General features: G+C 49.4%; 203 protein-coding genes, 5 tRNA genes and 6 pseudogenes (2 of these 214 running past the window's edge). 125 read left to right on the top strand and 89 right to left on the bottom strand.

Annotated elements, in window-relative coordinates; translation table 11 throughout:
• Positions 1 to 808, bottom strand: the 5' portion of a protein-coding gene (secD, locus tag EL645_RS06670) for a protein translocase subunit SecD (RefSeq protein WP_126549300.1). The gene continues 584 nt to the left of window position 1, outside the view; only the first 808 of its 1,392 coding nucleotides appear in the window; the start codon lies at positions 806 to 808; its stop codon lies off the left edge, out of view.
• 301 nt (positions 809 to 1,109) lie between these two features.
• On the opposite strand from secD, the gene EL645_RS06665 reads away from it, so the two are divergent.
• The 6 genes from EL645_RS06665 (at position 1,110) to EL645_RS06635 (ending at position 8,530) form a co-directional block, all read left to right on the top strand.
• Positions 1,110 to 1,676 carry an RNA polymerase sigma factor gene (locus EL645_RS06665; protein WP_126549299.1) on the top strand — a complete coding sequence of 189 codons (567 nt, stop codon included), beginning with the start codon at positions 1,110 to 1,112 and terminating at the stop codon, positions 1,674 to 1,676.
• 103 nt (positions 1,677 to 1,779) lie between these two features.
• Positions 1,780 to 2,547, top strand: coding sequence for a hypothetical protein (locus EL645_RS06660; protein ID WP_126549298.1), 768 nt, complete (start codon positions 1,780 to 1,782; stop codon positions 2,545 to 2,547).
• A gap of 123 nt (positions 2,548 to 2,670) precedes the next feature.
• Positions 2,671 to 3,627 (top strand): ABC transporter permease, encoded by a 957-nt coding sequence (locus tag EL645_RS06655; RefSeq protein WP_126549297.1) that lies wholly within the window; start codon positions 2,671 to 2,673, stop codon positions 3,625 to 3,627.
• Positions 3,628 to 3,692: 65 nt separating this feature from the next.
• Positions 3,693 to 4,580, top strand: a complete 888-nt coding sequence (locus tag EL645_RS06650) for an ABC transporter ATP-binding protein (RefSeq protein WP_126549296.1) — start codon at positions 3,693 to 3,695, stop codon at positions 4,578 to 4,580.
• 522 nt (positions 4,581 to 5,102) lie between these two features.
• Positions 5,103 to 5,792, top strand: a complete 690-nt coding sequence (locus EL645_RS06640; protein WP_371865725.1) for an ABC transporter ATP-binding protein — start codon at positions 5,103 to 5,105, stop codon at positions 5,790 to 5,792.
• Complete coding sequence (locus tag EL645_RS06635) at positions 5,792 to 8,530, top strand: ABC transporter permease (protein ID WP_126549293.1); 2,739 nt, start codon at positions 5,792 to 5,794, stop codon at positions 8,528 to 8,530. The genes EL645_RS06640 and EL645_RS06635 overlap by 1 nt, the downstream gene beginning before the upstream one ends.
• 93 nt (positions 8,531 to 8,623) lie before the next feature.
• On the opposite strand, the gene EL645_RS06630 is transcribed toward EL645_RS06635, so the two are convergent.
• Positions 8,624 to 9,457 carry an alkaline phosphatase family protein gene (locus tag EL645_RS06630; RefSeq protein WP_161977179.1) on the bottom strand — a complete coding sequence of 278 codons (834 nt, stop codon included), beginning with the start codon at positions 9,455 to 9,457 and terminating at the stop codon, positions 8,624 to 8,626.
• On the bottom strand, positions 9,375 to 9,911 hold the full coding sequence (locus EL645_RS06625) for an alkaline phosphatase family protein (protein ID WP_126549291.1): 537 nt from the start codon (positions 9,909 to 9,911) through the stop codon (positions 9,375 to 9,377). Before EL645_RS06625 ends, EL645_RS06630 begins: the two co-directional genes overlap by 83 nt.
• A 481-nt stretch (positions 9,912 to 10,392) precedes the next feature.
• On the opposite strand from EL645_RS06625, the gene EL645_RS06620 reads away from it, so the two are divergent.
• Positions 10,393 to 11,721 (top strand): winged helix-turn-helix domain-containing protein, encoded by a 1,329-nt coding sequence (locus tag EL645_RS06620; protein WP_126549290.1) that lies wholly within the window; start codon positions 10,393 to 10,395, stop codon positions 11,719 to 11,721.
• On the top strand, positions 11,694 to 13,145 hold the full coding sequence (locus EL645_RS06615; RefSeq protein WP_161977178.1) for a LuxR C-terminal-related transcriptional regulator: 1,452 nt from the start codon (positions 11,694 to 11,696) through the stop codon (positions 13,143 to 13,145). The genes EL645_RS06620 and EL645_RS06615 overlap by 28 nt, the downstream gene beginning before the upstream one ends.
• Positions 13,146 to 13,174: 29 nt before the next feature.
• On the opposite strand, the gene EL645_RS06610 is transcribed toward EL645_RS06615, so the two are convergent.
• A complete protein-coding gene (locus EL645_RS06610) occupies positions 13,175 to 13,609 on the bottom strand; it encodes a hypothetical protein (protein ID WP_126549288.1) in 435 nt (144 codons plus the stop codon).
• A gap of 239 nt (positions 13,610 to 13,848) precedes the next feature.
• On the opposite strand from EL645_RS06610, the gene EL645_RS06605 reads away from it, so the two are divergent.
• The 3 genes from EL645_RS06605 (at position 13,849) to EL645_RS06595 (ending at position 16,101) form a co-directional block, all read left to right on the top strand.
• Complete coding sequence (locus tag EL645_RS06605; protein ID WP_126549287.1) at positions 13,849 to 14,226, top strand: hypothetical protein; 378 nt, start codon at positions 13,849 to 13,851, stop codon at positions 14,224 to 14,226.
• A 318-nt stretch (positions 14,227 to 14,544) separates the two neighbouring features.
• Positions 14,545 to 15,102 (top strand): hypothetical protein, encoded by a 558-nt coding sequence (locus EL645_RS06600; RefSeq protein WP_126549286.1) that lies wholly within the window; start codon positions 14,545 to 14,547, stop codon positions 15,100 to 15,102.
• Positions 15,103 to 15,273: 171 nt separating this feature from the next.
• Positions 15,274 to 16,101 (top strand): hypothetical protein, encoded by an 828-nt coding sequence (locus EL645_RS06595; protein WP_126549285.1) that lies wholly within the window; start codon positions 15,274 to 15,276, stop codon positions 16,099 to 16,101.
• A gap of 69 nt (positions 16,102 to 16,170) precedes the next feature.
• Here EL645_RS06595 and EL645_RS39975 read toward each other — a convergent pair whose 3' ends face one another.
• Positions 16,171 to 16,341, bottom strand: coding sequence for a hypothetical protein (locus EL645_RS39975; protein WP_170207712.1), 171 nt, complete (start codon positions 16,339 to 16,341; stop codon positions 16,171 to 16,173).
• A gap of 234 nt (positions 16,342 to 16,575) precedes the next feature.
• On the opposite strand from EL645_RS39975, the gene EL645_RS06590 reads away from it, so the two are divergent.
• Genes EL645_RS06590 through EL645_RS06580 form a run of 3 tightly spaced genes read left to right on the top strand, consistent with a single transcriptional unit; the run spans position 16,576 to position 18,421 of the window.
• The gene (locus tag EL645_RS06590) at positions 16,576 to 17,445 is read left to right on the top strand and encodes a GNAT family N-acetyltransferase (RefSeq protein WP_126549284.1); all 870 of its coding nucleotides are present in this window, start codon (positions 16,576 to 16,578) and stop codon (positions 17,443 to 17,445) included.
• Between the two features lie 53 nt (positions 17,446 to 17,498).
• A complete protein-coding gene (locus EL645_RS06585) occupies positions 17,499 to 18,287 on the top strand; it encodes a protein DA1 (RefSeq protein ID WP_126549283.1) in 789 nt (262 codons plus the stop codon).
• The gene (locus EL645_RS06580; RefSeq protein WP_126549282.1) at positions 18,227 to 18,421 is read left to right on the top strand and encodes a hypothetical protein; all 195 of its coding nucleotides are present in this window, start codon (positions 18,227 to 18,229) and stop codon (positions 18,419 to 18,421) included. The genes EL645_RS06585 and EL645_RS06580 overlap by 61 nt, the downstream gene beginning before the upstream one ends.
• A gap of 42 nt (positions 18,422 to 18,463) precedes the next feature.
• Here EL645_RS06580 and EL645_RS06575 read toward each other — a convergent pair whose 3' ends face one another.
• From EL645_RS06575 to EL645_RS06525, 11 genes are all read right to left on the bottom strand, one after another.
• The gene (locus tag EL645_RS06575) at positions 18,464 to 19,396 is read right to left on the bottom strand and encodes an ABC transporter permease (protein WP_126549281.1); all 933 of its coding nucleotides are present in this window, start codon (positions 19,394 to 19,396) and stop codon (positions 18,464 to 18,466) included.
• Between the two features lie 13 nt (positions 19,397 to 19,409).
• On the bottom strand, positions 19,410 to 20,372 hold the full coding sequence (locus tag EL645_RS06570) for an ABC transporter permease (RefSeq protein ID WP_161977177.1): 963 nt from the start codon (positions 20,370 to 20,372) through the stop codon (positions 19,410 to 19,412).
• Positions 20,373 to 20,435: 63 nt separating this feature from the next.
• Positions 20,436 to 22,142, bottom strand: a complete 1,707-nt coding sequence (locus tag EL645_RS06565) for an ABC transporter substrate-binding protein (RefSeq protein WP_126549279.1) — start codon at positions 22,140 to 22,142, stop codon at positions 20,436 to 20,438.
• 87 nt (positions 22,143 to 22,229) lie between these two features.
• On the bottom strand, positions 22,230 to 23,414 hold the full coding sequence (locus EL645_RS06560; protein WP_246035295.1) for an AAA family ATPase: 1,185 nt from the start codon (positions 23,412 to 23,414) through the stop codon (positions 22,230 to 22,232).
• Between the two features lie 233 nt (positions 23,415 to 23,647).
• Positions 23,648 to 24,433 carry an RNA ligase family protein gene (locus EL645_RS06555; protein ID WP_126549278.1) on the bottom strand — a complete coding sequence of 262 codons (786 nt, stop codon included), beginning with the start codon at positions 24,431 to 24,433 and terminating at the stop codon, positions 23,648 to 23,650.
• Positions 24,434 to 24,584: 151 nt separating this feature from the next.
• Positions 24,585 to 25,031: a TIGR03668 family PPOX class F420-dependent oxidoreductase gene (locus EL645_RS06550; RefSeq protein ID WP_126549277.1), complete on the bottom strand. Its 447-nt coding sequence runs from the start codon at positions 25,029 to 25,031 to the stop codon at positions 24,585 to 24,587.
• 27 nt (positions 25,032 to 25,058) lie between these two features.
• Positions 25,059 to 25,967, bottom strand: coding sequence for an LLM class F420-dependent oxidoreductase (locus EL645_RS06545; RefSeq protein WP_126549276.1), 909 nt, complete (start codon positions 25,965 to 25,967; stop codon positions 25,059 to 25,061).
• A gap of 216 nt (positions 25,968 to 26,183) precedes the next feature.
• Positions 26,184 to 27,161, bottom strand: a complete 978-nt coding sequence (locus tag EL645_RS06540) for a glycine betaine ABC transporter substrate-binding protein (RefSeq protein ID WP_126549275.1) — start codon at positions 27,159 to 27,161, stop codon at positions 26,184 to 26,186.
• Between the two features lie 88 nt (positions 27,162 to 27,249).
• The gene (locus EL645_RS06535; protein WP_126549274.1) at positions 27,250 to 27,903 is read right to left on the bottom strand and encodes an ABC transporter permease; all 654 of its coding nucleotides are present in this window, start codon (positions 27,901 to 27,903) and stop codon (positions 27,250 to 27,252) included.
• A 10-nt stretch (positions 27,904 to 27,913) separates the two neighbouring features.
• Positions 27,914 to 28,576, bottom strand: coding sequence for an ABC transporter permease (locus tag EL645_RS06530; protein ID WP_126549273.1), 663 nt, complete (start codon positions 28,574 to 28,576; stop codon positions 27,914 to 27,916).
• 34 nt (positions 28,577 to 28,610) lie between these two features.
• Positions 28,611 to 29,621: an ABC transporter ATP-binding protein gene (locus tag EL645_RS06525; RefSeq protein ID WP_126549272.1), complete on the bottom strand. Its 1,011-nt coding sequence runs from the start codon at positions 29,619 to 29,621 to the stop codon at positions 28,611 to 28,613.
• A gap of 409 nt (positions 29,622 to 30,030) precedes the next feature.
• On the opposite strand from EL645_RS06525, the gene EL645_RS06520 reads away from it, so the two are divergent.
• The gene (locus tag EL645_RS06520) at positions 30,031 to 31,851 is read left to right on the top strand and encodes a S53 family peptidase (protein WP_126549271.1); all 1,821 of its coding nucleotides are present in this window, start codon (positions 30,031 to 30,033) and stop codon (positions 31,849 to 31,851) included.
• 109 nt (positions 31,852 to 31,960) lie between these two features.
• Here the strand turns inward: EL645_RS06520 and EL645_RS06515 are convergent, their stop codons facing one another.
• Complete coding sequence (locus tag EL645_RS06515) at positions 31,961 to 32,338, bottom strand: cupredoxin domain-containing protein (protein ID WP_126549270.1); 378 nt, start codon at positions 32,336 to 32,338, stop codon at positions 31,961 to 31,963.
• A gap of 651 nt (positions 32,339 to 32,989) precedes the next feature.
• Here EL645_RS06515 and proS point away from each other — a divergent pair.
• The 11 genes from proS to EL645_RS06480 all read left to right on the top strand — a co-directional run bounded on the left by proS (position 32,990) and on the right by EL645_RS06480 (position 41,561).
• The gene (gene proS / locus EL645_RS06510; RefSeq protein ID WP_126549269.1) at positions 32,990 to 34,441 is read left to right on the top strand and encodes a proline--tRNA ligase; all 1,452 of its coding nucleotides are present in this window, start codon (positions 32,990 to 32,992) and stop codon (positions 34,439 to 34,441) included.
• 18 nt (positions 34,442 to 34,459) lie between these two features.
• Positions 34,460 to 34,666, top strand: a complete 207-nt coding sequence (locus EL645_RS40795) for a hypothetical protein (RefSeq protein ID WP_218031770.1) — start codon at positions 34,460 to 34,462, stop codon at positions 34,664 to 34,666.
• Complete coding sequence (locus tag EL645_RS43990; RefSeq protein ID WP_218031769.1) at positions 34,639 to 34,941, top strand: aminoacyl--tRNA ligase-related protein; 303 nt, start codon at positions 34,639 to 34,641, stop codon at positions 34,939 to 34,941. The genes EL645_RS40795 and EL645_RS43990 overlap by 28 nt, the downstream gene beginning before the upstream one ends.
• Positions 34,941 to 35,111, top strand: a complete 171-nt coding sequence (locus EL645_RS43985) for a hypothetical protein (protein WP_218031768.1) — start codon at positions 34,941 to 34,943, stop codon at positions 35,109 to 35,111. Before EL645_RS43990 ends, EL645_RS43985 begins: the two co-directional genes overlap by 1 nt.
• Before the next feature lie 74 nt (positions 35,112 to 35,185).
• Positions 35,186 to 35,581 (top strand): YbaK/EbsC family protein, encoded by a 396-nt coding sequence (locus tag EL645_RS40780; protein ID WP_218031767.1) that lies wholly within the window; start codon positions 35,186 to 35,188, stop codon positions 35,579 to 35,581.
• 208 nt (positions 35,582 to 35,789) lie between these two features.
• Complete coding sequence (locus EL645_RS40775; RefSeq protein WP_218031766.1) at positions 35,790 to 36,200, top strand: His/Gly/Thr/Pro-type tRNA ligase C-terminal domain-containing protein; 411 nt, start codon at positions 35,790 to 35,792, stop codon at positions 36,198 to 36,200.
• Between the two features lie 42 nt (positions 36,201 to 36,242).
• Positions 36,243 to 36,719 (top strand): GNAT family N-acetyltransferase, encoded by a 477-nt coding sequence (locus tag EL645_RS06500; RefSeq protein WP_126549268.1) that lies wholly within the window; start codon positions 36,243 to 36,245, stop codon positions 36,717 to 36,719.
• Positions 36,720 to 36,746: 27 nt separating this feature from the next.
• Positions 36,747 to 37,910: a bifunctional glutamate N-acetyltransferase/amino-acid acetyltransferase ArgJ gene (gene argJ, locus EL645_RS06495; protein WP_126549267.1), complete on the top strand. Its 1,164-nt coding sequence runs from the start codon at positions 36,747 to 36,749 to the stop codon at positions 37,908 to 37,910.
• Between the two features lie 174 nt (positions 37,911 to 38,084).
• A complete protein-coding gene (locus EL645_RS06490) occupies positions 38,085 to 38,432 on the top strand; it encodes a hypothetical protein (protein ID WP_126549266.1) in 348 nt (115 codons plus the stop codon).
• Entirely contained in the window at positions 38,380 to 39,609 is a 1,230-nt protein-coding gene (locus tag EL645_RS06485) for an ISKra4 family transposase (RefSeq protein WP_126549265.1), read from the top strand. Before EL645_RS06490 ends, EL645_RS06485 begins: the two co-directional genes overlap by 53 nt.
• A 530-nt stretch (positions 39,610 to 40,139) precedes the next feature.
• Positions 40,140 to 41,561: a putrescine aminotransferase gene (locus EL645_RS06480; RefSeq protein WP_126549264.1), complete on the top strand. Its 1,422-nt coding sequence runs from the start codon at positions 40,140 to 40,142 to the stop codon at positions 41,559 to 41,561.
• 97 nt (positions 41,562 to 41,658) lie between these two features.
• Here the strand turns inward: EL645_RS06480 and EL645_RS06475 are convergent, their stop codons facing one another.
• Positions 41,659 to 42,453 (bottom strand): uroporphyrinogen decarboxylase family protein, encoded by a 795-nt coding sequence (locus tag EL645_RS06475; protein WP_126549263.1) that lies wholly within the window; start codon positions 42,451 to 42,453, stop codon positions 41,659 to 41,661.
• A gap of 179 nt (positions 42,454 to 42,632) precedes the next feature.
• The gene (locus EL645_RS06470; protein ID WP_126549262.1) at positions 42,633 to 42,905 is read right to left on the bottom strand and encodes a hypothetical protein; all 273 of its coding nucleotides are present in this window, start codon (positions 42,903 to 42,905) and stop codon (positions 42,633 to 42,635) included.
• Between the two features lie 448 nt (positions 42,906 to 43,353).
• Between EL645_RS06470 and ade the strand changes: the two genes are divergently transcribed.
• From ade to EL645_RS06450, 4 genes are read left to right on the top strand one after another with little or no spacing between them, the layout of a single operon-like run.
• Positions 43,354 to 45,099, top strand: coding sequence for an adenine deaminase (gene ade, locus EL645_RS06465; protein WP_126549261.1), 1,746 nt, complete (start codon positions 43,354 to 43,356; stop codon positions 45,097 to 45,099).
• Positions 45,100 to 45,104: 5 nt separating this feature from the next.
• The gene (locus EL645_RS06460) at positions 45,105 to 45,881 is read left to right on the top strand and encodes an FAD binding domain-containing protein (RefSeq protein WP_161977176.1); all 777 of its coding nucleotides are present in this window, start codon (positions 45,105 to 45,107) and stop codon (positions 45,879 to 45,881) included.
• The gene (locus tag EL645_RS06455; RefSeq protein ID WP_126549259.1) at positions 45,824 to 46,072 is read left to right on the top strand and encodes an FAD binding domain-containing protein; all 249 of its coding nucleotides are present in this window, start codon (positions 45,824 to 45,826) and stop codon (positions 46,070 to 46,072) included. Before EL645_RS06460 ends, EL645_RS06455 begins: the two co-directional genes overlap by 58 nt.
• The gene (locus tag EL645_RS06450) at positions 46,073 to 49,036 is read left to right on the top strand and encodes a molybdopterin-dependent oxidoreductase (RefSeq protein ID WP_126549258.1); all 2,964 of its coding nucleotides are present in this window, start codon (positions 46,073 to 46,075) and stop codon (positions 49,034 to 49,036) included.
• 92 nt (positions 49,037 to 49,128) lie between these two features.
• Here the strand turns inward: EL645_RS06450 and EL645_RS06445 are convergent, their stop codons facing one another.
• Genes EL645_RS06445 through EL645_RS06435 form a run of 4 tightly spaced genes read right to left on the bottom strand, consistent with a single transcriptional unit; the run spans position 49,129 to position 51,416 of the window.
• Positions 49,129 to 50,340 (bottom strand): outer membrane protein assembly factor BamB family protein, encoded by a 1,212-nt coding sequence (locus EL645_RS06445; protein ID WP_126549257.1) that lies wholly within the window; start codon positions 50,338 to 50,340, stop codon positions 49,129 to 49,131.
• Complete coding sequence (locus EL645_RS06440; protein ID WP_126549256.1) at positions 50,331 to 50,867, bottom strand: hypothetical protein; 537 nt, start codon at positions 50,865 to 50,867, stop codon at positions 50,331 to 50,333. Before EL645_RS06440 ends, EL645_RS06445 begins: the two co-directional genes overlap by 10 nt.
• Positions 50,868 to 50,889: 22 nt before the next feature.
• A complete protein-coding gene (locus EL645_RS46320; RefSeq protein WP_503827011.1) occupies positions 50,890 to 50,979 on the bottom strand; it encodes a hypothetical protein in 90 nt (29 codons plus the stop codon).
• Between the two features lie 11 nt (positions 50,980 to 50,990).
• Positions 50,991 to 51,416, bottom strand: a complete 426-nt coding sequence (locus tag EL645_RS06435; RefSeq protein WP_246035294.1) for an RNA polymerase sigma factor — start codon at positions 51,414 to 51,416, stop codon at positions 50,991 to 50,993.
• A gap of 771 nt (positions 51,417 to 52,187) precedes the next feature.
• Here EL645_RS06435 and EL645_RS06425 point away from each other — a divergent pair.
• Both EL645_RS06425 and EL645_RS06420 read left to right on the top strand, forming a co-directional pair.
• Positions 52,188 to 53,129 carry a hypothetical protein gene (locus tag EL645_RS06425; RefSeq protein ID WP_126549254.1) on the top strand — a complete coding sequence of 314 codons (942 nt, stop codon included), beginning with the start codon at positions 52,188 to 52,190 and terminating at the stop codon, positions 53,127 to 53,129.
• Between the two features lie 392 nt (positions 53,130 to 53,521).
• Positions 53,522 to 55,498 carry a serine/threonine-protein kinase gene (locus EL645_RS06420; RefSeq protein WP_126549253.1) on the top strand — a complete coding sequence of 659 codons (1,977 nt, stop codon included), beginning with the start codon at positions 53,522 to 53,524 and terminating at the stop codon, positions 55,496 to 55,498.
• A gap of 17 nt (positions 55,499 to 55,515) precedes the next feature.
• Here EL645_RS06420 and EL645_RS06415 read toward each other — a convergent pair whose 3' ends face one another.
• Complete coding sequence (locus tag EL645_RS06415) at positions 55,516 to 56,175, bottom strand: response regulator transcription factor (protein WP_161977174.1); 660 nt, start codon at positions 56,173 to 56,175, stop codon at positions 55,516 to 55,518.
• A gap of 18 nt (positions 56,176 to 56,193) precedes the next feature.
• On the bottom strand, positions 56,194 to 58,134 hold the full coding sequence (locus EL645_RS06410) for a sensor histidine kinase (RefSeq protein WP_126549252.1): 1,941 nt from the start codon (positions 58,132 to 58,134) through the stop codon (positions 56,194 to 56,196).
• Between the two features lie 597 nt (positions 58,135 to 58,731).
• Here EL645_RS06410 and EL645_RS06405 point away from each other — a divergent pair.
• A complete protein-coding gene (locus EL645_RS06405; protein WP_126549251.1) occupies positions 58,732 to 59,157 on the top strand; it encodes a hypothetical protein in 426 nt (141 codons plus the stop codon).
• Between the two features lie 531 nt (positions 59,158 to 59,688).
• Positions 59,689 to 60,684 (top strand): tyrosine-type recombinase/integrase, encoded by a 996-nt coding sequence (locus EL645_RS06400; protein WP_161977173.1) that lies wholly within the window; start codon positions 59,689 to 59,691, stop codon positions 60,682 to 60,684.
• A 67-nt stretch (positions 60,685 to 60,751) separates the two neighbouring features.
• On the opposite strand, the gene EL645_RS06395 is transcribed toward EL645_RS06400, so the two are convergent.
• The 4 genes from EL645_RS06395 to EL645_RS06380 all read right to left on the bottom strand — a co-directional run bounded on the left by EL645_RS06395 (position 60,752) and on the right by EL645_RS06380 (position 65,264).
• Positions 60,752 to 61,342 (bottom strand): hypothetical protein, encoded by a 591-nt coding sequence (locus EL645_RS06395; RefSeq protein WP_126549249.1) that lies wholly within the window; start codon positions 61,340 to 61,342, stop codon positions 60,752 to 60,754.
• 329 nt (positions 61,343 to 61,671) lie between these two features.
• Complete coding sequence (locus EL645_RS06390; protein WP_246035523.1) at positions 61,672 to 64,188, bottom strand: ComEC/Rec2 family competence protein; 2,517 nt, start codon at positions 64,186 to 64,188, stop codon at positions 61,672 to 61,674.
• 36 nt (positions 64,189 to 64,224) lie between these two features.
• Positions 64,225 to 64,500, bottom strand: a complete 276-nt coding sequence (locus tag EL645_RS06385; RefSeq protein ID WP_126549247.1) for a hypothetical protein — start codon at positions 64,498 to 64,500, stop codon at positions 64,225 to 64,227.
• On the bottom strand, positions 64,500 to 65,264 hold the full coding sequence (locus tag EL645_RS06380; RefSeq protein WP_126549246.1) for a ComEA family DNA-binding protein: 765 nt from the start codon (positions 65,262 to 65,264) through the stop codon (positions 64,500 to 64,502). Before EL645_RS06380 ends, EL645_RS06385 begins: the two co-directional genes overlap by 1 nt.
• Positions 65,265 to 65,476: 212 nt before the next feature.
• Between EL645_RS06380 and EL645_RS06375 the strand changes: the two genes are divergently transcribed.
• The 3 genes and pseudogenes from EL645_RS06375 to EL645_RS06360 all read left to right on the top strand — a co-directional run bounded on the left by EL645_RS06375 (position 65,477) and on the right by EL645_RS06360 (position 70,243).
• Positions 65,477 to 65,548: transfer RNA gene (locus EL645_RS06375), tRNA-Arg, on the top strand.
• Positions 65,549 to 65,912: 364 nt separating this feature from the next.
• A pseudogene (fxsT, locus tag EL645_RS06370) lies at positions 65,913 to 68,624 on the top strand (FxSxx-COOH system tetratricopeptide repeat protein).
• Positions 68,625 to 69,235: 611 nt separating this feature from the next.
• Positions 69,236 to 70,243, top strand: coding sequence for an NADAR family protein (locus tag EL645_RS06360; RefSeq protein WP_161977171.1), 1,008 nt, complete (start codon positions 69,236 to 69,238; stop codon positions 70,241 to 70,243).
• A 595-nt stretch (positions 70,244 to 70,838) separates the two neighbouring features.
• Here the strand turns inward: EL645_RS06360 and EL645_RS06355 are convergent.
• Both EL645_RS06355 and EL645_RS06350 read right to left on the bottom strand, forming a co-directional pair.
• Positions 70,839 to 72,173, bottom strand: a complete 1,335-nt coding sequence (locus EL645_RS06355; RefSeq protein WP_136625177.1) for an outer membrane protein assembly factor BamB family protein — start codon at positions 72,171 to 72,173, stop codon at positions 70,839 to 70,841.
• Positions 72,174 to 73,026: 853 nt separating this feature from the next.
• Positions 73,027 to 73,290 (bottom strand): annotated as a pseudogene (locus tag EL645_RS06350) (HigA family addiction module antitoxin); the annotation flags it as partial.
• 301 nt (positions 73,291 to 73,591) lie between these two features.
• Here EL645_RS06350 and EL645_RS06340 point away from each other — a divergent pair.
• From EL645_RS06340 to EL645_RS06305, 8 genes are all read left to right on the top strand, one after another.
• Entirely contained in the window at positions 73,592 to 75,190 is a 1,599-nt protein-coding gene (locus EL645_RS06340) for a type I restriction-modification system subunit M (RefSeq protein ID WP_126549239.1), read from the top strand.
• Positions 75,174 to 76,496: a restriction endonuclease subunit S gene (locus tag EL645_RS40770; RefSeq protein ID WP_218031765.1), complete on the top strand. Its 1,323-nt coding sequence runs from the start codon at positions 75,174 to 75,176 to the stop codon at positions 76,494 to 76,496. Before EL645_RS06340 ends, EL645_RS40770 begins: the two co-directional genes overlap by 17 nt.
• 4,143 nt (positions 76,497 to 80,639) lie before the next feature.
• A complete protein-coding gene (locus EL645_RS06330; RefSeq protein WP_126549238.1) occupies positions 80,640 to 81,401 on the top strand; it encodes a DEAD/DEAH box helicase family protein in 762 nt (253 codons plus the stop codon).
• Positions 81,332 to 82,768, top strand: a complete 1,437-nt coding sequence (locus EL645_RS06325) for a type I restriction enzyme endonuclease domain-containing protein (protein ID WP_126549237.1) — start codon at positions 81,332 to 81,334, stop codon at positions 82,766 to 82,768. The genes EL645_RS06330 and EL645_RS06325 overlap by 70 nt, the downstream gene beginning before the upstream one ends.
• Positions 82,769 to 83,511: 743 nt before the next feature.
• A complete protein-coding gene (locus EL645_RS43980) occupies positions 83,512 to 83,985 on the top strand; it encodes a RusA family crossover junction endodeoxyribonuclease (protein ID WP_126549236.1) in 474 nt (157 codons plus the stop codon).
• Between the two features lie 15 nt (positions 83,986 to 84,000).
• Positions 84,001 to 85,695, top strand: coding sequence for a DUF3987 domain-containing protein (locus EL645_RS06315; RefSeq protein ID WP_126549235.1), 1,695 nt, complete (start codon positions 84,001 to 84,003; stop codon positions 85,693 to 85,695).
• Positions 85,696 to 85,837: 142 nt separating this feature from the next.
• Positions 85,838 to 87,571, top strand: coding sequence for a DNA primase (locus EL645_RS06310; protein ID WP_126549234.1), 1,734 nt, complete (start codon positions 85,838 to 85,840; stop codon positions 87,569 to 87,571).
• A 194-nt stretch (positions 87,572 to 87,765) separates the two neighbouring features.
• Positions 87,766 to 88,011, top strand: a complete 246-nt coding sequence (locus EL645_RS06305) for a hypothetical protein (RefSeq protein WP_126549233.1) — start codon at positions 87,766 to 87,768, stop codon at positions 88,009 to 88,011.
• Between the two features lie 85 nt (positions 88,012 to 88,096).
• On the opposite strand, the gene EL645_RS06300 is transcribed toward EL645_RS06305, so the two are convergent.
• Positions 88,097 to 88,402: a hypothetical protein gene (locus tag EL645_RS06300; RefSeq protein ID WP_126549232.1), complete on the bottom strand. Its 306-nt coding sequence runs from the start codon at positions 88,400 to 88,402 to the stop codon at positions 88,097 to 88,099.
• 459 nt (positions 88,403 to 88,861) lie between these two features.
• Between EL645_RS06300 and EL645_RS06295 the strand changes: the two genes are divergently transcribed.
• The 3 genes from EL645_RS06295 to EL645_RS06285 all read left to right on the top strand — a co-directional run bounded on the left by EL645_RS06295 (position 88,862) and on the right by EL645_RS06285 (position 90,773).
• Positions 88,862 to 89,605 (top strand): hypothetical protein, encoded by a 744-nt coding sequence (locus EL645_RS06295; protein WP_126549231.1) that lies wholly within the window; start codon positions 88,862 to 88,864, stop codon positions 89,603 to 89,605.
• Between the two features lie 106 nt (positions 89,606 to 89,711).
• Positions 89,712 to 90,467 (top strand): PD-(D/E)XK nuclease family protein, encoded by a 756-nt coding sequence (locus EL645_RS06290; protein ID WP_126549230.1) that lies wholly within the window; start codon positions 89,712 to 89,714, stop codon positions 90,465 to 90,467.
• Between the two features lie 30 nt (positions 90,468 to 90,497).
• On the top strand, positions 90,498 to 90,773 hold the full coding sequence (locus EL645_RS06285) for a MerR family transcriptional regulator (protein ID WP_126549229.1): 276 nt from the start codon (positions 90,498 to 90,500) through the stop codon (positions 90,771 to 90,773).
• Between the two features lie 92 nt (positions 90,774 to 90,865).
• On the opposite strand, the gene EL645_RS06280 is transcribed toward EL645_RS06285, so the two are convergent.
• Both EL645_RS06280 and EL645_RS06275 read right to left on the bottom strand, forming a co-directional pair.
• Complete coding sequence (locus EL645_RS06280) at positions 90,866 to 91,552, bottom strand: hypothetical protein (RefSeq protein ID WP_126549228.1); 687 nt, start codon at positions 91,550 to 91,552, stop codon at positions 90,866 to 90,868.
• 72 nt (positions 91,553 to 91,624) lie between these two features.
• Positions 91,625 to 92,146: a hypothetical protein gene (locus EL645_RS06275; protein ID WP_126549227.1), complete on the bottom strand. Its 522-nt coding sequence runs from the start codon at positions 92,144 to 92,146 to the stop codon at positions 91,625 to 91,627.
• Positions 92,147 to 92,294: 148 nt separating this feature from the next.
• Between EL645_RS06275 and EL645_RS06270 the strand changes: the two genes are divergently transcribed.
• Positions 92,295 to 92,618, top strand: a complete 324-nt coding sequence (locus tag EL645_RS06270; protein WP_126549226.1) for a hypothetical protein — start codon at positions 92,295 to 92,297, stop codon at positions 92,616 to 92,618.
• A 195-nt stretch (positions 92,619 to 92,813) separates the two neighbouring features.
• Here EL645_RS06270 and EL645_RS06265 read toward each other — a convergent pair whose 3' ends face one another.
• The 3 genes from EL645_RS06265 to EL645_RS06255 all read right to left on the bottom strand — a co-directional run bounded on the left by EL645_RS06265 (position 92,814) and on the right by EL645_RS06255 (position 94,982).
• Complete coding sequence (locus EL645_RS06265) at positions 92,814 to 93,620, bottom strand: hypothetical protein (RefSeq protein ID WP_126549225.1); 807 nt, start codon at positions 93,618 to 93,620, stop codon at positions 92,814 to 92,816.
• A gap of 752 nt (positions 93,621 to 94,372) precedes the next feature.
• Positions 94,373 to 94,663 (bottom strand): hypothetical protein, encoded by a 291-nt coding sequence (locus tag EL645_RS06260; protein WP_126549224.1) that lies wholly within the window; start codon positions 94,661 to 94,663, stop codon positions 94,373 to 94,375.
• A gap of 46 nt (positions 94,664 to 94,709) precedes the next feature.
• Positions 94,710 to 94,982, bottom strand: coding sequence for a hypothetical protein (locus EL645_RS06255; RefSeq protein ID WP_126549223.1), 273 nt, complete (start codon positions 94,980 to 94,982; stop codon positions 94,710 to 94,712).
• 216 nt (positions 94,983 to 95,198) lie between these two features.
• Here EL645_RS06255 and EL645_RS06250 point away from each other — a divergent pair, with 216 nt between their 5' ends.
• The 6 genes from EL645_RS06250 (at position 95,199) to EL645_RS06230 (ending at position 103,013) form a co-directional block, all read left to right on the top strand.
• The gene (locus EL645_RS06250) at positions 95,199 to 95,423 is read left to right on the top strand and encodes a hypothetical protein (protein WP_126549222.1); all 225 of its coding nucleotides are present in this window, start codon (positions 95,199 to 95,201) and stop codon (positions 95,421 to 95,423) included.
• A 649-nt stretch (positions 95,424 to 96,072) separates the two neighbouring features.
• Entirely contained in the window at positions 96,073 to 97,863 is a 1,791-nt protein-coding gene (locus EL645_RS06245) for a PLL family lectin (protein WP_126549221.1), read from the top strand.
• A 431-nt stretch (positions 97,864 to 98,294) separates the two neighbouring features.
• On the top strand, positions 98,295 to 98,789 hold the full coding sequence (locus EL645_RS06240) for a hypothetical protein (protein WP_126549220.1): 495 nt from the start codon (positions 98,295 to 98,297) through the stop codon (positions 98,787 to 98,789).
• A gap of 743 nt (positions 98,790 to 99,532) precedes the next feature.
• On the top strand, positions 99,533 to 100,690 hold the full coding sequence (locus EL645_RS06235) for an AAA family ATPase (RefSeq protein WP_126549219.1): 1,158 nt from the start codon (positions 99,533 to 99,535) through the stop codon (positions 100,688 to 100,690).
• Positions 100,687 to 100,959 carry a hypothetical protein gene (locus EL645_RS39125; protein ID WP_161977169.1) on the top strand — a complete coding sequence of 91 codons (273 nt, stop codon included), beginning with the start codon at positions 100,687 to 100,689 and terminating at the stop codon, positions 100,957 to 100,959. The genes EL645_RS06235 and EL645_RS39125 overlap by 4 nt, the downstream gene beginning before the upstream one ends.
• Before the next feature lie 413 nt (positions 100,960 to 101,372).
• The gene (locus EL645_RS06230; RefSeq protein ID WP_161977168.1) at positions 101,373 to 103,013 is read left to right on the top strand and encodes an ATP-binding protein; all 1,641 of its coding nucleotides are present in this window, start codon (positions 101,373 to 101,375) and stop codon (positions 103,011 to 103,013) included.
• Positions 103,014 to 103,046: 33 nt separating this feature from the next.
• Here the strand turns inward: EL645_RS06230 and EL645_RS06225 are convergent, their stop codons facing one another.
• From EL645_RS06225 to EL645_RS06210, 4 genes are all read right to left on the bottom strand, one after another.
• Positions 103,047 to 104,399: a tyrosine-type recombinase/integrase gene (locus EL645_RS06225; RefSeq protein ID WP_136625176.1), complete on the bottom strand. Its 1,353-nt coding sequence runs from the start codon at positions 104,397 to 104,399 to the stop codon at positions 103,047 to 103,049.
• Between the two features lie 129 nt (positions 104,400 to 104,528).
• The gene (locus tag EL645_RS06220) at positions 104,529 to 105,497 is read right to left on the bottom strand and encodes a tyrosine-type recombinase/integrase (protein WP_126549216.1); all 969 of its coding nucleotides are present in this window, start codon (positions 105,495 to 105,497) and stop codon (positions 104,529 to 104,531) included.
• 12 nt (positions 105,498 to 105,509) lie between these two features.
• Complete coding sequence (locus tag EL645_RS06215; RefSeq protein ID WP_136625175.1) at positions 105,510 to 107,426, bottom strand: hypothetical protein; 1,917 nt, start codon at positions 107,424 to 107,426, stop codon at positions 105,510 to 105,512.
• 198 nt (positions 107,427 to 107,624) lie between these two features.
• Positions 107,625 to 107,900 carry a hypothetical protein gene (locus EL645_RS06210; protein ID WP_126549214.1) on the bottom strand — a complete coding sequence of 92 codons (276 nt, stop codon included), beginning with the start codon at positions 107,898 to 107,900 and terminating at the stop codon, positions 107,625 to 107,627.
• A 77-nt stretch (positions 107,901 to 107,977) separates the two neighbouring features.
• On the opposite strand from EL645_RS06210, the gene EL645_RS06205 reads away from it, so the two are divergent.
• Entirely contained in the window at positions 107,978 to 109,099 is a 1,122-nt protein-coding gene (locus EL645_RS06205; RefSeq protein ID WP_126549213.1) for a toll/interleukin-1 receptor domain-containing protein, read from the top strand.
• Between the two features lie 821 nt (positions 109,100 to 109,920).
• Here the strand turns inward: EL645_RS06205 and EL645_RS06200 are convergent.
• The 4 genes from EL645_RS06200 to EL645_RS06180 all read right to left on the bottom strand — a co-directional run bounded on the left by EL645_RS06200 (position 109,921) and on the right by EL645_RS06180 (position 114,084).
• Positions 109,921 to 111,024 carry an ATP synthase subunit B family protein gene (locus tag EL645_RS06200; RefSeq protein WP_126549212.1) on the bottom strand — a complete coding sequence of 368 codons (1,104 nt, stop codon included), beginning with the start codon at positions 111,022 to 111,024 and terminating at the stop codon, positions 109,921 to 109,923.
• A 73-nt stretch (positions 111,025 to 111,097) separates the two neighbouring features.
• Positions 111,098 to 111,499 (bottom strand): hypothetical protein, encoded by a 402-nt coding sequence (locus EL645_RS06195; RefSeq protein WP_126549211.1) that lies wholly within the window; start codon positions 111,497 to 111,499, stop codon positions 111,098 to 111,100.
• A gap of 30 nt (positions 111,500 to 111,529) precedes the next feature.
• Positions 111,530 to 112,027 (bottom strand): lytic transglycosylase domain-containing protein, encoded by a 498-nt coding sequence (locus tag EL645_RS06190; RefSeq protein ID WP_126549210.1) that lies wholly within the window; start codon positions 112,025 to 112,027, stop codon positions 111,530 to 111,532.
• A 1,307-nt stretch (positions 112,028 to 113,334) separates the two neighbouring features.
• Positions 113,335 to 114,084: a GntR family transcriptional regulator gene (locus EL645_RS06180; RefSeq protein WP_126549208.1), complete on the bottom strand. Its 750-nt coding sequence runs from the start codon at positions 114,082 to 114,084 to the stop codon at positions 113,335 to 113,337.
• A gap of 1,091 nt (positions 114,085 to 115,175) precedes the next feature.
• On the opposite strand from EL645_RS06180, the gene EL645_RS06175 reads away from it, so the two are divergent.
• The 5 genes from EL645_RS06175 to EL645_RS06155 all read left to right on the top strand — a co-directional run bounded on the left by EL645_RS06175 (position 115,176) and on the right by EL645_RS06155 (position 122,113).
• On the top strand, positions 115,176 to 116,600 hold the full coding sequence (locus tag EL645_RS06175) for an NACHT domain-containing protein (RefSeq protein ID WP_126549207.1): 1,425 nt from the start codon (positions 115,176 to 115,178) through the stop codon (positions 116,598 to 116,600).
• Positions 116,585 to 117,943: an NACHT domain-containing protein gene (locus EL645_RS06170; RefSeq protein ID WP_126549206.1), complete on the top strand. Its 1,359-nt coding sequence runs from the start codon at positions 116,585 to 116,587 to the stop codon at positions 117,941 to 117,943. The genes EL645_RS06175 and EL645_RS06170 overlap by 16 nt, the downstream gene beginning before the upstream one ends.
• An 826-nt stretch (positions 117,944 to 118,769) precedes the next feature.
• Entirely contained in the window at positions 118,770 to 119,918 is a 1,149-nt protein-coding gene (locus EL645_RS06165) for a restriction endonuclease (RefSeq protein WP_126549205.1), read from the top strand.
• Between the two features lie 182 nt (positions 119,919 to 120,100).
• Positions 120,101 to 121,081 (top strand): HNH endonuclease, encoded by a 981-nt coding sequence (locus tag EL645_RS06160; protein ID WP_161977167.1) that lies wholly within the window; start codon positions 120,101 to 120,103, stop codon positions 121,079 to 121,081.
• Between the two features lie 21 nt (positions 121,082 to 121,102).
• Positions 121,103 to 122,113: a zinc-dependent alcohol dehydrogenase family protein gene (locus tag EL645_RS06155; protein ID WP_126549203.1), complete on the top strand. Its 1,011-nt coding sequence runs from the start codon at positions 121,103 to 121,105 to the stop codon at positions 122,111 to 122,113.
• Between the two features lie 78 nt (positions 122,114 to 122,191).
• Here the strand turns inward: EL645_RS06155 and EL645_RS06150 are convergent, their stop codons facing one another.
• Together EL645_RS06150 and EL645_RS06145 are read right to left on the bottom strand one after the other, a co-directional pair.
• Positions 122,192 to 122,575 (bottom strand): hypothetical protein, encoded by a 384-nt coding sequence (locus EL645_RS06150; RefSeq protein ID WP_126549202.1) that lies wholly within the window; start codon positions 122,573 to 122,575, stop codon positions 122,192 to 122,194.
• A gap of 563 nt (positions 122,576 to 123,138) precedes the next feature.
• Positions 123,139 to 124,257 carry an ABC transporter ATP-binding protein gene (locus EL645_RS06145; protein ID WP_126549201.1) on the bottom strand — a complete coding sequence of 373 codons (1,119 nt, stop codon included), beginning with the start codon at positions 124,255 to 124,257 and terminating at the stop codon, positions 123,139 to 123,141.
• 348 nt (positions 124,258 to 124,605) lie between these two features.
• On the opposite strand from EL645_RS06145, the gene EL645_RS06140 reads away from it, so the two are divergent.
• The 5 genes and pseudogenes from EL645_RS06140 (at position 124,606) to EL645_RS06120 (ending at position 130,880) form a co-directional block, all read left to right on the top strand.
• Positions 124,606 to 126,066 (top strand): response regulator, encoded by a 1,461-nt coding sequence (locus EL645_RS06140; RefSeq protein ID WP_161977166.1) that lies wholly within the window; start codon positions 124,606 to 124,608, stop codon positions 126,064 to 126,066.
• Positions 126,067 to 126,257: 191 nt separating this feature from the next.
• Positions 126,258 to 127,904 (top strand): RecQ family ATP-dependent DNA helicase, encoded by a 1,647-nt coding sequence (locus tag EL645_RS06135; RefSeq protein ID WP_126549199.1) that lies wholly within the window; start codon positions 126,258 to 126,260, stop codon positions 127,902 to 127,904.
• Positions 127,905 to 128,044: 140 nt separating this feature from the next.
• A pseudogene (locus EL645_RS06130) lies at positions 128,045 to 129,125 on the top strand (ABC transporter ATP-binding protein).
• A gap of 30 nt (positions 129,126 to 129,155) precedes the next feature.
• Positions 129,156 to 130,181, top strand: a complete 1,026-nt coding sequence (locus tag EL645_RS06125; protein WP_126549198.1) for an ABC transporter ATP-binding protein — start codon at positions 129,156 to 129,158, stop codon at positions 130,179 to 130,181.
• A gap of 174 nt (positions 130,182 to 130,355) precedes the next feature.
• The gene (locus tag EL645_RS06120; RefSeq protein ID WP_126549197.1) at positions 130,356 to 130,880 is read left to right on the top strand and encodes a vitamin K epoxide reductase family protein; all 525 of its coding nucleotides are present in this window, start codon (positions 130,356 to 130,358) and stop codon (positions 130,878 to 130,880) included.
• Between the two features lie 109 nt (positions 130,881 to 130,989).
• Here the strand turns inward: EL645_RS06120 and EL645_RS06115 are convergent, their stop codons facing one another.
• The 3 genes from EL645_RS06115 to EL645_RS06105 are packed head-to-tail and all read right to left on the bottom strand — an operon-like array spanning position 130,990 to position 133,215.
• A complete protein-coding gene (locus tag EL645_RS06115; protein ID WP_126549196.1) occupies positions 130,990 to 131,436 on the bottom strand; it encodes an MOSC domain-containing protein in 447 nt (148 codons plus the stop codon).
• A gap of 11 nt (positions 131,437 to 131,447) precedes the next feature.
• On the bottom strand, positions 131,448 to 132,245 hold the full coding sequence (locus EL645_RS06110) for an ABC transporter permease (RefSeq protein WP_126549195.1): 798 nt from the start codon (positions 132,243 to 132,245) through the stop codon (positions 131,448 to 131,450).
• Position 132,246: 1 nt separating this feature from the next.
• Positions 132,247 to 133,215, bottom strand: coding sequence for an ABC transporter ATP-binding protein (locus tag EL645_RS06105; RefSeq protein WP_126549194.1), 969 nt, complete (start codon positions 133,213 to 133,215; stop codon positions 132,247 to 132,249).
• Between the two features lie 310 nt (positions 133,216 to 133,525).
• On the opposite strand from EL645_RS06105, the gene EL645_RS06100 reads away from it, so the two are divergent.
• The 4 genes from EL645_RS06100 to guaB all read left to right on the top strand — a co-directional run bounded on the left by EL645_RS06100 (position 133,526) and on the right by guaB (position 139,177).
• Complete coding sequence (locus EL645_RS06100) at positions 133,526 to 134,674, top strand: AAA family ATPase (protein ID WP_126549193.1); 1,149 nt, start codon at positions 133,526 to 133,528, stop codon at positions 134,672 to 134,674.
• A gap of 666 nt (positions 134,675 to 135,340) precedes the next feature.
• Entirely contained in the window at positions 135,341 to 136,999 is a 1,659-nt protein-coding gene (locus tag EL645_RS06095; RefSeq protein WP_161977165.1) for an AAA family ATPase, read from the top strand.
• A 204-nt stretch (positions 137,000 to 137,203) separates the two neighbouring features.
• A complete protein-coding gene (locus tag EL645_RS06090; RefSeq protein WP_218031764.1) occupies positions 137,204 to 137,371 on the top strand; it encodes a lmo0937 family membrane protein in 168 nt (55 codons plus the stop codon).
• A gap of 303 nt (positions 137,372 to 137,674) precedes the next feature.
• A complete protein-coding gene (gene guaB, locus EL645_RS06085; RefSeq protein WP_126549191.1) occupies positions 137,675 to 139,177 on the top strand; it encodes an IMP dehydrogenase in 1,503 nt (500 codons plus the stop codon).
• A gap of 148 nt (positions 139,178 to 139,325) precedes the next feature.
• On the opposite strand, the gene EL645_RS06080 is transcribed toward guaB, so the two are convergent.
• Together EL645_RS06080 and EL645_RS39120 are read right to left on the bottom strand one after the other, a co-directional pair.
• Entirely contained in the window at positions 139,326 to 139,850 is a 525-nt protein-coding gene (locus EL645_RS06080) for an N-acetylmuramoyl-L-alanine amidase (RefSeq protein ID WP_161977164.1), read from the bottom strand.
• Position 139,851: 1 nt separating this feature from the next.
• Positions 139,852 to 140,034: a hypothetical protein gene (locus tag EL645_RS39120; protein WP_161977163.1), complete on the bottom strand. Its 183-nt coding sequence runs from the start codon at positions 140,032 to 140,034 to the stop codon at positions 139,852 to 139,854.
• Between the two features lie 111 nt (positions 140,035 to 140,145).
• On the opposite strand from EL645_RS39120, the gene EL645_RS06075 reads away from it, so the two are divergent.
• From EL645_RS06075 to EL645_RS06060, 4 genes are all read left to right on the top strand, one after another.
• Positions 140,146 to 140,511, top strand: a complete 366-nt coding sequence (locus EL645_RS06075; protein ID WP_126549189.1) for a roadblock/LC7 domain-containing protein — start codon at positions 140,146 to 140,148, stop codon at positions 140,509 to 140,511.
• Positions 140,512 to 140,572: 61 nt separating this feature from the next.
• Positions 140,573 to 141,067, top strand: a complete 495-nt coding sequence (locus EL645_RS06070) for a roadblock/LC7 domain-containing protein (protein ID WP_126549188.1) — start codon at positions 140,573 to 140,575, stop codon at positions 141,065 to 141,067.
• Positions 141,068 to 141,082: 15 nt separating this feature from the next.
• Complete coding sequence (locus tag EL645_RS06065; RefSeq protein WP_126549187.1) at positions 141,083 to 141,658, top strand: GTP-binding protein; 576 nt, start codon at positions 141,083 to 141,085, stop codon at positions 141,656 to 141,658.
• 95 nt (positions 141,659 to 141,753) lie between these two features.
• Positions 141,754 to 142,608 carry a DUF429 domain-containing protein gene (locus EL645_RS06060; RefSeq protein ID WP_246035521.1) on the top strand — a complete coding sequence of 285 codons (855 nt, stop codon included), beginning with the start codon at positions 141,754 to 141,756 and terminating at the stop codon, positions 142,606 to 142,608.
• Here the strand turns inward: EL645_RS06060 and EL645_RS06055 are convergent.
• The 7 genes from EL645_RS06055 to EL645_RS06025 all read right to left on the bottom strand — a co-directional run bounded on the left by EL645_RS06055 (position 142,592) and on the right by EL645_RS06025 (position 149,467).
• Positions 142,592 to 143,530 (bottom strand): DMT family transporter, encoded by a 939-nt coding sequence (locus EL645_RS06055; RefSeq protein WP_126549185.1) that lies wholly within the window; start codon positions 143,528 to 143,530, stop codon positions 142,592 to 142,594. The genes EL645_RS06060 and EL645_RS06055 overlap by 17 nt on opposite strands.
• Before the next feature lie 14 nt (positions 143,531 to 143,544).
• Complete coding sequence (locus EL645_RS06050; protein WP_218031763.1) at positions 143,545 to 144,009, bottom strand: HAD family hydrolase; 465 nt, start codon at positions 144,007 to 144,009, stop codon at positions 143,545 to 143,547.
• A 295-nt stretch (positions 144,010 to 144,304) separates the two neighbouring features.
• Complete coding sequence (locus tag EL645_RS06045; RefSeq protein WP_126549184.1) at positions 144,305 to 144,658, bottom strand: GlsB/YeaQ/YmgE family stress response membrane protein; 354 nt, start codon at positions 144,656 to 144,658, stop codon at positions 144,305 to 144,307.
• Positions 144,659 to 144,839: 181 nt separating this feature from the next.
• The gene (locus EL645_RS06040) at positions 144,840 to 145,277 is read right to left on the bottom strand and encodes a HEAT repeat domain-containing protein (protein ID WP_126549183.1); all 438 of its coding nucleotides are present in this window, start codon (positions 145,275 to 145,277) and stop codon (positions 144,840 to 144,842) included.
• A 59-nt stretch (positions 145,278 to 145,336) separates the two neighbouring features.
• Complete coding sequence (locus EL645_RS06035; protein ID WP_126549182.1) at positions 145,337 to 145,810, bottom strand: ribonuclease FAU-1 family protein; 474 nt, start codon at positions 145,808 to 145,810, stop codon at positions 145,337 to 145,339.
• 393 nt (positions 145,811 to 146,203) lie between these two features.
• Positions 146,204 to 147,841: a ribosomal protection-like ABC-F family protein gene (gene abc-f / locus EL645_RS06030; protein WP_161977161.1), complete on the bottom strand. Its 1,638-nt coding sequence runs from the start codon at positions 147,839 to 147,841 to the stop codon at positions 146,204 to 146,206.
• Between the two features lie 801 nt (positions 147,842 to 148,642).
• Entirely contained in the window at positions 148,643 to 149,467 is an 825-nt protein-coding gene (locus EL645_RS06025) for a sugar phosphate isomerase/epimerase family protein (protein WP_126549180.1), read from the bottom strand.
• A gap of 150 nt (positions 149,468 to 149,617) precedes the next feature.
• Here EL645_RS06025 and serS point away from each other — a divergent pair, with 150 nt between their 5' ends.
• The 8 genes and pseudogenes from serS (at position 149,618) to EL645_RS05995 (ending at position 154,297) form a co-directional block, all read left to right on the top strand.
• Positions 149,618 to 150,898, top strand: coding sequence for a serine--tRNA ligase (gene serS / locus EL645_RS06020; protein ID WP_126549179.1), 1,281 nt, complete (start codon positions 149,618 to 149,620; stop codon positions 150,896 to 150,898).
• 395 nt (positions 150,899 to 151,293) lie between these two features.
• Positions 151,294 to 151,376 (top strand) — tRNA-Ser (locus EL645_RS06015).
• Positions 151,377 to 151,672: 296 nt separating this feature from the next.
• Entirely contained in the window at positions 151,673 to 152,320 is a 648-nt protein-coding gene (locus EL645_RS06010) for a DUF4388 domain-containing protein (RefSeq protein WP_161977160.1), read from the top strand.
• Complete coding sequence (locus EL645_RS39115) at positions 152,320 to 152,694, top strand: hypothetical protein (RefSeq protein ID WP_161977159.1); 375 nt, start codon at positions 152,320 to 152,322, stop codon at positions 152,692 to 152,694. Before EL645_RS06010 ends, EL645_RS39115 begins: the two co-directional genes overlap by 1 nt.
• A complete protein-coding gene (locus tag EL645_RS06005; RefSeq protein ID WP_136625171.1) occupies positions 152,634 to 153,176 on the top strand; it encodes a hypothetical protein in 543 nt (180 codons plus the stop codon). Before EL645_RS39115 ends, EL645_RS06005 begins: the two co-directional genes overlap by 61 nt.
• Before the next feature lie 148 nt (positions 153,177 to 153,324).
• Positions 153,325 to 153,776, top strand: a pseudogene (locus EL645_RS45295) (sigma-54 factor interaction domain-containing protein); the annotation flags it as partial.
• A 63-nt stretch (positions 153,777 to 153,839) separates the two neighbouring features.
• Positions 153,840 to 154,103, top strand: coding sequence for an AAA-type ATPase lid domain-containing protein (locus tag EL645_RS46215; protein WP_443090040.1), 264 nt, complete (start codon positions 153,840 to 153,842; stop codon positions 154,101 to 154,103).
• Positions 154,104 to 154,108: 5 nt separating this feature from the next.
• Positions 154,109 to 154,297 (top strand): helix-turn-helix domain-containing protein, encoded by a 189-nt coding sequence (locus EL645_RS05995; RefSeq protein ID WP_161977158.1) that lies wholly within the window; start codon positions 154,109 to 154,111, stop codon positions 154,295 to 154,297.
• Positions 154,298 to 154,302: 5 nt separating this feature from the next.
• On the opposite strand, the gene EL645_RS05990 is transcribed toward EL645_RS05995, so the two are convergent.
• The 3 genes from EL645_RS05990 to EL645_RS05980 all read right to left on the bottom strand — a co-directional run bounded on the left by EL645_RS05990 (position 154,303) and on the right by EL645_RS05980 (position 156,178).
• Positions 154,303 to 155,529, bottom strand: coding sequence for a molybdopterin molybdotransferase MoeA (locus EL645_RS05990; protein WP_126549175.1), 1,227 nt, complete (start codon positions 155,527 to 155,529; stop codon positions 154,303 to 154,305).
• A 95-nt stretch (positions 155,530 to 155,624) separates the two neighbouring features.
• Positions 155,625 to 155,698, bottom strand: a tRNA-Glu gene (locus EL645_RS05985).
• Positions 155,699 to 155,920: 222 nt separating this feature from the next.
• The gene (locus EL645_RS05980) at positions 155,921 to 156,178 is read right to left on the bottom strand and encodes a VOC family protein (protein ID WP_371865724.1); all 258 of its coding nucleotides are present in this window, start codon (positions 156,176 to 156,178) and stop codon (positions 155,921 to 155,923) included.
• Between the two features lie 460 nt (positions 156,179 to 156,638).
• Here EL645_RS05980 and EL645_RS05975 point away from each other — a divergent pair, with 460 nt between their 5' ends.
• The 6 genes and pseudogenes from EL645_RS05975 to EL645_RS05955 all read left to right on the top strand — a co-directional run.
• Entirely contained in the window at positions 156,639 to 157,640 is a 1,002-nt protein-coding gene (locus EL645_RS05975) for a DUF929 family protein (protein ID WP_126549173.1), read from the top strand.
• Positions 157,641 to 158,048: 408 nt separating this feature from the next.
• Positions 158,049 to 158,447 carry a histidine phosphatase family protein gene (locus tag EL645_RS43975; RefSeq protein WP_126549172.1) on the top strand — a complete coding sequence of 133 codons (399 nt, stop codon included), beginning with the start codon at positions 158,049 to 158,051 and terminating at the stop codon, positions 158,445 to 158,447.
• Positions 158,447 to 158,599, top strand: a complete 153-nt coding sequence (locus EL645_RS43970) for a hypothetical protein (protein ID WP_161977157.1) — start codon at positions 158,447 to 158,449, stop codon at positions 158,597 to 158,599. The genes EL645_RS43975 and EL645_RS43970 overlap by 1 nt, the downstream gene beginning before the upstream one ends.
• Positions 158,584 to 158,892, top strand: a complete 309-nt coding sequence (locus EL645_RS43965) for a histidine phosphatase family protein (protein ID WP_281276265.1) — start codon at positions 158,584 to 158,586, stop codon at positions 158,890 to 158,892. Before EL645_RS43970 ends, EL645_RS43965 begins: the two co-directional genes overlap by 16 nt.
• Positions 158,893 to 158,965: 73 nt before the next feature.
• A complete protein-coding gene (locus EL645_RS05960; protein WP_126549170.1) occupies positions 158,966 to 159,802 on the top strand; it encodes a hypothetical protein in 837 nt (278 codons plus the stop codon).
• Between the two features lie 103 nt (positions 159,803 to 159,905).
• Positions 159,906 to 161,138 (top strand): annotated as a pseudogene (locus EL645_RS05955) (glycosyltransferase); the annotation flags it as partial.
• A gap of 181 nt (positions 161,139 to 161,319) precedes the next feature.
• On the opposite strand, the gene EL645_RS05945 reads toward EL645_RS05955, so the two are convergent.
• Entirely contained in the window at positions 161,320 to 162,426 is a 1,107-nt protein-coding gene (locus tag EL645_RS05945; protein WP_126549167.1) for a hypothetical protein, read from the bottom strand.
• A gap of 1,063 nt (positions 162,427 to 163,489) precedes the next feature.
• Between EL645_RS05945 and EL645_RS05940 the strand changes: the two genes are divergently transcribed.
• Positions 163,490 to 163,771 (top strand): hypothetical protein, encoded by a 282-nt coding sequence (locus tag EL645_RS05940; protein ID WP_126549166.1) that lies wholly within the window; start codon positions 163,490 to 163,492, stop codon positions 163,769 to 163,771.
• A 176-nt stretch (positions 163,772 to 163,947) separates the two neighbouring features.
• Here the strand turns inward: EL645_RS05940 and EL645_RS05935 are convergent, their stop codons facing one another.
• Entirely contained in the window at positions 163,948 to 164,364 is a 417-nt protein-coding gene (locus EL645_RS05935; protein WP_126549165.1) for a hypothetical protein, read from the bottom strand.
• 408 nt (positions 164,365 to 164,772) lie between these two features.
• On the opposite strand from EL645_RS05935, the gene mnmA reads away from it, so the two are divergent.
• Positions 164,773 to 165,957, top strand: coding sequence for a tRNA 2-thiouridine(34) synthase MnmA (mnmA, locus tag EL645_RS05930; protein WP_126549164.1), 1,185 nt, complete (start codon positions 164,773 to 164,775; stop codon positions 165,955 to 165,957).
• A complete protein-coding gene (lepA, locus tag EL645_RS05925; protein ID WP_126549163.1) occupies positions 165,954 to 167,762 on the top strand; it encodes a translation elongation factor 4 in 1,809 nt (602 codons plus the stop codon). Before mnmA ends, lepA begins: the two co-directional genes overlap by 4 nt.
• A 1,020-nt stretch (positions 167,763 to 168,782) precedes the next feature.
• On the opposite strand, the gene EL645_RS05920 is transcribed toward lepA, so the two are convergent.
• Both EL645_RS05920 and EL645_RS05915 read right to left on the bottom strand, forming a co-directional pair.
• The gene (locus EL645_RS05920) at positions 168,783 to 169,385 is read right to left on the bottom strand and encodes a DUF1003 domain-containing protein (RefSeq protein WP_126549162.1); all 603 of its coding nucleotides are present in this window, start codon (positions 169,383 to 169,385) and stop codon (positions 168,783 to 168,785) included.
• Between the two features lie 167 nt (positions 169,386 to 169,552).
• Positions 169,553 to 170,263, bottom strand: a complete 711-nt coding sequence (locus EL645_RS05915) for an SRPBCC family protein (RefSeq protein WP_161977154.1) — start codon at positions 170,261 to 170,263, stop codon at positions 169,553 to 169,555.
• A 697-nt stretch (positions 170,264 to 170,960) separates the two neighbouring features.
• On the opposite strand from EL645_RS05915, the gene EL645_RS05910 reads away from it, so the two are divergent.
• Positions 170,961 to 171,161: a hypothetical protein gene (locus EL645_RS05910; RefSeq protein WP_126549160.1), complete on the top strand. Its 201-nt coding sequence runs from the start codon at positions 170,961 to 170,963 to the stop codon at positions 171,159 to 171,161.
• A 265-nt stretch (positions 171,162 to 171,426) separates the two neighbouring features.
• Here EL645_RS05910 and EL645_RS05905 read toward each other — a convergent pair whose 3' ends face one another.
• Complete coding sequence (locus EL645_RS05905; RefSeq protein WP_126549159.1) at positions 171,427 to 172,632, bottom strand: tRNA dihydrouridine synthase; 1,206 nt, start codon at positions 172,630 to 172,632, stop codon at positions 171,427 to 171,429.
• A gap of 540 nt (positions 172,633 to 173,172) precedes the next feature.
• On the opposite strand from EL645_RS05905, the gene EL645_RS05900 reads away from it, so the two are divergent.
• Positions 173,173 to 174,051, top strand: a complete 879-nt coding sequence (locus EL645_RS05900; RefSeq protein WP_126549158.1) for a CHRD domain-containing protein — start codon at positions 173,173 to 173,175, stop codon at positions 174,049 to 174,051.
• A 70-nt stretch (positions 174,052 to 174,121) separates the two neighbouring features.
• On the opposite strand, the gene EL645_RS05895 is transcribed toward EL645_RS05900, so the two are convergent.
• Complete coding sequence (locus EL645_RS05895; RefSeq protein ID WP_126549157.1) at positions 174,122 to 174,769, bottom strand: glucosaminidase domain-containing protein; 648 nt, start codon at positions 174,767 to 174,769, stop codon at positions 174,122 to 174,124.
• A 241-nt stretch (positions 174,770 to 175,010) separates the two neighbouring features.
• Here EL645_RS05895 and EL645_RS05890 point away from each other — a divergent pair, with 241 nt between their 5' ends.
• Complete coding sequence (locus tag EL645_RS05890; RefSeq protein WP_126549156.1) at positions 175,011 to 176,222, top strand: acyl-CoA dehydrogenase family protein; 1,212 nt, start codon at positions 175,011 to 175,013, stop codon at positions 176,220 to 176,222.
• 78 nt (positions 176,223 to 176,300) lie between these two features.
• Here the strand turns inward: EL645_RS05890 and EL645_RS05885 are convergent, their stop codons facing one another.
• The 5 genes from EL645_RS05885 to EL645_RS05865 form a co-directional block, all read right to left on the bottom strand.
• The gene (locus EL645_RS05885; protein WP_126549155.1) at positions 176,301 to 177,041 is read right to left on the bottom strand and encodes a hypothetical protein; all 741 of its coding nucleotides are present in this window, start codon (positions 177,039 to 177,041) and stop codon (positions 176,301 to 176,303) included.
• 709 nt (positions 177,042 to 177,750) lie between these two features.
• Positions 177,751 to 178,884 (bottom strand): glycosyltransferase, encoded by a 1,134-nt coding sequence (locus EL645_RS05880; RefSeq protein WP_126549154.1) that lies wholly within the window; start codon positions 178,882 to 178,884, stop codon positions 177,751 to 177,753.
• 3 nt (positions 178,885 to 178,887) lie between these two features.
• Positions 178,888 to 180,507: a sugar transferase gene (locus EL645_RS05875; RefSeq protein WP_126549153.1), complete on the bottom strand. Its 1,620-nt coding sequence runs from the start codon at positions 180,505 to 180,507 to the stop codon at positions 178,888 to 178,890.
• A 20-nt stretch (positions 180,508 to 180,527) separates the two neighbouring features.
• Positions 180,528 to 181,706, bottom strand: a complete 1,179-nt coding sequence (locus tag EL645_RS05870) for a glycosyltransferase family 4 protein (RefSeq protein WP_126549152.1) — start codon at positions 181,704 to 181,706, stop codon at positions 180,528 to 180,530.
• Positions 181,707 to 182,090: 384 nt separating this feature from the next.
• Positions 182,091 to 183,419: a zinc-binding metallopeptidase family protein gene (locus tag EL645_RS05865; protein WP_126549151.1), complete on the bottom strand. Its 1,329-nt coding sequence runs from the start codon at positions 183,417 to 183,419 to the stop codon at positions 182,091 to 182,093.
• A 252-nt stretch (positions 183,420 to 183,671) separates the two neighbouring features.
• Between EL645_RS05865 and EL645_RS05860 the strand changes: the two genes are divergently transcribed.
• The 8 genes from EL645_RS05860 to EL645_RS05825 all read left to right on the top strand — a co-directional run bounded on the left by EL645_RS05860 (position 183,672) and on the right by EL645_RS05825 (position 192,519).
• Positions 183,672 to 184,535: a Stp1/IreP family PP2C-type Ser/Thr phosphatase gene (locus EL645_RS05860; RefSeq protein ID WP_126549150.1), complete on the top strand. Its 864-nt coding sequence runs from the start codon at positions 183,672 to 183,674 to the stop codon at positions 184,533 to 184,535.
• Complete coding sequence (locus tag EL645_RS05855; protein ID WP_126549149.1) at positions 184,517 to 184,993, top strand: hypothetical protein; 477 nt, start codon at positions 184,517 to 184,519, stop codon at positions 184,991 to 184,993. Before EL645_RS05860 ends, EL645_RS05855 begins: the two co-directional genes overlap by 19 nt.
• 530 nt (positions 184,994 to 185,523) lie before the next feature.
• A complete protein-coding gene (locus EL645_RS05850; protein ID WP_126549148.1) occupies positions 185,524 to 186,186 on the top strand; it encodes a hypothetical protein in 663 nt (220 codons plus the stop codon).
• 221 nt (positions 186,187 to 186,407) lie between these two features.
• A complete protein-coding gene (gene aspS, locus EL645_RS05845; RefSeq protein ID WP_126549147.1) occupies positions 186,408 to 188,201 on the top strand; it encodes an aspartate--tRNA ligase in 1,794 nt (597 codons plus the stop codon).
• A 309-nt stretch (positions 188,202 to 188,510) separates the two neighbouring features.
• Positions 188,511 to 188,930, top strand: coding sequence for an ArsR/SmtB family transcription factor (locus EL645_RS05840; protein WP_218031760.1), 420 nt, complete (start codon positions 188,511 to 188,513; stop codon positions 188,928 to 188,930).
• A 564-nt stretch (positions 188,931 to 189,494) separates the two neighbouring features.
• A tRNA-Arg gene (locus EL645_RS05835) sits at positions 189,495 to 189,570 on the top strand.
• Positions 189,571 to 189,702: 132 nt separating this feature from the next.
• Positions 189,703 to 189,778 (top strand) — tRNA-Arg (locus EL645_RS05830).
• Between the two features lie 239 nt (positions 189,779 to 190,017).
• Positions 190,018 to 192,519, top strand: a complete 2,502-nt coding sequence (locus tag EL645_RS05825) for an ATP-dependent Clp protease ATP-binding subunit (RefSeq protein ID WP_126549146.1) — start codon at positions 190,018 to 190,020, stop codon at positions 192,517 to 192,519.
• A gap of 49 nt (positions 192,520 to 192,568) precedes the next feature.
• Here EL645_RS05825 and EL645_RS05820 read toward each other — a convergent pair whose 3' ends face one another.
• Positions 192,569 to 193,054, bottom strand: a complete 486-nt coding sequence (locus tag EL645_RS05820; protein WP_126549145.1) for a BsuBI/PstI family type II restriction endonuclease — start codon at positions 193,052 to 193,054, stop codon at positions 192,569 to 192,571.
• 571 nt (positions 193,055 to 193,625) lie between these two features.
• Here EL645_RS05820 and EL645_RS05815 point away from each other — a divergent pair.
• From EL645_RS05815 to EL645_RS05800, 4 genes are all read left to right on the top strand, one after another.
• Positions 193,626 to 195,122 carry an ArnT family glycosyltransferase gene (locus tag EL645_RS05815; protein WP_126549144.1) on the top strand — a complete coding sequence of 499 codons (1,497 nt, stop codon included), beginning with the start codon at positions 193,626 to 193,628 and terminating at the stop codon, positions 195,120 to 195,122.
• A 393-nt stretch (positions 195,123 to 195,515) separates the two neighbouring features.
• Positions 195,516 to 198,098: a DUF2298 domain-containing protein gene (locus EL645_RS05810; RefSeq protein WP_126549143.1), complete on the top strand. Its 2,583-nt coding sequence runs from the start codon at positions 195,516 to 195,518 to the stop codon at positions 198,096 to 198,098.
• 193 nt (positions 198,099 to 198,291) lie between these two features.
• Entirely contained in the window at positions 198,292 to 200,580 is a 2,289-nt protein-coding gene (locus EL645_RS05805; RefSeq protein ID WP_161977152.1) for a flippase activity-associated protein Agl23, read from the top strand.
• Between the two features lie 21 nt (positions 200,581 to 200,601).
• Entirely contained in the window at positions 200,602 to 203,025 is a 2,424-nt protein-coding gene (locus tag EL645_RS05800; RefSeq protein ID WP_161977151.1) for a flippase activity-associated protein Agl23, read from the top strand.
• 230 nt (positions 203,026 to 203,255) lie between these two features.
• Here the strand turns inward: EL645_RS05800 and EL645_RS05795 are convergent, their stop codons facing one another.
• The 4 genes from EL645_RS05795 to EL645_RS05780 form a co-directional block, all read right to left on the bottom strand.
• The gene (locus EL645_RS05795) at positions 203,256 to 203,807 is read right to left on the bottom strand and encodes a flavin reductase family protein (RefSeq protein ID WP_126549140.1); all 552 of its coding nucleotides are present in this window, start codon (positions 203,805 to 203,807) and stop codon (positions 203,256 to 203,258) included.
• A 267-nt stretch (positions 203,808 to 204,074) separates the two neighbouring features.
• Positions 204,075 to 205,193 (bottom strand): aminotransferase-like domain-containing protein, encoded by a 1,119-nt coding sequence (locus EL645_RS05790; RefSeq protein ID WP_126549139.1) that lies wholly within the window; start codon positions 205,191 to 205,193, stop codon positions 204,075 to 204,077.
• A 135-nt stretch (positions 205,194 to 205,328) separates the two neighbouring features.
• Positions 205,329 to 206,276 (bottom strand): quinone oxidoreductase family protein, encoded by a 948-nt coding sequence (locus EL645_RS05785; RefSeq protein ID WP_126549138.1) that lies wholly within the window; start codon positions 206,274 to 206,276, stop codon positions 205,329 to 205,331.
• Between the two features lie 204 nt (positions 206,277 to 206,480).
• Complete coding sequence (locus EL645_RS05780; protein WP_161977150.1) at positions 206,481 to 207,140, bottom strand: HAD family hydrolase; 660 nt, start codon at positions 207,138 to 207,140, stop codon at positions 206,481 to 206,483.
• A 325-nt stretch (positions 207,141 to 207,465) separates the two neighbouring features.
• Between EL645_RS05780 and EL645_RS05775 the strand changes: the two genes are divergently transcribed.
• The 3 genes from EL645_RS05775 to EL645_RS05770 all read left to right on the top strand — a co-directional run bounded on the left by EL645_RS05775 (position 207,466) and on the right by EL645_RS05770 (position 209,328).
• Positions 207,466 to 207,921 (top strand): VOC family protein, encoded by a 456-nt coding sequence (locus tag EL645_RS05775; RefSeq protein ID WP_126549136.1) that lies wholly within the window; start codon positions 207,466 to 207,468, stop codon positions 207,919 to 207,921.
• A gap of 104 nt (positions 207,922 to 208,025) precedes the next feature.
• On the top strand, positions 208,026 to 208,196 hold the full coding sequence (locus EL645_RS39105) for a hypothetical protein (protein WP_161977149.1): 171 nt from the start codon (positions 208,026 to 208,028) through the stop codon (positions 208,194 to 208,196).
• A 487-nt stretch (positions 208,197 to 208,683) separates the two neighbouring features.
• Positions 208,684 to 209,328, top strand: a complete 645-nt coding sequence (locus EL645_RS05770; protein WP_126549135.1) for a GtrA family protein — start codon at positions 208,684 to 208,686, stop codon at positions 209,326 to 209,328.
• Positions 209,329 to 209,417: 89 nt separating this feature from the next.
• Here the strand turns inward: EL645_RS05770 and EL645_RS39970 are convergent, their stop codons facing one another.
• The gene (locus EL645_RS39970) at positions 209,418 to 209,681 is read right to left on the bottom strand and encodes a hypothetical protein (protein WP_170207703.1); all 264 of its coding nucleotides are present in this window, start codon (positions 209,679 to 209,681) and stop codon (positions 209,418 to 209,420) included.
• Between the two features lie 110 nt (positions 209,682 to 209,791).
• On the opposite strand from EL645_RS39970, the gene EL645_RS40760 reads away from it, so the two are divergent.
• Positions 209,792 to 210,175, top strand: a complete 384-nt coding sequence (locus EL645_RS40760) for a hypothetical protein (protein WP_218031759.1) — start codon at positions 209,792 to 209,794, stop codon at positions 210,173 to 210,175.
• Here the strand turns inward: EL645_RS40760 and glgP (EL645_RS43960) are convergent.
• On the bottom strand, positions 210,117 to 210,893 hold the full coding sequence (glgP, locus tag EL645_RS43960; RefSeq protein ID WP_218031758.1) for an alpha-glucan family phosphorylase: 777 nt from the start codon (positions 210,891 to 210,893) through the stop codon (positions 210,117 to 210,119). The genes EL645_RS40760 and glgP (EL645_RS43960) overlap by 59 nt on opposite strands.
• Positions 210,872 to 211,930, bottom strand: a complete 1,059-nt coding sequence (gene glgP, locus EL645_RS43955; protein WP_218031757.1) for an alpha-glucan family phosphorylase — start codon at positions 211,928 to 211,930, stop codon at positions 210,872 to 210,874. The genes glgP (EL645_RS43960) and glgP (EL645_RS43955) overlap by 22 nt, the downstream gene beginning before the upstream one ends.
• 238 nt (positions 211,931 to 212,168) lie before the next feature.
• Between glgP (EL645_RS43955) and EL645_RS05760 the strand changes: the two genes are divergently transcribed.
• Positions 212,169 to 212,438 (top strand): hypothetical protein, encoded by a 270-nt coding sequence (locus EL645_RS05760; RefSeq protein ID WP_126549134.1) that lies wholly within the window; start codon positions 212,169 to 212,171, stop codon positions 212,436 to 212,438.
• 104 nt (positions 212,439 to 212,542) lie between these two features.
• Positions 212,543 to 212,692 carry a hypothetical protein gene (locus EL645_RS39095; RefSeq protein ID WP_161977147.1) on the top strand — a complete coding sequence of 50 codons (150 nt, stop codon included), beginning with the start codon at positions 212,543 to 212,545 and terminating at the stop codon, positions 212,690 to 212,692.
• A gap of 174 nt (positions 212,693 to 212,866) precedes the next feature.
• On the opposite strand, the gene EL645_RS40745 is transcribed toward EL645_RS39095, so the two are convergent.
• The 3 genes from EL645_RS40745 to EL645_RS05750 form a co-directional block, all read right to left on the bottom strand.
• Complete coding sequence (locus EL645_RS40745; RefSeq protein ID WP_218031756.1) at positions 212,867 to 213,217, bottom strand: response regulator transcription factor; 351 nt, start codon at positions 213,215 to 213,217, stop codon at positions 212,867 to 212,869.
• Positions 213,217 to 213,555, bottom strand: coding sequence for a response regulator transcription factor (locus tag EL645_RS40740; protein ID WP_218031755.1), 339 nt, complete (start codon positions 213,553 to 213,555; stop codon positions 213,217 to 213,219). Before EL645_RS40740 ends, EL645_RS40745 begins: the two co-directional genes overlap by 1 nt.
• Positions 213,556 to 213,942: 387 nt before the next feature.
• Complete coding sequence (locus EL645_RS05750; protein ID WP_126549133.1) at positions 213,943 to 214,527, bottom strand: GTP-binding protein; 585 nt, start codon at positions 214,525 to 214,527, stop codon at positions 213,943 to 213,945.
• Between the two features lie 575 nt (positions 214,528 to 215,102).
• Between EL645_RS05750 and gatB the strand changes: the two genes are divergently transcribed.
• Both gatB and EL645_RS05740 read left to right on the top strand, forming a co-directional pair.
• Positions 215,103 to 216,590 (top strand): Asp-tRNA(Asn)/Glu-tRNA(Gln) amidotransferase subunit GatB, encoded by a 1,488-nt coding sequence (gene gatB / locus EL645_RS05745; RefSeq protein WP_126549132.1) that lies wholly within the window; start codon positions 215,103 to 215,105, stop codon positions 216,588 to 216,590.
• Positions 216,591 to 216,671: 81 nt separating this feature from the next.
• On the top strand, positions 216,672 to 217,919 hold the full coding sequence (locus tag EL645_RS05740) for a Glu/Leu/Phe/Val family dehydrogenase (RefSeq protein ID WP_126549131.1): 1,248 nt from the start codon (positions 216,672 to 216,674) through the stop codon (positions 217,917 to 217,919).
• Between the two features lie 97 nt (positions 217,920 to 218,016).
• Here the strand turns inward: EL645_RS05740 and EL645_RS05735 are convergent, their stop codons facing one another.
• Positions 218,017 to 218,343, bottom strand: coding sequence for a hypothetical protein (locus EL645_RS05735; RefSeq protein ID WP_126549130.1), 327 nt, complete (start codon positions 218,341 to 218,343; stop codon positions 218,017 to 218,019).
• Between EL645_RS05735 and EL645_RS39090 the strand changes: the two genes are divergently transcribed.
• From EL645_RS39090 to EL645_RS40730, 3 genes are all read left to right on the top strand, one after another.
• On the top strand, positions 218,323 to 218,484 hold the full coding sequence (locus tag EL645_RS39090) for a hypothetical protein (RefSeq protein WP_161977146.1): 162 nt from the start codon (positions 218,323 to 218,325) through the stop codon (positions 218,482 to 218,484). The genes EL645_RS05735 and EL645_RS39090 overlap by 21 nt on opposite strands.
• A gap of 461 nt (positions 218,485 to 218,945) precedes the next feature.
• Positions 218,946 to 219,947 (top strand): 1-deoxy-D-xylulose-5-phosphate synthase N-terminal domain-containing protein, encoded by a 1,002-nt coding sequence (locus EL645_RS40735; protein ID WP_218031753.1) that lies wholly within the window; start codon positions 218,946 to 218,948, stop codon positions 219,945 to 219,947.
• A gap of 23 nt (positions 219,948 to 219,970) precedes the next feature.
• A complete protein-coding gene (locus tag EL645_RS40730) occupies positions 219,971 to 220,882 on the top strand; it encodes a transketolase C-terminal domain-containing protein (protein WP_218031752.1) in 912 nt (303 codons plus the stop codon).
• A gap of 64 nt (positions 220,883 to 220,946) precedes the next feature.
• On the opposite strand, the gene EL645_RS05725 is transcribed toward EL645_RS40730, so the two are convergent.
• From EL645_RS05725 to EL645_RS05710, 4 genes are all read right to left on the bottom strand, one after another.
• The gene (locus EL645_RS05725; RefSeq protein WP_126549129.1) at positions 220,947 to 221,612 is read right to left on the bottom strand and encodes an ABC transporter ATP-binding protein; all 666 of its coding nucleotides are present in this window, start codon (positions 221,610 to 221,612) and stop codon (positions 220,947 to 220,949) included.
• Positions 221,612 to 222,379, bottom strand: a complete 768-nt coding sequence (locus EL645_RS05720; protein ID WP_161977145.1) for a Crp/Fnr family transcriptional regulator — start codon at positions 222,377 to 222,379, stop codon at positions 221,612 to 221,614. Before EL645_RS05720 ends, EL645_RS05725 begins: the two co-directional genes overlap by 1 nt.
• Before the next feature lie 75 nt (positions 222,380 to 222,454).
• Positions 222,455 to 222,892, bottom strand: a complete 438-nt coding sequence (locus tag EL645_RS05715; RefSeq protein ID WP_126549127.1) for a response regulator transcription factor — start codon at positions 222,890 to 222,892, stop codon at positions 222,455 to 222,457.
• Positions 222,868 to 223,206, bottom strand: a complete 339-nt coding sequence (locus EL645_RS05710) for a response regulator (RefSeq protein ID WP_126549126.1) — start codon at positions 223,204 to 223,206, stop codon at positions 222,868 to 222,870. The genes EL645_RS05715 and EL645_RS05710 overlap by 25 nt, the downstream gene beginning before the upstream one ends.
• Before the next feature lie 648 nt (positions 223,207 to 223,854).
• On the opposite strand from EL645_RS05710, the gene rpsB reads away from it, so the two are divergent.
• From rpsB to EL645_RS05670, 8 genes and pseudogenes are all read left to right on the top strand, one after another.
• Complete coding sequence (rpsB, locus tag EL645_RS05705) at positions 223,855 to 224,733, top strand: 30S ribosomal protein S2 (RefSeq protein WP_126554047.1); 879 nt, start codon at positions 223,855 to 223,857, stop codon at positions 224,731 to 224,733.
• Between the two features lie 221 nt (positions 224,734 to 224,954).
• A complete protein-coding gene (gene tsf, locus EL645_RS05700; RefSeq protein ID WP_126549125.1) occupies positions 224,955 to 225,551 on the top strand; it encodes an elongation factor Ts in 597 nt (198 codons plus the stop codon).
• A 143-nt stretch (positions 225,552 to 225,694) separates the two neighbouring features.
• A pseudogene (gene pyrH / locus EL645_RS05695) lies at positions 225,695 to 226,428 on the top strand (UMP kinase).
• An 86-nt stretch (positions 226,429 to 226,514) separates the two neighbouring features.
• Positions 226,515 to 227,072 carry a ribosome recycling factor gene (frr, locus tag EL645_RS05690; protein WP_126549124.1) on the top strand — a complete coding sequence of 186 codons (558 nt, stop codon included), beginning with the start codon at positions 226,515 to 226,517 and terminating at the stop codon, positions 227,070 to 227,072.
• A 2-nt stretch (positions 227,073 to 227,074) separates the two neighbouring features.
• Positions 227,075 to 227,863 carry a polyprenyl diphosphate synthase gene (gene uppS, locus EL645_RS05685; RefSeq protein WP_218031750.1) on the top strand — a complete coding sequence of 263 codons (789 nt, stop codon included), beginning with the start codon at positions 227,075 to 227,077 and terminating at the stop codon, positions 227,861 to 227,863.
• A 270-nt stretch (positions 227,864 to 228,133) separates the two neighbouring features.
• A complete protein-coding gene (locus EL645_RS05680) occupies positions 228,134 to 229,039 on the top strand; it encodes a phosphatidate cytidylyltransferase (RefSeq protein ID WP_126549122.1) in 906 nt (301 codons plus the stop codon).
• A 113-nt stretch (positions 229,040 to 229,152) separates the two neighbouring features.
• Entirely contained in the window at positions 229,153 to 230,328 is a 1,176-nt protein-coding gene (locus EL645_RS05675; protein ID WP_126549121.1) for a 1-deoxy-D-xylulose-5-phosphate reductoisomerase, read from the top strand.
• A gap of 94 nt (positions 230,329 to 230,422) precedes the next feature.
• Positions 230,423 to 230,686 carry the start of a M50 family metallopeptidase gene (locus EL645_RS05670; RefSeq protein WP_126549120.1) on the top strand. Its footprint extends 936 nt past the window's final position, so 264 of the gene's 1,200 nt are visible here — the first part of the coding sequence; its start codon is at positions 230,423 to 230,425; its stop codon lies beyond the right edge, outside the window.

Genomic DNA, 230,686 nt, shown 5'->3' with positions numbered 1-230,686 from the left:
CCAGTGTACCGCTGATCTGCTGCTCGCTTGTCTGCTGCAGGGTTATCGGCAGGGCACCAACCTTCAGATTGTTAACGGTCTGCTGCGCCTGTGTCTGGGTAAAGTTACCCTGAATGGTGCCAGGGCCAGTGATGGCGCTATTGATCACCGGGGATGTTATCACCTGGCGGTCTAGCGTCACGGTCAGGTAGTGACCAACATTATTGGCCGTAAACGAGCCAAAGCGAGCTGATGCACCATTGTTTTTCATCTGGAAGTTAATCAAGAAGGCACCAGTCGTAGGATCCTGTCCAACGCTCAGGCTATTGGGGTCCAGATCAGTACCGCTGAAGAGTGGTTTGCCACCGGGATTGTACTGAGCATATTGTGCTGGGTTAAGTGGCGCACCCTCTTGCAGGCCACCAGTGGTACCTGTATCCCAGAACTCCAGTTTACCGGTTTGCAGCAAAGTATTGAGGGTATCTTGCTGGTTGCCGCTGAAATTGGGCAGTTCAACCACAATGCTAGTGTTACTTGTACCTTCTTGCAAGCGCACACTGGGCTCTTTAAGGCCAAGACCATCGATACGCTGTTGTAGCAACTGCCGTGTGGTCTCCATATTGTCGTGGTTAACGTTATCCTGGCCTGGTTTGGGTTCAAGTTGTACACTCACACCACCCTGCAGGTCCAGTCCGAGCGTTGTCGTAAATGGATTGTTAACGCCATACAGGGGCTTACCACTGTCGGTATGGGGCCAGAAGACGACAAATGACGCGCCCGCGGCTAACAAAATAATAAAGAAGAGGAGTAGTAATGTTCCTCGCCGCATAAATATTTTCCTCTCAACTGGGTTGGTACGAAATCTTTCCTAGGAGCGCTTTGGGGGCGCCCCCATCTTCTTCCCATCAGGCGCATCAATAGAGCGTTTCTGGGTAGGAACACAGTATGCGCCACACTATTTCAGTGCAGTATAGCATAGTTGACCACTGTTGCATATCCTGTTCAGTTCTTTATACAGCAGATGCCGGTGTATAAACAGGATTTTGTGGCATTGGCGAACCTTTAGAGTGCCTGTGTCGTAGTCACTATGTGTATGAACTCTATTTGCATTATACAGAAGAAAGAGTATTGTGGAAGCGCTACGTGATGAGCAGCTAATGTCAGGTGTCCTTACAGGCGATGAAAGTGCCTTGAACGCGCTTGTTGAGCGCCATTATGGGCCACTGCTCGGATATGTCTATCGCCTGCTCCATGGAGATCGACAATTAGCTGAAGACGCCGTACAAGAAACATTTTTACGCATGATGCAACGCGGTGGGTATCAATCCGGTCGTCCTTTTAAGCCGTGGCTCTATACTATTGCTACAAACATTATACGCGATTACTTTAAGTCTGCGGTAGTCAAACATGGGGCCGATGCCACAGATGATATTCTACTCGCAGTCTATGATCCCGCGCCTGGACCCGAAGATATAGCACTTTCTGACGAGCAGGGAAAGATTATTTCTGTCGCTCTAGGAAAAATAGGAGAAGAGTACCGGAGTACTATTTTATTACGATTTTATGCTGGCTTGAGCCTACAGGAAATTGCGGAGACGTTGCATATTCCGGTCGGGACGGTGAAATCTCGACTCTCGGTTGGTACCCGCCGTTTACGCGCTGCGCTGCATTCGATGAAAGAGTACGAAGTAAAATGAAGAATTTGTTTGATGGCTGGCCGCTGGATAGTCGCCAACATATCGAGGATGCTCTGCGAGAACAGGGTGAGGGGCAGAAGATATTGCTGAATTAGCGCCGGTCATGGAGCGCTTGCAGGCCTGGACCGCTCCCCAACCTACGCTGACTGAGAGGCAAGCGTTGCTCGCAAAGCTGTTGCCCGCCCTACCTGTGTATTCTCCTATTCGCCAGAGTATTCAGGAGAACTATGCCTCGTTCTGGCACAGGCTGCGCATGTTCTTCCATATGGCACTGGTGCAGGTATCGATGTTGCAACCCTCGTTCTGGCTGTTGAGCTTCCTGATCGTCTGTGCAGGCCTGGCGTCCGGATCTATCCCTTTTTCAAATTCGGCGCTGTCGGCACGCGTTGTTCTATGGGCGCTTGGACCCCTGGTTGCCTATGTAGGAACGATGAGCATTTTTCGCGGTGCGCGTTATAACATGCTGGAATGTGAACTGGCCTGCCCACCCTCGGTTCAGCAGATTACGCTGGCCCGCCTGATCGTTGTACTTGGCTATGATATCTTGCTTGGTATGTTCTTAAGTACCTATCTCTGGAGAATCGATGGAGGGAGTCTCTCTCTGCTGATCCTGCACTGGTTAGCACCGATGTTGCTGGTCTCGGCTATCGCGCTCTTCTTTTCTTTGCGTGTCTCAGCCAACCTGGCGGCCGGGCTGGCTTATAGTGTCTGGCTCTGCCTGCTCATTTTCTTTGCCCTGCCCTTTGGTAGCAAAATTATCTCCAGCGTCATCACCGAGGTCGAGCTGCTAGTTGCCGGGCTGGGAATAATTTTATTAATTGTTGTCGTCCTGAGCCAGCCAGCACGCGTGCACCGGGCGTATCCTCTCTAAGAGTATATTATGGAAATTATTCGTGCTTTCATGATATGCATATGAGTGTACGAACCTTTTAAGCTTTTATCTCGTAAAAAGGCAGAAGATAAATTATAACTAAAAAAGGAGCTCTGAAAAGCTATGGAAACCCAGCTATCGCTCACCACAACTAAAGACACGTCCGGTGAGCGTAACCATCCCTTGTGGTCGGTGTTCCAATGGGAGCTACGCCGCCGTTTGAAAGGGCCCGCCTTCTGGTTGATGTCAGCCTTTCTGTTCCTGTTTACGTTGATTCTCATGTGGTTGGGCCAATATAAAGATTTTATCGATCAGAAATCCGGCGTGGCTGTGGCTGATATTACCGCATTCGGTTTGATGTACGAGTTGCCAGGCGTCCTGCTTTTATGGTTTGGTATACTTCTTCCCTTTTTAACGGTTGACCTGGCCTCCTCCGATGTGCGGCGCAAGACGCATGAGCTGGTTATGACCTGCGCGATCTCTAATCGGGCCTTTCTGTGGGGACGTTACCTGGTTGGTCTCTGCCAATGTCTCTTTCTGACGCTTCTGATGCTGGTGGCTATGGTAGTCATGGCTTTTGCCCTGCATTCATTTCTCTGGTTGGGATTAGATGGGCCGTCGGACCTGATTGGTTATCCTGAGCCCAATGTGGGCATTATTGTCTTCTTCTGGGCACTCATGGTCTTGCCTATAGCCGTCTGGTTTAGCGCCATCTGTTTTCGTTTGGGCTCATTTAATGCGCAGTCTATCGGCATGAATCAGGCATTGATGGCGGGGCTCTGGTTTCTCATCTGGACCTTTGAATTCATTTTCAATGGCAATCCAATTGCCTCGGCTTTTGATCCCACCAGCGATTCAATGTCTTTTGCCTTTAGATCATTTTATATGAACCGCTACTGGACGCTGGTCCAGCATGTTACCAATCCTGATCAGCGCCAGGCGATTGGCAATGCCGTACAGCAGCTTATGCCGGATACGCTCTGGCTCTTTGTACTGACACACATCATTTATGCTCTGCTGGGCCTGGTCTTTGTGGCCTTATCAATCAAGAAATTTCCGCGTTTTGCTAATGCATTGTGATCATCTGCCGGCTGAGATTGCTTTGTAGTAATGTGCTGGTGAATATTTAAGAAGGACGTATGGTTATGGAACTGGTATGTGAGCAGGTTGGCAAAAAGTATGGGGACTCTCTCTGGGCTGTACGCAATGTCTCGCTGCAGTGTGGCCCTGGGATGATCGGGCTGGTTGGCCCTAATGGTTCTGGCAAAACAACCTTGCTGCGGATGCTGGCGACCCTCTTGCCGCCTGGCGAGGGCCGTATCCTGTGGAATGGACGTGATATCCGTACAACCGGTAGCGAGCTGCGGCAGGTCCTGGGCTATATGCCGCAGGAGTTTGGCCTCTATCCAGAATTCACGGCCCGCCAATTCTTGCGCTACCTGGCGGCTATGAAAGGACTGCCAAAGAGTATGGCGCGGCGGCGCGTGGATGAGGTGTTGGAGATTGTGGCAATGGAGCGCTTTGCCGAGCGCAAGCTGGGTACATATTCTGGTGGTATGAAGCAGCGTATCGGCATCGCCCAGGCCCTGTTGAATGATCCAGAGCTACTGATTGTCGATGAGCCTACCGTTGGCCTGGACCCCCAGGAACGTGTGCGCTTCCGCCTCCTGCTGGGTAGCTTTACCAGGAGTCGCCTGGTTATTCTTTCAACGCATATTATTCATGATGTCGAAGCCATGGCCGGACGCCTGTTGATTATGCATGAAGGACAGGTGCAGGCGGATACCACTTCTGAAGCGCTCTTGAAGGAAGCGATAGGCCGTGTCTGGACCGTTACTACTGATGCTGATACCGCCAACCGTCTCCAACACGCTTACCAGGTCAGTGGTATCATCTCCCAAAGTTCGGGTATTACCCTGCGTATCCTCAGTTCTCAACGTCCACACGAAGATGCCCTCAATGTTGAACCTGTGTTGGAAGATGCCTATCTGCTCGTTGCAGGCGTCAAGACGGCCCCCGGCGCTACTCTATAGCAAGCTCCTCTTTATCGTACAAGGCGGTGCCAGCTCAAACACGCGTGATTGATATAGAACTCAACACGAAGTTGTTCGTATTTCTTTAAAAGAGCAACAGCTCCAGAGAACGCAGGGAGATCACGAGCCAGCGATACGATGAACATTCTTTCATGTGTGTGGAGTATGTGTGCCAGGCGGGCGCAGCCCGCCTGGCACACATACTCCACCCTCCCAACCCGGCGCGATAGGCGCCAAAGAGGAACATGAAAAAGCCCTGGCGGCGTTTACGATTGCTTTTAAATAGCATATGATACGTGCTATGCTACGTAGCGGTACTCAGAGTTGACTGCCTCGAAACAAGTGTATATTCCTTGACCCGAATCTGCGGGTTCTAATGTCACTTGTATAGAAAAGATATATCGCTTTAATTCATATTGCCTTGTTATGTATAAAGGAGCGGATGCTTCCATGGATGAAACAGTGACGCAACGTGCAGCGGATGCTACCAGGGCAGCCGTTTCCGAGCCACGTAAAGTTGTAATGGATGTGCGTAATATTACGAAAAGTTTACCTTTAGGGCGTGAGCGCATAGATATTCTTAAGGGCATTAGTTTTCAAATTCTCAGTGGTGAATTTGTCTCTATTGTTGGACCCTCTGGCTCGGGTAAAAGCACTTTGCTGGGCATTATCGCTGGTCTGGATAATCCCAGTAGTGGGCAGGTATTGGTGGATGGGATTGATATTGCGCGTATGAGTGAGGGGAAACTGGCGGCGGTGCGCAATCAGAAGATTGGCATGGTCTTTCAGGCCTTTAATTTGATCCCGACTTTGACGGCTCAGGAAAATGTTGAGGTCCCTCTATATGTGGGCAAACATAAGGGTTCGCCCTCGGCTCGCGCTAAAGAATTGCTGGAACTGGTTGGCCTCTCACACCGGCTAGGTCATCGTCCCAGTCAGTTGTCCGGTGGTGAGCAACAGCGTGTGGCCATTGCCCGCGCCCTCTCGACCGATCCCGCGATTGTCATTGCTGATGAGCCTACCGGTAACCTGGATGCGCGCAATGGCGAGAACGTTTTGAGTTTGATCGCCGATCTGCGCGAGAAGACGGGTAAGACCTTTATCATTGCCACCCACGATCCAAATGTGGCTGGCCATGCCGATCATGCGATCCGTATTGTGGATGGCTTGATCAGCGAACTGGATACCACGGGCGGGAGAATCACTCAATAATGAAAGCCTCGATGTATTTTAACTATACTTCGCGCTCTCTCTTCCGTGGTGGCCAACGTACCTTACTGGCGATCTTTTGTGTCGCCGTAGGTGTGATGGCGATTGTGGCGTTGCAACTGGTTGGTTTGATGATCAACAACGCCTTCACTGGAAATGTGCGCGATGCCAATGGCGGTGATATCGCCATTCGTTCTCAGCAGCCGTTTACCAAAGACGATCTGAAGCACTTTGATGCCTGGAAGAAGGATGGTTCGATTACCGATTATACGCCGGTGATTACCTCCCAGGCCTCTACGGGTGCTCAGGCCTCACAACGGCAAACCTTTAGTATGCGTATCATCGATGCGGCGCATTATCCAGCCGCGACCGTTACCCCGCCGACCTTTAGCAGTCCCGCCCATGGCAGCTTGAGCGCGCTGGTCAAGAATGATGGTGTGGTGGTGACGCAGCCGTTTATCGATCAGTATAAAAAGAAGCTGGGCGATAGCCTGGATATTACGATCAGTGGTGGGACGCGTGGACAGAGTGGGCGCGTCATCCATACTAAAATCGCTGGTATCGTTACTGAGACAGGTGTGCTGGCCCAGTCGGGTAGCGTGGTATTGCTCTCGGTGAATGATTATATCGCCTCCGCGCCGAAGGCGGCCGTTACCTATGATACCGTCGATGTAACGGCTGAAAAGTCCAAAATCGACGCTGCTGTTAAAGAGATTCAACAACAGTTTCCGATCGCTACTACGCAGACTGCGGCCGATGTGTTGAAACAGCAGCAGTCGGTTATCGATAATATTCGTAAGTTCCTGGAAATTGCTGGCCTGCTGGCTTTGTTGATTGGTGGTGTCGGTATCGTCAATACGATGCAGGTACTGCTCTCGCGTCGCCGTACCGAGATTGCTATGCTTAAGACCACTGGTTACCGGCGCTTTGATCTCTATTTGCTGTTTGGTCTGGAAGCTGGCCTGCTGGGTCTGGCTGGCGGCTTGCTGGGAGCTGCTGCCGCCACCGGCATTAGTTACCTGGTGCGCAACCTGGTCGAGCAGAATTTCGGCTTGAATGTGCCCTTTGTGTTGGACTGGTTTACGATCATTGGGGGCATGGTTATTGGCGTCTCTACCGCGCTGATCTTTGGCCTCTTGCCAATCGTACAGGCGGCCAATATCCGTCCGTTGAATGTGATCCGTGAACTACCCGAGGGGCGTGGTATTAGTAGTATCGCCTTGACCACCATTCTCATGATCGTACTCTCGATCCTGTTCTGTGTGCTCTCGATTGTGATCCTGAACGGCGATATTCGCCTGGGTACGATCTCGGTCTATGGGATCTTTATCTTTCTGGGCCTGCTGAGCCTGGTGTTGAGCCTGTTGATCGTGCTGGTCAGCAAATTACCGGTGCCCGAGCGCTTCAGTTTCTGGCAGATCTTACTGGTTGTAGTCGTGGCGGGCATTGCATATGCCCTCTATCGCGTAGCGCCACCCTATGGTCTGCTCTTTATGGGCTTTGCTCTCCTGGGACTCTTCGTGATGTTTGTCCCTCGTACGCTGAAAGCCTCGACCAAGATGGCCTTGCGTAACCTGGCCCGACAGCGAGCTCGTACCACTACTACGATGCTGGCCCTGTTCGTTGGTATCTTTACCATCGGCCTGATCCTGGCGTTGGGACAGAATTTGCGCACCCAGGTCAATGAGGTGATTTCCCATACGTTAAACTATAATGTCTACTCGATTACCTCGAATGACGATACCAAAAAGCTTAATAATCTGTTGCCGCGCCTTGCGGGTCTGAGTACCTATCAGGAGCACACGCTTGCCTCTACGGTACCGGCGGCTGTCAAGGGCAAGCCATTTGCGACCTATGTCAATGGCTCTAAGAGTGCCCAGGTGCGCCGACAACTGCTCTCGCTGACCAATGGTGTTGAAGGTTATGATGTTGGTAATAACCAGTTCCCTTCGCTCAACTTTATTGCGATCACGCAGGGGCGCAACCTGAATCTAGATGATGCCGGTACCAATAATGTGCTGGTGCGCTCTTCGCTGGCGCAGCTGAACGGTGTACAGCTCAAGGTTGGTGATAAGATTACCCTGGTGGGAATCGATCAGGTCAGCATCAAAACTGTAACGGTGGTGGGCTTCTATGATCAGAAGACGCTGGGCGCCAATTTTGAGCCGATCCTGGGCACCACCGATACGGTCAAAGCGCTCACGCCAGCTGGACTTGATCAGACTGTCTTCTACATGAAGATTGATCCCAATAAGTTGAATGGTGCTGTGGATCAGATCGGGCAGACGGTGCCAAAGGCCTTTCTGCTGAACCTGGCCAGCCTGACCGATTTTATCAACCAGCTACTCAACGATATCCTGTTGACGTTGACCACGATCGCTTCGCTGACCTTGTTGGCTGGTATCATCATCATCGCCAACGCGGTTGCCCTGGCCATGTTAGAGCGGCGGCGCGAGCTGGGTATCCTCAAGTCAGTTGGCTATACCAGCCGCACCATATTGGGTGAAGTCATGCTTGAGAATGGCCTTGTCGGTGGCCTGGGAGCCCTGGTGGCCATGGTCCTGGCCTCCTTGATCACCTGGCTACTCGGCAAATTCGCCTTTAATGCCAGCTTTAGCGTCGACACCCCCATTGTCCTGGGACTGGTCCTGGGCTCAGTGGTCCTATCCATGTTTATCGCCGTCTGCGTGGCCTGGAGCGCCGTACGTGTACGCCCTCTGGAAGTCCTGCGCTACGAGTAGAGTAGAAATCAGCATAAAAGCGAGCACCAGGAACGCTCTTCTGGTGCTCGCTTTTATTTGGGATTGCATAAGGGGGCGTCAATATTTGGGCGCTTAGAGGGCCATGAGTAGCAGTGGTATCTCCATTTCTTCGGGAGTCAGGCCGCCGTGATGGCCCTGGAAATGCATGCTAAATTTGTTTTCTTCATACCACCAGGCGGTTTCGCGTTTGTAGGGCAGGATAACGACATTGCCCACGCGCTCCATGAAAGTGCGTGAAGGTGGCTGCATACCAAAGAAATTCTGGGCCACCAGCTCCTGGGTCAAATAGACTTCGGCCTGTTGGTCAGGCCCGTTGGTCAGGCGTTGCCGTAGTTCATTGACCGCTGTCTCCAGATACTCTTCTTTGATATGTAAGAACATATCGCGCGCCGAGCCCGCCGGTGCCAGCACATGACCACGGCTATTGGTTTTGAGGTAGCGATTGATAATGGGCATCTGCTGATTGACATAATAGGTATTGTAAGGACTGACCTCGACCTGTCCATGATCTGCGGTCATCATAAATAATGTTTTGCCTGTACTGTGGCGCGTGGTTTGCAGAAAGAGCTGGTTCATCTGATTCAAACAGAGATCAACAGCTTCGTCCAGTTGTTTGGATGAAGGACCGTAATTATGACAGGTCGTATCGATGCGATCAAAATAGAGAAAATAGTAGGTAGGTCGTTTTTGTGGACGGTTGAGCATTGTGCTCAGGTTGGTAAAAGCCTCAGAGATCACGTTATAAGGATGGACCTCGGCCCCACGGAAGACGATATCCGAGTAGGTAGAGGGGGTGTAGGCCTGATACTGCAGGATATGTGAATCAATGCCAGCTTGTAAGGTCTGGTAGAAGGTCTGGCGCGGGAAAAAGCTGTGGGGCAATGCCAGAGTTTTTGATGGTATCACGCGTAAACTTCTCGCCCGCAAAGGAAAAGGTCAGGGGCGAGATGATATCATTGACCAGCGGCTCATAATAATTCCATTCGTAGACCCCACTCTGGCCTACATTGAGTCCGGTATGGATGCAGGTGACATGGGCTGCCGTGGTTGACGGAAACTGGGAAGTCATCTTCGAGACCACCCCTTCCGCCATAAAGGTTTTCAGTAATTCATATTTGTCCGCGTACTTTTCAAAGAAGCGCCAGCCAAAGGCATCAATAAAGAAGAGCACCACCGTATCATACTGAGTTGGTAAATCTCCAAATACATCGAGGGGTAGGGCGCTTTGTCCATTGCCGGTAAGCAGAAACTGAATCGTTGCAGGAAGATTAGAGAAGCAATAAGAATCGTAACGTGGACGGATGAATCGTTGAGCAAAGCGCGAGCTATTGACTAGCTTTATTGACGCCGAATTGAGCATGCTTGTTCCTGCTTCCTGAATAGGAGGTCATCTTTTGGCTATAAATGCCATAATATTTTATACTGGATATCTCTCCAACAGTATATCACGGAACCTCCAGGATGCAGCTATATTTTTACCTTGATAGTGAAATTCCCGTTAGCTGAGGTTGATCTCAGGGTGCCGCTAATTTGAAAGAAGCTTATTCTAAATACAAACTAATGCTTATTAAGAATGATTTATATGTTTATGCAAACTAAATAATGCAAAATTATAAATTTATTTTAAACTTCAAGAAACTTAAGTACTTGACAAATATCTTTTCCTTGTAGTATACACATCCTTATAGAAGAAAAAGGTTACACAAGCAACTAATCAGCCCTGTAAAGTAAAATATTTGTCTGTGAAAGTTTTACCCGAATAGAAATAGTTAGATATGCTGGAAATATCCAGGATTAGCGGAGATTATTCATTCATAATTTAAAGAGAAGGCTCTTATAGTATGTTACAGTTGAATACACTCCTTATAACCAAATTACTCATACCATCAACACGTCCTCATGTCGTGTTTCGTTCAAAGCTTATTAATCAGCTGCAGGAAGTGTTACAGCGGAAAATCACCTTTATTTCAACCCCTGCCGGTTTTGGTAAGACAACATTATTGAGCGAATGGGCGCAGCAGAAGCACTGCCCTGTCGCATGGGTTTCTCTCGATAAAGGAGACAACGATTTGATACGCTTCTGGAGCTATCTTATTAATGCTCTGGAAACATTATATCCAGGTATAGGTGAACATACTCTGGCGCTGCTACATACTCCGCAAAGTTCGTCTTTCGAGGCTGTAATCACGATGTTGATCAATGCTCTAATGACAATTGAAGAGCATTTCGTTCTTGTACTGGACGATTACCACGTTATTGAAACCACCCCTATTCACGATAGCGTTTCACTGCTTTTAGAGCACATGCCTCCCTACATGCATATTGTGATCGCTAGCCGGACTATGTCTCCATTACCTTTGCCGCGTTTACGCGCACGTGGACAACTGCTTGCCTTAGATGCTACAGATCTCTATTTTACGACTGAAGAGACATTGGAGTTTTTTAACCAAACGATGCAGCTAGATATCACTTTGGATGTTGCTACCAAAATACAGGCTCGTACAGAAGGATGGATTGCAGGGCTACAACTTGCTGCGCTCTCATTACAACGTGGGACTGACATCTCTCATTTCCTTACGGTGTTTAATGGAGGCCATCGTTACATCCTGGACTATCTTACGGCTGAGGTGTTTTCTCAACAGTCCGAAGAGGTGCAGCATTTTTTACTGCATACGGCCATCCTTAATCAGCTCAGCGAACCATTATGCAATGTGCTGACGGGGCGTGAAAATGGACAGATAATGCTGGAACTCTTAGAACAGGGAAACTTGTTTATTATCCCATTTGATGAGAAGCGGCACTGGTATCGCTATAGTCAGCTTTTTGGTGACTTTCTATACAATAGGTTACAGTACTTGTACCCTCAACTAGTGTTGGTTCTCCATCGGCGCGCTTCAGCCTGGTATGAGCAGAACAATTTTATGGCTGAAGCCGTGGATCACTCTCTAGCAGCAACAGATTTTGAGCGGGCTGTTCGACTGATTAGGCGGGTTGGAAAAATATTTGAACAAAATGGAGAGATAACGACATTACTACGTTGGCTAAATACCCTGCCAGAGCATCTGGTATGCAAAGAACCGCAGCTGTGCTTGCTACGTGGCTGGGGACTGGCAACAACCGGACAACTCAGCGAAGCACAACTATGGTTACGTTATGCCAAAAAGGGATAAATCACTATCTTTCATACCAAATAGGTGGAAATGTTTCTGAACAAGATCAAGAAGCAAATAGTGTTATAACGGATCATGATGAATTACAGGATATTCAGGGAGAGATTACAGCTTTAGATGTCTATGTCAATATATCTCAGGGAAATGTACCCCATAGTATAGCCCTGGCTCATAAAGCTTTAGAGCAACTGTCTGCGAACAATCTCTTTATGCGTAGTACCGTCACCTTAAACCTCGGGCTTATTTACGCATTTAGCCGCAATGTAATTGAAGCTGTTCAGGCTTTTACTGAGGCGAGTATCCTCAGCCAAAAAATGGGCAATGTTTACTTGGCTTATCTTACTCTCTGCAGCTTGGCGACGATGAAAGGGATGCAAGGTCAACTCTATGCAGCCGCAAAAATATACCAGCAAGTGTTAGTGTTTAATAAAAGGAAGAAGCAGCCGTTGCCTTATGCTGGGATGGCATATGTTGGGATGGGCAGCCTGCTCTATGAGTGGAATGAACTCGAGACGGCGGAACGGCATCTCGTAGATGGTATCTCTCTTAGCAAACAATGGGGCAACAGGGAGTATGTTGTCTATGGCTACGCTATGCTGGCGGCAATAAAACATGTACAGGGAGATAAGGATGGAACACTCGACATGCTTCAACAGGCGGAAGAACAGGCACTAGGGCAACAATTGCCGATTTGGGTTACCCCTCTGGTTTCTACCTATAAGGTACGCTTGCTCTTGATGCAGCAAGAGGTTGATGCGGCGAACGATCTTGCCCAGAGGAGCTTTCTGGGAGAGTTTGAAAATGTTACGCTCGCACGCATACATATAGCTTTGAAACATTCCAAAAAAGCATTGGATCTTTTGGACTCACAGTTATCCCTGCTGGAGTCAACCGGGCAGACGCGCATGCTGCTAGAGAGCCGAATGTTGATGTCACTTGCTTATTTCAAGCAAGGTCTTGTTAGCCAGAGCTTACAGATGCTACAAGATACACTCTTATCTACGCAAGAGGAGGGCTACATTCGCCTCTTTGTAGACGAAGGTCAGCCCATGCAGTGCTTGCTATTAAAGTTGTTTAACTCTCAACAAAAAGGACGTACTATCCCGCACGGCAATATGATATGGCAGTATATTGAGAAATTATTATGCGCTTTCGGAAAACCGTTCGAGAAAAATAGTATATCCGAACAAAGTAATGCGCTAAGAACTTCTTTCTCCGATGTCGGTATTGAACCTTTGAGCAGGCGTGAGATAGAGGTCATACGTTACGTTGCCTCCGGCTTATCGAATGATGAGATAGCCCAATCTATGGTGGTTGCGAAAAGTACTGTTCAGTGGCACATTAAGAATATCTACGGGAAACTCCACATTCATAATCGCGCACTGATAGTGGTACGAGCTAGAGAGCTTGGTTTGTACCCCTGATATTGCTTCAGCCTCTGCGTAACACCATGCTAGCTCAATCTGGTCGCTGGGCTGTTTCTACTCAATAAGGTTATTATACTGGCAATTGCAGCAAACAGAAACGCTGGTAGAAAAAATATTCCTACACTGAGAATAGATATCAATATAAAAATTGTAATAATAGCTGTCGATAACCAGAGGATTGTACGCCAGCCATTGTTTCCTGTACGGCCGTGTAACTGCGCCGCGATGGCGACACCAATCAGTGCAAGCAATAGTATACAGAATATGACCAGTGTTATCGGCTGTATTCCCATCTGCAATAAATTGGCGGTTCCACTTGCTGTACCACTCTTTCCGCTGGGATCTGTTGTACTACTTGTGTACTGATAGAGTGGTCCAAATATGGCGTAGGCCAGACCGAGGATGCCAAATGTTAGGGAGAGTAATCCACTCCAGGTCTCAATGCGTTGGCGTGTAGTCATAAAAACTTCCTTTCGTATTGCCGTATGAACCAATTTCGATATCTGTCATGAGTATAGTTGCTCAATCTTTGTTTGTCCCCCTTAAATAAGGGGGTATTTCGAGAAGAAGAGGGGGGCTGTAATATCATGAGTTAGTACATCACTGATGCCATGAGCAAACTCACTGCAATAAAATGATTTATTCTTCTATAATTTGCATTAAAAGATAATGCAGTCAATTACGGGTAAAGGAGAGAGGCATGCAAGCTCGATATACTTTCTATTGGTTGCTAACCGGCTCACTGCTCGGTTTGGGACTTTTGAGTCTACTCAGTCTGGGCGCTCCCCTTGTGCTGCTCAGCCTTTTTATGCTGATCTATGGCATTATACGTTGGCGATTTCATAACCTATGGGCGCTTTTTATAGGATTTGGTGCTGTGCCTGCGTTCATTCTGTTCATTGCTATTCTAATTGCTTATCCTGCCTGCAATGGAAAAGATCTTGTCTCACCTTCTGATTCGGTGCATTTTTCTTGTTCATCTATCCCCCCCTCGTATTACCTTATGGCAATTGCTTTCTCGTTAATAGCTGTTGTGGGTATTTTTTGGCCTCTGGTACGAAAGGTATTGACCCATTAATAACTATTCTGACGTGTCAGCTCGTTTCTATCTACCCCTCATTGTTTATCGTTTCCCCCAGCCCCTCCCAAAATAAGGGGCTATTTTTCTTTCCCTGGCTGATTTCCCCTGTCACGAAATCCCCCTTTCTAAGGGGTGACTTTTACTGATTTAAATTTACAATCAAAGAGAGTGATAGCTTCGCTACGTGAAAATATTTCATGTCCTGCAACTGATATCAAGAAAAGGATGTACGTCATGATATTCCAAAGACGTATATAGCGAGCCTTCTAAAAAGTATTTGTCGAATCGCTAGTACGAAAAAGAAAGGATGTACAAATGGTACTCTCTTCGACTGCTCGCAAACTAGTCCTGCTTCTGCTAGCAGCAATGCTTGTTAACCTTCTCTTTGTCGCAAGCACGCTTAGTGCATCGGCGCATGCCAGCCCTCATGACGCTGTGGTATCTCAAACTGTCCCTTTAAAACTAGATTGTGTCCATCTCTCGGTTGCTGCCAGGAAGTATGCCATGAATCATGGATTCTGTACGACGAATGGAACTACTCCCAATAATACTGTTTCAGGTGATTGTGGCACATCTAGTCTCTCTCTTCAATCGCTGGGTAGAGGTAATGCTGCGTTTAACGAGTCAGCCAACTCCTCTCTTGGCATCATCGTTCACGTTGACTATACGGTGAGTTGGCAGAATCAGACAAGAAATACCTTCAATAGCTTTAGTGGTTCACCAGCGACATTTACCGCTAGCTGGTCCAATAGAGATACCCGTTTCACCAATACTGGTACCGTCTATGCCTATGTCGCCGATCTGACGGTCCTTCTGGTTTGGGGAGGCACCTGCTCTGGTCTTCAGCCCTGGGATCGCATTTCCGTGTTGTAACTATTCTTCCTCATTTGATCACATCTAGTAATTCGATTTCATTAAGGTTTTTGTATCAAACATTCTTGTAACAGGACAACATATTCTTAGGAGGCAACAGATATGTGGAGAAAGACCTCTGCTAAAACAATCACGCGTTGTTTCATTTATATAATCGTGGCTTTACTGAGTATGCTGACGTTGGGATTTGGCCTTCTCCCTGCACATTTAGTCCTGGCAGCAAGTGCCGCGCAAGAATTTAATGTAGCAGGCGGTAAAATTCAGGGAAATGTGATACCCGTTGTATCTCAGCAAGCATTTCAAGCGTCGGCTACACATTCGCCCAATATACAATCATTCAAGGTGCCTTCGGGATTGCTCCAGCCGTCAAGTATAAGCTACTTTAGCGTTCTTGGACAAGCTATTAGTGGGTCCTATATTTACTCGTATGACTTGACGGCTCCTAAGGGAATAAAACTAGGTGCGGTTGAACTAGCTCTCAATACTCAAGCGCACACCCAACTTATCGCTGTTGGCACTCCGACCTCAGCTCTAACCAATCCATCAACAAAAAATGGCATCTCCGCCAGCCAATCTATCTCTTCTAGCGGCACTGTCAGTCCGTTGGTCTCTAACCGGGCTGGTAATTTTCACACCGATTGGTGGGATCCCGTTGGCATCCATGTCAATGAAGTACTGGATGACATCAATTTCAATTATGATGGTAGGTCGGTGACTTATTATAGTGGCTCGGATTATCGTTGGTGGCTTTCTAATGATGGTTGGTTTGAGGCCGCTCATAACATTGGCTCTTCTTATCAGAATAATAACACTCAAGCTGTCGTCTGGACATACGATCATATGCAAAACAATCCGTTTTGTGTAGCCAATGCTACCCACGTTTATTACCAAAATAACAACGTATATGCTCATGGCAATGGTAGCGTGACTGGTAACGTCAGTACTTCGGATAGTGGCCCCTGCGCTTTCCTGCTTCATTACACTACGTCTGTAGGTTAGTGGTTTTCAACCTCTCACCACACAAAAAAGAAGGGGCACATATCATAGATGTGCCCCTTCTTTTTTGTACTACTGACCTTTTTTATGGTGCTCTTCTTTGTGATGTTTCATGACGGTACGAGCAGCTACTTCCTCGGCACGATCACCGTATCGGCCACTTTTTTGTGCCGATTCTTTGATCTTCTCATACTGGCGTTCTTCTTTTGCACCAACGCCCTTGAGTGGTTTTTTATTCGGCATCGTCGTGTCCTCCTTGGAATCAAGTACTGAGATGATGGATTTGCTACACATTATCTACATGGTGTGTACCCTTATTACGGGCTAAAATCGATCCCGGCTTCAGGCGGCTAAAAATTTGCATGTTCTTCTTTATTCTATACTTTTTTACACTTTCATTGTATGATGAACTATATAGACGAGATTGTGTCGATGACGATAATTATTATGGCAATAGAAGGACATAGATACAACTGAATGAGTAGACATGGTTTGTATATCGCGCAAGGTTTGAGCCAGGAAGAACTGGCCGCCATTGGGATGCTGGCTGAGGAATGTAATGCCTATGAGCAGTTAGATCTCAAGTTGAATTGGGTCAGCCTGCAGGCCCGCCCGAAGAACGAGATAAATGACTTTTTGTACTATGAGCAGGGAAAGTTGGTTGGCTATCTGCCCATCTTTTGCTTTAACGCGCAGGAGGCTGAGGTTAGTGGCATGGTCGCGCCCGACTGGCGCCGGCGTGGCATTTTTACAACCTTGCTGGAGGCAGCACGTAAAGAATGTCAGAGACGACAATTGCCCTCCTTGTTGTTCATCGTTGAAAATCAATCTGCCTCTGGACAGGCCTTTGTAGCAGCCCTAAAGCCACAGTATGATCATTCTGAGTATAAAATGGCCTTCCGATCACCACAACCGCCGGCACTATCAGCCTCTTCTCCGCTACAATTCCGCCAGGCTGGTGTGGATGATCGAGCTATTCTGCAATCTATTACCGCGGCCGCATTTGCTATACCTGAAGAAGAAGTAGATTGGTATTCGACCAGAATGCTGAACGATGACCGGCGTACTTTCTATGTGGCCAGTATTGATGACGTCGCCGTCGGTAAGATTGATGTGTTCAATAGCACACACGATGCCTATATCGCGGGTGTTGGCGTGTTGCCCCAGTATCAGAAACGTGGCTATGGGCGGCAGATACTGATCTATGCGTTGCACGAGATTTTGAAGAGCGGACAGAAAAACATCGTCTTAGAGGTCGCAGTTGAGAATGAGCACGCACTGGGACTCTATACCTCCTGCGGCTTTACACAGCTCAGTCGCTACGATTATTATCGATTGACAATTTGATAAGCAAATAAGTCGCATCAAGTTGGCATTACTAGCGGTAGGAAGCAAACACTATGGGTGCCATACAACCTATCTGTAAAGGCTGTGGACAGCCTATCTGGGGTAATTATCTCAGGGCTCTAGGTGCCACCTGGCATCCAGAGCACTTCCTCTGTGCTGGCTGTGGGCAAATGATTCAGGGGAGCAGTTTTCAAGTCCACCAGGGTTTCCCCTACCATATCGAATGTTATAACCGGCAGATTGCCCCCCATTGTATTTATTGCGGCAAGCCGTTGATCGGCGAATTTCTGGTTGATTATTGGGGCCAGAAATTTTGTCGGGAGCATGAAAAACAATTTCCCCACTGCTCCTATTGTGGCCGCCTGGTCCTGCCCCAGCAGCAGGAACAGGATGCTGAGACTATTCGCTGCCCCGTCTGTCGTAGTAGCGCCATCGATACGTCTGCTGAGGCCAAACCGCTCTTTTCACGCGTCATTCGCTGGATGAATAGCCAGGGCTTGATGTACAACAACCTTAAATTGAGCCTGGATTTATGCGGGCGCGCCCATTTAAATGATTTATTGCGTGAAGGCAATGTCGGACATTCCCTGGGTGCGACTACCAGTGCGATGTATACCCAGAATGGACGCTTTGTGCGGGCCGAGATCAATGGTATCGCCGTATTGTTGGGTTTGCCCGCCATCCTGTTTCAAGGCGTCACAGTTCATGAACTGGGTCACGTCTGGCTGATCGTGACCGGTGTCCATCAGCTCCCGCCCTGGGCTGAAGAGGGTTCTGTGAATTGCTCTCCTATCGCTACTACCAGGAAGCCAATACCCCTGAGAGTCGCTATCACAGCCTGAGCAAAGAGCAGAATGCCGATCCGATCTATGGGGAAGGCTTTCGACGCATGCGCGCCCTGGTTGACAGCGTTGGCTTCCCCACCTTAATCGAAACGCTGCGTACCACTAAACGCCTGCCCGCTTCTAAAGGCTAATAAGGGTACGTTACAGACAAAGCAACAAAATGGGCATTTAGCTTAGCGCTCAGTCATATGTGGATCGAGTGCGTCGCGCAGTCCATCTCCAACCAGGTTACAGCTCAGTACAGTCAGGAAGATCAGGATGCCCGGGATCAGGATCAGGCGTGGCGATGAGTCAAAGTAGTCGCGGCCTTGATTGATCATGCTGCCCCAGCTGGCCACCGGGATACTGACGCCAAAGCCAAAAAAGCTGAGCACCGATTCCAGGATAATGTTGCTTCCCACTAGTAAGGTAGCATTAACGATAATGGGTCCAGCCGCGTTGGGGAGGATATGGTAAAACATCAGCCTGGGGCCGCGCGCGCCGATGGTAGTGGCGGCCTGCACAAATTCACGCTGCTTCAGGGACAGAAACTCACCGCGCACCAGGCGGGCCGAGGTTGTCCAACCAAAGACGGCAATCAATAAGATTACGCTGGTTGGGGTACCATCGGCAAAGGTGGCCGACAACACAAAGAGTAGCAGATAGAGTGGGATGGTGAGTATGGTATCGGTCAGGCGCATCAGGATATTATCGATCCAGCCACCGTAGTAGCCGGCCAGTGCCCCGATCAGTGTGCCCAGTAAAATAGAGATCAGCATAGAGCTCAAGGCGACCAGTAGCGAGATACGACCGCCGATCATGGCACGCGCAAAGGTATCACGACCCAGATTATCCGCCCCAAAGGGATATTGCCAGGAGATGCCCGCGAACGGGGTCGTCTGCCCAACCGCATCGGGCGTGGTATGTCCCGGTATAAAAGGGATGATCAGGCAGCAGAGAACCATGATGACCAGGAAGACCGCTCCTACCGTTGCCGCGCGGTTACGCACAAAGCGATCAAAAATGATGCGACCCTGGCTGCGCCGCTTCTGGGTCAGTTCTGTAGTCAATTCTTGTGGTAGCTCAAAATCTTCTTCTGGCGATTGAACTTGCTCGGATGTATCCATGGCGATTCTCCTATTATGAATAGCGGATGCGTGGGTCCATCACGCCATAGAGAATATCTGCAATCAGGTTAAAGATAATGACAAAGATCGCGCTTAACAGTAGTGAGGCCAGCAGGACCGGATAGTCGCGCCGATCGAGTGAATCGATAAAGAGTTGTCCCATGCCTGGCCAGGCAAAGACGCCCTCGGTGATGGCGGCGCCACCCGCTACCGAGCCAAAGTCAATGGCCACGATCGTAATCAAAGGAATCACCGCATTGCGTAGCGCGTGCTGTAGTAACAGTCTGGATGGGGATACACCCTTGGCTCGCCCGGTACGCATATAGTCCTGCCGTGATACATCGATCATACTGGTGCGCAGATAGCGGCTCCAACGTGCCGTGAAGGTCACAGCCAGCACCACCATCGGCATTAACAGGTGCATCAAATGATCCAGCAAGGCATTGAATGGACTAAAAGTATAGCCCAGGGTCGCCGTTCCTGAGGGAGGGAGCCAGTTCAGGGTGGAGGCAAAGACATTCTGCATGATGAGTCCGAGTAAAAAGATCGGCATCGAGATACCAAAATATGCCAGCGAAGTAATGGTATAGTCCAGTGATTTACCCTGATAGGCCGCCGAAACGGTGCCTAGAATCACCGTCATCAGGAGAGAGAGTATAAAGGCACTGACAAACAACTCTAGCGTGGCTGGAAAGCGTTGGGCCAGTACATCACTGACCGGCTGGCTGGTATAGAGCGAATTGCCAAAATTGCCATGCAGCACGTTCCCAATCCATTTCGCGTATTGTACCGGTAATGGATCATTCAGGCCAAAGCTGGCGCGCAACGCCTGGCGACCAGCAGCGTCCAGATTAGGATTATCATAGACGGCATCCGGGCCTCCAGGGATCGCATGGATCAACAAAAACATCAAAATCGAAGTCAAAATTAACAGTGGGATTGCCTGTAAAAGCCGCCGTATTAAATATTGCCCCATAGACATCATCCTTCCAACTGAGATACAAAGGTTGGGGCACAGAGACCCCAACCTTCTACTCTTTTAGCCTTTAGCGGGACACGTCCCGTTATCGCACCACCAATCCATGATATCGACGGTTTCGGAAGCCACAAACGGCCCCGGTTTGTAGTTGTGTGTGCCATTGATCGCAATGGAAAGATCATTGGGACTGAACAGGGTTGCTGTCGGGAAATCCTTCAGCAGGATATCGTGGATCTGGTTGAATACTTGCTGGCGTGCATTGGGATCGGTGTTCTGCTGTTCTTTACCAAACAGGGTATCCAGGGCCGGATTGCAGTACCAGTTAAAGTTGGATTTGCCGATTTGATCACAGGCATAGTTAGCGGCATCATTGGCGTCATAATTATAGCTACTCGACCATTCTGCCAGGTCATAATTCCCTGGTTTACCACCTTGTAAAAAGGTACTGAAAAAGGTTGAGGCCGGATAATTGTGGATATCGATTTTGACCCCAATCTTCTGGAATGTTGATTGGTTGATGGTCTCGTCCTCTTCGCGCCAGGCATTATTGGCGGTAGTGGAATATTGGAATTCCAGGCGCAGACCATTTTTCTGTCGTACCTTATCTGGTCCAAGCTTCCAGCCAGCGCTATCCAGCAACTGATTTGCCGCCTCAATATTAAATGCGGGACATGCGGCATCTTGCTGATAGCCAGGTTTGTAGGCTGAACTATGGTCGGTACAGATCGGTTGGGCCGCCCCCTGGCGCGCAACCTGGATCAACTGTTGGCGGTCCACAGCCAGAGCAATGGCTTTACGAACATTGACATCCTTCAAAGCTGGATTATTCTCGTTGAAATGGATCGCCTCATAGCCTGCTGAAGTTGTCTGGATCAACTGGTAATTACTGAGCTTCTTATAGGCAGGAATCTTAGAAGCATCCAGGAACCAGGCAGAATCGATCGCGCCTGACTTCAGATCCTCAAGGATAGTGGCCTGGTTGCCGACCGCGCGGAAAATAATCTTATCCAGGTGCGGTAGATGTTCAGCGGCGCGATAATATTTCGGATTACGCACAAGCGTATAATGATCGCCGGGCTTGCTTTCCGACATCATAAAGGGGCCGCTGACCACGCTGGGCGAGCGATTATCACTGGACTTCTTGATCTGGTCAGGCGGAATGCTTTCAAAGTGGTGTTTAGGTAATGGTGCATAGCCCCCATCGGTCCAGGCGGTCAAAAATGGAGCAAAGGCATCTTTTAGATGAAAGGTGATGGATAGCTTGTCGGATGAGACCTCAGCTGACTGAATATGATTGATAATGTTTGTATTTGAGGCGGCAAACAAAGGATTCTTCCACAGTTGCCAGGTAAAGTAAACATCATCGGCATTCAGTGGTTGGCCATCGGACCAGACCAGATTTGGACGCAGGTGGAAGGTCCAGGTCTTCTGGTCCTGGCTGATATCGCCATTGGCAACGGTTGGCATACGCGTTGTCAGGCCCGGGTGGATCTGACCCTCTGCGTCACCAATAAATAGTGGCGAATATAATGCCTGCATTACCATCTGCGCAAATGTCTGTACCGTCCCATTTGGGATAAACGAATCTGGCTCATTGACCAGGTCATCGATCCAGACTCCCCCATTTGTAATCTTGCCAGTTGTGTTCTGAGATGGTTTATTCGCTGTCCCGGCCGGGGTACAGGCACTTAAGATGAGCGTCAATATTGTCACGCAAGAAAGGATAAGTGTCGTAAACCGATAGCGGTGTTTGATGTTCGCGAACATGTTTTACTCCTCGAAGATGCGGATTGCCATACAAATAGATAAGCCGCGAGCTAGCGAGTGTTAACTGATCGTGCACCTCCTTTCTATTTAGCCATTGTTAATCCAATCGACCTGGTGTGCCTCCGTTATATCGGGTATCTCCAGCTTATTTAAAAGCTTATCAATAACGGCTACAGGCACGCTGGCACTCCTTTCATGGTTTCTCTTTATAATGACGTCATAAGGTGCTTCTAAATATACGATATGAACGCGAGCTTTATAAGAGATAAAAAAATCAATCAATTGACGCCGTAATAAGTGGGTGGTATTGGTAGCGTTCCAGACAAATGATTGGCCCTGCCGCATATATTCCCGTGCGCGTTCACGGGCTAGCTGCACCACATGTCCCTGGTTATCCAGTGCGGTGATCTTTAGCTCCTTGCGGATGCCATCCAATGAGACCACAGGCCATGATGGATAGTGGCGCTGAATCCAACTATCTTTACCTGCTCCGGGTAGTCCTGCTAACATTACGACTTCAAAAATGGTATCATCATAGGCTTCGTAATCGGCATAGCCCTGTTCGCTGTGTAGATATATAAAGCGGCTATAGTCCGAGGCAAAGGCTCGGGGCGCTGTATAGCACTGCTGTTCCTGACTGAGCACCCTGAAGAGTTCAACCCGCTCCAGTAATTCTGCTTGATCAGTGCAAATGCGGCCCAGCACGTCAGCCTCGGCTAGCAGTGCCAGGTGGTCCAGGCGCACATTCTGACTGGCCTCGGTAATAGATTTCTCTGGATTGGCGCGATTAAGAAATTGTAGTGGTAAGCCATGCAGGCGTACCAGGCGAGCGAGATATTCGCGCTGGGCGAAAGGCACTGGTTTATCTAGTTCGACAGCGGTCCAGAGAAGGCGCCGCGCTATGAACTCTCCCCGGCGCGCATGTCCGCGTGAACTGATCATGCCGTCTGGCTCGATTTTTGTGCAGGCTGGTTTGCCAACATCGTGCAGGAGCGCGGCGGCAAACAAGAGCTGCCGTTCATCCGCTGGCAGCGAGCGCCATTGTTCATGCTGGACCAACGCAGCCGTAACCATGTGAGTGTGAATCAATACATCCCCTTCAGCATGATAGGCTGGATACTGTGGTACCCCGGCCATCGCCCGAAGCCAGGAGAATTGCCGCTGTAGCGCCTCCCAATCCAGGCTCCACTGTTGGGTTGGCTGCGGACAAAGCGGGAAGAAATCCGTGCTTGTTCCTGGCTGTTGTTGCATATAGGGTGTCTGTAGTAACATTGGGCACCTCGCGCTTTTCCATTTAATCTTAAAGATATATATCTTCGCTCTTCACGCCTGAGTTTGCGCGCCTTTGGCGCTCAAGAAGTATTCTTCTGCGGTGCTCAGAAAGCCGTTTCTATGTTGGTGCAACAGGGGCGCGGATGTGCCCCTATTGCACCAACATAGAAAACCAGCGCGGACGCCCGTGTGGGAGTGCTCGCGCGTCCCGGTAAGATGAGAGTCTGACACTCTCAAAACAGAGATGCATCCTGGCGTAAGAGATTGGGGATGATTGGACGATTCATCCAATGACTTTCAGAGCTCTGCATGGTTTGCTTAAAGCTGGCTCGTACATATTTCCAACGCTCTTGTACACAATCTTTGTCTTCAACTTTAATATATAGACCTTCCATCCTGTTGCTGGGATCGGTCTCTTTGAGTACTTGCTCGCTACGCAAATTTCTTTCCTCGCATAGGGCGCGCAGTTGTTCTAGGTGATTATCACCGATATAGGGGGAGCGTACCAGCAACTCTTGTAGCTGCTGTAACTTTTGCAGTGGACCCTGATAGAGTACCCTGGCTGAAACCACAAAAGGGAGTTGTGCCAGCAAGGTCTGTCGCTGTTCGGTACTTAAAAATGTCGCTGTGCTTTTATCATAAATGTCAAACTCCAGGAAGTAGTGGGGGAGTTCGGTATAGAAAACGGTATGTTTGGCGTAGAGCCATTCACCATACAGAATATAGCGATCAGCAAGGATATCCATAAAATCTGTAGTGTGGCTATAGGCCCAGCTTTTAAACAATTGAAATTGTGCCTCGCGTGGCCCACCGGTTAAATAGTGGCCACGGCTCTGTAATTGTAATTGCCCGCTTTCATCAAAGCTCAGGGCGCAATTGGCGCCATCGACCTTTTCTTCTACCACCAGGTATTTTCCGAGTAGCTCGCGAAATGGTAGCACCGATAGATCTTCGTCGCCTGCCTGGATGCCAGAACCTTCAATATGAGGTGTGCGGGGATATTTGAAAATTGTAGACATAGCAGCTTCTCCTCCAAATCATCGGTTCTGACCAATAAGCTTTATTATCATGCATCAATACATTTAAACTGTCAATAGGCAAAAATCCTCCTGTGAGGTAGTTGTGAGGATAGATGGAAAGAGTTATGAGTAGATGCCAGTTTGAAGCAGGCTATGGTTGGAGCGCGGGCCCCCAGGAGCGAATACGTTGTGGCGTAAGTAGGATAAAAGGCGCCTGTTCAAGGGCCATCTGGCGATACTGATTGTATCGTTCGCGTAACAGGAGCAGGGCTGACTGATGGAGAGGGTGTGTGGGATAGATCAGCTCGGCATAGCCATAGATCTGGACATAGCCGAGCTGACTCCAATCATCACTATATTGATCAATGAGCAGACTGGCTTCGTGACGCGCCTCAATATTGTGTACCCGACGCAATTGCAAGCCGGGCACACGTTTGGGCTTTTCATCCAGGGGCGTGAAAAAATGGGTTCCATCGAAGGCATAGCAAACGGGAATCAGCGTTGGGCTTCCCTGCGCATCCGCTGTAGCCAGGCGCGCTACCCGCAGGCGCAGCACGAAATCTCGCTCGGCCGTGGTTAACTGTGTCCGCTGTGCCATCGATCTCCCTTTCTTTCTGTATTGTGACTAGCGGCCAGCTACTTTGATTTTTTCTACTTCTGGAATGATGCGGGTCGCCAGCAGATCAAATGGCTCCAGATCGGCCACGTTTGGCATGCTGAAGATCGCCTGGTCGATGCCCTGCTCTGCCAGGCTACCAAAGAGATCAATCGCAGCGTTTGGCGAAAGCGTATTATTGCGACCATCTTTGGTGATATGGATCACATCCAGCGTGGTCTTTTCGATATCTGTATAAGGACGGCCCACGGTCTGGCAATGGTCCTGCAAGATATTGAGCTTGCGTTGCAGCTCTTCTTTACCCACGCGGGCGAAGAGATTGCAGGCATCACCATATTGAGCTACCATGCGCAGGGTCTTTTTCTCACCACTGCCGCCGATCAGGATGGGAGGATGCGGTTTATGTACCGGCAGGGGCGAGTTGAGTGGCCGTTCCAGGCTATAGTGAGTACCATTGAAAGGCTTATCATCACCGGCCCACATCTGGTGGGCGAGCTGCAGGGTCTCTTCCAGGCGCTCAAAGCGCTCGGCCAGAGGTGGGAAGGGCACGCCCAATCCTTTGTGCTCTTCTTCGTTCCAGGCGGCCCCGATGCCAAAATACGCGCGGCCATGTGAAAGCACGTCCAGTGTCGTGGCGGTTTTGATCAGCACGCCGGGATGACGATATGTAATACCGGTTACCATCGTGCCCAGCTTAATGTGATTGGTGCGCCCGGCGGCAAAGGCCAGCGCACTCCAGCCCTCTAACATCTCATTTTCAGCGGGCCCGACCATACGAATCTGGAAGAAATGGTCCATCACCCACAGACTATAAAGTCCGGCGCGCTCAGCACGCTCAGCGATCGTTGCAAACGTATCCCCAATCAATCCCTGATCCTGTGACCAGGTAAAACTGGGAACCTGTAATCCTAAACGCATACCATACTCCTCTGTTATGCTAATTTTATAGACAAGTTGGTTGTTTCTTGTACGTCACTCACAATAAGTATACAACTTACGCACCTGATACGCCTGTCCACATATATGGATAGATCATCACCCAAAAATGGGTAACCTTTCCAGACAAGAGGAAGACCGCCTCCCGGATCTCACCAGGGGCGGTCTTCCTTTTCGCCAGCAAGCTGGCCCTAAGCTTTATTGGCAGCCATTCTTCTTACAGAAGCCCTGATCTTTCAGGAATTTGGTGGCCGCTTCAGTAATAGCCCTGGACTGGGACATACCGGCATTGACATTGGCCTCAACCGCCTTCTGCAATTGCAGGCTGACATCCGTGGTGATTTTTGGTGCCAGCGCGTTCAGAGCGGTTGCGATGTCTGGCGACTTTTGCAGCACACTATCACGCACGATAGGAGCCGGATGGTAGGCCGGGAAGGCATGTTTGTCGTCGTTCAGCGCGACCAGGTTGTTGGTGTTGATACCATTATCGCTAGAATAGCAGAAGTTGGCATCCGACTGGCCACCGCCGACCTCTTTAAAACCAATGGTGTAGTCAACTTTGTGGACCGCTTTGAAGCTGTCCAGTGTCAAACCATATTTGGGTTTCAGATAGTCGAACACATAGGAGCTATCACTGGGCAGATCAAAGGTGATCTGTTTGGCTTTAGCGACCAGGTCCGAGATGCTTGTCAGGCCCAGGGAATTACCCGATTTGGCACATACAGCATAGGTGTCATTGAGAGGCGAATAATCCAGCCAATCAATCTGGAACTGTTGCTTGAAGCCATCTTTAACTGTCTGGTAATCCTGCTGATCATTCAGAGAGGAAGTCTTTTTCAAGGCATCCAGACCGGTGGCGGTAAATTCGGGATACAGGTCGATAGCACCGCTTTTGATGCCCTGGAAAACAATGGTGTTGTTACCAAAGGCTGGTTTCTCATTTACCTTAAAGCCTGCATCTCTCAGGACCAGGGTATATAGTTTTGTCAGCAGTTTTGACTCTGTATCGAGCTTACCACCGACGGTAATCGAAATATTGGCATTGCTATTGCTACTGCCACCACTTGTGGTGCCACTACCACTGCCAGCATTGCCACAGGCAGTTAACAGCAACAGGGGCACGCATGCCAGTACGAACAACGATTTGGCTCGTAATGAGCGGAATAATGAAGGCATCTTTCCTCCTGAAAAAATTAGGTACACAATAAAATCAATACAGACATATTGTACATGCCAGGCAGTACAGGCTGCATTGCGGAGAATGTTAGTTTGTCTGGGCAATCGCACGCAGACCTTTAGGAGTCAAGGCGCGCTGCAGCCAGCTCATGAATAGTTCTACCAGAATGGCCAGGACCGCTACCGGAATAGCGCCAGCCAGGATCGAGACATTATTCAATCTATTTAAGCCATCAATGATGTATTCTCCATATCCACCGGCACCAATGATGGCAGCCAACGTCGCTGTGGCTACAATTTGCACGGCCGCTGTGCGTACACCGGCAGCAATGATCGGCAGCACAAGCGGGGTCTGAATGCGGCTGATAATCTGCCATTGAGTCATACCCATGCCTCGTGCCGCGTCGATGATCGCGGGATCAACGCCACGAATACCTGTATAGGTATTGAGTAGGATTGGCGGAATGCCCAGTACAATCAAGGCCACCACCGTTGGTTTAAAGCCTACTCCCAGATAGGGGAGCGCCGCGATCAAAAAAGCGATGACTGGAATAGCACGCATCAAGCCGCTTAGATTTACAGCCACAAATGCAAGAATGGCGCTACGCGAAACGGCGACGCCCAGTACTACCCCGATGAGAATCGCGAAAAAGATAGAAAATGCGCATATTTGCAAATATGCAATTGAATGGCTGGCAAAGGCATTACTTGGATCCTGGATAAAGCTCAATAGATCGCTCATGATTCCCCTCCTATGCGACCGAGGTCGCGCTACGTCCACGGCTCAAGAGCATCTGGATGCCCAGTAGCAGGACATCTGCTACAACGGCGAACAAACTCATGAGGATCGCGCCTGCGATAATGGCTTCTTGATCGCCACTGGTCAGATTCTTGAAGATCAGGTCGCCCAGACCGCCCTGGTCAACCAATGAGGCCAGTGAAGCCGTGCCAACCGTGGTTACGGTGGCGATGCGGATGCCTGCGATGATGACCGGGAGCGCCAGTGGCAATGTTACCCGCCACAAGAGTTGCCAGCGATTCATGCCCATCGCCCGCCCTACTTCTAAGAGCAGTGGATCGATGCCATTGATCGCCGCTGCCGTATTGCGGATCAATACCAGCTGCGTATAGGCGACTAGCGGAATCATGATGGTAGCCAGACTCAATCCAATGGCTGGAATTGTGATCAACAGGGCTAATAGTGCAATACCAGGAATGCTATAGAGCACACCAGTAAACGTAATTACCGGTGTATAGAGCCAGCGATTGCGCGCCACATAGATCCCGACTGGAATGGCAATGATCAATGAAATCAACATAGTCAGCCCAACCAGGTATAGATGCTGCAACAGCAGGTAGGGAATGCTTGTTGGATCAGTTAAATCATAATTATAACCACTCAGTAAGTACTTCATAGAACTCCTTTAATTCATTGAAACCAGGCAAGCGCTAGATCCTAGATTCTGTGCGCGATGCTTCATCTTTACGTAATTGGGAGATGGCCTGGTTAATGTCAGGAAGTGTCACATATCCGGTACGTTCCTGGTTCTGGGGATCTTCAGCGGCGAGGGCAGATGCATTAGTTTCGAGGAGTTTCAAGAGGGCTTCGAATAACGTTGCCTGATTTGAAATTGTCGGAACATCTCCCCAATGTGCTGAAGATACAGTTTCTGGTCTGTTGTCTAACGTACCATCAATAGGCAGGTACTGCAGTTGGCGCAAAATATTGTCTGCTCCAACCAGCTGTCCCACGAATTCATTGGCTGGCCTGGCCAGCAGCTCGACAGGAGTTCCCATCTGTACAAGTTTGCCCTGTGACATTACAACAACCTGGTCGCCCAGTTTAAATGCTTCTTCGATATCATGCGAGACAAACAAAATGGTCTTATGCACATCCCGCTGGATGCGCAGTAGCTCATCCTGCATGCGAGCACGAGTGATGGCATCCAGGGCTCCAAATGGCTCGTCCATCAGCAGAATGGCGGGATCTGTAGCCAGCGCACGTGCCAGTCCTACACGTTGTTGCTGTCCACCGGAGAGCTGGCGTGGGAAGCGATTGCGATACTCAGCAGGGGTCAGGCCAACCAGTTCCAGCAGTTCATCAACCCGCTGATTGAGTTTCTGCTTGTTCCAGCCGCCCGCGATATCTGCGGTAATGCGAATATTTTCCGCAATCGTCATATGCGGGAAAAGACCCACTTGCTGAATCACATAACCGATGCGACGCCGCAACTCGATGGGATTTTCTTGTAGCACATTCTTACCATTCAGCAGAATCTCTCCTGAGGTTGGTTCTATCAAGCGATTGACCATGCGCAACAATGTGGTTTTTCCCGAACCAGAGGTGCCTACCAGCATGCACGTGCTTCCCTCGGGTACCTCAAAGGTAACCTCGTCGACAGCAGGAGCATCCGTGCCTTTATAGCGTTTGGTAATCTTGTTAAATGCGATGGTAGTCATGCAGTGGCTTTTCCTCTCGCAAAATAAAATAATGAGCTTTAATTATACGCTATTGTCATCTTTTTTGCTTAGACGATCAATGTTTTCTCATCCATTTCTGGGTATTACTTATAACACGATAAGCTAGACAAATTCGTCTCGTTTATATGTATATATCGACCAGCTAGCTAGCTATCCCATCATCCTCTCTACTAAATTATGTAACAACGGTTACTTGTTATTCTACTTTAAAACTCAGCAGAATACTAGCCCTTTTGGCTGGCTTTTCCATAAAACCTCTAAGCCTTGATAATCTCACGTTTACTCTGACAAGTAGCCATGAATACACCATTTTCTCTAGTGGCTCATACTCATAGACGTCATTTGTAGCCATTTAGTGTAGTGTTTGTTTTTTTTTCAGGAGAACTAAATGAAACATCGTCTGATGCAAGCACTCTGGTTGTGGGTGGTAGCTGCCGTGGTTCTGGGAGCTGCTATTGCCGGAGTATCTATTATGGCCCATGCCCAGTCTGATCAGCGGGTCCCGATGGTGGGACAGACTGTGCCACTATTGAAACAGGCTAAAAAAGTTGGGGAGGTCAATGCGGGGCAGACCCTTAATCTCTCAATCGGGTTACGCCTACAAAATGAGGATGTATTGTTACAACTGTTACAAAATGTCTATAATCCCCATTCTGCCCAGTATCATCATTTTTTAACTCCCCAACAATTTGCGGACCAGTTTAGTCCAACATTAGAGCAGCGCCAGCAGGTAGTTGATTATTTGCATAATCAGAGTCTGGCTGTTGATGGTGTGGCCTCCAATGGATTGCTGGTCAATGCTCATGGTACAGCGGCTCAGGTCGAAGCGGCCTTTCAGGTCCAGGTTCATCAATATCAGCTTGGCTCGCATGCTTTCTATGCCAATGCCAATGCGCCGACCATACCTGCCTTCTTATCTACGGTCATCCTATCAGTAGGAGGACTGGATAACAGCGTCCAATTGCATCCTTTAACACGCCAGGTGCCGACTCCGCGCGCAGGTTTTGCCCAGCCTGAGTTGGCGGGAGCTTACGACATCAATCCTTTGTACCAGGCAGGTGTACAGGGAAAAGGCCAGACTGTGGCTGTGTTTGAATTAGATGGTTATCAGCCAGCCGATATCAGCCAGTTTGCTACTGAGCATCATATCAGCCAGCCCAGCCTGAGTAATGTGCTGGTAGATGGTTATGATGGCTCGGCCAATGCGGGGGCAATTGAAGCTGAACTTGATATTGAAGTGCTCAATGAGATTGCGCCTCAGGCTCAACAACTGGTTTATGAGGGTCCAAATTCAACCCAGGGGGTCAATGATACTTATAACCGTATCGTCACAGATAATCAGGCCCAGGTTGTCTCTGTCAGTTGGGGAGAATGCGAAACACAGTCCGGGGCGGCTGAATTACAGACCCTGGATGGCATTTTCAAGCAGGCAGCCGCTCAAGGCATCTCGATCTTTTCGGCCTCCGGTGATTCTGGAGCTTATGACTGTAATGATCAGAACCTGGCTGTTGACTCGCCCGCCAGTGATCCCTACGTAACCGGCGTGGGTGGTACCAATCTGCAGCTGGGTAATGGTGGTACCTATGGGAGCGAATCCGCCTGGAGCAGTCCGACCGATACCCAGCGCAGTCCCAATGGTGCTGGTGGTGGAGGTGGCCTCAGTAATACCTTTAGCAAGCCAACCTGGCAGGTAGCGCCTGGTGTTGACAACCAGTACAGCAATGGTATGCGTGAGGTACCAGATGTCTCGGCCGATGCTGATCCAGCTTCAGGTTATGCCGTCTATTGTACCGTCGCGGCCTCAGGTTGTCCTTCATCGGGCGATGTCACTGTCGGTGGTACCAGTGCTGCGGCTCCCCTATGGGCCGGTAGTGCTGTCCTGATCAATGATTTCTTGCAACAACATGGCCAGCAACGTGTTGGCTGGGTCAATCCTCTACTCTATCAACTCGCCAATAGTCAGCAAACCTATGCCCCATTCCATGATGTGACCAGTGGTAATAACCTTTATTATTCAGCCGACGCCAACTACGATCTGGCCACTGGCCTGGGCTCGCCTGATGTTTATAATATTGCCCGTGATGGCATCAATGGCGCTCCGACTGGTAATGCGCCAGATCCCACGCCAACCGTAGTCGTAGCGCCTACTGACACGCCAGTAGTAACCACGACGCCAGTGCAATCACCGGCCACTAACGCTCAACCCTGAGGTAAGCCTGGAGCTTGCCTTTCTACAAACAAGCCTCCCCGACCTCTTAAGAAGTCGGGGACGCTGCTATTTATGTTGAGTATGAGCTAGCGGTTTGGGGATTTATTATCTACTTCACGATGACCGTCATTTTCATGCCGGGGTGGATTGTACAGTAGAGCTTAAAGGTGCCAGCAGTATTAAAAGGTCCAACCTTACCACTGCTAAAGCCGCCTACAGTAATGTTGGTCTTTGGTGCACCTGGCTCGGCGGCTGGTTTAGGCGTACTGTCATCCCAGGTACCATTAGCAATGATGTGGGACTGGACATCATCACTAATTAAGGTGATGCTCTCACCCTTTTTAATAGTGATGGAGAGCGTTGTAAAGCTATTGCTATCCATGTGGACCGGATTAGGGCCGGTTGCAGTATTGCCACCGACCGCACAGGCAGAGATGAGCACTGTAAAGAGGCTAAGAAATATAAATGCGCCAAACAATTTTTTCATTGCTGGTAATCTGCTCCTGAAAGTGGTAATGATATATTGATATCTCCGCCCCTATTATAGGCTCGACCACATGAAAAAGCTACCTGATTTTAAACTAGGGTAAATTACTGACTCTACAACAGCAAACCACGTAATTCCTGGTAGATATAAGGTCCAAATTCCCTAAGCATAAGCTCTTTGCCCGTTCTTTGTTCGAGCACAAAAGGAAAAACGGAGAAAATCTCCAATAAACGTAATGCCCGTCGGATATCAGCTTTATTGTTGCTTTACTTGTTCTTACATGAAATGTGTTGTCAAGCGAAATTGCTTGCTTGACACACCCTGGGGGATGGTGTATGCTTTGCTTAACTAAAAAGAAAACTTTAACGCGCTGATCAGGACCAGTAAATGATCAGGGGATCAAACAGCGAGCCGAGATAGTGCAAGTCGGTAGATGAACCTGCATTGAACCCACCTGAGAGCGTCAGTATAAACCTGACCGGGACCCCTTCGCCGTTATCTGAAGGCGCGGTTCTCTGTTGACCGCATGAGTGGAGCTGTTTTGTGTTATCCAGACGACAGCTCAAAAGAGGTGGTACCACGGGTTATATGCTCGTCCTTGTGAGGACGGGTTTTTTTTATGCTCGTTTGTAGAGAGAGAAAGGGACTTGTATGGTCAACGATGAAAAATTTGTAGAGGATATTGTCGATCAAGACGATAATTTTTCAATGTGGTACAACCAGGTGGTGCGTAAGGCTGAGCTGGCCGATTACGCGCCGGTCCGGGGTTGTATGATTATTCGCCCGTATGGCTATGCGCTGTGGGAGAATTTGCAGCAGCGGGTGGATGCGCGCTTTAAAGAGAATGATGTGCAGAATGCCTACTTTCCACTGCTGATCCCGCAAAGCTTTTTGCAGAAAGAGGCCGAGCACGTCGAGGGCTTTGCGCCTGAGGTAGCCTGGGTTACACGCGGTGGTGGCGAAGAATTGGAAGAGCCCCTGGCTATCCGCCCGACCAGCGAGACCATTATCGGCAATAGCTTCTCCAAATGGATTCAGAGCTATCGCGACCTGCCATTGATTATTAATCAGTGGGCCAATGTTATGCGTTGGGAGAAGCGTACCGCCCTGTTCCTGCGTACTTCAGAGTTCCTGTGGCAGGAGGGCCATACCGCCCATCGTACGCCGGAAGAGGCTGAAGAGCGTACCAGATTGATGCTTGAGGTCTATCGCGCCATCGCTGAAGAAGACGCCGCTATCCCGGTCATTGCTGGCCGCAAGAGTGAGAACGAGAAATTCGCCGGCGCATTGCGTACCTATTCGATTGAGGCCATGATGGGCGATGGCAAAGCCTTGCAGTCCGCCACCAGTCACAATCTGGGTGACAACTTTGCCCGTGGCTTTGATATCCAGTTCCTGGATGCTGATAGCCAGCGCAAATATTGTCATACCACCAGCTGGGGCATGAGCACCCGTATGATTGGCGGCCTGATCATGGTTCATGGCGATAAGTCAGGCTTGATCCTGCCACCGCGCCTGGCTCCATACCAGGTCGTGATCGTGCCGATCTGGCGCAAAGAGAAAGAGAAAGACGCCGTCAACGAGCTGGTCAACCGGGTAGAGAAGATGCTCAAAGGGAAGGTGCGCGTCAAAGTTGATCGCAGCGAGAACACGCCGGGCTGGAAATACAACGAATGGGAAATGCGTGGCGTACCGCTGCGTATGGAGATCGGCCCACGTGACGTTCAGAATAACAATGTGATGCTGGTACGGCGCGATAATCGCGTCAAAGAGCCTGTCTCGGTTGAGGCCTTAGAGACCCGGTTGCCAGAGCTGCTAGACGAGATTCAGAAAGCCCTCTACCAGCGTGCCCTGGAGTTCCGCGAGCAGAACACCTATAGCACCGAGAGCTACGACGAGTTTAAGCAGATCATCGCTGAGAAGCGCGGTTTTGTACGTGTGAAATGGGCTGAGGACACAGCGGCCGAGCTGGCGATCAAGGAAGAGACCAAGGCAACCCTGCGTGTGATTCCGTTTGATCAGCCAGAAGGTGGCGTGCAGGGCAAGTGTATCTACACTGGCAAACCGGCCACCTGCGAAGCCATTTTCGCGCGTGCCTACTAGTCTCATTCAGGAGTAATTATGCGGATATCGCAGCTATTAACCACGACCCTACGTGAAGTTCCACGTGAGTCCGAGGGAGTGAATCAGGAGCTATTGGTGCGAGCTGGCTTTGTGCGCCAGCTCACCTCTGGTGTCTATAGCTTCTTGCCCTTGGGAACCGGGTCGTACAGAAGATCTCGACCATTATACGCGAAGAGATGGATCGTGCTGGTGGCCAGGAAGTGACGATGCCAGTGATCCAGCCCCGGGATATCTGGGAGGTCAAACCCGCCGATGGTGGCCCCTCACGTGCCGAGAGCGTGGATATACTCTTCCATCTCAAGGACCGTAGAGGTCGCGACATGGTACTGGGTCCCACCCATGAAGAGGTCGTAACCCTGCTGGCCAAAGAGTTCGTTCGCAGCTACCGCGACCTGCCGCAACTGATCTACCAGATCCAGGTCAAACTGCGTGATGAACCACGGCCCGTGGTGGTCTGCTGCGTACCCGCGAGTTCTTGATGAAAGATCTCTACAGCTTTGATGCCGACGAGGCAGGTATGGATAAAAGCTATCGCGCGATGAGTGAGGCCTACCAGGCTATCTTCAAGCGCTGTGGCCTGCGCTTCATCGTGATCCAGGCCGATAGCGGTGCCATCGGGGCAAAGACTCGCAGGAGTTTATTGCCCTGACCGAGGCGGGCGAGGATGACGCGGTCCAATGTGCCAATTGTGGCTACGCGGCTAATACCGAGAAGGCTGAATTCGTGCGCAGCGAGCTGGCACGCGAACCTGAGGCTGAACTGGAAGAGGTCTTCACACCTGGGTGTACCACCATTGATGACCTGGCTGCTTTCCTGCACATTCCGACCTCAAAAACCATGAAAGCGGTATTATATGCCGCTGGCGGCAAACTGATTCTGGCCTCTGTGCGCGGTGATCTCGAAGTAAACGAGGTCAAACTCATCAATGCCCTGCGCCGGTCTGGCATCAACACTGGTGACCTGCATATGGCGACACCGGAAGAGTTGCAGCAAGCGGGTATCGTCGCTGGCTTTACCTCGCCGATTGGTAAGAGCGCGGACATCTTCATTCTGGCGGACACCTCGCTTAAAACTGGCAACAATTTTGTTGGCGGTGCAACCGGGTTGATTATCATATAAAGAATGTCAACTATCCACGCGATTTTCGCGTTGATGCCTGGGAAGATATTGCCTCTGCCTATGAGGGGCGCAATGCGTCCACTGTGGCGGTAGCCTGCATGTTGTCCGTGGCAGCGAGCTGGGACATATCTTCAAACTGGGGACCAGGTACAGTGTCCCGTTTGGGGCCACATTCCTGGATGCCCAGGGTAACGAGCAGCCTTTATTAATGGGCTGCTACGGTATCGGTGTAGGGCGTGTCATGGCCATTGCCGTTGAGCAGAGCCACGACGAGAAAGGCATTATCTGGCCCTTCGGCATTGCTCCTTACCATCTCTCTCTACTTGGACTGGACCTTGACAAGGGTGAAAACAGGCAGCTCGCTGAACAACTCTACCGGGACCTGCAGGCCGCCGGCATCGAGGTGCTCTTTGATGATCGCGCCGAGAGCGCGGGCGTCAAATTCAATGATGCTGATCTGCTTGGCCTGCCCTTACGAGCAGTACTTAGCAAGCGCTCATTGAAGAATGGTGGTATCGAACTTAAATTGCGCACCCAGAAAGAGAGCCGTATTGTCCCATTGGCCGAGGCAGTCCAGGTCATCCAACAGGAGGTTGCAGCCGGGCTGAAGGGTTTGTAGGTTGTTTAACGCATTCACATTGGTATTAAGGAACGATCACAAATGGAAATTACCATTCGTGAAGCCCGCCTGGAGGATAGTAGTGCCATCACTGCTATCCTCCGCTCATTAGGTTGGTCAGAACACATCCAGCAAGAAGCTTTTACTGAAACACAGGCACAGATCGCAGAGCGGCTTGCCCGCTTAGAACGCGAACAGACACACACCATTCTGGTGGCGGAACAGCAAGGCCAGGTTGTGGGCTATGTCGCAGTCCACTGGTACTTCCATCTGATGCGTGGCAGTGACGGCTACGTCTCAGAACTGTTCGTCCATCCCGACCAGACCGGGCATGGAATAGGAAGTCTCCTTCTCGACACCATTGAAAAACAAGCGCGCCAGCGCGGCTGCACACGTTTACTGCTTATGAATCGCCGCATCCGCGAATCATACGCGCGCAAATTTTACGCCAAGCACGGCTGGGAAGAACTAGGCGACGCTGCTTTCTTCTCCCTCACCCTACCTGCTACATCTATGTAGTAGTCTAAAATGAGAGGAAAGGTGCTCATGCAAACACTCCCTTTCTATCCGCAAGGCTTCCGCTCATGCGCGAAGAATGTGGGTATTCGAGATACCACGCTCGATTTTACCGTCATCGCCTCTGATGTACCGGCGGCCGCGGCTGCCATGTTTACGCAAAGCCGCTTTTGCGGGGCGGCGATTACCGTTGGCCGTGAACAGGTCGCCAACGGACAACTGCAGGCATTTGTTATTAATAGCAAGAATGCCAATGTTGCTACCGGCGAGCAAGGCCTGGCCAATATTCGTGAGGTTGTGCACCTGGTTGCCGCAGAACTGGACATCCAGCCAGAAGATGTTCTCCCATCCTCAACAGGTGTCATTGGCTGGCAGCTACCAATGGATAAATTGCGCCGTGGCATCCCCGGTATCCGTTCTGAATTGCGCGAGGGGCAGCTGCACGTTTCGGCCCATGCCATCATGACCACGGATACACGGCCCAAGATGCGGGCCAGCAAGATTGGTGATGCGGTACTGGTCGGCATGTGTAAAGGGGTTGGGATGATCGAGCCAGACATGGCTACCATGCTGGCCTATTTTGTAACCGACGCGGCCATTCCCGCCGACCAGCTCAAGCAATGTCTGCACGAGGTCGTCAACCACTCCTTTAATATGGTCAGCGTGGATACCGACACCAGTACCAGCGATACCGTAGCTATTATGGCCAATGGCATGGCCGGTGAAGTGCCCATCGCCGATTTCCAGCGTGTCCTGCAGGAAATGGCCATCGAGCTGGCCAGGGATATTGCCCGCGACGGAGAAGGTGCCACCAAGCTATTAGAAGTCACCGTTGAGGATGCCGCCTCCTTTGCGCAGGCCAAGCGTGTCGCCAAATCGATTGTCAACTCACCCTTGCTCAAAGCCGCTATCTTTGGAAATGATCCCAACTGGGGCCGTGTCGCAATGGCGATCGGTAAATGCTATGAATACAGTGATATTCAGCCTGAAAAGGTCAGGATCGCCTTCGGGGATCTCGTGGTCTACGACGGTCAGGCCCTGGGACAGGAGAATCTGCCCCAGCTACAGGCGTATCTCAAGAACGCGGAAGTAGAAATTCGCGTGTCCCTGCATACCGGCTCGGAGCGAGCCACCGTCTGGGGGTGTGACCTCTCCTATGAATATGTGCGCATCAACGGCGAATACACCACATAAATCCTGCCAGAGATTCCACTATGCCCGGCATATTTATTGAATATGCTAGAGAAATTGCAAGGTAGGAGAACTGGAAAGCACCCGGCCAGGGTGGGTGTCATTCATTTTTTTGCAGAGCCAAAATGGTAAGATAGAAACAACTCAAACGCAAGGAAGAGAAAGGTGGGCACGATCATGAAGTCAGAAGACCTGGAGCAACGCTGGCAGCAACAAAGTCAAGAAGCCTTTCATACGCTTGCTCAATGGCAGAAGGAGCATCCCAAAGCCACCCTGGCCGAAATTGAAGCCGCCATTGATGCCCAACTCGATCAGGTACGGGCTCGCATCATTGAAGAGATGGCCCAAGCAGAGAGGGAAACCACCCAGCAGGGGCCACGATCGTGTCCGCAATGCGGCACACGCATGCATCAACGAGGGGCACGTACCCGAACCTTTCAAACACGAGGACAGCAAGAAGTGAACGTGAGCCGTGACTACCAGAGCTGTCCCGCCTGCGGATACAGCTTTTTTCCCCCTCGATGAGCAACTGCAACTGCCTCCCACCGCGTTGTTACCTCACGCCCATCAAAGTCTGGTTCGCTTAGGAACGCATCTGCCTTTTGGGCAAGCCGCCAAAGAAGTGCAGGCGTTGCTTGGCATTCGCATCAGTGAGGCTAGCGTCCGGCGCTGTACCTTGCAGGCAGGACAGATCGCCGAGGCGATCCAGAGCGAACAAGCCCATCCCGAAGCCGCCCGACCTCGTTTCCCTCTTCCTGCCGCTCCAGTGGTGGAGCAGATGGCGATGGGCAGTGATGGCGGGATGGTGCCCTTGCGCGGTGGGATCTGGGGTGAAGTGAAAATGGCCGTATTTGCTCAGGTGAACCCCTCAACAGCGAAAACCGAGCAGCATAGCTACTTTGCGCGGTTGGCGGATGCATCAATCTTTGCGGATCTGGCTTCGGCGGAAGTGACGCGGCGAGGGATCGCACAGGCCAGGCAGGTATGTGCCATCCAGGATGGCGCCGAGTGGCTGCAAGGCTTTGTGGATGGACATCGCCATGATGCGGTGCGCATCTTAGATTTTGCCCATGCTGCCCACTACCTTGGTCAGGTCGCCGAACAGGGACAACAGCAGGGTTATCATGTCCCTGCTCGCTGGCTCAATGTGGTTCTTCATGAGCTCAAACATGCGGGGCCAGAACGCATCATGAGGCATCTGCAGTGGTGGAAACGTGCTCGGCCGTTGCCCGCGGTCACCGATGCGCTCCGTTACTTCGGCAAGCGTTTGGCGCAGATGAACTATCCGCAGTTTCAAGCCCAGGGATGGCCCATTGGCTCAGGAATGGTCGAAAGCGCCAACAAAGTGGTGATGCAAGCCCGTCTCAAGGGAGCAGGAATGCATTGGGAGCCGGGCAATGTCAATCCCATGCTCGCCTTACGGGGAGAGATGTGTAACGAGCGCTGGGAAGAGAGTTGGCAGTATCAGCAACGCTGGCGCAACGATCATCACCATGGCCAACGACAGCAGCGAAGTCTCCAGCGACGCGCTCGCTGCGCGCAAGAACTGCGAGCGCTCATTCTGCACATCTGTTTGCGGTTGCCTTCCTCTACGTTTGCTCCACAACCTTCTTCTCGCAAAGGACGAACCGAGGGACAAAAACGCTGGGGAAGGCAAACCTTTTCGCATCGCATGCTTCAAGATGGCTCTGCAAAAAAATGAATGACACCCGGCCAGGGTAAAGAGCTTGCTTTATTTTTGGTTGTCAGCTATACTTGAAGATAATGAACTTTACCCTGGCTCAACTTTAAAGAACGGTGTCCTATGAAAGAAACACTTATTCCAGGCACACAAAAAGGCCGCTATATCCCGAAATTCTATGTATTTCGGGGCTTTCACCTGTCCACTTGTTACCCCTGAGCCACCTTCATTACGATGTTGACGCTGCTTACGGCCGCGTTGTCATTGTATCTTCTTTGCATTTTCCCTGCCTGTCTGCTTGAACTTCATTTTGTTTTGTACAGCGAATGCTGACATCCATGATAGGCATGGACCGCCCATTTCTTGATCGCTCCCTGTGGGTTGACACTCATAACAGCGTTTATCTAGTGCCTATCTAATAGGATAGGTATCACTATATCCACAAGTACTGCTGGCTTGCTATCTATGCGAGTATTGATGTGCTGTCAGATGTATGCGGATCGACTGTGGAATAGTTGTTTGCTTCTGCCGCATTTCCGGAAAGGATTTTTATGAGTTCCGATGGTTTACTAAAGGCCCTTAATGATTCCCAGCGCTATCTAGATGTTGTACACAAACCACAGCTTGGTAAGAGCGAGGCTGAATGGCTGGTCGAGACCACTGTTGAAAATTTTGCCAAATACTATAATAGTGGTTTTATCGAGTATCGCAAATCAGTGGCTGAGGCGGGTGACTTTGCCTCTGTCGAGTGGACAGGGCGTGGTGCAACCTTCAGAGATGTCATGGGTAAGGAGTATATAGACTGCCTGGGGGGCTTTGGCCTCTTTAACCTGGGCTGGGCTCATCCTAAAGTCATTGGGGCCGTACAGGCGCAGTTACAGAAAAGCCCATTGCCGACGCAAGAACTCCTTGATCCATTACGTGGTATGCTGGCCCATCTGCTGGCTGAGATTACTCCTGGTGATATTCAATATAGTTTCTTTGTTGCCAGTGGTACCGAAGCGGTTGAAGGTGCGATGAAAGTTGCCAAGCTCTACACGCGCAAGAGTGGCTTTATTGCAGCTGTACGTGGTTTCCATGGAAAAACGACAGGTTCCCTCTCCTTGACTGGTAAATCTATCTTCCGCCGTCCGGCTATGCCGCTCCACAATAACATCTATCACGTCCCCTTTGGTGATGCTGACGCGGTTGAACAACAACTGCGCATCGCCCGTGAAGTTGGTAATGATATTGCTGCAGTTGTCATGGAGCCCATTCAGGGTGAAGCAGGCGCTATTGTCCCGCCCGATGATTTCTGGCCCCGTTTACGTCAATTGTGTGACGAGTATGAGGTCCTGCTGATTGCTGATGAGGTCCAGACTGGCCTGGGAAGAACAGGAAAATTGTGGGGCGTAGAGCATTGGGATGTCGCACCAGATATCATCACCTCTGCCAAGGCGCTGGGTGGTGGTGTTATGCCGGTTGGTGCTTTCATGGCTACCCCCAAAATCTGGAGCGTCTTTAACAGTAATCCCTTTATTCATACCTCGACGACCGGTGGTAATCCATTAGCCTGTGCCGCCGCTATCGCTGCCATCAACGTTACACTTGAAGAAAATCTGGTTGAGCAGGCGGCTGTAAAGGGCGAGTACTTCATGCGGCAGTTAAAAGATATCGCCGCTCGTCATCAAGACATTTATACTGATATCACTGGCAAAGGTTTGTTAATCGGACAACATTTTGTAAATGATGATATTGGTTATGAAATTGCCTCTGGCCTGTTCAAGCGCGGCGTCTTGATCTCAGGTACGCTGAATAACTCACGAGTTATTCGTGTTGAGCCTCCACTGGTAATAACCATGGATGAGATCGATACTGTCTTGAATCGTCTGGAAGATACCATTCAAGCGTTGCATACCTCGGTATCGGGCTCCGGTGTGGAACTACCCACAGTTACACTGACGCCTTCTACCCAGGATCATATAGTAGCTTGAGCGCTATCTATGCGCACATAAAGGCCCGGCAGGATTGGGAGCTGTTTTCTCCTGGCCCTGCCGGGCTTTTTGTTGCCATATGTCTGAGTGCTGATGATTAGTGTAGTTGATCAAGCAACCTGCGCGTGATATGTAAAGTTTCTTCCGCAACATCATCTGGAAGCGAGCAGCCGTTAGCCAGGATATGGCGTCTGCCCTGTGTCTGGGCCAGTGCACCAATCATCTCATTCTCAATCTCGGTCTCGCTGCCATGGGTAATGGGCCCGCGTTCCCAGAGCCCACCCATCAGGCATTTATCGGTCATGCTTATGGCTTCGCCCAGGCTAGGACCGGTCAGGCGATCGCTCCAACTGAGCACAGAGACCGGATAATCATTGAATAGATCGAAGTAGATCTGATCTCCAGACTGGCTGGGATCGGCATGGATGTGGACGATATTGAGCCAGCCAGCCTGAGCCCCTTTGAGTGCTTCCAGATCATAGGGGCGACCAAAGCGCAGATATTCTTCACGCGTAAAGTCAGCGTTGGTTGCTCCCATGCAAGAGAAAAAGATACCGCTGGCCCCTGCCTCGATGGCGGCTGTCATCAAGGTCTGTAGATTGGCCGCTACTATAGCCAGGCCCGCCTCGACTGACTCTGGATGCAGGCGTGCACCCTCGATGACCCGCTGTTTGCCACTAAAATCGGCGCCCATAAAATTGAAAAGATAGGTAAGTGGGCTAAACAGGGTCAGGATGAGTGGATAATCAGTCCCCAGTTGTTGGCGCAGGCTGCGAATACAGAGTAGTTGTTCTTGAAATGCGGGTGTCTCCAGGTCCAGGTGAGGTAAATGTTGGAATTGAGTCACATCGCTTAGCGCCTCCTCCGGTTCGGGATACGGCAGATCAGGCATAATCTTAATGATGTCCAGATCAAATTTGCGCTTGAAAAACTCAAATGTTGCTGTTGCCAGCTGCTCACCCGATCCCTCTGGTCGGAAATGGTGCCAGAAGCACAGCGGGACCCGATCAACGGGCTCCCCCGTAAAGCGGCATGTACCCGTTCTGCGGGGTTCATCGTCATAGACATATACTATAGGTCTCCTTCTTCGGGAAATTCCTGATAGTCTGAATGCTCAATACGAATAATACGGGGTTCAGTATCTGGCAAACGTTTTTCGCGTGGAGCAGACTCTCTGGATGTCAGCCCTTGTGAATAGCGCGTTTTATCAAACTCGGAGCGTTCATGGACCATATTGGTCAAAAGCTTATCGCACCAGTTGGCAAGGATGGCACCCGCGATCGCACCACCGGTCAGGGCCACGATCTTCACAATCGCGCTACCAACAGAATTGTTATTTTCCATCGAAATTTCCTTTCGTTATGTGCATAGCGATGCCCGTAATGATCTGCCGTTCAATCGTATGAGCGAAGCCTGAGACATTTCTTTCCTCAACAACGCCTGAGCCAGTGGCAGCGGAGCTAGCCGCGTCCAGGCGGCGTTTCTGATTGCTTTTTAATAGCTTGCTATACAAGTATACGTTAGAGAACACCCGAAGGATTGATTTGTGGCACCCGGTTGGCTATTTGTGATCTACTAGAATGAAATTTGGTACTGAAGACACCCATAATGGTTATCTGATCGATAGAAATTATAGGAAAAGTACATCTATGTGTTAAAATCTGCTACTGAGTTCGATACAATGAAGCTACAATCAGTAGGAATGTATTGTGGAGTGTGGGGATAGGGGAATAGATACAGTGAATATTGTGGGGCTTTCAAAAACAATTTTTGAGGCAGAAGTGAGGATATAATGGATGAATTGCGAAGACGTATCCGGGTGGCGCGTGGTGAGGAACCGGCGGATCTGTTGCTACGCAATGCGCAACTGGTGAATGTTTGTAGTGGTGAGTATTATCAAGCCGATGTAGCGATTGTAGATGGTATCGTGGTAAGCGTAATGCCTCATCAGGATGGAGCAAACCCGGGCCATCCCGCTCGCGAGGTTCGTGATTTGCAGGGCCGCTGGTTAGCACCTGCCCTGATCGATGGCCATATGCATATTGAAAGCACCATGCTGACCCTGGCTGAGTTTGCTCGCCTGGTCGTTCCACGCGGCGTCACTACAGTGATGTTGGATCCCCATGAGTTCGCCAATGTGTTAGGCCTGGATGGGATTCGCTATGTTTTAGAGTCAGGACAGGGCTTGCCGCTCTCTTCCTATGTTATGCTTTCATCCTGTGTTCCGGCATCGGATTTTGAGAGTCCTTATCGAACTTTACTGGCCGAAGACCTCTTACAATTGCTAGATGAAGAGCAGGTCCTGGGATTGGCTGAGATGATGAATGTCCCGGGCGTGTTGTCTGCTGATCCCCAGGTACTGGCTAAGATCCAGAGCACCTTACAGCATCGTCTGGTTGTCGATGGGCATGCTCCTGGTGTCAATGGCAGCGACCTGAATGCCTATGCCGCGGCAGGCATCCAGTCTGACCATGAGTGTACCACGGCTGAAGAGGCACGGCAGCGTATTCGTCTGGGGTTATGGTTAATGATACGTGAAGGTTCGGCGGCCCAGAATCTGGACGCTCTGTTGCCGATTGTGCAAGAATTGCATCCACCCAGAGTATTTTTTGTCACCGATGATCGCGATCCCCTGGATATTATGACGCGTGGGCACATCGATTCTATGGTGCGGCAGGCCATAGAGCGAGGCTTAGAGCCAGTAGAAGCCATTCGCCTGGCCTCATTCAATACAGCCCAATATTTTGGTTTACAGAACCGTGGCGCCATCGCTCCAGGCTATATCGCGGACCTGCTTATCCTGGATGATCTGAAAAAGTTTCAGGTTGCAGAGGTTTATAAAGATGGAGTGCTGGTAGCTCAGGCTGGCCGGTTGATCCCTGATATTGCCCAGGAAGCTTCAAGTATCGCGGGCATCACCGGAACTGTACATATCGGTAAGGTAACCGAAGCTGATCTGCGTATCGCAGGTAAGCCCGGACTGGTAGAGGTTATTGGTATTGAGCCGGGACAGATCATCACCAGGCACCTCCAGGAGGAGGCACCGTTACGGGATGGTGAGCTTGTCGCTGATCCCGCGCGCGACCTGTTGAAACTGGTAGTGATTGAGCGACACCATGCCAGTGGACGTGTCGGCCTTGGACTCGTCAAAGGCTTTGGTCTTCAAAAGGGAGCCATTGCCTCAAGTGTTGCTCACGATGCTCACAATATAGTAATTGCGGGCGCGAGTGATAGTGATATTTTGCAAGCCGCGTATGCCCTGGAAGAGATGGGTGGAGGTTTCGTCTGCGTTGTAGACGGTCAGGTGAGAGCGCGTGTACCACTGCCGATTGGCGGCCTGGTCTCGCCCTTGCCCGCCGCTGAAGTGGTCCAGCAGTTACGTGCATTAGATGCAGAGGCTGCTAACCTTGGATGTTCACTTGAGCATCCCTGTATGACACTCAGCTTCCTCTCACTTTCTGTCATCCCGTCCCTTAAATTGACGGATCAAGGCTTAATCGATGTTGAAACCTTCACTCGCATCCCCCTACAAAGGTAATGCGTATGCTACTTGAGCTGATTGAATATCATTGGGCAGAGGATATCGATGATGTCCTTCTCTTGCTTGGCCGTCTTGACGTCAAGACTGTGCCCCTGGCTGGCGGAACATATCTCCTGGGTTTACAGGATGATAGTATCGAGGCTGTGGTAGATCTGCGCGATCTGGAGCTGGCCTTTATTTCTGAAGATACACGTGGCGTGCATATTGGTGCTATGACCACGTTGCAGCAGATTGTCGAGGCCCCGTTGTTAAGGGATTTCGCGACTGGCCTATTGGCGCGTGCGGCCCATGCCTCTTCATCTTCCCGCTTAATACGCAATAGTGCCACCATTGGTGGGACCGTAGCGGCCGGGCGTGCTTCGCAAGCTGATTTATTGACGGCCCTGGTGGCTATGGATGCAGAAGTTTTGGTGCGCTCAGGATCAAAAACACAGATAGATCTGAGCGGTGGTACTGAGGAACGTCCCGGGCTGGCCCTATCGGGAGTGGTCTATAAAGGAAAGCAGGAACGTCGTATTCCCTGTAGTGAGGTGGGTATAGAGCGTCGCCCGAGTGAGCTGATTATTGAGGTTGTGATACCACGCCCATCCTTGAGTAGTGGGACCTCACTGATGCGCGTCAGCCGTACGCCGGCGGACGTGGCCCTGTTAAATGCCGCCGCCCTGGTTGAGATTGAAGGAAATGCCTATCGCAAAGTTCGCCTGGCCATGGGGGGGCCTCAATGGATCCTATCCGTCTGCATGCGGTTGAGCGCCTGCTTGAAGGGACACCCGTTATGAATCCTCTCAATAGCCAGAAACTTCTTACTACCTTGCAAGAAGGTATGGCCACGTTCCGCCCACCAGCTGATATACGGGCCAGTAGTAGTTATCGGCGTGTGAGTGGCATGGGTTTAGCGTATCGCGCGCTTGAAGAAGCAATGAACGTAGCCAGCTGGCGCAGCATGGTGTCATCTGAAAGAGGAAGCTAGATGGAACTCGAATTACGTATCAATGGGGTCGTTGAGGGACTGGATGTGGCCCCCAACGAGTCGCTACTCACATTATTGCGTCGTCAGGGCTATACCAGTGTCAAGCATGGCTGTGAAACGGGTGAGTGTGGGGCCTGTACCGTCCTGGTAGATGGCGTTCCGCGTCCAAGTTGTGTCATGCTGGCGGCCCAGGTAGGTGGGTGCACCCTTTCTACGGTAGAGAGTCTTGGCAGTTCAGAGAAACTCCATCCTTTACAGGCGGCTTTTACTGAACTGGGAGCGGCCGGTTGTGGTTTCTGTACCTCTGGGATGTTGCTTTCTGCCCACGCCCTCTTGCAGAAAAATCCCTCCCCTTCAGAATCTGAGGTACGCGACGCGCTTTCTGGTAACCTCTGCCGCTGTACCGGTTATGTTAAACCTGTACAGGCTGTTATGCGTGCCTCGACCATGTTGCGCGGTGAGAAGGTCGAGCCCCTGGCTCATCATACGATTAGCGCTGAAGAGCAGCCAGCCGTTGTTACTGATGGCCAGAGCGAGAAGCAGCCTGCTTTACAAGCCAGTGGCGTCGCTTCAACCAGTGGTGCAGTCACAACCAAGATACCAGCGATCACGTCTCAGATGATGGCTGCTACGCCGCCGACAGTTGTACCGGCTCCCCGGCCCTCCTTGCAGGTTATTGGGATCGCCGCTCCGGCGCGTAATGCTAGCCGGGCTACTACTGGCAAAACAAAATTTGCCGCCGATTTTCAACTGCGTCAGCTGGCTTATGCACGTATTTTAACCAGCCCTCATGCGCATGCCGTGATTCGTTCTATTGATGTTTCAGCGGCCAAAGCCCTACCCGGAGTGCTATCCGTATTGACCTATAAAGATGTGCCACGTATTGCTTATTCAAGTATTGAACGTTCAGCTGGCGAAGAGCAATTAGCGGATCAATATTGTCTGGATTACGTTGTGCGCTATGTAGGAGATCGCGTCGCGGCTGTGGTGGCGGAGACCGCTGAGGTCGCGGACCAGGCCCTCAAGTTGATCTCAGTTGAATATGAGGCGCAGCCAGCTATCCTGGATCAACGCCAGGCTCTGGCCTCGGGTGCTGTACGGGTGCACGCTGAGCGCGAGTCACGGGGTATTCTAGATGGGGTTCGCAATATTGCAGCTCGCATCCGGAGTGAGGTTGGCGATGTCGAGCAAGGCTTTGCCGCCGCCGACCAGGTAATCGAGACTGAATATATTGTGCCACCAACCCAGCAGGCTCCCCTGGAGAGACATAGCGTTCTAACTTATTTTGATGAAGATGATTCCCTGATTGTACGTACCAATAGTCAGATTGCGCACTATATTCGCCGCACCCTGGCACAGGTTATCGGCTTGCCGATGCGACGCATTCGGGTTGAGCAGCCGGAGATTGGCGGTAACCTTGGACTGCGCCAGCATATAGAGGGCGAAGATCTATGCGCGCTATTAACGATGGCTACCAAACGCCCCGTTCTACTTGAGTATTCGCGGGCTGAAGAATTCCGTAGTAACCATACGCGCCAGCAATATATTTTGCGCATGAAAACTGGCGTGCGCCGCGATGGAAAGATTCTGGCCAGCCAGATGGTGGTGCTGGCCGATACAGGCGCCTATGCGACCCATCCTTTGACAGCCCACGCCCATACCATCAATGCCCTTGCCCTCTATCCATCTCCCAACATGCGTTTCCTGGCCGAGGTCCTGTATACCAACCACGCCCCTGCCAGTACATCCCAGGCCTATGAGTTGCAGCATGAATTTTTCGCGCTCGAAAGCCATATGGATGAAGTGGCGCGCCAATTGAGGATAGATGCCCTGGCCCTGCGGCGCAAGAACTGGCTCCAGACTGGGGACCGCTATCCACTGCCCGCCGCCGTTGGTGGGACCCGTGAAAACAATGCTCTGGTTGATAGCTGTGGGTTACCAACCTGTTTGCGGGTAGTAGAAGAGAAGCTGGAGTGGAAAAAACGGCGCGGCAGCCGCAGCAATGATCGTTATCGCCATGGCGTTGGCTTAGCCCTCTCTTTTTATGGCGATCCAGGTATCGCAGGTGGGACCAGTGGGGCCACCATTAAGTTGAATGAGGATGGTTCATTTGATCTTTTCTGTGGGCGTGGTGAAAATGGTACCCAGCTGCAAACCTATCTGACCCAGATTGCGGCCGAGGTACTGGGCGTTTCCACGCTTGATATCCTCCTCCGTGCCTCGGATACCAGCTCCTCTCCTTTTGAGAGCGAGGTCAACGACGTATCGGCATTTTATATGAATGGTAACGTGGTTAAGCGCGCCGCCGAGCAGATTCGCCGCCAGATCTTAATGGTGGCCGGGCGTATGTTGAGCGTGATGCCCGAAAACCTTAAAATAAATAATGGCATCATCAAGGGTGCGCAAGGGAACCAGTTAACGCTCGCCCAGGTAGCAACCCATGCTATGTATAATGAGGGCCGGCAACTGATGACCAACTCATCCTGGAAGGCTCAATCCATTCCAATGACCTTTGCCGCCCAGGGTGTCGAGGTTGAGGTAGATGTAGAGACCGGAAGTATCCGCGTCGTCAAGGTTATCACTGCCGTTGATGCCGGCCATCCTGTCAATCCCTCTCTCTTCGAGACGCAGCTTGCCGGAGATGTTACCCTGGCCCTTGGTCGCAGTATGAGCGAAGAAATGTTCTATGATCAGGATGGGGTACCACTCATCAATAACTGGCTGGATTCACACATCTTCAGCTCCTTTGAGATGCCTGAGTTGCAGCACTATCTGGTAGAGTCGGAGGATAACACTGATCTGTTTGGAGCCAAAGCGGTTACCGGAATTGCCCTCTATGGTATTGCTCCGGCCATCGCCAATGCCATCCTGGATGCCGCCGATATCCATATCAGGCAGATGCCTTTTACGCCTGAGCGCATCCTGCGTGCCATCCACGCCTACATGTCCCGGCAGACCAGCTAACGCCAGCAAACTATCGTAGACTACAAACAGTGGAAAGCTCAGCCTCGTTTCAAAGGCTGAGCTTTCCACTGTTTATGCATCGGGATTGATTGTTAAGGCTCAATCGTGCCGGTATACACGCGGCCACCATCTATCTTCATTTTGTCCAGGGCTGTCGATGCACCTATTGCCTGCCAGAGTACACTGCCATCTTTTGTGCTGAGGGCAGAAAGTTTATGATCCGGGCCAACCCCATAGATCACGCCATTATGCAGTTCGAACGGACTAATACCATCGATATTTTTATTCCATAGCTCGTTGCCTGTGGCTGCATCATAGGCATGGAGTATATCAGGTGTTTGTTCGACTCCCTGTACAGAGGTTGACGATTGTTGTAAGTATAAAACATTATTTTCGACGAGCGGTGTGGCAAAGGGTGAACCAATATGATTCTGCCACTTGATAGTCCCGCTCTGGGTATCTAGCGCAAAGAAGGTATAGTTCGTATCTATACCACCAGGGCCTGTGCCCGCACTTAAATTTTGGGCACCAAGATACAGCATATTATTCGCCAGTGTAGGATCACCAATGTTGTATTGAGCGCTTAAATTCTGCGTCCAGATCTGCTGTCCAGTGTGTGCGTTGTAAGCATAGGCATAGGCCGCATAATTGGTAGTGGTGTGACTACCTGCATGGGATGATCCGGTATAAATGATGTTGTTGGATACTATAGGGGCCGAGAAAATTTGTGAGGCATCAATGCTACTGGTCCAGATGCCTTTGCCATTTTGAGCATTTAAGGCAAACAAGGTTTTATGAATAGAGCCATACACTACATTGTTGACCACCACTAATTGATGGGCAGTGTAGCGGGTACCATCGACCATCGCTTTATCCTCTACTTCGTGCACCCACAATATTTTGCCCGTATTGGCATTCAGTGCTGTGATTCGGCCTCCTTCATTTTCAAGATAGAGTACACCGTTGGCAAAGGTAGGTGTGGCCAGTGCGGTATAGCTGATGGTATTATCTATATACTTCTGGTTTGCTGGAAGCGGCTGGTTCATCTGCTTATACATATCTCGCATTGCAGGCGTAATCGATATGCGCTGAACTTGGGTATCGGATGGCATCGTGACTTGCCAGAGTGTGTGGCCGTTTGTGCTGTCAATGGCATAGACAATTTGATCTGTGCTGGTACCAGAAGCCATGGCGGTAATATAAATGACGCTTCCCACTGCCACGGGAGTTGTTGTGCTGCTATTGCCCAGCACATGTGTCCAGACCACTTTGTGTGTCTTAAGATCTATCTTCTTTAGCGGCATGTTATCACCGGTTGCGATCGCTGTAATATAAGCACCCGGATCGGAAACATTTGTCTTGAGTGGTGATGGGTTGGAATAACTCTGGTAGTAGTATTACTGGCGACATGGGACTTGTTTTTGTTGCTATTGACTTGCATAATATTGAAGACGATGAGCATGCTGGCTACTAGTGCCAGTACACAGGTAGTGGTTAGAAAAAGACTTACTTTTTTGCGCTTAGAGTTGCCTTGAGAGGGGGATATTTGTTGCATGTCAATTATCCTATTCTTTCCCGCATAATGTTGTTGTTGGGTGGACAGTTGGGAATCCTCAAGCAATGCATGCACCGCATGTTTTTTATACTCCTGGCTCTCTCGTAAGCGATTCCAGACGTTTTGTAATGTTTGCTGATGTCTTTGGTTATCACCTTGATAGTATTGTTGTAGATCATTGACGAGATACGCATCATCGGAATTCAAAAGTTTTGGATATTGCTGTATGTACTCATCTACTTGTTCGGGTGCTAGATGATCTTGATGCTCAGACATACAAATAACTCCTTTCGACTTGCTATCTTTTGTAGATGGTACGAAGCGCTTTCAGGGTGCGCGAGAGTAGCATGCGTATCGCTCCCTCACTCTTATTGAGGAGGGGAGCCATTTCTGCGCAGGTCAGGCCATGCCCAAAGCCAGCATCAATAGTTCCTGTTGCTTGTCTGGTAATTCGCTTAGAACCTGGTATAGCTGTGCATACTCTTCTTGTTTGAGTGCGACCTGCTCCGGAGCCAGGTCGTCGCGCTCATAGATCGTTTCCGTTACCTGTTTAAGAGGGACACTAGGGCGACGAGTAAAACGTCGGTAGTGATCAGCTACCTTATTGCGGGCCACCCGCCAGAGAAAAGCCTGCTGCTCATTGGCTTCCATTGACCAGAACTGTTCTCGCTCAAGCGTGACCAGAAATACCTCTAATAAGATATCTTCCGCGTCTTCGCTGGACTTTATCTGACGATATATATAAGCCAGCAGGGCCGATGCATGGCGTTGGTAGAGTAGAGCTGCTGGTGTCTTCTCAACAAAGACGTCTTGTTTTTGTTGCATTTTTTTCTCGCTTTATTTGAGATCTCGCATATATATCGCAAGAGCTTAAAGAACGTAACGCTGGTAGTTATAGCGGCTATTATGCGCAACGATAGACCTCTCTTGCCAGTAGAGAGCGCAGAAAGATCACGAGCAAGCGAGAAGAGGTCCATTCTTTTCTGTGTGGAGTGTGTGTGGTCGGCGGCCGCAGCCGCCGACCACACACACTCCACACTCCCAACCCGGCGCCGCAGGCGCCAAAGACGAACATGAAAAAGCCCTGCTCCATTGCCATGGAGGATGTGGCTCAGGTTAGTACTTCTGCCTGCATGAAAAAATTTTGCTGGCTAGAAATCTGCAAAAATTGTAGCAAGAAAATACACTTTTTTGTCGATACATTTATATGTAAAAAGCTTTCTCGCGTAACGAATATAATAAATAGAGACTACGTGATCCTTACTCTTGCCGATTAACGAAAATGCTGGTCATGGTATACACAAAAAAGATATATTGACCGAATTTGCAGGACAGGATCATACACATTGAGGCAATTTGATACAACAGAGCATCGGGCCAGATATGGTTCCTCAAGCCCGGGGATGGTGACCAGGTATTGTCAGTTGTCCGTGTAGTACCCTTATTTTTATTGATAGTGCTTACTGTCATTCCCTGCTATAATGCGTGTGGTAAGACTAGTTTAGATTGGAGTCGCTCATGGCTCGTCGTTTTCATCCGAAAAGCACGCCAAAAGAAAATTTACATATCTTTTTTCGCTCTATACCATGGAAATTAATGGTAATCTTGCCTATCATGGTACTACTTGCGGTTCCTACATTTATCTATGGCGCCCATGCAGGAAGCGGAATCCTACCATCTGTGACTAATATGTTTTATACGTTGTCAAATGTCTCCAATTTGCCGACCCCCACGCCTCTGCCGGCCTTTTTGACAACACTGCCACAGGTAGGTTCGATTAAATATACCATTGGAGAGGGTGATAACTGTGATGCCGTTCTGGCTTATCGCATGCATATGTATAGCGCCAGCCAGGTGTTTAGTGACGCAAATCCCAACACGGTTAAGCAATTAAGCCAGGATCTGGGGCAAGATTGCCATCGCTTGCAGCCAGGTATGGTCCTGACCCTATCACCGCAATATCCATTGGTCGCCCTGGGTGGGGTACTCCTGAAAATAGATGCTGCCACCGCACGCCAGGTCCTGCCAACGCCCTTAATTAAAGTACAATCGCAAGAGGATTATACCCCTGATTGTTCCAAGGGATGTCAGTTGACCGTGCGTATCACATCCAATGTCACCGTGAAGCTAATTGTGCAAACCTCTCTCTCGTTGCATCCTGGAGCCTGGATCTGGACCCAGGCCATGTTACCACGTAAGACTGTGCCAGGCTTTAATAACTACCCCTATGCAGATCCAGCCGCCAGCTTCAATGGCATGATCTTACGGGCCTGTGATTTTCAAGCCAACGATACGCACGATGATAACTCAACTCCTTGTAGTCAACTGGACCCAAACACCATTGATACAGATGGTGGTGCCTGGCTGCTCGGTGTCACCGGTTCAAATTCTCTCGATCACTGGCACTACAAATTTCACGCTCCCACTGGTACACAGATTATGGTCTGGTTAGAGAGCGACAACGGTGTCTTACACTACCATCCCGGCGATCCAGTCTATCGCTATGATGTATTATCGCAGCTATACGTAAAACTGTAACTGGAATCAATCCGCCAGAGATACGCATCCTGCATTGAGAAAATGACTGCTGCGTGATATAGTGAGGCATACACTTGTGTAGGACAAGGTATGCTTCACTTGTGTATGTATCTCAATCTTTTGTACAATGCCGGCCTATCCCCTTCATCTCCATACAGGCACCGTGAGGGGCGCATCAGGATGGTAGATGTGCGACCACACCTGGATGTATTACGTATATACTACTGACCTTCTGACTCTCTTTATTTTTATGCTCAAATTTCGTTGTATCTTTTTATAGAGGATTTTGAGAGACAGCAACGAAACGCTTATAAGATCGTTTTATATCTTGTGTGTATCAATAGAACAGAAGCAGTTTCTATCTGCTTGCTTTTTGGGTATTGGAGTAATGTATGGCAGATCTGGAGGGGAGAACCCTCGATCGGTATGAATTACAGCAGCTCACGGGGCGTGGTGGTATGGCAGAAGTTTATCTGGCATATGATCCTCACTTCGAACGCGAAGTTGCTGTAAAAGTGTTTAAGCGCGAGGATGAAGATCTACTGAGGCGCTTTATTCGTGAAGCCCAGCTGATGGCGTCCCTTCATAATCCGCATCTTATGCCAGTCTATGATACCGGGACCTGTCGCATTGATGGAATGAACGTGTACTATATTGTCATGCCTTATATGGATGGTGGCACGCTACGTACACGTATCCGCCGCTCTTCCATTTCTCTTAAACAGGCATGTAGCTATCTACGTGATATCGCTGATGCATTGGATTACATGCATGAGCAGGGTATTATTCATCGTGATATTAAATCTTCTAATGTGTTGTTAGATGCTGATGGGCGCTGCTATCTGGCAGATTTTGGCATTGCCCGTACCGCGAGCGAGTCTACCCAACTGACGAGCACAGGCAATGTGTTGGGAACCGTTGATTATATTGCGCCAGAATTGTTCGAGTCGAACTACCGGGCAGATGCACGCAGTGATTATTATTCCCTTGGTGTGTTGCTGTATGAAATGGTGACCGGCCACCTGCCATTTGTGGCGGAAAATCAGATCGCGGTCGTCGCGATGCATGTGAATAAGGTGCCCCCATCCCCGCGCAATTATGTCCCCAACCTCTCTCCAGCGGTTGAAGCCGTCATTCTCAGAGCATTAGAGAAGAAACCGGAATTGCGCTATGAGACCGCGACCGCATTGGCCAATGCTTTTTGCAAGGCCACCACGGCACGAGCTACCGCGAAAGTGCCAGTAACCAACGTTCAACAACAGCAGAGCGGGGCACTTACCCCGTCAACCAGGCAGGCAGTACCGCCTCCCGCTTCTTACCCAAGGGCGACACGACCTACACCGGTTGTCAACTCACAGGAGAATGGTAACTACGGACACGTCTCTGGATATTATCCGGCCCAGGCCCCATTTTATCCGCCGCCGACGCCACAAAAAAATACTACGGCGCGCACCCAGGGCTGGATTGTGACCATGATCTCTATTATTATTCTATTGATTATCGCCATCCCTGTTTCCTATGCCGTCATGACAACCATCAATCGTCCTAAAGCCATGGTCACACCGGAGCCCACGGCTACGCCGAATCTGCAATCGACGTCTCAGGCAGCCACCTCTACCGCTGTGCAGCAGGCAAATGGGAGCGCGACCGCTGTGGCCCAGGCGACGGCGACTGTGCAGGCTAAAGCGACGGTAACCGCTAATGAGAAGAAGCAGGCGACGGCGACCGCCCAGGCCCAGGTAACAGCCACCGCTCAGGCCAAAGCCAGTGCCACTGCGGGCGTCATCCAAACGGCTACCGCTGCCAATCCACTGTATACGGATGCTTTGAATAATAAAGATAATGCGGATACGCAGGCCGCGCAGTGGGATAGCGATCTAACAACCTGTTCTTTCCAGGGCGATGGTTATCATGTTAATGCTGATCAACTCAATACCTTTGCCAAATGTCACGAAGCGGGTAAGCAATTCCAGAATTTTGCCGTTCAGGTGGATATGTCGATTCAGAGTGGACACTCAGGTGGGCTCTTCTTCCGTATGAATGTCGGACCTTTGCAAGGTTATCTTTTCGAGGTCGATAATAAAGGGAATTATAAGATCTCCGTCTCTAAGAATTATGATCTGGGCTCGATGACTGTCTTGCGCGATTGGGCCGCCTCCTCAGCTTTGAAGACCGGAACCGACAAAAATCGCCTGCAGGTGATTGCGCGTGGCGGAACGCTCTTATTCTATATTAATGGCGTGTATCAGCCTGATCCCATTCAGGATACTACATTCAATGGAGGCGATATTGGCTTCCTTGCGGCCTGGGACAAAGGCGATAAGACCAGTGTGGTATATAGTAATCTAAGTGTCTATCCGCTCACGTGAACGGATAGACACTTAGATTACTGGGCTTTTGGCTGGGTGAGTTTATGTTCAACTGCATAGGCCGCCGCTTCACTACGGCGCGCGAGTCCAAGTTTTTCCAGAATGTGGCTGACATGGTTGCGCGCAGTTTTCTCACTTAAGTAAAGGGCTTCGGCGATCTGCTTATTGGTATAACCACGGGCAACCAGGGCAAGGACCTCACGTTCACGATCGGTCAAGCCATCGGCTGGCGTCGCTTCGTTATGATTAGCCAGATTTGTCATCTGGGCGATCGCCTTTTTGGCTGCTTCAGTCTTGAGCAAGGATTGTCCACTTGCGACCTGCCGGACTGCTTTAAGCAGCTCTACGCGACTGACATTTTTGAGCAGGTAGCCGCTGGCCCCTGCCATGATTGAAGCTGTAACTGCCTCATCATCGGGATAAGAGGTGATCATTAAGACCGAAACCTGTGGATATTGACTGCGGATCTCACGGCAGGCTTCAATTCCTCCCATTTTCTCCATTCGCACATCCATGAGTATAACTTCAGGCATAAAGACATTGATTTTGGCCAGAGCCTCGGCCCCGTTACCTGCTTCCCCGACAACATTAATGTCTGATTCCAGTTCAAATGCAGCACGCATGCCGAGGCGTACCACCTCGTGATCGTCAACTATCATAAGACGAATTTTGGCCATGTGAAACTCCTTTTCAGGCTAAAGTGGTATGCTGGCACGGACTATGGTGCCGCCGGTTGGTTGGGGTAAGATTGCGAATTGACCTCCGAGCTCAGTAGTGCGCTCCTGCATTCCTCTTATGCCGTGGCCCGAGAGGATATGTGGTTCTTCATTCGGCGGCTGTGAATCTTGTGCCCCGTGTATGGAAAATCCATGTCCATCATCACAGATATCCACTTCAATGCGATTGGGTTGATAGCGTATAAAGACATCGAGCCGGGTGGCCCCAGCATGCTTATAGGCATTCGTTAAGGCTTCTTGCACAATGCGGAAGAATGTTGTACCGATCTGAGCATAGCGGCGTGAATGACGGCGTGGCTCGTCATAGATATCATCAGCACCTTCGACGTGTAATTGCGTAGGAAGATCACTGATAGCCTGAAACTCACTGAGCTGATTGCCCAACATCTGTGTCAGTGTAGTAGTACCGCTCATTAAGGGCTTGAGCGAAAACATATAGTTCCGTGTCTCCCAGAGTGCTTGTTTGGAGATGGTAACCATCTTACCCAGGCGTTCCGCCAGGGGAATGAGCAGCTCGGCATCTTCTTCTGAGGCCTCAATGATGCGCTGTGCCTGTGCTTCACACGTCTCTGCTTGCAGGCTCAGCATATATGTCAGTTGAGCAATACCATCATGGATCTCGCGCGCAATGCGACCACGCTCAGCGTCCGCTGCCAGCTGGACAGTCTGTTCGGCCAGCCTGATATTATCCAGTGCCACCAGCAACTGCGTACCAGCAATAGTCAGAAACTTCTCATGTTGAGCCTTAAAAGGCGTCATACGCAGGCTTTCAGCGCCCAACACCAGCTGAACATGATCGTCCTTACGCAGAAGTAGATACAGACGCGCAATACCCTGGTTCTTACCTTCCAGGGATTCGAACGTAAGCAATTTCTGTTTGGTTCGCAGCACCTTCTGTATCAGTTGCGAGCTACGATCTGGTAGCTGATCGGTTGGCACTATTGTTTCTGTGCAGGTTAGCATGGGGGCGAGATGAAGGGGAAGCTTGATTGGATGTTCATCATCGTATGAAAATTCAATTAAAGCGATCGTCAGGCGATCGAAGCGTCCTCTCTGAATAGGTCCGATACTGCGCTGCAATAGCTCATTGCGATCACCTGTACTCTTCAATAGCGTTTCGCCGATATGGACCAGCGCTGCCTGCGTGCGTGCATTCTCGCGCTCTTGCCGTTTACTGCGCGCATAGTTTTCTAGAAGGTTGGAGAGATATGCGACCAGGATAGCTACAATTGGTGTATCGACGAGTGAGCCCACAATATCGACGGCATTGGGCGTATAGCTGGTCGATCCGGGCGCGTGTATCACCATGCCCAGCAGCGCGAATAGATCGTAGCCCAGGGCCGCCAGTAAGCCGCCTTGATAGCGGAAAGCGGAGGCTGCGGCAAAGACCGTTGACATCCCATAGCGATAGAAAGGAGAACCAAGGCCAAAGGGAGGATTTGAGAATGGGCCGCTATAATACATGACAAGGCCACAAATAATTACATCCATTCCATAGATCGCAATATTCCAATAATGATTGCGCGTCTGGGCGAAAGGAGGAAGCAATTCCGCCTCACCCTCTTCGTCCGTTTGTTGATGGCGTAATTGTTCCTGTTCTCTAGTCTGACGAGAAGCAGTTGTTAATAAGCGTGGAAAAAGGATCTGTAGAACGGGAGCGTAGAGTGTGACAATTAAGGTTTCAATAAATGTGATAATTAATAAAAAGGCCGCCATTGAGCCATAATTGATATTGTTTGTATCAACATAGCTGGGATGGGAGAAGACAATCACTATTAATGCATAAAGCCACATGCTCCAGCGCCAGACCAGAAAGAAATAGCTGGGAATAACGCGGAGTCGTCGCAGGGTTGCGCGCGGCACGTTACTGGCCCGAAAAAATTTTCCTGATTGACCCATGACATCTGCCGCCTTTATTATTTAAACACGTTGTGCCTATTTCTGATGATCCTATCAATTATGCCTTGTTTTAAGTATTGAGTCAATGCAGAAGAGCTTGTTTGTTTCTTGAAATTGGAATATCGGCTGGGATTCTGATTGTTATAAGTAGGGACATAGGAATTCTTTACTATGCGATCAGATGGGGTGTAGCTGCCCGGAGGCTGATCAGTAGAGGCGAAAATAGTTGAGGCGTGGTGGCGCGTAGCAAGCTACTAGCAAGCAGTATTTCTGATCGTTTATAAAAGTTTTCCACTCAGTATACATGTTCCAAATTTGTATTCATTGAAAAGAAATATAGAGCATGGACGTATAATCATTATAGATATACATGGATGAAAAAGCATGGGATTACCAGATTCCAGTAGTGCCAGACATCCATATACACTGTATTAATGTGAAAGTCAAAAGAAACCCTCATCTGCTCTTGAGTTACAACGAAAAACGGGGTATCATAAGACAGTTAGGAGTAAGAGTTTACGTATATCCTGAAAAAGGTCTTCAGGGACGAAGATATGAGATTCAGGTGTCACCACCAAAAATTTATGGAGGTGCTAAGTGGGATCAAAACAAGCTAACAAGCCAGCGGGTCGTCAGATTGCAATTCTGAATGATTTGGGGAATCGGCCACTGCGCGTCCGACCAGTACGTTATATGGGTCGTGAGTGGTGGGCTATTGATTCTGAAGACATTTGGCCCGGCATGGTAATGGACCTGCGGCGCCTGGGATTTGAGTCGGTAGCTATGGACGAGAATGTCTTAGTGCGAGAGGGCTCTCCCGAGCCCGAAATGCAGATGGAAGGCCCAAATGCATTAAATGGTTTGAAGCCTTTTCCAGCCATTCATCCGACAATCCAAATTCGGCGCGAGTCCTATTTAACTGACTATTCATACTCGGACCTGGAATATCTCGACGAAGACGACGATTTCGAGGATGATGACGATGAGTGGGAAGCTGAAGATCTGGATGCTGCACGTGAGTAATTGCAGGTCTTTTTTATATATATAACATAGTATGCATAACCGCATGCTCACAACATCCCGGGCTTTTTCATGTTCGTCCAGAGATCACGAGCAAGCGATAAGAGGTACATTATTTCAGGAGTGGTGTGTATGGTGGGCGGCTGTGGCCGCTCACCATACACACTCCACCCTCCCAACCCGGCGCCGCAGGCGCCACAGAGGAACATGAAAAAGCCCTGCGCAACACCTTCCAGTGGTTCCTGGAAGGTGTTTTATTTTTGTTGCTATCTCCGTCGTTAGCTATTCTTTGCAGAAATGATGCTTTTCTATACACAAAGAAGTATTCTGAAAGAAAAAGAGATACTTTGCCATCTCCTCATCTTCTGCTATAATGAAATGCATAAGCATGTCATATGAGGTAGCAATAGAATGTTGATGGATGTGCGTGTCGAGATGTTTTCCTGCAATCATCTGGAAATGTCAGGAGCATCACCGCATACGTCTCCATGATAAAAATTGCGGATGGAATATATAGAGCAGCGAGGAGCTAAAATGCAGAAGGATTCTGAGCAGGAAAAACAGCCTATCGCGGTGCAGACCGAAGAGATGCCTATCGAACAGGATAACCTTTTCGGAACTCCAATTGTGCTTGATGATCAATACGTGGCGTCCCCACCTGAACATATGTCTGCCCTGACAGATCAAACCAGCCTGGCCGCCTGCGCCGATCCGTATCGTCAAGAGTTGATGTTGCGCGGCAAATCCAATTATACCGTGACATGCTTTCTTTCGGATTTAAAGATGCTGGTGGATTTTCTGGGTGCTGATATTCCCGTTGGTCGTATTACTAAAGAGAATGTGACCGATTGGCTGATGAAACTGAAGTTTGGAACTCCAGGCATGACTCCGGCGCCAAAGACTATGGCTCGGCGTGTTACATTCCTAAAAAACTTCTTTAACTGGCTTGAGCGTGAGCATATTATTCGCGAGAATCCTGCTGCCAGCCTGACTTTGGAGCGTCCACAACCACCGCTACCAGAGTTACTATCGGATGAGGAAGTGTTGCATCTGATGGAGGCGGCGCAAGAGGATGCGCGCTGCCACTGCTTGGTCTATCTTATTTTACGAGCTGGCCTGAAAAAAGAAGAGGTGATGGGACTCAAGGTTCATCACATAGATCTCATTGATGTCCATAATCCTCTGGTCTCGATCCGCTTTGCGGCTTCCACCAACAAACAACATCGCGAGCGTCGTATCGCCTTGCCAGCCGAGTTTACTGAGATCTTCCGCCGCTATCTGCAGAGCTATCATGTGACAGATGTTGTCTTTCCGTGTACAGATCGTAATTTGAACTACATCCTGGCGCGGGCCGTGCGGGCCGCGAATATTAAGAAGCGCGTCACTTTGCAACTGTTACGCGACACCTTTGCGGTGCAACAGCTGCGTGATGGCACCTCTTTAGATGGTCTGCGAGAAAAACTGGGCCTGTCTGATGAAGCCTGGTTAGAATCAAAAGAGAAGTATCGCCGTCTGGCATTTCCTAAATAGGGCATATGCAGTAAGAAAAAGCCCTTCTTCAGAAAAAGCTTTTCTTACTGCATTTTTCTTGCCTGCATTAATAGTGCTGTGGTGGGACCGTCATGTGTTGTGGTGGTTGTGATGAGGTAACCACAAAACGCGTAGCCTTACGCTTTATAACCCTATTTAAGAGTATGACATTGACAATAATTGCCCCAACCGCTAGAGGTCCCAGACAAATCAATCCAATGCCAAGCGTAAAGATGGTTCCTAGAATAATCAAAGGCCAGTAAAACAAGAAGCTGCATACCAGTAATACGGCTCCCGTTGTCGTTTCGCGTGCCATGAGCCAACCCACACCGAAAATACCGAACAAGGACAGAATAATTTCCGCTACCAGCGGGGTATTATTTTCCTGGGTGACTGTGAACGTATTTGGATTAATTCCGGGCGCATAGGTCGTAAAGGCCGCCTGATATACCGGTGGCTGTTGATAGGGTGGGGGTGAGGCTGAATAGCCATTATTGTAGGGAGGATGAGTGCCATGGCCAGGGCCCTGTGAAGCCGGTGGAACAAAATCTGGTCGCCGTTGCTGAGCAGGCGACTCCATTTCATGCGGCGGATATACGCCATAGGAGGTATGTGGTTGTTCATTGCTTGCTTGCTGTTTAATATTGCTCCCACACACCGGGCATATCCTGGTTGTAGCTGCTATTTCTTTTCCGCAACGTTCACAAAACATAGTTGGCCGAGTCCCTCTTAATATCAATGGATACGTAATTTTTTTTGCCCTCTAAAACTACGTGCGCTGTTGGAGCGTCGTTTCAGAGCGATGTGTGTATTTACTTACTTGTACGTATGCAAAGGTTATGGGTTGTAGCAATCAAGTGCTGAAATGCCCTTACCTGGTTGGGATAACTGCTGTGGGTTCTCGATCTCATCATATAAATTATTGTGATAAAGAGTTAGCTAAAGGTTTTCAATGCTTGTAAACAGCATAGGTACTATTCAATTTATCTATGGTGAAGCTACTTTCCAACCTTGTATATTTCCTGTGATTTCGATCGCGCCCGCTTTTATTGTGCTAAGACTGGGGATATGCGATAGTGCATCTGGTAATTTTATTTGTGTGCTGCTTGAGGTCTGCTTCTTCAGACGGATAGAGGGTGGTGTCACTATTAACAAAGAAGGGTTTGCTCGTTGTACAAGCGGTACCAATTCTTTAAGTATCGGCTGGTTACCATCTGCGACAATTTGAACTATATCAGCCTGCCATGAACTATCGGTGCTCTGGCTGGTCAACTGCGAGAGCGTATATTGACTTTGTGCGGCTGTGCCCAACAATAATAGCCGAATACCAGGAGCAATCAGGCGTATAATCAATGTATTATCCTGTACATTATTGCTGACATGGAGCTGCGCTTCTGGCCAGATGATTTGCAGCAATGTATCTTTTCCCACTGACAATGTTTGGCCACGCGCTACTGGCTGATATGAAAAATGCTGTTCCTGAATAGTTTGCCGCCAATGGGCATACATGGCAGAGGGATGGAGCATACCTCCATCGATTACTGTACCAACCTGGTAGCGGGTCACCACATCTTGTAATCCCAGCAAATGATCTGTTCGTGGAACGGTCAATACCACTACATCCAGTGAACGTTGCCAGGAAGGTAGGCGGGCATCTAATGCTTGCGCGAGCGATGGCACATCCAGTCCACCATCAATAAGCACTGTTTTTCCGTCCGCTGTGCGTATAAAGATGGCTTCACCCTGAGCTGGTTTACCAGAGGGACCGACGCGCAAAAAGGTAATAGAGATTGTTCCTGTCGCCTGTGAATGCAGCGTTGCTATGCCTGTCGTCAGGATAATCACTACGGCTATAGCCGCGTATAGTAAACGTCGAGCCTTTTTTGAGAGAAGTTTTCTTGGAGTATGCTGCTTATAGACCTTCGTGTGCCAGGAAGAGCGTGTCAATAAGAAGTAGCACAATAGTGAGAGCGATAGGTAATAGAGCCAGGCCAGGCGACTATCCAGCGTTGGAACACTTAGATAGGCACCTGGAAGTGCCGCACAGACAAGGATGCTCTGACTCATGAACCAGAGTAGAGGCCAGATCAACCAGCTACAGATAGCTCCTATTGTTAGTGAGAGCAGCCCCAAACCACAAAGGAGCAGTCCCAGGGTAATTACTATCCCCAGCAACGGGACGGTCAACATATTTGCTATAGGAGCGATAAACGAGACCTGTTGAAAGGTGAGCGCGAAGATTGGTAGCGTCGCCAGCTGTGCTGCCAGGGTTACCGCGCAGGTTTCTGCTAGAAAATGACCACCCGGTAGCCTGCATAGTGGATGGAGCCATTGTTGTATCTGTGGCGTGAACAGCACGATTCCCAGGGTGCCTAGAAATGAGAGTTGGAAGCCTGTATCCCACAGCACCAATGGATCAAGCAGACTCATGCCCAGCGCTGTAAAGGCCAGAGCCGTATAAATATTATAGGTACGCCCTAAGCGTGGGGCCAGTACCAACAGACTTCCCATAATCCCTGAACGGATAGCTGCCGCACCTGCCCCGCTTAAAATGGTGTAGGCACCAATGCAGGATAGCACAATAGCAGTACTGAGCCAGCGTTGCCAGATGCGGCGTCGCGAGCCAGGCCAGAAATCCGCTAATCGTCCAGTATAAAGCCAGCTGGTACAGCTGATGATCAATCTGGCCACTATTGTCACTTTGAATCCTGATGGCGCGATCAGGTGTGCGGTCCCGGTGACATTGAAGGCCTGGGTCAGGGGCTCCAGTTGTGGAGTGCGCAGGCCAAGCACAATCGCGATCAGTAGAGCTGCTGTGGGCTGAGGCAGCAATTGCTCAAGTAAGGTTGCGAAGTGGATGCGCCAGTGAAAGAGCCAGACCATCAGTGGATTGCCACCATGACCAATTACGGTGACGTGTGGAAACGTCATTTGCGCCAGTACATCTGCCGGACCGTGTGCCTGGGGAGCGGCCAGTTTTCCCTGTAATGTCAGGCTATCGCCATAATTTGCACCATAAGCATCCTCAATACTTGTTCCTGATATCTGAACTTCAATGGTGCCATGTACCGTTTGCCAGGTAGAAGTGCTTGTAGTCGCTATCTTATCCACAGCAACCTTTAAAATTCGTGTCCGGCCAGCCAACCTGGGCTCATCGCTTACCGTACCCTGAAGCTTTACCACTTTTGTACTGATTTGATGGGCAATCGACAGTGGATCATTGGCGGGGAGTATACTTGTATAGCGCCAGGCCCCAGAACGAGGAAAAAGAGTGCCAGTAACGGCAGGCGTATTGGTGTTATGCGCCAGTAGAGCACATTTGCCAGCAGTATCGCTATCGCGGCACAGAGTAGAAGTAGTGGAGAGAAAGAAAGCCAGTTGGCGAGAATAATGCCAGCCAGCCAGGTCGTCGCTATAACAACAATAGCTAATCCATATACATTGAATCCCGGCATCGCTGCTGGTTTTAACACTTTTCCCATCATATATTCCCCCTCCCCACATCACAACCTCAAGTGTTACCTGAATTGAGTCACGTATCTAGTGAACAATGAACTGGTGTGTCGCCATTGTTACCAACTGATTCGCATAAAAAGCCGCCACGGCGAGGCCAATGCCTATTCCAATGAATGCCCCCAGACGCTTGCCCAGGCGACCACCTTTGAGAATATTTGCATCCAGAGACGTAGCCACCATCCAGCCTAGCAGTACCCCCGACCAGCGACCAAGCAATGTCCCCAGTCCGACACCCAACAATAGACACACAACCCAGATTGCACCCTCCAGCAACATCATAAACTCATGTGTAATTGTCATTATACGGTTACCATATCCTTTATTTTTGCATAGACGGTTTTGCTTACTACTTTTGCTAACGTATCTACGGATAGAAATGGACCATGTTGTAGACGATAAGTCACAATTGTCTGTGCTGACTTGCTGCTAATCTGTAGTGCTTGACGTAACTCATCGGCACTGGCTGTATTCACATTCACTCTGGTAACCTGCGTGCTATTGCCTGGGGTACCATTTGATCCCGCTACTGGTGTCTCATTGGCATGGAGTACATAAACTTCCTGCCCATCGCTCAAATGGGTCGCCAGATTCAGCGCAGCCAGATTGGCCCCTGGCTGTGGCCCGCCGGCTGCCTGCAATAGTTGATAAACCCGCGCCTGATTTTCCAGCGTATAAACCCCGGGATGCTGGACCGCACCCGCAATATAGACCTGGATATTGCCATTGTTATCCGCATTACCTGAAGCTACAGTATCTTGAGTACTGCTCGTCGTCGCGCCGGGTGTTGAGGTTACCGCAATTTGTTGTGAAGAGGCTGACGAAGGTTGCCAGAGCCAGAAAATGCTGCCCGCCAGAGCCACCACCAGCACCACCGCCAATATCCGCGACAAGTACTGCTTCTTCATTATAGTATCTACAGGTTGGGGTATCTGTGCTAAATCCAGCTCAGCAGAAGTAGAGGCCGCAGACTCATCAGGCACCGTATAAGGCTGAGTTTGTTGCTGAGAAACATCATACAAAGACATCGTACGAGGAGGAGTTGAATTAGATTGAAAAGGCATCATAAACCGCCGCTCCCTTCTATCCACACACCAATAACCATCGTCGTCGGCACAGAATATCAGATAATTCCAAACATATCAATACATAAAAATAATGATCTTCATCGTATACATGGAAGATTAAAGAAGACGAACATGATAGCACTACCGGGAGCTCAAATAGCCCTGCATGCTGCTTGAGAAAGCTTGACGAATATGATATAGTTGCTAATGAAGTTCCCGTAGCTCAGTGGATAGAGCACCGGTCTCCGGAACCGGGTGCGCTGGTTCGATTCCAGTCGGGAACATTTGGTGTTTTTGAGCTCATATTTTGGTTTCTTTTCTTTCTGTTTTTGAGATAACCGGGTGCGTTGGACTCTCAACCGGGTGTGTATCTCTTGAAAAACCGGGTGCGCTGGTGTGGCGCGCTCTTTTTTTTGCCCGGTTTCCTCTACCGGTGCTCTATCCACTGAGCTACGGGAACTTCTGTGTGTTGATTGGTGTAGCATATCATATTTCTTCTTCTTTGTCTTGTCTTATGTTGCTTATTTTCTTGTGTTTGCTGGTTTGTGGGCGTTGGGGCGGTTCTGCGGTTTTGTTGGTTGGGTGTGGTATTGGGCCTATACGCTTGATAGTTGGATGGAATACGCATATACTTGCATGTGTAAATGAATGCTGCATTTCTGCTATTATGACGATAGAGAGGGCATGGCTATGCCTGCTGATAGGTCTGATGCTGTTGGGGTTTTTCTTTCGTATGCACATGAGGATGAGGCGTTTGCGAGGAAGTTGCTGAATCATTTGAGCGCTTTGAAGCGGCAGGGGGTGGTTTCGAGCTGGTTTGATCGCGATATTAGCGGGGGTGAGGAGTGGGCGTCGAGGATCGCTGCGGAGCTTGATAAGGCGACGATTATTGTGCTGCTGGTGAGTGCTGATTTTATGGCTTCGGAGTATTGCTATGGGGTGGAGGTGAGTCGGGCGATGGAGCGCTATGAGCAAAAAGAGGCGTGTGTGATCCCGGTGCTTGTGCGTTCCTGCGATTGGAAGGGGACGCCGTTTGAGCGGCTGCAGGCGTTGCCGAGGGATGGGAAGGCGATCAGTACGTGGGCGGATGAGGATGAGGCGTTTGTGGATGTGGTTGAGGGGATACGGAGGGTGCTGAGGGATTTGCAGGCTGATCCTGCTTTTAAGGCGGCTTCGGATACGCCTGCGCGGGTGGTGGTTGATAATATTCCGTATGCGCGCAATCCACTGTTTACGGGCCGTGAGGAGGTGCTGGGGAGGCTGTATGAGGCGCTGCATCAGGAGAAGACGGCGGCGCTGACACAGGCGATCAGTGGGCTGGGCGGGATTGGGAAGACGCAGACGGCGCTGGAGTATGCGTATCGCTATCGGGATGAATATACCCATATCTTTTGGATTACGGCCGATGCGCTGCAGACGGTGCGCTTGGGGTTGGCGGGGGTCAGTTTGCTGCTGAAGTTGCCGCTGGGTCAGGAGCAAGAGCAGGCGGTGATTATTGAGGCGGTGAAGCGCTGGATGCAGCAGCATGAGGGCTGGCTGCTGATCCTGGATAATGTGGAGTCGTTTGCGGATATTGAGGGTCTGCCGCCGCTGCATGCGAGGGGGCAGACGCTGCTTACGACGCGCTCGCAGAGTGTGGGACGTAGGGCGCACGTGGACCTGGCGACGATGGCGGTGGATGAGGGGGCGTTGCTGTTGCTGCGACGGGCGAACCTGCTGGATGTGGCTGATGCGTCGCTGGCCGGGGTGTTGGAAGAGGATCAGGCAAGAGCTAGGGAGATCACACGGGAACTGGGTGGGCTGCCGTTGGCGTTGGATCAGGCCGGGGCATATATTGAAGAAACGCAATGTGGCTTGCAGGGCTACCTGGAGCTGTATCGGCAGCGGTATGCTGATTTGCTCAGGGAGCGTGGGAGCGTTGATGATGATTATCCGGAGAAGGTGGCCACGACCTGGTCGCTCTCTTTTGAGAAGGTCCAACAGGCCAGTTCGGTGGCTGGAGACTTCTTAGCGGTGTGTGCCCTGCTGGATCCTGATGCGATCCCGAAAGCGCTTTTTGATCAGGGGGCCGAGGCGCTGAGTCCTGTTCTGACGGTGTTGGGTGGCGATGGGCTGGCATTTAATGAGGTAATGCGCCATCTGCTGCGCTATTCGCTGATTCGGCGCAACCCCAACCAGACGTTGACGATCCATCGGCTGGTTCAGGTGGTGTTGCAAACGAAGATGAGCCAGCAGGAGCTACGAGTGTGGTCTGAGCGTGTGATGAAGGCCCTGGCGCTGAGCGCGCCGCCGGTTGATTATGAACAGGATCATTGGCCACGTTGCCTGGAGTATCTGCCTCAGGTGCAGCGGGGTGTGGAGTTGATTGAGCAACAGCAATTCACTTTTGTTGAGGTGGCGCAGCTTTTTCATTGGTTTGGCAAGGTACAGTATCGGCAGGCACGCTATCAGGAGGCTGCACCACTCTTGCAGCGGGCGCTCGCTATAAGTGAGCAAGTTGTAGGAACTGAGCAACCCCTGGTGGCGACGATTTTGGATGACCTGGCTGAACTGTATCGTCAGCAAGCAAAATATCAAGCAGCCGAGCCACTCTATCAGTGAGCGTTGCAGATTCGCGAGAAGGTCTTAGGAGAGAAGCATCGTGATACGGCCACTAGCATCAGTAATTTGGCATTGCTCTATAGCCAGCAAGCAAAATACAGTGATGAGGAGCTACTCCTGCGACGAGCATTACAGATCCGGGAAGAGGCGTTGGGAGGAGAGCATTCCGAGACTGCTACAAGTATACATAACCTGGCAGCATTGTATCGGGCGCAGGGACGATATGGGGAGGCGGAGCCGTTGTATGAGCGGGCGCTGCAGATTCGAGAAGATGTGTTGGGAGGGCAGCATCCTGAGACGGCGATGAGCCTGGGGAATCTGGCAGCATTGTATCAGGCGCAGGGACGGTATGGGGAGGCGGAGCCGTTGTATGAGCGGGCGCTGCAGATCCATGAAGCGGTGTTGGGGGGGCAGCATCCCGAGACGGCGACGAGCCTGGGGAATCTGGCAGTATTGTATCAGGAGCAGGGACGATTGCAAACAGCGCTTTCGTTCTGTAAGAGGGCATTAACGATTTGGGAAAATGTGCTGGGGGAGCAGCATCCAGATACCGCCAATAGCTTGAATAATCTGGCGATGCTGTATGTTCAGCGGGATTTATATTCGCTGGCGATGCCGTTGTTTAAAAGGTCGTTGGCTATTTGTGAGCAGGTGTTGGGTGCGAAACATCCCGATACACAGCGGGTTCGGAAAAATTATGAGGAGTTGCGGGCGAGGATGCGGCCTGCTCAGGGGGGACGTAAGAAAAAGAAGCGCTAGGCGGTGAGTGGGATTGCGCTTTGGGGAAGCATGGAGCGGTGGTGGAGATATGGGGTTGATGGGTTATAAAGGGTGATTGGTTCGTGGTGGTGTGGGGTGGCTGGTCGGGCCGAGGCGTTTTGGCTGGTGGTGCCCTTGCAAGGGGCGTGGGGGTGATTGAGAACTTGAGAATGGGAGATGTGTGGAGATGAATGCTTTGTGGATGGTTGAGGGTCAGTGGGGTGGTTGCGCTTATTGGAGATGTATTGAAATAAATAAATAAGAAAATCTTTTTTATTGGCGTATGATCTATGTTCTTATGTTATGGGTTGGTGGGGATTTTGTGTGGTTGGTGGGATGTCTGGGATGGTTGGAGTTGGGGGCGTGGGTATAAAGGGGGTTGGCGGTGGGCGTTGTCTTCCCTTGCATGGGGTAAGGGGATTAGTTGTGCTGGTGGGCCTGGTTGGGTGGGGCGGAGGAGATGATGATGGGTGAGCTCTGAAAAGAATTGGATGCATTTTTGCGGGTAAGGAGTGATGTATGCCGTATCGGAATTATACGTATCGGGTAGAGGATGGGGAGCGGATTCGGGGAGCTGGCGCCATGTCTTTATCAGGAATGGGACGTATTTTTTGAGTGATCTGAAGGTGTATGCCGATGGGATGATTGATTGCTGGGGGCTGGTGGATCTGGCGACGTTTCGTCAGCAGGTGGCATCGGGGTGGGTGGCGACGACTTTTCCACAGGGCGCGCGGGGGCATGCTGATGATCTGGTGATGTGGGAATTTGATGAGCCGTGGACGATGATTACGGCGGAGGGTTTGATCGCGGAAGTCGCGGATGAGATTGAGTATCTGGCGGGGCGGCCAACGCTGGAAGAGCGGTGCCTGGCGGCGCTTGATCGCTATGTGGAGGCACAGGATGCTGAGCGGCTGGCGGTGCTGCGGGAGGCGTATCTGGCCGTGCCAGAGCATCAGCGCCGGTTTTTGCTCCATGATCAGGATGCGAAGGACTGGCCGCTGCGTACGATACTGACTCCTATTGGTGAGTCGGTGACGGTGAGGCCGGATGGGACGCCTGAAGATCCCGTGGAGGAGGCTGACCATGAGGCGGCGATGGAGTATTTTCGCCGGAGTAAGGCGGAGGATCAGCGCTTTCGAGCCGCGGCCACGCGTTGGCAAGATGCTCCGGTGACGGCCAGCCCTTCGGTCGTGCGCTTTCAAGCACCGAAGGGTGAAGCACTGTATCTGGCCAATGACTATCCCGCTCCGATCACGCTCGATGGACGCGTGTATGCGACGGTGGAACATGCCTATTGGGCGTTGGCGACGACTGATGCGGATGCGCGGGAGCAGATCATCCAGGCGCAGACGGCGGGGGAAGCACAAAAGATAGGGCAGCAGGCGCCGCTGCGAGCCGATTGGAATGTGGTGCGCCTGGCGGTGATGACGCGCCTGGTGCGAGCGAAGTTTCAGCAGCATCCTGACCTGGCTGAGCGGTTGATGGCTACGGGTGATGGACGCCTCCTGAATGGTCAGGATCGCAGCCGCTATTGGGGCGCCCTGGACCAGGGACGCAACTGGCTGGGGCGCATCCTGGAATTGGTGCGGGCCGAACTCGTGGAGAGTGCGCACTCGTGATGGAGAGCATGTGATGAGTGTGTATGGAAGAATGAAACGATGTGGAAGAACAAGTGGTATTATCTCTGGTTGATTGGTGCCCTGATATTATTTATGGGTGTGATGGTTGAATGTTACGAAGCTATGGTTACAGAGCATAATCGAGTCGTTTACCATTTCTCGTTTGCTGCGTATTGTGCGTGTATGGGGGCTTATCAGCTGGCTATGTTTATACGCTCCCATAAGGCTCATAAGTAGGAAGCGGGTATACATGAGCTCTGTATTTAAAGAGAAAGAGAGCAGGTGTTTTGCATCTCACCTGTGACTGGTTTCATGGGGTGCAATTTGTTGTCTCTACATTCAGTGTGCTTGCTTGTTACGTATAGAAGATGATGTTGAAAATGAGGTATTTGAAGGGGCCTATGTCTTTTAGGGGGGAAGGAGGGGGAACCAAGAAAAAATATTTTTCTCTATTTTGGCCTTCCATTCTGTGATATGTGATGCATTTCAATGCCGAGACGAGAGGATAAACTGGGGCGTGCTTGAGGCTGTCCTCTCGCCTCGTTGTTTGTACAAAATGATTGGAAATATGCAATTTGGTCAGAAATGCTGATAACTATGGGAATGTTGATTTAATAATTTGCGAATTTTGTGTCGACCAGAGTATTTTACCTGCGGCAGGATCAAAGCTAGTAACATTATTGGCTATTGATGATGTGATAAGGCTATTCGCGTCAGTCATGTATAGGTTATTTTTTGTTGTATTAATCTCCATGTTACTGGCATCGACCGTTTGCTTCCAAAGCAATGCTCCTGTGTGTGAATTGTAGGCGTAGAGCGTTTGTGGGCCAAGGGCATATATGTGTCCCTGTCCAATCGCGAGGGATTGATAAGAGTCGGTGCTTTGATTTGTCCATAGCTTTGAACCATCTTTGGTGTTAAGTGCCAGGATATCACCTCCGCCTGGTCCTGTTTTGAAGTAAATTCCCTGATCTCCAACAAGCATTTTACTGATATCATTACTGTCGGTTAGTTGGCGATATTGAATTTCCCATCCTGCCTTGCCCGTAAGCCTGTCGACCTCTCTTACAACCTGGTTGTTGTATTCATATATATTGAAGTCAGGTGTGAGTACAATGCTAAATGGATTCGAAAAATCCTCCTTGTTCGTGGTTAAAGTATCATAGCTCCAAATGGTTTTTCCAGTCTGCGGATCTAATACATAGAGCGTATGATCACCCAGGGCGGCTTGAAGATAGAGGGCATCAGAAGCTAGATTGAGCTTATCGAAATTGTACGCTGCATATTCATGGTGATACCAGACTAATTTGTGACTGGTGAGATCAAATGCTGCCGCTCCATAGCTTGTTCCCATGTAGAGGATATTGTTGCTCACCTCGGTGCTCTGAATGCTCGTATCGTTCTGAACTATCCCTAATTCATCCGTTGTTTGCAAGGGAAGGTTTTGACGCCATCTTAGTGAGCCATCCTGGATATTAAATGCATACATAACCAGGGGTTGGTCATCTGAGATGGCCGAGGATTGGCCGCCGAGTACTGCTATATAGACGGTATCTTTCGTTACCACTGGATCGCTGGCAGGTTTATTGTTGAGCGGCTCATTCCATATTACTTTGCCATCACTTAAGCGGGTCGCTGATATGCTGTGATCTGTGGTGGTATAAAGGATATCCGTGGTCAATTTGATGTTTCTATTGTAGTCGGCGCCATCCAAGGGATAACTTTTCTGTATCTTGATGTGTCCGGATTGTACCTTGTAGGAATTGAGCGTGCTTGTTGTTGATGCATCAAAACCATAAAAGACAGGAGATATGTCTTTGGCTGGCGTGGGAGGTTTTGCGGTTTTTTGGGTACTGGCCGGATTGTTGCAGCCAGCTACTAGCAGTAAGGCGAGAAGCAGAAATATTGCTTTCATGTGTCTAACAGTCACTATACGATTCCTTTCGTTATACGGCTGTAAAGATCAGATGTGTAAAGGCATCAGGAAAATTTGGATCTACATGAAAAATATACAATTTTAGATGCTATATGTCAATTTTATGATATAAATGTGCTAAGAGCGTATCTTTTCTAGTAAAAAGTAGATTGATGCAATAGTTTAAATATAATATAGATGACGCCAGGCCCTTTGTTTGCCTGTTTGTCCTTCTTCAGCATAGATCTGGTCGCCAGATGTAGATGGCTAGGAAAGTGCCACAGATCGGCCACCATGCGCTGCTATGCTTCAACTGGAGTGTGGTGCGCATGGCGATCATAACATACTTTAGGATGTTAATAATTACTTATTGATCATTTACTATAAATAATGCTAATCTCCTTATAAGGGCAAATGAATTTTAAGCATACTTTTTTGATTTGAATTTCTTTAACTATGTATTACTATATTCAGGTTCCACTATGAAATTAATGAATGATATACCTGTTGGGAAAAATGAGCATGACGTTGTTGTTGCGGCGGAAGATGAGGAGCGGCTTATAATACACTAATTTTTTTCTAAATTCTAGCTAGTTAAGCTGTTCATGAAGTTATTTCAGGCTCTTATAGTGGTTATTACTCGATGGAATGATGAAAAGCGATTATAAACAATGTTTGTGCGATGGCTGGGGTAGCTGGTGACACGGACAAAAGGGGGCAGCGGTGAGCCGTGGCCTTCCTCTTTGCACATTTGCTTTTGCGCTGCACCATTTTAAGCGATCATCACCAGTCAATACAACAGAACAACTACTCCCTGCAGATGTGTATTAGCAGGGAGTAGTTATTTAGAACCACGAGTTGAGCTCTACCTTGCCAGGGACTCACGATAGCGTTGCTCTCTCTTTAACCAGAAAGATGCAGGTATGCGTAAGACGCGCTCTAGTTGTAGTGCCGTTTCAGCTGTGATTGTAGCTTTTCCTTGAATGATCTCGTTAATTGTTTTGATGGGGCGTTCCATGCGCTTTGCAAGCTCTGCTTGTGACATACCCATCGCGTTTAAGGTTTCTAAAAGAGTTTCTCCTGGTGCGGAAACATAATCAGGTCGATACTCGTTTTGCAGAATATTAGTCATGATAATCCTCTACTGCAAGAACTCTAATCACTGTTACGTTTGTCCAATCTAAATCACCATCAGCTTTCTTTGGAGTTGGGTCATTTGCTGGTTCAAAAATTAATCTATAAGGATGCTCCACATCTACAGCTAACGTCCCTTTCCTATTTGTTATTGTACTGTGTTTGCCTTCCACCAGAATTAGATAGTATTCAGTTTGATATATTTAATTGGGTGTATAGAGGTGGTTTAATCTCTTTTCTGCCGTCTTAACTTCTGCTATACTTGTAGTGCATTTCCACCATGAGAAAGGGATCGTGCTGTGTTACCAAATATTTTTGAGATTGAAGATAGGCTATGGGACTCGGCGGATGCGTTGCGGGCGAATACGCATTTGCGGGCTTCTGAGTATTCGGTGCCGGTGTTGGGGTTGATCTTTTTGAAGTTCGCTGATAATAAGTTTCAAAAGGTGAAGGCTCAGCTAGAGGCGGAGCATGAGCCGGTGATGGGGAGTCGCTATGTGCCTGGTCCGTCTGCCTATCATGCTCAGGGGGCGATCTATTTGGAGCCTGAGGCGCAGTATGGCTATCTCCTTGGATTGACCGATCAGGATAAACGCCCGGAGGCGGTGAATAAAGCTATGGCCTTGATTGAGGCGAAGAATCCTGATTTGAGTGGTTCGTTGCCGACACAGGGCTATAACGATCTGGATAATCGGACCCTGGGTGGACTGTTGCGCAGCTTCTCGATTATCTCTTTTGATCCGGATATGGAAGGCGATCCGTTTGGGCGTATCTATGAGTATTTTTTGAGTAAGTTTGCCTTGAAAGAGGGGCAGCATGGCGGTGAGTTTTATACGCCAACCTCGCTGGTCAAGCTGATCGTGGAGATTATTGAGCCATTTCAGGGTATGATCCTGGATCCCGCCTGTGGCTCGGGTGGTATGTTTGTACAGAGCGCGCAGTTTGTGCGTGAGCATACCCGGGAGGGGAAGCCGAACCACGATATCTCTATTTATGGACAGGAAAAGACTCTGGGTACGGCGCGGCTGTGTAAGATGAATCTGGCCGTCCATGGTCTGGCTGGTGATGTCAAAGATGGCAATAGCTATTATGAGGATCATCATGATTCGATTGGCCACTTTGATTTTGTGATGGCGAATCCTCCTTTTAATGTGAATGGAGTGGAGAAGGCTCGCCTTAACAATAATCGCTATCCCTTTGGCATTCCCAGGGTTGATAATGGTAACTATCTGTGGATACAGATGTTTTATAGCGCTCTTAAGAAGACGGGGCGCGCTGGCTTTGTGATGCCGAACTCGGCCAGCGATGCGCGCGCTTCGGAGCAAGAGATCCGCCAGCGATTGATCGAGGACTATAGCGTTGATGTTATGGTTTCGGTGGGCTCAAATTTCTTCTATACTGTCACTCTCCCCTGTACTCTCTGGTTCCTTGACAAAGGCAAACGCGATGGCGAGCGCCGCGACAAGGTGCTCTTTATCGATGCTCGCGACATCTACCGGCAGATTGACCGCGCCCACCGCGAATTTACACCGGAACAGATTGAATTTATCGCCAACATTGTTCGTCTCTATCGGGGTGAGCCGCCCGAATATAGCAAAGGCAGCGAAGAACTGGTTAAAGCAACCTTCCCCGATGGTGTGTATGTCGATGTGGCGGGACGCTGTAAAGTCGCCACCATTGAAGATATCAAAAAGCAAGGTTGGAGCCTCAATCCAGGCCGCTATGTAGGCGTTGCCGAGCGCGCCCCCGACGACTTTATCTTCAAAGAAAAGCTGCAAGAGCTCAATGAAGAACTTGAAACCCTGAATGTTGAGGCGCATGATTTAGAAGCTCAGATCAGTGAGAATGTGAATCGGTTATTAGAAGAGGATGATTCAAATAATGCCGAGAGAAATTGATTGGAAATTAGAGCCTATAGAATCTGTATGCTTTGGTATATATGATGGTCCTCATGCAACTCCTAAACCTTCTTCTGAAGGAGCAATATTTCTAGGTATTGGCAATATTACTGAAGATGGTCGATTGGATTTAGTTGAGAAAAGGCTTATTTCGGAAGAGGAATTTCCTAAATGGACTAAACGTGTATTGCCTCGAAAAGATGATATTGTTTTTACTTATGAAGCTACTTTAAATCGTTATGCAATCATTCCTGAAGGCTTCAGAGGCTGTCTCGGTCGTAGGTTAGCGCTAATTCGTCCAAATCCGCATAAAATTGACACGCGTTTTTTGTTTTACTACTTCTTTAGTGATGAATGGCGTAAAACAATCTCTAGTAATATTATTTCAGGTTCTACTGTAGATAGAATACCTATTATCTCATTTCCTAAGTTTCCTGTACGTGTTCCACCTCTACCGATCCAAAAGAAGATTGCGGGTATTCTTTCGGCCTATGATGATCTAATCGAGAACAATACGCGGCGCATCGCTATTTTGGAGGAGATGGCGCGTATGCTCTATCAGGAGTGGTTTGTCAATTTCCGTTTTCCTGGACATGAAGATGTGAAGATGGTGGAGTCGCCGTTGGGAATGATACCTGAGGGGTGGAAGGTGAAGAAATTGGGAGATGTTGTGGAGCTAGCTTATGGCAAAGCTTTGAAAGCTGATGATCGGATTGCTGGAGATGTACCAGTTTATGGTTCTGGTGGCATTGTAGGTTTTCATAATGAGAAACTTGTAGATGGTCCAGGTATCATTGTTGGTAGAAAAGGAAATGTGGGTAGTGTTTTTTTGTCTGATCTAGGTTTTTATCCTATTGATACTGTTTTTTTTGTGTGCTCAGAAATTTCCTTGTATTACGTATACTATAATTTGCTCAGACAAAATTTCATTAATAATGATGCTGCCGTACCTGGGTTGAATCGTCATCAAGCATATTCTTTGCCCTTTTTGTTGCCTAATGATATGCTTCGCAAGAAATTTGAAGATTACACTAAAGCTATTTTTCGGACGAAAGCGAATCTGACTTCTAGAAACGCCAACTTGCGCCGGACGCGTGATCTGCTGTTGCCGAGGCTCATCTCGGGGGAGATAGATGTTTCTTCGTGGGTGGAAAATGAGCCTGTGGAGGAGATGGGGGCAGATAAGGGTGGGGATCTGGTGATGGCTGCGGTGGGAGCGAAGGTGGCGCGGGTTGAGCCATCGGGGGAGGCGGTGCGGCCGATTGATGCGAAGAGTTTGACATGGCATTCGCTGTGGGATGAATAGGGTGGCCTGGGCGATGCAGCGTTTAAAAGAGTCGGCAAGTGTTCTTTTGGATGTTGCGCTTGCCGCTGCGTTTTCTTCTATAGGTGACTTTTCTTCTGATAGGAAGATCGGGCCACATTTGATGATAGATACAAAATAAGCTATACTTGACTACGATCCAGTTTGAGGCGAGTCAGAGGTAGAGGAGGCATGGGAGAATGACAACCAGTCCTGTTAAGGTTGTGTTGGTGTCTTCTGCAGTTGTTCGTTACTGTTCCGGTCTCGTCAGTCCATGTTTTTTTCTTGCTTCTCCAGTGGTATCATGCCATGAGCAAATTTCTGGGTTTGCTTGATTGACTGGCGTCTGGGTCTATGGGTATTGCACCATTGATGTTCTTCTGGTTTATCTGCGTCTGGCGTTACTTTTTTACTGTGTTGTACTTCTAATCTGTCCAGTAACAAAACATGAAGGTGGTTATATGCGGAAGATATTTATCGCGCCTCTATAAGATTGAGCGCTGGATGGCCTATTTATGGTATCGCTAATCCCATCGAATTGGCCGTTTGTTAGTGGATTGTTCATATTGATTTCTAATATTGTAGAGGCGTAACGAATGCTATAGTCGGTGCTCTCAGGTAGTATTCGGCCTCTTGCAAGACTACCTTCTGTTCAGTATTCTAGCTGGTTGTCTACGTGCGTTTCACTTTTTTGAATTCCTAGTCTCTCCTTGTGCTTTCTTAATCTGCTCTCGCCTTTTTTGGCACCTTGATTCTCTTGATGCCTTATTTAGAATCGAGAGAGCGTGCGTGTAGAGTACTGGTTCCCTGCATGCTAGGGTGCACAGTCTGATTGCGTTTGCTGTGTGTCGCTGAGCTTAAGTGTTCCGTTTTGTATGGCTCTTCCTGGATTTCTAAAAATCCGATTCGATTTCTGGTGTCCATCTACTGTGCTGGTGCTGTTCTGTGTGTGTTAGGCACACGCTTAGCTGTTAGTTAGTCTTTCTTGTGTGCGTTTTCGGTTGTCGACACACGGCTTGTTCCGTCATGTTGCTGAATGTATGTTTCGCGCTAGGAATGTTGATTTGGCTAGCCGTATGATGGCTCTTCCCTGCTGAGCTTGCTCTTATGACGTGCTACGCCAAATGGCAATGCGTCCATGAGTTTCGTATCCGCCGTAAGAACTGAGTCTGGCGTGCGCACTAGATGTTATCTTCCAAGAGATTGTGTGAAGTTTAGCTTTGGGTTTGGCTCTGCACGCGAGTACTGAATCTGTCTGGTCGGCAATTTCTTGCTCGTCGACGCGGGAAGACGTAATAAGCCTTTCTGTGCCTTCGGTTGCTTTTCGGGTGCTTTATTCTCAACTGTCATCGAGAGGCACACACGTGCACGTTTTTTGTCGCCTCGGGTATTTTTGATGAGTTGTTGTTGCTTTCTATAGGTGCGTATTTCATTGTATCGTTGGGCGACTCGAGGGTGATGTAGTTTCTTGTTGTTCCAGAAATGTCTCGTCGATAGCAAGCGGTGACGGTTGACTAATAACTCGGTTAGTTTGGGATAATTGTTTAGTTGACCTTGAACCGGGTAACGTTTTGGTGTTCATACTGATTAGAATCCTCAGATCATGTAGTTGGACCTGTTATCCCGTGAGATTCCAAGTATGGGTGTTATTGTTGGATGTGCTTGCTAAGGTTGGGCTTCTATCTTCGTGCTCATCCGACGTGATACGCTCGACACATTGTGTTGTGTGGGTTTTCCCGTTTTCTAGGACGACCATCGTAGATGGTCCAGGAACAACACGGAGCCGAGCCAGTCTACTGGCAATAGTACTCGCCACATGTATTTGAGATACCAGTTCTTAGCGGTGGTTGCTACTTCATTTGGTACGCTTTGCAGGATTGTTGATTCTCTGACGCACGAATCTTAGTTCTGAATGCTGTTGAACGAATCTCGCTGTCGATATGTGTTTCGCATCTCTCACTCGGATGCGTGCACTTATGTAAAGAAATACTCCTTTATCGCCTCACAAATATTTGCGTAGCGAAATCTATCTGTACATTATAGTCTCTGTGCGTGTACAGTGGTAGTCCGCTCTGCTGTGAAGATGGACTGCGATGGGTTTGCTCGTAGTGCTTCTTGAAGCTAGCTGGACCTCCCTGATGATTAAATCTCAGACTGTTTGCCCGTCTCGTGGTTCCGGCTCGATTAACTATGTTATGAGATGTTAATATGGTCGCGCAGACTCAAAGGGACTGCGGGTCGTCTGTGCACGTTACTGTGGCACACGCTTGCGCGAATTCTTGACATCTTCGAGTACTCCTGCGCTATCGTGCTCGATCATTTTATTTTGTCGCGACTGTATTCCATTTGCGGTTTCTGACGTTTTGTCGGAGAGTAAATGGTATGTGGCTTCTATAATCTCCACATAGAGCCTCATGCTTATGATGCTAGTCTATTAAATACCTGGCCTTGTTGGGCTGACAGTTGGGCTTGGAAGCCGCCTTTGTTCGCGTTTAATCTACGCGGGTATAGTTGTCTCTTCGTGATCAGATCGTATGACTCAGACTCTGATATCAGTACATTGCTAGAGTCGTTGGCTAGACGCATAATGCTCTCGTCTATACAAGTATGTGCCTAGTGTGGCGCTCTGGGTATCTTATGCTTTTTGCAGCACTATCCATTTTCGCCGTCAGGCGCCTGTATTGACTTCTATTATGAAAACCATCCGAACAGGCGGCTTCTCCAGCTGGGCGTGTGTCTGATATACTCATTTCAGGAGCTATCAGATATTCAGATTGCGGTGTTTTGCTGAAGAGCGATTTCCACGCCCTGGGCCATCTGTTCCCACTAGCATTTTTGCCGTGCTGCGATGTCTTAATGTGACTGGATATATTATAGCCAGAGCTGAACCTTGGTATGCGGTCTGTTAGGATACGATTATAAATATAATGTGTGTTCTGTTTGGCGGCAACGTCTTGAAGAGGACCTTTGATGGATACAGTCGTGATTCTCGAGCCTCCAGCAGCTTGGGCGATATGCGTCGGCTCAGACTCTTATGATACTGATCAATGCTCAAAGATGGGCTCAAGCACGACAGGGCGTCAAGCTGGTCTGCGACGCCTGCGACTGGAGGCTTGATGTAGACATAGCTTCAGAGCAGCCACAGCCTTTATATCGTGAGCTCTGGCTGTTGATTCGCATTATTTCGATTATTCGTCTATGTATAATGCGACAAGTATACCCGGAGGGAGGGATTGCACATACTTTTTTATCCGCTTACTCAATTGCTTCTGACCTGTCTAGTTTGGCGTAGTCGCTGGGATTGAACTGTAATGCCTGTTCTATCGAACTGGTATTGTTCACTCGTGTAAATATCCCCCTTATGTCGATGTTGCGCGTTTGTCTGGCAATTTCCTGGGTTCTCTTGTATGCGCATGACCTCTCGATATCGCGAGACTCTGAACGATACAGCGGTCATTGTACGTTCCTCTTCTGGTACACGTAGTATAATCGTCCTTCTGAGATGCCGCTAAGATCGGTCATTTCGCCAGCAGCTGGGCTAATTTTTTCTTGATTGGTAATCGTCCCGTGGGACTATCTAACGAACTTCCTGTTGATTTGTACGTCACTCAGTTTGCAAGAGTCTTCTGATGTCTACTCTTTGGAGCACTGCCAGGAGTATGTATGTGTCTCTGTCATACGGCTCTCTCGTCATTCTCTGAGACTTTCATTACTTACGCGTTCGAGCTTGCCGCATTAAGGTAGGACGTTAAATCCGTCGTCCTGTGTCGCCACCTATGTTATTATCTTGGTTTTCTTGACGTCTCGTCTAATTTGTTGGCGCCTCATAGAGACATGCAGAGCTGAGTAAGATCAAGCTGAGCTGCTGTGGTTCTGTTTCTGCAGCTGGCAGTTTGGCGGAGTCGTCTACTCGGCATGTGTCATTCCGCGTGTGTTCAACAAGTCCGGTAGCTGCCGGGGTCCGATGCTTGGTCGCCTTTGTCATCTCACTATAGTGTGGAGTCTTGCACAAGATTTTGTAAAACTCCGCTGGTGGCGCGGGATTGTATTGCGCGAGAGATAGATAGTTCCTCAGGCGCCATGTCGCGTAGCTAGGTTAGTAAACAACTTTAGGATGGCTCATGTTATTCCTCCAGCGATTTTAGTATATATAATCTACGATATCTTTCTGCCTGTTGGCCACTGCATCCTGAGGAGCTTAAATATTCTATCGACTTAAAAGCGGGGCAGAGTATTCGCCTATCATTGCGCCAGAATATCGTTGTTTTTGCTGATGAGGCGCACCGCACGCAATATGATACCTTTGCGCAAAACATGCTCGATGGTTTACCCAATGCCTCTTTCATCGGTTTCACCGGCACCCCACTTATCCAGGAAGAGGAACAAGCTACGCGAACCAGGTTTGGCGAATATGTCAGCGTCTATAACTTCTCTGATGCAATTAAAGATCGCATTACGGTTCCCCTCTTCTATGAGAACCACACTCCTGAGATGGTCCTCAACGACCCCGAATTCGCCGAGGCCATGAAACGCCTGGTGGCCGATAAACAACTTGATGATGAGCAAGAGAGAAAACTCAAGATTCAGTTACTCAGAGAATACAGTCTGCTCACCAAAGACGAGCGCTTAGAGTGGGTGGCGGAAGATATCGTCAACCATTTTATGCAGCGAGGCTACAAGGGCAAAGCTATGGTTGTTTCCATAGACAAACCCACCGCGATCAGGATGTACGAAAAAGTGCAGCGGATCTGGCAGCAAGAGATCACCCGTCTGGAAGCACTTCACCAGGGCGAACCAGACCCCTCAAGCGCGAGGTTCTCGCCAAACGCATTGTTTATATGCGTGACACAGATATGGCTGTCATCATCTCAGATATTTCACCTGATGATAAGCGTTTTGAGGAGCTAGAGCTGGATATTACGCCTCATATGCAACGTTTGCACAACGAGAACCTTGAGGAGTCTTTTAAGCGTGAAGACAATCAGCGCCTCTTGCCCACTTCGGGTAAAAAAGCTCTGAGGCTGGTTTTTGTATGCGGAATGTGGATCACTGGTTTTGATGTCCCCTGTCTCTCTACCATCTACCTGGATCGCCCTATGGAGGGCCATACCCTCATGCAGACGATTGCCCGTGCCAATCGTGTCTATGACCAGGAAAAGATTACCGGCTTAATTGTCGATTACGTTGGTTCATTTGATCAACTGCTCAAGGCCCTCACCATTTATGCCTCCAGCAACGTGAATGCGCCCCAGGATGTTCAGGTTGGCGATAAGAGTGAGCTTATTAAGCGCCTGGATAGTGCCCTGGCTCGGATTGCAACGGTGTGCCAGCGGTATGGTATTGATATCCCGCTTAACCTGCAAAACCTGGAAAAAGCCAGGACGCTGGACGAGCGGCGCACGATTATCCTGGATACAGCAGATGCGCTACTAGTGAGCGAAGAAAGCAAATGGTCTTATCTCTCTGAGGCCAGCGAAGTCAGTAACCTGTACAAAGCCATCCTGCCAGATAAACAGGCCGGCCAGTACAGTCCACGTGTCTATCTATTGCAGACAGTAGCTGAAGAGATTGCGGCTGCCAGCGATGGCGCCGATATTCAGGACGTACTTTTTCAAGCTAGAGACCTGGTAGCGGATTCAATCAGGCTTACTGGCGCCGTACATGAGTCAGTGGCGCCACCCTATCTACCCGATGGTCATTTTGACTTGAGTAAAATTGATTATGATGCCCTGACAAAAACAATGCGCCAGGGACATAGCAACCTCAAGGCTGAACAACTGCGCAGCCAACTCTCACAAAAACTAGAGCAGATGGTCAAACAAAATCCAACGCGTGTTGATTATCAGGAGGCATTGGCCCAAATTGTCCATAGAAACAACGATAATAGTGCCGTCAACTCCCTTTATCCTCAGGAACTGATAGACCTCACGCGTAAAGTACACGAAGAGGAATTGCGCGCCAAGCGTGAAGACTTAAGCGAAGAAGGGCTGGCTATCTTCGACTTGATTATACGCCAGGGGTCGGAACTCTCTGCCGAAGACAAAGAGAAAGTCAAAGCCACAACGCGTGCGCTGCTTGCCTCTTTAGATCGGCAAAACATAGGCATCGACTGGCAAAAAAAGCAAGAGACCAGTGGCAATGTCCAGGATACGATTCAGCGTGTGCTTGATGGACTGCCGAAAGTATACGATAAGGCCACCTATGAGCAACAATGCCTGGAAGTCTTTCAGTACGCTTTAACGCACTATGAAGGTAAAGGAAAGAGTCTTGCTTAGATTCTTTTAGGACTAAGCAGCGGTGTGAGTACGTTCGCTTAATAAAGTTATTGTAGAACCAGTTAGCAAGCAGGCTGAAGTTTTAAGCCAGGATTGGAACATCGCTTAGTAAACAAAGAGTGCTAATGAAGATGGCATCTTCTCTAGCACTCTTCTCTTTTTTGGATAGTAGGCATGATTATTTGCTGATACTTTTGCCTCTCGCTTTCTTTTTTTTTATTAATTTTGCGTGTTCACAGGTTGTATATGTCGCAATGTGTCTGTTTGTTATGATAACTTGCGCAAGTTAACGTATATTGACGTAAGTTTTCATTCGTAAAATGATAATTTGGGACTATGAGTATAGTGTAATATATGTGTCTCATGCTCGGCAGTCCAGAGGGGCTAGATGGGCATGGCAGGCACGAAAATTGGTGGAGAGGGGTTGGTTGTCGGGTGGTGTGGACTCAAGCCTTTATGATGTGGTTTTCGGGTATAGGACCGGCGCGGTAGGTTGCGTATTCTTTACCGTTGCGGGGCCTTTTTGTTGTTCATCTAGATGATAGGAGCCTCGGCGGTGAGTGCCCCGATGGCCCATCGTGCCCACGAGGACGATGCGTTGCTATTTTGGTACTTTATTGGTTGAAGATGTTGAGGATATACTGGCTGCGTTCTCCCGTTATGCTATCCAGTTGGGATTGAGGCGGCGGAGATACATGTTTGTTTTGTCGATGTGATGATGTGAGGTAGAAAGGGAACTTCTTATGTTGGCGAAGGAGATGAGTAGTAGTTGGGATGAGGTGGTGGCGGTGTCGAGTGCGCCGTTTTTTCGGGGGCGGTTGCCGTTGCCGCCAGGGGTGAATCAGAGTTATCAGGTGGTGCGGGCGGCTGGTCGGAAGGGGGCGCGGGGACGTATCGGGCCTTCGGCGGCTCTGGAGATGTTTAAGGCGGAGGCGGCACTGGTGCTGGCTGATGGGGATGCGACGCATCAGGATTGGTCGCTGATCAATGCGATTCGGGGGAGTAAGCGGCATGTTTCGTTGGTTGTGCATGTGGCGTTTTTCTTTCCGACGCTGTGGAAGCGGGATGTGGATGGAGGGATTAAGGCGGTGGTGGATGCTGCGTTTGCGCGCATGGAGTTGAATGATAATCTGGTGGTGCGCTTGACGGCAGAGAAGTTTGTGGATGCGGATGATCCAAGGTGTGAGGTGACGGTGAGCTGTGTGGTGGGGCGGTAGAAGGAGATATTGGTGATGGTGGGTGAGTCGATAGATGGGCATGTGCAGAGACAGCGATCCCTTGCTCGGGCGTATATCCAGCAGTTGCGGGCCGGGCAGAGGCCGGAGGGGCGTCCTGAGCTGGGTGAATGGGAGGCGGTGGTGCAGAATATTGAGCGTGCATATGAGAAGTCGCATAGAGATCCCGGTGGGTTGGAACTGGTGATTGATGCGTTGATGAGCCAGAATCAGGCACTGGCCGAACTATTAGCACCGCCGCCCCCGAGTCTGGATGATGTGGTGCGAGCTGAGCGCTCCCAGGCGGGATATCCGGAGTTGCCGGAGGATGTGTGTCTGCCGGCGGAAATGGGTCAGCAGGCGTGCCGATTTCTGGAGGTGTATGAGCGCTTTAGTCGGGCGGCCTCGCCGGAAGGCTATGATGACTTTCACGTCTTTTGTGGGGTGTGGTTGCTTTCGGTGGTGGCGGCCAGGCGCGTTTATTTGCCGTTGAATATGAAACGGATCTATACCAATGTGATGATTGCGCTGTGTGCACGCACGTCGCTGTTCGCTAAATCGAGTACCGCCCTGGTGGCGAAGGATGTGTTGTATGCGGCGGGCCTGGGGTATCTGCTGGGGCCCGATCGGGCTTCGCCTGCCAAGCTGATGAGTGATATGGCCGGCAATACGCTACCGGCGAACTATGCGGAGCTGCCGGTGGAGAAGCAAGAGCGCATCCGGATGCGATTGGCGATGGCCGGACAACGTGGCCTCTTCTTCGATGAGTTTGGGAAGTTTGTCCAGGGCATGCTTAAGAAGGGGAGCACGACCTCTGATTTTTCCGAGCTGTTTCTGACGTTGGATGCCTGTCCAGCTGAATATGAGAATAGCACGATTGCCCGTGGCGGCGAGCCGATACAGAAACCGTATCTGCCGCTGCTGGGCTCGATGACGCCGGCGAACCTGAAGGAGAATGCTCGCTCGGGCGCTGATTTCTGGACCGATGGTTTCTGGGCCCGCTTTAGCTTTATTGCGGCGCCGGCGGACCAGTATAAGGATCAGCCGCTGGATGCACGAGAATTGCAGATCCCGACCGAGCTGGTTGCTACGCTGCGCAATTGGCACTGGCGCCTGGGTATTCCAGATTGCCAGATTGAGCCGGTGCGCGAGGAGGTCGCGGGCAAAGGGGCAGCTCGCTATCGGATTGTGCATAGCGAGCTGCCCGAGACGGCCTGTACGATTACGCGCGATGCGTATGATGCCTGGAGATGCTATCGCTCGGCCCTCAAACGGATGCTGGTCGATTTTCCGCATGAGGATTTTCATGGTAGCTATATACGGTTGCCGGAAACGGCTATGCGGATGGCGATCCTGATGGCGAGCCTGGAGAACCAGAATCATATTGATATGCGGCATTGGGCTAAAGCTCAGGAGCTGGCGGAGCTGCTGCGTAAAAATCTACATGAGTTGTATCGGCAGGTGAATTGCAGTCAGTCGCTATCGGATGTGGCTAGAGCTGAGGATGAGATTATTCGGAAGTTGGGCTATCTGGCGGATAAGGGGGTTGCCAGTATTACGGTGGCACAGCTGAAGAGTAGCTATTTGAAGGCATATAGCTTGAAGGATTTGCGGGAGATCATGGATAGTATGGTGCGGGCGGGGGTGCTGAGGAAGGAGGTGACGCCGCATGCGTTGAGCGGGAAATATAGTTTGGTGACGCTGGTGGTTTGAGGTGAGGGAGGAAGCGGGGGCAAGCCCCGCACGTACAATTCGTGTTATGGATGCGTTTTCGGGAAGGGAGGGATGAAGCGGGGACAAGCCCCGCACGTACAATTCGTGTTATGGATGCGTTTTCGGGAGGGGAGGGGTTGGGATGCCGACGGTTTCGCGGCGGTATGATATTAAGAGTTTGGTTGAGCGGTATGCGGGGATTGTGGTGGTGGGGGAGGCGGTGGTGCATGGGGTTAGGGAGTTTCATTCGAATTGTCCGTGGTGTGGGGGGGTGGATCGGTTTGTGACGAGGCCGGGGACGGGGCAGTATACCTGTGCGGTACGTTCGAAGGGGTGTGGGCGCCATGGGGATGGGATTGATTTTTTGATGGAGTATGCGTTGCTGTCACGGCGGGAGGCGATGGAGGAGTTGGGGTTGCTGGATGTCTCTTTTGAGGCTGAGAAGTTGCTGGTGGTGGGGATGGATGCGAAGGAGTTTCCACCACATGCGAAGTGGCAGGAGTCGGGTTGGCTGATGGTGGAGTATGCGGAGAAGGCGCTGTGGGAGACGGTCGATGGGTGGGCGATGCTGGCTTATTTGCGCGGGCGGGGGCTGAAGGATGAGATTATCAGGCGGAAGCGCTTTGGCTATGTGCCGCTGGGGAAGGATGGGCGCTGGTATCTGGGACGGTTTGAGGATTGGGGGTTAGATCCGGAGCAGTTGCTGCCGGCACAGCGGGAGAAGCAGGGGGTGCGCATTCCGCCGGGTATCTTGATGCCCTGGTATGAGGGCGACCTGCTGTGGCGGTTGGCTTTGAAGCGACCACAGATGCCAAAGGGGCAGGATTATGGGCAGGTGGTTGGGAGTGGGGAGGGTATGTTTAATATCGACCAGGTCCAGTGCGGGCAGCCGGTGATGATGGTTGAGGCAGAGCTGTGCGCCTGTAGCGTGGAGCAGGAGGCGGGCGACCTGGTGGCGTGCGTGGCTACGGGATCGACTACCAGGGGGAGGTTGGGACGGTGGATCGCTGACCTGGCACTGACTTCGGTCGTTTTGCAGGCATTTGATGAAGATCCTGGTGGGGATGAAGGGGCCGACTACTGGCTCAGGACGTTGAAGCAGAGTATACGGTGGAGCCCCTTGATTGCGAAAGATCCGAATGAACTGCTACAGCGGCAGAATGATCCTGGGGCGTTGTGTACATTGCGCCAATGGGTGGAGGGGGGATTAGTATCTGGCGCGCCTGCAGGTTTTGGGGCCATAGCGCCGCCAGAGGTGGTTGAACTGACTGGTGGGGCAGCCGAGAGCCCAGAAGGTGAAGAGGCGGTTGAACTGACTGGTGGGGCAGCCGAGAGCCCAGAGGGTGAAGAGGCGGTTACTGCGAGCCGGCAGGAACGAGAGGTGGAGCTATACCTGTTTGCCGATACCGTGGCACGGATCGTCGATGTGCTGGGCGGGCCAGAAAAGGTCAGGGTAGCCCGGCAGGAGCCTCTTACTCATACGGTAGATAGGTTTTATCAACCAGTCACGTTGCCAGAGCTACCACGAACACATTGTCCACACATTGTCTTACAAAATCGGCGCGTATCTGAGCGCTGCTCGCGACCAGTGGCGCGGCCGTGTCCAGGTATCCCGTTGGAGTGTGGCTGGTGCGAGGAGCACCTGGCATCGCATGAGGTATTGTGCCTGCTGGCGCAATTGGGTTATCCTCGGTTGGAACTGGGGTCACGAGGGATTGAGGCAGGGGTCGCAAATGCCGAATGGTATGCCTGCCTTTCTTCAGCTGACCATACGAAAGAAGATATTGCACGCATCCGGGTCCGTTTTGATGGCGCGCTCCAGGCAATGGCGACCGGTATGCCGCCACCTGGTAACACAGGGCACTCGCTTCCCTGAACTGATATTTGACACCTTTTCCGGTTGGATCTTGCTATGCCCTTGCGAGGAGAATGCGGATATGCGGCAAAGCACACTATTATTGTCAAAGAAAAGGAATTCGCGTATAGTTAGCAAATGTTGTGCTATATGTTGGTTACTTTGGCAAGGTTGTAACATAGTATGAAAGCAAAAATGGGAAGGGAAGGGCAGTCATGGGAGAGCAAGAGCGCATCCAGCCCACACGCGCCATCAAAGGGGTCGAATATTACAATGTGGGGACGGCAGCCCAGTATGTAGGGTTGAGTATCACCGGCTTTCGCAATAAGGTTGATAATTACAACAAGACGCACCAGGACGACAAGATCCAAAAGTGGTCGTTTCCCGGCTCGCGTGAGCGCCTGATTAAACGCTCTGATCTGGACAAATTGATCGAGCTCCATCCGGTCGACGAGTGGTAGTGATTGGTAGAGGGCGGCAAGCGAAACGAAGGAAACTCACCTTTTAGAGAAGAGAGAGCCTCCTTTGTTTTTGCGCTGACGCTGACTAATGAGTTTCCCGCAAGATTTCCTGGACTTCAGGCTGGTTTAAGAGTGTCTGCAGACAGGTTGTTTCTTGCTGGGACAAAGTAATCTGCTGGAGCTGTTCATCATGTGGCGAATAGACGGCAATGCTGAAACGAGGAGGATGGGTGGCATCGCCATGGAGCACTGCCAGTTCAACCTTGTGATGATTGGCTCGGGTGATTGCATAGGTGAATTCAGTCTCATTGATATGATGGTTGAAAGCAGGTACATACTGCGAGGATGCAGGATCAGGATGGTTGCTCTGGGGGCCATTCAAAGTGTCCATTTAAGATCTAACTTTCTAACTCTCTATAGATTTTTTCATCACAGGTAGAGAGTGCAGTTATTTTACTTGACGATGATAACACTTGCAATAGTATAGATGGGATTTTTTGGCTATTTATTTGGGTAAAAATAGCTTTTGCTTATGGATTATATGGGAGCGTCAATATCCTTTAGCATGCAATGGGGATGACATGAAGTGTGTGAGTTAGATATTTTAATATTTTGTTTATTTCAGGTATTTGATTTGAATGGGCGATGTTACGTGACTGTCTGGTGCATCTCGAAAGGATGCGTTTTATCTGGCCAGTAGTCTGCATACGTCGGTATGTGTATTGATGTATTGACTGTCTTGACGGCATGTTGCAAGGATGGTATAATCCTCTATAACCCGTAGAAAATGACAGGCTTCTTCTGCCTGATTCGTCTGATGAAGTGTTGTGTGGAAAGTGAGTTGTGTTTCATGACGACTACCGTAAATCCCCTTGAGTTGATTGATGCCGAGCTATCAAAAGCAAGTGCCCCGAGAGTCAGTAAACGTCCCGTGTTTTTGTTTTTCAAAGAGAATCATAAGGCGCTGATCAGGCCGCTGGCGACTCTGCAACAATGCCTGGTGTTTCAGAAGCATAACAGGTTTGATCAGGAGCCCGAACGGCGTGTGAATGCTATTTGTGCTGCTGAAGTTGGCGCGGCCTGCGTGCATTGTGCTGCCATGGCGCAGGAGAAGAAGCTAGCGCCGAGCATGTATTTTTATCTGCCCATCTATGTCTATGGTGTGGTTGATCAGAAGACGGGAGAGAAGGTCTGCTATAAAGAGAAAAATGAGGTTGGTGAAGAAGTTGAGAAGCCCCTGCAGGGGGTACGAGTGCTGGAACTGACCTCCTTTGGCACAATTGGCGCGGTTCTTAAGTTCTTTCGCGAGTTTATGAAGGATGGCGAGAATGCGGCCATCACCGAGCACGATTTCTCGATTACGCAGCTGGGCACTGGCCAGGGGAAGACCTTTGTGGTCATGCCAAAGATCGCCAGGCCGCTGGATTCCAAGATCCAGCAGATGACACCAACGGCTGAACGCCTGCGCGAGCGCCTGCTGGAGGCACTGCCACCGGCGGTCGCCGAGGGCATCCCCCTTGCAAGGGATAAGGGTGGGGAACAGGCCACACAAGCCAAGCAGGGCGCGGGCGATGGTTCGATCCCTGAGTTTTAAGGGGGCAGGCAAGAGGTGAGGCTGGGAAATGTAGCTGAACTGCATTTCCCGATTTTTTGAGCGGTGTAGCCTGGCGGTTGCAGTTCAGGAAGGGGGAAAGAAGGGTATGAAGCAAGAATTAAATATGCGCGCCACAGCCCAGCTGTTTAAGCTGGATCTACAAGAGATGTTTGAGCAATGGGAGCACGAAAAACCTTTGCGCGTGGGACTGCCGCATGCTTCGGCGATGCTGGCAGCTGACGGGGACTTTTGCCTACGGCAACTTGTGTTGCTGGCTGTAGAGCCACAGGCGGCTAGCAGGCCAGCACTGCAGAACTGGGAGTACCATACCAACGCGATTTATCATAATGGCTGGCGGCTGCATGAGAAATATCAGAGGCTACTAGAACGCTATGGGAAGGTCGTCTATTATCGGGGCGATTTAAAGTATCCTGAGCTAGACCTGACCCATTATGATGAGCCACACCACCTGTATTTTTCGCCTGATGCCGTCATTGAGCATTGTGGGGAACACATGGTCGTCGAAATCAAAGGGTACAAGCAAGAAGTCTTTGATAAGCTGGATGAACAGGGAGCCCCCCCAGGGGCGGCGCATCGCCAGTTGAACCTCTACCTCTACCTGCTCCATTTACAGCATGGATTGATACTTGTCGAAAATAAGAATACTCAGCGCTGCAAGGTCTGGTGCGTGACCTATGACCATGAGATGGTGCAGCCACAATTGGAGCGCATTTTTCATTTTCGCACGGCCCTGCATGCTGTTCGACGCAAGCGCGAATTGCCTGAGAGGCAGTGCGCGACCCATCAATGCAGTCGCGCGCAGCGATGTCCGGTGCGGAATGCCTGCTTTACACGTACTTGATGAAAGGGGTAGGGGGAGGGAGGGAAAGGGATGCAGCAGAAATGGTATCGCGTTGGGGAGCTGTGCACGCTGTTTGCGATCCATCCGGCGACGCTGCGGCGCTGGCGGGCGCAGCTGGGGATGGTGCCGCAGGTGAATCCGGCCGATCGGACCCAGGTCTTTTATACCGAAGAGCAAGTGATGGCTCTGGCGATTGCGCATCATCGCGTGGCTGTGTTGACGCAGATACAGGCAGGGAGGGTGGAGGCGCTGGAGGTGAGGGTGGCGGCACTGGAGGCGAGACTTGGATGCGATATAGTTCAGTAGCGAAGGCAGCGTTTAAAAGGTAGCTTATCCGTAGAGGTTAAGCACCTGATTATAAATAAACAGGTGCTTAAGAAGTTAAGAAGAGCGCGCGGTTATTTATTGTTTTTGTTGCGGTGGTACTCGGTGGTGAGTGCCTGGATGCGTTCTTTGGCTTCGTCGTTGGTGAGCTGGGCAATGTTGGTTGGGATGCTTTTTTGCAGGTATTGATAGAGTTTACGGATACTGGCTATTTGTTGTGCTGTGGCCTTTGGTGTTGATGCTGGCTGGTGAGCGGGATTGTTGGCCCCGTTAGGGGGCGCGGTATGCTCTGCGGGCGGGTTTGATGCTGGCTGGGTGGTGGGTGGGTGATCGCGATAGAGTGGGCTATCGACGATGCGCTCGCCTTCGAAGAATTCCTGGTCGGTGAACTGGGTGCCATAGCCTAAGGCGGCCAGGGCGCGGCCGAGGGCCTTGGTTTCGGCTTTCTCACAGAAGTCTTTCCAGTCTTCGCGGGTCTCGCTGCCGTGCAGGCGGGCGTTGCCGCCGTCTTCACGCTGGACGAAGGCCTGGAAAAAAGCGATACCTTCGTGGAAATCGATGTTCAGGGCCTGGCAATCGACGACACCAGTTGGGTTTTCCAGGCGGAACCAGTAGATGCGCCATGCCACGGGTAAGTACTCGGCCTCGATCGTAATCCAGCTCTCTTTTCCCTGGGCATCTTTCTGCTTCTGGCGGCGCTTGAAAATCATCAGGTGATCGCGGGGATCAAACTTTTTGCTGTGGGTGGGTGTGGTTGTCATCTCTTCCATCATCCTCATCTGAGTGGGGCTTGCTGGCTGGCAAGCCCCACACTCCTTCCTCTTTACTATTGTTTATGCCGACTTGTGTTTTTTTACACAGCTGATGTAGCTATTTACATAACCGGCTATGAATAATTTGATGTAGGCGTTGCGATCATCGGTCAAGCGATGGTAAGGGCTGATCGAGGGCACATTCAGCTCTTCATCCAGGACATAGCCGATGGCACCTTTGGTGAGTAGGGCACGATCGGTGCAACCATCGCGCAGCAGGGCCTCATGGGTGCAGGCCACGTTTGACGCGTGGTTGACGATAGCCGTGGGCTTGCGAATGGGATACTCAATCAAGGCAGATTTGTGGTAGATCACCATTGTCTCGCGATCTTCTTCCTCCGCAACTTTGACCAGTACAGCAGTTTTGGGCAGACGGTTCCAGTGGACCTGGATCGGGCGCTGCCAGATCTCATCATCTGGCGTATGTTGCGCGATAACCTCTTCCAGCGTGAAATACTGGCGCTGGTAATCAGGATGACCAAAACTCACGATGTAGCTATCTGGAGCAAGCGACGTAACAAACTCCTTGACAGTTGTATACATAAGATTTACTCTCCTTTTGTATAAGTGGGGTCGGGTCTCGAATTTCCTTTCCCTATATATTATGACGTTTCATGGGTCAAATAGTAACGAGGAATTGTTACTATTTAGGCCTCGAAACGTCTTTTTTTGATAGGTGAGGAGAATAAGCATGAGCGAAGAAAAGAGATTTTTTATTGATGGTGAATGGTGGGTGACGTATGATGTGGCGTGCGCGCTACTGGAAAAGAATAGCGGCCGGCCTGTCACTACCAAACAGCTCACCAATTTCGTGCGACGCGACAAGTTGCGTCGCAAACCTCTGGGGCGGCAGAATCTGTACGCCGAGCTGGATCTGCAGGGGTTGAAAGTGAAGGAGACCAGCGGGCGATATCCAGGGGTGTATAAGCCGGATGACCAGGTCTCGGCATCGACGTTGCGTGTGCGCGCAATGCGTGAACGACGCCGCCAGGCTGAAGGGAAGCAAGACGAGTAGGTTATCTGGGTAGCAGTCGGGCGCGGTCCCTGTGTAATTGATAGCTGTGGATGGTGGGCCCCCTGCAGGATAAAATCCCCTGTGTAAATATCCAATAATGTGGTGCTGTACCTATGCTTGTGTAGTAAGCGAGCGTGTGAGGGGCACAAAAATGACCTGGATAAGTTCCAGGTCGTTGAGTTTTTTGGGGTGTAGTTATGCGTGTTGTAAAGATTTCTTTTGGTCGATGTAGGCGTTAATGGCGAGCATATGCTTGCAGTCCTTGCCAGCTTCGGCAACGGTGCAGGTGCAGCTGATGGCGAAGCCCGGGCCACACAACACTTTGAAGCCGTCGATGAGGCAGGCGACACATTTGCCCTGGGCGTTGGTTTCTTCAATGATGGTGTGCTGCTGGATGGTCGCCGTTGGATATGCCTGCGGAGTTGTGAGGGTTGAAGATGCCAGATGAATAGTCAGGGTGTGCTCCTGGTGGTGTGTTAATGCTTCGAGACGCTGGGAAATGGTGTTGAACAGGGTGGTGTTTGTTTCTTGCGCTGCAGTGAGCTGCTGCTGCAAGGTGACCACCTGGTTCAGGAGCATATTGAGCTGGTAAGAATGTTCTTCCTGGATGGTAGTGATTTTCTGGTTCAGGGAGTGGATGATGGCATCTTGCTCTGCAATGAGGTTGTGTTGGGTCTGGTGGAGTGTGCGCGCATGTTGAGGATCAATATGGTTTTGTTCTGTGAGGGGAGTGGTTGCTACCACCTGATTAACGATCTCGGTGGCCTCCTGCTGGACCTTTTGTTGCGCGTGCTTCTGCGCAATGATCCAGGTCTTGAGGAGCGTAGTGTGTTTACAATGGTTGTTTTTGTTGACGATTGTGTCGGGGCAATCGCAATTCCAGGCCTGGGTGGTGTGATCGAAGCGCAGGTTGTAGATTTTGTCCTTGCGGCGGAATGAGGCCACCTGATAGTGGTCAGAAGCGATACGTTGGGGCATAATAATTGTCGTTGTATTGTGCATGATGTATACTCTTTCTATCGCGTTTAAGGCGATTTAAGGACTGTTCGGCATTTGTGGTGCCGGCAGTCTATTTTTTATGCTTCTACATATTAGAACGTATATTCTATTTGATAGTAACGCAAATATGGTTAAAATATATTAATTATTTTATTGCATCTTTGATTCACTTTTTTTTCCACAGGCTGCGCGGCTGGCTGGTCGACAATGTTGTAAGGTGGCTAGTCGGGCTGGCTGGCGGGTTGAATGCTGTAAAACGAGGCTTGCAGCATGCTATGGCTGGCTGTTTGTGGATGAGAAGGTAAGCAACATTCTGCCAAGGCGGCTGGTGGGCTGAGAGGCAAGCCCCCTGCTGGCACTTGTCCTGAGCTTCCAGCGTGCCTTAACGCAGCTGGGCTGTGAGCAAAAAATCGGGCGTAGCGAACCCTTGATGACGCGCATTATACTGTGCGGCCAGAAGCGAGGGGGGGAAGACCATATCTGCCGTTTACCCGCCCCTCGCTTCCGCCTTTCTGCGAATGCGCGTTGTCAAGGGCCGTTTTTTTGCGGGGCTGGCTATTGAGTGAAAGGTTGCCGGGTTGTTGGGCCTTAATGGGAGATGTTTTGTAGTGGAGGCACAATGGTCTGGCTGGATGTGTTTGCTTTGTGCGGTAGCTTTCGGGGTGGGGGTAGCAAAAATGGAATGGAATTAAGGGGGTCATGTAGAGTTTGTGGTTGTTTAACTGATAAATTGTTGGCGTGAGTGGTAATGCGTATCAAGGAAGGTTGGGTGTGGGATCGGAGGGGTCAGGCTCGCCGCGCATCTGGCGGGTGAGGGTGGCGATGAGGAGGTTGGTGCCGTTGTCGGTGGTGGTGGTGGTGGTGAGTTGCTGGTTGAGGACGAGCAGGCGCTGGATGTGGCCGAGCATTTTCAGGCTGAGGTTGATGCACTCTTTGGAGTTGAGGTCGTCGAGGTTAGCGCTGCTGAGGAGCTCGGTGGCCTGACGCTCCAGGCGAGTGATCCAGGAGGCGATATCGGTGAGTTGTTTGGGTGGTGAATGATCCATGGGGCTGATCCTTTGGTGTGAGGTGTGGGATGGTGGTGGTCTGGGCTTAGGGGTGATTGCTGGTTGAGGTAAGGGGATGCTGGAGGTAGAAACTGGCGGCGGTGTAGGAGGTACCCAGCAGGTTGTTGATGGTGGTGGCAATGTTGGCCAGGGTTTGCGTGGAGGAACGATCGATGCGGAGCCAGGTATCACCTTCCGGGAGGACTCCCTGGGCTGGAAGCTGATGGATGGCACGGGTACGCGGGTTGAGGTAGCTGCCGCTGGGGACGATTTTATGGTGGGTAAAGCGATCAAAGGCCAGTTCTAAGTACTCAAGCATGACGGATGGTGTTTCCTTTCTATTGGCTGTGATGATGTGCAGGCACCAGGAGTAGAGATGCTGGGATTGCGTGGTGCCTGCAAGAGGATAATTTAGGCGCGCAACGGATGCTCATTTTGCGCGTTGTGGTTTTGGATATTAGTGAACGGCTGCTGGTAAGGGCAGCTATTTTTTCGTTTTGGGTTTGGTCGGGTTGACGCCAGGCCGGGCAAACTGGTGAAGCTGGGCGTCCGGGTGGATTGGTTGGTGCGTGTGAATGTCAAGCTGGATAGGCTGGTGGGCTGCTCCGCCAAGGCCGAGGCTATGACACGTATGGCAGATGCGCAGCTTGTTGCCGGTAGGCTGGCCGGAGATATCCTTCTCGTCGACGACGTAGATGGGTCCGGTGGAATGGGTGCAGAAAGCACAGGCGTGCATGATATATATGACCTTTCATTGTAGTGTTAAGCATAAGAAGATTGTAAGAAGGGGTAAGGAAGATTGATACGCCTGGGAAAGAGGGTTGGGTCAGGCAATGAGGTATCAATCTTCGTGAGGTAAGAAGCAAGCTGCCTGTAGGGCTTGCCGAGGAATCGATGGAAGGATACCGTATTGTGCGGAAGTACGATGCACTACTGGTAGTACAGGCTTTCTACCTCGTTGCCTATTATATTACAAAAGTAATTAATTGTCTAGTTAATTAATTACTTTTGGCAATAGATGGCACTGAGCCTCGACGTGACCCCAAGAGGTATAGTGCTGAGCTGAGAAACTCTTCCCTACTCCAGTCGCCACAGTTTTGACTGAAGGTTTCGCCACCTGCAATCCACCGGAAGGATGATGTCCTGCAATGCCTCAGTCATGGGTCATCCAAAGGGTTGAAAAATATTTCCCGCTCTTATTTTGTTGACATAGCGATCGTTGCGGATGTTTCTGTAAGCATGATATCCGTCTCAAGTATAACGCAGAACAGCGAGAAATATTTATTTCCCGCTCTTTGTGGTAGTATCATTACATAGTTTGCTTGTTCTAGCTTAGCCATTTGATGGTCTGGTATATACGTCCACTATTCGTTGCAACTTTTCGCCTATATTATGAAAAGAGAATGGCGATGACTAAAGCACATGGAATTGTCCCTATTTTTACTCCTGAGCAACTTGCTGGTATCGCGGCTTTTGCACCTCATGGACATGTTACATATCAAGGTGGACACCTGCTCACAGCAGTTGAGGTTTTTCCCATCTTCTGGGGATCTGCTTGGCCAACGTATACTGATATGACATTAAACATCAACCAGTTTTTTAACTATATTCTAACCAGCCCATTGATGGATCTCCTGAGTGAGTACAGTGTTCCTGGTCAGATTATTGGTCGAGGGAGGCTCAAAGGATCGGTGATAATCAGAACACCAGAACCAGGTCATCCGACTGGGAGCGGCAGAGAGATCAATGATTCAGAAATCCAACAAGCACTCCGAACATGGATCGCGAATGGGACTATCCCGCAACCCAACGGGAACACGCTCTACTTTGTCTACTTGGATTCTGGAGTTACTTCGGTATTTGAAGGGATTCGTTCCTGTCAACTACCCAACGGCTTTTGCGGCTATCACTCTAATACCGATAATAACATTTTTTATGGTGTTATACCATCTATCCAATGCAAAGGTTGTACAAAGGATACATTGCTGACGCTGCAAGCATATACGAAGATCAGTAGCCATGAGTTGTGCGAGGCGATCACGGATCCAATTGTTTCGCAAGGCTGGTGCGACTTGACCGTTGCCAAGGAAGAAATCGGCGATTTTTGTAATACAGACTTTCAGCATATGGCCGGTTGCACAATTCAGTCAGTGTGGTCGAATCGTGCTAATGCTTGTCTTATTCGTCGCCCTCCCCCTGTTGGCAGTTTGTTCTATGCGTTCCAGACTACCCCAAACAATGGCTTTGGCGACTGGTCGATGCTGGGTGATGCTGTAGGGTTGGGGCAGATCGCAGCGATCAGCACTTACAATAGTAGCATTGAGATCTTCGCGCTAGATACTAATGTTGGCCAGGCTCTGACTATCTTCCAGAATGCTCCCAACGGTGATTTTGAAGGGTGGGTATCTATTGCTTATATGGATCGCCTAGGTCAAATTGCGGTGGGCAAAAACGCTGATGGTTGCCTTGAAGTCTTCGCAATCGACAACACATTCGGTTCTGTCTCGCATACGGTCCAACCCACCCCGAGCAGTTTTTTCGGCGACTGGCGGACACTAGTCGATGCTATTGGGGGCCCTGGTCAAGGACTGGGACAAATTGCAGTGATTAGCCCCTACAGTGGTGGGCTCCAGATTTTCGCGGTTGATACTTTCGGACAGGCCTGGACTAGCTGGAAAACCGGCCCCACGAGTGACTACCAGTACTGGCTGGGTCTCGGTGCTCCTTCCCCAGGGTTATGTGAGATCGCGGTGGCCAGGAATAGCGATGACAGGCTGGAGGTCTTCGCAATCGATGCCGATGCTGGCAACCTCTGGCATACAGCCCAATTCAACAGGGATAGTGGTTTCCCTCCTTGGACACCACTGGTATCTCAAGAAGATGTTGGGGGGCTGAGGCAGATTGCAGTAATCAACACTTACAGTGGTGGACTCCAGATTTTCGCGGTCGATACCGTCGGACAGGCCTGGACTATCTGGAAGACCAGCTCCACGAGTGATTACCAGTATTGGCTGGGTCTCGGTGCTCCCCCTGCGGGGCTAGACCAGATTGCGGTAGGCAAAAACGCCGATGGTCGTCTTGAAGTCTTCGCGGTCGATAGAGGAAAAGATGGCTTTGTCTGGCATACAGCCCAACCTACCACAAGCAGTGGTTTCCCCGCCTGGTCGTCGGTGGGTGATCTTGGGGACTGGGTCAGATAACAGTAGGCTCCAATGCTGATGGCCGGCTTGGGATCTTTGCAGTACTACGGGAAATGGTATAACAAGGCTATCCCACCAGGAGGTATTTGAGGGTAAGCTTGAGCTATGGTATTAAATCCAACCTCTTAGTGGTAGGGTGAGAGAAGAGACATGGAAAGATGACAACACTGATACACAGTATGAGATTACCAAAGCCATCCAGCAAGCCAAACAATCTGCTCCCAACAAAGAAAGTATGCTGGATCACCTCACGAAAGCCAAATCCTTGATTAAAGGCGCCACAGCAGCAAGGGAAACGTGAGCGTGATAGCATGATTTCGTTAGTCCAGAAAAAGATAATTCGGGCATTAGTAATAAAAAGATCAAATTATTATGACTAATGCATAGAAGTGGAAAACCAACAATATTACGTTGGAGAAAAGGAGGCTATTGTGACAACACTCAATGGCGGAAGCGGTTTAAATGGTTCAAAGTATAATACAACTTACACTGACGATATTACTATCACTGGCGATATCGATGGAAGCAGCAGGGTATCGTTGGTTAGTACTACGGGAACAATAGTTGTCGAGGGTAAAATCGATGGAAGCAGTATGGTGACGTTGGTTAGTAACATGGGATCAGTACTTCTCTTTGACAAGATTGATGGAAGTAGTGATGTTACCTTGATTGCAGAAAACGGCAAGGTTGCTATCGGTCCTGAGATAACTTTTGGTGGCCATAATGACGACATTGGAAAGATTGATGGAAGTAGCCAGGTTTATGTGCGAGCGACAGAATATATCTTTACAAATGGGAGGATCGATGGCTCTTCTAATGTCATCTTCAAAGGTGGGGAGGTATCGATATTGGAGGCAGGATTGATGGTGGAGCAATTGCTCGATTACAAACAGATTCTGGCCTCATTCACATTCACGATAAAATAGATCATGGAAGTACATATGTTGCATATTCGCCGGAAAACAGCCTCCAAGTAGATAAGGGCCATAAAAGTGGTGAGCTTGTATATGCTCCCTTGTAGTTGTATAAACTTTAAATGGTACAAGATATCGGACCAGAATATTGGCAAAAATAGCTCATATCCTGGTCCAACTTCGAGTTCGGGAAGTTCGTTCAAGCATTCAGTTTACAGAAAACGGTGCCTGGATGGCTCCAAATTGACAATTCTTAGGCACTGGAAATCGCTTCCAGAGGGATTCCTCAGAGAGTCGATAGTTGTGCTGCTCGCTTTTCGTGCCGAAACCTGCTCGCTTTTGGGAACTGGCCCAATCTTGGTGAAAACACATCAGTAGTGGCTGTTTTCCCCTTCTTTACATGTTCAGTTGCTCCTTCTTATGGCATCCCGCTTATGTCATCCCGCCCAAAGTGTACGAAAACCCCGCCAGAAAACATCCAAACTAACACTTATCTGTGATTGCACCAGGCTTTTTGTAAGCTTGTAACAGTTCTTTTGTTCATCCTTTCACCTGGATAAGCCTGGTGTTTCGTGTTGCTTTTCATTCTCCTCAGGCTTCAATGAAATGTAGCGGGCATTTAGATTGGAGCTATTTTTGGATTTTTTTCCTGCTCTGTTAATAACATCAAGGCATTTTTAGGGAGCATATTCTGACTTTTTGCAGAAGAGAGGGTATAATAGGAAGGAATTGAGAAAGAGGAGCGTGGTACGCGTATGCAGCCGCAACAGCAGGCAAAGCAGGGATCGCATAAAGCCGGGAGCGGTAGAATGTCACTTGTTGCTCGTATTTGTTTATTTGTAGTGCTATTGCTGGCGATCCTGATTACGGGGCTGCTGGCGATTTTTACGGGGGCGGCCTCACCTTCTACTCTGGCGAGTGGTTGTTTGACGCTGGTGGTGGCGATTGTAGCGATTATTCAAATTTATCCGATTCTTTTTCCGGGCCAGCCTGCAGCCGGACAGTCGGCTGCGGTGACTGCGCCGGTGTCGCCACAGCATGGGCCACAAGGGAAGGTGGGACGGCCCATTTTTTTCTTTAATCTGCCGCTGAGCGATCCTGGTGAGTTTTATGGTCGGGTGGCGGCACGAACCACGTTGATGGCGCGCCTGGCGAATGGAGGCTCGAGCTCGATTGTGGGAGAGCGCCGGATAGGCAAAACCTGGCTGTTGGAATATGTACAGCTGGTGGCACCCATGCAGAGTTCGCCTGGCCTGAATTATCGCGTTGGGCGTGTGAGTGCGGCGCATCCACAGAGCAAGAGTCAGGCGAGTTTTGTACAGCACGTGCTGGCAGAACTGAGGGTGCCATCGACACAGGCTACGGTGGCGCCGATGGTGCAACTGGCCCAGAGTATCCATGCTTTGAAAGAGTTGGGGATATGGCCTGTACTATGCATTGATGAATTTGAAGGCTTCAATGATAGGCACGAGTTCAATCACGACTTCTTTGATGGGCTGCGAGCTCTGGCCCAGGATGATGGGTTGGTGCTGATCACGACCAGCAAGCGTCCACTTAAAGAGATTATTGAGGGACTGACGGGTCAGACCAGCCCGCTTTTCAATATTGTGCAGCAGATTACGCTGAAACCCTTTACGGAGCAGGAGGCAGAGGAGTTTGTGGAGGGGAAGAGTGAGCAGGCAGGCTTTGTAGGGAAAGAGCAAGGCGCTTTTTTGCAATGGAGTGCCCTGTATAAGGCGAATGGTGAGCGCTACTGGCCTCCGCTGCGCCTGCAGTTGGTGGGACGGATGCTATTGGAGGATAAGCAGGGACTGGCGGTGGGCGATAGTCGGGTAGAGGATCAGCAGTATAAGAATGAGTTTATGCGCAAGTTGGATGAGGAATATCAGGCTGTGATGAGGAGTGGACAATGACTGAGCAGCAACCAAAGAAAGTTGGAGCCTGGCATCTAATATTCTATGCGTTTTTTCAGCCGACTTATGTGGCCAGAGAACTTCAACCTGCAACTTATAGGCCACGTTTGAAAATGGTATGGGGTATATCTTTTTCCATCTTTTTTGCCACATACCTTACCTCATTTTTGATCAGTTTAATATTGACACTTTTTCATGTATATCAATATGAAATGAATATAATTTTTTTTGTACCTCCGTTTCAATGGGTAGTGATAGGGGAGCAATAGGGATGGTGACAGGTACAATAAGAAGTGTGGGTTTAGGTATAAGGCTAGGAATAGTATTAGGAATAACATTTAGTATAGGCTTAGGAATAATACAAGGAGTGATTTTTTTTGTTTTATTTGGAACAGCAATAATATTAGAGGGAAGATCTAGAGATGTAATATTCATTATAAGCTTTATCAGCGTGTTGGCTACTGCAATCAGTGTATTAGGAAATATTGTATTAATTGAACAAGTTGGAATAGTATTAACTATATCGGATAATATAGAAGGAGGAATTGCATTCGGATTAGCAGGTATTATTGGAATATATAGATTACCATTTTATCTAATGAGTGGGACATCAGTGCTGCATGTATATATTAAAGGGCGAAAGCAGCCGTCAGAATCCCTATTTTTATTAAGACGTTCGGCATTGCACTGGGATGAGCGTGTCTATGTGCCGTTGCCGTTTTTGAAGAGGGCGTTATTGCTGGCATATAGCGAGCAGCCACAGGAAACGTTGGAGGAGATCGCTTTTATCGCGGCTGAGCGGCCACTGCAGTTGCGTGCGGCCCGCAACGCGGCATTGGAGATCGCGATCCAGGACATGGAAGGAAGGCTGGCTATTACACAGATCGCGGGTGCGGCGCATCGGCTGAATGAGATATTGCCGCCAGAGACGAAATTGAGTGATCCACGCTGGGGGAGTGCGCTGGGCAAGTTGGGGAATGCCAGTCGTGAAGCTATGCGTAGCCTGCAGCCGATCGGTCGGCAGGCCAGGCTCAAGGCCATCGACAGAATGGTTGAGGAGCTGCACAAAATCCGCCCAAATTTTGCTTTCCGAGATCAAAGCATTAATGGTCGTGTCAGGCACATTATAGAAGGCTGGGAAGCTGCCGCGCAGGCCGAACGAGAACGGCTCGAACAACTGGGGCAGGATATTGGTCATATTGATAATCCGTATAAGCCAGGGCAGGTGTTAGAGCCGCATGATTCTCTGTTTGTAGGTCGTCGCGACCTGGCCTTGCAACTGGAGTATGCACTGAATAAAGGGAGCAGACGCCCCACGCTCTTGTTGCAGGGTGAGAGGCGTATGGGCAAGACAAGTACCCTGCGCCAGCTAGCTTATGTGTTGGGAGCCAGCTATATACCGGTCATCTACAATCTCCAGAATCCACAGATCTATGCGCGTACCGCTATCTTTTTAGGCACGATCGCCGACGGTATCCATGACGAACTGATCCAAAGGGGTATCAAGATAGAGCGCATGGCTTTTGAACGCATACGCTCATCCGGTGCTATCAACGATCCAATGGCCTATAGTTTCTTTGAACGCTGGCTAAGGAAGGTCGAGAGCCTATTGGAGGAGGGTGATTGCACCTTACTGCTAGCTTTTGATGAATTCGAGAAATTAGATGAGAATGCTCAAAAAGGTGATCTTGACCTGCCACTCTTCCTTGATTGGTGTCGAGGAGTCATTCAATACCGTCCCCGCATCGCCCTATTGTTCAGTGGAGTACACACTTTTGGTGACATGGGAAGAAAGACAGGAATCAACTGGTCCAACTATTTTGTCAATGTCCAGACCCTCAAAGTCAGCTTCCTCAATCCTGATGAGGCACGCCAACTGATTTTGCATCCCAGAACTGATTATCCAGGCGAAAAGATCTTTGGCCTGGCCGCCGAACAGGTTATCCAGCAGACCAATGGCCATCCTTTCCTCGTGCAAGCCCTCTGCTCGCAGCTCATAGACGATCTCAACGTCGACAAAGCGGAACAGGTTGAAAATGGGAGTGTCGCGCGAGCCATTGAGCAGCTTGTCGAAGCCTGGGACGGCTACTTTGACGACCTCTGGAAACGCTGTGATGGTGTCGAGCGGGCCTGTCTGGTGTATCTGTGCGACCAGCAGCAGGCTGTGGATCATGATGATATCGAAGGTGGCATAAAGCGAGAGAAGAAGGATATTGGCAGAGCCCTGCGCATGCTGGTCAGGCGCGACCTGATCGTCATGGAGCTGGGCGCGTATCGGATTGCCGCCCCCATCTTGCGGTTGTGGGTTCAGCATAATGCGTGACGGGCAAGGATGCTGAACCCTTGCAAGGGAGGGTTAGAGGTTATCGAGTACCGATTTCGCGTCGCGGCGCGCCTCACTCTGCTTGAGTGACTTCAAGTATTCTTCGGTCACCTGGATCGAAGAATGGCGCAGCAATCGCGACAGCTTATAGATGTTACCTCCCTGGCGGATAAAGTTGACGGCGAACGTGTGGCGGAACGTGTGTGGGCTGCAGCGAACCCCCTGGATATTGGCGCGCTCACCCAGGCGATCGATGATGCGCCCCAGGCCCGAACGCGTCAGGGGATCGCCACAACGATTCACGAAGAGGACCGCCTGCGCCATGTATTGGCGAGAAACTTGAGCCAGCTCACGAGGAGACACCTGCTGGCGTTTCTGCTCAAGCTCGTGAGAAAGCGTAGGCTCACGGTAGAGACGTATGTACTTATGAATGGCGCGCCGCGACTGCTCACCCAGGCCGACCTCACCCCACTTAGAGCCCTTGCCCAGCACCCGCACATAGGCATCCTTGGGGTCAAGAGAGACATTGCCGATCGTCAGCGTCACCAGCTCGGTCGCCCGCAGACCCGCGTCCAGCAGGACCGAGAGGATCGCCCGATTGCGGATCTGGAGGTGCTCCGAGGTCTCTTTATCACAGGCATCGAAGAGCGCCGTAATCTGCTCAACGGTGAACGTCTCGATGATCGTCTCAATCACCCGCGGCTTCTCGATCCGCTGCACGGCCAGAGGCGTAATGTGGGCACTGTACTCATCGTCGCGCGCACACCAGCTCAGGAAAGACTTGATCACCCGCACATAGCCCGCAAAGGTGTAGGAGGACATCTCCTGGCGGCCCGCCTTCCAGGGCCGGTGGGTCGCGCGAATGTGCTCGACGAACAGATCAATGGTCCGGTCGTTGAGCTGGTGCAGCATCACGGGATGCGGGGAATTGTGGTCGGCGGTGGCGGTCCACTGGCGTCCATGCTGCTCGAGCGTGTGGTGGGTGCACCATTGGCCGAAGACACCGAGCTCGTAGACATACTCTTCACGCGTGCGCGGACTGAGGCGCTTGAGCCTGGGGTCGTGGAGATAGTTGTGGATGGCTTCGGCAACGGGCATGCCGGCGAATTCTTCTTGTCGCTTGATGCGCCTGGGATCCTTTGGCATTGGGTGACCTCCATTATTGGTAATGTATATTAAGAAAAAAGAGAAGCTGGTAGCTGGCGTGGATGTACTGGTAGTGGATTGTGGTCGATCGTAAGAAGATAAGAAACTTATATAAGAGAACATGATAGGCTGCGTAGATGGCTGGAATAGTCGTGGATCGGCCTGGGAGGCTGGTCGAGGTTTCGACACGTCTCCGGAACCGGGTGCGCTGGTTCGATTCCAGTCGGGAACACTCAGCAATACGAAACGGCTCCAGAAGCCAAAATGGCCCAAACGGGAGGAAGTGGAAAACCCCCTGTTTGGGCCCTTTTTTTACCTAGACTTGGTGTCTAGAAGGCACTTTCTAGACACCAAAACATCCCCGTTATGTCAATGAGAATGCTTGTGTTTTTTCTTCCGTAGGAGCTCCATAGCCGACACCGCAGAGAACCTATGCTGCTCTTTTCGGGCCGACCTGGAGTCAAAATCCTTGAGATATTCCTCTGTAATCTCAACGCTACTGTGTCCCATGAGCCGGGAAAATTTATAAATTTCGCCGCCCTGTTCCAGGTAAATTCTAGCAAAAGTGTGCCTGAAGGTATGCGCTGATACTCGAACTCCTGTTATGCCTGCTTTCTTTTTTAGTTCAACTAAAAACTGCTCAATTCCACTACGAGTGAGAGGATTGCCGTGTCTATTCACAAAAACTAGATGTTCAGCATTTTCGGCAGCTTTGCGGTATTGATGTATATACTTCCATAGGAACTTACTCACGCCTGGCGCTACACCAACCTCGCGCTCTTTACGGCCTTTTCCGAATACCCTGATGTGATCTTCATACACATCCTGCAGGCGCAGCCCGCACAACTCAGATACACGGATGCCAGTTTCTAATAGCACGAGGATAATAGTGAAATCGCGAAACCCTAGAGGGGTTGAAGTGTCGCAGGCCCCCAACATGGCCTTGATATGCTCCGCTGAGAACGTCGGAATGATGTAATCGGGGACAGATGGAAGCTTGAGGCGAGATGCAGGATTTTTTTCTAGCAACTCTTCTTCTACGCACCAGGAGCAGAACCCCTTGATGACCTGGACGTATCCCTTTACAGTCAGGGGAGAGACCGGAGACTTCTCATCATTGTCTGTCACCTTCTTTCCTATAGGGGCTTCTTGTACATGCAGCACAAATGAGCGCAGGTGAGTCGTGGTAATTTCATGAAGGCGAATGATCCCTTCTTCCTCGGCCAGCCAGTTTGCGAAGAAGGTAAGCTTCTGCTGATACCATTCTATTGTGCGATTGCTACGGCCACGTGTGCGGCAGTCTATAATGTATCCATTGATGGCTTCTGTAATCTTCATAAGCAGTGCCTCCTATGCGATATCCGAAAAATTATCAGAGTCAGTTTCAGGATTGCCATTTTTTGATCGATGCCCTTTAGTGCGCAATTCATCGAAGACCGTGTTGATCTCGGACCAATCGGAGGGAGCCAGGTCAACGCCGTAGTATTTCCGCTCCTCATCCAGCTGAAGCGCCGTAACAAAGCCATAGGCCATGCGCTTCTTCCAGACCTCCTCACAGTAGACCCGTTCCTTCTTTTTGTCGTAATCCTGCATCTTACGCAGCACCCACAGGGCATCAGAATAGAGGTCAGGTTGCCGGACCCGCTGGCCCGTGATGCTGCTGACTTCGCCGATCTCGTCGGGCGGAGCCAGGGCGACGGCCGACCGAAACGCCCCGGCCAGCAATGCAATGAGACTATCGAGCTTTGCCATGCGCCGATCTCGCTTGACCAGGCTCGTACGCACTTCTTCAAAGGACCTGGGTGAAAGGTGGTCGAGCAGTTCAGCCAGCTGATCGGGAGAAAGTCCGGCCAGGGCAGCGCGGGCCAGATCGCGCAGCACTTCAACCGACACATCGCGCAGGCTCTCTTCCAGGGCTGCATATTGCCGACCCGCCTCAGTCATGCGCAGCTTGCCCGGTAGTTCGAGGACATAGGAGAGGAAGCCCACCGAGAGCAGACAGCGTGACCAGGTCGCAGGACTCTCATCGGAGCGCACCAGCTGGAGCAGGTCTTCATCCGACCAGCAGAATACGTGCTGCAGTTCATCATCAATGCGGATGTATTCGGCCTGTTTGATCACCTGCAGCGGCTTCTCCTGTATGACCTGCCGGATACGGTTTTCCTGTTCGCCAGCAGGATCAGCGGTGCAGGTGTCCTGCTGGACGCTGTAGGCCCGCTGGACCAGTTCCCACACGGGATGTGTCGGTAGCCGGGAAGTGTTCGAGTCGCTGGACTGATCGAGATCCACAAAGCGGAGCCATTCTTCCGTGGCATACTTCCAGAGCGTCTCAAACATCGCGATCACCGAGAACGCCTCATTGAGATCATATTTGTTGAAGAAGGCCCGCTTAAATCGGAACTCCAACCGCCAGATCTCGGAGCGACCATTCCAGCCGTTCGAGAGCCAGATCGGTTCAAACCACTGCTTTTGATGCTTCTTGATCTCTAATGTCTTGTTGTAAATCTGGGCTGAGATGTCCGAGGCATGGGAGTCGAAGTCCAGGGTTGCAATGCGCCGGTGTGTCGTGCGCAGCGCGGGCTGCAGCAACAACTCCTGTTCGAGCGCGTGCTTGTCCTGTTCAATCTGCTGCTGCACTTTGGCATAGCCCAGGTCGGAGAGGCCACCCTCTTGTTCCTCATTGGTTGGTGGGAGCGGCCGGTCACTGATGTTGGTCACACGAGAGACGAACGGGAAGCGGTCAGGATCATGGATGCACAGCGTCGAGAAGTCGAATCCCTGCAGGTCTATGCACAAGTGCACTTCCGAAGCTTGTTGATGGAACAACTCACCGATGAACTCATGCAACATTGCCTCAGCTGCCACGATGGACTGTTCCGGCCCGATCATGTGCAGCAGGTGAGAGGAGAAGCGCGCCTGACAGAACACGTTCCCCTTGAGGGTGCCATAGGACATGTTGATCTTGATATCATCGGAGTAGAGTAGCCAGGACCAGGGGCTTGACCCATGTTCACGCATCATTAGCGTTTGGCTGTAGGTCTGCTCGGCCGCCCAATAGGTGAAGGTCAGCGAGGTCGGTACATGCACGTGTTCTTTGTGGGCAGTCTTCTGCCAGGAGTCCAGCTGGTTTGCGATATGGTCAGGGAGCGGCTGACCATTCGGGCGGCCATCCGATCCGACAAACTTAAAATTCACAAAGAAGGTGTCAGGGCCACGGTTGACCACCTTCAACTCAACCGGAGATATCAGAAGCATCTCATCGTTCATTGCGACACCTCCTGTTCTTCTGTTTCCTCGTCCAGTACCAGCGAGAGCCCATCGGACCATCGGTTGATGATGTCAGCGCCGACGCAAATGTGAGCCGATCCTGGCGCGTTTTGACTCAATGATCCAGGGAGTGTAGCAGGCTTCTCACCTGGTATAAAGGCCGCTGCGCTTTACCTTGACACCAGGTGAGAAGCCTGCTCAGATAAATGAGAAGCCATTGAAACGAAAAAAATAATCATTTCTTTCTTTGTTCAAAAAAGCACGCATTTGAGCTCGACACCGGCTCACATTTGCGTCGGCGCTAATAATGACACCACCAGGCGCGGCCACCGCCACGTAAGAGGCATGTTTCAGGCGACAACGATGCATCAGGTTGAGCGCAGCCAGCAGAGGAGAAGATGCTTCAATCTCATCAGTAATCGGAAACTCAGAGGACGGCCAGAACCGCCAGAGGGCCACATCATAAGTTGTCATCAAATCCCTCCTTGCACGAAAAACAGCAATTCCCTATACTTGAAAGGGGAAAAAAGAAAACAGAAGAGAAGGATACTATGGCCAATCCAGAACATTTGCAACAGTTGAAAAAAGGCCGCCAATCCTGGAATGAGTGGAGAGAAATGAATGCGGAGGTGTTGCCAGATCTTAGCCATACCGACCTCAGCAGAGTTGACCTCCGCGATGCCAAACTCTATGGGACCTACCTTAGAGATACTAATCTCCGCGGAGCCAATCTGAGCGGAGCCAGCCTTTTCTATGCCAACCTTAGTGATGCTGATCTTAGCGGAGCCAATCTGAGCGGAGCCGCACTTGGAGCGGCACGTTTCATCAATGCCAACCTCCGCGGGGCTGAGCTTGCTTATGCTCGCTTCAACGGTTCCTATACCGACCTCAGAGGAGCCAATCTGAGCGGAGCCAACCTCAGAGGAGCCAATCTGAGCGAAGCCAACCTCAGTGGAATCGATCTGAGCGGAGCTAACCTCAGAGGAGCCAATCTGAGCGGAGCTAACCTCAGAGGAGCCAATTTCCATCGAGCGATCATCGATACAACACACTTCGGCGATCGGGATATGCGTGAAATCAACGGACTTGAGACAATACAGCATCAAGGACCATCGCCATTGAGTATTAATAGCCTCTTTTTGTCTGAAGGAGACATTCCCGAAACATTCCTTCGAGGAACAGGAGCACCAGATATACTCATTGAGTACATACGCTCGTTGGCAGCCAGGCCGATCAACTACTCTACCTGCTTTCTCGATTATTCCAGCAAGGATGAAGACTTTGCGCAACGGCTGTATGCGGATCTGCAAGCTCAAGGCGTCCGCTGCTGGCTCAACGAGGAGCATAAAAGAGAGATTGGTAAGTATGATCAAGTGATCCTGATCCTTTCGAAACACTCGGTCAAGAGCAAGCGGCTGCAACACATCGTTTCGACGACGATAGACAAGGAGGAACAATACCGAGATGAGAACCACATCAAAAAGGTTGTCCTGTTCCCGATCAAACTGGACAGAACTCCTCTGAAGGACGTATCGGCCCAATGGGTGGAAGAGACTCTGAGAGAGCGACATATCCACGATTTTACCCAGTGGCAGGAACACCAAGCGTATATGCAAAGCATTGGAAGGTTGATGCTCGACCTCAAAAAAGAAGACATGCCTGTCGAGGAGTAATGTAATTGTAGGTCTCCATACAGCAAACCAGAAGGGAACGAGAGACACACTTAAGGTATTTTGCACCCCACGTGTTACTGGTTTCGTGGGGTGCGTTAGGAAGTTGACGCCGAAGGAACGAGATGCACCGTATAAGAAGCAAAGACCTGGTGTACAAAGGAATGTATGATGCGAAGTAAGCGACAATTTTCGCTCCCTCCAGTGCCACCCATATGGAACGTTATTATAACTGGGATTACCGTTGTTGCGTGGAGCTTTCTTGCCTACCATTCTCGACAAGATGCAAGTACAAGCTTTATGGAGTGGATCGTCGCAATTGGTTTTTTTCTCTATTTTTTGTGGGTTCTCTATAACTACATCGTGTGGAGAAAAAGAGAGAAGTCCTAGTAGGATCATGCGCCTACGTCCGTTGCGGCTAGCGTCTCCACCTTTTGCGGCCCTGCTATGCATTCCATGCCGAGGCGAGAGGATATACTGAGGAGCGTTTGAGATACCCTCTCGCCTCGCCATTCCAAGCGTAGCAGAGCCTTCAAAGGTAGAACGCTTGCTTCGCACCGCCGCAGTGCGGGCGTGATCGTCGTCGAGCGTTGGGGTACGTGCCTCGGCTCCTGGATGCCTGAGGGCTGTTTTGGCGTCCGTTTCGTGGGCCGTCGTGGTGGCCGTGAAAACGATGGTGTTGGGTGATCGTTCAGCCATAGATAAGACTCCTTTCTGTGTTGGGTGAGGGGAGAAGGCCCGGAACATGGGAGCGACGGGCGCACCTCATGAGCCGGGCGGTTGGCGCGTGGCGCGAAAAGATTTCAGAGAAAAAGAGAACAGAGTTATTGATCGAGTCGACGCATACGAGATTTTGTTGGTTCGCTGAGTTCGGGCGTGTTGGGTGCGCGCCGATGCGTGAGAATATCCTTGAAGACCTGGCGCTTCAATTCGGCCAGAAATTCGGCGTCCTCCTTCTCCTGCTGGACTTTGATCTGCAGCAGCAGGATCTCGGCTTCTGCTTTGGCCTCGATCGTTTTGCGCTCGCCTTCGGCTTGCGCGATCTCGCGATAGATCGCGCCTTTTTCGCGCTCGCCGCGGGCGATCAACTTGAGCGGGCTGCCGTCCACTTTGGCGAGGAAGAAGGCAGTCGAGGCGTCACCCAGGATGAAACCAGCAACGCGTGAGGCGATGAACACGTAGAGAATGGTCATGTTGGCATCGTGGCTTTGGCCGATCACATGCAGCAGGAAGGCGGTCTGACTGATGATATTGATCAGCGCGAAGACCAACCATATGCCCGTGCCGAGCCAGATTTCACCCTCCTCGCGCTTGGAGACAATGCCGCCGGACTCGCGCTTCTCCTCCAGATCGCGCCGCTTGATGGCAACGCCGAAGGTGACAAACATCATGGCCAGGTCGATGAAGAGCGCACCACCGGCAATCACATAATCGGCCGTGTCACCAGCTGGCACCAGGCGTGTCAACACATAGGCCACCTCAGAAGTCGTCAGAGCCACGAAGGCAATCGGCCCCAGGAAGAGCCAGAACTTGAGGAGGAAGAGCATAAAGCGTTCATGGGCGGGACGGCCGAACTTGGCCCCCTCGACCAAGTTCATACGCCGGATGCGCAGCTGTTCAGGTGTCATCAGCGAGGTATTCAGGCGCGGGCTGACCGCTGGTTGTGTCTCGATGGAATAATCCGCAGGCAGCGCCCCGGTACTGGTCGAGGGAGCCACTGGACGAGGAGTGCGCGGAACCGCAGCCCCGGCTCCTGGATCCTCGTCATTGGTGAAGGCCGATCGCAGCCGCCCGAAGAAACCCGGCCGAGGTGCGTACTGCTGGCGGGATGCATTGACGGCCTGAGCGAGGCCCTCTGTGTGAGCCGCATTTTCTTCGACCAGGTCAGCAAACGCTTGTGTGTCGGGATAGTTCTGTGCGTCATCCATGGGGTATACCCTTTCTGTTCAGAGAGCGAAGAGAGCGGCTATCCCGGCCAGGGACAGCCGCAACAATAGCACGCTATTCGTCGTCATCTTCGGGAAGGCCGAGGTCACGTAAATTGGTAACCTGGGTGCGGATCTGCAGAATGGTCTGTTTCTCGCCGGAGTTCTTGTCCTCGATCTCGCGTTCACCAGCGGTCTGACTGACAAAGGTGACTTTGACCTTGTGACCGGCCAGTTCTTTTTTGAGGGTGTGAACTTCGATGTCGCGCCCTTTGTCATCCTTCCCCGGTTTCGCCTCGACCAGGTCCTTATACTGGCGGTCATTGCTGCGCAGCTGACAGGAGTAGACGCGACCATAACGAGGATCAGTAATTTCCATGGAGAGGAAATGCCACTGTTCACCAGCGCGAGGACCTTTTTCGATAGTCCCACCAACGGGACGAATGCCATTGACCACACCTGTTAATACCAGAGCCATAGGAACACCTCTTCTTTCTTTTGTGTGAACTTACTGTTGTTGCCCGGCCAGAATGACAGTGATATAGTGTTGTGTTTCCGCAGGAAGGCAGCGTTGCCATTGTGATCGACACCGATCCACCGCCGACTTGACCGCACCAGGGCCAGCGTTATAGGCAGCCAGAGCCGCCGCATAATTGCCGTGGTACTGCTTGTTGTAGGAAGCCATGAGATGAGCCGCCCCTTTGAGGGCTTGCTCAGGGTTCCAGGGATCAATGCCAAGAGCGCGAGCGGTGGCAGGCATAAACTGTGCGATTCCTTGCGCACCAGCTGGAGAGAGCGCACGAGGATCAAACTTACTCTCTTGCTCAATCTGCCGCTCAAAGATATCAGGAGAAATGCCTGCATCCGTCGCCGCCTGGCGAGCCATCGAGACATAGGAGGTTACAGTAACGTGTGAGATTGACTTATGTTGTGCTGTAGCCTGAAACGAGGGATAGAGCAAGGCTGCAGCCACAATCACCAGCCCGATAAGAAGCAGTTTGCGCATAGGACCTCCAATTGGCAAAACTTGCCCAGGCCAGGCCCTATGTGCAAGAATGCACAGTGAGAACCTGGTTATTGCTACACAGGCGAAACTAGTTACTCAACCGTTGGGCTAGAGTTGGCAGACCCTAGCTCAACACCCCTACTCCTAAGCCTTAATAATTCAAAGATTTACATGTATAGATAAATGGTGATTTGACCGTTACCCCTAGCTGGACACCTCCTCTTCTAAATATTCTTGCTGCCCCGCAGCATGTACTATCATCGTATATTGATCTAGAGCAAATGTCAACACTATATTGATCTAGACCAATAGAATAGCAAAAAAGCTGTTGGCAGTGGGACAAAAGTCAGCAAAGCTGTAAATCCTAATATTAAACGGCTCTCCCTCACTTTGCATGAATCGAAAGAGTCCAAGGAGAAAATACTGGAAATGGCTCCCTCCTGAAGCCTGTTGAAGCAAATAGGAAAGGAGCACATGCCAGAGCTTTCACATAAAGTGAGGAAGAGCCGAATAATGCTGGGATTTACACTTACGATCATTGATTGCTACAAATATCACATTTTGCGATTACTAATCATCTATCTTAGATAGATACGCACAACTTTTGTACACGCGTCATACCCAACATAGCCTCTTCGCCTTTGAGAAAGGATAAAGTTCTATGAAACGATTGAAAATATGGTGTGGAGCGGCATTATTGCTTTCTATATTGTTGATAGGTGTTATCATATTCGTTTCCTCATCAACAGAAGCAGCTCCCCGGCTACCCAACTACATCATCCATCTACCACTATGACATCTCGAACTGAAACCTCCTATGTTCTAGGGGTTCCGGCTATCTCCCCATCAGGAACAACAAAGGCTACAATCACTAGCCCTTCGACTTCCGCACTTACGAAGCAGGATGTTATTAGCTATTTAAATCAGAAGAAGCCTTTTGATGCCTATCTCGTCCAAGGTGCACATGTAACCATAGCATCAATCCAATTTGTTACAGCGAAGCAGGCTAGTATTCTTATGAATGGAGAAACTGTTGGTCGTCCCGACGATGATCTTGTATGCTATGTACGCGTTCAAGGGCCTTTTTCTCGTTTGGGCACTCATCTAGGGCCGTATTCTCCCGGTAAAAAAGTTATCCTTACTGCCAAGTTTGCTGATATGGTGTTTGATGGGCAGACAGGAAACATGTTGGTATGGGGGATGGAAAATTCCTAGCACCAATACTTTAAGCTGACTTTGAAGACCTTAGTAGCTCTACCTAAAAAAGGAGTGACGCACATACATCACTCCTTTTCGTTGCTTGTTCGTTAGTTTTTGTTTTTCCAATGAGCAGCCTCATAGTCATAAGAAAGCACAAAAAAACTAGCTACAAAAATGATCTTATTGTACATGATGGCTGTCTTATCATCCTCAGCATAGTTAGTTCGTTTGACTTCTAAGACTGGGGCACCTCGGACCAACTTCAGCAACTCTTGCTCTTTCTGATCAGGTAGACGAGCAATCACATCCTCATGCACACGTTTTATAATTTTGCCGTGTTTTTGTTTAATGGCAAGGATTGCATCAAACCTTTCGTCAGCCTGCATCTGCTGCAGGATGTAATCATCAACAAGAGTAACTGGATAGAAATTTTCCGCTAGACGATAATGAGCCGTTGTTGTTCCTTGTCGCCGGAGCCGGTGGACCACAGGCGACCCAGGAGTAATGTTGAATACTTTTGCAACATCTTCAGGGGCTGCCACCACCGCAGGCTCTTCAATATTCGTTTCAACCGGATTGAATCCCAACTCTTCCAGGTACTTATCAAAACGAGGCAAAATTCCAGGTATACGGGTTCGAGGCATGTGCACATAGACGCCCTGGCGGCCAAGAGAAGAAAGCAAACCTTCAGATTGCAATCTCTGTATTGCTTTGTTCATTGTCTCTTGTGTCGTTCCATATTGCGATGCAAACATTCGCAGCGATGGTAGCCGGCCACCAGTTCCGAATTCGCCTGCCACAATGCGTTGACGGAGTGCATTGGTAATCTCGTCAACTTTGCTGATTTCGGAAGCCATAATCTTTAACACTTTCTGATCTAACACAGATACTATTCAACAACAACTCTAGAGCAAGCATAAGACAAAATCAACTACATGTCAATATTGACAATTGGTCTAGATCAAAAATAGAAGTTATGTGCTCTAGATCAATTGCTCAGGGGGATAACCAATTCTATGAAGTCGCTTGGGGGGCTGATTGAGTGTGAAATCCACGGGCAATAGTCACCGGGAGGAGTTGTGTTATAGCGCAGTTTAAATACTGTGAACTGGCTCTAGAAGCCGATTGATATACGGCTCAGTCTCCGGAACCGGGTGCGCTGGTTCGATTCCAGTCGGGAACACTCAGCAATATAAAACGGCTCTAGAAGCCAAAAGGACCCAAACGGGAGGAAACGGCAAACCCCTCGTTTGGGCCCTTTTTTTACCAGGTTTTGGTGCGTAGAAGGCACTTTCTACGCACCAAAACATCCCCGTTATGTCAATGAGAATGCTTGTGTTTTTTCTTCCGTAGAAGCTCCATGGCAGACACCGCAGAGAACTTATGCTGTTCTTTTCGGGCCGACCTGGAGTCAAAATCCTTGAGATATTCCTCTGTGATCTCAACGCTACTGTGTCCCATAAGCCGAGAAAGTTTATAAATTTTATCTCCTTGTTCCAGATAAATTCTAGCAAAAGTGTGTTATATGGAATCTGATGAGCAAAAATTGTGATTATGCTTATTGAGTGGAAAGAGATAGCCGCACTTTAGTTAAGCGGGCTTAGAATGCAAATGACCTGGATAAGTTCCAGGTCATTTGGTTTTTTGGAAGGGAGCAGCTATGCGCGTTGTCATGGGCTGTTTTTTTTGTGGGGATGGCTATTGAGTGAAAGGTGGTTGGGTTGTCGGGCCTTGATGGAAGATGGAAGATGTTTTGTGGTAGAGGCACAATTATGACAACACACCAGTGTGATGGATAAGTATATATGTTACCTATCTCTGTAGAAAAGTACTTACAAATACTTGCATGTTTGGAGTTCAATAGATATAGTATATTCTACTGGCGTAATTAGTTATTTTGACTTGTTACTGTATAGGTAATGTTTCACTGTAAGGATGAGTGAACTGTATGAGTCAACCTGCTACACCTGACTCTTCGTGGAAAGGACTTCCACCATGGTTATCTATTTTATTGGTTACGTTAGGGCTTTCGGCAGGCGGAATGTCAATTATATTGCAGTGGGCGAAGAATCCCTGGGTGGTTGTGGTGTGGGTACTGGTTTATGAAGTGGCAGTATTTATGGTTGGTTTTTTGGGGAAGGTAGGGAAGGAGTTATATGATCCATTGGCGAACTATATGGCCCTGGGAATTCAGCGCAGGTTGCAAGAAATATTTTCCCGCTCTTATCGGGATTATTATATTTATCTGGTAGAGGAACATAAGATTTTTGATATGAAAGGATTGAGTAAGCCCACAGAGCATGACCTGGAATTGGAATGGGTATTTGTGGATGTCTGTATTCAACCTCTACCAGCGCATAGGGTTTCTGTTAACTTGTTGGAGAGGCCAAAGCAGCCCCAGCATAACCATACTATTTGGGAGTATCTCTCAACTGATGAATTGGCGAATAGGCATTTGGTGATATTGGGAGCTCCAGGATCGGGAAAGACAACGTTGCTAAAGCATCTTGCTCTTACGCTGGCGCAGCCCAAAAAGAACATCCAGCCGAAAAAGCTGCGACAAATACTGGCACAGTCAAAAAAGCAACAACGACCCAAAAAAATGAGGCACACCTTTCCTATATTCCTCTCTTTGCATGATCATGTAGAGATGATTACAACCCAACCTGAATATTCATTATCGATGGCTGTGCAAGAGCATGTTCAACGGAAATGCCAGCGAACTATACCAGCGACCTGGATCGAGAAACACTTAAAGAAAAAACACTGTCTCATTCTTTTGGATGGTTTGGATGAGGTTGCCGATCTCAACACACGTTTAAAAGTGGTCGAATGGGTGCAGATGCAGATGCATGTGTATGGAAAGAATCGTTTTGTTATTGCATCTAGGCCCTATGGATATCGAGATAACCGGCTTGAAGGGGTAACCGTACTGGATGCTCAGAATTTCAATAATGAACAGATCGAAACATTCATTCTCAATTGGTATCTTTCCACCGAATTTAGAAATTCTGATATAGACTATGCAAATCTGAAGAGGCGGGCGAGCGAAGCAACAAAAGATTTAGTACAGCGCCTTTATCAATCGCCAGCGCTTTCGAAGTTAGCGGCTAATCCACTCTTGCTTACGATGATTGTGACCATTCATCGGGAAGATATTAAGCTCCCTGAGAGGCGTGTGGAGCTCTATGAAGAGATTTGTAACGTCTTCTTAGGTACGCGCTATGAGGCCCGAAGCATACCACAGGATTTATCGCTGGCCCAGAAACAACGGATATTACAGCAGCTAGCTTACTTTATGATGATGCAGAATCAGCGAGAGATTGCAGATGAAGACGCGCAAGAAATCATTGCCCCATGCTGGCATCTGTAAGCCAGTATGTACGGCCGGAAGAATTCTTAGATCATCTCAAAAATGTTAGCGGCTTATTGTTAGAAAAAAATCCAGGCATTTATAGTTTTGCGCACCCGACATTCCAGGAATACCTGGCGGCCGTGTATATTAAAGAACAAGGGTTAGAAGCTAGCTTGATTGAGCAGATAGAGAATCCCTGGTGGCACGAAACAATTCGGCTCTACTGCTCGCAGGCGGATGCGACGCGGATTATCCAGGCCTGCTTAAACAGCCGGCCCCTCTCAGCGGTAGCACTGGCACTGGCATTTGAATGTGATCAAGAAAAATTAATAGTCCAGCCGCAGGCGCAAGAACAGCTGACAGCCATCTTAGAAACTGGTTGTGACGATCCAGATCCCGAACACCGAAGTGTGGTGGCAGAGGCATTGTTAACACAGAGAATGCACCGGATGTCCTACTTGCGTGAAGGCACCTATATTGATAGCTCATTGGTTACCCATGCGGAATATCAATTGTTTTTAGATGAGCAGCGAGCACAGGGAAACTCTTCTGTTTATGTGCCAGCTCATTGGAAGCAAGACTGTTTTCCTGCAGGGGCCGGGAAAAAGCCAGTATTAGGGGTGCGGCGCGCGGATGCACAGAAGTTTTGTGCGTGGCTAACGGCACGCGAGGGAGAGGGATGGCGATATCGCCTACCGTGTTCAGATGAATGGTCGCTTGAAGAGAGACACAGGCAAAGCGAGGTCAGTAACGAAACGGGCTATTGGGTAGAAGATAAAGCAACATTAGTCTGGCTACATGGGGAACCAGCGGATGGTTTGAAGCAGCAATTGCGTGTGATTGTCGACCGCGCTCTTGTGAAGAATGATCGTGCGAGCACAAAGGAACTGTCCTTGATCGAGGAACTTGCCGCTGATCTGGCGCGCACATTTATACGCGCCCAGAGCCTGATCAGAGATTTAGGGCTTTCCAACAACATTGTGAAGGCTCAGCATCGAGATCGAGCGTTTCTAGAAACGTTCGTTAGCTATCTTACTCAAGCTATTAATCTGTCTAACGAATTAATCCAGGCCAATGCCGGGGTTGGTAGGCGATCCAACGAACAGGTTATTGATCAGAATAGCATCAGCAACCTGGAGAGTATCCGTACCCGTGCTAGAGCCCTGGCTGCAGTTTGGAATCCCCGATCCAGGACTTTCATGGGTATGCAGGATCGCCTGGCCGCTCGAGCACATGAACTTGATCGCGTTCGTGAACTTTGTATCATGCTTTTACTTTTGAAAGAGCGCATTGAAGGATATTTGCCAGCCTACGAAGGTATTTTGTTAATTAAAGAGCATAAGAATGACGAGAAGCCATAACGAGGTCGCATAAACAGGTATTTATTGCCTACTCACCAGCGACCGGGAACTCAGAGGACAGCCAGAACCGCCCGAGGGTCACATCATAGCTCATCATAAGTTCACCCCCAGGAAAGAAAAGAGAGAACAAGAGCAGGTATTTTGCACCCCATGTGTTACTGGTTTCGTGGGGTGCTTTTTACTACCTCCACATCCAGAAAATGGATATGCTACGTATAGAATCTGATGCAGGTAAAAAACGAAGGAAACGAAACTATGAAAACAAGGATGAAAGTTGCAATCTACTTCTTGGCCTTTTCGGCTTTTTTCTTCTTGGTAATTGCTGCATGTGTTCTCTACATGGCTATATACCTGAACAATAATCCTCTCTTGTATGTGCTGTTTGTTGCTTGCCTGATGACAAGCGCAATTCAGGTTTTTTGTGTGTTATGATGCGAAAGCAAATTTAAAAGGAAAGGCGCAGATGCCAAGATGGTCTCGCGGCTAGCGTCTCCACCTTTTGCGGCCCTGCTATGCATTTCCATGACGAATATTTATAATAAGTTTTTTTGTTCTTATATGGGTTTAACAGGCTATTATTTTAATAATAGTTTTTGGCTCGGGGCAGGGGAACAAGAGAAGGGGGATAGGAATAAAAAACGCAGTAGATGTCATTCTCACTATTGACAACAAGGCAAAAAGTGCATTAAATTGATGATGTAGTATATTATTAACGCATACCTATAAAAGCTTATTACTGGCGCATAAAAAGGAGTGCTATGCTCCCCATCTGACACCGCCTGTGCACCCGGATATCAAGCGCGAGCTGAGATCAAAGCTGCTTGCCATGTCTGCGCGCAGCTTCGAATTCTTTGCGGGCGATTTTTTGACCTATGCTGGCCTTGAAAATATTTCTGTTACGCGCTACGTTGGGGATGGTGGCATCGATGCACGTGGCACTTTAATGGCCGGACGTTTTCAGCTTCCGATCGGTGTACAAGTGAAACGCTATCGCAATAATGTGCAGCGGCCAGATATCGATCGTTTTGTAGGAGCCTTGTCGGGCCATTTTTCTGAGGGTTTATTTGTAACGACCGCTAACTACTCGCCGTCGGCCTTGCAGAAGGCGACTATATCGGTGCCACATGTGCTCACTTTAAACGGGGAGCAGATCGTCGCGCTAATGCTTGAGCACAGGCTTGGTGTCATAACTTCGCCGCATAATGCAGAGAAATTGGATGTTGATGGAGACTATTTTGCCGCCTTTGAACGCATGAAAAGTCTGTGGTCGGATCATATCAACGAATCCACTGCCTCTTACCAGGCCCATGTTAAGGAACTGGCTAATGATCAACCGATTGATTTGAATCCTGGCGAAGACCTGATTATGCTGAACACGCTGGGTTATGCACTGCGCGTCGATCCGGCGCGGCTACGGCGCTGGGTAGATGATGGCACTCTTACGCCTGATGCGGTGCAGCAGTCTGGTGGCCGGAGTAGCCACTATTTCAGGCGCGATCGTATTGAGCCTATTAGAAGGATGCTTCATCTGGAGCAACGACCAGAGTCGAGCGCGGCCTGGAAACAAGAGTTTCTTGATTTTGCCAGGAGCAAGAACCTGTCCAAATCATACAAGCCCGTCATGCTCAAAGCTTTCTTCCTGCTAGTTGATCGCGAAGGCAAAGTGCGGATTGATGATCTGGTCCGCGAGTTCCGCCATATCTATGTACACTATGTCGAGATAGGTCAACCTCTAGAGCGCAGTAGTTCGCTGATGGTTCAACCGCTGGAGGTAAGTGATCAAGCTCTCAAACGGCTGATTGTAACCCATCCACTTGAGCGTTTTCTGATCAAAAACTTTATGGAGTATGATCAGGAGCAGGGCATCGTGCAGATTGCGCCTCACCTGTGGCAAGAATTGTTCCACTATGAGGTCATGGATGTGCTAGAGCGTGCTGAGGAGCAGCTGCGCTATTATGTCTCCCGCGACAGCTGATATTTCTTATAGCATGCTATTCAATCGTATGAGCGCAGCTGCCTGACAGGCGCATCCGTTTCCTTGTCACTGCTCAAGTTGAATGGCTGAGCCAGTGGCAGCGGAGCTAGCCGCGTCCAAGCGGCGTTTACGATTGCTTTTTATAGCATAATAATGGGATCTAGAAAGCAAGGATGTTTCGCATGGATGTTGTTGATCTTTCGCGGCAGGATATCGCGCAGCAATTAATAGAAATTACGCGGCGGGAAACCCCAGCACCGGGCAAGAAACAGGTCAAATTTAATCTCCTGGAAGTCTTGTTGTGCTATGGCCTCTTTTACATTATAGATCCCCATCGTTACGGCGGACGCAATATGCACCTGGCCCCGGCCTCCTTGCATACCCTCGCAGCCTTTTTTAAACGTAGTCCGGGTTCTTTAACCAATAAAATGTTGAACCTGGATGGTTCACGCCCCAATAGTGGCAAAGATGAGGTACGTTTATTCGCGCAACTGTCAGCCAGTCCATACGTTTATTATGCATTGTATAAAGAGATAATGCTCACTGCCCGTCAACTCTCAATTGATGAGAATCGTTTACCCGATTTTCTAGATCTTCTCGTCGAAAAAACAGCAGAGGAGACACTTCTGCTTGGCCAGGAGGAACTGCCAGCAAGTAGTGGCTATCTGCTCAAAACCGAGCAGCATCTTGTCAAGGAGGTCGCAGTCAATTATGGTCTGGGCGATGAACTGACGGAGAAACTGGTTGAACAGCGGGTGAGGCTCACACAACATCGCTTTGCTATGGATGTACTAAGCAATTGTGGGCGAACGTGTGTCTTTTGTGGTTTTGAACCGCGCGGTCTGGGAGAAAGAAATGGACTTCTGCGAGCCTCTCATATCAAGCCGTGGTCAGTATCTGCTTCAGTAGAGCGCATGGATGTACGCAATGGTCTGGCCGCCTGTCCGATCCATGATGCTGGTTTTGACCAGGGATATCTGACCGTTGATGAAGAGTACACTATCCGCCGAGCATCGGTACTCCTACAGAGCATGCTATCTGACACAGGGGTAGAGCACTATTTTGGAAGCAATGTGCAACCCCGGTTGTTATTACCTTCACAGGCCAGGAAACCTGATATAGAGTATCTTCGCTATCATCAAGATAGGATTTTTCGAGGATAATACGAGCAAGGAGTTCATACTGTGAGAGCGTTTGAGATACAACAGCATGCCGATGGCAATAAACTTGTGCAGGTAGAGCGTGAGCAACCACAGGCGGGTCCCGGAGAGATCTTGATTCGTGTGCACGCGGCTTCGCTAAATTATCGAGATCTACTTATTTATCAAGAATATGCGCAGGTGCGACCTTTGGTTCCTCTGTCCGATGGGGCGGGCGAAGTAGTGGCTGTTGGTGATGGGGTGCGCAAGTTCAAGGTCGGAGATCGCGTTGTGCCTGATTTCTTTCCACGCTGGGTGGCGGGCGAGCCTACCAGCGAGGCGTTAGCATCTGCATTAGGGGGTGGCACGGTCAATGGTATGGCAAGCGAGTATATTGCGCTGCCAGCGGATGGTGTGCTGGCCATACCTGATTATTTGTCCTATGAAGAGGCAGCAACTTTGCCCTGTGCCGCTGTGACCGCCTGGAGTAGCCTGGTAATCCATGGGAAACTGAGGCAGGGTGAAACTGTGCTGGCCCTGGGGACCGGTGGCGTATCGATTTTTGCACTACAGATTGCAAAAATATTTGGGGCCAGGGTGATTATTACTTCACATAGCGATGAAAAGCTTGCGCGAGCCAGACAATTGGGTGCAGATTATACAATCAATTATAAAACGACGCCCCATTGGGCTGAACGTGTCCTGGAAATAACCAATGGACAGGGTGCCGATCATGTCGTAGAGGTTGGTGGAGCAGGCACACTGCCACAGTCACTCGAGGCAGTTCGAGAAGGTGGACACATTAGTTTGATTGGGTTGTTAACTGGCGAGCATGGTACAGCGGATCAGTCAATTGCAGCCCGCAAGAAATTGCGGATTGAAGGTATCTATGTGGGGAGTTGTGAGATGTTTGAGGAAATGAATCTCGCTTTTACTCAACACCAGGTTAAACCTGTAATTGATAAAGTCTTCCCTTTTTCCGCTATGAATGAAGCTTATCAGTACCTTAAATCGGGAGTTCATTTTGGTAAAGTTGTTGTGAACTACCAGGGTTAAACTAAAACGACGAGCAATCATAGATAAAAAAGCGTATCCTGGTTCATTTTACAAACGAACCAGGATACGCTTTTTTATCTATTCCTCAGTCCCCACATTGATATCTGTACGCGTCTGATCTTCTTCTAAGTCGGTGCTTATTACTTTGTCCTCTTGTTCGGCCGCTTTCATGGCCTCTTTTAATTTCCGCTCAGAATACCTACCAAACTCCTCCGCGATATCTCCGGAGCCCAGGTCTGTGTCTGCTTCAATATCCTTGCTGCCCATAACAGCTTGCCGTTCTGCGTGCATTCGTCGGATCTCTTGCTTGATTTTTTCCGGGTCAAGGCTAGCTTTTCGGGCAGAATACTTACCAAATTCTTGCGCGAGACTATCTCCAAGATCAACGTCAGCCTCAATATCATAGGACCCGATAATAGGTGGCTTGGACGGTTTTTCGGGTTGCTTATCCTGCTGTGTCATGGTTGTCATCTCTTTTCGTTGAAGGTTTTATGCTAAAAGGATGGATAAGATTTTTGTCATACAGAGGCTAACAATTGTTAACACGAAAAAAACGAATAAAGGTTTCTCCTGACCATGTGCCTCCTGCCAGTTCCCTCATTGCTCAAAAGCCCATTAAATAACATATTTTGAAATAAGTACGCTCTTGTGGAATGTTTCTACTATGTGCATAGAATAATAGAGTATAAAATGTTTCGTCCTATTCAAAGGGGAAAAAGGGATGCAAAACCCTGATAGTAAATGGGCGATGCTAGGCATCGTCTGCTTCTTATTTGGTTTATTGACATTATTTACTGGTTATGGTGGTCTGAGTGCACTGATAGATATTTGTGGCTTTGTCTCCCTTATTATGTATCTTCGGACACTATCTAATCAGACTGAAGAGTAATAGTGGTTGCCATCAAACGATCCTCTACCTTTTGTATAAGATACCGTTCAAAGCTAGCCACGTTCAGGCAGCGTTGCTACAGGCTTTTCCAGCATGCTGCGCAGCCGTGTGAATTTGAGGTGGCGTGTGATCAGGATTATGGTTGCAATAGTGTTTCGGTTATGGGATGAAAGAGATAGATATCGTCTGGATTGATCGCAAGGTTCAGCGATTTTCCTGGCAATAGAGATGGATGGTTGATATCTTTAAGTTCGGCGACGAGGGTCGTCTGTTGACCAATACTGAGTTGTAGTGTCCATTTTCCCATTAAGAGCTCGATGCGCAGGACATGCGCTTGAAGCTGAATGTATGTACTGACATCTATTGACGAGAATGCCCAGGCAAAGTGGATGGCATTAGGCCGTATACCCAGCGTCACAATCGCATGTTTATGAAGGGGGGCTAATGTCATGTGCCAGGCAGTAGATAACGTAAAGCTTAAGCCATCTGCTTGAACTACATAGCCTGTTTCGGTGGCTTGCAGTGAGGCCGTAAGCTGGTTCAATGGTTGATTTAAGTAGTGCGCGATAAAGAGATTGGCTGGCCTGTGCAGAAGCTCGTGCGGCGTTCCGATCTGCTGAATTTGACCTTGATGGATAATAGCCAGGCGTGTTGCGATCGTCAGGGCAGCGGTTGGATTCTGGGTAGCATAAATACTGATCGCTAATTTAAGGCGATGTACCATTTGTATCGCCTGGTGTACGCGATGACGTGTATGTGGATCAAGTTGAATGATTGGCTCATCAAAAAGATAGAGATCAGCATCCTTGACCATCGCCTTTCCAATCGCCACACGTTGTATCTCTCCACCTGAAAGATGCCGTAGCGGGGTTTTTTGTATATGCTGAAGCTCCAGTAGCTCTAATGCGCTTTGCACTTGCTGGTAGATATTTTTTTTACTCAATCGCCGAAAGCGGAGCGTTTGAGCGATATTATCATAGACACTCATCTGAGCGGCCAGCCCATATTTTTGTGTTACCAACGCTACCTTGCGTGTGGCTGGCGAATCTGGCGTAATATTTACGCCATTGAGTATGATTTGGCCTGACTCTGGTTGCTCAAGTCCACTTAGCAGGCGCAATAGTGTTGTTTTACCGCTATTGGAAGGACCCGCCAGTACCAGAAAATCATCATTGGTCAAGGTAAAGCTGGCATGATTGAGCGCGATTGTCTCTCCAAAGTATTTGACCACATCTTTTACGTCCAGCGTATTCATCCCCTGTTGTCTCCTTTGATCCAGGTGCGTGGCTTGACTGAACTCTGGCTCTATGCTAGGAAACGATTGAATAAGCCTATAATAAAAGAATACATCACAAAATAGGAGAAGTGTAATATGGCTTTCGGGAAAAGAATTATTGCACACAGGGTACTATGGTTCTACACCCTTGTAGGCTACTTTTCTGATTAGATTGCTATTGATAAAAAGATAATGATATTGTGTTCAAGAATATATTGGCACATTTTCTTACGTGTTATATGCAGTACTCCTGGCTATAGAGAATGTGATGGGGATGAAACTGAATTGCCCCCTTATTCGTGCTACACAAAAAAGTGGATAACGAGAATGATGGACGATAAGAATACTCACGAGATGACGGGCACATTACAATTTGATGAAGAACGAAACTTTCTGCTTTTGGATGGCCATGAGCTATCGAGCGGTGAAAATATAGAGATCCGTGTCTTTGGTTCCTGGATACCAGGTCAGGTGGCGATTGATTCGGCTGGCTGGTATCTGGTAACGCTGGATCAGGTTGGTATACGATTACATGCCGGCTTATTTGCGCGCTCCTGTGATTTTCGTTTTTCACAGCAATTAGCGTTGCAGCCTGCTTCTCAACAACCGGAACCCAGCATTTTAATTGTAGACGATGATCCGGCGTTATTGAGTGCATTGCCCAAAACCATTTCATTGCGCATCCCGCAGGTACACGTTGTTACTGCCCAGTCGGCGCAGGCCGCGCTGCGTCTGTTACAGGAAAAGCGCTATGATGCTGTTGTCAGCGATATTAAGATGCCAGATATGGATGGATTATCGTTATTATCAAAGATCCACGAATGCCAGCCAGAGACACCAACGATCCTGATTACAGGCCATGGAGAGCATAATCTGGCTATTCAGGCATTGCGTGGTGGCGCTTATGATTACATTCAGAAGCCGATTGAGCGCGATAATTTTGTGGCTGCCTTGCTGCGTGCTATCCAGACCTGCCAGTTACGGCGGCAGGTGCAGGAACAGCAGCAGGCCTTAGAGCTTTACGCGCGTTCCCTCGAACGCCTGGTGCAGCAGCGTACAGAAGAACTGGCCGAAGCGCACACCACCAAAGATAAGGTTGTTAGCCTGGTGTCGCAAGAGCTCAAAGAACCAATTACGCGTCTGAAAAGCTTGACCCAACTGCTGCGTCAAAAATTGGAGAATAGCGAGCTTTCGGAGATTGTAACCAGGAGTTTTGGGAATATCGAGGAATCGATTGAGCGTACAGAGACGTTAGTGCAGGAACTGCTCAGCACCTCAGATATTGAGACTCAGCGCTTCATTCTGCATCGGCAGCGCTGTGATCTGGCTCAACTTTGCCAGCGTATCCTGGAAGAAGAGGCCGCTGGCACTGGGATAAAGTTAGATTTCGAGGGAGTGGCGGGACCACTCGAAGTAGAGGTCGATGAGGAGCAGTTGCGCCGGGTTTTGAGGATGTTAATTAATAACACGCAGGCCTCAGAGCACATTGAATGCCTCACCACCATGACGTTGCAGCAGATTGGAAAAGAAGCTATCCTCACCTTGAGAGATCAAGGCACACATTCATTGGGAAGCGATTTTTATATCGCGCGCAAAATTGTGGAGCGCCACGATGGGCACCTGGAAATTCAGAACTTTCCCGAAGACAGGCGGGCAATTTTTGTGACATTGCCCTTGTTTGAAAGCAATCAGGAGCAAGCAGCTGAGTCCGCTTCCCCTATTCCACATACCCACGCAATCTGGACAATGAGTTATGATGATAAAGGAGCTCTAGCTAAAAAGCATTAGAATTTTTTGTTTAATTTATACTCAAGTTCATCTGTTTGCCCCTATCATTCGTTTCTTATATAGAGGATTGATAAAGGCGCCCTATGCACAAGCAGCAATGTGAGTAACATAGGTAAAAAATCCTTGTTTCGCTACGATGACGAAAAAATTGCAATGCAGCATAAAAAAGAATAGATGAATGGATGACGGGGATGATTAGACGAAAGAGTACGCGTCAACTGGAACGGATTACGCGCGAGAAATTTGGCTATGAAGAGCTACGACCTGGCCAGGCCGCTGCGATCCGTTCTATTCTGGATGGTCATGATACCATCGCTATTTTACCTACCGGCCTGGGAAAGTCCTTGATTTACCAGGTCACCACCTTGCTTTTAAAGGGTCCCGCGATCATTGTCTCACCACTGATAGCCTTGCAACGCGATCAGGTTGAAGCTATTGAAGATCTCGAAGTAGGAAACGCAGCCTTGATTAACTCTACCATGCGTGAGGCTGAACGGCAGGAAGTGTTAGAGCAACTCAAGAGTGGAGAACTCAACTTCCTTTTTCTGGCTCCAGAGCAATTTAATAGCGAGGACATGCTAGATCAATTGAAGGCGGCCAATCCGGCGCTCTTCGTCATTGATGAGGCGCACTGTATTAGCGAATGGGGACACGACTTCCGCCCCGAGTATTTGCGTCTGAGTGCCGTCATCCAGGCCCTCGGACATCCGACTGTCGTTGCTTTGACTGCTACCGCTGCCCCCCTGGTACGCGAAGAGATTATCGAGCGCTTGCAGATGAATAATCCGCAGATTGTGGTGCAGGGATTCGACCGACCGAATATCTGGCTGGGTGTTGAGAAATTTCGTGACGAGGCGGATAAAAAGAAAGCCCTGCTGGAGCGCGTATTGGAAACCGAGCGGCCCGGCATCGTCTATACCGCAACCCGCAAGCATTCAGAAGAGATTGCCAGGGCACTCTGTGATGTGGGAGTCAAAGCAGCTTTCTACCATGCCGGCATGCGCGCAACCGATCGTGAGCAGGTCCAGCAGCAATTTATGAACGACGAGGTCGAAGTTATTGTCGCCACGGTCGCCTTTGGGATGGGCATTGATAAGCCCAATGTCCGTTTTGTCTATCATTACGATATCAGTGATTCACTGGATTCATACTATCAAGAGGTAGGCCGGGCCGGACGTGATGGGCTCGCAGCCAAAGCTATTCTGTTCTATCGCGCCGAGGATCTACGCATTCATCGCTTCTTTGCTGGCGCGGGCCGCATCGATATCGATCAGGTTGAACTGGTCGCTCGCGTTATTCAAGAGCAGACCGATCCGGTGACCATCCAGGATCTATCAGAAGAAACCCATCTCTCGCGTTCGAAGCTGGCAGAGGCTTTGACACGGCTGGAGGAGGGCGGCGCAATTACTACATTGCCCACCGGTGAAGTCATGTCCAATGGTTTGATCGAGAATATTGATGCAGTAACTCAGGAAGCTATGGAGGCCCATCTTTCACGACGCGAATTTGATCGCTCACGCATCGAAATGATCCGCTGCTACGCCGAAGTAGGGGATTGCCGCCGCGAATATCTGCTGAACTACTTTGGCGAGAACATGGATAATCCTCCCTGTCATAATTGCGACAATTGCGATGCAGGCATTATCGTCATTGACCTCGTTAAACAGCCCTTCCCGATCAATACCAAAGTAATCCATAAAAGCTGGGGAGACGGCCTGGTATTGCGCTACGAGGGTGATAAAATGGTCGTCCTCTTCAACGAAGTTGGGTATAAAACCCTCTTTGTGGACCTGGTTGTCGAGCGAAAGATTTTAGAAGCCGTCGAATTTTTAACTTGATCTAACCCTATTTCTTTCACTTTTTCAGCCTGTCTGGCGTCTCTTTAGATAAGGGATATTTTTCCCTCTATCGCTCGACCAGTTTTGCGAAAACCAGTCGTTTGTAGCCAAGGGATTTGTAGCTAAAGGAGACGCATGCTTTGAAGGAGTATCTGCTGGATGTACAGGACCTGAAGACCTACTTCAAGACGCGGGCCGGCTATGTGCACGCTGTAGATGGTGTCAGTTTTGCCGTCAAAGCGGGCGAAAAAGGTAGCGCTGGTGGGAGAGAGCGGCTGTGGCAAAAGTGTAACCGCCCTCTCAATTATGCGCCTGGTAGCTCAGCCGCCCGGTGAATATGTGGGTGGCGAGATCTATTTCGCTGGTCAGGATCTTTTGGATGTACCTGAGAAGACCATGCGTAGTATACGTGGTGGGCAGATCGGTATGATTTTTCAGGACCCCATGGCCTGCTTAAATCCAACCATGACGATCGGTAAACAGATCGCCGAGGGGCTACAGATTCATCTGAAATTGAGGGCCGGTGAGGCACGTCAGCGGGCGATTGCGCTGTTGGAACAGGTAGGTATTCCCGCACCCCAGCAACGGGTGGATGCCTTTCCGCATCAATTCAGTGGCGGTATGCGCCAGCGAGTCATGATCGCCATGGCCCTGGCCTGTAATCCCCGCTTATTGATTGCCGATGAGCCCACCACCGCCCTGGATGTGACTGTGCAAGCCCAGATCCTTGAATTGATCGGTTCAGTCTGCAAAGAACTTGGCACCTCCTTGATCTTAATCACCCATGACCTGGGCGTGGTGGCAGGCATCGCCGATCGTGTGATTGTGATGTATGCCGGGAAAGTCATCGAAGAGGGTCCTACCGACGAACTCTTTGCTAATCCGCGCCATCCCTACACACAGGGGCTCCTCTCCTCCGTGCCGCGACTGGATGAAGCGCGCCAACAAGAACTCAGCACTATAGAAGGCGCGCCACCCGATCTCCTCCACCCGCCCAGCGGCTGCCCTTTTATGCCGCGCTGCGCCTTCGCGCGTGCGGCCTGTCATAGCATGCCGCCCTTAGAAGCGCTAACCAATCAACCGGCACACCGCAAAGCATGTTGGGCCGACGTGACTGATCCCAGGCAGCAGGCTACGGCCGAGCGGCGACAACAGGCGCGGCGTCAAGCCTTACAGGCGGCATTCCAGACCGCTGGCGAAAAAGTAGCGCAGGGCTCGTAATCTTCTAGTGGTCGAAAGGAGCGTGTGACGATGGCAGAGACAATGGTGGGCACCCAGCTCTTACTGGATGTGCGAAACCTGAAGATGTATTTTCCGGTGACCAGGGGTATTATTTTTCAAAAGACGGTGGGCAATATCCAGGCCGTCGACGATGTGAGTTTTGGCATTGCGCGTGGTCAGACACTGGGGTTAGTCGGAGAAAGCGGTTCTGGCAAAACAACGATTGGCCGCTCGATTATCCGCTTATATAAGCCAACCGCCGGCCAGGTCTTCTTTGATGGTCAGGACATGGTCCAGATGGATGCCGATACTCTATGGAAAATACGCAAAAAGGTCCAGATGATTTTTCAGGACCCCTTTGCATCCCTTAATCCACGTTTTACCATTGGCTCGTTGGTCTCAGAGCCCATGCATATTTATCATATGGGGAGCAGGCAGGAGATTCGGGCCAGGACAGAAGAACTGTTGAGCCTGGTGGGTCTACGCCCTGAATATATTGATCGCTATCCGCATGAATTTAGCGGAGGTCAACGCCAGCGCATTGCCGTGGCGCGCGCCCTGGCGGTCAATCCCGAACTGATCATTGCTGATGAGCCTGTCTCTGCGCTCGATGTTTCAGTGCGGGCCCAGGTACTTAACCTGCTGCAGAACCTGCAGGGGCGCTTTAACCTCACCTATCTTTTTATCTCGCATGACTTGAGTGTGGTGCGCCACGTCGCGGATCGGGTCGCGGTCATGTATCTGGGCCGGATCGTCGAGCTGGCCGACCGGGACGAGCTCTATATCGCTCCCAAACATCCCTATACGCGCGCCTTGCTTTCCGCGGTTCCTATTCCTGATCCACTCATCGAGAAGAAACGGCAGCGCATTATTCTGACTGGCGATCTGCCTAGCCCGATGAAGATGCCAACCGGCTGCCGTTTCCATACGCGTTGTCCAATGGCACAGAATATCTGCCGCGAGGTTGAACCAGCCTTCGAGGCCAAAGAAGGGCATGAACATTACGCCGCCTGCCACTTCTCTGACCAGGTAGAATCTCCTATAGCCAAAGCATAAAGTCTATAGGGCCAGTGAAATTCTCTGCACATGTGAAAATCAATTAACACAAATGTGTCACAGTAGCAGAGAATTCATTGACAAGTAGTTGGGCTCGGTTTTATGCTATCATTGTCGAGCAAATTAACTAAAATAATCTCATTGTAGTTCAACATAGAGGCTAGAGAGGTGTGAATGACGTATTTTCGTAGGCATGGTGCGCAAATCACCTATATTATTTTGTCAATCGTCGGGGTCGCTATCTCAATTTATTTAACGATCGCCCATTACGGAAACGTACCGGTTGTCTGTTCTACCAGTGGTGTAATCAATTGTGAACGCGTGCTTTCCAGTAGCTACTCGCTCGTACCCGGAACTTCGATTCCCATCTCAGTTCCTGGTTTGCTCTGGTTTTTGGTGAGTGGCGCCCTGGCCTTTACGGCCTGGAAGATACGGCCAGAAGCGCGCTCACTCAAGATCGCTGAGCCGATCTGGTTTGGCACCGGTGTGTTGACCGCTCTCTACCTGGTCTATGCTGAACTGGTCTACCTGCACAATATCTGTGCCTGGTGTACAGTGTTGCATATCATTATGTTGGTCATGTTCCTGGTGGCAGTATTCCAATTAATGCAGCCGCACGCGGATGACGAAGAATATTATGAAGAAGATGATGAAGGAGACGAGGCTGTCATCTCTCAGGTAAGCAAGCGCTCATACTAAGCACCTGCTTACCTGGTCCCTTGTTCAGTTTGACGATGCTGGTTGAATGACCATGTGGTCGCCTGCGCGCACGCTACCTCCGCGCAAGATACGGGCCATGATACCAGCCTTAAAGTTTTTTTTTGCCCTGGTCCTTCGTCGTCACTGCTTGCAAAAGGTCGGGATGCATCCCATTCAGCTGCTTGCAAGGAGTACGCACCTCAGTAACCTCTAGCAAGGCAATTCCGATTGAGAGCAGTGTGCCTATAGGTAGCTGCATCAATGGCAGTCCTTGAATGGTTATATTCTCGCCCATTGCGCCCGGGCCTAGCTGGATGTCCTGTAGCGCTACATCCTGGTAGGCCTGGGTATCGACGAGCAAGACCTGACGCAGATTTGGTTGGTTGGGATTCTTCCGGGCCAGATAGCGATGGCGCACGAGTTTCCCCGCATGGTAATCCCCCTCTACGCCCAGATCATCCAGTAAATTAATCTCATCTACAATCGGCTTGGGTAGTCCCGGTTGTGGATTGCGGCATACCGCAACCACAATTCCTGCCTCATGATTGCTCGTCATACTTACCTTAATTACTCCCACTTAAATGTACGAATCGCCACAAAGAGGATCACGATAGCCCATAGGGTCAGCAGCAGGATTGGATACAATGGGAAGGTCCCGTTGTGGGCCATTGTTTGCTGCAAGGCCTGGGTTAGTGCTGATGCTGGCAGTAGTTGTGCGATCGCAGCGATTGGCGCTGGCAGGTGCTCCAGTGGCAAGATGCCGCCGCCCAGCAGGATAAAGACCAGGAAGAGCGCGTTAGCCCCTGCCAGAGTCATTTCAGCACGCAGCGCCCCCGCCATCGCTAATCCCAGGGCCGAAAAGGTGACGGTACCCAGGACGATTGAAAGCAGCGCGAAAGGCAATGAGCCAACTGGCCGCCAGCCGTAGAATGCCACAGCCACACCAACCAGGAGCAAGACCTGGACGACTTCGAGTACCAGAATCGAAATGATCTTGGCAATAATCAGTCCACTACGGGACAGGGGAGAACTGCCCAGGCGCTTGAGGACACCGTAGTAGCGCTCATAGGCGGTCGCAATGCCCAGATTGACCATACCAGCTGCCATAATAGCGATAGCCAGAATACCCGGCAAAAGAAACGTAGCGGCGCTCTCACCCTTATTGACGGGAATAATATTCAAAGAGGCAAAGAAAATGAGCAGCATCACTGGAATAATCAGTGTAACCAGCACATTTTCGCCGCGTCTACTGGTGAGCAATAATTCAAATTGTGTCTGCTTAAGAATTTGACGTCCCGCCGAGGCAGGAGTATTGTTACGCGGAGCTTTAGCCGCATCCGTTGCTAGTGGTGAATGTGTGGCCATGTTAATCTCGTACCTCTGATCCAGTTAAGCGTAAGAAGAGATCCTCCAGTGAGCCGTGGCCTACGCGTAGCTCGGAGAGCGTAATTTTCTGTTCGCGTAGCCAGGTGGTCAACTCCACCAGCAGCGCAGGAATATCATCGGTCTCAATGACATAACTGCCAGCGCGCACCTCTTCTGCACTTTTCGCTGTAGGTAATGCAGCCAGTTGAGTGCAATCCAATCCTTCTGGAGCAACAAAGCGCACAATGTTGGCATTTTGGCCGCCCGTAAGATTGCCAGGGGTATCCAGGGCGATCAACTGTCCATGATCGATGATTGCCACGCGATCGGCCAGGCGTTCTGCCTCATCCATCAGATGGGTGGTTAGCAAGATCGTGACGCCATTGCGCTTCAACTCGCGCACAATCTCCCAGGTGGTCTGGCGCGCCTGGGGGTCCATGCCAGCGGTAGGTTCATCCAGAAAGACCAATTCAGGATTGCCTATCAGGGCCACTGCCAGCGCCAGGCGACGTTTCTGACCACCGGAGAGACGGCGGCAACGCGTTTTGGTCGCCGAGGTCAGTCCTACACGCTCCAATAAGGCATCCACCGCTTGCGGCTGCTCATAGTAGCCAGCGAACAGGCTGAGCACCTCGCGGGCCGTCAGAGCCGGGTAGAGACCATCCTGTTGTAGCATGACTCCAATGCGTGGTTTCAACTCGCGCGCCTGGCGAATTGGATCGAGACCGAGTACACGAATCGTGCCAACATCAGGTGTACGATACCCTTCCAGGGTTTCAACGGTCGTGGTTTTGCCAGCGCCGTTAGGGCCCAGCAGCGCAAAGACCTCTCCAGGCTGTACCTGAAATTGTAAATGATCGACGACGCGATGAGCGCCGTAGCTTTTGCTGAAATTCTCAACGACAATAGCGGCACCATCTACTGACTGTGTGGGTACCACTTTTGTCGTTGTCTGCGTGTCAGCAGACATAAGAGCTACTCCTTAATATGCAACCATTTCTTGTATGCGACCTGGGACAACAGTTGTTGGGACAGCGATAGCAAGAAATCCAGTAATCCTCTGTATAAAGTACAGCAGTTTTCGCCAGATGACAAGTTGGACGATTTAAAGGTGTATGGCTTCTCTCAAATATCCCTTATAGATGGGTCCCCAAAAGGAGAAGTGAATTATATGCTGGATGTCCACATTCTTAACGTTTGTACTTTATGGGCATATGTTGCTATGCAATAGCATTCGTTATATACTAAAATAGTATAATAACAAATTGCGGGAGTTAAGGATGACAACCCCTTCGCGATCAAAAAAATCAACAGTCGCACCATCTCTTTGGATTCGCTTATGCCATCAGCTCTGGAATGGATTGCGCTTTTTCTGGATTGTCATTGTATTAGGTTTGGTAATCAATATTATATCGACACGAATGACCTCGGACGCAGATTTTGCCCCTAACACTCCTGTTGGCTGGATAGGACAGCATCTTAGCATTACTATTGTCGCAGGAGCCATACTGGTCATAATCACCACTGTAATTTTTATCATTGATCATCGCAATATATCCGCATCACTGTTATCACCAGCAAAGTCAGGGCAGGCTCACTTTTCGTTTAACCAACCCTTAAGCGATCCTGGAGAGTTTTATGGCCGTGTGGCAGCACGAAATACGCTGATTACCCGTCTAGCAAATAAAGGATCTAGCTCGATTATTGGAGAGCGCCTGATTGGTAAGACATGGCTCCTGGAGTACCTACAGATGGTAGCTCCTACATATAACCCATCCTATCGAGTAGTGAAGGTCAGCGCAACGCATCCAGAGTGTAAGAGCCAGGCTGGCTTTGTGCGGCATGTGCTGGCACAGTTCGGAATATCGTTATCTATGAATTTGTCTAGTGTGACTCCACTCGAACAACTGTCAAAGGAAATAGGCGATATGAGAAACTTTGGTGTGCAGCCTGTTCTATGTATTGATGAATTTGAATGTTTTCGTAATAAACAGGAGTTTGATCAGGATTTCTTTGAGGGACTTCGTGCTCTGGCCGAGAGTAATGGATTGATCCTGGTTACTGCTAGCAGGCATCCACTAAAAGAAATTATAGAAGGATTAACGGGACAGACTAGCCCATTCTTTAATAAGGTACAGCAAATAGCGCTCAAGCCTTTTACAGAGCAGGAGGCGCGGAAGTTTGTAGAGGAGAAAGGAGATCAGGTTGGCTTTGATAAGAAAGAGCAAGAAGTTCTTTTGCAGTGGAGTGCACTCTATAAGGTCAATGGAGAGCGTTACTGGCTACCGTTGCGTCTCCAACTGGTAGGCAAATTGCTGCTGGATGATAAACAGGCTCAGATTGCTGGTTTGAATGTGGATGATGTGCGCTATCAGCATGATTTCAAGCACCGATTAGATGAAGAATATCAGGCAGTAGTTAAGGAGTAAATAATGACAGAGCGACGTGCCCCAAAAGTAGGAGCCTTGCGCCTGATATTCTACGCCTTTTTTCAGCCTGCCTATCTGACCAGAGAACTTCAACCTCTATCTTACAGGCAGCGCCTGGGGATGATGTTAAGAGTATCTCCTCCTGCATTTTTGATAGTTTGCCCTGTTGTGTTTGTCATACTTGCACTATTGATATGCTTTCATTTAGTTCCCTATCAAGGTATCGTAAGTTTCTTCTGGCCTCCAATTGTTGGAATAGTAATCGTGATGTCCGGAGGAATAGTGTTTGGAATAGGGGTTGGAATAGCGTCTGGGATAACTTTAGAACTAGGAGTGGGGATTGTGGTCGGACTGGGAGCTGGATTAAATATTGAAACAGTAACTGGAATAGTACTTGCGATATGTGTTGGAATAGTGATTGGAATAGTTCTTGAAATAGCGTTTGGTATAAAAGTAGGATTATGGGCTGGATTAACAGTAGGCATAGTGACTGGATTGATAATAATCATAGGAGGGTATAGACCAGAGTTTGGAATAGCGTTTGGAATAGCATTTAGTATAATGAGTATCATTGGTGCATATCGGGTGCCATTTTATTTTGTAAGCGGGTCATCAGTCTTGTATGCATATCTGAGTGCTCGGAAGCGACCAAATGAGACATTACCTTTGCTCAAACATTCTGCTTTGCATTGGGATGAGCGCATCTATCTACCGTTGCCATTTTTGAAGCAACTATTGTTGCTGGCATATAGTGAGCAGCCAGAGCAAACACTAGAGGAAATTTTATTTATTGCCACTGAGCGCCCACTACAACTGCCTGCAGCCCGTAGTACCGCTTTGGAGATTGCGCTTGATTATTTAGAAGGATGTCTTACTATCAGGCAAATCTCTGGAGCTTTTCTGCGCCTGAACGAGCTACTGCCACCGGAGACACAATTGAGCGATCCACGGTGGTCGAGTGCATTGACCAGATTGGGTGAAGCGAGCCGTGAAGCCATGAGTAGCCTCCAGCCTCTTGGAATCCAGGCCAGATTGAACGCTCTCGGTCGAATGATAGATAATCTGCAAAAGATTCGTCCCAATATTGCCTTTCAGGATCAGCGCTTAAATCGTCGTGTGAGGCAGGTTATTGAGTCCTGGAAAGAAGCAGCAGCCAGAGAACAGAGTGTGCTTGCTCGGATGGATCAGGATCTTGGTCACATTGATAACCCCTATAAACCTGGACAGGTATTGGAGCCCTATGATCCTTTATTTGTCGGCCGTAAAGATCTGGCATTGCAACTACTGCAGGCTCTGAATAAAGGGAGTCGGCGCCCCACTTTATTATTGCAGGGCGAGCGACGTATGGGTAAGACCAGTACCCTACGACAACTTTCTTACCTATTGGGCGCCAGTTACATACCCGTAATCTACAATTTACAAGACCCCAAGATATATGCCCGCACAGCCACTTTCCTGGGTACTATCTCTAAAGGTATCGAGAAGGCACTACAGGAGCGCGGCATCAATATTGATCCCCTGGCCTTTGAGCAATTGCAAACATCCAGCTACGTTAATGATCCGATGGCATACAGGTTCTTTGAGTATTGGTTAAGGAGGGTTGAGGATCTTTTGGAAGAAGATGACCACACTTTATTGTTAGCCTTCGATGAATTTGAGAAATTAGATGAGCATGCTCACAAAGGCTATCTGGACCTGAACATGTTTTTAGACTGGTGCAGGCAAATCATCCAATATCGGCCACGCATCGCCCTGTTATTTAGCGGCCTCCACACTTTCAGTGACATGGGAGCCCAAACTGGCATCAACTGGTCCAACTACTTCGTCAATGTTCAGTCCCTCAAAGTCAGTTTCCTCAGCGAGCTAGAAGCCTGCCAGTTGATCTTGCATCCCAAACCGGAATATCCAGGAGAAGATATTTTTGGAGAGATTGTCGATCGGCTCATCCAACAGACCAATGGGCATCCTTTTTTTGTGCAGGCCCTTTGTTCCCAACTCATTGACAACCTCAACATTGATAAAAGAGATCGCCTTGAAGCTCAAGATATTGAGCGCGCGGTCAAGCAACTTGTCATGTCCTGGGATGCCCATTTCGATGATCTCTGGAAACGTTGTGATGACAATGAGAAAGCCTGCCTGCTCTATATCTGCGAGCAGCAGGAAGTAGTCGGTCAAAACAACATTGAGCAAGCAACACAACGTGAGCATGAGAACATTTCCAGAGCATTACGTATCCTTGTTAGGCGTGATCTGCTCATTAAAAATGGGACCGGATACGTGATCGCCGCTCCGATCTTACGTGAGTGGGTTCAGCAAAACGCCTGATAGAGGATGTGTAGGAACACATATAAGCCTTTCATCACGGGATCAATGTCCTATTTTGGAGCACTCGCATTGCTTTGTTTCTTTTAAAGATACATCTAAATTTATTTATGATACGTATATAAAGTAGTTATACAGGAATCATTTTTCGGATAAATGAGCTTCGAAAGTATTATTGTTTTTTTCATTTGTCAAAGGAGATAGATCATGGTTGGTATTCTTTGGGCAGTGGTTGTTGTCCTTGTTATTCTCTGGCTGCTCGGATTTGTGGTACTGCACGTTTCCAGCGCTCTGATTCATATCCTGCTGGTTATTGCCGTTGTAGTTATCATTTACAACCTGGTTATGGGTTCACGCAGCCGCCGCACCTTGTAATTCAAGGCGGTAGGTACAAATAAAAAAGCTCCCTTACGATTTTATGTAAGGGAGCTTTTTCCTATTACTTTTAAAATAGCGCTAGCTATGCTGTATTCCCTGGTGAAAGCACTATTTATTTTAGTTGAAATCTGATTGTGAGATTATCTATTTGACGATGTCTAATTCTAGATGTTACACTATCAGGAATTATTAAGTCGATTTGTCTCATAAGCAGGGCAGGCAATCGCCTGTTCTACCCGTGAAGGGACCAGTACGCTTGAAAAGTGTGCTGGTGTTTTTTTAAGGAGGATGTCTTAAACCATGTCTCTGGCACAGAACCCGGACTCCTTTGCCCAGAAGTTTGCCAAAGAAGGCCTCACATTTGATGATGTGCTGATCATTCCCGCTGCATCTTCAGTCCTTCCCCGCGAAGTTTCCACCCAGACACGATTCACACGTACCATTTCCCTCAATATTCCGATCGTTAGTGCCGCTATGGATACAGTCACTGAAGCCCGTATGGCCATTGCTCTTGCACGTGAAGGTGGTATTGGTGTTATACATAGTAATGCGTCCATTGATTTCCAGGCCCAGGAAGTAGATAAGGTTAAGCGCTCTGAGTCTGGTATGATAACTGATCCAATTACGCTCGAACCTGATGCCGCATTGAGTGAGGCCCTTCAGGTCATGAAGCGTTTCCATATCTCTGGTATTCCGATTACCGAGCAGGGTAAGCTGGTAGGCATCCTGACGAACCGCGACATGCGTTTCGAAACCAATGTAGAACGTCCTATTGCTGATCTGATGACCCGCGAAAACCTCGTAACCGTCCCCGTTGGTACCACTTTAGAGCAGGCCCGTGAAATTCTCCACCACAGCAAAGTAGAGAAATTACCTGTGGTTGATGATCATGGCATGCTCAAAGGCCTGATTACCATGAAGGATATCCAGAAGAAAATTCTTTATCCAAACGCCGCCAAAGACGAATTTGGGCGTTTGCGTGTAGCCGCCGCCGTTGGTGTTGGTCCGGATTCCCTGGATCGTTGTGCTGCACTGGTTGAAGAAGGCGTGGATGCGCTGGTTGTGGATACCTCACATGGTCATTCCCGCATGGTTATTGAGCGTGTTGCTCAGATCAGTGACCGTTTCGGCAAGAAAGTTCAGCTGGTTGCTGGCAATGTTGTAACCGCCGAGGCCACAGAAGCCCTCATTCAAGCTGGTGTCGATGCTGTGAAGGTTGGTATTGGCGCTGGTTCTATCTGTACTACACGTATTATCTCTGGTGTTGGTATGGCCCAGATCACAGCGATCTATGATTGTGCCGCTGTCGGTCGTCGCTACAACATACCGATCATCGGTGATGGTGGTATTCAATATTCTGGTGATATTGCTAAAGCTATCGTCGCTGGTTCTGACACCGTCATGCTGGGTAGCCTGCTGGCCGGTGTAGATGAGAGCCCGGGCGAACTGATGATCTCCCATGGTGAGCGTTTCAAAGATTACCGTGGCATGGGTTCCATTGGTGCTATGAAACAGCGTAGCTATAGTAAGCACCGTTACTTCCAGGGTGAAGTCGACGAATCAGAACTGATCGCCGAAGGTATTGAAGCCCGCGTACCTTATAAAGGTATGTTAGGACCCCTGGTGTATCAGCTGGTTGGTGGTTTACGCCAGGCCATGGGTTATGCTGGAGCGGCAACTATCGCCGACATGCAAAACAATGCGCAATTTACACGCATCACCAATGCAGGTCTACGCGAGAGCCATCCCCATGATGTTATGATCACCAAAGAGGCCCCCAACTACGGGACCAAAAATCGCTAATCGCTCCTGTGCGGACGTGCGCTGGCGCGCCAAGCAGCTTTTGTGGTGTAGTGTAGAAAATGTGCAAAGCACATTTTCTACACTACACCACAAAATAATTTCTTGAACGACACCAAATAGAAAGAGACATATTTGCGGATTCCTCTTTCTATTTGGTGTCGTTCAAGAACTCAAACAGCTCTTCCCAGGGATAAGGACCAGGACAAAAACTACGATGTAGAGGGTCCATTGAACGATGACCAGTAATGCCTCCCGAGGCATTGGCTTTATGCTTTGGAATATGGTGGCGATCACAAATATGTTGAATCAGACGGAAACTGGCCTCTTTCTGAGTCTCAGTTAGTTCATCAGAGTTATCCCGGTGTGGTTTGACATGTTCAATCGAGATCGTAACATTGTTGGGATTGAGCTTGCGTGACCACCAGGGATCGTGTCCCGTCGTAACACCGCCATTCCCCCAGGCGCCATCATGTTCGCGCACCGATTGGACAATCACACCATCGCGCCCAATCGTATAATGCGTACTGACATCAGCCTGCTGGAAGTAATAGCCCACCTCCTCCGCGCTGGAAAAGCCGGCGGTTCCGTGTATAATTATCCAGCGAGGAGCATGACCAGCCCGGGCCGGAAAATAATTGGGCGAAGGTAGCCATAAAGCCTGTGGTTCATCCATTTTAAAAGCTCCTGGTATTGAAAAGTATTTTGTTCTCTGGTACCTTGTAGCCAGAGAGCGTAATTTTATCATATACGGCGTGTTTATTAGAAAGCAAGACAATCTGGTGGGCCTGGTGGAAAAGGGCTACGCGGGCATTAGGTGAGAAAGTAATCTTCTCATGGTCATCACGATTGATGAACATTAGCCAAGATGTCCCATATGATTGCACCCATATAGGACATCAGTTAGAATAACTAGGGTCCTAGACTCACCACCAAGGACAAGATGGCAACCAACCAGTGCGGAGGGAAGAATGGTTGATCTAAAACAAATGCTGAGCCGCTTCTTAGCAATCCCAGGTGTCCGACAGGCCATCCTGGTCGGTCGCGATGGCTTAATGATCGAGGGTATGACTCGAGAAGGTAAAGAGGACCTGGAGGCGGTGGGTGCGATTACAACGACAAGCTTTAGCACCGCTGAAGCATTGGGACAAGAGATTGGGCGGGGAAGCGCAGTGGGGTTGCTCTTGGAATATGAACATGGTTTAGTGAGTGTTGATCCGCTGGGTGATTTTGCTCTGATGATCACACTATCAGATAATGCCTCGAATATTGGGCGCGTACGCCATTTGGTTAAAGCGAGTCGCAATGAAATTCTTGAGGCCCTAGATATAGCTTAGCGCAACATAAAATGGTGTATTATACCTTATGCCAGACGTGTACACGGAGGGCGGCGCGTCCATGGAACAATTAACAAATCTTATTATTTCTGATCGCGAACTTGCTACAATTTCAGCTGTGTTGATGAAGTTGATGAATGATACCAATGCTACTTCAGCCATGCTTCTTGATAAAAGTGGCCAGGTTGTTGCCGTGCAAGGAACAGGTACACGTCGCAATGCAACAACTCTTGGAGCTTTGTTGGCTGGTGTCTTTTCATCTTCCCGCGAAGTTGCGAAACTCCTGGATGAAAAGGATTTTCGCAATATCTTTCAACAGGGGGTGCAGGAAAACATCTACACCACCATGGTCGAAGAGCAATGGCTCCTGGTGATTATTTTCGACAAATTAACGCATATAGGCCTGGTCAAAGTTCTTTCGAAGAAAGCTTCTGATGAACTTGGGCGCACTTTGGAACGTGTGCGTAACGATACCACGCGTACCAAATCTTCGGTGCTCAACCTTCAGTTTCGCTCATCGGTTGAAGATACCATCGATCTGCTTTTCCGCGATTAGAGGAACCTGTCTTTTATGGCTCTCATCAACATTGCTACCCATGAGATCCACTGTAAGATTGTGTATTACGGTATAGGATATTGTGGGAAGACAACGAATTTGCAGCATGTGCATAGGAGCATTCACCCTAATGCCCGGGGCGATATGCTCTCTATTGCCACGGAGACGGAGCGTACTCTGTTCTTCGATTTTCTGCCGTTAGACCTTGGAACTGTGCATGGCTTTCGCACACGTTTCCATCTGTATACCGTGCCCGGGCAGATCCTTTATGAGCGCACCCGCCTGGCAGTCTTGAATGGTGCCGACGGTATTGTGTTTGTAGTGGATTCGCAGGCTGAAAAATTTGAGGAAAATGTTCAAAGTATTGCTGAGCTTGAAATGAACATGCGTCGGATCGGAAAGGACCTGATGACATTTCCTCTGGTCATGCAGTGGAATAAGCGAGATATGCCCAATGCTCTGCCAGTTCCAGTGTTAGAGCGTTATCTCAATCGTCGTCGCGCTCCCAGTTTTGAAGCGGTGGCGGCTGATGGTCGAGGCGTCTTCGCAACGCTGAGAGCAATCAGTAAAAATGTGATGGCGCAGTTGTAATATTTATTTCTTTAATTTCTTCGAGTCTCTTATTTTTGTGGATGGAAAGGGGAAACGCGCTGTTTGATCCTGACACGGAACACTCTGTGCCACCTATGTCTATTTTTGGTATGGATTTTACCAGCGCCCCCTCTACCCGTAAGCCCATTACCTGTGCTGTCTGCCGCTTAGAAGCGGAAACCCTGACTGTACAGGAATGCCTCTTATTTCCTCAATTCGTTGCCTTTGAGCAATTTCTCCAGCAGCCTGGCCCCTGGATAATGGCCTGTGACTTCCCGTTTGGTCAACCGCGCCAGTTGATCCATAACCTCTCCTGGCCACATTCCTGGCCCGATTATGTTCATGCCGTAGACGCCATGGGGAAAGCTAACTTTAGCCAGACGCTTATTGCATATAGCAAAGCGAGGCCTGCGGGAAACAAATTGCATCAGCGCCTGGCCGATAAGCTGGCTGGCGCGATCAGCCCGATGATGATGTATCGTGTCCCGGTTGGGAAGATGTTTTTTGAGGGAGCTCCGCGCCTGTTAAAGTCTGGTGCAAGCGTTCTTCCTTGCTATCCACGGTCAGACACGCGGCTCGTGGTAGAAGGCTATCCTGCCCTGGTAGCACGACACTGGTTGGGCAAACGCAGCTACAAAAGTGATGATCGGGCCCGGCAGACTCCAGAGCTGCAGCAGGCCAGGCTTGAACTGGTGGACGCTATTTGCGCGCCGGCTATGAGCAGCATTTATGGGGTGCGGGTTCAGCTTAGTGACCCTCTACGTGAGCGGCTGATCAGTGATCCAATGGGTGATCAACTAGATGCGGTCCTTTGTGCAGTTCAAGCCGCCTGGGCCTACAGCCAGCGCACGCAAAACTATGGTATTCCACCCGGATTTGAAATCGATGGTTGGATCGTCGATCCATTGATCCTGAACGCCTATCAACAAACTGCTAGAGCAACACACTGATAATGCCACCCAGTGTCACCAGGACACCGATCACGGTGCTTAACGACGGTATATCATGCAGGAAGATCACACTCAAGATAATCCCCATTGTGACCTCCTGCGTCGCAATCAGATTGGCATAGGTGGCGTGGACTTTGCGTAGCGCCGCATTGTAAAGGGTGTGACCCAGTCCCAGGGGGAAGATGCCCAGGGCGCAGATCGCCGCAATAGCTGGTAGTGGATAGGCATGTTGAAAGGCGAAGAAGAGCATAACTGGAAGTAGCCAGAGAGCGGCCAGGCCATAGACATGTGCCGTATAGCGAAATAATGGATGGCGCCCACGCTCACTGCGACCTATAATCGAATAAATGCCATAGCAGAGCCCAGAGAGCAAGGCCAATCCATCCCCCAAAACCATACACTGCCCATTGAGTGAGCAACTGGTATAGTGTGGTTCAAAGCCCGCCATAATAGCCACGCCTATGACCGCGATCGACATGCCCAGCAATTTACGTAGTGGTAGCGACTCACGCAAGAACAGGGTCGATAGCAGCGTCACAAAAATAGGTGAGGTATAGGTCAAGGCCAGACTGTGGGCGGTCGTCGTATAATTTAGCGAGGCGATATAGAAAAAGAAATGCAGGGCCGTCACCAGCCCATAGAGTAGAAAGCGGGGAAGCTCCCGGCGCCTGATACCCATCTGCTGCCGGGTTAGCAGGCCCAGTACCACTACCAGAAGGGCCGCGATGGCCAGGCGCCAGAAAGCAATCTCAACCGCGTGAAAAGGCTGTGACCAGCGAATAAAGACCGGGCTGGTCGCGAAAAATAAAACAGCAACCACGACATAGAGTAAGCCATTGCGCTGTGTTGAGACGGAGCTTTCTTCCGCTGAGGCGGGATGCTCCGTTTGCCCGGTTGTGGACGCGGTTGATTTCGCTTTCATCGGTACTATCCTGTTTAGCCGCGCAGGGTAGCAATCAGGCGATTGGGTTTTAAGAGGAGATCAATAGCCTGCAGTGGTCCATAGGAGACAATATCTGCCCCCTGCAATGTTTTAGCTGCTATGCCTTCAGGGGTGATGACGACAACGCCAATGGCAGCCAGGCGGAGCATACTGGCATCATTCATGCCGTTGCCAAAAGCGATCACGGAAGCTGGTCCTAAATTCTGTACATAGCGCATCTTTTCATCGCCACGCAGTATCTCATGGATGGGGAAGCCCAGGGCTTGTTGGATGGTGGCAAGATTGCCATGGGTACCTGAGGTGACCAGGTGAATTGTAATGTGTTCAGAGAGTTTTTTGAGCCGTTCATCTGCTCCAGGAATTATTGCACCATCAACAGCGAGGGTACCATTCACATCGAAGACGGCATGCTGTAGCTCAATCACCCCTCGTTGGGGAATATCGATCTTAATTGCCAATTGTTTATTTCTCCCTCAATTATTAATCATGTCTAAGCATAACGTGCCAAAGAACTGTGTGCAAGTTTACTGATCTCTCGCTTCGGGCTGCGTTGCCCTGACTACGCTCAATAAGGTCGATACAGAGGGAAATGGTCTCTATACCTATACAAGTATACGTTACACATAAGAGAAACGCCAGAAACAATGTTCTGGCGTTTCTTTATTCTTAAAGGAGTAGAATATAGATCATACATTTTTCATAGAAAAACCATGTATCTTATTCTCTTTATATACTTTCAGCCGTGGCTCAGGTTTAGAAGAAACGGCGACGACGGCGTGGGCGGCGCACATAACTACCACGGCGATGGTAGTAGCGCTCGTAACTAGGGCGATAGACGCGGCGATAAGCCAGTCCGCTCCAGAGAGCAACAAAGACGGCTGCCACTAGCAATGATGTGAGCAGTGGGGCGCCTCCGATATAGACATCATTTGAAAAATGCAGGCCGAGCAATCCCACGACGATAATCATGCCAATAAAACCAATGATTGTGGCCCCAAGGATACCATCTGGAGCTCGACGGCGAGCGATCATCTCACCAATAAAGCCACCAATTAAAGCAATAATCAGCCAGACAATGAAATCTCCAATTGTAAAATTGAAGTGCATATACTAACCTCCTTGTCGGTTTACCTTATATAATTCCGATTGTTTTTATTACGTATTGTCTAGCTTTTTCGCTTCAATTCGTGCGAGGAATAGCGGTCAGGAGGCAGCTTACCTGGTTGGATTGCGCAGGTCTGTCTACGCAATCCAACGCACCAGCATAAGCAGAATAGCGTGAAGGCTCTCAACTAATAGCGTAAAGGCGTGGTGGGCGTGTCGCTAACATCTCTTTGGTGGCGCCCATACCTGCCAGGGCCAGGGCGGCTGAAAGGCGAACGGCTCGCGATTGTTGTGGGTGCCGGACTAATTTTTGCAGCGGCGGGATCGCATTTGGGTCCTGTAGTTGTGTTAAAAGCCAGACGACTGCTTCTCGTTCAACGACATCAGTGCGCTGGAGTGAACGGACAAGTTGTGAGGTAAAATGCTTGCCATACTGAGCCTGGCAATGGCGTAAGTGATGATGAAGGTCACTGGTTGACAGGGTACTATTATTGGTCAGTTCGATTAACTCGTGGATCTTACTATGAAGATTTTTACGAGACTCAAGCTCTAAAACGTTCCAATCGGCATCTGCCTGGTTCTGTACTGTTGATTGGAGCGGCCTGGCGTCCCATCTTTCCATCAAGATATGTCCTTTCAGGGCATTGGTCTGGCCCTTGCTACTAGTAAAACAATAACCCGCTACGAATACTCAGCCAGGCTAGAAAAGACAGCCTGGCGATTTTCCACCATCTGTAGAAGTGTTTGTAGGCCCTGTTGTGCACCTTGACGCTGACTGCCAGTCAGCATAGAAGCTGCGGCAAACTCATCTTCATCGAGCAGCAGTGGAGTACCACTGGTATCTACCCATACATCTAAAAAGAGATCGACCTGTTCAATACAGGTCTCTTGAATGTGTGCCGGCTCAGTAATATTGCAGTACCAGCCTTTGCGTCGTCCATCCTGGTGTGAGATATCAAAGATATTAAACCAGCGATCCGCGTAATAATACTCGATAAAACGATCTCCAGGTTCAAAACGTGTATAGCCTAGATCACGTTCTGCCATCGTCCAGCTTGCCTGAACGACGATCTCCTCGGAGGAACGCCTGAGCACATCGCCATAATAGCGAAGCTTTTCGGCCCCCAGGGGATCGAGTTTAATAACGGTAATCATAGTTCCTCTCAACTACAAACGGCACAATTTTGCGTAGCAACATCACGATGCAAACAGTTTATAGTGTAGCCCAAATCTATCTAATATTCAATGGTTTGAGAGCGCTTCTGCGGCCAAAACGTTCTAACTTCATTCTTCGGGCCTTGCGCTCGTGCGCTGCCGCGCCCGAAGCATCTTTTTATTTGTAGTGCAGACAGAGCGCCAGGAGCCCTGTCTGCACTACAAATAAAATTGTGTATAAACTTGTGTTTATCTGAAACTCATAAGCTCGCGCGTTTGGAGCTCATAATTCTTTCTATGCAGTTGTGGAGAATGTGCGATGAACATTCTCCACAACTGCCCATAAAACGCGGGCAGGCGCGGCAGTGCACGCTCGCACAGGAGCGACACACTTTATGCGCACTGTTGTTTTTCGTTATAATAAGAGAAGTTGCCGGGATAGATGCGGACCGTACAATCTGCTTCAATGGCGATGATTTTGGTCGCCAGTTTATCTAGAAAGTAGCGGTCGTGCGAGATCATCAGCGTGGTTCCTTCAAACTGTTGTAAGGCAGTTTCCAGCACCTCGACGGATGGTATATCCAGGTTGTTGGTTGGCTCATCGAGCAAGAGAAAATTGGCTTCAGTCAACATCAGGCGCGCGATCTGTAAGCGACTTTTCTCGCCACCACTTAAATTGCCAATCGTATTGTGCATATCCCGATAAGAGAAGAGCAGGCGATGCAGGAGTGCGATTGCCTGGCCCTCACTCATATTTTTCAGGCGGGTCACAAATTCGATTGGTGTGCTGGCAAAGGGAAGCGTCTCCTGTTCCTGCGCATAATAGCCAGGAATGACGCTAGGGCCGATGCGCACCTCACCCTGTTGGATTGGTAGCAGACCGAGCAACGTTTTCATCAAGGTGGACTTCCCACTGCCATTCTCACCCACGATCCCGATGCGCTCGCCATGCATAATTGTCAGATCAAAAGGCTTACACAGCACGCGACCGGGAAGGGCAATCTCTAACTTTTTGATCTCCAACACCTTCTTACTACTGCGCTCAGGGTCCAGGCGCACCTTCATTTTATTGCGAATGAGCACCGGCTTCTCTGCCAGATCCTCTTTAATACGCGCAATACGCTTCTCCATATTGTGCATACGGCCAGCGAACTTATCGTTCATTTTGGCCCATTCGCGCAACTGCACCAGGCTGGCCTCCAGACGTTTAATTTCGTCTTGCTGTGTCAGGTAGTATTCATAGCGTTGCTGCAGACGCAACTGACGTTCCTGCACATAGGCAGTGTAGTTTCCTATATACACATCGATCGCACCATCCTCTAATTGGAAAATCTTGTTTACCGTATGATCCAGCAAATGGCGATCATGTGAGATAATTACTACCGCGCCTGGGTAATCATGGATATAAGCCTCCAGCCATTCCTTGGCCTGTATATCCAGGTGATTATCCGGCTCATCCAATAGAAGCAGGTCGGGGGTCTGAACCAGGATACGAGCCAGGTTGACCAGTTTCTTCTCCCCTCCACTGAGGGTGCCGATCAATTGATCATAGTCGGCACTGCTGAAGCCCAGACCGGTCAGAACCGCTTTGGCTTTGTGCTCTACCATATAGCCACCCAGGGTCTCAAAACGCTCCTGGGCTTTACCGTAGGCCTCCAGGACCTCATTTAGTGCCTCGGGGTTACTGGTGACGGCTGGATCGGCCATCTGCCTCTCCAATTGATGCTGGTAGGTGAGGTGGGCGGCAAACTCCGCCGATACTTCTTGCACGACCTCAAGAATAGTTTGGGTATGTTGTGCTGGATCGATCTCCTGTGAGTGATGTCCTATAGTCAAATGTCGTTTGCGTGAAATGGTCCCTTCGGTTGGAGTGTCTAGATCGGCCATCAATCGGAGCAGCGTTGACTTGCCACAGCCGTTCTCTCCCACCAGTCCGATACGCTCGCCGGTGAGGACCTCTAAATCCAACTGATCAAAGACGGCATTGCCAGCATAATCCTTGCTGACCTTCGAGAATTGCACTAATAACATCGTAGCTTCCTTCTGAAAAGAGTGGGGGCAGCACACAACCAGGTGAGGATGGGCTGCATACGGATAGCGGATACGTAAGACAGCGTTACCATTGGAGGACAACCTGGCCATCAACTGCAGAGGAAGACGATGAGATGATGGGTAGCGTAAGGACACAGATCAGGCAGGAGAGGAGTACAGACAGGAAAAAACAACCTACGGTCTATTTGAGGTGGGACCGTACGTTATCCACGACATCAGCACTGCTTTCCGCCGCATAAGCGATGTACCAGGCTTATGCGGCGCGCACATGCGTAATGGCTTTATAGGGGTAGTGGTAAGCCAAAAACTGAGCAATCTTATCTTGCTCGGCGCGGCAAATGAGTTCATTCTTCATAACATGACAAGCATACCTGATCCATAAACAACTGTCAAGCAGATTTTGCCTATAGACTAGCATATTTTTTCAAGTTCCCTTGAGGCCTTTGCGTCTCATTGATGTGCACAAGCCAATAGTTCTATGAACAGGATGAGCGATTTCACCAGCCTCCCATTTTAGAGCTTGCTTGTTGCTCGAAAATATCGCATCATTTCCGTATAGTTCTTAAGCTTGGAGCAGGTACGCATCTTCACTACCAGGGATGGGGGGAACCATCACGGTGGAGAGCGAAGTTGGCAAAGGCTCGACCTTTACAGTCACCCTTCCCAAAGAGAGGACTGCCTGACCGTAGAAAGCACGCCAGGCAGGTCAGATCTCGCCCGTGATGCGCGAGATCTGTGTATGATGGCCTATAGATCAGATATGGAAAGTGGCATGGACGTTTACCAGAGGAAGCGGCGAATAAAGTTAAGGCTAGCATGTAGCTGATCTAGATGGACCTCACCATCGATCGTGATGGCCGGGGACTCAAGGCTCAGGTTGCCGCTGAAGCCCCGCCCTTTAAGCTGGCTGAAGAAGCTGGTAAAGTCTATATCGCCTTCCCCGGGATGCAGATAGCGGCGCTTCCCATCCACAAAGGGCTGCCCATTAGAATCTTTGATATGGACATGGTGGGTGCGATCATCCTGCCAGAGCCAGGGGGTTTCAAAAACACGATCAAGCAGATTATAATTAGCCAGAAACTCTGTATCTAATCCAAAATGACAGCGCGTGTCACGCTCAAGAGCACGGTGCAGGTTCGTAAGCGGATCAAAATGGCGGCCGGGAATACTCTCCAGGGCCAGCTCGATGCCATAGCTCAGGGCTACATCATAACATTCGCCAAGTAGGGCTAAATTATGATCCAGATTATCATCTAATTCAGGCCAGTTCCAGAGGTGCAGCACAAGAATCTGGCATCCAAGCAGGCTAGCGAGGTGACAATTTTCAGCCAGGAGACGCACCCCACGCTCACGTTCAACTGGATCAGGTTGTCCAAGGGCCGTTCCGATATTCTTCTCGGTATGCATCGCCGGGAAGCGCAAACCGGTACGTTGAAGCTCGCCAGCAATCTCCTCGACGCGTGAATACCAGGCAGGATAAAACATTACCTCAAAGCCATCGGCTTCCAATAAAGGACCATATTTGACAATGGCTTGATAGCCAGTAAGGTCAGGATAGCGGCTAAAGACGCCTGTAGAGCAGAGTAGTTGGACAGATTGGCTCATACCGATTTTAGTCTCCTTATAGATACATATAATAGCATATCCTTGTTATTGTATGTGTTGCAGGAGACAATACGCAACCAGGCTGTTTTTTATGCACCAGAGAGTACCAAAAAACGATTAAAGCGTTTATCCTATGCTATACTACACTATATGCTGAGTCTAGATTTTATTTGTCAGCATCCCGATATTATACGAGATGCATTACAAAAGCGCACTGATACGCGCAATATAGATGAGATACTGCTGCTGGCTAATCAACGTAAAGGCTTGATTACACAGCGAGATAGCCTGTATGCGTCCCTCAAGCAGCAGAAAGAGACCGTGCGCACTGTCGCGACGGATCAACGTTTTGATCTCAACAAACAGATCAAAACATTGACCGAAGAGATCAGTACTCTTGAGTTGCAGACAGCTGATCTTGAAACGCGTCTAAACATGCTGCTGCTCACATTGCCTAATTTACCCCATCAGAGCGTGCCTGCGGCTAGTGGCAGTTCCACTGGTGATATCGTGCAGCAGTGGGGAGAGCCAGCTGTCACGCAACAGCTGCACTTCGAACCACAACCACACTGGAAACTGGCAGATCATCTAGGGTTGATGGATGCCGAGATGGGTGCACGCATTGCTGGCAGGCGCTTCATGCTTCTCAAAGGTGCCGGGGCGCGGCTGGAAAGAGCCCTGATCTCATTTATGTTAGATATACACACCCGAGAACATGGGTATACCGAGATCATGCCTCCACAGCTAGCACTTCGCTCAGTCATGATTGGAGCCGGTCAACTTCCCAAATTCGAAGATCAGTCCTATGCCTGTAACGAAGATGAACTCTATCTCAACCCAACAGCCGAAGTCCCACTGGTTGGCATGCACAGCAACAGCATACTTTCTCATGAACAACTACCATTGCGCTACGTTGCCTGGACGACCGCCTATCGACGTGAAGCAGGTTCAGCCTCACGCCAGACACGTGGTCTCCTACGTCTGCATCAGTTTAATAAAGTCGAACTTTTTCAATATACAGAGCCACAGGATTCATATACCCGGCTCACCCAACTACGGCAGCACGCAGAAGCAATATTGCAGTTGTTAGAATTGCCTTATCGTGTGGTAGCGCTTAATGCGGTCAACCTGCCTTTTGCGGCAGCCAAAACCTTCGACCTCGAAGTCTGGATGCCAGGCATGAAGGAATATATCGAGATCTCATCCATCAGCAACTGTGAAACTTTCCAGGCCCAGAGAGCCAACATAAAATACCGTTCGGCGAGCCATACGCGATCAGCTTATGTTCACACCTTAAATGGCTCCGGACTTGCTGTTGGACGCACAATGGCCGCCATCCTGGAGACCTATCAACAAGCAGACGGCTCAGTAGTCATACCAAAGGTACTGCGCCCATATATGGGCACATCTATACTCACTTCAGCTACGTAATTATTTATAAGTATATTTTTTACTCAAAACAGCACATACAACAACAAGAAAGCTGAGATGCAAGGGGTGGTCAGGGGTCTGAGAACTGTGCTTCCAACCTCATCATCTCTCTCCTGCTGCGGCAGGTGAAAAAAAGCGGGGATGCAAGGGGCGGTCAGCCCCTTGACTGGGGTCTGGGGGCTGTGCCCCAACATCTTTTTTTTCCATGCCGCCGTCAGGCGGCAATAAACCAGGAGATCGCAAAGGGCCAAAACCCTTGCCGGGCCACGGGCGTGCCCCCGAAAATTGTCCCTAAACAAACAAGGGAACAGTGATTTTAAGAAATATTACAAATATTTCTCAAAATCACAAAAAAACCCCTTCACAAGTAGGCATAGTTGTGGTATATTATCTGCGGAAGGATGGCAGAGTGGTCTAATGCGGCTGTCTTGAAAACAGCTGGGTGAGAGCCCCGGGGGTTCGAATCCCTCTCCTTCCGTACTAGAGCAGATACATATACATCTGCTCTAGATTTGTCTTTACGAACTTTTTTGTTCGCCCCACACGTGCCGGGGATGTAATGCCCCTGTTGCATCTGGCCGCTATCGACGCTACCAGCAAATCTCAAGGTGCTGTATGAGGATCTACACTGTGTACACAAAATAATACGGAATGCGAAAAGTAGTAGTTGGCTCTCGTGTGCAAAAAGGATATGGACTGAAACAATGTAAATGGCGAAAGGAAGAGGTCCATAGTCTACATGAGGGTCGTTTTCTGGACGGACGGTGAAGTATTGTGTCACTGATAGGTACATTAGAGCAATTTAGCTTAACAAATGTTTTGCAGCGCATAGAGAGACATGAGAAGACCGGTCTGCTGACAATCCGGCAAGGCGCCCAATGGATTGAGTTCTATATCCGTGAGGGCCGCTTATTATGTGTGGGACCACTCCGTACAAGCGCAACCCTTGGTGAGCGCCTTCTGCAAGACGGCATTATTTCTCCCACCGCTTTTCATGAAACCTCACGCGTGCTCGGAGATGCCAGCAAGAATGAGTCTAAAACTGCGCGTACCTTGATGGAGCTCCGCTATGTAAGTCGGGACGATTTGCGCACCTGGACGATCAAGAATACGACCGAAGTTATCAAAGTGTTACTCATATGGACTAGCGGCGAAATTTATTTTGATGATGATGTAACACCGCCTGTGGAACGTTTGCTTGTTTCAATGTCTATTTCATCTCTGCTTGAAACTGCTGCTGCTGCCCTATCCGCGCCAGTATCGGCACCCGTTGCCACACCTTCAGTCTATACTTCGATTGCTACCACACCTGTTATCCCCGTACAACCGGTTCCGCAACAGCCAGTCAGGCCGGCGCCCCACCAGCCACACCGCGCACCCCGAACACTCCATCTCCTGATGTTGCGCGTGTGCCGACCTTGATGAGCGCATCGCAATTTCTAGATGACTCATCATTTTCCGTGCCGTCTTTTGCCACCTCGTTCCCATCGACGGAGGCTATTGCGCCTGTTCAGAAGCAAGAGCCTGCGATGCCTTCATTTGCTGATGTGGCCTCGTTTGCTGATGTATCTACCCCGTTTGCCGATGTAGCTCCATCTCAGACCGACTCAGGATTTGCCTCGTTGTTTGGCGAGGAGGATGTCAAAGAGCTAAATGCCGACTCTGCTTTACAGCCTGTACCAGTAATGAATCCTGTGCCCCGAAGCGTATCGACACATCTTTCATGCAGCCCGACATGGTATTATTGCCTACCGATCTTTCAGCTTATCGCGAGCAGAATCCCCAGGTCCAGTTAACACCAGATCAATGGTGCATCCTTACCCATGTTGATGGCCGTATGCCCTTGAGCGCTATCTGTCAGGAATTGGGATCGACGCCTGATATCGTCTGTCCCATTGCCGGTGAGCTCATTGCTGAGGGCTTGATTACTGCCTCTCTGCCAACCAGCCAGGTTTCTCAGGAGCCATCTCCCGTCTCGCGTGAATTGGTCGCTTCTGGGTTGGGCAATGGCTATGTAGCTCCTGGCTATGCCTCAGCTACAGCCTCTCCCTGGTCGGCTTCGCTGCCCGCCGTACCTTCAGCTAATTTACCTCCTTATGGAGCACCCATGGTTGGGAATAGCGTGGAGACTGAGTCCCAGTGGGGAAATGGCGGCAATGGCGCAACCTTTGTACCGGGTCGCGGTTGGATTACGACTCCACAGCCTATGGAGCCGCTACAATCGAGTGGCCCGTTAACATCTTCTGGCATATATACACCAGCGGGAAATGGCTTTTAAAGATCATCCTGGTTGTGTATCCAGCCAGATATTGAACTGATCGTGAGTGGATGATTATGTGGAGGAGGTTGTTGCTGTGTTTCTATCTGATGAGAGTTTGCCTGCCCAATCGGTGACGACATTGGTGTCTGATGAACCGATTGGGGGTATGATTATTGGCCAGAGCCCGGCGATCCAGCAGGTAATTGCATCTGCACGCAAGATAGCCTCATATACGACTGCCACCGTATTGATCCAGGGAGAGAGTGGTACCGGGAAAGATGTGATGGCACGGGCGATCCATGAGCTGGGCCGTTCGATTTCACCTACCAGTCTCTTTATTCCCATCAATTGCGCGGCCATTCCGGAGGCGCTACTAGAATCAGAATTATTCGGTGTCGAGGCGGGGCCTTCACTGACGCTAAAGTTTCGCGTGATGGTTTGTTCTCGCGTGCCCATCGGGGAACCCTCTTTTTAGACGAAATCGGCTCGATGCCACTTATCCTGCAGGCTAAATTGCTGCGCGTATTAGAGACACGCAGCTTCCGTCGTGTCGGGGGGACCAGGGAATTACACGTCAACCTGCGTATTATCTCAGCTACCAATGTCGATCTACAAGCCGCCGTAGCGCGAAAGATATTTCGACAGGACCTTTTTTACCGCCTCAACGGCTTCCCCCTCTATATGCCGCCGCTACGTGAAAGGCGTGAGGATATTCCACTACTGATTGAACACTTCTTACAGCGTGAGAGCGCCCGCAGAGGCGAGAAGCTAGAGATAAATGCAGAGGCCATGGAGATCCTTGAGCGCTATTCCTGGCCAGGCAATATCCGCGAGCTTCAGCATGTTATTGAGCTGGGTGGCATCTTATGCGACAATAACCTTATCCAACCTAAAGATATTTTAAAGGCTATCCCGGCCGCCCCAGGCAGGCGAGCCAGCATATAACAGAATTGTTACAGAAATTGCAGTTCCCAGATAGCGGTCTGGATCTACCTGTCCTGCTGGAAACGATCGAGCAATCCTTTATCCGTGAGGCCTTAAAACGTTGTGGTGGCAATCAAGTACACGCCGCCCAACTCCTGGGTCTATCGCGGGATAAATTGCGTTATCGCCTGGCAGAAAAAGGCGCCAGGCGGTAGCCTGCTTAGCTAGCATTCTCTGGCCAATCAAGCATAATGGCTTTGAGCGTCTCACCAGGTTGAACAATAGCGCCCCCCTCTGGGACGATCAGGAGCGCATTGGCCTGTAGTAGAGAAGTCATCATATGCGAGCCCTGATTGCCGGTAGTACGAGCTACAAAGTGACCATTGTGCCATGTGACATACGCGCGTACATAATGACGTCGCATCGCGCGCTCCTGTACTCCATCTTCCACCGTAACCTCGACCTGTGGTTTGAGGAGGTGGGTATGGCCCTGGAGTTTACGCAGGACCGGGCGTCCAAAGAGCTCAAAGGTAACCGCGCTGGAGACCGGATTTCCTGGTAAGCCGAGCAGGGGAACGGTCCCGATGTGCCCAAAGGCGACTGGTTTTCCCGGCCGCATATTGATGCGCCAGAAATTGACCTCACCCTGTTCAGACATAATATTTTTGACCAGGTCAAAATCACCCACCGAAACGCCGCCCGATGTCAGGATGAGATCAGCGTTGAGGGCCTGCGAAAATTTTTCGCGTAAGCTTTCCACGGTATCGAGAGCCACCCCTAAGCGTTGAGGAAGCGCGCCAGCACGTTGAACCGCCGCTTCCAGTAGATAACTATTGCTATTGCGGATCTTACCTGGTTGAAGGGGCTGATCAATCTCGATCACCTCGTCACCGGTGCCCAGAATGGCAACCCGGGCTTGCCGCGTCACAGGAACGCTGGCCCAGCCCAGTGTAGCCAGTACCCCGATCTCCCAGGCTCCGATCTCAGTACCTCGCGGTAGAATCAACTGGCCCCGTTGCATATCCTCGCCCGCTGGACGAATATTATTGCCCGGCTCAACCTCTTGCAGAATCTCAACCCAATCGCTTTCTGGACCACCATGGCGGGTTAGCTCGACCTGAATGACCGTATCTGCTCCTGGAGGGACCGGCGCCCCGGTCATAATACGCATGGCGGTACCTGGCTCGACCGCATGATCCGCCACATAGCCTGCGGCCACACTACCAGTCACACGTAAGCGAGGTGGTTGAGCAGCATGGATCTTACTATCCTGGCTGAGTAAGGCAAAGCCATCCATAGCGGAATTGTTGAAAGGGGGAATATCCTCTTGTGCGATCACATCTTCGGCCAGGACCAGGCCCAGTGCCTCTGGGAGGGGCACATGAATGGTTGGCAAGGTAGGAATTTCTGCCAGTATACGCGCGAGCGCTTCCTCGACACTGATCATGAATGCAATCCTCCTCAACGCAGAAAAGCCTGGCTCACTAAATAATTGCGTGATGCCAGGCTTTTCTGCGAAATATAACAATTTCTCATAAAAAATACCTCGTACGGGATTCGAACCCGTGATCTCCGCCTTGAAAGGGCGATGTCCTAGGCCGCTAGACGAACGAGGCAGATCTTGTTTTCACTTTCGTGCCAACGAAGAGGATTATATCCTACTGTGGAGACTTTGTCAAGCATGAATTTGCTGCGTTTTTGTGGTATGGATATTCGCATATTTTAATAGCCAGTGGATGCTTAAATTACAGCTCTACATACCTGAGTTCTGGGGATGGACAGAGGCGGTTGTGCCTCCAGTCCATGCCACCCCTTAAATACGTAATGGGCGCTGTTTTTCAGGCCTGCTGGTAATCGTCCAGAATAGTAGTGAGTTCCAGGTGATTGCCCGCTGGATCGATGGTAAAGAAGCGAGGGCGATGGGGAATCGGTTCTGCTTCAATAATTTGATAGCCGGCCTCTTTTAGAGCGCTGCGATAACTATCCACATTACTGACCTCAAGGCAGAAGTGGCGGGCTTCCTCGGGCCTTTGTAAATAAGGATCTGGCACAAAGTGCAACTCCATTTCACCATCGCCCGCGGCAAACCAGACCAGTCCCTTGGATGCCAGACTAGCCGGTACCTGTTTCTCTTTAAAGCCAGCAAACCACCATAGAAGGCCCGAATGCGCTCTTGCGAGCCCTCTTGAATTGAGAGCGATACATGTTGTAAGCGAGGGAGCCTGGCTCCATTGCGCTCATGTCTGGATTGCATATTTTCCTCCCGAGGCTGATGTCCTCTTAGTGTTCAAAAACACACTCTACCTGCATATATGAGATATACCTCAGTATATCATACATAGAATTAGTTTGATTTTTTATCATGGAATATAGAGAGACGCAAAAAGAGGCGCACGGATATTATCTGATAGTCAGGAAAAATTCTCGATGTAGCGGGCTTAAGGGTAGAAGCGACATCCAGTTGCTCGGTTAACAAGCTTTTTTCTCTATGCTACAATACGTTGAGACTTTCATTCCGATCTAACCAACTCGTTGAAGTTGAAGAGGTAGAGACAAATGTCAAAAACAAAACATACTACATCTGCGGCGCAACGGCGTGAACAAGAACGCCTGCGGCGGACGCAGAGGGGACAGAATACACGTACTACGAATAAGCGCCGCCAGCAAAAATCATCACTCAATACATGGCTATTGATTGGTGGCATTGTAGTGGCTATTGCGCTAATTATTGGGGGCTTTATCTATTTTGGAGAGCAGCAAAAGGCTACTATTACTAAGACAGCCACTCCCAATGTGTTTAAGTCACTCACCACGGTAAAACCTGAATTACTTTCAAGTGTAGGTACTGGTGGCTTAGATAAAAATGTGGCCTCTATTATCAAACCTGTTAAGGGTGCTCAAGTGCTTAAAGGCCCAACTGGTAAACCTGAAGTGTTCTATATGGGTGGTGAGTTTTGTCCATACTGTGGCGCACAACGCTGGGCAATGATTGTCGCCCTCAGTAAATTTGGTTCATTTCAAAAACCGCTGACACCAATTGTGTCCAGCGAATCGAATGTGCCTACCTATTCATTTTACCAATCCTCATATAAGAGCGACTATATTGATTTTGTACCCGTTGAGGTAAGTGATAACCAGGCTTCGCCACAACCTTTAGAGAAACTGACACCGCAACAAGAACAACTGGTAAAGACGTATGATGCGCCGCCATATACCAGCGCCCAGAGCGCCGGAAGTTTCCCATTCTTAAGTATTGCCAGTCAATTTGTCTCTGCCGGAGCCTATTATTCTCCTGATCTACTGGTTGGCCATTCTTTTGATGACATTTTGAATCAAATACAAGATCCAACCACGGATATCTCACGCAGTGTACTTGGTTCAGCTAACTACCTGATCGCCCAGATCTGTAAAACAACCAATAACCAGCCGGGCAATGTCTGTACTGCTGATCCAATTCCAACCATTCAGGGCAAGCTTCCTACCGCTTTGATCGATAATAGCTCGGTCGCCAGTATAGACGCGCCTCGGGCGGCTATACTCCGCGGACAGCGGGCATAGCAGATTACCGCTGTTGCTAAAAAGGGCAATTTTAGTGTGACAGGCATAGTTTATTCTGAGCGGTGCTTGCAAGCACCGCTTTTTGTTGTTCCTGTACGCCTTGTTGACAGCATGAAGATCGCGTACCTTATATATCCCGAGCAGCTAAGCGCCTATATGGACAATATCGCCAGTTGCACCTTGAATAGCTACGCTGGTACAATAAAATACAATTAGTTGGCTCAACTAGTGGGCTATTCTTGCTATTGGAAGGCATTGGAGCATATCACAGTCAACACTTCTGCAACTGTGCATCTTCTATCTGCACAGCATGTGCGGGACTCTTTGGTTTTCTGGCACCCAATTGCTTTTTGACAGTACTGGCACCTGATTGTGGGTACGCCAGGCGTCAGTAGAAGAGATGCTGGTATGGAACAACAGGACACTCGACATCCAGGGAAAACCGGTCTATACGGCTGGTTGCATTTGTTATGGGTTTATCTCTGTGTCGAGTGGCGTTTTGTATCCTGGCGTATGCGCCTTTGGTTGCATCCAGAGCAGAGAGAAAGTATACAAACACGTATGAAACAGACGTTGCTTATTGTTCGACATGGGCAGACCACCTGGAATGTAGAACATCGCTTACCGGGCCAACTGCCCGGTGTGGCACTCAATGAAACGGGACGTCAGCAGGCGGCCCGCCTGGCGCAGGCTTTACAGGTATTGCCACTGAGCGCCATTATCAGTAGTCCTTTAGAACGTGCTTATAATACTGCAGAGTATCTCGCCCAGGGAGAGATATTGAAATCCTCAAGGAACCCGATTTGATGGACACCAATGTTGGTCCGTGGGCGGGGCAGGTAATTGATGAGCTTTCAAAGAATGATCCAGCCTGGAAAGCCTATGTCAAAGATCCAACGGTAGCCCCGAAGGAATTGAGACCTTTCCCCAGGTGCAGCAACGTGTGGTGGCGGCGGTAGAGCGCTGGTTGACCAGAGACAACATCGGGGCGTATCCTGTGTTTGTTGCTCACGCGGATGTCGTGAAGCTGTTGGTGGCCCATTATGCCGGCCTGAATCCGGCTCAGGCAGGTGTATTGTCGATCGATAATGCTTCTGTGAGCCTGGTAGAGATAGCCCATGATGCGCAACAGGAGTCTCATCGTCATGTTGTGGCGATTGGTTGGAGTCCTCAGCCTGGTTGGTTAAAAATGCCTACTCCAGAAAAGCCAGCCCCAACCGACTCACAGGAGGCCGGAGAACAAAAAATGTAGGCTTTTTAACCTGTTACATGTAGTGCGTTTGCTTCTGGCATTCGTCTGATTGTGTCTGGAAGGGAAACTGAGCATGTTTGATCCTCGTGATCCCTATGAACGATATTACTGGCATTATGAGTCACGGCGGCCTTTATCAGTGGCTCAAATCGTTGCATTACAAAGTGTTGATGCAGAGACTGCTGCCCTGGTCTGGCTATTGCTAGAGCATGGCGTCTCGCTAACCGTAGCAGGCCCGACCGATCCCCAGCCAGGTGTGGGCAAGACAACAACACTCAATGCGCTACTTCAATTTTTGCCCGAAGGAACAGCCCTGGCATATATGTCTGGTATGTACGAGAATTTTTCATTTACACGCTTACCAGATATCGATCCCACCACCACATATGCACTCTGTAACGAAGTCAGTGATCATCTCCCAATTTATATGTGGGGACGCATTGCACGCCGTTATTTACAGTTGCCGGCCCAGGGATATCACGTAGCGACCAGTGTTCATGCCGACACCATCGATGATGTCATGTATATGTATCAGCATGATCTACGTCTGCGGCCTGAAGATATGCGCCGGCTTGGACTGGTCATTAATATTGGACTGGTTGGACACGCTTATCCCGCGCGCCGCCGCTGGTTTAGCACGCATTTTATCCAGCCGCACGCTGATCCAGATCGTCCAGATGCTATTGTTCCGGTCCCACTTTCACTCTGGAATTCTTTTGACGATACCTTCGAGCACGCCGACGCTGCGCTACTTACCGATCTGGCTGGCTGGATAGGTATGCCTGATCAGGAATTTCAGCAGGCTCTGGAGCGCAGGATTGCCTGTATGCAGGAAATCTCGCAAGCCGGGGGCGTAGATATGCAAGGCATGTTCGATGCGGTTGGCGAACTGCATGAGAAAGAGGTCTGAATCCCTGTAAGTTTCTATTTAGGAATACATGTTGCGCTGGACCGTGTTTATACGTGTAAGAAACCAAAGGAGGGAACACCCATGTTCTTCTTAGATCAGCTTGATGCTAGCGAAGGGCGCTGGCCACGTATCTGCAACCTATAGTTGCGTCTCACAATCGAAGAAGAGGAGTCATTACTACATGCCGTATGCTGTTGCCATGCTCAGCATCCATACATCGCCGCTGGATAATCCGGGGCGCACAAAGGATGCTGGTGGTATGAATGTTTATATGCGTGAATTAACCCTGGAACTTGCCGCGCAAAACGTTAAAGTTGATATATTTACCCGTCGTACCCAGGCAGATACCCCCGCCATCATACAATTACATCCCAATGTACGAGTTATCCATATCAAAGCTGGCCCGGTGTCCTCGCTCCATAAGAATGATCTATACCAATATACCCCTACTTTTGCCCGCCATATTGAAGAGTTTCGCCGCCATGAGAATATACGCTATGATGTAATTCATAGCCATTACTGGTTGTCGGGCGTGGCTGCGATGCGTCTGGCCTGTCATTGGGGCGTGCCGCATATCACCATGTTCCATACCCTGGGTCGCCTGAAGCAACTGGCCAACCCAGCTGAAGCGGAGCCCGCATTGCGCCTGGAGATGGAGCAGCGTTTAATCCACCAGGTAGATCGTATTATCGCTGCCACCGCCGATGAGCGTAGCCATATGATGCGCTATTGCGGCGCTACTCCACACCAGGTCGAGGTAATTCCCTGTGGTGTGGACCTCAAGCTTTTTGAAGCGTATAACAAACAATGGGCGCGCCAGCAATTGGGCCTGCAGGTAGAGCGACCAGTACTTTTATTTGCCGGCAGGCTGGATCCTTTTAAGGGACCGGATCAGTTGCTACGGGCGGCCGCCTTGATGCAAGAGGATGCCCAGCTGGTTATAGCTGGTGGTAAACAGAGCGGGGATAAAGACTTACAAGAGCTGCGCAAGCTGGCGCGAAGCTTAGGCTGGAGCAGCGCGTCCACTTTATAGGAGCACAGGCGCGTGAGAAGATGCCCCTGCTCTATAGCGCGGCCGACGTCACGGTAGTGCCTTCCTATCATGAAACCTTTGGTCTGGCCGCCGTCGAGTCGCTGGCCTGTGGTACTCCCGTGGTTGCCACGCGTGCTGGAGGCTTAATGACCGTCGTACAGCATGGGGAAACCGGCTTCCTCGTCCCCCGCTGTCCCGGCTTTTTCGCTGAACGGTTGGACCTCCTCTTGCGCGACGACCAGCTGCGTGCGCGCATGGGAGCAGCCGCCCGTCCATCGGTGCAGCAATTTGCCTGGTCAAGTGTAGCCAGGCAGGTTTATGCAACCTATGAAGAGCTAATCAGCGTTGGTCAATGCCTGGTCGCATTATAAACAAAATATGTAATAAGCAGCAGGCGGCTTCCATAAAAAGTGGAAGCCGCCTGCTGCTTATTACATGCAAAAATGTTCGATTTATGCAGCACAGATAGCATCAGGAATGACAACTAATTATTGTTATTCTGATCATGATCTGGTACAAAAATCATACCAGTTGGGCTGGTAAAGCCAATCGCTACTGGTGAAAGAATGCCAGTGCTCTTATCAACGGTTGCCAGCACGCCAGCGACACCTGAGTCAGAAGGGGTCTCGGTATAGATGCTGCCAGCTTTGAAATGTCCGCGGACCCAGTATGTGTGATTGGCTGGACCATCTACAACCAGTAAGCGACCATCTGTATCGTTAGGCCAGACAGTGTCATCGAGTTGTGTACCGACGGTTAAGCGGCTAACAGCCTGCTGAGCGGTACCAGGATGGCCGATATAAACGATTTCTGAACCGGCCTGATTGATCAGCACCAGGTTTCCCTTATGGTCGGTTGAGAGAGAGTCAGGATCGATCTCGTTCAGTGTAACTTTTGTAGTAGTTGCTCCAGCGGTGATGTCGGTGGCCTGCGCGTTACCCATCAGAATAGGTGTTAACACAACTTTGCCTTTGTCCAGTTGGATTTTATCCACGGCTGGGAACACATTGACGCCATTTTTATCCAGGGTTGGGTTGGATGCGGCAATAAAAGCGGACCCATTCAAGAAATAGACATCATCATAGCCACCACCATGAGGGGTAGGGGAGAATGTGTAAGGGGTGACGGTGCCTTTGACTGGATCAATGGTCTCGAATTTAGGGTTGCCATCTTCATTTGAAGTAACCCAGAGTTGTTTGGTGACGGGATTTACACGCATGCCATCGCTGTGGCCAGGGGCACTGAATTTTTTGAGGACTTTGCCATCCATGGTATATTCGACGATGGTACTGGTCTTATTATCTGTGCCATCTTTTGCCGTCTTATTCTGGTAATCGATAAATACATGCCCATCGCTTACTTCAACTGCATCAGGATTAAAATAATCTTTTGTACCTGAAGCGAAGAGAGATACCTGATAGCCATTGAGTGCTTCAACACCATAGTGATCGGCGGAAGGTGCCTGAGCATGGGCGGTGGTAGCCAGTGCCTGTGGACCTGCGCAGGCTGCTAACGAAAGTGCCAGTACGGCGGTCAGACCATAAAATGAATTGGTCAGAGTACGCTTTACTAAAGATGCGTTTATTGACATGTTTAAACTACTTCCTCTGCTTTCCTTAAGAATTGTTCTGCAATATTTTTATTAGTAAATGTGGTCATATCTGTGCCTTCTTAAGGATAGTGTGAATGTATTAATTCGTTATTAAGTAGCTATTAAGAGAAGCTATACAAGTTCTCAAGATATCAGGCTATTGTTATCTTGTCCGGTGACTGGAGTTGTCAAAGCGCTTTATCGATCTGGTAGATTGTGGGAGAAGGGGTGGTTAATGATTGCCGTGAGTAAGAGCATTTTACTCTCTGACAAAGAATGCTGGAGTAGTATTAAAGCTATTGTGGTATATATGCAAAATGTTAATAGTAGTAAATACATGTTTGTTTTATATATAGCTTTGCAATTATACTATAAAATATATCGATTTTAATACAATTGTTCGGGTATAACAGGAATATAGCTAATAATTAGTCTCGATGAAATATAACAAATCACGTTAATACACTGTACATTTTCAATACAATGTCTGGCAAACGTAGATTAACCTATTCAAGGGTGGACTTTCACCTATCTCTATGGTATAATCATGTGCAAGAGTAAGAGACAATCACCATTTAGACGTTCAGCCTGTATGCTATTAATCGCAAGCTGTGTAAATAGGCTTACAGGTTTTTATGCCGGAGTTATCATATTCTGGCGAGGGTGGAATGCTTATGTGTACAGTCTCAATACAAGCAAGCGCCAATCTTCAGTGGTTGACGACGACTGCGACTGAGACTGATCCACAGAAAAATGCCGACATCACCCCATAAATCCGCACTAGGGAAAGAGAATTCTCTGGTGCTTTTTTCATTACTGGGACCTTTGCATGGAGCGCACCGGGTTCTGCGTACTCATCGATCAATTTTTGGGTTTACGTCTGCTACTCAGGAGGATCGCAGCTATTGCGGGACGAGTACTTATTTTAAATAACGGAAGGAGGACAACGAAGTTTCTTTCACTCAATCGGTGAGTTAAGACGTATGTACTGCTCCCCCCCGGAGCTAATAATACAGTGCATGTGGCTACGGAGTGGTTGCTAGAATTGAAGGAGTGTGCAATTATGAATTCGAGTATGATCAACAAAATTGCAAAAGCCAAACGCTATGCCGAAGAGCCAGAGCGCATTCAGTTCGTCAGTTTCGAAGCAAAATTCCAGGGTGAAAACGATGTTCACACCACCAGATATGATGATGGCGAGTGGCAGTGCACCTGCCGCTTCTTCCATGACTGGGGTGATTGTTGCCACACAATGGCCATGCAGAGAGTCCTCGGCGTTACTATTCCAGAGGCCCATCGTCACGGCGTACTTTCTGGTTTAGGGACGGGCCCGCTCTCACACTGATCTTGTGCAGGTGAGGAGTCACGGATCTCTAATGCGGATCAGTTCAATAATTAAAAGATGAGACACTGTGTTTTAATAGAACAGTGTCTCATCTTTATTATATACAGGTGCTTGTGGTGCATATATCTGTGTGCAGCTGAGCAGTAGCGACACAGCAGCGTTCTAGCAGCTATTTATTAAACAAGAACAAAATAGAGAATGACGATGGCTGCAACCATAATCGTTGCCAGAATTGCGATCGTGATCAAATCGCGGCGTACGTAGGCGAAATGCTCGGTGGTCACCAGCGCATTACCTGCACGTTGCTGCTGGGCTTTTTGAGCGGCCAGACGCCGTGCGGCCATGCGGGCTGAAGCACTTGTTGGAGCGACCACGGGAGTCGTAGTCTCTGAAGCAACGGCCTCCGCTGGCTCTACGACCGAAGCCGGGGTAGCCGCGACCGGTGCCGGGGTCTTCTTCACTTTTTTTGGAGTGGGTTCAACATCAGCTACTGCAGAAGTATTATTTTCAGCACCTTCTGGCCGAACCAATTCAAACCCCTTTTGGCGTTGATATTGCGCTGCGCTGCGCGCTGCTGCTGATTTCTTTGGCATAGTGGCTTTTACTCCCTTGCTCGATTGTCTGGTTTAATAAAGCTGACAGCTCGAGCTCTTATGGTTCTTGATATAGATAACGCTTGGCTCATCGTTCAGACGCGCTCTCATGCCGTTCAAGGCCTTCTAGCACCTGCAACATCTCGCGTTTACTCGCACATTGTTGCTTATTATACACGAAAGCTCGTGATCAGTCGAGTGGTTGCTCCCAATGGGCTGTCAGAGATTATTTGACAAGCACCCCAGGCTGTGCTACTCTTAATGTTGGCAAGAAAGGGCAAAACATATTCATTACCCAAATTGTACTGCAAAGGTTCAGAAGGCTAGCCCCCGAGAGGCTAGTCCTTTTTTCTACATACATTCATTATTACCATACACACTAGTAACAAATAAGCAGGAACTTTTACCATGGCACGAATAGTCGTCGCAATGAGCGGCGGCGTAGATAGCTCGGTCGCCGCCGCGCTCCTCAAAGAACAAGGCCACGAGGTGATCGGTATTATGCTCCGCCTCTGGTCAGAACCGGGTGTTATTGAAGCTGAAGATGATGGTGTTGAGCGCGTTGTGCAAAACAAATGTTGCTCGCTGGAATCTGTTGATGATGCCCGGCGTGTGGCACGTAAGCTTGATATTCCATTTTATCTGGTCAATGTCGAACAAGAATTTAAAGAAAAAATTGTCGACTCTTTCTACGATGATTATGTTGAAGGGCGCACACCAAATCCGTGTCTAAACTGTAACCGCCATATTCGTTTTACTGTGTTGCTTAATCGCGCGCTGGCACTCAATGCCGATTATCTGGCAACAGGCCATTATGTACGTGTCGATGATCATCCTGTGACCGGGAAGCGCCGTCTTCGTCGTGCGGTCGATCCCGAGAAAGATCAGTCGTATGTTCTGCATGTACTGAACCAGCAACAACTGGCCCATGCCTGTTTCCCTCTGGGTGGATACACCAAGCCAGAGGTACGGGCCATGGCAGCCGAGCGTGGCATGACCGTGGCTACCAAGGCTGAGAGCCAGGAAATCTGTTTTGTGGCGCAAAATGATTATCGTGGCTTCATAGATCGCTACGCCGCTACCCGACAAGAGGAAGCCGAGTTAGCACCTGTTGGGGCTGCCGCGCCAGCCAGGCAGGCTAACACAGGCTTGATCTCGATTCCCAGGCCAGGCCCCATTCTGGATCAGCAAGGCAATACCCTGGGCCGCCATCGTGGGCTGGCGTATTACACCATTGGACAGCGCAAAGGACTTGGTATCACTTCTCGTGATCCATTGCATGTGCTAAAAATTGATTCTGTCCAGAACTCGCTCGTGGTTGGGCCAGCCAGCGCCCTGGAGCAGACAGAGTTTATCGTTGGTAAGATGCATTATCTTAGTGGCGAAACACCGACCGCGCCCTTTGAAGCATTGGTTCGTGTACGCTATAAGGCTCCGGAGCAGCCGGCACTGGTTACTCCTCTTGATGACGGAGATCGGGTGCGTGTCACATTGTTACATCCACAGCGGGCCATTACACCAGGACAAGCCGCCGTTTTCTATGGTGGCGAGGATGGTGATGAGGTGTTGTGTGGAGGGATTATTGCAGAATGACGGATCTGGCACACATTAGAAATTTTTGTATCATTGCCCATATCGACCACGGAAAATCAACCCTGGCCGATCGTTTGCTGGAATTTACCGGTACCGTCTCTAAGCGTGATCTGTTAGAGCAGACGCTCGATCAGATGGATTTAGAGCGGGAGAAGGGCATCACCATTAAGTCGCAGGCTGTGCGTATGCGCTATACCGCGCTGAATGGTGAGGAGTATGAATTAAACTTGATTGATACTCCGGGACACGTAGACTTCACGTATGAGGTGTCGCGTAGCCTGGCCGCCTGTGAAGGAGCATTGCTGGTCATTGACTCCACCCAGGGTGTTGAGGCACAGACACTGGCCAATCTCTATCTGGCCCTGGAATCCGATCTTACCATCATTCCCGTCATTAATAAAATCGATCTGCCCAGTGCTGAACCTGAACGTGTGATGCAAGAGGTCGAGGATGTGATCGGGCTGCCCAAAGAAGAATGTATTCTGGCCTCAGCAAAAGAGGGCATCGGTACGCAGGATATCCTGGAAGCAATAATCAAGCAAGTGCCACCTCCAACAGGGCGCTTAGAAGGTCCTTTGCGCGCGCTGGTCTTTGATTCCCATTATGATGCCTATAAAGGTGTGATCGCCTATGTGCGTATCATGGATGGTGAGTTATACGAAGGTGAGCGCCTGAATATGGTTGCCGCCGGCAGCTCGGCGGATATTCTTGAGGTGGGCTGTTTTCAGCCGCGCCTGGTTTCGACGAAAACACTGACGACAGGCGAAGTTGGTTATATCGCGACCGGTTTCAAGAATGTCAAAGACTGCCAGGTAGGTGATACCGTCACAGTGCCCAGCGCCCTGGCTACTATTGAGCCCTTGCCGGGTTATCAACCAGCCAAACCGATGGTCTTTGCTGGACTCTATCCGGTTGATAGCAATGATTATCCAGAATTGCGCGAGGCCCTGGATCGTCTAAAGCTCAATGATGCGGCACTCTCTTATGAGCCAGAAACCTCTAACGCGCTAGGCTTTGGTTTCCGCTGTGGTTTCCTGGGCTTGCTGCATATGGAAATCATTCAAGAGCGGCTGGAGCGCGAATATAATCTGGACATCCTGGCAACGGCCCCCAGCGTAGAATACCATGTCACCAAGGTTGGCGGGGAAGTCGTAGAGGTTGATAATCCATCAGAGATGCCTAACTTTGGAGAGATTGAACTGATTGAAGAGCCCTTCATGGACATCTCGATCTTCACACCATCTCGCTACATTGGCACGATTATGGAGCTCGTCACCTCTAAACGTGGCATCTATAAAGATCTCAAATATATTGAAGCCGAACGTGTTTTGATGACCTATGATATCCCCTTAGCGGAACTGATCATTGATTTCTATGATCAACTTAAGTCGCGCACCCAGGGTTATGCCTCGCTAGACTATAATTTTGGATCTTATCGCTCTTCAGACCTGGTCAAAATGGATATCCTGGTCAATACCGTCCCGGTGGATGCTCTTTCATTGATCTTGCACCGTGACAGTGCCTATTATCAGGGTCGAGCCCTGGTCGAAAAACTGCGCGGCCTTATTCCCCGCCAGCTTTTTGAGGTTCCTATCCAGGCCGCCATTGGCTCTCGTGTCATCGCCCGTGAATCGGTTAAAGCGATGCGTAAAGACGTATTGGCCAAATGTTATGGTGGTGACATCTCGCGTAAGCGTAAATTGCTGGAAAAGCAAAAAGAAGGCAAGAAGCGCATGAAAATGGTCGGCAGTGTAGAGATTCCGCAGGAAGCCTTCATGGCTGTGCTTTCACTGGGAAAAGATTAGAGCTGAAAATTATAGGGGAAAGCTATAGGCCCGATCGCAGGGCCTTTAAATAAAATCCCGGACAAGAGGACTGGCCGTCGTCTTGTCCGGGTGTGGAGTATGCTGGTTCTCCACACAATTTCCTCTTCCTCACCACTACCACCACAGGTAAAAAGAGAGCTAGATAATCACGGTTATCTAGCTCATCTGTGTCTCTTTTTTGTTCTTCACAACTCCCGTGTTTACGTCAACCGAGTACTAATCCAACAAGAGTCGCTGATAGAGTACTACAGCGATTAGCCTCTAGATACCTCTAACCCTCCCGAGACGTATAAAGCGCGTCATGGCGTGATCAGGCTTTTGGCCTGTAATGCCGGGAGGATAGACGCTTAAAGGCAACCGGGAGCCCGCATTTACGGGCGCTTCTAGTCAATCTGAAATACTACCCCAAGCACACGAATTGGTTTCTTCATGGTTCTTATAAGATCAATGGACGTCATAAGATCTCCTTCCGGGTTGCTTATGCAAGGACTATGCCTTGTGCCAAGGTCTTTGTTTCCCTGGTGTATTCCGTAGTTCTTTGGAATGATTAAACATTACCATCTCATTTCACAGAAGTCAAGGGGTCTGCCACGGAAATTATTGAGGCATTTGTTTTTATGTGCGCATCTATCTATGTTCGCCGTATTTTTTTTCTTATCAATGCGTTGTAAGCCAGATATTGCTGACATAATGTTCAGATTGTCGCATATAGATGGGGCAGCACACTATTGAAAAGCATTTGGAAACGCGCTTGAACGCGGCTAGCTCCGCTGCCACGGCCTCAACTCTTCGAAGTGATCAGTATCAAGCAAACAGTTGCGCCTGTCAGGCAGCTTCGCTCATCCAAATGAAATGGCATGCTATTGAAATAGCAATCGTAAACGCCGCTTGGACGCGGCTAGCTCCGCTGCCACTGGCTCAGCCATTCAACTTGAGCAGCAGCGAGCAAACAAGAGCGCCTGTCAGGCAGCTGCGCTCATACGATTGAACGGCATACTACTAGAAAGGTGCCTGTTCTCCGTTGACTACATCCTCGTAATTTTGTTGGAATGTTGACAGCACCTGGGCAGGGTCCGCGCTCTCCTTCATAATCTCCGCCTGCGTATCGTGACGATCTTTTACCGTAGGCATATCGCGACGCAGCTCTTCCAGCAGCTCAATCACTTTGCTGACCTTGCGTTCCACTAGCATAGACATTTCTAGATCTAGATGTGAGCGCTGATCATCGAGTTTGCCCTGTCGATTCTGAGTAATAAGGACTGCAGTTGTCGTGAGCAGGGCGATAAAGCTAACCAATCCCTGCAGATCCGAAAACGGTGGGGGATCCAGCCGTTGCAGCCCAAATATCGGGCAAGCAATATTGTAGATAATCCAGCACAGTACAATCAGCATAATGGCATACAGAGTGTAAGGGCGACCCAATAAATTATAGGTAACGCGCTCAATGATCTGTTGGTGTTTGCCAGCCTCACGTTCAGCTGAGAGACGAATCGCTACCAGGTTATCGATGTCCTTTTCGACAATGTCTAGCAATTTCGTTAAATCTTGTTGTTTCTGTTCGATATCTACCTCTTGTGGTTGTGACTTGTGTTTCTTTTTCATATGTATGTACCAGACCTCTTTTTACTGATTGATGGGATGGCTGGGTGGGTATAATTCTATCCTATCATTATAAGCTGCCAGGGTGTCTTTAAGAAAGTACAGAAAGAGCAGGCACGCCATCATATGCGTGTCTGCTCTTTCTAATATTAAACTTAGAAGTCGCTGGCTTAGTAGTTATTGCGCCCTCTTTCAAAAGCATTTTCTTCTGGTGTAACGTTAGCTGGCTCGACAGGAATAGCGCCAGTATCGATGTCGTTAGCTGCCAGACGATCGTTAGTAGTGCCAGTAATGTCGCGATCCATCGTAGGCATGCCAGTTGATGTACGGTTAAAGTTAGCATCATCCTGCATGGTCTCATTCTGGCGGCTGGTGGTCTGTCCCTTACTGGCGGCGCTATCTGCATGGAACAGATAGTTGGAAGATGTGGGATCGAGAGCACCAGCGGGTGACTGATTTACCAGTTCGGCGAAATGATTCAAATCGTGCTCAAGGGCCTGTTGAAAGCGGCTACCGGCGCCCAATTTCTCGCCTGCATCACCCAGAACACCTGCCGGTGGATTATAATTGATCGAGACATCAACTCTTGTCTGGTCATTTGAAATGGGGCTAAAAGTCACTCTACCAAAGTTCTCAAGCCCATTAGTGGAGCGCCAGCCGATCTGCTGGTCAGGAATCCACTCTTCGTTGACCGCGTCCCACTCATGGCGGCCTACCACCTCAGCTACCCAGTGGCTAGATTGGTCATCATGATAGGTAACTTCTTTGACAAAACTCATGAATTTTGGAAAATCATTAAAGTGGGTGAACAGAGAATAGACCTGATGGACAGGAGCATTGACTGTAATTTCAGCACTGTGGGTTGAGTAGTTCTTTTGCATCTTTATCCTTCTTTCACCAAACGCCTGCATTGCTGCAGGAGGTCAAAACATGTAATTTAAGTTAATCATGTGTTACCAATCTATTGGCATCCCTTTGTATACGACTCTCATTTTTGCCTGGTTTCAACATGTTCCATTCTGAATAGGTTAGGTATTTAATCATTTTCAATGATCTATATAGTTATAGTTGTGTTTGCATGGACTAAAGGGTATTGTTATGCTGCATATGATCATAGCAATAGGCAAGGTTCTGGTTAAGGCGTGGACTTTTTAGCAAGGATCTAAGCACAGAGGTACCTGTTTGTTGTATTGTCTGAAAAACCCTGGTATTATGCTCACGGAATAGATAATTTAGAAGACAAAAACGAGTAATCAAAATATGAAATTACGTAGATACTCAAATCACGTAGATGGATAGAGGTTTGGTTGAGAAGTAAAGCAATTCTGTAATACCACAGTATTGTGCATTGCCAGGAAGAAACAAGTCCCCGTTCGGTTCTCTGTTTGCGTCTAGTATAATATAAACATAGAGGCAGAGGATTAAACTCAATTGCATGCTCATGGGTGTAACTAATGAGCATGTGCTTACGTAGTAAAAGGTAGTACGGAGAGCGCGTTTATTCTTGGTGAGACACTGTTTATATAGATCGTCCCATTGGTAGTATCTGAATTCTATGCTTTGGAGAGGTAACAAGCAATGTCAATTGGAACCTTGGAAAACAATTTGAGCCGCGCTCTAGAGCTGCTGGGTGGCTCTATTGATCCCGAGATAGTCGAAACGTATCCATCGCTCGAAGCACGTATTTTAGCGCAGGCCCTGGAGAACGTCGAAATTGCCGAACAACGTTTACGCGAGATCCAGAAGTTAGTTGGTGAGATCGAAGGCGTTCTTGTCTGACCAGATGCAGGCATTTTTTATCTAAACACGGCCACCGTAGTCTACATATCCCTTCTCCAAAGTCGGCGAACCCATGTGGGATATGTCCAATACCCGTTTCATTCATACACAATGACGTATCTCATTGTATTGTTAACGCGCTTCTCTTGTTGTGTACTCAGAAACTGTGTTCTATGAAGAAAAAGCCTGGAAGTAGAGAAAAGCAGAGCATTCATAATCAGTGAACGCTCTGCCTCTTTTTTTTGGGGGGTGAATATAAACGTTATCAGGCCGAACAGCTGAGATCTAATGATGAGTCATGAACCTCGATGGCTGGTACCTGAATATTAGAGTCATCAGATAGATCTGGCTCTTCAAGGGCACGCTGGATAATCTCTTCAACTTCGTCCAGGGTGTTGATGCGCACCAGTTCATTACGCACACGTTTGGCTCCGGCGAAATGACCCAGGTACCACCCCATATGCTTTCGCATCTCAATATAGTGACTCTGCCCCTTGATTCTGGCATGTGTGCGAGCATGCTCCAGGGCCATTAACAGACGTTCTTCGCGCGTTGGCATAATGTCAGGCAAATTCTCAGGTGTTGGCTTGATCCCGTCATGGAGCAATTGTTTAAGCAGCTCCTTATTCTTGAAAAGCCAGGGATTGCCAAAGGTAGCGCGCCCAATCAAAACCCCGTTGACGCCAGTGGTGCGGATACGCTCCGCCGCTTGATACAGGCTATGAATGTCACCATTGCCCAGAATGAGCGTATCGGTTTTACGCACTATTTCGGCCGCAGTAGCGATCGCGTCCCAGTTAGCCTCACCTTTGTAGTGTTGTACCAATGTACGCCCATGGAGAGAGATAACAGCGGGTTCTAATTCCAGCAACTCCTGCATCCAATCCTTTACGACGATTGAATCATAGCCCAGTCGTGTCTTAACAGAGACCGGGAGCAGGCGGCGCTCGTATTCAAGTGGTTCCCCCCAGGTGCGTGCCCGATCCACATTCATCTGTCGAATCTGGCGGATACGCTGCGGGTCCATTTCTAAGTCTTCCAGGGTCTGGCCATTGGCCCAATCGCGTACCCCCTGCTGGGTAGCACGAACAATCGCTTTAGCAGTTTCCGGCAGGCGAATCAGAGCTGCGCCCCCCCCTTTATTAGCGATGCTACTGGCGGGACAGCCCATATTGATATCAACGCCATCAAAGCCAAGTTCACAGACTATATGGGCCGCTTTATAAAAGTATTCCGGGCGGCAGCCAAAGATCTGTGCCACCACTGGCCGTTCGGCGGGTGTATAGAGGAAATCGCGGAAAATGCGATCGCTACCACGCCAGAGCCCCTCTACGTTTGTGAATTCGGTCATGATGATATCAGGGCGCCCATGCAGGCCGTGCATTGTTCGGCACGGGGCATCAGTAACGCCATCCATAGGGGCCAGGCCGATAATTGGTTGTGTAAGTGTATTCCAGAAAGATGTTCGCATGGTTTCCGTCTACTTTTTCGGTGCAGCACTGTATATAAAAAATGTGCGCCAGGATCTTCAATACAAGTTCTTGATTGATTGTGTGTTCCTCTATGATACATGTTTTCATGCCCGGTGGTCAATCTGTTTTCGACCCAAACCAGGGCTTTTTTCTTGTTCCTCTTTGGTGCCTGCGGCGCCGGGTTGGGAGTGTGGAGTGTGTGTGGTGGACGGCCGCGGCCGTCCACCACACACACTCCACACATGAAATAATGTCCATCGTATCGCTTGCTCGTGATTTCCCTGCGATCTCTGAACGAACATCAAAAAGCCAGCTATCTGGCTCTCTGACCTGAATTGCATAGGATAAAATTCTCATTAGCAAATCTGCTGCGCAAGCATTTCCCCTTTCTTTTTTATGTGCTTTGTGCACATTCCAGGTGAATATCCATGTACTATTGTGCAGGTTAAACGTATATATTTAAAACATTAAATTTGTCAGTATAATCGCATATAGTTATAATATGGGCGTGGGGATGTAAATATGGGAAAGGAGTCAAAATGCTTACAAAAAATCTTGTTAAGCGAAATTTTATCCACTTTGCTCTGTTGCTAGGAGCGACACTATTGCTTCTCTCAGCATGTGACTCGGGAAATAACAATCCAGATGGATCTGCTGCCGCGACACCAACCAGTGCAACAGTCAACTCGGCTAGCGCCATCATTCGTCATAGTCCATCTGGTACGGTAGAACTTATGTGGGACCATACTTCTCATGTTCTGACGGTTCATATGGCTTTAACGGGTCTGACCCCTAAGAGCACGCACCCGGCGCATATCAACTCGGGGAGTTGTAAAAGCGAAGGTAAGCTCGTCTATGATCTATCTGCCGTCAAAACCACGCAGATTGGTTTTGCGGATGTAATTACTAAGGTCAAAAATGTGACGAGTGGCATTCCTGAGACTGGCTGGTATGTGGATGTGAGCAATGGACCAGGTATGAGCGTTAGCAATCAATCTATGCCTATTACCTGCGCCAATGTCTTTAATCCATCCGCCTCACCCAGGTCATCACAGAATGTACAGACAACACTGGCAACTTCATTTGCGCCTAACCAGGCTGTCAGTGGGGATGCACAGCTGACTGTGGATAATAGTAAACTCACAGTTGAGCTGAATGTGAAGGGATTAGTTCCGAATTCCAAGCATATGGCCCATATACACACTGGTAGTTGTGCCAGTCAGGGTCCAATCAAGTACGACCTTAAGCCTGTGATTGCTAATGCTGCGGGTGATGGAACTTCCATGACCATCATCCCGAATATTAGCTCGGTTCCGCGTAATGGTTGGTACGTCAATATTCACCTGGGAGCAGGGAGCCTGAAGTCACAAACAGACAATGATCCATTTGCCTGTGGTGATATTACCTCGCTACACTAAGTGATCCGTTTGATGTTATCTGAAAGAGAGCAAAATCGCGGGCTAGCGATTTTTGCTCTCTTTCTTTTTGTCAGGAGATCGCTACATCTCCGCTACGCCAACGATCAACCATGTATTCAACCGAACTGATGTATTGTTGTTCATTGTTATTGTCGCTGTTCGGAGCATAGACTGGTATAATCTGATCGACCGTGGTCAGACCCCAATTTTGAACATATTGCTGTGAGATCAGCTTGTACCAATCCTCAAAGCCATCTTCCCAGGTATTATACTTGCGATAGCCATGATAGCTGGGATAACCATCGGTCGCGCGAATATTGCCCAGCGAGTGGGTGATGGCTGCTACACCCTGGGTCCCCATCTGACTTTCTTGCATAAAAAATGCCAGCGCATAGGCTGGGTCGATGCCATATTTGACACCTTTATCGTAGAGTGCCTGTCCCTTACCACTGGCAGGTGAGTGATAATGATCGAGCACCGCATTGATAAAATCTGCACTAATGGTGGGTTGGCCAGCTACATTATAGGGACCGGCGGACCCGGTGAGCCTGGATGCCAGGCGAGGTGTCAGCATAGAGATAAGCAGACTAATGATACTGACCCCAATTGCCAGGCTAGCCACGACAACAACAGAAAGCTGGAAGGCGGAAGAAAGAGTCAGTTTTGACCGCCTTTTTCGAGTGGTTGCGCGGTAGGCTCTTCTTTTAACCTTGGGCATGTGAATCCTTCCTGGACAGATATATATACATATATTTATATAGTAATGCTTATGCAGATATTTTAGCGTAAGTATTTTTATTACGATAGAAATTGTGAAAAGTTGTAGTACTCTTCTCTCTGAGGTCAGGAAGCACTGGCGAGCGAATATACGCTATAATAGTAGTGCTGACGAGATATTTATTGTTGAATAGCTCGCTGTATGTGCATGGACAGGCATCGATTGAAGAGGAGTAATTATTATGACTGAACGGTCCCCGGTGGCCCATTCCCATGGAACTGCACAGGCGCCGCTGCCTGCGGCAAGCGATTTATACGCGCTTGACTCAACCTTCTCCGAGGAAGAGCGTATGGTACGCGATACTGTACGTAAATTTGTACGTGAACGTGTCATGCCTATTATTGGAGAGCACTTTGAGGCTGGCACCTTTCCCCGTGAACTCATTCCCGAAATGGCCGAGCTGGGCCTGTTAGGGATGCATTTAGATGGTTATGGTTGTGCGGGCCTGAGCGCGGTCTGCTATGGTCTGGCCTGTCAGGAACTGGAAGCGGGGGATAGTGGTATCCGCTCCTTCGTTTCAGTACAGGGCTCGCTGGCGATGTTCCCTATTTTTGCCTTTGGATCAGAAGAGCAGAAGCAACGCTGGTTACCGCCGATGGCCAGGGGCGAGGTGATTGGTTGTTTCGGCCTCACCGAGCCTGACATTGGTAGTGACGCGGCAAATATGCGCACCACTGCGCGCCGAGATGGTGCTTCTTATATTCTTAATGGAACCAAGATGTGGATTACAAATGGTGGCATTGCTGATCTGGCAGTAGTGTGGGCACGCACAGAAGATGGCGTACGTGGCTTCCTGGTCGAGCGTGGCACGCCTGGCTTCACTACCAGCAATATTCACCGTAAGCTTTCTCTGAGAGCTTCTGTGACCTCTGAGTTGCATTTTGAGGACTGTCGTATTCCGGCTGAGAATATGCTACCCAACGTTCGAGGTATGCGTGGGCCGCTATCATGTTTGAATGAAGCACGCTTCGGTATTGCCTGGGGGACTGTAGGAGCCGCGCGCTCTTGCTATGAAGCGGCCCTGGACTATGCTAAGACGCGAGAACAATTTCAACAGCCCATTGCTCGTTTCCAATTGGTGCAACAAAAGCTGGTGATTATGGCGACCGAGTTGGTTAAGGCACAGTTGCTGGCCTTACAATTGGGACGGCTCAAAGACCAGGGGACATTACATCCAGTGCAAATCTCTGTGGCCAAACGCAACAATGTGCGTGAGGCTTTACATACCGCTCGCGAGGCGCGTTCCATTTTAGGCGCCAATGGTATCACGCTAGAATATCCTATCAGTCGGCACATGAATAATCTGGAGTCTGTCTTCACTTACGAGGGGACAGATGATATTCATACGTTGATTATTGGTCAGGCTATTACCGGGGAGAGTGCTTTTTCCTGATAATGAGAAAGAGGCTGATGCTGATAGAGGAACGCTAGAAAAAAGGAAGCGCCTGACAGGTGCTTCCTTTTATTCCATCTATTTGCTACACGCTGGCACAGGCTGTCCTGGCCCCATATCATTGCTATAATCGGTGACCTTCCAGCTCCCATCATCTAGATCTTTTTGCAGCGTAACCTGCATCTTATAGGGAACGGTGGTAGATCCTTTTGTGCGCTTAATAGTATAAGAATAGATCTGGCTATTATCCTGATTCTGCGCACTGTTCGCTACTTCAGAGTAGTCCTTCACAGGTCCATAACAAGTATCGAGCACCTGAGCCTGTTTGGTAAATTGATCTTGTGACATACGGATCGTAATGGCCGGGCCAAGGTCTTTATAGGCCTGAGCATAATCTTTTGTGTTTAATGCATTCAAGAAATCCGCGGCCGTCACGCTTGGTCCTGCGCTGACATTGATGCCAGTCGCCAGGAAGTATCCAACTGTACAGGCAATGATAGACAGAATGAGAAAAATACCGCCAAATAATAAAATACGCTTGCGCAGCTTTTGTGGTTGGGTCTCTTCATGAATAGGACGTGGCACACGTGGCATCTCGGGAGGCGTATCTACACGTGCCATGCCTGTTGGGCGTTTGGGAATTGCACGATGCTCACTGGTTTTCTGTGAGATCACCTGTTGAATTGCCTGATGTTTACTGGTGCCCTCATTGGGATTGCGCATGACTGCGCGATGCTTATTTGTTCCGTTAAGAGAGGGAAGTCCTTGCGTTGATGGCCTTTCGAATGATCCACTCCCCTGATCTTCTCGTCCTTGCATGCTTGTCCTCCTCGTAAGTCGCAACGTTATGCTCTGATGTGTTGTGGGCTAGTGGCTGCAATGCCGCTTGTAATAATGGTCAATGCCCGCTTGACCATGAAATACCTTTATGTTTTTAGTGTTTGATATACACTGCATGCTTTACGTATGGAAAAGGTAGAGTAAATCTATCTTTTTTTAGTTTACTCCACAATCCAATAAACCTGTTTTACTATAAAGGCTCTAATTTCCACTGTCAACAAGTTGTACTTAGGTGCTAGGAAATGGTATAAATTGCCGGAATCCGGCAATTTATATGCAAATGCTATGGATATATTTTATGTCTATGGGGAGCATGTTGTTTTCATGCGGGCGTGCGCTGGCGCGCCCGAACTCGTTTTATTGGATTTTGTAGGAAATGTGCGAAGCACATTTCCTACAAAATCCAATAAAAAAATATAAGCGCTGATGCGCGAAAGAGCATATAGATGTTTCTTGTGGGATGTGAAAAAGCAGCAGATGTTTTGTGGGGTTTAGAGGAGCGTACAGATGTTTCTTATGAGGAGCGAAAGAGCGTACAAACGTTTTTGTGAGGTGTGGAAGTGCGTACAGATGTTTCTTATGAGGAGCGAAAGAGCGTACAAACGTTTTTGTGAGGTGTGGAAGTGCGTCCCGCGCACTTCCACACCTCACAAAAAAAGGTGCGGGCGCGCCAGCGCCCGTCCGCACACTAGAGTGCCAGATCATTAGCGGAGAATGACAATACAGATTTCTCCTCACTCATCTTGGCTTCAATGAATTGGAGGATGCGACGACTGAAGCGTGAGGTATCGAAGTCGAGGGCATGATTGTGGATGACCAGTGGATCAAAGCGACGCTCATCAAAGGTCGCCAGGACCTGTACCAGGCTCTCTACGGTCTGTTCCTGAAAGAAGACGCCTGTTACCCCATCGATGACCGATGCCAGGGCGCCACCGGCCCCGTAGGCGATAATAGGGCGACCACAGGCCTGTGCCTCCAATGGCGTGATGCCAAAGTCTTCTTCACCGGGGAAAAGGAAGGCCCGGCAGTGTTTAAAGTAATAGATGACCTCTTCATCGGATAAGCGGCCCATAAAACGAATAGTCGGACCAGCCATCTTCTTTAAGCGTTCCTCGTCTCGTCCACCACCAATAATCACCAGTGGCAGCTGGAGACGATTGCAGGCCTGGATCGCTAGATCAAGCCGCTTATAAGGGATCAGGCGACTAAGGGCTAGAAAATAATCTCCAGCCAGCACGTCTGGTTCAAAAGGGAAACGCTGTGCATCGACCGGGGGCGGAATATAGGCAGCCTCCCGCCGATAATACTTACGAATGCGCTCAGCAATTGTCGGCGAATTAGCGATAAAATGATCTACGCGCTGCGAGCTGGTCTGGTCCCAGACACGCAGACCTGTCATCATAAATGGCAATACGCTGCGAGCGACCTTTCCCAGTTGTTCGCGCTCCACATATTCTTCATAGTTCCAGCACCAGCGCATAGGGGTATGACAATAGCAGATGTGCATGGTTCCTGGTCGCGTGATTACACCCTTGCCAAAAGCGCTGGAGCTACTCAACACCAGGTCATAGCCGCGCAGATCCAGATTCTCCATCGCGAAGGGATAGAGAGGCAGATAGGGCTGATGGTGCTTCATGATGAAGGGCATCTTTTGCATAAAAGATGTGCGAATATCCATCTTTTGAAATGCAGGATCGACACGTTTAGGATCATAGATCGATGTGTAGAGAGGCGCATCCGGAAAAATTTCATGAAACGCCAGCACTACACGTTCAGCTCCCCCCATTTGGTTGAGGTAATCATGCACTAAAGCTACTTTCATCTTTTAATATGCTCCTCGGCTGAATAAGATGGCGGGAATTGTGCGCAGAAGAATCTGTATATACAGGCGCAGCGACCAGTTTTCAATATAATAGATGTCCATCAACACCCCTTCATCGAAACTGATATTGCTGCGACCACGGATCTGCCACAGTCCGCTACAACCAGGTTTGATCGCCAGTCGTCCCTTCTGCCATTCCGCATACTGGGCCACCTCGCGTGGCAGTGGTGGTCGTGGACCAACCAGGCTCATTTCGCCTTTGAGCACATTGAAAAGTTGAGGAATCTCATCCAGGCTGGTGCGGCGGATAAAGCGGCCAACCGATGTAACGCGTGGATCTTCGCGCATCTTAAAGATTGGTCCCTGGGCCTCATTCTGACTGAGTAGCTGGGCCAGGCGCTGGTCAGCATCTTTATACATCGAGCGGAACTTTAACATCTTAAAGTGCTTACCATCCAATCCCACACGTTCCTGCTTATAAATGATGGGGCCTGGTGAGGTAAACAGGATGGCCAGTGCGATACAGATGTAGATAGGCGAACCAATAATCAAAGCCAGGGATGAGATGACGATATCGATTGTGCGTGTGATGATACGCTGCGGCGTGTTTAGTGAAGCCTGCTTGATGCCCAGCAACGGAATACCTTCAATGCTCTCCATATCGATGCGCGAGAGATTAAGCTCATAGAGATCTGGGATCAACTTAAATGAAGCACCCAGACGCTCGCACAGCTTAACGCTGCGGATCGCATGATTATTTAGATGTGAAGGCAGGGCAATAATTACCTCATCTACCTGCATAGAGCGAATGACCATCCCAATATCATCGATGGTGCCCAACATTTTGAAGCGGCCAAAGTCGCCAGGAGGCTCGGTCATATCATGTAGAAAGCCAACGACCGAAAAGCCCAGATTAGGGCTGGCGGCCAGGCACTGCATTACCATCTTACCCAGGCGTCCTGAGCCTACCACCAGTACCCGCGTCTCTCCAAGTCCCATGCGATACAGCATGCCCATCACGCCTGAGACGATCAAGCGGCCCGTACAAAGCACTACTATGGTTGCAAACCATATAAATGGAATTAAGAGGCGGGAATTAGGCACCAGGGTATCAGGATCATATTGATTGGTATTTTGAAAAAAGAAAAAGTACGTGATTAAAAAGGCCATCCCGATAGTAGTTGAGATCACAATTGACCAGGCTTGCCGGAACCAGTTACCAGTCAGGCGAATATGGTAGAGGCGGCGCATAGCAAAAATGATGATCAAGCAAGCAACTACACCCGCCCATAGCAACATATAAGAAGAAAATTTTGGATTATTATCGGGGGCCGCGGATGTATAGTAGCCGAAAATCTGCTGCTTCAGCCAATCCAGGACTGGATTTTTTAGCAGGGTTTTAAATCTCAAGAAGTAGGCCAGGTAGCAGGCCGCAAGAATCATAAGCGTATCTAAAACGATCATGAAGACCGTTTCAGCGATACGCCAATGGCGACGGATCGATCGGCGCTCGGAAATGACCTTGGTGATTGGTCCAGTTGCTCCGCCCATCATTTCATGCATTACCTCAGTGGTCGTTCTCGCGCCAGGTGTAGGTTCGTTGTTCTCTATAATTCGAGCCATAATATTTATACTATCTCACACTATTGAACAAACGTTATACGTTGTGATTGATGTATTTTAGCAGCCTGTTCATACGCTGCGATAGTTTTTGCTGCCATCGTTTGAGCCGAGAAGCGCTGTGCGACCGTGGATGCCTGCTGTCGGCACCGCTCACGCAAAGCCGGGTCAGTCAAAGCTTGATAGAGCGCACCAGACAGAGCATGCATATCATTTGGATCAATGCACAGGGCCAGTCCGGCTCCCGCCTCAGGGAGGCTTGAAATGTTCGAGGTTACTACAGGTGTACCGCTGGCCAGTGCCTCCGCGACTGGAATGCCAAAGCCTTCATAAAGTGAAGGATACGCGAAGACCGAAGCGCTTTGATACCAGAGAGCCTGTTCACTATCCGAGACAAAGCCCGGGAATAGAACCTCTTTCTCTAAACCTGATTGGCGCACTTTTTCAAAAATTGTATCATAGAGCCAGCCTTTGCCGCCTGCCAGCACGAGTTTCTCACGAATATGGTACTGTTGTCTTAACTGCGCATAGGCATCGATCAAGGTAGCAATATTTTTGCGCGGCTCTAAAGTGCCCAGGTATAAAATAAAACCCTCCGCAACGCCATATTTTTCGCGGAATGTATCTAATCTGTCTTCTATTGAAACGTTCGAAAAACGCTCGTCGATACACGGATAAATAGTCTGAATACGCTCGTATGGAATTCCAACCAGCTCATGAACATCGCGTTTTGTGCTCTCAGATACTGTGATAAGCATCGAGGCCCGCTTTAAACTCCGAATAGTAAAAGTCTGATGGTACAGGCGTTTGGGGGCTGTAAGCACATGTGGGAAACGTAAAAAGGCCAGATCATGGATGGTTACAATACTGGCACAGCGAGCTGGCAAGTATTCAGGCCGTACATTGACTGGAGAATGGAGCACATCAATCTGTCGCTGGCGTACCAACCTGGGCAACGTGAATTGTTCCCAGGCAATGCGTACCGCCGGTTTTGACTCGGGCCAGGGGGCGGAAACAAAGGTTATTTGTGGATGTTGTTCAAGCTGCTCTATGACATCTTGTCCATTTACAAATACTGTATAGGTGTGATCCCCGGGTTCTTTAGCAATCTGGGTGAGTAAATAGCGAATATAGCGGCTGACACCACCATTGCGATAGCTCTGACCGTAGGATAACAACTGTGCGTTGATGCCGATGTGCATTCTCGTGGCGTTCTCCTCATCAGACTTCTAATGCCAGCGTGTACTAAGCTAAGATGGAAGATTGCGAAAGACGTAACTCACGTGACGAAGAGGGTTTCTCCATCAGTTATTGCTATATAACGTCTTTGATTTTTGCGTGGTCACAAAGCTAGTTATGTTGACCCGTTGATCTCCTCTTCCCTTGCATTAGAAGTATGTTTTGCAACTCATCTTTGGCAAGTGCGCAGGGCATGAATTAAATATCCCTGAAAATAAGTAGCGCCCTGGTACTCTTGAAGCGTATGCATTTTCTATAGAACAAATACGTATGTGACATGTTGCATAGGAGCAACATGCACATATCCCAGTATACTCTGCTCTCCAGAATTGGCCTAGTAAATGGCACTAATGGCTTGATAGATTGCTTGTCAGGCCTTTATAGCTGAAGAGTAAAAGCACATTTTGCTTGATAGATTCCAATAATTGAGGATGGTTTATGGCTGTGCTTGATTGTACTGCTAATGGTGTAACGATTCCAATAGTAGGTACACCGAGCTGGTTTGCAAGTAAAGAGTACGCAGAGTGATCGGCTGTCAGTGGAAGCAGTAGCGGAGCCTGTGGCGCAACGGCACTTATCGCTTGCTGCAGGCGTTGTACTAACGGTTCGCGGACAGAAATAGCGGCAGGCAGGCTGGCGGAAATCAGATCACACTGTACCGGATAAGACATATGGGTATGAAAATGCTGTTGAAGTTGTGTGAAGATCTCATAAGGATCTTGATCAGGAACCAGGCGCAAATCAAGCCTGGCCCGCGCCTGGGCTGGGATAAAATCGTCCCTTCCTGAGTCTGAGATAGGATCAACTGTGTTAGTGTGTTGTTCAGCAGTTGGGCTGCTAAGGAGAGTGATCGTACAGGTTGGAGTAAGAAAATGGGCGTAGTGCTGCTGAATACCTTCGAGATCCATGAGCAACCTTTCTGTGCCCCAGGAACGTATAAGGTCAGAGTGGGTATCAGGTAGATGAGAGATCGCCTCAATCGCCTCATCTTCTGGAGATCGCACGTGATCATAGAAACCTGTTAATAAAATATCTTCTCGTGAATCTTTTAAGGCTGCCAGGGCCCATACTAACTGCCACGCCGCGTCGGGTGCGATGGCTCCATAACTGGCTGGAATGGGCCGGGTAGCGGTCTGGAGCGAAACTTCTGCCAGTAAATGGCCCTTTCTACCTAATAGAAGTTCAGTTTGCGTGGCCACTTTGCTTATTTCATGTTTTGTGGTATACAAGATACAGCCATCTGCCTGCAATAGTGATCGTTGTTCGGTTAATAAGCGCTCAAGGTCGTCAGAAGATCGCGAGGGCTGACAATCAATCAACCATTTAATATTGACGGGAAGCTGATTGAAGTGCTTGCAATAGGCATGCATTGCAGCCAGTTGTGAGAGTAGCGGAAATGCTACCTGCTGTACTGCCATAGATGGTGTATATTTTACATAAAAAAGCAACGTTTGTGGTGCTTGGGCTATATATTCACCATAGAGAACAAACTGATCCGGGTCCAGGTATTGTGTTAAAAAGCCATAGTGACGCAAAAGTGCTAACCAGATATCTTGTATCTTTTGCGCTGGTGAAGTATAAATTTGAGTAGAGATAGCTTGCCAATCTTCCAGGTACAAAGGGGACTGGTCATTAATAGTTTGTAAAAGAAGCCGTTGAACTGTTGATAATGCCATAAACCCTCTGCCTTCCTGGTATGGTGCTGCTAGTACCGCCGTCTATATATCTTGCATGCCGAGGTTTGAAAGAGTATACTCATGTGCAGTGAGCGGTATAAGTAGTAGGCGAGTGAGAAGATCGCAGCAAAAGAAATGTGTATTACGTTGCGTTTTTCTCTGTATCGGTGTATTATAGCCTAAAGTTCCAGCAACTGCCTAGTGGGCAGTGCGCACAAATCGAGAGCTACTGAAGTACGGGAGAGAAGCGCGTTGTCCAAACAACTCCGGCTCGATGTCGCACAGCTAACAGATGTTGGCCGTAAACGTCCCCATAATGAAGATAATATGGCCTATGTCATTCCAAGAGACAGCCAGGTTATGACCAAAAAGGGTGCGCTCTTTATCGTGGCTGATGGCATGGGGGGACATGCAGCAGGGGAAGTGGCGAGCGAAATCGCTGTAGACACAGTGAGCAATGTCTATTACCAAGATGAGAATGATGATATCCCTCTCTCATTGATGAATGCGATTAAAAGAGCAAATGCGTTAATTCATCAACGGGCGGCAGAAAACATGATGCGAAGTGGTATGGGTACTACCTGTGTAGCGGCAGTGCTACGTGGTGGGGTCGCCTATATCGCCAATGTCGGGGATAGTCGTGCATACATGGTACGCCATGGTCAGGCGAAACAAATATCGCAGGACCATTCCTGGGTAGAAGAACAGGTACGTGCGGGTTTATTGACAAAAGATCAGGCCCGTTCACATGCGCAGCGCAATGTGATTACACGTGCCCTGGGTACACAGGCCGAAGTCGAGGTGGATGTTTTCACCGAGATTTTGGAGGATGGTGATACCTTTGTCCTTTGTTCAGATGGGCTTTCGGGTCCGGTGGGTGAAGAAGATCTGCGTGCGATTGTCAATCAATATTTGCCACAAGAGAGTGTTTATCACCTGGTAGAGCGGGCCAATGAAAATGGTGGGCCTGATAATATTACCGCCATTGTGGTGCGTGTCCAGGAAGCCGGTGATGATATTCCTGAAACACTACAGCACCCGGTGCATGCTGGTGGGAGCAGCCATGTCGCTGATGAGAGCACGGCTGTTCTGGTCGTGTGCCTTCTTCCTCGCTAGGGGTTTCCGCCGCTACGCGGGTTGAGGATGGCCGTGTTACCAGTCGGCCTCTGCCGCCACCTGAGCAGGCATTTATTTCTTCCAAGGGTTTTACCGCACCTCAGGCCGCTGTGACTGTGCCGAGGCGTAAACGCAATCGTTTGCTACTGCCGACCATTGTGATTGCTGTATTACTGGTGGTCGCCATAGTAGGAGGTGGTGCCTGGTGGTATTTTTTGCGACCCTCAAGTGCCCAGACTACGTTAGATAATGCCAGTACCCTGATCACTCAGGCAAAGTCCAACCTGTCCTCTAAGCCAGACCAAGCCCTGGCCAGTCTGACGCGAGCGCAGCAGGAATTGCATAGTCTGAATGATGCCTCACTTAATCCACAGCAAAGCAATCAGTTAACGAGCCTGCAAAATGATCTGACTGCTGAATTTAAGACGGCCGTGGCCAATTTTAATCAGCAGCATTAGCTGTGACGCTACCTGTACAATCTGCTCCAGTTACTTGTGCCACTCGATGGCGACGTAATTTTAATCAGCAAGCATTAAGCTGTGAGCTACCTGTACAAATTCTCGCTCCATTACTTGATTGAATGGACCCACAAGTACAGACCACTCGATGCGACGTTACTGATGGATTAAGGATCACCGGCAGACTTATTCTGGGGGACGGTTTTGGTTTATCAGACCAAATGATCAGCATAACTTTACAAAAACCACAAGCAGCGCTTGGAAATGAAAAGATCTCCTCTTAGCGAGTGATAACCAAGTACTCTATACATTTGACTTCCGCTCAAAAGCCGGGGTGATTATCGTTTTGCACGCATAAAGTGGCAGAACGGTAAATTGAACCGAAAAAATCAATAACGCACCATCATCAAAACCCGAACTGAATCACTGGACAGACGCCGCTTTTATTGACTGCCTGGGGAGGTGAGATTTATGTTATCTCTGCTCACCAGTCAGTCCAATCAAAATCAAAGCAAATCTGCTCAATTATCATGTCAGATAAGTTTGATAAAGATCCTGAGACAGCCCATATTTCTATTTCGACTGGCCTGGTCAGTGCCGCGGCATTGCCAAATGGGCAACTCTTTTTATTGCATAGCGATGGCCAGATCAGAAGCCTGCAATTTAGTACAGCCAAGCCTTTGGAGGGCGGGGTCCTGGTACAACAGACCGTCAATACGCCCTGGTTTCAGGATGCGCAAACCTTTAATGTGGCCACTCCAGTAGCCACACCAACGGCTCCAATTGTTAAATTTTTAACCATACCACCTCCAACGTCCCAGACGCGACAATCGTTGCTCTCGGTCGGCATGATTAATAATGCAGCCCATCTATTTGTGGTGGATAATACCAATCACCGTGTGTTGAACTTCGTGGTTAAGCCAGCGAATAATTCAACACCTGCGGCCAGTGCAACGGCTTCCGCAACCCCAAATAGTGTTGGTGGAGGTTTTATTGGCCCGGCCAATAATTTACCAAGCGCCAGTTTAGAGCAGCAGTATGTATCAGCGAACGTTGTCAATGGTGTTAAAAGCAGCGCTTTCGATGCTCGCACCAATCAAGTCAACCTGTTAGCAGGTGCCAGCAACTCTGCCGCCACCAACCAGGTTGCTATCAATGTCTCTTCAACCACGGCCTGCCACCCGACGCCTTAGAGGATTGACGACCGTGCCACAATAAGAGAAAGAGATCTGTTTCACTGCTGTTAACTTTCGGGTGCAGCAGTGATTTTTAGTAACGACATAGAAAAGCTCCAGAAGTCAGTGGCGGCCGTTGTGGATGTCGAATGATCCTCTTATGACCGAGCATGCAAAACATATCCAGACGCTTGATGCCGTCTATGGTTTCTGTAATAGCTTAAAGGAGTGATACTCACGTGGGTTTTGAGGTGCAATACCGCACGCATACGTGTGGTGAATTAAATGCGTCTTCAGTGGGCCAGGTAGTCAAATTGGCTGGTTGGGTTAACCGGCGCCGTGACCATGGCGGACTTATATTCTTAGATATCCGTGATCGCTATGGCATGACGCAGGTTGTCTGCGACCCCGAAAAGTCGGCTGAAGCCCATAAAGCAGCCACTGAGCTGCGTTCAGAATTTGTGGTACAGGTAACAGGTAAAGTCGTACGTCGTCTGCCTGGCACAGAAAATCCACAGTTAAGTACCGGTGAGATTGAGATCGCGGCAGAGAATATTCAAATCTTAAACCCTGCTCGCACAACTCCTTTCCCCATCAGTGATACTGTGCAGGTCGATGAATCGCTCCGTTTGAAATATCGCTACCTTGACCTGCGTCGTCCTCGTATGCGCGAGAATGTAATCTTAAGGCATCGTGTTGTAAAAGCCATGCGAGATTACCTGGATGAGCGCGGCTTCATTGAAGTAGAGACACCTATCCTGATGAAGAGCACGCCAGAAGGTGCTCGTGACTATCTGGTACCTAGCCGTCTTTACCCTGGCGAGTTCTATGCACTGCCCCAGTCGCCTCAGCAGTTGAAGCAGCTGTTGATGGTGGGTGGATTGGACCGTTATTTCCAGATTGCGCGTTGTTTCCGCGATGAAGATCAGCGAGCCGATCGCCAGCCTGAATTTACGCAGTTGGACCTGGAAATGTCCTTTGTCTCTGAAGAAGATGTGATGTCTTTGATCGAGAAGCTGCTGATCCATCTGATTGAGACTGCAACTAACAAGCGTATCAAACAGCGTCCGTTTCCCCGCTTGAGCTATAAGGAAGCGATGGATCGCTATGGCTCGGATCATCCCGATTTGCGTTTTGAGCTGCCCCTGGTAGAGATTTCCGATCTGGCCAGCGCAGGCAATTTTGGCGTCTTTAAAGGTGCTCTGGCTGCCAATGGGATGGTTAAAGGCATTAAAGTTCCTGGAGCCAGCACCTATAGCCGTAAAGAGGTGGATGAACTCACCGAATTTGCGCGTACCCTGGGCGCCAAGGGCCTGGTCTCGCTGGCAATCAGCGCCAATGGTGATATTAAATCACCGTTGACTAAATTTATGACCGCCGAAGAAGTACAGGCTATCGTTGACCGCCTTGAGGGCAAACCTGGAGATCTGCTCCTCTTTGTTGCCGATAGTGCCAAGGTCAGTAATGACGTTCTCTTCCGCTTACGCAACAAACTGGCCGAGCGGCTGAACCTGATCGATCCAGACGAGATGGCTCTATGCTGGGTCGTCGATTTCCCACTATTCCATTATGATGAAGAGCTCAAACGCTATGATGCTGAGCATAATCCCTTCTCAGGCATGGACGAAGCCGATATCAGCCATCTAGACAGTGATCCTCTTAATGTCCGCGCCCGGCAGTATGACATCATCTGTAATGGTTTTGAGATTGGCGGTGGTAGTGTTCGTATTAACGTTGCTGAACTGCAGCGCAAAGTTTTCTCATTGATGAATATGACCGATGAGCAGATTAAAGAGCAATTTGGTCATATGCTGGAAGCTTTTGAGTATGGAGCCCCTCCCCATGGGGGCATCGCGCTGGGTATCGATCGCTTGATTATGCTGCTCGCTGACGCGGACAGCATTCGAGAGGTTATTGCTTTCCCCAAGACGCAGAGCGCCATGGATCTGTTGATGGGCGCACCAGCGCCAGTTGAAGACAAGCAGCTGAAAGAGCTGCATCTTAATGTGCGGCCCGAGGAAAAACACCAGTAACCGTTTAAGAGGGTAATTGTAACCACTTCTACAGAAAAAGGCGTCGATATAAGCACCACGGTGCTTATATCGACGCCTTTTTCTATGTTTTTCTTCATCATTGTATTAGCATTAATGAATATTTATTTGTTTTTTGCGGCTTTATGAAAAGCTAAATAAGGTGCTTTAAAAAATTTAAAAACGAAAAGATGCATATTAGTGACTAACAATTTGGATAGAGTTCTATAATAATTGTAGGTATACACATACCATAAGCCACAAATCTATTATAGGTTTTACATCCGGTTGGGAGGATGGAAGGAGAAGAAAATGACATCGATGAATCAGGGAAATGCAAATCGAACAACTTCAGTTCCAAATGGTGCAGCAAACACGGTCGGGATGCTCAATAGGCAAACTGCCCCTTTAAACAACCCCAGCGTTATTACGCCAAAATTTGTACCCACGCTGACAGAAGAAGATGCCGTTGTACAGGCCCGTTTATTAAAAGCGCTTGCTGATCCAACCCGCTTACGTATCCTGAGTTTATTGAGTCGTCATGAAGGGGAAGTATGTGTCTTTGAAATCGTAGAGAGCTTCACTCTGGAGCAGCCGACCATTTCACATCATCTACGTATCTTAAGAGACGCTGGCCTGGTGGACTGTCGTAAGAAGGGTTTGTGGGCTTACTATTATGTCCGCCGCGATGCCCTTAATCGTGCCCGTGACGTAATTGATGGACTTGCATAATCTGCCATCAGTATAGCCATATGTTGTTCATTTGGATGAGCGGTGTTTCCAAATGTTTCAGTACGTAGGCTATTCAGATCAATGAGGATGGCTAGCAGGGATCTAATATGTTTTTCAAGCATGAATTTGTATGCTATAGCTGAGATGTGGCGATAATGCTCGCTAATGGCGAGCGGCGTTCAAGTTGCTTTTTACCATTATGATCAAGCTTCATCTCTCTACTTAAATAAGCATCAAGGATGTGTCCAAGCGTTTTCTGGGATATTTTTCACCAATTGATGTTGCGATTACATGATCCCTATGGCCTGAAGTGTTTTAAGGGGGTTCCACATAGCTGGAACCCTTTTTGTTTTCTTGCACGCCAGTCCTGGCTCCGTTCACTTTTTTTATCTGGTCTGTCGGGCGCCACCAGCTATTCACGAGCAATTTTTGTTATATGGCCGAAAACATATTGACAAATACCAGTGGCTCTGATATTATTATCTCCGTCAGTGAGAGACATAAAAAACCAGGAGGACCCTTACAGGCCTCTTGATCACATGTCCATCAAGCATACTGATATGAGTACTCGTAGCTCAGTGGATAGAGCAACAGATTGCGGATCTGTAGGTCGTAGGTTCAACTCCTATCGGGTACACCACGCATAGAGCTTTGCCCTATGTATCGCTCATAGCGTAAAGCTCTTTAATGTGTAAAGGTTTCTGTTTAGAGAGCCTTGACGTTTTTCAGAGAATCTGCTATAATTTCTGACAGATGTCGAAAGACAGGTTGAGTACCCGTAGCTCAGTGGATAGAGCAACAGATTGCGGATCTGTAGGTCGTAGGTTCAACTCCTATCGGGTACGCCACTTAAAAGGATTAGCTTTAAAAGCTGGTCCTTTTTTTGTGCACCTCTTTGAGCGTAATTGTTATCCTCTCTACTTCTCACTATATCTGTTACTAACCTCTTCTGAAGATGTGTAATTTACAGGGACTTTCTCCCCTAATTTATCTGCCATCTATTCATGGCTCTGCTAAAAAAAGCAGTCCTCCCGATATGTATTTCATAAGATACTGCGATTGATAGTGACGTCATAAGGAGAGAGAGATGGGGAGATATGACAAATATAGCCCGGATGTGCGACAGGTCATCGCATTTGCTCGTGAGGAAGCCCAACGTTTACGGCATCGCTTGATTGGCTCTGAGCATCTGCTGCTTGGCATCTTGAGATTGCAAGATACGTTGATCGAGGGCTTATTTGCGTCTCTACATGTAAGTACTATGAGCATTACCCAGGCCTTAGATTTCGTAATTGGGCGTGGCAATAAAGCTATTTTAAGTGAGCCGTCATTAAATGTGGCGGCTCGGGCCACACTGGCGCGGGCGGAAGAGGTCGCGAACGAAGGGGAGATGGGGCTGGTCAGTTTGGAGCACTTGTTTCTGGCCATTTTGGAGGAGCAGAATAGTGTGGCATTAGGGGTGCTGGAGAGCTTTGGCATTCACCTGGATGTGGCCCGTGACCAATTTTCTGCTTTGATGAATGGAGGCTATGAACGCCTGCTCTTGTCCACCCAATATCATACTCGCTATGAGGCCACACCAATGCTTAACCAGGTTAGCCGTGATCTTACACTGGCCGCCCTCGAAGGATTATTGGACCCTTTGATTGGACGTGAGGTCGAGCTTGAACGTACCATGCAAATCTTGTCGCGGCGAACCAAAAACAATGCTGCCCTGATTGGCTCGGCAGGAGTGGGAAAGACGGCGATTGCTGAGGGCCTGGCTCTGCGTATTGTGCAAGGACGCGTACCGGACAACTTATTGAACCACCGGATTGTTGCTATTGATGTTGGTTCGCTGGCAATTGGCACTAAATTTCGTGGTGATCTGGAGGAACGGCTCAAACATATTCTGCATGAGATTATGATAACACCAGCTATTATTGTCGTTATTGATGAACTGCATACCCTGGCTCAGGCAGGGGTAGCAGAGGGTTCACTGGATGTGGCCAATTTGTTTAAACCTATGCTGGCCCGTGGTGAGTTCCAGTGCATTGGTGCGACCACCCTGGATGAGTATCGCAAGACCATCGAAGCTGATCCCGCCCTTGAGCGTCGTTTTCAACCTGTTATGGTCTCTGAAACCACACCTGAAGAGACCTTGCAAATCTTACAGGGTCTACGACCACGTTATGAGGAATTTCATGGTCTAAAGCTAAGTGATGAGGCATTGCAGGCGGCCGTAAAAATGTCCATACGCTATATTCCGAATCGTTTTCAGCCCGACAAAGCTTTAGATGTCCTGGATGAGGCGGCGGCCCGTGTTTGTGTTCGGCGCTCATTTTTTTCTGATGATATATTGCATATGCGCGATACACTAGATGCTGTACATCACGAGAAAGATAATGCCATTACCAGGCGTGATTTCCCCCAGGCCGCCTATTTGTTACGTCAGGAGCGTCAGTTGCGCCAGGATTTATGGCAAGCTGAGCAGGATTGGTATAGCTTCCATCGCGAACATGGTCCCGTTGTGATGGCAGAGGATATCGCGGCCGTCGTAGCGATGTGGACTGGTATTCCGGTTGTACAAATAGCTGGCGAGGAGCGCCTCAGGTTACTTAATCTGGAGGTTGACCTGCATAAGCGTGTAATTGGACAGCACGAGGCTGTGCAGGCGGTTGCCAGGGCTATCAGGCGCTCACGAGCAAATGTACGCGATAGCCGGCGCCCAATCGGTTCTTTCATCTTCGTGGGCCCAACTGGTGTAGGTAAAACGGAGCTGGCCCGTGCCCTGGCGTTCACTTTGTTTGGGAATGAAGAGGCGATGTTAAAACTGGATATGTCGGAGTTTATGGAGAGTCATCATGCTTCGCGCCTGATCAGTGCTCCTCCTGGATATGTTGGCTATGATCAGGCTGGTCAGTTGACTGAAGCGGTGCGTCGTCGACCATATAGCGTGGTGCTGTTCGATGAGATTGAGAAGGCTCACCCCAAGGTGTTTGATCTACTCTTACAGATGTTAGAGGATGGTTGTTTGACTGATGCTCATGGAGTGCGGGTAGATTTTCGCCATACCATTATCATTCTGACTTCTAACATTGGAACTACCCATACGCAGCCCGGGACAATGCTCTTTACCAGTCGCCATCGTGAACAAGAGCAGCGCCAGGCTCGCTACTTGCATATGCAAGAGCAGATACTTAAAGGACTAAAAGAAGTCTTCCGGCCTGAATTGCTTAATCGTATTGATGAGACAGTGGTTTTTCATCCTCTTGAGCTCTCACACCTGCGTGAAATTGTTGATCTCATGGTTGCTCAGACGCAGCAGCGTGTGGCTGCCCGCTTTATCGAGTTGCAGGTCACTGATGAGGCGCGCACCTTTCTCGTCGAGCGTGGTTACAGCACCGAATATGGTGCTCGCCCTCTCAGGCGCACCGTACAGCGTCTGCTGGATGATACCCTGGCTGAGGCACTCTTACGTGGCACCTTTAAGCCGGGTGATATCATACTTGCCGATGTCGTGAACGACGAGATCGCGATTAGCGTGCAACCCTATGGCGATGATGCCATCATTGCCAGTATTAATGGTCAGGGACATGCGGCAGCCTGAGTATGCTATGTCAAAGTTCATGTACGCGCCTCAATTTATTGGTCCGGACTCACCAGTGGAAGATAATGTGTTCGGGAGCATGGGCGAGCCAGGTATAGGTTCCCCAGGCAATCTGGCTGGCAATTTGCTTATAGTCATGAAAATCGTAACATGAGCTGATATAAATGCGCCGTAGAGGACATGCTAGCATCAGCTGTTCCAGGAAATGTTTGCGCCCATAAGAAATGCTGCCATGGCGATTGAGTACATCAATACAGAATAGGACCTGCTTTTTGGCTTGATAGAGTAGAATATCAGGTAGGTCGGATGGGTGAACGTTGGCCACACCAAGTTGTTGTAGCTGCTCTCGTTCAAAAATTGCAATTGTATTGGCCTGATCCTGGAGGTGCAAGAGATAGGCGTTTGGAACATAGCGCGGCACAAAAAGTTCGATGGTATCGACCAATAATGAATTGTGGCGTGCTGGACCCGGTGAGGCAAAAAAGAAATGTGCTCCATCCAATTTTTTGAGTGTTGTCTGATGTATCGGTTGCATGTCAACTCCTATCTTAAGAAGAATCAGCCGAGGTGTTCATCTAACTTCCTTATTAAAAGCTATACCCTTTAAAGGTGGCAAAAAGGAAAAAATATTTGCTACTGGTAGCGGAATGCTTAAAATGGTACTGATAAATTGAGATTGGATGGATATGACCTCTTGACCGCAGGCCAGGTAATTCCCTATACTTGGGATCAAATAGTGATACTTGCTGGCTGGCTATAGTGGCCTTTGTCTGGCCAGGCGCCATAAGAGAAAGGGAAGACGTGAAGCCAATTGTACGCTGGCAATTCTGGATGTTGTTGGGCCTGGTTATACTAGGTTGTGGCTTGCGTCTTTATGGATTGAACTGGGATGCAGGCAACAGTTTCCATCCAGATGAGCGACAGATTCTCTTCCATGTAACTGCCCTTGGCTGGCCAAATAGTTGGGCCGAGTTTATAAATCCAGTCCGCTCCCCGCTCAATCCTCAGTTTTTTGCTTATGGATCTTTTCCTATCTACTTATTGGCTCTGATCGGGCATCTCATGGGTTATAACCTGCACGATCCCAAAAATTTTGCCCCCTTACCCTGGTCGGTCGTGTTGTCTCGGCTGTTTTTGATAGTGGAACCATTCTGCTCACCGGTCGCCTGGCGGGTGTGCTGGCGCGCCGGACCAAACAATTGCGCTCGCATGCCTGGTATGTCGCATTGCTGGCGGCCGCCCTCCAGGTGTTTATACCCTTACACCTGCAATTGTCACACTTTTACGCGGTAGATACCCTGCTGGCTTTTTTTGTAGTATTAACTATCTTCGCCTGTGTAATGTGGGTGGATAGTCAGCGACCATTTCTATGGGCGGGCCTGGCTGGCGTGGCGTATGGATTAGCGATGGCGACCAAATTTAGTGCCGCTCCCCTGGTTTTCTCGCTGTTGATCGCGGGCTGGCTACGCTGGCGGCAGCGTCGTGATTTCTTCGATTTCGCCGTGGATTTCTTCTGGGCCGCGATCTTAATGGTCTTTGTCTTCTTCTTTACCCAACCTTATGCTTTAATGGATATGCCCAACTTTATCCAGCAAGTTTCGGAGCAAGGTAGCCTGGTGCGAGGCTCATTGGACCTACCCTATGTACGACAATTTGTTGGTACGCTGCCTTTTATTTATCAAGGGCAGAATTTATTGCTCTGGGGTATGGGTATTACGGCGGGCGTTAGCGCTATTGCTGGTTGTCTCTGGCTGCTCTGGTTTCTACGCCGTAATCTGAATAGCAGCTGGTTGATTGTCATCGTCTGGGTGGTTGTTTATGGCGGTATCGTGGGGAGCTTCTATGTAAAGTTTATGCGTTACCTGCTTCCTATCTATCCCTTTCTGACCGTGATTGCGGCTGCGTTCCTGGTGGTCTTGTTGCAGCGCATTGGCCAGTTTGATCATCACTACATGGAGCGTTTTGCCTGGCTCAAACCCTGTCTACAGGCGCTGCTACTCTTTATTATTCTGGGTGGTACCATCTTTCAGGGACTGGCTTTGCTGAATGTATATAGTGAGCCTAATACGCGCATTCAAGCGTCTAACTGGATCTATCAGCATATTGCTCCTGGCAGTGTCCTGACTTATGAACAATGGGATGATGCTTTACCCTTTCCGGTGGGAAAACATACACCTGAACAGTACACGCAGGCGACGTATATGGACTCTAATGGTCAGTCTACGACCGGATTAGATCTCTATGGAGATGATACGCAAGCCAAAGCCCAACAGCTGGCGACCCTGTTGCCCACGGTTAATGTGATTGCTATGCCCACAGATCGCCTTGATAAGTCGATTCCACGCGCGCCTGAACGCTATCCCCTGACAATCCGCTATTATCAATTGCTTTTTAGTGGTCAACTGGGTTTTCATCTGGCCGCGCAATTTGAAAATCATCCCCATCTCTTTGGGATTACCCTGGATGATAGTAGCGCGGATGAAAGTTACTCTGTATTTGATCACCCCACCGCACGTATCTTTGTGCGCGATCCCCATTATCCCTATACCTCACAGCAACTGCTTGAAAAGCTGATGGCAGGTCTAAATCTGCCTCCCAAATAGGCTTTTTTCTGTTATATTGCGATTAGTACTTTTATCCTTGGGTAGGATTACATATTCCATCTCCCCCTGCCAGTTTTTCGTCTCTGATAAGATTGTAGCGTAAATCTTATTCTTGCTTGTTTTTAATGATAAAAACAGCTGGAAGAAGAAACTTTTTATGCTTATATAAGCTTCTCCCTCACATATTATGTGCTCATTACTGCTAAGAAATATGGATGATTATATCTCTTTCACTTAAAAAAGATGATCATAGGGCCAATTACTGTGTTTGCTATACGGTGTATCATGTACCTGAATAAGATATTTGTGATCCAGTAGAGTCACACCGCAATCTCCTTTGAAGAATAGATTTGTCTGGCTGTCTATTGGCATTGCAACGTTAGGGGAGTGTCTATGATCGAACTAGTACAATTATGGGCGTTGATCGAAGTGTTGGGTTTGCTCTGCCTTCCCCTCGCTTTTACTGTCTTTCGTAACTTGCCCGATCGTGGTTGGGCATTTAGCAAACTTCTAGGGGTTGCGATCCTGACTTTTTGTGTCTGGTTTTTGCTGATATGCCTGCATTCCCTGATCTATTGCCAGTTATTTATTCTCGGTATCACGTTGATGCTGGCTGCTGGCAGTGGCTTTGCCTACCTGTCACTGTTTCCCCAGATCTGGCAACTGGTGCGGCATAATCGCGTGTATATTATAACGAGCGAAATCATTTTTTTTTGCATGATGGGGCTTCTAGGTGTATTGCGTTCCTTGAAACCCGATATCCGTGGTTATGAGATGTTTATGGATGAGGGTTTTGTGTCAAGCATCATGCGTAGTCCTCATTTTCCACCCAATGATATGTGGTATGCGGGACATAGTATCAACTATTATTACTATGCTCATTACACGATGGCCACCCTGGCCAAGCTACTGGGACAAACTTCCTCGGTGGCTTTTAATACTGGAATCTGTTTTTTCTATGGGGTAACAGCCCTGAATCTGTTTGGGGTAACCTGCAATATTGTTGGCTGCGCCCGGCAGTGGCGACAGCGTGTGCAAGAGAACAACGACGCAATTCAACAATCTCAATTGATGCCTGCCATCCCATATGGTCTTCTCAGTGTGATGATGGCGCTTGTGCTGGGCAACCTGGCGTCGACGCAACAATGGTGGGCGCATCATGGTGATTTTGGTTTTCAGTTTAACTGGTTCGCGCCTTCGCGGGTCATTGATAACACCATCAATGAATTCCCGGCCTTTAGTTTTGTCTTGTCCTGTTTTCATGCGCATGTGTTAACGCTGGCTTTTACCATTCTTTGTATTGGCATCGCATTGAATTGGTTTCTAGAGCCGAATGGGAAGGGGATGAACCTCTTCGGTATTGGCAAGACGCGCTATTTGAACCTGTTTGTAACCTCGCTGTTGCTGGGTGGTCTGTTTGTAATGAATGGCTGGGATTATCCAACCTACATGGGTTTGACGCTGTTGTGTGTGTTTATACAGCAATACCTGGCCCATCGCCCCGCCTTATGCCTGGCTACTTTCCTTAACACGGGCATTATTAGCTTTTATCTGCTGGCCATCTCTTATAATCTTTACCTGCCATTTTACCTCAATTTCATTTCTCCATCACAGGGAATTGGCATTATACCATTGGCGAATCATTCACCGATCAGCGATGAAATCCTCATTTATGGCCTGTTTATTTTTATGTTTCTGTCGCTGCTGGTTGGAAGTGCTCTATTGCGGCCACTGCGGGCTCCTGTACCTGATAGTGAAGAGGTTGCGGTCGCGATGCCTGTGGGATCTGAGCCCGTGATTATGCAGGCTGCTACCTTTGAGCCCGCACCTGGGATAGAGAACGCCTTTCAAGGCCATGATGATCCTCTCATGGATGCGGTTTCAGTCAGTGTTGGGGTGATCGATTCAGAAAGTAAACCTGTTCAGCGTAGGATGCTACCACCCGAGCAACGAAGACGTCGTGTGTTATTGGGGCTTTGCCTGAGCGTGGGCCTCTTTTTTCTACTATGCCTGGTGGCATTGGTGTTCCTACCTGCTTACTCCACCTGTATAGCCAGTGTCGCGTTAGCATTAGCGGGCTTTATTTTAGTGCTCTATCATAGAGAGAATCGCGCCCATGCCTTTACTTTGTTGTTAGGGTCAGTCGCTTTTATGATTATTGCTGGTTGTGAAGTTTTCTACTTAAAAGATGTCTTTGCCGGTGGGCCGGCTTTGCGGATGAATACTGTCTTTAAATTTTACTTTCAGGCCTGGGCTTTACTCTCGATCTGCTCGGGAGCGGGACTTTACTTTATCCTGTCCAGTATCCGTGTGTTGGCTCAGCGCTCAAATCGGAGCCGCTGGCTATGGAGAAGTGGGTTGGGCATGTGGAGCCTGGCCCTGGGAGCGCTCTTGCTGGCGAGTATGGCCTATCCGATCCTGGCCCCTCCTGTGCGTTATGGGCGTATTGATCTAAATCATCCTCAGCCCTACCTGGCCGAGACCTATACTCTGGATGGCATGGCGTACCTGGCCACTTGCCGTCCACCTGATTGTGATTATGATACCTCAGCGGATTATGCTGCTATTCGCTGGCTGAATGCCAATGTAGTGGGTGATCCGATCATTGTAGAAGCGAATGGCGATGATTATCGTTTCGTTAGTGCTCGCGTCTCAGTGTTTACTGGCTTGCCAACGCTGATCAATTGGCCAGGACATGAATATCAGTGGCGTGTCACCTGGCTGGCAGATATGAAGCATCCAGAAAATCAACTTGATTTTAATAATCGTATCGCTGATATCGATAAGATTTATACCAATACGAGCAGCACGGTTGTATTAAATACACTGAAACATTATAATGCACAGTATGTCTATGTTGGATTTTTTGAGTATAAAAAGTATCCTGGGGTTGATTTGAAGCGTTTTGGTGCATTTATGCAGATCGTCTATAGCACTCAAGGAGTTTCCATTTATAAAGTGAAAGCGGAAAATTGACCTTGAGTATGCATCTTATTCTCATCATCATGGGAAGCGTGCCGCTCTTGCGTGGACGTGCGCTGGCGCGCCCGCATCTTTTTTATTTCTGAGGTGCCAAAAGTGCGCCCATCGCACTTTTGGCACCTCAGAAGATGACTATTTGAGCGGTTGTTTTTGACATACTGTGGGTGGCGAAATTGGAGGGAATGAAGTGCCAATAAATAGGAGTAAAAATACACAACAGGTGGCGGATGTCGTGGAGCCGGTAGATGTTGATGCTGTGGAACAGAAGGAGGTGCGACTCGGCTTACCTCGCCCTGACTGGTTTACAGGCAAACAATTAAAGCAGTGGTTGCCTTTTGTGCTGGTTATTTTACTGGGAGCTGCGTTACGTTTCTGGCAACTAGGTATCAAGCCGTTACATCATGATGAAAGCTTGCATGCTTATTACTCATTGCAGTTGCTGCGTAATCTACAGAATTGGCGTAGTTGTTTTGATCAGAAAGTAGTCTGTTATCATTATGATCCTCTCCTGCATGGGCCGTTTCAATTTCATATCATTGCCTTTGTCTACCAGTGTTGTCAGTGGTTGGGTGTATCTGAGCATGGTGTGAATACAACTACTGTCCGTATCGCTGCGGCAACACTAGGGACCGTAATTGTTGGCCTGCCATATCTTATTCGCGATTACCTGGGTGGACGGCGTGCTGCCTGGCTGGCCTGTTTCTTACTGGCTATCTCGCCCAGCATGGTCTATTTTTCTCGCTTTGCGCGCGAAGATATTTATATGGCCTGCTTTACCTTGCTATTAGTCGTTGCGGCTGGACGTTATATGCGTAGCCGCCAGCGAAACTGGTTGCTAGTGGGCGCGGTCGCTTTTATTCTTTCTTATGCAACCAAGGAAGCGACATTTCTCAGTATTGCTGTTTTTGGAAGTTTTCTGCTTGGTGTGCTGGTCTGGGAGATTGGTAGCAGGATTCCAGTGCGCACACGCTTTCGATCCGATTCTGCCCTGGGGCTGTATGCGCCCAAAACGGCGGCCCCTTTGTGTCTTGTCTTGCTGGTAATTTACTGTGCGCCACTGGCAAAGTGGCTGTTTAGCTGGATGCGAGATACCTCAATCTATATCAATACAAATACGGCCGCTTCTGATGCCATTATCAATACTATAAAAAGTCAGACGCTCACTGTGTTACCCTGGCTGGGTTTGGGGATTGGTATTTATGTGTTGTTCCGCTGGGGCAGCGAGCATTTTCAAAAGAAGTCTGCAACAGGTCGCAAAGGTTTAGCGGCTCGCGTCGATCCACTAACGCAGCCCACTCTTGATGCTCTGGTAACTATGCCCTGGCAGCACTGGTTTGGGGCTCTGATCGCTGCTGGCTCTATCTTTGTACTCCTGTTTTCAGTAGTCTTTACCAACTTTCCTAAAGGTATTGGAGATGGTATCTGGCAAGGCCTCTACTACTGGTTGCAGCAGCAGCAGATAGCTCGTGGTAGCCAGCCCTGGTATTACTATCTCTTACTGATCCCGCTCTATGAGCAGATCGGTGTGGTTTTTAGCCTGGCTGGTGTTTTTCACTGCCTGCGCCATCCAGATCGCTTCCGTCTCTTTCTACTGTACTGGTGTGCAGGAACGATCGGCATCTACTCCTGGGCTGGTGAGAAGATGCCCTGGCTAATGATCCATATGACCATGCCAATGATGTTGTTAGCTGCGATTGGATTAGAGCCTCTGTTCATTCGTTTAAGTGCATTAGTAAAAAACGGGCAGATACTTACGCACAAAGGAAGAAATAAGGTACAATCAAAGAGAGGTATTGGATTACCCGTTGGTACCGTGTCAGGTGCGTTAGCGGCAATTTTCTTATTGATCTTGACGCTACAGAACATGTTGCAGGTCACGTTCGTACATTACGCGGATGGTCCACATGAAATGATGATCTATGTACAGACTACCACCGATGTGCCTACGGTCATGAACAAAATTGACCAGTTGGACGAGAAACTGTATCATGGTCAACATAAACTAAATATCGGTGTTATGACGGATGCATCCTGGCCATTTTATTGGTACTTGCGAGATTACCCTAATGTCTGTTATGGTTTCCCTACAGGTTGTGCCGATTCCAATCCTGAGGCTATCATTACAGGAAGCGATAACCTTATCAAATCGCAGGCACAGTACAGCACCAGTGATACGAGTGGTCACACAGCAGGTTATCTGTTTCACCGTTATCATTTACGTACCTGGTGGGACGAAGGGTATAAGCCAAAGCCGTGTGTCCCTGGTGCTACCAATTCTTGTCAGGGACAACCTACCTGGGGTGGCGTTGGGCCATTGCTCTGGTTGAGTTATGGCGATACTCCCCCGGATGGCGCGCTTTTTAATCCTCCGCTGGCATTTAAGAATATATGGGATTGGTGGTGGACACGCAAACCCTTTGGCAGTATCGATGGTGCAACTGATATGGGATTTTTTATTCGCAGTGATATGGAGTAAATCCATAGGGAGAGAAACGCTTTGAAGAGCTTTGAAAACAAACCAAAAGAAGAGATTACTGCTCCTGATGGTCTGGTTTCTGAAGAAAATGTAAAAGGTGGTGGTGACCCAACAGTCACCACCACTGATCATGTTTCTGCGCCTGCTACAGAACTTGCTGAGACATCTGGCGAGCCTGAAGTTGAAGAAACTGACACGCAGATCTGGCCGGAATACACAGAGACCGATATTCCTGCCGAGCAGGATGAGGAACATGCTGAAGAAGAATATACAGAAGCAGAGCAGGTAGCAAAACCTATCTGGCCACCTACCAGGGAGCAGCTTTGGACCGGTATTGCTTTTTGGGGCGTGATCATCCTGGCGGCGATCCTGCGCTTCTGGGGTCTGGGTGATAAGCCACTGCATCATGATGAAAGTTTGCATGCTTATTTCTCATTAATACTCATGCATAATAATATGGAGAACTGGCTTACCTGTGCGCAAACGGCTGCTAGCTCCTGCTATCGCTATGATCCGTTAACGCATGGCCCATTTCAATTTCATATCATTGCATTTATCTATAAGGTTAGCCAGCTTATCGGGGCGCCTGATCATGGCGTGAATACAACCACCGTTCGTATCGCGGCCGCTAGCCTGGGTACTGTTCTGGTTGGTTTACCATATTTCTTGCGTGATTATATCGGTAAATTTGGGGCCTGGCTGGCCTGTTTCTTGCTGGCTGTCTCTCCCAGTATGGTTTATTATTCACGTTTTGCGCGTGAAGATATCTACATGGCTTGCTTTACCCTGCTCACGGTTGTGGCTGTCGCTCGCTATGTGCGGGATCGCAAAGGCTGGTGGCTCCTGGTGGCCGCGTTGGCCTTTACCCTTTCCTATGCTACTAAGGAAGCAACTTTCCTGACCATCGCCGTCTTTGGTAGTTTCCTGGGAGCTCTGATCGTCTGGGAACTCGGGGTGCGCTGGCAGATACGCAAGGTTGAGGGACAGAGTAGCACCGGTTGGCAGAAATACTTGCCGGTTACCGCTGCGCCATGGTTAACGCTGGGTTACTTTGCTGTCATGGGGGTTATCGCTAAAATCGCCCTGGGTAAGTTGAAAGACCTATCGATCTACATCACCAAGACACCGGCTAATACCAGTATCGCGGATGCCTATGTGGCGCGCTTAAAGGCCAATACGGTGGCGTTTTTGCCCTGGTTGGGTATGTTGTTGGCGGTAGTGATTGCCATTTTATTGGTGCGTGAGCTACAAGGGAAAGTGCCAACAGGACGACATGGTCTGGCGCGGCGCGTCGAGCGACGGCGGCAGCCGGTTCTGGATACCATTTTGACCATGCCCTGGACACACTGGTTCTTTGCCGTGGTCTGTAGCTGGTTTGTCTTTATTGTGTTGTTCAGCGTCTTATTTACCAATCTGCCTAATGGTATCGGGGATGGTATCTGGCAGGGCCTCTATTACTGGCTACAGCAGCAGCAGGTGGCCCGTGGTGGCCAGCCCTGGTACTACTACTTCTTGCTGATCCCACTCTATGAGCAGATCGGCGTGGTCTTTGGCCTGGTCGGCCTCGTGCGTTGCCTGGTACGCCCAACGCGCTTCCGTCTGTTTCTGGTCTACTGGTTTATCGGTAACGTGTTTATCTACACCTGGGCTGGTGAGAAGATGCCCTGGTTGATGATCCATATGACGATGCCGATGATGTTACTGGCGGCCGTGGCCCTTGAGCCAGCCGTGGTCAAAATCGCGCAAGCCGTTAAAGAGCGCTTTGGTCATAGTTCCCAGCCTCAGACAGTAGAAGCGGTAGCACCGGCGCCAGTAGAAGCGGAAACGCCTGCGTCTGTAGAAACAGCCCCTGAAGCTCCTGTACTTGAAGAAGGTGAGTCGCCGCTACCAGTTGCTCCTGTACCAGTTGCGCCTGCGCGCCTGCGCAAACGCCTGGCTCTGGGAAGCTCGGTGGCGACAGTGGTTTTAGCCCTGCTCTTGCTGATTCCCACACTGCAGAATATGTTTCAGGTGACCTTTGTGCACTATGCCGATGCGCCACATGAAATGATGATCTATGTGCAGACCACCACCGACATTAACACCATGATGGATAAGATCGGGGCCCTGGATCAGAAACTTTATGGTGGCAAGCATCAGATCCCGATTGGCCTGGTTGATGATGCAACATGGCCGTTTGCCTGGTATCTGCGCGACTATACCAATGTCTGCTTTAACTATCCCACTGGATGTCAGTCCACGGCCCAGAATATTCCCGTGATTATTACGAGCGGCGATAAGATGGTGAACATGCAGTATCAATATCGCGACAGCTATCAGTTCCACCAGTACCATATGCGTACCCAGTGGGATCAAGGATATATGCCGCCACCGTGTAAGGTGACGCCCACCAATGCCTGTACCGATCCTCAGCCCTATGTAGGTGTTGGTCCTGGCTCTGGTTAAGCTATGGCGATAATCCTCCTCCAGGCGCTAAATTTGACCTGACACGGGCGGTCAATAATATCTGGAACTGGTGGTGGCAGCGCAAGGCCTTTGGCAGTACCGATGGTACTTATGATATGGGGCTTTTCATTCGCAATGATGTAAGCAGCCAGACAGGTGTCAGGCCGTAAGGTAGTTAAAAAATATAGCAGGCAAAATAAAGTCAGGCTTTTGCGAGCCTGGCTTTATTTTTAGGCTTGCTGGGTTTCAAATGTCCCAAAGGTTCCCCGGTAGGCAACCAGTGGTTTGCCGTCCTTAAGCGTCTCCATATTGTGTACGCGTCCCAGCACGATAAGCTGATCCCCGGCTGGATATAAGGCTACCGCGCTACATTCGATCCAGGCCAGCCCTCCCGGCAAGATGGGTGCGCCAGAGTTGGCGCGGCTATATTCTGATGTTTGAAAGCGTACGCCACCTGGACGTGAAAAAACATTACTGATATTTTGTTGCGTCTCCGATAAAATATTAACGCAGAAAGTGCTGGCCGCTTCAATGAGGGGCCAGATAGTGGCGCTATCGCCGGCGCAGAAGGAGATTAATGCTGGATCATGTGAGATGGCGCTAAAAGAGTGGGCTGTGAAGCCGATTGGTTTACCATGATGTGTAGTGGTAATTACTGCGACCCCGGTCGCAAAGTAGCCCATAATATGGTGATAACGTGTACTATCTATTGCCGGCGTCAGAAAATAAGGTACCGCCAATGGATGAACTTCTATTGATTGTTGATAGTCATTAATTGCCATAGCTTCCTCTTTCGTCCCCTGCAAAAACAATGACAATGAAGATAGTCATAATAAGTCAACTTTGTTGATCAACTTTGTCATAAATAACATTACCATAATTTTTCCATTCTTTCAAGTTATATAGTACATGAAATAAATTTATGGATTGGTGGCTAGCGGCTAGCTCAACATACCTCACTTAAGGCGAAGACGAGAGGAGAAAGCCCAAAAACAAAGGCGGGACATACCTCTGTCCCGCCTTTGTTTAGCGCTGCGTTTTGCTGGTGGCTAATTTTGTACCAGTGTGGCCAGGCGCTTAACGCCTTCTTCAATCTGGTCCGGCGTCAGGGCACAGAATGGCAGGCGCACAAAACGCTCACCCTGTCTGGGATCTTCGCTATCGGAGTAGGGGTCCGCGAAGAAGTCGCGCCCATCGGTTAAGCTAAGACCGACTTGTTTGGCTCGCTGCAGGAGATTAGTGCTATTGAAATGGGTTGGTAGTGTTATGCTAACAAAGAAACCACCCTGTGGCTCGGCAAAAGGTACGCCTGGCAGATAGGTTTTGATGGCCTGGACAATTGCCTGTAAGCGTGGTGCATACAACTGTTTAAGGTTTTCGAGGTTGGAGGCGAAGTAGCCACGACGGTGGAATTCGACGACCGCAGCCTCCGTTGGCAATACCGGCGCCAGGATCGTTTCTTCTGCCAGTCTGGTAAGCTGTTTGACCAGCTCAACTGGTCCGACCAGGTAGCCAACGCGCAAGGCTGGACTGATCAGCTTACTATAGGAGCTAACCGTGATCACGCGCTCCGCGTTGAGATCGCGTAGCAGTGGTAGCGATTCGCCAGCATAGCGCAAGGTACGATATGGCACATCTTCCACCAGCCAGAAATTGTAGCGTTCCGCCAGATCTACCAATGCCTGACGTTTTTCCGCTGACGTGGTTACACCGGCTGGATTCTGAAAATCAGGGATAACATACATAAAGACTGGCTTGTGCCGCGCGACGGCTTGCTCTAAGGCTGCCAGATTGACGCCATCTAGATCAAGGGGAATACCGATGACTTTAGCTCCACGGCGGCGAAAGGTTTTAATCGCGCGATCATAGCTTGGTTGCTCAACAAAGACCACATCCCCAGGTTTTAGTAGGAAGCCCGCGAAAATATCCTGTAGATGCAGCGAACCATTGCCAACCAGCACCTGGTCTGGTGATACTTTATATTGTTCACTGATCAACTGGCGCAGTGGTAAATAGCCCCCATTATGTCCATATTGTAGGATCACTTTGCCATCTGGACCCTCTAAGGCGGCCTGCATGCATTCGCTCAGCAGTTTGTTTGGCAGTGCCTCAACGGCTGGTACACCACGTGTAAAGAGAATCTGCTCACTACTAACTTGACTTGGCATCACGGATCTCCTTGCTTGTTTCATTTTTGAGACAAGTCTACTTTTTGAAGTGGATGCATGCCTGGTCCATACCTACAGGTCTCTTGCTTGCGTCTCCCAGGAAATGGTCAGACATGCTCCCATGATACATTGCACTCAGGCGAAGGTAAGTACGATCTTACCCTGTACATCGCCAGACTCAAGCAGTCGATGGGCCTCAGCCGCCTGCTCTATCGGTAGAACGCGAGCGATCAAGGGCTGGACAGCTTTCTCGGCGATTAAGCGCAGGATTTTTTCCTCATTGGCAACCGAGGTATGTAGCTGTCCACCACCAATGACACTGACACGCTTAAGACGCCAGGACTGGGTATCCACCGTTGCTTCTTTGCCACCAAGATTACCAATCAAAATAATGCGGCCCTCAGGAGCGGCTGAGTCGATACTATCCTGCAGGCTTGAGCTCACCAGTTCGATTACCAGCTGAACACCACCACTTGACTGCAATATCTTGCTGACACTCTGTTGGCGGTGGTTAATTGCCTCATCCGCTCCAAGCTGTTTCAGTGTCTTAATACGTTCCTCTGAGCTAGCCGTACTCGCTACCCAGGCACCCGCATGTTTAGCCAGCTGAATAGCAATTGAGCCCACACCACTGGAACCCGCCCAGATCAAGACCCGCTCACCTGCTTGTAAGTGACCCAGATCGAACAGGCTACCCCAGGCTGTTGAAGCTGCTAAACCGGCTGCCACGGCCTGTTCAAAGCTCACACCCTCAGGGATACGTGCCAGATCTGTCGCTGGAACGGCTAACTTGCTGGCATAGCCTCCACCACCACGAGCCTGACTGGCGCGCGTAGTCAAGACCCGTTCACCGGCCCGAAACCCATTGCTATCCTGCAGAACTACGCCAGCTGCTTCCAGGCCAGGAGTAAATGGAAGATTGCCGACTGGACGGCTGCCATTACGCTGGAAGAGGTCTAAGCGGTTGACGGTAGTTGCCTTGACTTCTATCAGAACTTCATTTTGGGCTGCAATAGGATCTGCTACTTCCCGCACCTGCAAAACGTCCGGGCCGCCAAATTGAGAAAATTGAACAGCTTTCATGGTAAGTGCTCCTTCCCTACGCCTGTACAATAACTGATACTGTCTGTTCTTCCTTTATTGTATGCCTGTCGTCTGCCAATTGCAAAGTCTCTATTGTCCGGATCTATTGTGTTAAAAGGGCAAAATAGATAAACATAAGCATCACTAACAAAAAAAGCATGAGCGTATCAAAAAACGGCGAGGGACAGGAACCTTCCTGCTGCGTCAGGCAACAAGGGTGGGTTCGACATGCAGCTCGATCCAGGCGATAAAACTTTCGACCGAGGTGAAGCTGGCATAGGGATGAATGTCTTCCAATTGGTCGATGGTGGCTGTTGCCGACCACTCGGCTGCCAGGGCCAGTACGCCAGCCTGGGCGGATTGTTCGACATCCGAGGCCGCATCGCCAATGTAGGCCGCCTGCTCTGGTTTCATCTGCCAGGACTCTAGGATACGTCGCATCGCACTTGCCTTCACCACAGCATCTTCCCGACCAGCTTCCACGAACTCAAAGTAGTCAGCGATACCAAGATGGTGTAAGGTCAGCATCGCGGTATGTATCCCTTTTCCGGTTACTACAGCCATTTTTATGCCCTTTGAGCGGAGCAGGTCTAATACAGCAGGAATGCCGGGGAAGGGCTCGTTACACTCATCGTGTGCCTGCTCATAAGCCTTGTGATAGTAATCCAGCGCCTCCTGCCAACGATCAGGGATAACTTGCTGGCAGATACCCCCTTCAGTCAGGCCAAAATGGGCTGTAATCTCGGCTTCAGAATAGTCACGACCAGTAAAATGTTTGAATGTTTGTTGATAAACCTTAATACAGAGAGGGATCGTATTAGCTAAAGTCCCATCCAGATCAAATAAAAAACCTGTCAGTTGCATTACAACTCCGTCACTAGCACTAATTGAATTAACATAGTTATCACCAGCCATGTTACGCATTCAGCCCACTTTATAACCTGTTTTTCGACCGGCAAAAAGAAGAGGAATATATACCAATAATATGTATTGACGGGGAGCTGAACATCGTACGCATGCGCTCACAGCCACCTCTTTATCGTATCACATTTCGTATAGCTGAACACAGGCAAGCCAGAGAATAGTCATCTTTGACTTGCAATTAGAACAAATGTTTTATATAATAAAGCATGGCAGATAGCCAGGGTTTGTAGTTGTTGCATCCAGCACAGAATGATTGCAGGGAACCATGAGGCTCATTTCACCACACACCATAATTCCAGTCCTGGTCAATGATCAGGACGAAGCGCTCCAATTTTATATTGAGATCCTCGGCCTGGAAAAACGCAGCGATATGACTTTTGGGCCGGGCTTACGCCTGCTGACAGTAGCCCCAAAGGGACAGCAAAAACCAGAGCTGGCGCTAGCAAAACCCGATATCCCCCTCTATGGGGAAACATACGTCAATGAGTTACGTGGCAACCAGGAACATAAGCTCTCATCAATTTTCGTAACAGATGATTGTCAGAGGTCCTATACCCAGCTCTCTGAGCGTGGCGTAACCTTTATCAGTACCCCATCCAAGCAATTATATGGGGTTGAAGCCGTCTTCCGAGACCCCTATGGAAATGCCTTTTCACTATTAGAAACCAACCAGGGCATACGTACACTATTTAAAACTATGTTCATAGGTACAGCAGCATAAGACCACTTCGCCTGCCCCTCTCCCCAACAAAGTAGCCAGTCACCCTCCACGTGACTGGCTGCTTTGTCCTACTAACTTATATAACAACCCAAGCTTATGCAATAATGTATGATCAAGCAGCAACCCAAGCTTATGCAATAATGTATGATCAAGCAGCAACCCAAGCTTATGCAACAATGTATGATCAAGCAGCAACCCAAGCTTATTTTAATTCAGGTTATGGTGTAATGCAGAAATTGCGCAGCGCGCAATTTCTGCATTACACCATAACCTGAATTAAAATAAAAATCGGGCGCGAATGTGCACGCACGCACACCAATGCACAACTGCTGGGGAGTTATGGACCCCATAACTCCCCAGCAATTCTAGTACTTTCGCTTAAATACTTGCCTGCACATACCATTTTCTTGTTTTATTAAATAGATAGATTTCTTACCCGTCGAGATATTGGTTGAGCTATAATCTCTACTCATAAAGGGCCAGCGCCAGCGAAAGCCGCCCTTCACACTTAAAAATGATAGGAAAAATGGCAACCAACCATTTCTAAGCTAACGATTCTGATGCAGACCATGCAAGGCTATTGCAATGCAGGGATCACGCCAGGGAATGCATACTAAGAAAATTCTTAAATGATTAGAATTTCGCTATTCCTATCCATTTAGATGATTCTTTGTTACATTCTTCCAACGAAATTCGTCTGGCACATATGTACGGTCGACTGACCGCCAGTAGTAATGAAAAAACGGAGATATAATAAAATACATGGATCAGTCTTTAGTACAAGGAAATTTAGAAGAAATTCTTGAGCCGTCGAATGATTTAGAAGAGCTTGTAGAAGATATTGTTGAACAGGTTACCCCTGCTGAACGTGGCCCAAGTTACCACCCCACCCGTTGGGAGACAGTAAATCGCGCACTGGATATCGTTGATAACGTCACCGGTGGGCGAGCTGACTGGGTAGTGCGTTTTGTCAGTTACATCTTTTTCGGTGGAACTGCCGCTATCGTCAACCTGGCAGTCTTCGCGGGCATGCTCTATATCTTGCCTGCCACAATGAGTGACTTCATGCGCACCCTGGTCGCAGGCGCTGTAGCGTGTGAGATCTCATTGATTGCCAATTTTATCCCGAACGATTTCTTCACCTTTCGACATATGCCAGGTCGTGAACGTTCCTGGCTGGCTCGTTGTGGTCGCTTCCACCTCACCTCACTGGTTGGAAGTCTCCTGACCATCTTAATCCAACAATTTTTTAGTCATGCAGTGCATATTCTCCCTATGTTAGCCCAGGCCATCGCCTTGATCCTGGTTCTGTTCTATAACTTCTCATTTCACCATCTCTTTACCTATCGCCATAAAAAAACTGTGACAGAAGAAACGGTGACCACTGCACCGCTCAGATCTCTCTAATAAAACTTTATGCTAATGAGCCACTAAAAAAGCAGGGCCCGGTCAGTAATTCATAGACCGGAGCCCTGCTTTTCTATTTATACGTTAAACTAGGCCCAGCGAATCAAACCCAACTCATATTTCTCAGTTAATGAGGGATGGGAGGGAATGACACGGATATTATAGGCAATGCTACCGCTATCATCAGGTTTCAACAGGATATCGTAGCGATACGACCCATCGTTTTCACGTTTCACATAATTCATTGGTACAGAGTGATTGGGGATAGCCTGATCATCTTTAGTCTCTCCATACACCAGTTCCACACAGAGATCCTCCGGACGTAGCTCGTCGGCTCGAATCCAGGCATGCACATCCAGGCCTTCACCAGGCTGAGCTGTCCTTCACGACGACCGTCCACATAGAGCTCCAATTTGTCCCAGGCGTGCGTGACCTTCTCCTTCCAGGCGGCCAGCTGACGCTCTTGTTCATACTGGTTCTCTTCAACCCTAATGCTCTGGCGCATCTCCGGCACATAATAGACATTCGTATAATCTTTGACCATACGACGCATACTAAACTGGGGAGCGCAGGTGCGGATCGCCTCCTTCATATAGCTGATCCATCTGTGTGGAACGCCATTGCTATCCTGCTCAAAGAAGGCGGGGATAATCTCAGTTTCAAGGATATGGTAGAGCGAATTGCTATCGTCCTCGGCCTGAGCTTCTTGATCGTGATAATCACGCTCCTCGCCAATGGCCCAGCCATTTTTACCATTATAGCCCTCGGCCCACCAGCCATCCAGGATACTACAGTTGGGCTGTCATTGAGGGCGGCCTTCTGTCCACTGGTACCACTGGCCTCGTAGGGCGGATAGGATTATTCAGCCAGACATCGGTGCCGGATACCAGGTAGCGCGCCATATCGATGTCGTAGTTTTCCAGGAAAATGATCTTGCCCTTGAACTCCTCACTACGTGACATCTTGTAGATATACTCGATCAGAGCTTTACCAGGCTCGTCGGCCGGATGTGCCTTACCCGCGAATACGATCTGTACCGGGTGTTTGGGATCATTCAAGATGCGGCGCAGCTTTTCCAGGTTGCGGAAGATCAAGGTCGCGCGCTTATAAGTGGCGAAGCGGCGCGCAAAACCAAAGATCAAGGCATTAGGATTCAACATACCTCGAACTCGGCCAGCTGCGATCGCCTTCGCCAGGCGTAAATGCTGTCTCTTCAGATTCCTGGTTGTATAATCGGCCAGGGCAAGTTTGCGCTGATAATGGGCCTTCCATAATTCGGCATCAGGAATATTGTTGATATGGCTATCCCAGAAAGCCTGATCATCAACATGCTTTCCCCAATCCGGGTCCAGGTAGCGCCCATAGAGCTCATTGAGTTCCGGTGCGATCCAGGAGAAAGTATGGACGCCATTAGTGATAGAGCCGATCGGCACCTCGGTTTTGTCCAATCCTGGCCACAGGAACTGCCACATTTTGCGTGAGACATCTCCATGTAAAGCGCTCACACCATTATGGTGGCCGGTTAACTTCAGGGCCAGAATCGTCATACTGAAGCTGGGGCCCAACTCTGATCCTCACGCGCGATCTCTAAGAATTGCTCACGTGTCAGGCCCAGTTGTCCCCAGTAGGAGGAAAAGAACTTATCAACTAAATCGAAGCTAAAGGCATCGTTACCAGCCGGGACAGGAGTATGGGTGGTGAAGAGCGAGTTGGCTTTGACTACCTCACGCGCTTCATTGAAGGTCAGGCCAGCCGCTACCAGTTCACGGCAGCGTTCAAGACTCAGGAAGGCCGCATGACCTTCATTGAGGTGCCAGGTGGAGGGATTGATACCCAGGGCGCGTAAGGCGCGCACACCGCCAATACCCAGCACAATTTCCTGTGAGATGCGCATCTCATGGTCGCCACCATATAAGCGGGCAGACAACTCACGATCGGCCGGGGCATTGGGTGCAATATCAGTATCCATCAAATAGAGTGGTACCCGTCCGACCATCAATTTCCATACTTTGGCATAGATGCGGCGACCAGGCAACTCGACGCTAATCACCACCTCGTTGCCATCGGGTCCAACCGCCGGGACCGCAGGCACCTCAGAGAAATGCAATTTATCGTACGAAGCTTCCTGGATACCCGCCCGATTGACGCGCTGACTAAAATATCCTTGCGGATACAGAAAGCCAACCCCTACAAACGGTAATCCCAGGTCACTGGCCTCTTTACAATGGTCACCAGACAAAATTCCCAGACCGCCAGAATAAATTGGTAAGGACTCATGTAGTCCGAATTCTGCAGAAAAATATGCAATAGTTTTATTAGTGAGTTCGGGATAGGTAGTGGAGAACCAGGTTTCATCAGGTTGGGGATGGATATAGTGGTCAAAGTCACGAATGACATTATCATAGAGCGCTAAATACTCGCTATTTTCTGCTGCCTGCTCCAGTTTTTGTGGTTGGACCTTGCTCAGGAAATGTACCGGGTTGTGCGCAACTTGTTCCCACACATCAGGATCAAGAGAGCTATAGAGTGTGCGCGCTTCCGGATGCCAGCTCCACCAAACATTGTATGCCAATTCATACAAGCGGTTTATACGAGTGGGCATAATTGGAAAAACCGTTATGCGGCCGTAAACTTTCACTCGTTTGTATTTCCTTTCGTATCTTCTATGCTTGTAGTATTATTTTTTTGTACTACCAGTCAGAATTGTTTACATCAGAGGGTATTTTCCTAGTATCAGTATATCTTTTTTCGGAAACCCGAGCAACGTTGCTTTGTTGTTTTTCGCCACAATTTGACATATACTGATGAGAACTGGAGTCCTTTAGAAGGAGGAGTATAGCGTGATCAGGAAGCCTGTTCCTGTACGTTTAGAAGGACGAGGCAGGTTTATTGGTGGCTTGCTATTGGGCGCTGGTCTGTTCTGGTTGCTCTGGCTCCTATTTTTTCATGCGGGCGGGGTGCCGATTAATTCTCAGTGGTCGATACCTGCGGTTACCACTTCGCCTTTGCCAGCCGCGCTTGAGCAATCCACCCCTCTTACCTCAGCTGGAATTATGCTGAGCCCCCCGGCAAACCTGCAGCCATCAGTCAAATCCAGGCTCTACAGCTAGCGGGCCAGGCTGAGCCCGATGCAGCGGCTAGCGCGCAAAAAATCAATGCCTATTATGTATCTATTTCTTATACCCCGTTTATTGCGCATAACCAGAATGCCGCTATGCTTACCAATCTGCCCGTCTGGCTGATCTGGTTTCAGAAGGTACCCCAACCTCCAACCAACGTTGCCCTTAGCACCCAGCCAGCCCAGGATCTCTATCTTTTTGTCAATGCGCAGACGGGTAAGATAGAGCTGAGGGTGTGGGCATAAAAAGCTGGCACTAAACATGACTTAAGTGTGTCCTTGTTGTGCCAGTTTTTGCGTTTTTCTAAGGGTATTACCGCTTGCCCTCGCGTCTACTTTTCTTCGACGGCTTGTCTGGTCATGCTCGCCTGGTAATGAATGACATCCTGAATAGAGGGTATCGAATGAAACATACTATCTCTACTCCTCGTGCATCTTAATCCAGCCATGGCGCAAAGCATGTACAACGGCAGCGGTACGGTCATTTACCGATAATTTTTTCAGAATGGATGTGATATGATTTTTCACCGTCTGGTCACTAATTTTTAGTGATTTGGCGATCTCTTTGTTGCTATTGCCTCGTGCAATATAATCCAGAATTTCAACTTCTCGGCTGGAAAGTGGGGAATAGACATCCTTCTGTTCGCTCTCTTCTTCCTCGACAGTCAATTCACGGAAAGATTTCAGGACGCGGCTAGCAAGTTGTGGTTTAGCAAGGACATCATCGCGAATGAGATATTCGCCGTGGCTCACTTTACGCACGGTATCCATTAATTCATCAGCGGTAATATTGCGCGTAGTATAGGCGGCGGCACCGACCTTAATAGACTGAAATAAGCGCTCTTCATCCTCTGATGGAGTGAGAACAATAATGGCCAGGCGCGGTAAGAATGGCGCATCTGGCGTGCAATTTCTAGCGGATCAGAGGCCGTCAGTCCAGCATCGATGAGGGCTACATCGGGGTTGCACGTACGAGCTATTTCGAGTACATCAGCTGCATCCGTCGACTCTCCAACAATTTCGCAATCCCCCATTCGTTGCAAGGTAGCGCGAATACCTTCGCGGAAGAGTGGCTGCTCATCAATAATGATGACACGTATCGTTTCCATGTAATCCCTTCATAGAAGAGAAGCGGACAGCGCAAAGGCCCATGCGGCACTGCCTGCACTCTTTTCTGTCTAATTGAACTCCCAAGATAAGAAGTGGACGCCCCTTGCCAACATCAAGGGACCGGTAGACCTTTTGACTTTGCCCATTATACACATTAATGTTGTAAGCGTCTATAAGATGGCAAGCCATTTTATGGGCCTATCTAGGAGTTTCTACCCGTAGCGTCGAACTTCTTTTAGTACTTTCAGGTGTACTTTGATTGTATTAGATTGTGTCAAGTCCCGCGTATCTTGCATTTCAAGCAATAGGATTGTTATATTCAATAGCTGCGGACGGCAAAATAAAAAAGCGCTCCCTGGGGAGCGCCTGTACTGAAAAGAATAAATCTAGATGCGTTCAAGTTTGCGCAGAGTAGAATTGATACCTACCCGCAAGCTTTCAATGACACCCTTGCCAGTTACTGCAACTGCTTCAAAGCTAGGTACACGATATGGGTTTAAGTATTTTTCTAACACAGACACCGGCAATGTATCCTGCAGGTCGCGCTTATTCCATTGCATAACCAGAGGGAAGTTTGCTGTATCTTTATTCATGCGGCGAAGTTGCTCTTGCAGCTCATTCCAGCATTCAATATTTTCTTGTAGTTTGCTGGCCTGCGAATCGGCCACAAAGATCACGCAATCGGCTCCTTTGAGCACTGAAATACGTGTTTGTTGATAAAGGATCTGACCAGGAACAGTATAGAGTTGAAAACGAATATTAAAGCCGTGAACTTTTCCTAACTCTAATGGCAGCAGATCGAAGTATAAAGTACGCTCTGTTTCAGTATCAATTGAAACCATCTCTCCTACATCATGAGGATTTACTGCCTGGTGTATATAGTGTAAATTTGTTGTCTTGCCGCAAAGACCAATTCCATAATAGACGATTTTACAATTAATCTCGCGCTTCGCCATATTAATTAGAGACATACGTAACGCTCTCCTGCCCGCTCTCTTATGCGCGCGGCTACCTGCACGCCTGTAAGTTGTAAACTATGCTACTTCTTTCCTGGGACAGTATACATTATTCTCAGATTGGCTGCAACAGCGTTTTTGTGCTTGGCCATCAGTTTTATTGTGGCCTTGTGAGGGGCCCGATACTGTCGCTTCTCCTGGTAATCACCTTTTATATATTAGCTAAAAGATATCCTGGAGTGCCAGAAGTATCTTCCTGGATCAGTGGTCTTCTCTATAATTTATCATCAGAGAGTTGAATGATCATCACTATGAGCAAACGTATATACTTAAGAAATTAGCTCGACCGCATTAGCCAATATTTACTACTTTCTTCGATTTCTGTGAGAATATGCGCCCATATCTACCCCACGCTATCGTATGGGAGCACTGTGCTAAAATAAATGGCGATGAGTCTAGTTTTTCGAACGCAACAAGAGTGGTTGTGCTTTACCATTGACGAAAGAAACAGAAAGGACTAGACTTACGACAAAATGAGGCTGCTTTGCTGTAGATATAGTTACACGATAGAATAGAGTGAGAATACGCACATGACGACAACTGCAGATACTCCGATCGATACAGATTATGAGGTCGTTATCGGACTTGAAGTGCACTCGCAATTGCTGACCAGGAGCAAAATGTTCTGCTCCTGCAGTACCAATTATGCGAATGCTGCTCCAAATACCCATGTGTGCCCGGTCTGTATGGGAATGCCAGGCGTGCTACCGGTCATTAATCAGAAAGCGGTCCAATATACCATCATGACCGCACTGGCCTTGAATTGTTCTATTCCAGAATATTCTAAATTTGACCGCAAGAGTTATCACTATCCTGATTTGATGAAAGGATATCAGATTTCGCAATATGATATCCCACTTAGTAGTGATGGCTATCTAGTGATTGAGCACAATGGACAGGAGCGCCGCATCGGGATTACCCGTGTGCACCTGGAAGAGGACACAGCCCGCTCACTGCACCGCCCCGGTTATACGTTGATCGATGTTAACCGTGCTGGTACCCCGTTGATGGAGATTGTGAGTGAGCCAGATATGCGTTCCCCTGAGGAAGCGCGTCTCTATATGCAGAAGTTGCGTGAAATACTGATCTATATCGGCGTATCTTCCGGACGCATGGAAGAGGGAAGTTTACGCTGTGACGCCAACGTCTCGGTTCGTCCTCGCGGCCAGCAGAAACTGGGTGTGAAGACCGAGATTAAAAATATGAATAGTTTTCGTTCTGTAGAGCGTGCCCTGGAATATGAGGCTCGACGCCAGATTGAAGTGCTGCGCAATGGCGGTACGATCCGACAGGAGACTCGTGGTTGGATTGAGACCAAAGGTATTACAGTGACCCAGCGCGTCAAAGAGAAAGCTGATGATTATCGTTACTTTCCCGAGCCAGATTTGCCGCCTTTGATCATTAATCGTGCTTCGGTTGAAGAGATTCGTAGGCAATTATCTGAGTTGCCTGACGAGCGCCGCGCCCGTTATCAGAAAGAATATGGTCTCTCTGCGCAAGACGCTAATGTGTTGACGGAAGACAAGACACTTGGTGATTACTTTGAGCAAGTCGTGGCTGCATCGCCCGTCAAAGATCGCCTGGTCCGTGCCAAGGCTGCCAGCAACTGGGTCCTGAGTGAGGTCGTTCGCCTGCTGAAAGCTAATAGTATTGGGGTGCAGGATTCCCCTCTGAAACCTGCGGCGCTCGCCAACCTCCTGGACCTGCTTGATCGAGAACGTATTACTGGCAAGCAAGCCAAAGAGGTCCTGGATGAGGCTTTTGCAACGGGTGAAATGCCTGAGGCCATTGTAGAGCGTAAAGGTATCAAACCTCCTATCAGCGATCTGAGCACGCTGGAGCGTATCATTGAAGAAGTAATCGCCAGGAACGAGAAGGCGGTGAATGATTATCGCAACGGCAAGCTCAACGCCATTCAAAGTTTGATTGGCCAGGTAATGAAGCAGACCCGTGGCCAGGCCAAAATTGACGTTGTCCGACCACTTTTACAGAAGAAATTGGAAGAGACGCAGGGGTAAATTCCCCTGCGCGCGCCAGTATGGACAGGGAAGCATGACAGTTAAGCCAGAACAAAGATGTTTGGCATCAAAGGAGAGATCATGCAACAGTTTAATCCTTACGAGATGGCTATCGAGCAATTTGAGTTGGCCGCCGATAGACTGGGTCTTTCGGAAGATATGCGTGAGATTTTGCGCAAGCCAAAGCGCGAGCTTACGGTTAATTTTCCAGTGCGCCTGGATGATGGGCGTATCAAAACGATAACAGGCTATCGCGTCCAACACAATGTGAATCGGGGCCCGGCCAAAGGCGGCATTCGTTATAGCCCCGATGTTACTTTGGATGAAGTCAAAGCCCTTGCCATGTGGATGACCTGGAAATGTGCGGTAGTGGGAATCCCCTATGGAGGCGCCAAAGGAGGCGTCATCTGTGATCCCAAGAACATGACCGCCAGTGAACTGGAGCGCCTGACACGTCGCTTTACCACTGAGATTTCCATTGTGATTGGTCCCCATAGCGATATTCCCGCTCCAGATGTCAATACCAACTCCCAGGTCATGGCCTGGATGATGGATACCTATTCTATGCACTCGGGCTTTTCTGTGCCCGCCGTTGTCACTGGCAAACCTCTCTCCATTGGTGGCAGCGAAGGCCGCAATGATGCCACCGCTACTGGCGTGCTCTTTACCACCCGCCGTGCCGCCCAGCGTATTGGCCTGTCTCTGAAAGGAGCCAGGGTAAGCCTGCAAGGGTTTGGGAATGCGGGCAGTATCGCCGCGCGTCTATTCTATAACGAAGGTTGTAAGATCGTCGCCGTTAGCGACACCACCGGTGGTCTGTACAATGAAGATGGTCTGGACCCGGCGGCCGTGCAGCGCTACAAGTTGGAACACGGCACGGTGGCAACCTATCCACGTGGACAGCGTATAGGGGTGGCGGACGTGCTTGAAGTACCCTGCGACGTTTTGATTCCGGCGGCTACCGAAGGTGTGATTACTGACCAGAACGCCGAGCGTATTCAGGCTCGTATTGTGGCTGAAGCGGCCAATGGACCTACTACACCGGCCGCGGATATCATTCTTTTCAATAAAGGTTGTCTGGTCATTCCTGATATTCTGGCCAATGCTGGTGGGGTTACCGTCAGTTACTTTGAATGGGTACAGGATCTTCAGAGTTTTTTTTGGGATGCTGAAGAGATCATTCATCGTCTAGAAGGTATCATGAATAAAGCCTTTGATGCTGTGGCAGATAAAGCTGAACATTATAGCTGTGATCTACGATTGGGGGCGAATATGCTGGCTATCTCGCGTGTAGCCGAGGCCACCCAGGTGCGGGGAATTTATCCGTAATTTTCTATCTGTATGTGTACTTGTCTGAAGCCTATACGTAATGAAAAGCGACCGCAAAAATTGCGGCCGCTTGACTTTTATTGAAGAGCTACAATGATTAATATGGGCGTCGTGTATCACGCTTACCAGGTTTTTTGACTGCTGGCTTGGTTGCGCGTGTAGGTTTTGGCTTTTTACGGCCGCGACCCCAGTTCATATCATCGTCTTCCTCTTCTTCCTCTTCCTCCTCAAAGAACTCCTCTTCCTCCTCATCATCAGAGGCCAGATCCATATCGGGGACGTCAGCTTCTTCTACCTGATCTTCTTGAAAGCCAAACTCCTCTTCCTGGTCAGTGGTGCCCAGGTTGAAGTCATCTGTCTCAGGTTCAATAACTTGTGCGGAACGAGCTGGCTCCGCAGCGGGATGAACGATTCTCTCGCCCAATCCATCGCTATTATCGTTGAAGCGGCCCCGGCGCTGTGGAGCTGGTTCGAGAGTCTCTGGTTCGGCAGCCTCACCATCTTCAGGTTTGGGGCACCAATCACGTGGCGACCCGCAGCTACATCGAGCCAGAACTGGGAATAGTAATGTGGTCTCTCCGAGTCTTTTTCGCTATCTTTTCTTGTCATAAGATCCGCGGTTCCTCTCCCCTAAGAATAGGGACCGCTCCTACCTTCCTTTTTGTTTCAAGACATAACGCAGTCTAGAAATGTCTGCTTCCAAACTGTGAGTGGTACCATATGGGTCCATAATAAGAATAAAGGGAGAGGCTGTCAAGGGACCTTGAATGGGCATTGAATCCGCTCCACAGGCTGACTCAATGCCTGTCAAGACCTCAGGTGCATGATTTTTTTGGACTGAAGCGTTTGCCAGTGTCTAAGAACCTATCTATAATATTGTGAATGGTACTTGATAATACACCCTTTATCTAACTTTTATGCATCTTCATTATAGTGGTTTTAACCACTTCGATTGGAATATTTACTGGTCGCTTGTTGCCGATGTACACAAAGGGGAGCCGGTGCCTAGTAATTTGGAGGAAACCATTGACAAGCATTCTAGAGACGATTAATGGCCCAGAGCAACTGCGTGCCCTGTCAGTTCCACAGATGGAGCTTCTGGCAAAAGAGATTCGGCGCGAGATCATCGAGAAAGTGTCTGTACGAGGTGGGCACCTGGCTCCCAATCTGGGTGTTGTTGAATTAACAATGGCACTTCACTATGTTTTCGACACGCCGAATGATCTGCTCGTCTGGGATATCGGACACCAGGCTTATGTCCATAAGTTGCTGACGGGTCGTCGTGAGCGCTTCCATACTATTCGTCAGTTTGGAGGGCTTTCTGGCTATCTCCGTCGAGATGAGAGTAACTTTGATGCCTTTGGTGCGAGCCATGCAAGTACATCGATCTCCGCTGCTCTTGGTATGGCTGCGGCCCGTGACTTGCAGGGTGAAGATCATAAGGTTATCGCGATCATTGGGGATGGGTCGTTGACGGGCGGTATGGCCTTAGAGGCAATCAATAATGCTGGTAGCCTGAAGAAAAATTTAATTATCGTGCTCAATGACAATGATAAATCCATTTCTGATAACGTTGGGGCTATCTCTCAATATCTGGGAAATGTGCGTCGTATGCAGACCTCTCCAAGTTATCAGCGCTTACGCGACATGGCCAAAGGATCAATTGAGCGCCTGCCTGTGGTTGGTGATAAGGCCCGTGAGGCTGCCGGGCGTGCCGAAACCAGTTTCAAGCAGTTTATGATGCATAGCAAGAGCGGTGCCATCTTTGAAGAATTGGGCTTCAAGTTCTTTGGTCCTTTTGATGGCCATGACATTGAAACTATGCTTGACGTATTCGAAAATGTGAAAAAAGTTGATGGGCCCATCATTGTACAGATGGTAACGAAGAAGGGCAAGGGTTGGGAAGTAGCCGAGGATGATGCCACGAAATGGCATGGACCTGGTGCTTACGATTATACAACTGGTATTATTAAGAAAAATGCTGGCGATCCCCCTCGTATACTGAAGTGTTTGCCAATGCCCTGGTAGCGATCGCTGAGAAAGATCCCAAGGTGGTTGGTATTACCGCGGCAATGGAAGAGGGGACTGGCCTGAAGAAACTGCATCAGCGCTTTCCTGAGCGCTACTTCGATGTTGGTATCGCGGAGCAGCATGCGATCACCTTTGCTGGCGGCTTAGCTGTTGGTGGTCTTACGCCTGTCGCTGCCATCTACTCGACTTTTATGCAGCGTGCTATCGACCAGATTATCCATGATATCGCAGTACAAAATCTGCATGTGGTTTTTGCCATGGATCGTGCTGGCTTAGTTGGTGAGGACGGTCAGACGCAGCATGGCGTGTTTGACATTGCATTCGCACGTATGATTCCTGGTATGCGTGTCATGGCGCCAAAGGACGAAGAAGAGCTGCGCCATATGCTCTATACCGCTGTGTACCTGGATGGTCCTGTCGCCTTGCGTTATCCACGTGGTAAAGGGCTGGGCGTAACTATGACCGATGACTTCCATATGCTGGAAGTTGGCAAAGCAGAGCTTTTAAGTCCCGAGACCCTGGAAGCAGCCGAGCACCAGGAGACGGTCTTGCTGGCTTATGGTGCAACCGTATCGCAGGCTGAACTGGCGGCTAAAGAATTAGCTGATGAAGGTATCCACGTTGCAGTTGTTAATGCACGCTGGGCTAAACCTCTGGACGAAGAAATGATTTTGCGCCTGGCGAAAGCTACACGCCGCTTGATCACGATTGAAGATCATGTTGTGGCTGGTGGATTCGGTAGTGCTGTGCTTGAATTATTGGAGCAGCATAAACTGAATGAGGTTGATGTACGGGTTATCGGTCTGCCCGATAAATTCGTAGAGCATGGAGCTCTGACGATCTTGAAAGAGCTTTATGGACTCTCCTCGGCACATATTAAAGATGTTGTACGTGCGCAGTTGAATATTCCAAATCGCACATTGGCTAAATAAATTGAGCTATAGTTTGTCCAGATTTCCCCGAAGATGGGATGGCGAAATCTGGACAAACCATGTGTCATACGATCTTGCCGTCGCGCATAGAGATGATGCGATGTGCCTGCTCTCCGATATCCAGAGCGTGGGTAACGATCACAAAGGTCTGCTGCTGTTCCTGATTGAGGCGTAGCAGTAACGCCATAATATCGCCCGCCGTCGTACTATCCAGATTTCCGGTTGGTTCATCGGCCCAGACCAGGGTAGGGCTATTGACCAGGGCGCGTGCGATGGTGACACGCTGTCGTTGCCCACCGGACAGCTCTGCCGGCCGATGGCGTGCGCGCTCGGTCAGCCCAACGATCTCAAGCATCTCAAGTGCTCGCCGCCTGGCTTTCTGGCTGGGAACGCGCGCGAGTAGCAACGGTAGCTCTACATTCTCTACCGCCGAGAGTACAGGCAACAGATTGAAATCCTGAAAGATAAATCCCATATGTTGCGCCCGATAAGCTGTGCGCTCCCGTTCGCTTAGATCGCGTAGATTATCTCCACGGATATAGATATCGCCTTCATCGATGGTATCTAATCCTGATAAGCAGTTGAGCAGGGTCGTTTTCCCACAGCCGCTCGGTCCCATTATCGCGACCATCTCCCCCTGAGCTATCTCTAGTGAAATATTACTTAAAGCCTCAACTCGTAGTTGTCCACTGCGATAAATTTTTGTTACATGTTGTGCTTTGATAACCATCAATGTTCCCGTCGCTGTAATACTGTCTTGCTATCTGTCTGCGACAAATGCTGTAGCAAGTCGGGTTGGCGGATCGCAATATGTTTTCGGCTCAATTGGATCGCGCGCGCATCTTTCAACTCGCGGAGCGCTGTACTCACGGTTTCGCGGTAGACGCCCAGGCGATCGGCTAATTCTTCATGGCTAAAACCGTTGACGGTCAGCTCATCAAAATCACCTGCTTGTGTATCGGCCAGTTGTAGTAAGAGCTCTGATAGGCGCGCGGTAACGCTTTTGAAGGTGGTATTAATTAATTGGGTTTCCAGATCAGCCAGGCGTTGGCCTATTAATTGCATCAGCGCACCAGCCACTGCCGTGTGGTGGATTAGTAACTGATCGATCTCGGCCTTGTTGAGCAGATAGAGGGTAGCTGGACCGATAGCTTCAGCGAAAGTGGTATATCTATGAGGGGTATAGAGTGATTGTTCTCCAAAGCACGCCCCCGTCTCCAGTGTGGCCGTAATCAACTTCCTGCCATCGGTAGACAGATGATAGAGTTGGATACGCCCGTTTTTTACAAAAAATAACGTATTACTTTGCTCACCGGGACGATAAAGGATACGTCCCGGTGAGCAAAGTAATGAAGTAAGGTTTTGTTCGATTGCGCTAAGATCCTGTGCGCTGAGCTGTCGAAAAATGGCGGTCTGAGCCAGGAAGGATATTTTGTCCTCTGCCTGATTTGACGAAAGGGGTACATTTCCTGACTGGCTCGTTCGTTTTTCTCGCACGTATATTATCCTGTATGGTAGTGATATATCTTTTATGATGAACACTATCATTGTAACATACGAGATTGATGCTTATTAGCCCTCAACACTGGTCAAATAGATTGCCTCTGTACGATTACGCGCGTGAAGTTTTTCAAAAATGTTTTGTACGTGTTTGTGGACTGTAGACTCAGCAATCGATAATTCCAGAGCAATCTCACGATTCTTGCGCCCCTTGCGCATCAGATCGAGAATCTGTTTTTCGCGTTCCGTCAATGGGCGCGGGAGATTGGCATTAGCATCGCTTAGCAGCGGCTCGCCTGCGATCGTTACATGGGCCGTGCGGCGTGGTGTACGGTAAGAGATGGACGAGGACATCAGGCCACCGTAGCCCGCGTTGAGTTTCCAGGAGGAGCGCAGGTAGGTCAGCACCTGGCTGGCAAAGGCTCCAGGAATACAGAGGTCGTTGCGAGCGGCACAGCGAATGGCATGAATTAAAGCATCAGGTTCTATATCCTTGGTAATATAGCCCATGGCCCTTTTTGGATCGCCTGAAAGAGTAACTGTTCCTGATGGGAGGAGGTAAAAATTACCACCCGTGAATTAGGCGAACAGGCCAGTACACGCTCGGTGGCCTCAAATCCTGTGCAGTCGGGCATATCAACGTCCATTAGCACCACATCAGGCTGCGTCTCTGCCGCCTGCATCTCCGCTTCCTGGCCATTGCACGCCTCGGCCACAACACACATTTCCTGCTCTTTTTCAATAACTTCGCGTACCGCGCGGCGCATTAGTGAGTGATCATCAACAATTAGAACATTTACCATCTGTTTTAGAACATTTACCATCTGTTTTCAATCCCTTTCTACATCTGCAACCCCTGAAAATGGTATGAGTGTCACGTGGCTGATTAGCCAGAAATGTGTACTCTCACTTTATACTATACGCCCGAATTCAAGAAGCGGACGGTGTTCACCTATTTTTAGAAGAAGAACTTTGCGAGGTAGCCCTCTAGGGGCGAGGGCACGGTGAAAAAGGGGGGCGGGTCAGGGGTAGGCATGCGTGTAAGGAAGGAAAAGCAGGCGTAAGATGGTAATACATCAGCAATTAAACGTACACGGTAATAGTATATTGTTCTGCGCATCATCCACATCCCTATTTATACCCTATTCTCCTACTTGCTGTAAAGATGCACTATAATCGAATAACATGCATCTCATCAGAGTATACTCTATTTTTGCGTTTATGAGGAGATCTGGCAAACTTTCTTGCGTCCTCAGAAGCTCTGTGCTATACTTCACTGTCGGAGTGGGCGAGGACTGTTCGCCCGCAAAAAAACAACAATTAAGTACACACGCTCTCTGTCATAGCGCTGACCCTGGGGTCCATAACTTCTACTGATGTTTGGAGCAAGCGAATATACCTTCGGGGACCCTGACGCCGTAAAGTGAGAGCGGAGGATCAAGGGAGGTCCGTTTTTGGCTAATATCATTTCAATGAAACAGTTGTTGGAAGCAGGTGTCCATTTTGGTCACCAGACACGCCGCTGGAATCCTAAGATGCAGCAGTTTATCTTCATGGATCGCAACGGCATTCATATCATCGACCTCCAGCAGACGGTGACCCGCCTTAACGAAGCTTATAAGTTCGTTGAGCAACTGGTCGCTGATGGTGGAACACTGCTCTTTGTTGGTACCAAGAAACAGGCCCAGGAGGCAGTGGCTGAAGAGGCCAAGCGTTGTGGAATGTTCTATGTCAACCAGCGCTGGCTTGGTGGTATGCTGACCAACTTCAAGACCATTCAGTCTCGTATTAATTACTTGCGTAGCCTGGAAGAGCGCCGTGATCGTGGCGATTTCGAGCGCCTGCCCAAAAAAGAAGTCCAGCACATGCAGGACGAGATCATGCGCCTGGAGCGCATCCTGGGTGGCATTAAAGATATGCGCCGTTTACCTAACGCTATCTTTATCATTGACACCCGTAAGGAGCGCACCGCGGTAATGGAAGCTCGCCGCCTGGAAATTCCTATCATCGCCCTGGCCGATACAAACTGCGACCCGGACGAGATGGATTATCCGATCCCTGCTAACGACGATGCTATTCGTGCCGTTCGCCTGCTCTGCGCCAAAATTGCTGATGCCGCCGTCGAAGGACGCCGTGAACTGGAAGCTCAGCAGAAAGACGCCGAGCCTGGTGAGATCGAAGCACCAGTCGAGGTTGCTACACCAGCACCAGCAGAGGTTGCAGCACCAGCAGAGGTTGCAGCACCAGCAGAGGCCGAGGCCGCTCCCGCTCCAGTTGCCGAGGCACCTGAAGCCGAGGCAGCAGCTGCCCCAGCTGCTGAGCCAGAACTGGTTTCTAAAGAGGCTCATTAGTCAAAACTCAACAGATTGCTTCGGTGGGAGAAAAGGGGCATAACCGCCCCTGACTCCCGCCTTTTTGTGTATATACTTTGTCATTTGACACGCGATTTGAGCGTGAAATCACTATAATTTTCATTTGTCAAGCACTCAGAGTCCAAAAAAGATGGACAGCAGTTGTTGTACTGCTGATTTGATCTGAGTATCATACATAAAGATTGAGGAGAAACCAACATATGGAATACGCAGCTGCAGATGTAAAAAAGTTGCGCGAAGAGACAGGTGCGACATTCGCGGATTGCAAAAACGCCCTGTCCGATGCAAAATCCTGGGATGAGGCTGTTAAGCATCTGGAAGCCCGCCGTGATAAAAAGGCTGAAAAGATGGTTACCGCTGGTCGTGAGACCAAAGAGGGTGGCGTCTTCTCATATGTACACCACAACAATCGTGTTGGTGTGCTGATTGAGCTGAATTGTAGCACCGACTTCGTTGCTCGCAGTGAAAGCTTCCGCAACCTGGCTAACGATCTGGCCCTGCAGATTGTGGGTGTTGCTCCCAAGTATGTCAGTTACGAGGATGTGCCAGCTGAAGTCATTGAAGCTGCCCGCCAGAAATTTGCTGAAGATCCTTCGATGGCCCGTGTCCCTGAGGCCCGCCGCGAAGAAGTTTTCAGTGGTAAACTCAAAAAAGAGTTCAGCGAGCAGGTACTGATGATGCAATCCTGGGTAAAAGATGATTCGGTAACGATCAATGACCTTGTGCGTAAAGTGATTGCTGAGACCGGCGAGAATATCATTGTGCGCCGCTTCAGTCGCTTTGCTCTGGGTGAGTAGTCTCTCCTGACTACCCTCCTTCGAGCCTAGCCTGGATGGATATTCCTTCTTTTATTTTTATTAGAGAAGGAATATCCAAGAGAAATTGTAAGAAAAAACGAAGAGGCGTCCCTCACGGTCGCGCACAAGGGAGAATGGTAAACATGTCAGTCGAGCCAAAATATCGGCGTATTCTACTCAAGTTGAGTGGTGAAGCGCTTGGTGCTCAGGGATCAGGAATTGATGCCGAGACAGTACGGCGGATCGCCGGCGAGGTCAAGCGTGTCCATGAACTGGGTGTAGAAGTCGCTATGGTCATTGGAGGCGGTAATATGTGGCGCGGGCAGATGCTGCCGCGACCGGTATTGATCGTGGTACCGCAGACTATGTTGGTATGTTAGCAACAGTCATGAACTCATTGGTAATGCAGGATGCAATGGAAAAAGTTGGCATTAGCACACGGGTTCAAACCGCGATCGAAATGCCTCCTGTGGCTGAACCATTTATCCGCCGTCGCGCGGTACGCCACCTGGAGAAGGGGCGTGTGGTCATTCTGGCGGCTGGCAGTGGAAATCCATTCTTTACCACCGATACGGCTGCTGCATTACGTGCTGTTGAATTAAATGCACAGGTGCTGCTCAAAGCGACCAAAGTGGATGGGATCTATGATGATGATCCAATGCGCAATCCGCATGCTCGTCGGTTCTCCAATCTGAGCTATATGCAGGCGTTGAACATGGGGTTAAAAGTCATGGACAGTACCGCATTGTCGTTGTGTAAAGACAACAACATGCCTATTCTGGTCTTCAGCCTCCATCAAACCGGAGCCCTGGAAGCCATTATGCATGGTGAAAAGTGTGGTACACTGGTCTCTACTGACGTGAAAGAACCGGTCTAATCGTGCAGTAAGCTTACTGCACAATGCCTCTCATCACGTCCCGTTTTTGAGGTGCATATTGTACCTAGAGAAAAAGGGAGTATGCAATGACAGCAGATTTACTTGGGGATGCAGAGCGACGTATGCAAAAGGCTATCGAAGCCTTGAAGCAGGACCTCAATGCTATTCGTGCCGGTCGGGCAAGTTCCGCCTTAATTGATCGTATTACGGTTGAATATTATGGTGCTCCGACCCCTATTAATCAGGTTGCCTCGGTTACCGTACCTGAGGCCCGGCTTCTGGTTATTCAACCCTGGGATAAAAAATTGCTGGTTGATATCGAGAAAGCGATCCAAAAATCGGATCTAGGTATTAACCCCAATAATGATGGACAGGTTATTCGCCTGGTTATCCCTCCCATGAGCGAAGAGCGTCGTCGCGACCTGGTAAAGACTTTACATAAGAAATCGGATGAGCATAAGGTCGCTATCCGTAACATTCGCCGAGATGTACAGGATAAGTTGCGCGACCGTGAAAAGAAAAAAGAAGTTTCTGAAGACGAGCTGAAGCGCAGTACCGACAAACTGCAGAAGCTCACCGATCGTTTCATTGATGAGATGGATAAGATCGGGAAAACGAAGGAACTGGAGATCCTGGAGGTCTAACTTTGACCAAGATGCAACAACTCTTTTCATCTATCAAAGGAAAAGAGAAGAATTTAGCGCAGACGTCCCTTGTCGCATCTGAGCAACAAAAGCAGCCAGTACGCCACATTGCCATCATCATGGATGGCAATGGGCGCTGGGCCAGTAAGCGGCACTTACCGCGCCTGGCAGGACACAAGGCAGGCGTAACCGCACTTCGACGTGTTGTTGAGTGCGCTGCAGATGAAAACATCGAAATGCTCAGTGTCTATGCTTTTTCTACCGAGAATTGGGGGCGCCCACAGACTGAAGTTGATGGCTTGATGCGTCTCTTCTGGGAGACCATCCGCTCAGATTTGGAAAAACTCCATCGTGATGGAGTGCGTTTGCGCCATCTTGGTCGACTGTACGATCTGTCTCCTGATATTCAGAAGGCCGTGCGTGAGTCGGTTGAATTGACCAAAGATAATACACGCATTGGGCTGAATGTCTGTTTCAATTATGGGGGGCGTGCTGAACTGGTGGATGCCATCAGGCAGATTATTGCTGATGGGCGGGATCCCGAGTCGATCGATGAAGAGTTAATTGGCTCATATTTATATACTCGTGATTTACCGGATCCTGATATGGTAATTCGTACGGCTGGTGAGATGCGGGTGAGCAATTTCTTGCTCTGGCAATCTGCCTATAGCGAATACTATGCCACCTCAACACTCTGGCCTGATTTTGGGCATGAAGATTTGATGGCTGCCCTGGAGAGTTATAATCAGCGCCACCGCCGCTTTGGGCGTCTGGATGTTCCCTCCAAGTAAGGAAGGGTGATAGAATACGTAGAGACCCACTAACCAGGAACTGCTCTACGTATTCTATTTTTTTGCATTGTTGGCGGCCCATGGTATGTATGCATAGGTATATATGTAAACCAGGCTGAGCAGTGCCTGTCTGGATGGTGCCGCCAGGTATTCAATTATACCCAGGCTACTGAATTTTGATGATATTATGATGTAGCATCATGGCATCTTAAAAGCGGTATTTCCTGGTGTATGTTAGAATAACCTATAGCTTGACTGAGGAGTAAATGTTTGCAAGGCACAAGTAAGCAGAATAACAATGCGGGTGCAACTGAGCCCGAGAAAAAAGCGAACGCGTCTGTCGGCCAACGCTGGTTGACTGCGGGTATTGCAATGCCTGTAGTACTCCTCTTTGTCTGGTTTGGTGGTTGGTGGGCCTTCCTGGCATGTCTGGCGGTAGCAGTCCTGGGAACAATTGAACTGCACACAATGTTATTAAAGGCAGGATATCGACCGCTTATATGGATGAGTTATGGGTTAAGCATACTTTTTCTCAGCTCAGCCATGTTTCCGCCCCAACGGCTACTCATATTACAGATAGGCCTGGGAGCTTCGGTAGTCCTCTCTTTTTGCTGGCTTTTTACGCGTAAGCAGCTTGAAGGAACAATGGTCGACTGGGCATTAACCCTGGCCGTACCTATGTATCTTGGCTGGTCAATGAGTTATTTCTTATTGCTGCGTGGCTATGAAGTAGGTTCTTTGCACCCCATGAGTGGCTGGTGGGTTACATTACCCCGTGGAGTCTGGTGGTTACTGGTAACCCTGCTAGGTGTGTGGGGTTTTGACGCCGCCGCCTTTTTTGCTGGACGTTATTTTGGGAGGCATAAAATGGCTCCCCACATCAGTCCCGCTAAAACCTGGGAAGGGGTAGCTGGAGGGTTATTGCTCTCCATCATTGCTAGCTTGATTTTGACCGTCATACCTCTAGGTGTACCCTGGTATTTCGCAATCATCCTGGGATTACTCATAGGAACTGCTGCGACGCTAGGAGATCTTGCTGAATCGCTGATCAAGCGCCAGATGCATGTCAAAGACAGTGGTCAGTTCATGCCAGGTCACGGCGGCATGCTAGACCGTATCGATAGCCTGCTCTTCGCAGTCTTTGTTGTCTATCTTTTCTCGCTGTTCTTCATGTAGCCGAACTTTCCCATAGCATGGTTCGTACATGCTATAATCTGGATGAAAGATTAAACTGAGTCATTACTTACGCACCGTAAGTATGTAAAATATATATCATAGGTTGAATTCTCATGACAACGTTCCCTAAACGTATTGCTTTACTAGGAAGCACAGGATCAATTGGGCGACAAACCCTCGATGTCGTACGGCGTTTTCCCGAACAATTTAGCATCGTCGCACTGGCTGCCCGCAGCAATGTTGAACTGCTCGCGCAGCAGGTGCAAGAGTTTCAGCCTGATCTAGTCACCTGTTATGCGGATGCACCTGAAGTTGAGGCTAAAGCCCGCCAACTGCTGCCGCAGGCATTACTTGGTGAACAGGGTCTACTGGCTGTCGCCACCCATGCAGATGCTGACATCCTGGTTGCTGCCACCTCGGGCCTGGTCGGTTTAATGCCAACCCTGGCGGCGATTGGTGCAGGCAAAACGATCGCGCTCGCCAACAAAGAGACACTGGTCATGGCAGGCCACCTGGTGACCCAGGCGGCCCAACGTGTTGGTGTACCTATTTATCCTATTGATAGTGAGCACAGCGCAATCTGGCAATGCTTGCGGGGCGAAGAACAGAAAGACATTCATCGTCTCCTCCTGACCGCGTCTGGTGGCCCTTTCAGAACCGCCTCATTAGAGGATCTCAAAACCGTCACGGTTAAGCAAGCACTGGCACATCCTACCTGGAGCATGGGTCCCAAGATTACCATCGATAGCGCTACCTTGATGAACAAAGGTCTTGAAGTTATTGAGTCCCATTGGCTCTTTGGTGTACCATATGAGAAGATGGAAGTAGTGGTGCATCCAGAAAGCATCATTCATTCAATGGTCGAGTTTATTGATGGCTCCTTCAAGATGCAGGCCAGCTTACCGAGCATGCATCTTCCCATTATGAATGCTTTGGGATATCCTGATCGCCTGGCCTCGGCTGAGACAGATTTCATTCGGGAACTGCGCTGGGCCGATGTGGCTACGCTACATTTTGAAGATCTGGATCTTGCACGCTTCCCCTGTTTCCGGCTGGCTATTGAAGCTGGAAAACGTGGTGGTACCTATCCATGTGCCCTGGTCGGGGCAGATGAAGAGGCCGTCGAATTGTTCTTGACGGGCAAAATTGGCTACCTGGAGATTGCCCAATTAATTGAGGCTGTGCTGGAGCGCCATCAGTCAATTGAACAACCAAACGTTGCTGCGACTCTTGAGGCCTGTGCCTGGGCACGTCGCACCGTTCGCGAAATATGGAAAAAACGCGCGTAGGGTTAGCAATTGCAGGGCTTTATGCTCCTTTTTGACAGCATAAAAATTTTCAGATGATATGAATAAAGATGAGTATTGAGTAAAGGAAAAGGGGATGAGCTGGTATATACTCGCTGTTATTCCAGTGTTAGGGTTGCTTGTGTTTGTACACGAGCTAGGACATTTTATTGCGGCGAAGTGGGCTGGTATTCGAGTTGATGAATTTGGGATGGGCTTTCCACCCAATATCGTCAGTTTGCGTAAACGCGAGCGTGGCGGTTGGGAGGTTATGTGGTTTGGTCGCGGCAGCTCTGTGATGGACACCAGCAATATCCAAAATCCCTTTGGTAATGCTAGCGAAGAGCTAGCAACTCCGCCT

It is taken from the genome of Dictyobacter kobayashii (assembly GCF_003967555.1).
GTDB classification, from domain to species: domain Bacteria; phylum Chloroflexota; class Ktedonobacteria; order Ktedonobacterales; family Ktedonobacteraceae; genus Dictyobacter; species Dictyobacter kobayashii.
This window is presented reverse-complemented; position numbering and strand designations above follow the sequence as displayed.

Coding starts and splice junctions, on each gene's coding strand:
- EL645_RS06660 (WP_126549298.1), top strand. CDS start 1,780: ATGGAGCGCTTGCAGGCCTGGACCGCTCCCCAACCTACGCTGACTGAG.
- EL645_RS06655 (WP_126549297.1), top strand. CDS start 2,671: ATGGAAACCCAGCTATCGCTCACCACAACTAAAGACACGTCCGGTGAG.
- EL645_RS06650 (WP_126549296.1), top strand. CDS start 3,693: ATGGAACTGGTATGTGAGCAGGTTGGCAAAAAGTATGGGGACTCTCTC.
- EL645_RS06640 (WP_371865725.1), top strand. CDS start 5,103: ATGGATGTGCGTAATATTACGAAAAGTTTACCTTTAGGGCGTGAGCGC.
- EL645_RS06635 (WP_126549293.1), top strand. CDS start 5,792: ATGAAAGCCTCGATGTATTTTAACTATACTTCGCGCTCTCTCTTCCGT.
- EL645_RS06625 (WP_126549291.1), bottom strand. CDS start 9,911: ATGCTCAATTCGGCGTCAATAAAGCTAGTCAATAGCTCGCGCTTTGCT.
- EL645_RS06620 (WP_126549290.1), top strand. CDS start 10,393: ATGTTACAGTTGAATACACTCCTTATAACCAAATTACTCATACCATCA.
- EL645_RS06615 (WP_161977178.1), top strand. CDS start 11,694: ATGGTTACGTTATGCCAAAAAGGGATAAATCACTATCTTTCATACCAA.
- EL645_RS06610 (WP_126549288.1), bottom strand. CDS start 13,609: ATGACTACACGCCAACGCATTGAGACCTGGAGTGGATTACTCTCCCTA.
- EL645_RS06605 (WP_126549287.1), top strand. CDS start 13,849: ATGCAAGCTCGATATACTTTCTATTGGTTGCTAACCGGCTCACTGCTC.
- EL645_RS06600 (WP_126549286.1), top strand. CDS start 14,545: ATGGTACTCTCTTCGACTGCTCGCAAACTAGTCCTGCTTCTGCTAGCA.
- EL645_RS06595 (WP_126549285.1), top strand. CDS start 15,274: ATGCTGACGTTGGGATTTGGCCTTCTCCCTGCACATTTAGTCCTGGCA.
- EL645_RS39975 (WP_170207712.1), bottom strand. CDS start 16,341: ATGCCGAATAAAAAACCACTCAAGGGCGTTGGTGCAAAAGAAGAACGC.
- EL645_RS06590 (WP_126549284.1), top strand. CDS start 16,576: ATGAGTAGACATGGTTTGTATATCGCGCAAGGTTTGAGCCAGGAAGAA.
- EL645_RS06585 (WP_126549283.1), top strand. CDS start 17,499: ATGGGTGCCATACAACCTATCTGTAAAGGCTGTGGACAGCCTATCTGG.
- EL645_RS06575 (WP_126549281.1), bottom strand. CDS start 19,396: ATGGATACATCCGAGCAAGTTCAATCGCCAGAAGAAGATTTTGAGCTA.
- EL645_RS06570 (WP_161977177.1), bottom strand. CDS start 20,372: ATGGGGCAATATTTAATACGGCGGCTTTTACAGGCAATCCCACTGTTA.
- EL645_RS06565 (WP_126549279.1), bottom strand. CDS start 22,142: ATGTTCGCGAACATCAAACACCGCTATCGGTTTACGACACTTATCCTT.
- EL645_RS06560 (WP_246035295.1), bottom strand. CDS start 23,414: ATGTTACTACAGACACCCTATATGCAACAACAGCCAGGAACAAGCACG.
- EL645_RS06555 (WP_126549278.1), bottom strand. CDS start 24,433: ATGTCTACAATTTTCAAATATCCCCGCACACCTCATATTGAAGGTTCT.
- EL645_RS06550 (WP_126549277.1), bottom strand. CDS start 25,031: ATGGCACAGCGGACACAGTTAACCACGGCCGAGCGAGATTTCGTGCTG.
- EL645_RS06545 (WP_126549276.1), bottom strand. CDS start 25,967: ATGCGTTTAGGATTACAGGTTCCCAGTTTTACCTGGTCACAGGATCAG.
- EL645_RS06540 (WP_126549275.1), bottom strand. CDS start 27,161: ATGCCTTCATTATTCCGCTCATTACGAGCCAAATCGTTGTTCGTACTG.
- EL645_RS06535 (WP_126549274.1), bottom strand. CDS start 27,903: ATGAGCGATCTATTGAGCTTTATCCAGGATCCAAGTAATGCCTTTGCC.
- EL645_RS06530 (WP_126549273.1), bottom strand. CDS start 28,576: ATGAAGTACTTACTGAGTGGTTATAATTATGATTTAACTGATCCAACA.
- EL645_RS06525 (WP_126549272.1), bottom strand. CDS start 29,621: ATGACTACCATCGCATTTAACAAGATTACCAAACGCTATAAAGGCACG.
- EL645_RS06520 (WP_126549271.1), top strand. CDS start 30,031: ATGAAACATCGTCTGATGCAAGCACTCTGGTTGTGGGTGGTAGCTGCC.
- EL645_RS06515 (WP_126549270.1), bottom strand. CDS start 32,338: ATGAAAAAATTGTTTGGCGCATTTATATTTCTTAGCCTCTTTACAGTG.
- proS (WP_126549269.1), top strand. CDS start 32,990: ATGGTCAACGATGAAAAATTTGTAGAGGATATTGTCGATCAAGACGAT.
- EL645_RS40795 (WP_218031770.1), top strand. CDS start 34,460: ATGCGGATATCGCAGCTATTAACCACGACCCTACGTGAAGTTCCACGT.
- EL645_RS43990 (WP_218031769.1), top strand. CDS start 34,639: ATGGATCGTGCTGGTGGCCAGGAAGTGACGATGCCAGTGATCCAGCCC.
- EL645_RS43985 (WP_218031768.1), top strand. CDS start 34,941: ATGAAAGATCTCTACAGCTTTGATGCCGACGAGGCAGGTATGGATAAA.
- EL645_RS40775 (WP_218031766.1), top strand. CDS start 35,790: ATGGGCTGCTACGGTATCGGTGTAGGGCGTGTCATGGCCATTGCCGTT.
- EL645_RS06500 (WP_126549268.1), top strand. CDS start 36,243: ATGGAAATTACCATTCGTGAAGCCCGCCTGGAGGATAGTAGTGCCATC.
- argJ (WP_126549267.1), top strand. CDS start 36,747: ATGCAAACACTCCCTTTCTATCCGCAAGGCTTCCGCTCATGCGCGAAG.
- EL645_RS06490 (WP_126549266.1), top strand. CDS start 38,085: ATGAAGTCAGAAGACCTGGAGCAACGCTGGCAGCAACAAAGTCAAGAA.
- EL645_RS06480 (WP_126549264.1), top strand. CDS start 40,140: ATGAGTTCCGATGGTTTACTAAAGGCCCTTAATGATTCCCAGCGCTAT.
- EL645_RS06475 (WP_126549263.1), bottom strand. CDS start 42,453: ATGCCTGATCTGCCGTATCCCGAACCGGAGGAGGCGCTAAGCGATGTG.
- EL645_RS06470 (WP_126549262.1), bottom strand. CDS start 42,905: ATGGAAAATAACAATTCTGTTGGTAGCGCGATTGTGAAGATCGTGGCC.
- ade (WP_126549261.1), top strand. CDS start 43,354: ATGGATGAATTGCGAAGACGTATCCGGGTGGCGCGTGGTGAGGAACCG.
- EL645_RS06460 (WP_161977176.1), top strand. CDS start 45,105: ATGCTACTTGAGCTGATTGAATATCATTGGGCAGAGGATATCGATGAT.
- EL645_RS06455 (WP_126549259.1), top strand. CDS start 45,824: ATGGATCCTATCCGTCTGCATGCGGTTGAGCGCCTGCTTGAAGGGACA.
- EL645_RS06450 (WP_126549258.1), top strand. CDS start 46,073: ATGGAACTCGAATTACGTATCAATGGGGTCGTTGAGGGACTGGATGTG.
- EL645_RS06445 (WP_126549257.1), bottom strand. CDS start 50,340: ATGCCGCTAAAGAAGATAGATCTTAAGACACACAAAGTGGTCTGGACA.
- EL645_RS06440 (WP_126549256.1), bottom strand. CDS start 50,867: ATGTCTGAGCATCAAGATCATCTAGCACCCGAACAAGTAGATGAGTAC.
- EL645_RS46320 (WP_503827011.1), bottom strand. CDS start 50,979: ATGGCTCCCCTCCTCAATAAGAGTGAGGGAGCGATACGCATGCTACTC.
- EL645_RS06435 (WP_246035294.1), bottom strand. CDS start 51,416: ATGCAACAAAAACAAGACGTCTTTGTTGAGAAGACACCAGCAGCTCTA.
- EL645_RS06425 (WP_126549254.1), top strand. CDS start 52,188: ATGGTAATCTTGCCTATCATGGTACTACTTGCGGTTCCTACATTTATC.
- EL645_RS06420 (WP_126549253.1), top strand. CDS start 53,522: ATGGCAGATCTGGAGGGGAGAACCCTCGATCGGTATGAATTACAGCAG.
- EL645_RS06415 (WP_161977174.1), bottom strand. CDS start 56,175: ATGGCCAAAATTCGTCTTATGATAGTTGACGATCACGAGGTGGTACGC.
- EL645_RS06410 (WP_126549252.1), bottom strand. CDS start 58,134: ATGGGTCAATCAGGAAAATTTTTTCGGGCCAGTAACGTGCCGCGCGCA.
- EL645_RS06400 (WP_161977173.1), top strand. CDS start 59,689: ATGCAGAAGGATTCTGAGCAGGAAAAACAGCCTATCGCGGTGCAGACC.
- EL645_RS06390 (WP_246035523.1), bottom strand. CDS start 64,188: ATGTGGGGAGGGGGAATATATGATGGGAAAAGTGTTAAAACCAGCAGC.
- EL645_RS06385 (WP_126549247.1), bottom strand. CDS start 64,500: ATGACAATTACACATGAGTTTATGATGTTGCTGGAGGGTGCAATCTGG.
- EL645_RS06380 (WP_126549246.1), bottom strand. CDS start 65,264: ATGATGCCTTTTCAATCTAATTCAACTCCTCCTCGTACGATGTCTTTG.
- EL645_RS40770 (WP_218031765.1), top strand. CDS start 75,174: ATGCCGAGAGAAATTGATTGGAAATTAGAGCCTATAGAATCTGTATGC.
- EL645_RS06325 (WP_126549237.1), top strand. CDS start 81,332: ATGCGTGACACAGATATGGCTGTCATCATCTCAGATATTTCACCTGAT.
- EL645_RS43980 (WP_126549236.1), top strand. CDS start 83,512: ATGTTGGCGAAGGAGATGAGTAGTAGTTGGGATGAGGTGGTGGCGGTG.
- EL645_RS06315 (WP_126549235.1), top strand. CDS start 84,001: ATGGTGGGTGAGTCGATAGATGGGCATGTGCAGAGACAGCGATCCCTT.
- EL645_RS06310 (WP_126549234.1), top strand. CDS start 85,838: ATGCCGACGGTTTCGCGGCGGTATGATATTAAGAGTTTGGTTGAGCGG.
- EL645_RS06305 (WP_126549233.1), top strand. CDS start 87,766: ATGGGAGAGCAAGAGCGCATCCAGCCCACACGCGCCATCAAAGGGGTC.
- EL645_RS06300 (WP_126549232.1), bottom strand. CDS start 88,402: ATGGACACTTTGAATGGCCCCCAGAGCAACCATCCTGATCCTGCATCC.
- EL645_RS06295 (WP_126549231.1), top strand. CDS start 88,862: ATGACGACTACCGTAAATCCCCTTGAGTTGATTGATGCCGAGCTATCA.
- EL645_RS06290 (WP_126549230.1), top strand. CDS start 89,712: ATGAAGCAAGAATTAAATATGCGCGCCACAGCCCAGCTGTTTAAGCTG.
- EL645_RS06285 (WP_126549229.1), top strand. CDS start 90,498: ATGCAGCAGAAATGGTATCGCGTTGGGGAGCTGTGCACGCTGTTTGCG.
- EL645_RS06280 (WP_126549228.1), bottom strand. CDS start 91,552: ATGACAACCACACCCACCCACAGCAAAAAGTTTGATCCCCGCGATCAC.
- EL645_RS06275 (WP_126549227.1), bottom strand. CDS start 92,146: ATGTATACAACTGTCAAGGAGTTTGTTACGTCGCTTGCTCCAGATAGC.
- EL645_RS06270 (WP_126549226.1), top strand. CDS start 92,295: ATGAGCGAAGAAAAGAGATTTTTTATTGATGGTGAATGGTGGGTGACG.
- EL645_RS06265 (WP_126549225.1), bottom strand. CDS start 93,620: ATGCACAATACAACGACAATTATTATGCCCCAACGTATCGCTTCTGAC.
- EL645_RS06260 (WP_126549224.1), bottom strand. CDS start 94,663: ATGGATCATTCACCACCCAAACAACTCACCGATATCGCCTCCTGGATC.
- EL645_RS06255 (WP_126549223.1), bottom strand. CDS start 94,982: ATGCTTGAGTACTTAGAACTGGCCTTTGATCGCTTTACCCACCATAAA.
- EL645_RS06245 (WP_126549221.1), top strand. CDS start 96,073: ATGACTAAAGCACATGGAATTGTCCCTATTTTTACTCCTGAGCAACTT.
- EL645_RS06235 (WP_126549219.1), top strand. CDS start 99,533: ATGCAGCCGCAACAGCAGGCAAAGCAGGGATCGCATAAAGCCGGGAGC.
- EL645_RS39125 (WP_161977169.1), top strand. CDS start 100,687: ATGACTGAGCAGCAACCAAAGAAAGTTGGAGCCTGGCATCTAATATTC.
- EL645_RS06220 (WP_126549216.1), bottom strand. CDS start 105,497: ATGAAGATTACAGAAGCCATCAATGGATACATTATAGACTGCCGCACA.
- EL645_RS06215 (WP_136625175.1), bottom strand. CDS start 107,426: ATGAACGATGAGATGCTTCTGATATCTCCGGTTGAGTTGAAGGTGGTC.
- EL645_RS06210 (WP_126549214.1), bottom strand. CDS start 107,900: ATGACAACTTATGATGTGGCCCTCTGGCGGTTCTGGCCGTCCTCTGAG.
- EL645_RS06205 (WP_126549213.1), top strand. CDS start 107,978: ATGGCCAATCCAGAACATTTGCAACAGTTGAAAAAAGGCCGCCAATCC.
- EL645_RS06200 (WP_126549212.1), bottom strand. CDS start 111,024: ATGGATGACGCACAGAACTATCCCGACACACAAGCGTTTGCTGACCTG.
- EL645_RS06195 (WP_126549211.1), bottom strand. CDS start 111,499: ATGGCTCTGGTATTAACAGGTGTGGTCAATGGCATTCGTCCCGTTGGT.
- EL645_RS06190 (WP_126549210.1), bottom strand. CDS start 112,027: ATGCGCAAACTGCTTCTTATCGGGCTGGTGATTGTGGCTGCAGCCTTG.
- EL645_RS06180 (WP_126549208.1), bottom strand. CDS start 114,084: ATGGCTTCCGAAATCAGCAAAGTTGACGAGATTACCAATGCACTCCGT.
- EL645_RS06175 (WP_126549207.1), top strand. CDS start 115,176: ATGAGTCAACCTGCTACACCTGACTCTTCGTGGAAAGGACTTCCACCA.
- EL645_RS06170 (WP_126549206.1), top strand. CDS start 116,585: ATGCTGGCATCTGTAAGCCAGTATGTACGGCCGGAAGAATTCTTAGAT.
- EL645_RS06165 (WP_126549205.1), top strand. CDS start 118,770: ATGTCTGCGCGCAGCTTCGAATTCTTTGCGGGCGATTTTTTGACCTAT.
- EL645_RS06160 (WP_161977167.1), top strand. CDS start 120,101: ATGGATGTTGTTGATCTTTCGCGGCAGGATATCGCGCAGCAATTAATA.
- EL645_RS06150 (WP_126549202.1), bottom strand. CDS start 122,575: ATGACACAGCAGGATAAGCAACCCGAAAAACCGTCCAAGCCACCTATT.
- EL645_RS06145 (WP_126549201.1), bottom strand. CDS start 124,257: ATGAATACGCTGGACGTAAAAGATGTGGTCAAATACTTTGGAGAGACA.
- EL645_RS06140 (WP_161977166.1), top strand. CDS start 124,606: ATGATGGACGATAAGAATACTCACGAGATGACGGGCACATTACAATTT.
- EL645_RS06135 (WP_126549199.1), top strand. CDS start 126,258: ATGATTAGACGAAAGAGTACGCGTCAACTGGAACGGATTACGCGCGAG.
- EL645_RS06125 (WP_126549198.1), top strand. CDS start 129,156: ATGGCAGAGACAATGGTGGGCACCCAGCTCTTACTGGATGTGCGAAAC.
- EL645_RS06120 (WP_126549197.1), top strand. CDS start 130,356: ATGACGTATTTTCGTAGGCATGGTGCGCAAATCACCTATATTATTTTG.
- EL645_RS06115 (WP_126549196.1), bottom strand. CDS start 131,436: ATGACGAGCAATCATGAGGCAGGAATTGTGGTTGCGGTATGCCGCAAT.
- EL645_RS06110 (WP_126549195.1), bottom strand. CDS start 132,245: ATGGCCACACATTCACCACTAGCAACGGATGCGGCTAAAGCTCCGCGT.
- EL645_RS06105 (WP_126549194.1), bottom strand. CDS start 133,215: ATGTCTGCTGACACGCAGACAACGACAAAAGTGGTACCCACACAGTCA.
- EL645_RS06100 (WP_126549193.1), top strand. CDS start 133,526: ATGACAACCCCTTCGCGATCAAAAAAATCAACAGTCGCACCATCTCTT.
- EL645_RS06090 (WP_218031764.1), top strand. CDS start 137,204: ATGGTTGGTATTCTTTGGGCAGTGGTTGTTGTCCTTGTTATTCTCTGG.
- guaB (WP_126549191.1), top strand. CDS start 137,675: ATGTCTCTGGCACAGAACCCGGACTCCTTTGCCCAGAAGTTTGCCAAA.
- EL645_RS06080 (WP_161977164.1), bottom strand. CDS start 139,850: ATGGATGAACCACAGGCTTTATGGCTACCTTCGCCCAATTATTTTCCG.
- EL645_RS39120 (WP_161977163.1), bottom strand. CDS start 140,034: ATGTTCATCAATCGTGATGACCATGAGAAGATTACTTTCTCACCTAAT.
- EL645_RS06075 (WP_126549189.1), top strand. CDS start 140,146: ATGGTTGATCTAAAACAAATGCTGAGCCGCTTCTTAGCAATCCCAGGT.
- EL645_RS06070 (WP_126549188.1), top strand. CDS start 140,573: ATGGAACAATTAACAAATCTTATTATTTCTGATCGCGAACTTGCTACA.
- EL645_RS06065 (WP_126549187.1), top strand. CDS start 141,083: ATGGCTCTCATCAACATTGCTACCCATGAGATCCACTGTAAGATTGTG.
- EL645_RS06060 (WP_246035521.1), top strand. CDS start 141,754: ATGTCTATTTTTGGTATGGATTTTACCAGCGCCCCCTCTACCCGTAAG.
- EL645_RS06055 (WP_126549185.1), bottom strand. CDS start 143,530: ATGAAAGCGAAATCAACCGCGTCCACAACCGGGCAAACGGAGCATCCC.
- EL645_RS06045 (WP_126549184.1), bottom strand. CDS start 144,658: ATGCACTTCAATTTTACAATTGGAGATTTCATTGTCTGGCTGATTATT.
- EL645_RS06040 (WP_126549183.1), bottom strand. CDS start 145,277: ATGGAAAGATGGGACGCCAGGCCGCTCCAATCAACAGTACAGAACCAG.
- EL645_RS06035 (WP_126549182.1), bottom strand. CDS start 145,810: ATGATTACCGTTATTAAACTCGATCCCCTGGGGGCCGAAAAGCTTCGC.
- abc-f (WP_161977161.1), bottom strand. CDS start 147,841: ATGTTATTAGTGCAATTCTCGAAGGTCAGCAAGGATTATGCTGGCAAT.
- EL645_RS06025 (WP_126549180.1), bottom strand. CDS start 149,467: ATGAGCCAATCTGTCCAACTACTCTGCTCTACAGGCGTCTTTAGCCGC.
- serS (WP_126549179.1), top strand. CDS start 149,618: ATGCTGAGTCTAGATTTTATTTGTCAGCATCCCGATATTATACGAGAT.
- EL645_RS39115 (WP_161977159.1), top strand. CDS start 152,320: ATGAGCGCATCGCAATTTCTAGATGACTCATCATTTTCCGTGCCGTCT.
- EL645_RS06005 (WP_136625171.1), top strand. CDS start 152,634: ATGGTATTATTGCCTACCGATCTTTCAGCTTATCGCGAGCAGAATCCC.
- EL645_RS46215 (WP_443090040.1), top strand. CDS start 153,840: ATGCCGCCGCTACGTGAAAGGCGTGAGGATATTCCACTACTGATTGAA.
- EL645_RS05990 (WP_126549175.1), bottom strand. CDS start 155,529: ATGATCAGTGTCGAGGAAGCGCTCGCGCGTATACTGGCAGAAATTCCT.
- EL645_RS05975 (WP_126549173.1), top strand. CDS start 156,639: ATGTCAAAAACAAAACATACTACATCTGCGGCGCAACGGCGTGAACAA.
- EL645_RS43975 (WP_126549172.1), top strand. CDS start 158,049: ATGGAACAACAGGACACTCGACATCCAGGGAAAACCGGTCTATACGGC.
- EL645_RS43970 (WP_161977157.1), top strand. CDS start 158,447: ATGGACACCAATGTTGGTCCGTGGGCGGGGCAGGTAATTGATGAGCTT.
- EL645_RS05960 (WP_126549170.1), top strand. CDS start 158,966: ATGTTTGATCCTCGTGATCCCTATGAACGATATTACTGGCATTATGAG.
- EL645_RS05945 (WP_126549167.1), bottom strand. CDS start 162,426: ATGTCAATAAACGCATCTTTAGTAAAGCGTACTCTGACCAATTCATTT.
- EL645_RS05940 (WP_126549166.1), top strand. CDS start 163,490: ATGAATTCGAGTATGATCAACAAAATTGCAAAAGCCAAACGCTATGCC.
- EL645_RS05935 (WP_126549165.1), bottom strand. CDS start 164,364: ATGCCAAAGAAATCAGCAGCAGCGCGCAGCGCAGCGCAATATCAACGC.
- mnmA (WP_126549164.1), top strand. CDS start 164,773: ATGGCACGAATAGTCGTCGCAATGAGCGGCGGCGTAGATAGCTCGGTC.
- lepA (WP_126549163.1), top strand. CDS start 165,954: ATGACGGATCTGGCACACATTAGAAATTTTTGTATCATTGCCCATATC.
- EL645_RS05920 (WP_126549162.1), bottom strand. CDS start 169,385: ATGAAAAAGAAACACAAGTCACAACCACAAGAGGTAGATATCGAACAG.
- EL645_RS05915 (WP_161977154.1), bottom strand. CDS start 170,263: ATGCAAAAGAACTACTCAACCCACAGTGCTGAAATTACAGTCAATGCT.
- EL645_RS05910 (WP_126549160.1), top strand. CDS start 170,961: ATGTCAATTGGAACCTTGGAAAACAATTTGAGCCGCGCTCTAGAGCTG.
- EL645_RS05905 (WP_126549159.1), bottom strand. CDS start 172,632: ATGCGAACATCTTTCTGGAATACACTTACACAACCAATTATCGGCCTG.
- EL645_RS05900 (WP_126549158.1), top strand. CDS start 173,173: ATGCTTACAAAAAATCTTGTTAAGCGAAATTTTATCCACTTTGCTCTG.
- EL645_RS05895 (WP_126549157.1), bottom strand. CDS start 174,769: ATGCCCAAGGTTAAAAGAAGAGCCTACCGCGCAACCACTCGAAAAAGG.
- EL645_RS05890 (WP_126549156.1), top strand. CDS start 175,011: ATGACTGAACGGTCCCCGGTGGCCCATTCCCATGGAACTGCACAGGCG.
- EL645_RS05885 (WP_126549155.1), bottom strand. CDS start 177,041: ATGCAAGGACGAGAAGATCAGGGGAGTGGATCATTCGAAAGGCCATCA.
- EL645_RS05880 (WP_126549154.1), bottom strand. CDS start 178,884: ATGAAAGTAGCTTTAGTGCATGATTACCTCAACCAAATGGGGGGAGCT.
- EL645_RS05875 (WP_126549153.1), bottom strand. CDS start 180,507: ATGGCTCGAATTATAGAGAACAACGAACCTACACCTGGCGCGAGAACG.
- EL645_RS05870 (WP_126549152.1), bottom strand. CDS start 181,706: ATGCACATCGGCATCAACGCACAGTTGTTATCCTACGGTCAGAGCTAT.
- EL645_RS05865 (WP_126549151.1), bottom strand. CDS start 183,419: ATGGCATTATCAACAGTTCAACGGCTTCTTTTACAAACTATTAATGAC.
- EL645_RS05850 (WP_126549148.1), top strand. CDS start 185,524: ATGTCAGATAAGTTTGATAAAGATCCTGAGACAGCCCATATTTCTATT.
- EL645_RS05840 (WP_218031760.1), top strand. CDS start 188,511: ATGACATCGATGAATCAGGGAAATGCAAATCGAACAACTTCAGTTCCA.
- EL645_RS05825 (WP_126549146.1), top strand. CDS start 190,018: ATGGGGAGATATGACAAATATAGCCCGGATGTGCGACAGGTCATCGCA.
- EL645_RS05820 (WP_126549145.1), bottom strand. CDS start 193,054: ATGCAACCGATACATCAGACAACACTCAAAAAATTGGATGGAGCACAT.
- EL645_RS05810 (WP_126549143.1), top strand. CDS start 195,516: ATGATCGAACTAGTACAATTATGGGCGTTGATCGAAGTGTTGGGTTTG.
- EL645_RS05795 (WP_126549140.1), bottom strand. CDS start 203,807: ATGGCAATTAATGACTATCAACAATCAATAGAAGTTCATCCATTGGCG.
- EL645_RS05790 (WP_126549139.1), bottom strand. CDS start 205,193: ATGCCAAGTCAAGTTAGTAGTGAGCAGATTCTCTTTACACGTGGTGTA.
- EL645_RS05785 (WP_126549138.1), bottom strand. CDS start 206,276: ATGAAAGCTGTTCAATTTTCTCAATTTGGCGGCCCGGACGTTTTGCAG.
- EL645_RS05780 (WP_161977150.1), bottom strand. CDS start 207,140: ATGCAACTGACAGGTTTTTTATTTGATCTGGATGGGACTTTAGCTAAT.
- EL645_RS05775 (WP_126549136.1), top strand. CDS start 207,466: ATGAGGCTCATTTCACCACACACCATAATTCCAGTCCTGGTCAATGAT.
- EL645_RS39105 (WP_161977149.1), top strand. CDS start 208,026: ATGTATGATCAAGCAGCAACCCAAGCTTATGCAATAATGTATGATCAA.
- EL645_RS05770 (WP_126549135.1), top strand. CDS start 208,684: ATGGATCAGTCTTTAGTACAAGGAAATTTAGAAGAAATTCTTGAGCCG.
- glgP (WP_218031757.1), bottom strand. CDS start 211,930: ATGCCCACTCGTATAAACCGCTTGTATGAATTGGCATACAATGTTTGG.
- EL645_RS39095 (WP_161977147.1), top strand. CDS start 212,543: ATGCTTACCAATCTGCCCGTCTGGCTGATCTGGTTTCAGAAGGTACCC.
- EL645_RS40745 (WP_218031756.1), bottom strand. CDS start 213,217: ATGGATACCGTGCGTAAAGTGAGCCACGGCGAATATCTCATTCGCGAT.
- EL645_RS40740 (WP_218031755.1), bottom strand. CDS start 213,555: ATGGAAACGATACGTGTCATCATTATTGATGAGCAGCCACTCTTCCGC.
- EL645_RS05750 (WP_126549133.1), bottom strand. CDS start 214,527: ATGTCTCTAATTAATATGGCGAAGCGCGAGATTAATTGTAAAATCGTC.
- gatB (WP_126549132.1), top strand. CDS start 215,103: ATGACGACAACTGCAGATACTCCGATCGATACAGATTATGAGGTCGTT.
- EL645_RS05740 (WP_126549131.1), top strand. CDS start 216,672: ATGCAACAGTTTAATCCTTACGAGATGGCTATCGAGCAATTTGAGTTG.
- EL645_RS39090 (WP_161977146.1), top strand. CDS start 218,323: ATGAACGATTCTCTCGCCCAATCCATCGCTATTATCGTTGAAGCGGCC.
- EL645_RS05725 (WP_126549129.1), bottom strand. CDS start 221,612: ATGGTTATCAAAGCACAACATGTAACAAAAATTTATCGCAGTGGACAA.
- EL645_RS05715 (WP_126549127.1), bottom strand. CDS start 222,892: ATGGGCTATATTACCAAGGATATAGAACCTGATGCTTTAATTCATGCC.
- EL645_RS05710 (WP_126549126.1), bottom strand. CDS start 223,206: ATGGTAAATGTTCTAAAACAGATGGTAAATGTTCTAATTGTTGATGAT.
- rpsB (WP_126554047.1), top strand. CDS start 223,855: ATGAAACAGTTGTTGGAAGCAGGTGTCCATTTTGGTCACCAGACACGC.
- tsf (WP_126549125.1), top strand. CDS start 224,955: ATGGAATACGCAGCTGCAGATGTAAAAAAGTTGCGCGAAGAGACAGGT.
- frr (WP_126549124.1), top strand. CDS start 226,515: ATGACAGCAGATTTACTTGGGGATGCAGAGCGACGTATGCAAAAGGCT.
- EL645_RS05675 (WP_126549121.1), top strand. CDS start 229,153: ATGACAACGTTCCCTAAACGTATTGCTTTACTAGGAAGCACAGGATCA.